The organism is Candidatus Pantoea formicae (assembly GCF_011752625.1).
GTDB classification, from domain to species: domain Bacteria; phylum Pseudomonadota; class Gammaproteobacteria; order Enterobacterales; family Enterobacteriaceae; genus Pantoea; species Pantoea formicae.
Window position 1 is genome coordinate 742,496 of record NZ_VWXD01000001.1, and the last position, 226,159, is coordinate 968,654.

The 226,159-nt window shown below is 52.3% G+C and carries 204 protein-coding genes and 2 pseudogenes (1 of these 206 only partly in view); 110 read left to right on the top strand and 96 right to left on the bottom strand.

Annotated elements, in window-relative coordinates; genetic code table 11:
- A protein-coding gene (locus F3J38_RS03605) for a choline transporter (protein WP_167135149.1) crosses the window boundary here: on the bottom strand, positions 1-599 show its 5' end (the start). Its footprint begins 1,432 nt before the window's first position; the window shows 599 of its 2,031 coding nt (coding positions 1-599); it begins with the start codon at positions 597-599; its stop codon lies off the left edge, out of view.
- Positions 600-852: 253 nt separating this feature from the next.
- On the opposite strand from F3J38_RS03605, the gene betI reads away from it, so the two are divergent.
- Genes betI through betA form a run of 3 tightly spaced genes read left to right on the top strand, consistent with a single transcriptional unit; the run spans position 853 to position 4,641 of the window.
- Positions 853-1,449, top strand: a complete 597-nt coding sequence (gene betI / locus F3J38_RS03610; RefSeq protein WP_167135151.1) for a transcriptional regulator BetI — start codon at positions 853-855, stop codon at positions 1,447-1,449.
- A 13-nt stretch (positions 1,450-1,462) separates the two neighbouring features.
- Positions 1,463-2,935 carry a betaine-aldehyde dehydrogenase gene (gene betB, locus F3J38_RS03615; protein ID WP_167135152.1) on the top strand — a complete coding sequence of 491 codons (1,473 nt, stop codon included), beginning with the start codon at positions 1,463-1,465 and terminating at the stop codon, positions 2,933-2,935.
- Between the two features lie 26 nt (positions 2,936-2,961).
- Complete coding sequence (gene betA, locus F3J38_RS03620; RefSeq protein ID WP_167135154.1) at positions 2,962-4,641, top strand: choline dehydrogenase; 1,680 nt, start codon at positions 2,962-2,964, stop codon at positions 4,639-4,641.
- 4 nt (positions 4,642-4,645) lie between these two features.
- On the opposite strand, the gene F3J38_RS03625 is transcribed toward betA, so the two are convergent.
- A complete protein-coding gene (locus tag F3J38_RS03625) occupies positions 4,646-5,284 on the bottom strand; it encodes a TetR/AcrR family transcriptional regulator (protein ID WP_167135156.1) in 639 nt (212 codons plus the stop codon).
- 56 nt (positions 5,285-5,340) lie between these two features.
- Here F3J38_RS03625 and F3J38_RS03630 point away from each other — a divergent pair, with 56 nt between their 5' ends.
- The 3 genes from F3J38_RS03630 (at position 5,341) to F3J38_RS03640 (ending at position 7,833) form a co-directional block, all read left to right on the top strand.
- Entirely contained in the window at positions 5,341-6,369 is a 1,029-nt protein-coding gene (locus F3J38_RS03630; protein ID WP_167135585.1) for an MDR family NADP-dependent oxidoreductase, read from the top strand.
- Between the two features lie 277 nt (positions 6,370-6,646).
- Positions 6,647-6,835 carry a glutathione S-transferase family protein gene (locus F3J38_RS03635; RefSeq protein ID WP_167135158.1) on the top strand — a complete coding sequence of 63 codons (189 nt, stop codon included), beginning with the start codon at positions 6,647-6,649 and terminating at the stop codon, positions 6,833-6,835.
- Between the two features lie 101 nt (positions 6,836-6,936).
- Complete coding sequence (locus F3J38_RS03640) at positions 6,937-7,833, top strand: alpha/beta hydrolase (protein ID WP_167135160.1); 897 nt, start codon at positions 6,937-6,939, stop codon at positions 7,831-7,833.
- A 17-nt stretch (positions 7,834-7,850) separates the two neighbouring features.
- On the opposite strand, the gene iolG is transcribed toward F3J38_RS03640, so the two are convergent.
- From iolG to F3J38_RS03660, 4 genes are all read right to left on the bottom strand, one after another.
- Positions 7,851-8,861 carry a bifunctional inositol 2-dehydrogenase/D-chiro-inositol 1-dehydrogenase gene (gene iolG / locus F3J38_RS03645; protein ID WP_084931298.1) on the bottom strand — a complete coding sequence of 337 codons (1,011 nt, stop codon included), beginning with the start codon at positions 8,859-8,861 and terminating at the stop codon, positions 7,851-7,853.
- 32 nt (positions 8,862-8,893) lie between these two features.
- Positions 8,894-9,715 carry a TIM barrel protein gene (locus F3J38_RS03650; RefSeq protein WP_167135162.1) on the bottom strand — a complete coding sequence of 274 codons (822 nt, stop codon included), beginning with the start codon at positions 9,713-9,715 and terminating at the stop codon, positions 8,894-8,896.
- 151 nt (positions 9,716-9,866) lie between these two features.
- Complete coding sequence (locus F3J38_RS03655; protein ID WP_167135164.1) at positions 9,867-11,318, bottom strand: sugar porter family MFS transporter; 1,452 nt, start codon at positions 11,316-11,318, stop codon at positions 9,867-9,869.
- Between the two features lie 326 nt (positions 11,319-11,644).
- Positions 11,645-17,182 carry an autotransporter outer membrane beta-barrel domain-containing protein gene (locus F3J38_RS03660; protein WP_240155880.1) on the bottom strand — a complete coding sequence of 1,846 codons (5,538 nt, stop codon included), beginning with the start codon at positions 17,180-17,182 and terminating at the stop codon, positions 11,645-11,647.
- 560 nt (positions 17,183-17,742) lie between these two features.
- Here F3J38_RS03660 and F3J38_RS03665 point away from each other — a divergent pair.
- Complete coding sequence (locus F3J38_RS03665) at positions 17,743-19,086, top strand: MFS transporter (protein ID WP_167135166.1); 1,344 nt, start codon at positions 17,743-17,745, stop codon at positions 19,084-19,086.
- A 144-nt stretch (positions 19,087-19,230) separates the two neighbouring features.
- A complete protein-coding gene (locus F3J38_RS03670; protein ID WP_167135168.1) occupies positions 19,231-20,388 on the top strand; it encodes an alpha-hydroxy acid oxidase in 1,158 nt (385 codons plus the stop codon).
- Positions 20,389-21,098: 710 nt separating this feature from the next.
- Here F3J38_RS03670 and arnF read toward each other — a convergent pair.
- The 7 genes from arnF to arnB are packed head-to-tail and all read right to left on the bottom strand — an operon-like array spanning position 21,099 to position 28,476.
- Complete coding sequence (gene arnF, locus F3J38_RS03675) at positions 21,099-21,473, bottom strand: 4-amino-4-deoxy-L-arabinose-phosphoundecaprenol flippase subunit ArnF (protein WP_167135170.1); 375 nt, start codon at positions 21,471-21,473, stop codon at positions 21,099-21,101.
- Entirely contained in the window at positions 21,470-21,802 is a 333-nt protein-coding gene (arnE, locus tag F3J38_RS03680; RefSeq protein WP_084931289.1) for a 4-amino-4-deoxy-L-arabinose-phosphoundecaprenol flippase subunit ArnE, read from the bottom strand. The genes arnF and arnE overlap by 4 nt, the downstream gene beginning before the upstream one ends.
- A complete protein-coding gene (gene arnT / locus F3J38_RS03685; RefSeq protein WP_167135172.1) occupies positions 21,799-23,460 on the bottom strand; it encodes a lipid IV(A) 4-amino-4-deoxy-L-arabinosyltransferase in 1,662 nt (553 codons plus the stop codon). The genes arnE and arnT overlap by 4 nt, the downstream gene beginning before the upstream one ends.
- A 30-nt stretch (positions 23,461-23,490) precedes the next feature.
- A complete protein-coding gene (gene arnD, locus F3J38_RS03690; RefSeq protein ID WP_167135174.1) occupies positions 23,491-24,375 on the bottom strand; it encodes a 4-deoxy-4-formamido-L-arabinose-phosphoundecaprenol deformylase in 885 nt (294 codons plus the stop codon).
- Entirely contained in the window at positions 24,372-26,351 is a 1,980-nt protein-coding gene (arnA, locus tag F3J38_RS03695) for a bifunctional UDP-4-amino-4-deoxy-L-arabinose formyltransferase/UDP-glucuronic acid oxidase ArnA (protein WP_167135176.1), read from the bottom strand. The genes arnD and arnA overlap by 4 nt, the downstream gene beginning before the upstream one ends.
- Positions 26,348-27,334 carry an undecaprenyl-phosphate 4-deoxy-4-formamido-L-arabinose transferase gene (gene arnC / locus F3J38_RS03700; protein ID WP_167135178.1) on the bottom strand — a complete coding sequence of 329 codons (987 nt, stop codon included), beginning with the start codon at positions 27,332-27,334 and terminating at the stop codon, positions 26,348-26,350. The genes arnA and arnC overlap by 4 nt, the downstream gene beginning before the upstream one ends.
- 5 nt (positions 27,335-27,339) lie before the next feature.
- Positions 27,340-28,476: a UDP-4-amino-4-deoxy-L-arabinose aminotransferase gene (arnB, locus tag F3J38_RS03705; RefSeq protein ID WP_167135180.1), complete on the bottom strand. Its 1,137-nt coding sequence runs from the start codon at positions 28,474-28,476 to the stop codon at positions 27,340-27,342.
- Positions 28,477-29,005: 529 nt separating this feature from the next.
- On the opposite strand from arnB, the gene F3J38_RS03710 reads away from it, so the two are divergent.
- The 9 genes from F3J38_RS03710 to F3J38_RS03750 all read left to right on the top strand — a co-directional run bounded on the left by F3J38_RS03710 (position 29,006) and on the right by F3J38_RS03750 (position 39,093).
- The gene (locus tag F3J38_RS03710; RefSeq protein ID WP_034829841.1) at positions 29,006-29,215 is read left to right on the top strand and encodes a hypothetical protein; all 210 of its coding nucleotides are present in this window, start codon (positions 29,006-29,008) and stop codon (positions 29,213-29,215) included.
- A gap of 290 nt (positions 29,216-29,505) precedes the next feature.
- On the top strand, positions 29,506-30,270 hold the full coding sequence (locus F3J38_RS03715; RefSeq protein WP_167135182.1) for a prepilin peptidase: 765 nt from the start codon (positions 29,506-29,508) through the stop codon (positions 30,268-30,270).
- Positions 30,271-30,485: 215 nt separating this feature from the next.
- Positions 30,486-31,868 carry a diaminobutyrate--2-oxoglutarate transaminase gene (locus F3J38_RS03720; RefSeq protein ID WP_167135588.1) on the top strand — a complete coding sequence of 461 codons (1,383 nt, stop codon included), beginning with the start codon at positions 30,486-30,488 and terminating at the stop codon, positions 31,866-31,868.
- A gap of 12 nt (positions 31,869-31,880) precedes the next feature.
- Positions 31,881-33,347 (top strand): pyridoxal phosphate-dependent decarboxylase family protein, encoded by a 1,467-nt coding sequence (locus F3J38_RS03725; RefSeq protein WP_167135184.1) that lies wholly within the window; start codon positions 31,881-31,883, stop codon positions 33,345-33,347.
- Between the two features lie 397 nt (positions 33,348-33,744).
- The gene (locus tag F3J38_RS03730; RefSeq protein ID WP_167135186.1) at positions 33,745-35,238 is read left to right on the top strand and encodes a purine-cytosine permease family protein; all 1,494 of its coding nucleotides are present in this window, start codon (positions 33,745-33,747) and stop codon (positions 35,236-35,238) included.
- On the top strand, positions 35,238-36,944 hold the full coding sequence (locus tag F3J38_RS03735) for a nitrilase-related carbon-nitrogen hydrolase (protein WP_167135188.1): 1,707 nt from the start codon (positions 35,238-35,240) through the stop codon (positions 36,942-36,944). The genes F3J38_RS03730 and F3J38_RS03735 overlap by 1 nt, the downstream gene beginning before the upstream one ends.
- Before the next feature lie 145 nt (positions 36,945-37,089).
- Positions 37,090-38,244 carry a transporter substrate-binding domain-containing protein gene (locus tag F3J38_RS03740; protein WP_167135189.1) on the top strand — a complete coding sequence of 385 codons (1,155 nt, stop codon included), beginning with the start codon at positions 37,090-37,092 and terminating at the stop codon, positions 38,242-38,244.
- Positions 38,241-38,855: an ANTAR domain-containing response regulator gene (locus F3J38_RS03745; protein ID WP_167135191.1), complete on the top strand. Its 615-nt coding sequence runs from the start codon at positions 38,241-38,243 to the stop codon at positions 38,853-38,855. The genes F3J38_RS03740 and F3J38_RS03745 overlap by 4 nt, the downstream gene beginning before the upstream one ends.
- A 37-nt stretch (positions 38,856-38,892) precedes the next feature.
- Positions 38,893-39,093 carry a hypothetical protein gene (locus F3J38_RS03750; protein ID WP_167135193.1) on the top strand — a complete coding sequence of 67 codons (201 nt, stop codon included), beginning with the start codon at positions 38,893-38,895 and terminating at the stop codon, positions 39,091-39,093.
- A gap of 33 nt (positions 39,094-39,126) precedes the next feature.
- Here F3J38_RS03750 and F3J38_RS03755 read toward each other — a convergent pair whose 3' ends face one another.
- A complete protein-coding gene (locus F3J38_RS03755) occupies positions 39,127-39,519 on the bottom strand; it encodes a RidA family protein (RefSeq protein ID WP_167135195.1) in 393 nt (130 codons plus the stop codon).
- 129 nt (positions 39,520-39,648) lie between these two features.
- On the opposite strand from F3J38_RS03755, the gene F3J38_RS03760 reads away from it, so the two are divergent.
- The gene (locus tag F3J38_RS03760) at positions 39,649-40,257 is read left to right on the top strand and encodes a TetR/AcrR family transcriptional regulator (RefSeq protein WP_167135197.1); all 609 of its coding nucleotides are present in this window, start codon (positions 39,649-39,651) and stop codon (positions 40,255-40,257) included.
- Here F3J38_RS03760 and F3J38_RS03765 read toward each other — a convergent pair.
- Positions 40,232-41,149, bottom strand: coding sequence for a LysR family transcriptional regulator (locus F3J38_RS03765; protein WP_167135199.1), 918 nt, complete (start codon positions 41,147-41,149; stop codon positions 40,232-40,234). The two genes, F3J38_RS03760 and F3J38_RS03765, sit on opposite strands and share 26 nt — an antisense overlap.
- Positions 41,150-41,246: 97 nt before the next feature.
- Between F3J38_RS03765 and F3J38_RS03770 the strand changes: the two genes are divergently transcribed.
- On the top strand, positions 41,247-42,104 hold the full coding sequence (locus F3J38_RS03770; RefSeq protein WP_167135200.1) for an aldo/keto reductase family oxidoreductase: 858 nt from the start codon (positions 41,247-41,249) through the stop codon (positions 42,102-42,104).
- Positions 42,105-42,159: 55 nt separating this feature from the next.
- On the opposite strand, the gene pdxR is transcribed toward F3J38_RS03770, so the two are convergent.
- Positions 42,160-43,653, bottom strand: coding sequence for a MocR-like pyridoxine biosynthesis transcription factor PdxR (pdxR, locus tag F3J38_RS03775; protein ID WP_205298098.1), 1,494 nt, complete (start codon positions 43,651-43,653; stop codon positions 42,160-42,162).
- Positions 43,654-43,762: 109 nt separating this feature from the next.
- Here pdxR and gabT point away from each other — a divergent pair, with 109 nt between their 5' ends.
- The gene (gene gabT, locus F3J38_RS03780) at positions 43,763-45,025 is read left to right on the top strand and encodes a 4-aminobutyrate--2-oxoglutarate transaminase (RefSeq protein WP_167135202.1); all 1,263 of its coding nucleotides are present in this window, start codon (positions 43,763-43,765) and stop codon (positions 45,023-45,025) included.
- A gap of 96 nt (positions 45,026-45,121) precedes the next feature.
- Positions 45,122-46,516: a GABA permease gene (gene gabP, locus F3J38_RS03785; RefSeq protein WP_167135204.1), complete on the top strand. Its 1,395-nt coding sequence runs from the start codon at positions 45,122-45,124 to the stop codon at positions 46,514-46,516.
- A 34-nt stretch (positions 46,517-46,550) separates the two neighbouring features.
- Here gabP and F3J38_RS03790 read toward each other — a convergent pair whose 3' ends face one another.
- Positions 46,551-46,877, bottom strand: a complete 327-nt coding sequence (locus tag F3J38_RS03790; protein ID WP_034829827.1) for a hypothetical protein — start codon at positions 46,875-46,877, stop codon at positions 46,551-46,553.
- 138 nt (positions 46,878-47,015) lie between these two features.
- Between F3J38_RS03790 and F3J38_RS03795 the strand changes: the two genes are divergently transcribed.
- A complete protein-coding gene (locus F3J38_RS03795; protein WP_167135206.1) occupies positions 47,016-48,356 on the top strand; it encodes a glycoside hydrolase family 10-like protein in 1,341 nt (446 codons plus the stop codon).
- 47 nt (positions 48,357-48,403) lie between these two features.
- Here the strand turns inward: F3J38_RS03795 and F3J38_RS03800 are convergent, their stop codons facing one another.
- Complete coding sequence (locus F3J38_RS03800) at positions 48,404-49,342, bottom strand: LysR family transcriptional regulator (protein ID WP_167135208.1); 939 nt, start codon at positions 49,340-49,342, stop codon at positions 48,404-48,406.
- A gap of 146 nt (positions 49,343-49,488) precedes the next feature.
- Between F3J38_RS03800 and F3J38_RS03805 the strand changes: the two genes are divergently transcribed.
- From F3J38_RS03805 to F3J38_RS03845, 9 genes are all read left to right on the top strand, one after another.
- Positions 49,489-50,439, top strand: coding sequence for a PDR/VanB family oxidoreductase (locus F3J38_RS03805; protein WP_205298099.1), 951 nt, complete (start codon positions 49,489-49,491; stop codon positions 50,437-50,439).
- On the top strand, positions 50,436-51,632 hold the full coding sequence (locus F3J38_RS03810) for an amidohydrolase family protein (RefSeq protein WP_167135210.1): 1,197 nt from the start codon (positions 50,436-50,438) through the stop codon (positions 51,630-51,632). Before F3J38_RS03805 ends, F3J38_RS03810 begins: the two co-directional genes overlap by 4 nt.
- Entirely contained in the window at positions 51,622-52,077 is a 456-nt protein-coding gene (locus tag F3J38_RS03815; RefSeq protein ID WP_167135593.1) for a RidA family protein, read from the top strand. Before F3J38_RS03810 ends, F3J38_RS03815 begins: the two co-directional genes overlap by 11 nt.
- A gap of 14 nt (positions 52,078-52,091) precedes the next feature.
- Complete coding sequence (locus F3J38_RS03820) at positions 52,092-52,970, top strand: creatininase family protein (protein WP_167135212.1); 879 nt, start codon at positions 52,092-52,094, stop codon at positions 52,968-52,970.
- Between the two features lie 13 nt (positions 52,971-52,983).
- Entirely contained in the window at positions 52,984-53,955 is a 972-nt protein-coding gene (locus F3J38_RS03825; protein ID WP_167135214.1) for an ABC transporter substrate-binding protein, read from the top strand.
- The gene (locus F3J38_RS03830; RefSeq protein WP_167135215.1) at positions 53,952-54,785 is read left to right on the top strand and encodes an ABC transporter ATP-binding protein; all 834 of its coding nucleotides are present in this window, start codon (positions 53,952-53,954) and stop codon (positions 54,783-54,785) included. Before F3J38_RS03825 ends, F3J38_RS03830 begins: the two co-directional genes overlap by 4 nt.
- Positions 54,785-55,582: an ABC transporter permease gene (locus tag F3J38_RS03835; RefSeq protein WP_167135217.1), complete on the top strand. Its 798-nt coding sequence runs from the start codon at positions 54,785-54,787 to the stop codon at positions 55,580-55,582. The genes F3J38_RS03830 and F3J38_RS03835 overlap by 1 nt, the downstream gene beginning before the upstream one ends.
- Before the next feature lie 56 nt (positions 55,583-55,638).
- A complete protein-coding gene (locus F3J38_RS03840; RefSeq protein WP_167135219.1) occupies positions 55,639-57,027 on the top strand; it encodes an FAD-binding oxidoreductase in 1,389 nt (462 codons plus the stop codon).
- Between the two features lie 106 nt (positions 57,028-57,133).
- Entirely contained in the window at positions 57,134-58,405 is a 1,272-nt protein-coding gene (locus F3J38_RS03845) for a TonB-dependent receptor (RefSeq protein WP_167135221.1), read from the top strand.
- A 38-nt stretch (positions 58,406-58,443) separates the two neighbouring features.
- Here the strand turns inward: F3J38_RS03845 and F3J38_RS03850 are convergent, their stop codons facing one another.
- Both F3J38_RS03850 and F3J38_RS03855 read right to left on the bottom strand, forming a co-directional pair.
- Positions 58,444-60,408: an autotransporter outer membrane beta-barrel domain-containing protein gene (locus F3J38_RS03850; protein WP_167135595.1), complete on the bottom strand. Its 1,965-nt coding sequence runs from the start codon at positions 60,406-60,408 to the stop codon at positions 58,444-58,446.
- A 185-nt stretch (positions 60,409-60,593) separates the two neighbouring features.
- Positions 60,594-61,487 (bottom strand): LysR family transcriptional regulator, encoded by an 894-nt coding sequence (locus F3J38_RS03855; RefSeq protein WP_167135223.1) that lies wholly within the window; start codon positions 61,485-61,487, stop codon positions 60,594-60,596.
- Positions 61,488-61,600: 113 nt separating this feature from the next.
- On the opposite strand from F3J38_RS03855, the gene F3J38_RS03860 reads away from it, so the two are divergent.
- From F3J38_RS03860 to F3J38_RS03880, 5 genes are all read left to right on the top strand, one after another.
- Positions 61,601-62,899, top strand: a complete 1,299-nt coding sequence (locus F3J38_RS03860) for a serine hydrolase domain-containing protein (RefSeq protein ID WP_167135225.1) — start codon at positions 61,601-61,603, stop codon at positions 62,897-62,899.
- Between the two features lie 69 nt (positions 62,900-62,968).
- On the top strand, positions 62,969-63,178 hold the full coding sequence (locus F3J38_RS03865) for an ATP-binding cassette domain-containing protein (protein WP_167135227.1): 210 nt from the start codon (positions 62,969-62,971) through the stop codon (positions 63,176-63,178).
- 287 nt (positions 63,179-63,465) lie between these two features.
- Positions 63,466-64,752 (top strand): methyl-accepting chemotaxis protein, encoded by a 1,287-nt coding sequence (locus tag F3J38_RS28310; RefSeq protein ID WP_167135229.1) that lies wholly within the window; start codon positions 63,466-63,468, stop codon positions 64,750-64,752.
- Between the two features lie 116 nt (positions 64,753-64,868).
- Positions 64,869-65,291 (top strand): DUF3224 domain-containing protein, encoded by a 423-nt coding sequence (locus F3J38_RS03875; protein WP_167135231.1) that lies wholly within the window; start codon positions 64,869-64,871, stop codon positions 65,289-65,291.
- Positions 65,292-65,369: 78 nt separating this feature from the next.
- Entirely contained in the window at positions 65,370-65,966 is a 597-nt protein-coding gene (locus F3J38_RS03880) for an NADPH-dependent FMN reductase (protein ID WP_240155881.1), read from the top strand.
- Between the two features lie 17 nt (positions 65,967-65,983).
- Here F3J38_RS03880 and F3J38_RS03885 read toward each other — a convergent pair whose 3' ends face one another.
- Positions 65,984-67,312 carry an NAD(P)/FAD-dependent oxidoreductase gene (locus F3J38_RS03885; protein WP_167135233.1) on the bottom strand — a complete coding sequence of 443 codons (1,329 nt, stop codon included), beginning with the start codon at positions 67,310-67,312 and terminating at the stop codon, positions 65,984-65,986.
- Between the two features lie 319 nt (positions 67,313-67,631).
- Between F3J38_RS03885 and F3J38_RS03890 the strand changes: the two genes are divergently transcribed.
- Positions 67,632-67,991 carry a cupin domain-containing protein gene (locus F3J38_RS03890; RefSeq protein ID WP_167135235.1) on the top strand — a complete coding sequence of 120 codons (360 nt, stop codon included), beginning with the start codon at positions 67,632-67,634 and terminating at the stop codon, positions 67,989-67,991.
- Positions 67,992-68,317: 326 nt separating this feature from the next.
- Positions 68,318-69,754: an NAD(P)/FAD-dependent oxidoreductase gene (locus F3J38_RS03895; RefSeq protein ID WP_205298100.1), complete on the top strand. Its 1,437-nt coding sequence runs from the start codon at positions 68,318-68,320 to the stop codon at positions 69,752-69,754.
- 45 nt (positions 69,755-69,799) lie between these two features.
- Here F3J38_RS03895 and F3J38_RS03900 read toward each other — a convergent pair whose 3' ends face one another.
- Both F3J38_RS03900 and F3J38_RS03905 read right to left on the bottom strand, forming a co-directional pair.
- The gene (locus tag F3J38_RS03900) at positions 69,800-71,926 is read right to left on the bottom strand and encodes a peptidase domain-containing ABC transporter (protein ID WP_167135237.1); all 2,127 of its coding nucleotides are present in this window, start codon (positions 71,924-71,926) and stop codon (positions 69,800-69,802) included.
- Positions 71,919-73,187, bottom strand: coding sequence for an HlyD family secretion protein (locus F3J38_RS03905; protein ID WP_167135601.1), 1,269 nt, complete (start codon positions 73,185-73,187; stop codon positions 71,919-71,921). Before F3J38_RS03905 ends, F3J38_RS03900 begins: the two co-directional genes overlap by 8 nt.
- A gap of 660 nt (positions 73,188-73,847) precedes the next feature.
- Here F3J38_RS03905 and F3J38_RS03910 point away from each other — a divergent pair.
- Positions 73,848-74,084 (top strand): hypothetical protein, encoded by a 237-nt coding sequence (locus F3J38_RS03910; protein WP_167135238.1) that lies wholly within the window; start codon positions 73,848-73,850, stop codon positions 74,082-74,084.
- A gap of 243 nt (positions 74,085-74,327) precedes the next feature.
- On the opposite strand, the gene F3J38_RS03915 is transcribed toward F3J38_RS03910, so the two are convergent.
- Positions 74,328-74,789 (bottom strand): Lrp/AsnC family transcriptional regulator, encoded by a 462-nt coding sequence (locus F3J38_RS03915; protein ID WP_167135240.1) that lies wholly within the window; start codon positions 74,787-74,789, stop codon positions 74,328-74,330.
- Positions 74,790-75,007: 218 nt separating this feature from the next.
- Between F3J38_RS03915 and F3J38_RS03920 the strand changes: the two genes are divergently transcribed.
- Positions 75,008-75,430, top strand: coding sequence for a DUF2000 domain-containing protein (locus tag F3J38_RS03920; RefSeq protein WP_167135242.1), 423 nt, complete (start codon positions 75,008-75,010; stop codon positions 75,428-75,430).
- On the opposite strand, the gene F3J38_RS03925 is transcribed toward F3J38_RS03920, so the two are convergent.
- Positions 75,427-76,329 (bottom strand): AraC family transcriptional regulator, encoded by a 903-nt coding sequence (locus F3J38_RS03925; protein WP_167135244.1) that lies wholly within the window; start codon positions 76,327-76,329, stop codon positions 75,427-75,429. The genes F3J38_RS03920 and F3J38_RS03925 overlap by 4 nt on opposite strands.
- A 99-nt stretch (positions 76,330-76,428) precedes the next feature.
- On the opposite strand from F3J38_RS03925, the gene F3J38_RS03930 reads away from it, so the two are divergent.
- The 3 genes from F3J38_RS03930 to F3J38_RS28350 all read left to right on the top strand — a co-directional run bounded on the left by F3J38_RS03930 (position 76,429) and on the right by F3J38_RS28350 (position 77,713).
- Positions 76,429-77,178 (top strand): SDR family oxidoreductase, encoded by a 750-nt coding sequence (locus F3J38_RS03930; protein ID WP_167135246.1) that lies wholly within the window; start codon positions 76,429-76,431, stop codon positions 77,176-77,178.
- A 74-nt stretch (positions 77,179-77,252) separates the two neighbouring features.
- Positions 77,253-77,558: a hypothetical protein gene (locus F3J38_RS03935; RefSeq protein ID WP_369410982.1), complete on the top strand. Its 306-nt coding sequence runs from the start codon at positions 77,253-77,255 to the stop codon at positions 77,556-77,558.
- Positions 77,555-77,713 carry a GNAT family N-acetyltransferase gene (locus tag F3J38_RS28350; protein ID WP_369410983.1) on the top strand — a complete coding sequence of 53 codons (159 nt, stop codon included), beginning with the start codon at positions 77,555-77,557 and terminating at the stop codon, positions 77,711-77,713. Before F3J38_RS03935 ends, F3J38_RS28350 begins: the two co-directional genes overlap by 4 nt.
- Here F3J38_RS28350 and F3J38_RS03940 read toward each other — a convergent pair.
- From F3J38_RS03940 to F3J38_RS03950, 3 genes are all read right to left on the bottom strand, one after another.
- The gene (locus tag F3J38_RS03940; RefSeq protein ID WP_205298101.1) at positions 77,710-78,132 is read right to left on the bottom strand and encodes a nucleotide triphosphate diphosphatase NUDT15; all 423 of its coding nucleotides are present in this window, start codon (positions 78,130-78,132) and stop codon (positions 77,710-77,712) included. The genes F3J38_RS28350 and F3J38_RS03940 overlap by 4 nt on opposite strands.
- Before the next feature lie 49 nt (positions 78,133-78,181).
- Entirely contained in the window at positions 78,182-78,688 is a 507-nt protein-coding gene (locus tag F3J38_RS03945; protein WP_167135248.1) for a DUF1543 domain-containing protein, read from the bottom strand.
- A gap of 90 nt (positions 78,689-78,778) precedes the next feature.
- Positions 78,779-79,927, bottom strand: a complete 1,149-nt coding sequence (locus tag F3J38_RS03950) for an MFS transporter (RefSeq protein ID WP_369410984.1) — start codon at positions 79,925-79,927, stop codon at positions 78,779-78,781.
- Between the two features lie 121 nt (positions 79,928-80,048).
- On the opposite strand from F3J38_RS03950, the gene F3J38_RS03955 reads away from it, so the two are divergent.
- Together F3J38_RS03955 and cybB are read left to right on the top strand one after the other, a co-directional pair.
- The gene (locus tag F3J38_RS03955) at positions 80,049-80,543 is read left to right on the top strand and encodes a MarR family transcriptional regulator (protein WP_167135250.1); all 495 of its coding nucleotides are present in this window, start codon (positions 80,049-80,051) and stop codon (positions 80,541-80,543) included.
- A gap of 91 nt (positions 80,544-80,634) precedes the next feature.
- Positions 80,635-81,174, top strand: coding sequence for a cytochrome b561 (gene cybB, locus F3J38_RS03960; RefSeq protein ID WP_084931200.1), 540 nt, complete (start codon positions 80,635-80,637; stop codon positions 81,172-81,174).
- Here the strand turns inward: cybB and F3J38_RS03965 are convergent.
- Positions 81,171-82,013 carry an AraC family transcriptional regulator gene (locus F3J38_RS03965; protein ID WP_167135251.1) on the bottom strand — a complete coding sequence of 281 codons (843 nt, stop codon included), beginning with the start codon at positions 82,011-82,013 and terminating at the stop codon, positions 81,171-81,173. The genes cybB and F3J38_RS03965 overlap by 4 nt on opposite strands.
- Before the next feature lie 111 nt (positions 82,014-82,124).
- On the opposite strand from F3J38_RS03965, the gene F3J38_RS03970 reads away from it, so the two are divergent.
- Positions 82,125-83,123: a methyltransferase domain-containing protein gene (locus F3J38_RS03970; RefSeq protein ID WP_167135253.1), complete on the top strand. Its 999-nt coding sequence runs from the start codon at positions 82,125-82,127 to the stop codon at positions 83,121-83,123.
- Here F3J38_RS03970 and F3J38_RS03975 read toward each other — a convergent pair.
- The 9 genes from F3J38_RS03975 to F3J38_RS04015 form a co-directional block, all read right to left on the bottom strand.
- A complete protein-coding gene (locus F3J38_RS03975; protein WP_167135255.1) occupies positions 83,107-83,460 on the bottom strand; it encodes an MmcQ/YjbR family DNA-binding protein in 354 nt (117 codons plus the stop codon). The two genes, F3J38_RS03970 and F3J38_RS03975, sit on opposite strands and share 17 nt — an antisense overlap.
- 59 nt (positions 83,461-83,519) lie before the next feature.
- On the bottom strand, positions 83,520-85,460 hold the full coding sequence (locus F3J38_RS03980; protein ID WP_167135257.1) for a methyl-accepting chemotaxis protein: 1,941 nt from the start codon (positions 85,458-85,460) through the stop codon (positions 83,520-83,522).
- Positions 85,461-85,658: 198 nt separating this feature from the next.
- Positions 85,659-87,599, bottom strand: a complete 1,941-nt coding sequence (locus F3J38_RS03985; protein ID WP_167135258.1) for a methyl-accepting chemotaxis protein — start codon at positions 87,597-87,599, stop codon at positions 85,659-85,661.
- A gap of 187 nt (positions 87,600-87,786) precedes the next feature.
- Positions 87,787-88,254, bottom strand: a complete 468-nt coding sequence (locus tag F3J38_RS03990; protein WP_084931195.1) for a GlcG/HbpS family heme-binding protein — start codon at positions 88,252-88,254, stop codon at positions 87,787-87,789.
- Positions 88,255-88,313: 59 nt separating this feature from the next.
- Positions 88,314-89,711, bottom strand: a complete 1,398-nt coding sequence (locus F3J38_RS03995; RefSeq protein WP_240155883.1) for a c-type cytochrome — start codon at positions 89,709-89,711, stop codon at positions 88,314-88,316.
- Positions 89,711-91,303 (bottom strand): GMC family oxidoreductase, encoded by a 1,593-nt coding sequence (locus tag F3J38_RS04000; RefSeq protein ID WP_167135260.1) that lies wholly within the window; start codon positions 91,301-91,303, stop codon positions 89,711-89,713. Before F3J38_RS04000 ends, F3J38_RS03995 begins: the two co-directional genes overlap by 1 nt.
- A gap of 21 nt (positions 91,304-91,324) precedes the next feature.
- A complete protein-coding gene (locus tag F3J38_RS04005) occupies positions 91,325-91,981 on the bottom strand; it encodes a sugar dehydrogenase complex small subunit (RefSeq protein WP_167135262.1) in 657 nt (218 codons plus the stop codon).
- A gap of 2 nt (positions 91,982-91,983) precedes the next feature.
- Positions 91,984-92,460, bottom strand: coding sequence for a GlcG/HbpS family heme-binding protein (locus F3J38_RS04010; protein WP_167135264.1), 477 nt, complete (start codon positions 92,458-92,460; stop codon positions 91,984-91,986).
- Positions 92,461-92,500: 40 nt separating this feature from the next.
- On the bottom strand, positions 92,501-92,899 hold the full coding sequence (locus F3J38_RS04015) for a DoxX family protein (RefSeq protein WP_167135266.1): 399 nt from the start codon (positions 92,897-92,899) through the stop codon (positions 92,501-92,503).
- A 489-nt stretch (positions 92,900-93,388) separates the two neighbouring features.
- Between F3J38_RS04015 and F3J38_RS04020 the strand changes: the two genes are divergently transcribed.
- The 5 genes from F3J38_RS04020 (at position 93,389) to F3J38_RS04040 (ending at position 98,982) form a co-directional block, all read left to right on the top strand.
- Positions 93,389-94,366 carry a hydroxyacid dehydrogenase gene (locus F3J38_RS04020; RefSeq protein ID WP_167135267.1) on the top strand — a complete coding sequence of 326 codons (978 nt, stop codon included), beginning with the start codon at positions 93,389-93,391 and terminating at the stop codon, positions 94,364-94,366.
- Between the two features lie 3 nt (positions 94,367-94,369).
- Positions 94,370-95,062: an RraA family protein gene (locus tag F3J38_RS04025; protein WP_167135269.1), complete on the top strand. Its 693-nt coding sequence runs from the start codon at positions 94,370-94,372 to the stop codon at positions 95,060-95,062.
- 121 nt (positions 95,063-95,183) lie between these two features.
- Entirely contained in the window at positions 95,184-96,644 is a 1,461-nt protein-coding gene (locus F3J38_RS04030; RefSeq protein ID WP_167135271.1) for an MFS transporter, read from the top strand.
- A gap of 301 nt (positions 96,645-96,945) precedes the next feature.
- Positions 96,946-97,923 carry a DUF1852 domain-containing protein gene (locus tag F3J38_RS04035; RefSeq protein ID WP_167135273.1) on the top strand — a complete coding sequence of 326 codons (978 nt, stop codon included), beginning with the start codon at positions 96,946-96,948 and terminating at the stop codon, positions 97,921-97,923.
- Between the two features lie 27 nt (positions 97,924-97,950).
- Entirely contained in the window at positions 97,951-98,982 is a 1,032-nt protein-coding gene (locus F3J38_RS04040; RefSeq protein WP_084931186.1) for a methionine synthase, read from the top strand.
- 444 nt (positions 98,983-99,426) lie between these two features.
- Here F3J38_RS04040 and F3J38_RS04045 read toward each other — a convergent pair whose 3' ends face one another.
- From F3J38_RS04045 to F3J38_RS04070, 6 genes are all read right to left on the bottom strand, one after another.
- Positions 99,427-99,750 (bottom strand): hypothetical protein, encoded by a 324-nt coding sequence (locus F3J38_RS04045; RefSeq protein ID WP_167135275.1) that lies wholly within the window; start codon positions 99,748-99,750, stop codon positions 99,427-99,429.
- A gap of 197 nt (positions 99,751-99,947) precedes the next feature.
- Positions 99,948-102,404, bottom strand: a complete 2,457-nt coding sequence (locus F3J38_RS04050; RefSeq protein ID WP_205298103.1) for a membrane-bound PQQ-dependent dehydrogenase, glucose/quinate/shikimate family — start codon at positions 102,402-102,404, stop codon at positions 99,948-99,950.
- Positions 102,405-102,941: 537 nt separating this feature from the next.
- Positions 102,942-104,657 carry an ABC transporter ATP-binding protein gene (locus F3J38_RS04055; RefSeq protein WP_167135277.1) on the bottom strand — a complete coding sequence of 572 codons (1,716 nt, stop codon included), beginning with the start codon at positions 104,655-104,657 and terminating at the stop codon, positions 102,942-102,944.
- Entirely contained in the window at positions 104,644-106,401 is a 1,758-nt protein-coding gene (locus F3J38_RS04060) for an ABC transporter ATP-binding protein (RefSeq protein ID WP_167135279.1), read from the bottom strand. Before F3J38_RS04060 ends, F3J38_RS04055 begins: the two co-directional genes overlap by 14 nt.
- Positions 106,388-106,801, bottom strand: coding sequence for a hypothetical protein (locus F3J38_RS04065; RefSeq protein WP_369410985.1), 414 nt, complete (start codon positions 106,799-106,801; stop codon positions 106,388-106,390). The genes F3J38_RS04060 and F3J38_RS04065 overlap by 14 nt, the downstream gene beginning before the upstream one ends.
- Before the next feature lie 201 nt (positions 106,802-107,002).
- The gene (locus F3J38_RS04070) at positions 107,003-107,881 is read right to left on the bottom strand and encodes a helix-turn-helix domain-containing protein (protein ID WP_167135281.1); all 879 of its coding nucleotides are present in this window, start codon (positions 107,879-107,881) and stop codon (positions 107,003-107,005) included.
- A 126-nt stretch (positions 107,882-108,007) separates the two neighbouring features.
- On the opposite strand from F3J38_RS04070, the gene F3J38_RS04075 reads away from it, so the two are divergent.
- Both F3J38_RS04075 and F3J38_RS04080 read left to right on the top strand, forming a co-directional pair.
- Positions 108,008-110,014, top strand: a complete 2,007-nt coding sequence (locus F3J38_RS04075; RefSeq protein WP_167135283.1) for a TonB-dependent siderophore receptor — start codon at positions 108,008-108,010, stop codon at positions 110,012-110,014.
- Between the two features lie 171 nt (positions 110,015-110,185).
- The gene (locus F3J38_RS04080) at positions 110,186-111,292 is read left to right on the top strand and encodes a Fic family protein (RefSeq protein WP_167135285.1); all 1,107 of its coding nucleotides are present in this window, start codon (positions 110,186-110,188) and stop codon (positions 111,290-111,292) included.
- 88 nt (positions 111,293-111,380) lie between these two features.
- Here the strand turns inward: F3J38_RS04080 and F3J38_RS04085 are convergent, their stop codons facing one another.
- From F3J38_RS04085 to F3J38_RS04095, 3 genes are all read right to left on the bottom strand, one after another.
- Positions 111,381-111,725: a YebG family protein gene (locus F3J38_RS04085; RefSeq protein WP_167135287.1), complete on the bottom strand. Its 345-nt coding sequence runs from the start codon at positions 111,723-111,725 to the stop codon at positions 111,381-111,383.
- Positions 111,726-111,798: 73 nt separating this feature from the next.
- A complete protein-coding gene (locus tag F3J38_RS04090; protein ID WP_010618046.1) occupies positions 111,799-112,593 on the bottom strand; it encodes an SIR2 family protein in 795 nt (264 codons plus the stop codon).
- Complete coding sequence (locus tag F3J38_RS04095; protein WP_167135288.1) at positions 112,590-113,150, bottom strand: non-canonical purine NTP pyrophosphatase; 561 nt, start codon at positions 113,148-113,150, stop codon at positions 112,590-112,592. Before F3J38_RS04095 ends, F3J38_RS04090 begins: the two co-directional genes overlap by 4 nt.
- Positions 113,151-114,176: 1,026 nt before the next feature.
- On the opposite strand from F3J38_RS04095, the gene F3J38_RS04100 reads away from it, so the two are divergent.
- Both F3J38_RS04100 and F3J38_RS04105 read left to right on the top strand, forming a co-directional pair.
- Positions 114,177-114,431, top strand: a complete 255-nt coding sequence (locus F3J38_RS04100; protein ID WP_167135290.1) for a biofilm/acid-resistance regulator YmgB/AriR — start codon at positions 114,177-114,179, stop codon at positions 114,429-114,431.
- A gap of 283 nt (positions 114,432-114,714) precedes the next feature.
- Positions 114,715-116,079 (top strand): putative bifunctional diguanylate cyclase/phosphodiesterase, encoded by a 1,365-nt coding sequence (locus F3J38_RS04105; protein ID WP_167135292.1) that lies wholly within the window; start codon positions 114,715-114,717, stop codon positions 116,077-116,079.
- A 77-nt stretch (positions 116,080-116,156) separates the two neighbouring features.
- On the opposite strand, the gene F3J38_RS04110 is transcribed toward F3J38_RS04105, so the two are convergent.
- From F3J38_RS04110 to F3J38_RS04145, 8 genes are all read right to left on the bottom strand, one after another.
- A complete protein-coding gene (locus tag F3J38_RS04110) occupies positions 116,157-117,062 on the bottom strand; it encodes an ABC transporter substrate-binding protein (RefSeq protein ID WP_167135294.1) in 906 nt (301 codons plus the stop codon).
- Entirely contained in the window at positions 117,062-117,856 is a 795-nt protein-coding gene (locus tag F3J38_RS04115; RefSeq protein WP_167135296.1) for an amino acid ABC transporter ATP-binding protein, read from the bottom strand. Before F3J38_RS04115 ends, F3J38_RS04110 begins: the two co-directional genes overlap by 1 nt.
- Positions 117,840-118,766 carry an amino acid ABC transporter permease gene (locus tag F3J38_RS04120; RefSeq protein WP_167135298.1) on the bottom strand — a complete coding sequence of 309 codons (927 nt, stop codon included), beginning with the start codon at positions 118,764-118,766 and terminating at the stop codon, positions 117,840-117,842. The genes F3J38_RS04115 and F3J38_RS04120 overlap by 17 nt, the downstream gene beginning before the upstream one ends.
- 9 nt (positions 118,767-118,775) lie before the next feature.
- Entirely contained in the window at positions 118,776-119,288 is a 513-nt protein-coding gene (locus tag F3J38_RS04125; protein ID WP_167135300.1) for a GNAT family N-acetyltransferase, read from the bottom strand.
- A 9-nt stretch (positions 119,289-119,297) separates the two neighbouring features.
- Positions 119,298-120,230 carry an ABC transporter substrate-binding protein gene (locus F3J38_RS04130; RefSeq protein WP_167135302.1) on the bottom strand — a complete coding sequence of 311 codons (933 nt, stop codon included), beginning with the start codon at positions 120,228-120,230 and terminating at the stop codon, positions 119,298-119,300.
- Positions 120,231-120,249: 19 nt separating this feature from the next.
- Positions 120,250-121,563 carry an LLM class flavin-dependent oxidoreductase gene (locus F3J38_RS04135; RefSeq protein WP_167135304.1) on the bottom strand — a complete coding sequence of 438 codons (1,314 nt, stop codon included), beginning with the start codon at positions 121,561-121,563 and terminating at the stop codon, positions 120,250-120,252.
- Between the two features lie 80 nt (positions 121,564-121,643).
- Entirely contained in the window at positions 121,644-122,801 is a 1,158-nt protein-coding gene (locus tag F3J38_RS04140) for an amidohydrolase (protein ID WP_167135306.1), read from the bottom strand.
- Between the two features lie 13 nt (positions 122,802-122,814).
- Entirely contained in the window at positions 122,815-123,810 is a 996-nt protein-coding gene (locus tag F3J38_RS04145) for an MsnO8 family LLM class oxidoreductase (protein WP_167135308.1), read from the bottom strand.
- A 362-nt stretch (positions 123,811-124,172) separates the two neighbouring features.
- On the opposite strand from F3J38_RS04145, the gene F3J38_RS04150 reads away from it, so the two are divergent.
- The 8 genes from F3J38_RS04150 to F3J38_RS04185 are packed head-to-tail and all read left to right on the top strand — an operon-like array spanning position 124,173 to position 132,561.
- Positions 124,173-125,795, top strand: coding sequence for a TIGR04028 family ABC transporter substrate-binding protein (locus F3J38_RS04150; RefSeq protein ID WP_167135310.1), 1,623 nt, complete (start codon positions 124,173-124,175; stop codon positions 125,793-125,795).
- 12 nt (positions 125,796-125,807) lie between these two features.
- Entirely contained in the window at positions 125,808-126,752 is a 945-nt protein-coding gene (locus F3J38_RS04155; protein WP_205298129.1) for an ABC transporter permease, read from the top strand.
- Positions 126,749-127,606, top strand: a complete 858-nt coding sequence (locus tag F3J38_RS04160; RefSeq protein WP_167135313.1) for an ABC transporter permease — start codon at positions 126,749-126,751, stop codon at positions 127,604-127,606. The genes F3J38_RS04155 and F3J38_RS04160 overlap by 4 nt, the downstream gene beginning before the upstream one ends.
- Positions 127,603-129,210, top strand: a complete 1,608-nt coding sequence (locus F3J38_RS04165) for a dipeptide ABC transporter ATP-binding protein (protein WP_167135315.1) — start codon at positions 127,603-127,605, stop codon at positions 129,208-129,210. Before F3J38_RS04160 ends, F3J38_RS04165 begins: the two co-directional genes overlap by 4 nt.
- Positions 129,207-130,211, top strand: coding sequence for a putative FMN-dependent luciferase-like monooxygenase (locus tag F3J38_RS04170; protein WP_167135317.1), 1,005 nt, complete (start codon positions 129,207-129,209; stop codon positions 130,209-130,211). Before F3J38_RS04165 ends, F3J38_RS04170 begins: the two co-directional genes overlap by 4 nt.
- A gap of 12 nt (positions 130,212-130,223) precedes the next feature.
- Positions 130,224-131,324, top strand: coding sequence for an alkylhydroperoxidase domain protein (locus tag F3J38_RS04175; protein ID WP_167135319.1), 1,101 nt, complete (start codon positions 130,224-130,226; stop codon positions 131,322-131,324).
- 2 nt (positions 131,325-131,326) lie between these two features.
- A complete protein-coding gene (locus F3J38_RS04180; protein WP_240155884.1) occupies positions 131,327-131,677 on the top strand; it encodes a peptidase dimerization domain-containing protein in 351 nt (116 codons plus the stop codon).
- A gap of 35 nt (positions 131,678-131,712) precedes the next feature.
- Positions 131,713-132,561: a VOC family protein gene (locus F3J38_RS04185; protein WP_167135322.1), complete on the top strand. Its 849-nt coding sequence runs from the start codon at positions 131,713-131,715 to the stop codon at positions 132,559-132,561.
- A 50-nt stretch (positions 132,562-132,611) separates the two neighbouring features.
- Here the strand turns inward: F3J38_RS04185 and fetB are convergent, their stop codons facing one another.
- Together fetB and fetA are read right to left on the bottom strand one after the other, a co-directional pair.
- A complete protein-coding gene (gene fetB, locus F3J38_RS04190) occupies positions 132,612-133,376 on the bottom strand; it encodes an iron efflux ABC transporter permease subunit FetB (protein ID WP_167135324.1) in 765 nt (254 codons plus the stop codon).
- The gene (gene fetA / locus F3J38_RS04195; protein ID WP_167135326.1) at positions 133,363-134,031 is read right to left on the bottom strand and encodes an iron efflux ABC transporter ATP-binding subunit FetA; all 669 of its coding nucleotides are present in this window, start codon (positions 134,029-134,031) and stop codon (positions 133,363-133,365) included. Before fetA ends, fetB begins: the two co-directional genes overlap by 14 nt.
- Positions 134,032-134,534: 503 nt before the next feature.
- Between fetA and F3J38_RS04200 the strand changes: the two genes are divergently transcribed.
- The 3 genes from F3J38_RS04200 to F3J38_RS04210 all read left to right on the top strand — a co-directional run bounded on the left by F3J38_RS04200 (position 134,535) and on the right by F3J38_RS04210 (position 138,537).
- Positions 134,535-135,623 (top strand): ABC transporter substrate-binding protein, encoded by a 1,089-nt coding sequence (locus F3J38_RS04200; protein ID WP_084931141.1) that lies wholly within the window; start codon positions 134,535-134,537, stop codon positions 135,621-135,623.
- 81 nt (positions 135,624-135,704) lie between these two features.
- Positions 135,705-137,474: an ABC transporter permease gene (locus tag F3J38_RS04205; protein WP_167135328.1), complete on the top strand. Its 1,770-nt coding sequence runs from the start codon at positions 135,705-135,707 to the stop codon at positions 137,472-137,474.
- Positions 137,467-138,537 (top strand): ABC transporter ATP-binding protein, encoded by a 1,071-nt coding sequence (locus tag F3J38_RS04210; RefSeq protein WP_167135330.1) that lies wholly within the window; start codon positions 137,467-137,469, stop codon positions 138,535-138,537. The genes F3J38_RS04205 and F3J38_RS04210 overlap by 8 nt, the downstream gene beginning before the upstream one ends.
- Before the next feature lie 34 nt (positions 138,538-138,571).
- Here the strand turns inward: F3J38_RS04210 and F3J38_RS04215 are convergent.
- The 3 genes and pseudogenes from F3J38_RS04215 to F3J38_RS04225 all read right to left on the bottom strand — a co-directional run.
- Positions 138,572-138,691: pseudogene (locus F3J38_RS04215) on the bottom strand (NADH:flavin oxidoreductase/NADH oxidase); the annotation flags it as partial.
- A gap of 42 nt (positions 138,692-138,733) precedes the next feature.
- Positions 138,734-139,708 carry an alcohol dehydrogenase catalytic domain-containing protein gene (locus F3J38_RS04220; RefSeq protein WP_167135332.1) on the bottom strand — a complete coding sequence of 325 codons (975 nt, stop codon included), beginning with the start codon at positions 139,706-139,708 and terminating at the stop codon, positions 138,734-138,736.
- Positions 139,701-140,201 carry a lactoylglutathione lyase family protein gene (locus tag F3J38_RS04225; RefSeq protein WP_167135333.1) on the bottom strand — a complete coding sequence of 167 codons (501 nt, stop codon included), beginning with the start codon at positions 140,199-140,201 and terminating at the stop codon, positions 139,701-139,703. The genes F3J38_RS04220 and F3J38_RS04225 overlap by 8 nt, the downstream gene beginning before the upstream one ends.
- 93 nt (positions 140,202-140,294) lie before the next feature.
- Between F3J38_RS04225 and F3J38_RS04230 the strand changes: the two genes are divergently transcribed.
- Positions 140,295-141,161, top strand: coding sequence for a LysR family transcriptional regulator (locus F3J38_RS04230; RefSeq protein ID WP_167135335.1), 867 nt, complete (start codon positions 140,295-140,297; stop codon positions 141,159-141,161).
- Between the two features lie 3 nt (positions 141,162-141,164).
- Here the strand turns inward: F3J38_RS04230 and F3J38_RS04235 are convergent, their stop codons facing one another.
- The gene (locus tag F3J38_RS04235; protein ID WP_167135611.1) at positions 141,165-141,677 is read right to left on the bottom strand and encodes an SRPBCC family protein; all 513 of its coding nucleotides are present in this window, start codon (positions 141,675-141,677) and stop codon (positions 141,165-141,167) included.
- Positions 141,678-141,948: 271 nt separating this feature from the next.
- Between F3J38_RS04235 and F3J38_RS04240 the strand changes: the two genes are divergently transcribed.
- On the top strand, positions 141,949-142,644 hold the full coding sequence (locus F3J38_RS04240; protein ID WP_167135337.1) for a type 1 glutamine amidotransferase domain-containing protein: 696 nt from the start codon (positions 141,949-141,951) through the stop codon (positions 142,642-142,644).
- 54 nt (positions 142,645-142,698) lie between these two features.
- Complete coding sequence (locus F3J38_RS04245) at positions 142,699-143,598, top strand: LysR family transcriptional regulator (RefSeq protein WP_167135339.1); 900 nt, start codon at positions 142,699-142,701, stop codon at positions 143,596-143,598.
- Here the strand turns inward: F3J38_RS04245 and F3J38_RS04250 are convergent.
- Positions 143,595-144,371 carry an ABC transporter ATP-binding protein gene (locus tag F3J38_RS04250; RefSeq protein ID WP_167135341.1) on the bottom strand — a complete coding sequence of 259 codons (777 nt, stop codon included), beginning with the start codon at positions 144,369-144,371 and terminating at the stop codon, positions 143,595-143,597. The genes F3J38_RS04245 and F3J38_RS04250 overlap by 4 nt on opposite strands.
- A 191-nt stretch (positions 144,372-144,562) precedes the next feature.
- Between F3J38_RS04250 and F3J38_RS04255 the strand changes: the two genes are divergently transcribed.
- Genes F3J38_RS04255 through F3J38_RS04265 form a run of 3 tightly spaced genes read left to right on the top strand, consistent with a single transcriptional unit; the run spans position 144,563 to position 147,750 of the window.
- Positions 144,563-145,636, top strand: coding sequence for an ABC transporter substrate-binding protein (locus tag F3J38_RS04255; protein WP_167135343.1), 1,074 nt, complete (start codon positions 144,563-144,565; stop codon positions 145,634-145,636).
- 10 nt (positions 145,637-145,646) lie between these two features.
- Entirely contained in the window at positions 145,647-146,654 is a 1,008-nt protein-coding gene (locus F3J38_RS04260) for an ABC transporter permease (RefSeq protein WP_167135345.1), read from the top strand.
- A gap of 46 nt (positions 146,655-146,700) precedes the next feature.
- Positions 146,701-147,750 (top strand): PLP-dependent cysteine synthase family protein, encoded by a 1,050-nt coding sequence (locus tag F3J38_RS04265; protein ID WP_167135347.1) that lies wholly within the window; start codon positions 146,701-146,703, stop codon positions 147,748-147,750.
- 76 nt (positions 147,751-147,826) lie between these two features.
- Here the strand turns inward: F3J38_RS04265 and F3J38_RS04270 are convergent, their stop codons facing one another.
- Positions 147,827-148,885 (bottom strand): ABC transporter substrate-binding protein, encoded by a 1,059-nt coding sequence (locus F3J38_RS04270; protein WP_167135349.1) that lies wholly within the window; start codon positions 148,883-148,885, stop codon positions 147,827-147,829.
- 211 nt (positions 148,886-149,096) lie between these two features.
- Between F3J38_RS04270 and F3J38_RS04275 the strand changes: the two genes are divergently transcribed.
- From F3J38_RS04275 to F3J38_RS04285, 3 genes are all read left to right on the top strand, one after another.
- Complete coding sequence (locus F3J38_RS04275) at positions 149,097-150,245, top strand: acyl-CoA dehydrogenase family protein (protein WP_167135351.1); 1,149 nt, start codon at positions 149,097-149,099, stop codon at positions 150,243-150,245.
- Complete coding sequence (locus F3J38_RS04280) at positions 150,242-151,315, top strand: LLM class flavin-dependent oxidoreductase (protein ID WP_167135353.1); 1,074 nt, start codon at positions 150,242-150,244, stop codon at positions 151,313-151,315. The genes F3J38_RS04275 and F3J38_RS04280 overlap by 4 nt, the downstream gene beginning before the upstream one ends.
- Before the next feature lie 94 nt (positions 151,316-151,409).
- A complete protein-coding gene (locus F3J38_RS04285; protein WP_167135373.1) occupies positions 151,410-152,315 on the top strand; it encodes a nickel/cobalt transporter in 906 nt (301 codons plus the stop codon).
- Positions 152,316-152,531: 216 nt separating this feature from the next.
- On the opposite strand, the gene fhuE is transcribed toward F3J38_RS04285, so the two are convergent.
- Positions 152,532-154,730, bottom strand: coding sequence for a ferric-rhodotorulic acid/ferric-coprogen receptor FhuE (gene fhuE, locus F3J38_RS04290; RefSeq protein WP_167135375.1), 2,199 nt, complete (start codon positions 154,728-154,730; stop codon positions 152,532-152,534).
- A gap of 360 nt (positions 154,731-155,090) precedes the next feature.
- Entirely contained in the window at positions 155,091-155,969 is an 879-nt protein-coding gene (locus tag F3J38_RS04295; protein ID WP_167135377.1) for a LysR family transcriptional regulator, read from the bottom strand.
- 136 nt (positions 155,970-156,105) lie between these two features.
- Between F3J38_RS04295 and F3J38_RS04300 the strand changes: the two genes are divergently transcribed.
- From F3J38_RS04300 to F3J38_RS04310, 3 genes are all read left to right on the top strand, one after another.
- Positions 156,106-157,236 (top strand): L-dopachrome tautomerase-related protein, encoded by a 1,131-nt coding sequence (locus F3J38_RS04300; protein WP_167135378.1) that lies wholly within the window; start codon positions 156,106-156,108, stop codon positions 157,234-157,236.
- A gap of 256 nt (positions 157,237-157,492) precedes the next feature.
- Positions 157,493-158,842: a CitMHS family transporter gene (locus tag F3J38_RS04305; RefSeq protein ID WP_505538581.1), complete on the top strand. Its 1,350-nt coding sequence runs from the start codon at positions 157,493-157,495 to the stop codon at positions 158,840-158,842.
- Positions 158,843-159,058: 216 nt separating this feature from the next.
- Positions 159,059-159,460, top strand: coding sequence for an H-NS family histone-like protein (locus F3J38_RS04310; protein ID WP_167135382.1), 402 nt, complete (start codon positions 159,059-159,061; stop codon positions 159,458-159,460).
- A 109-nt stretch (positions 159,461-159,569) separates the two neighbouring features.
- On the opposite strand, the gene F3J38_RS04315 is transcribed toward F3J38_RS04310, so the two are convergent.
- The 3 genes from F3J38_RS04315 to F3J38_RS04325 are packed head-to-tail and all read right to left on the bottom strand — an operon-like array spanning position 159,570 to position 163,188.
- Positions 159,570-160,769: an aminotransferase class I/II-fold pyridoxal phosphate-dependent enzyme gene (locus F3J38_RS04315; RefSeq protein ID WP_167135384.1), complete on the bottom strand. Its 1,200-nt coding sequence runs from the start codon at positions 160,767-160,769 to the stop codon at positions 159,570-159,572.
- Positions 160,770-160,787: 18 nt separating this feature from the next.
- Complete coding sequence (locus F3J38_RS04320; protein ID WP_167135386.1) at positions 160,788-162,086, bottom strand: LLM class flavin-dependent oxidoreductase; 1,299 nt, start codon at positions 162,084-162,086, stop codon at positions 160,788-160,790.
- A 31-nt stretch (positions 162,087-162,117) separates the two neighbouring features.
- Positions 162,118-163,188 (bottom strand): iron-containing alcohol dehydrogenase family protein, encoded by a 1,071-nt coding sequence (locus F3J38_RS04325; RefSeq protein ID WP_167135388.1) that lies wholly within the window; start codon positions 163,186-163,188, stop codon positions 162,118-162,120.
- 329 nt (positions 163,189-163,517) lie between these two features.
- Here F3J38_RS04325 and F3J38_RS04330 point away from each other — a divergent pair, with 329 nt between their 5' ends.
- Genes F3J38_RS04330 through F3J38_RS04345 form a run of 4 tightly spaced genes read left to right on the top strand, consistent with a single transcriptional unit; the run spans position 163,518 to position 167,229 of the window.
- A complete protein-coding gene (locus F3J38_RS04330) occupies positions 163,518-164,063 on the top strand; it encodes a GNAT family N-acetyltransferase (protein WP_167135390.1) in 546 nt (181 codons plus the stop codon).
- Entirely contained in the window at positions 164,060-165,208 is a 1,149-nt protein-coding gene (locus F3J38_RS04335; protein WP_167135392.1) for an amidohydrolase, read from the top strand. Before F3J38_RS04330 ends, F3J38_RS04335 begins: the two co-directional genes overlap by 4 nt.
- Positions 165,205-166,521, top strand: coding sequence for an MmgE/PrpD family protein (locus F3J38_RS04340; protein ID WP_167135394.1), 1,317 nt, complete (start codon positions 165,205-165,207; stop codon positions 166,519-166,521). The genes F3J38_RS04335 and F3J38_RS04340 overlap by 4 nt, the downstream gene beginning before the upstream one ends.
- 12 nt (positions 166,522-166,533) lie before the next feature.
- The gene (locus F3J38_RS04345; RefSeq protein WP_167135396.1) at positions 166,534-167,229 is read left to right on the top strand and encodes a helix-turn-helix transcriptional regulator; all 696 of its coding nucleotides are present in this window, start codon (positions 166,534-166,536) and stop codon (positions 167,227-167,229) included.
- A 135-nt stretch (positions 167,230-167,364) separates the two neighbouring features.
- Here F3J38_RS04345 and F3J38_RS04350 read toward each other — a convergent pair whose 3' ends face one another.
- Entirely contained in the window at positions 167,365-167,589 is a 225-nt protein-coding gene (locus F3J38_RS04350) for a hypothetical protein (protein ID WP_167135398.1), read from the bottom strand.
- Between the two features lie 143 nt (positions 167,590-167,732).
- Complete coding sequence (locus tag F3J38_RS04355) at positions 167,733-168,023, bottom strand: YicS family protein (RefSeq protein WP_167135400.1); 291 nt, start codon at positions 168,021-168,023, stop codon at positions 167,733-167,735.
- Between the two features lie 331 nt (positions 168,024-168,354).
- Between F3J38_RS04355 and F3J38_RS04360 the strand changes: the two genes are divergently transcribed.
- The 5 genes from F3J38_RS04360 (at position 168,355) to F3J38_RS04380 (ending at position 172,226) form a co-directional block, all read left to right on the top strand.
- A complete protein-coding gene (locus F3J38_RS04360) occupies positions 168,355-169,437 on the top strand; it encodes a mechanosensitive ion channel family protein (RefSeq protein WP_167135402.1) in 1,083 nt (360 codons plus the stop codon).
- Between the two features lie 841 nt (positions 169,438-170,278).
- A complete protein-coding gene (locus F3J38_RS04365) occupies positions 170,279-170,692 on the top strand; it encodes a helix-turn-helix domain-containing protein (protein ID WP_167135404.1) in 414 nt (137 codons plus the stop codon).
- A 90-nt stretch (positions 170,693-170,782) separates the two neighbouring features.
- On the top strand, positions 170,783-171,025 hold the full coding sequence (locus F3J38_RS04370; RefSeq protein ID WP_167135406.1) for a hypothetical protein: 243 nt from the start codon (positions 170,783-170,785) through the stop codon (positions 171,023-171,025).
- A 222-nt stretch (positions 171,026-171,247) separates the two neighbouring features.
- Complete coding sequence (locus F3J38_RS04375; protein ID WP_167135408.1) at positions 171,248-171,502, top strand: hypothetical protein; 255 nt, start codon at positions 171,248-171,250, stop codon at positions 171,500-171,502.
- 340 nt (positions 171,503-171,842) lie between these two features.
- A complete protein-coding gene (locus tag F3J38_RS04380) occupies positions 171,843-172,226 on the top strand; it encodes a VOC family protein (RefSeq protein ID WP_167135410.1) in 384 nt (127 codons plus the stop codon).
- Between the two features lie 37 nt (positions 172,227-172,263).
- On the opposite strand, the gene F3J38_RS04385 is transcribed toward F3J38_RS04380, so the two are convergent.
- The 4 genes from F3J38_RS04385 to F3J38_RS04400 are packed head-to-tail and all read right to left on the bottom strand — an operon-like array spanning position 172,264 to position 177,158.
- On the bottom strand, positions 172,264-174,552 hold the full coding sequence (locus F3J38_RS04385; RefSeq protein WP_167135412.1) for a molybdopterin-dependent oxidoreductase: 2,289 nt from the start codon (positions 174,550-174,552) through the stop codon (positions 172,264-172,266).
- A gap of 35 nt (positions 174,553-174,587) precedes the next feature.
- Positions 174,588-175,349: an amino acid ABC transporter ATP-binding protein gene (locus F3J38_RS04390; RefSeq protein WP_167135414.1), complete on the bottom strand. Its 762-nt coding sequence runs from the start codon at positions 175,347-175,349 to the stop codon at positions 174,588-174,590.
- Positions 175,342-176,265, bottom strand: coding sequence for an amino acid ABC transporter permease (locus tag F3J38_RS04395; protein ID WP_167135416.1), 924 nt, complete (start codon positions 176,263-176,265; stop codon positions 175,342-175,344). Before F3J38_RS04395 ends, F3J38_RS04390 begins: the two co-directional genes overlap by 8 nt.
- Positions 176,262-177,158, bottom strand: coding sequence for an ABC transporter substrate-binding protein (locus tag F3J38_RS04400; protein ID WP_167135418.1), 897 nt, complete (start codon positions 177,156-177,158; stop codon positions 176,262-176,264). The genes F3J38_RS04395 and F3J38_RS04400 overlap by 4 nt, the downstream gene beginning before the upstream one ends.
- 879 nt (positions 177,159-178,037) lie before the next feature.
- Between F3J38_RS04400 and F3J38_RS04405 the strand changes: the two genes are divergently transcribed.
- The 3 genes from F3J38_RS04405 to F3J38_RS04415 all read left to right on the top strand — a co-directional run bounded on the left by F3J38_RS04405 (position 178,038) and on the right by F3J38_RS04415 (position 182,500).
- Positions 178,038-180,203, top strand: a complete 2,166-nt coding sequence (locus F3J38_RS04405) for a TonB-dependent siderophore receptor (RefSeq protein WP_205298133.1) — start codon at positions 178,038-178,040, stop codon at positions 180,201-180,203.
- 181 nt (positions 180,204-180,384) lie between these two features.
- Complete coding sequence (gene iolE / locus F3J38_RS04410) at positions 180,385-181,308, top strand: myo-inosose-2 dehydratase (RefSeq protein ID WP_167135422.1); 924 nt, start codon at positions 180,385-180,387, stop codon at positions 181,306-181,308.
- Positions 181,309-181,318: 10 nt separating this feature from the next.
- On the top strand, positions 181,319-182,500 hold the full coding sequence (locus tag F3J38_RS04415; protein WP_167135424.1) for a Gfo/Idh/MocA family protein: 1,182 nt from the start codon (positions 181,319-181,321) through the stop codon (positions 182,498-182,500).
- Here F3J38_RS04415 and F3J38_RS04420 read toward each other — a convergent pair.
- The 5 genes from F3J38_RS04420 to F3J38_RS04440 all read right to left on the bottom strand — a co-directional run bounded on the left by F3J38_RS04420 (position 182,497) and on the right by F3J38_RS04440 (position 185,838).
- Positions 182,497-183,411 carry an alpha/beta fold hydrolase gene (locus F3J38_RS04420; protein WP_240155885.1) on the bottom strand — a complete coding sequence of 305 codons (915 nt, stop codon included), beginning with the start codon at positions 183,409-183,411 and terminating at the stop codon, positions 182,497-182,499. The genes F3J38_RS04415 and F3J38_RS04420 overlap by 4 nt on opposite strands.
- Before the next feature lie 53 nt (positions 183,412-183,464).
- Positions 183,465-184,073 carry a TetR/AcrR family transcriptional regulator gene (locus F3J38_RS04425; RefSeq protein ID WP_167135426.1) on the bottom strand — a complete coding sequence of 203 codons (609 nt, stop codon included), beginning with the start codon at positions 184,071-184,073 and terminating at the stop codon, positions 183,465-183,467.
- Positions 184,074-184,207: 134 nt separating this feature from the next.
- Positions 184,208-184,825 carry a LysE family translocator gene (locus F3J38_RS04430; protein WP_167135428.1) on the bottom strand — a complete coding sequence of 206 codons (618 nt, stop codon included), beginning with the start codon at positions 184,823-184,825 and terminating at the stop codon, positions 184,208-184,210.
- Positions 184,826-184,865: 40 nt separating this feature from the next.
- Positions 184,866-185,309, bottom strand: coding sequence for a GNAT family N-acetyltransferase (locus tag F3J38_RS04435; RefSeq protein ID WP_167135430.1), 444 nt, complete (start codon positions 185,307-185,309; stop codon positions 184,866-184,868).
- Positions 185,284-185,838, bottom strand: a complete 555-nt coding sequence (locus F3J38_RS04440) for a GNAT family N-acetyltransferase (protein WP_167135432.1) — start codon at positions 185,836-185,838, stop codon at positions 185,284-185,286. Before F3J38_RS04440 ends, F3J38_RS04435 begins: the two co-directional genes overlap by 26 nt.
- A gap of 129 nt (positions 185,839-185,967) precedes the next feature.
- Here F3J38_RS04440 and F3J38_RS04445 point away from each other — a divergent pair, with 129 nt between their 5' ends.
- A complete protein-coding gene (locus F3J38_RS04445) occupies positions 185,968-186,873 on the top strand; it encodes a DMT family transporter (RefSeq protein WP_167135434.1) in 906 nt (301 codons plus the stop codon).
- Here F3J38_RS04445 and F3J38_RS04450 read toward each other — a convergent pair whose 3' ends face one another.
- Complete coding sequence (locus tag F3J38_RS04450; RefSeq protein ID WP_167135436.1) at positions 186,874-187,761, bottom strand: MurR/RpiR family transcriptional regulator; 888 nt, start codon at positions 187,759-187,761, stop codon at positions 186,874-186,876. It lies immediately after the preceding gene.
- 420 nt (positions 187,762-188,181) lie between these two features.
- Here F3J38_RS04450 and F3J38_RS04455 point away from each other — a divergent pair, with 420 nt between their 5' ends.
- The 4 genes from F3J38_RS04455 (at position 188,182) to F3J38_RS04470 (ending at position 193,031) form a co-directional block, all read left to right on the top strand.
- On the top strand, positions 188,182-190,311 hold the full coding sequence (locus F3J38_RS04455; protein WP_167135438.1) for a TonB-dependent siderophore receptor: 2,130 nt from the start codon (positions 188,182-188,184) through the stop codon (positions 190,309-190,311).
- Between the two features lie 49 nt (positions 190,312-190,360).
- Complete coding sequence (locus tag F3J38_RS04460; RefSeq protein WP_167135615.1) at positions 190,361-191,461, top strand: ABC transporter substrate-binding protein; 1,101 nt, start codon at positions 190,361-190,363, stop codon at positions 191,459-191,461.
- Between the two features lie 236 nt (positions 191,462-191,697).
- The gene (locus F3J38_RS04465; protein WP_034827492.1) at positions 191,698-191,868 is read left to right on the top strand and encodes a KGG domain-containing protein; all 171 of its coding nucleotides are present in this window, start codon (positions 191,698-191,700) and stop codon (positions 191,866-191,868) included.
- Between the two features lie 269 nt (positions 191,869-192,137).
- Positions 192,138-193,031: an SDR family oxidoreductase gene (locus F3J38_RS04470; RefSeq protein WP_205298134.1), complete on the top strand. Its 894-nt coding sequence runs from the start codon at positions 192,138-192,140 to the stop codon at positions 193,029-193,031.
- Positions 193,032-193,077: 46 nt separating this feature from the next.
- On the opposite strand, the gene F3J38_RS04475 is transcribed toward F3J38_RS04470, so the two are convergent.
- From F3J38_RS04475 to F3J38_RS04485, 3 genes are all read right to left on the bottom strand, one after another.
- Positions 193,078-193,944, bottom strand: a complete 867-nt coding sequence (locus F3J38_RS04475; RefSeq protein ID WP_167135442.1) for a DMT family transporter — start codon at positions 193,942-193,944, stop codon at positions 193,078-193,080.
- A gap of 215 nt (positions 193,945-194,159) precedes the next feature.
- Positions 194,160-195,065: a LysR family transcriptional regulator gene (locus F3J38_RS04480; RefSeq protein ID WP_167135444.1), complete on the bottom strand. Its 906-nt coding sequence runs from the start codon at positions 195,063-195,065 to the stop codon at positions 194,160-194,162.
- A 61-nt stretch (positions 195,066-195,126) separates the two neighbouring features.
- Complete coding sequence (locus tag F3J38_RS04485; protein ID WP_167135446.1) at positions 195,127-196,086, bottom strand: NAD-dependent epimerase/dehydratase family protein; 960 nt, start codon at positions 196,084-196,086, stop codon at positions 195,127-195,129.
- 92 nt (positions 196,087-196,178) lie between these two features.
- On the opposite strand from F3J38_RS04485, the gene F3J38_RS04490 reads away from it, so the two are divergent.
- Positions 196,179-197,078 carry a LysR family transcriptional regulator gene (locus F3J38_RS04490; RefSeq protein WP_167135448.1) on the top strand — a complete coding sequence of 300 codons (900 nt, stop codon included), beginning with the start codon at positions 196,179-196,181 and terminating at the stop codon, positions 197,076-197,078.
- Between the two features lie 41 nt (positions 197,079-197,119).
- Here the strand turns inward: F3J38_RS04490 and F3J38_RS04495 are convergent, their stop codons facing one another.
- From F3J38_RS04495 to F3J38_RS04505, 3 genes are all read right to left on the bottom strand, one after another.
- Positions 197,120-197,215 (bottom strand): MipA/OmpV family protein, encoded by a 96-nt coding sequence (locus F3J38_RS04495; protein WP_167135450.1) that lies wholly within the window; start codon positions 197,213-197,215, stop codon positions 197,120-197,122.
- Between the two features lie 120 nt (positions 197,216-197,335).
- On the bottom strand, positions 197,336-197,695 hold the full coding sequence (locus tag F3J38_RS04500) for an NUDIX hydrolase (protein WP_167135452.1): 360 nt from the start codon (positions 197,693-197,695) through the stop codon (positions 197,336-197,338).
- A complete protein-coding gene (locus tag F3J38_RS04505) occupies positions 197,692-198,282 on the bottom strand; it encodes an NUDIX domain-containing protein (protein WP_167135454.1) in 591 nt (196 codons plus the stop codon). The genes F3J38_RS04500 and F3J38_RS04505 overlap by 4 nt, the downstream gene beginning before the upstream one ends.
- An 81-nt stretch (positions 198,283-198,363) precedes the next feature.
- On the opposite strand from F3J38_RS04505, the gene F3J38_RS04510 reads away from it, so the two are divergent.
- The 4 genes from F3J38_RS04510 to F3J38_RS04525 all read left to right on the top strand — a co-directional run bounded on the left by F3J38_RS04510 (position 198,364) and on the right by F3J38_RS04525 (position 201,943).
- A complete protein-coding gene (locus tag F3J38_RS04510; protein ID WP_167135617.1) occupies positions 198,364-199,113 on the top strand; it encodes a DeoR/GlpR family DNA-binding transcription regulator in 750 nt (249 codons plus the stop codon).
- 58 nt (positions 199,114-199,171) lie between these two features.
- Positions 199,172-200,077, top strand: coding sequence for a transcriptional regulator GcvA (gene gcvA, locus F3J38_RS04515; RefSeq protein ID WP_167135618.1), 906 nt, complete (start codon positions 199,172-199,174; stop codon positions 200,075-200,077).
- A 74-nt stretch (positions 200,078-200,151) separates the two neighbouring features.
- Positions 200,152-200,979, top strand: coding sequence for a DMT family transporter (locus F3J38_RS04520; RefSeq protein ID WP_167135456.1), 828 nt, complete (start codon positions 200,152-200,154; stop codon positions 200,977-200,979).
- A gap of 73 nt (positions 200,980-201,052) precedes the next feature.
- Positions 201,053-201,943 carry an oxidoreductase gene (locus F3J38_RS04525; RefSeq protein WP_167135458.1) on the top strand — a complete coding sequence of 297 codons (891 nt, stop codon included), beginning with the start codon at positions 201,053-201,055 and terminating at the stop codon, positions 201,941-201,943.
- Between the two features lie 61 nt (positions 201,944-202,004).
- On the opposite strand, the gene F3J38_RS04530 is transcribed toward F3J38_RS04525, so the two are convergent.
- Positions 202,005-203,738, bottom strand: coding sequence for an ABC transporter ATP-binding protein (locus tag F3J38_RS04530; RefSeq protein WP_167135460.1), 1,734 nt, complete (start codon positions 203,736-203,738; stop codon positions 202,005-202,007).
- Positions 203,739-203,937: 199 nt separating this feature from the next.
- On the opposite strand from F3J38_RS04530, the gene F3J38_RS04535 reads away from it, so the two are divergent.
- Genes F3J38_RS04535 through F3J38_RS04545 form a run of 3 tightly spaced genes read left to right on the top strand, consistent with a single transcriptional unit; the run spans position 203,938 to position 206,727 of the window.
- A complete protein-coding gene (locus F3J38_RS04535; protein WP_167135462.1) occupies positions 203,938-204,945 on the top strand; it encodes an ABC transporter substrate-binding protein in 1,008 nt (335 codons plus the stop codon).
- Between the two features lies 1 nt (position 204,946).
- Complete coding sequence (locus F3J38_RS04540) at positions 204,947-205,975, top strand: FecCD family ABC transporter permease (protein ID WP_167135463.1); 1,029 nt, start codon at positions 204,947-204,949, stop codon at positions 205,973-205,975.
- The gene (locus F3J38_RS04545; RefSeq protein ID WP_167135465.1) at positions 205,972-206,727 is read left to right on the top strand and encodes an ABC transporter ATP-binding protein; all 756 of its coding nucleotides are present in this window, start codon (positions 205,972-205,974) and stop codon (positions 206,725-206,727) included. Before F3J38_RS04540 ends, F3J38_RS04545 begins: the two co-directional genes overlap by 4 nt.
- Positions 206,728-207,431: 704 nt before the next feature.
- On the opposite strand, the gene puuE is transcribed toward F3J38_RS04545, so the two are convergent.
- From puuE to F3J38_RS04560, 3 genes are all read right to left on the bottom strand, one after another.
- On the bottom strand, positions 207,432-208,712 hold the full coding sequence (puuE, locus tag F3J38_RS04550) for a 4-aminobutyrate transaminase (protein WP_167135467.1): 1,281 nt from the start codon (positions 208,710-208,712) through the stop codon (positions 207,432-207,434).
- A 71-nt stretch (positions 208,713-208,783) separates the two neighbouring features.
- Positions 208,784-209,242, bottom strand: a complete 459-nt coding sequence (locus F3J38_RS04555) for an ester cyclase (RefSeq protein WP_167135469.1) — start codon at positions 209,240-209,242, stop codon at positions 208,784-208,786.
- 15 nt (positions 209,243-209,257) lie between these two features.
- The gene (locus tag F3J38_RS04560; RefSeq protein ID WP_167135471.1) at positions 209,258-210,682 is read right to left on the bottom strand and encodes a gamma-aminobutyraldehyde dehydrogenase; all 1,425 of its coding nucleotides are present in this window, start codon (positions 210,680-210,682) and stop codon (positions 209,258-209,260) included.
- Positions 210,683-210,963: 281 nt separating this feature from the next.
- Between F3J38_RS04560 and F3J38_RS04565 the strand changes: the two genes are divergently transcribed.
- Both F3J38_RS04565 and F3J38_RS04570 read left to right on the top strand, forming a co-directional pair.
- On the top strand, positions 210,964-211,692 hold the full coding sequence (locus tag F3J38_RS04565) for a FadR/GntR family transcriptional regulator (RefSeq protein WP_167135473.1): 729 nt from the start codon (positions 210,964-210,966) through the stop codon (positions 211,690-211,692).
- Between the two features lie 10 nt (positions 211,693-211,702).
- Positions 211,703-212,407 (top strand): PDC sensor domain-containing protein, encoded by a 705-nt coding sequence (locus F3J38_RS04570; RefSeq protein ID WP_167135475.1) that lies wholly within the window; start codon positions 211,703-211,705, stop codon positions 212,405-212,407.
- A gap of 31 nt (positions 212,408-212,438) precedes the next feature.
- Here F3J38_RS04570 and F3J38_RS04575 read toward each other — a convergent pair whose 3' ends face one another.
- The 4 genes and pseudogenes from F3J38_RS04575 to F3J38_RS04590 form a co-directional block, all read right to left on the bottom strand.
- Positions 212,439-213,875, bottom strand: a complete 1,437-nt coding sequence (locus F3J38_RS04575) for an NAD(P)/FAD-dependent oxidoreductase (RefSeq protein ID WP_167135477.1) — start codon at positions 213,873-213,875, stop codon at positions 212,439-212,441.
- Positions 213,876-213,937: 62 nt separating this feature from the next.
- On the bottom strand, positions 213,938-215,263 hold the full coding sequence (locus F3J38_RS04580; protein ID WP_167135479.1) for an APC family permease: 1,326 nt from the start codon (positions 215,261-215,263) through the stop codon (positions 213,938-213,940).
- Positions 215,264-215,376: 113 nt separating this feature from the next.
- On the bottom strand, positions 215,377-216,831 hold the full coding sequence (locus F3J38_RS04585) for an APC family permease (protein WP_167135481.1): 1,455 nt from the start codon (positions 216,829-216,831) through the stop codon (positions 215,377-215,379).
- A gap of 248 nt (positions 216,832-217,079) precedes the next feature.
- Positions 217,080-219,251 (bottom strand): annotated as a pseudogene (locus tag F3J38_RS04590) (TonB-dependent siderophore receptor).
- A gap of 147 nt (positions 219,252-219,398) precedes the next feature.
- On the opposite strand from F3J38_RS04590, the gene F3J38_RS04600 reads away from it, so the two are divergent.
- The 5 genes from F3J38_RS04600 to F3J38_RS04620 all read left to right on the top strand — a co-directional run bounded on the left by F3J38_RS04600 (position 219,399) and on the right by F3J38_RS04620 (position 223,803).
- Positions 219,399-220,304, top strand: coding sequence for a LysR family transcriptional regulator (locus F3J38_RS04600; protein WP_167135485.1), 906 nt, complete (start codon positions 219,399-219,401; stop codon positions 220,302-220,304).
- 113 nt (positions 220,305-220,417) lie between these two features.
- Positions 220,418-222,304, top strand: coding sequence for an FUSC family protein (locus F3J38_RS04605; RefSeq protein ID WP_167135487.1), 1,887 nt, complete (start codon positions 220,418-220,420; stop codon positions 222,302-222,304).
- Entirely contained in the window at positions 222,294-222,488 is a 195-nt protein-coding gene (locus F3J38_RS04610) for a DUF1656 domain-containing protein (protein ID WP_167135489.1), read from the top strand. Before F3J38_RS04605 ends, F3J38_RS04610 begins: the two co-directional genes overlap by 11 nt.
- Positions 222,481-223,401, top strand: coding sequence for an HlyD family secretion protein (locus F3J38_RS04615; protein WP_167135491.1), 921 nt, complete (start codon positions 222,481-222,483; stop codon positions 223,399-223,401). Before F3J38_RS04610 ends, F3J38_RS04615 begins: the two co-directional genes overlap by 8 nt.
- Positions 223,402-223,419: 18 nt before the next feature.
- Positions 223,420-223,803: a hypothetical protein gene (locus F3J38_RS04620; RefSeq protein ID WP_167135493.1), complete on the top strand. Its 384-nt coding sequence runs from the start codon at positions 223,420-223,422 to the stop codon at positions 223,801-223,803.
- Positions 223,804-223,810: 7 nt separating this feature from the next.
- Here F3J38_RS04620 and F3J38_RS04625 read toward each other — a convergent pair whose 3' ends face one another.
- Both F3J38_RS04625 and F3J38_RS04630 read right to left on the bottom strand, forming a co-directional pair.
- Positions 223,811-224,581 (bottom strand): 3-hydroxybutyrate dehydrogenase, encoded by a 771-nt coding sequence (locus tag F3J38_RS04625; protein ID WP_167135496.1) that lies wholly within the window; start codon positions 224,579-224,581, stop codon positions 223,811-223,813.
- A 14-nt stretch (positions 224,582-224,595) separates the two neighbouring features.
- Complete coding sequence (locus F3J38_RS04630) at positions 224,596-225,987, bottom strand: GntP family permease (protein WP_167135498.1); 1,392 nt, start codon at positions 225,985-225,987, stop codon at positions 224,596-224,598.
- Between the last annotated feature and the right edge of the window lie 172 nt (positions 225,988-226,159).

A 226,159-nucleotide genomic window follows, 5' to 3' on the forward strand; every position in this document is an offset into this window, starting at 1 on the left:
CCAACCACTGCCGCAATATCGACAGTATGACCAATTGGGCCATTGATACGTTTGCCAAAAATCGGATAGAGCGCGGAACGTATAGTCAGAGGAAGGTTATAACGGTAGCTGAAGTAGCCCAGCGCGATGCCCATTAGCGCATACATCGACCAGCCGGTCACGCCATAGTGGAACAGTGTCCACACCATCGCCTGCCGTGCCGCTTCCATGGTTTGACCTGCGCCTTCTGGCGGTTGCATATATTGCGTGACCGGTTCGGCAACCGAGAAGAACATCAGGTCGATACCGATACCGGCTGCAAACAGCATGGCAGACCAACTCAGTAAGCTAAATTCCGGTTTGGATTGTTCTGGCCCGAGCTTAATCGCTCCGTAACGCGAGCAGGCCATATACACCACGAAGACAATGTAGAGCGTGGCGGCGAGCATGTAGTACCAGCCAAACGTGGATGTGACCCAATTGACGGCGGTCTGAATCCAGCTGGCAGCCAGTTCGCTGTAAAAGATAGTGACAAGTGAAAATGTCAGAATCAGTCCGGCCGAGGTAAAAAACACCACGGGATTGATTCTGTCTTTTTCACTGGCAGGTGGATTAATCATCGGTTACCTCTGGTTAATTTCCTGTAATGACTCAATGAATTAGCGTGACCAGTTCACCTGGCCTTGTTGTTGTTGACTCCCCTGTGTTCCCTCCATTTGGTGCTTTCTACTGGCGATATCCCGCATAGCCCGGTTCACCGCTGCGTTTTTGTAACAATCGAAGCACAGCATCCTAACAAATTTCTTTTTTATATTGAACGTGCAATCAAAAAAAGTTTTAATGGTGCCCTTATATTGTGGTGGAGCTGGAGTCATGCCAAAGGTGGGAATGCAGCCGATTCGTCGTCGGCAACTGATTGATGCAACCCTCGATACCATTAACGAGGTCGGGATTAATGACGCCACGATTGCGCAGATTGCGCGCCGTGCGGGCGTCTCGACCGGCATCATCAGTCACTACTTCAAAGACAAGAACGGTTTGCTGGAAGCCACCATGCGGGATGTCACGCGCCAATTACGCGATGCGGTTGCCGCGAGGCTGAAACCGCTGGCAGAAGCGACGACTGAAGCGCGATTACTGGCGATTGTTGAAGGCAACTTTGATGACACCCAAGTGCACAGCGCCGCGATGAAGGCCTGGCTGGATTTCTGGGCAAGCAGCATGCATCAGCCACAGTTGGGCCGACTGGAACGCGTGAGTAGCCGTCGCTTATTCTCCACGCTGGCGGCTGAGTTTCGTCGCGAATTGCCGCGCGAACATGCCCGGCTCGCCGCGCACGGTTTGGCATCGTTAATCGACGGACTCTGGTTACGTGCAGCACTGAGCGGCAAACCCTTCGATCTGGGTATTGCCCGCACGCTTACCACCCAATTCATTCGCCAGCAGCTTGCTGGCCATCAGCATCACTGAGGAAGGAGAAATCATGTCCCGATTCCCCGAGCAGCACCTGTACATTGATGGCGCTTTAGTGCCCGCTAGCGCAGGCAACACGTTCCAGACCATCAACCCTGCGAATGGCGAAGTCTTGGCCGACGTTCATGAAGCAGAACGCGCCGATGTTGATCGTGCCGTCGCGGCAGCGAAAAAAGGGCAAAAAGTCTGGGCTGCAATGACCTCAATGGAGCGCTCGCGTATTCTGCGTCGAGCCGTCGATATCCTGCGTGAACGTAATGACGAGTTAGCCGCGCTCGAAACACTGGATACAGGTAAGCCACTGAGCGAAACCCTTTATGTCGATATCGTGACCGGCGCCGATGTACTGGAGTATTACGCTGGTCTGATTCCGACTCTGGAAGGCCAACAGATCCCACTGCGTGATACCTCTTTCGTTTACACCCGCCGCGAACCGCTTGGTGTGGTCGCGGGCATCGGTGCATGGAACTACCCGATTCAGATCGCCCTGTGGAAATCTGCGCCTGCACTGGCGGCTGGTAACGCCATGATCTTCAAACCGAGCGAGGTGACGCCGCTCACCGCCCTTAAACTGGCTGAAATTTACACCGAAGCCGGTGTGCCCGCTGGTGTCTTCAACGTGTTGAACGGCCGCGGTGCGGTAACCGGTCAGCTGCTGACTGACCATCCTGGCATCGACAAAGTCTCTTTCACCGGTGGCGTGGCCAGTGGCAAGAAAGTGATGGCTAATGCCGCAGGTTCGACCTTGAAAGAAGTGACCATGGAACTGGGCGGCAAATCTCCGCTGATCATCTTTGACGATGCCGACCTCGATCTGGCAGCAGATATTGCCATGATGGCGAACTTCTATAGCTCGGGTCAGGTGTGCACCAACGGCACACGCGTTTTCATCCCAGCAAAATTCCAGGCCTCCTTTGAAGCGAAAATAGCCGAGCGTGTGGCGCGGATTAAAGCGGGTGATGTCAACAATCCAGCCACCAACTTTGGCCCGCTGGTGAGCTTCTCGCATCGTGACAACGTGATGCGTTATATCGAAACCGGCATTAAAGAAGGCGCTCGTCTGTTGTGTGGCGGCAAACGCCTGAACGGCGCGGATTTTGATAACGGTGCCTGGGTTGAACCTACCGTGTTCACCGACTGCCGTGATGAGATGACTATCGTGCGTGAAGAGATCTTCGGGCCAGTGATGTCAATCCTGACCTACGAGAGCGAAGAAGAAGTGGTACGCCGCGCCAATGCCACTGATTTCGGTCTGGCTGCCGGGGTGGTGACGCAAGATCTTAACCGCGCACATCGCGTGATTCACCAGATTGAAGCGGGTATCTGCTGGATCAACACCTGGGGCGAATCCGCCGCTGAAATGCCAGTGGGTGGCTATAAGCACTCCGGCATTGGTCGCGAGAATGGCTTAATGACGCTACAAAATTACACCCAAGTGAAATCGGTGCAGGTCGAATTAACCCGTTTTCAGTCCGTATTTTAATTGAGCTTTAACCTGAGGAGCGACTAATGGAATTTGATTACATCATTATCGGAGCCGGATCCGCAGGGAACGTTTTGGCAACAAGACTGACCGAAGATAGCAACGTGAACGTGTTGCTGTTAGAAGCAGGTGGTCCTGACTACCGCTTTGATTTCCGTACGCAGATGCCTGCGGCCCTGGCTTATCCGTTGCAGGGAAAACGCTACAACTGGGCGTATGAAACTGAACCTGAACCGCATATGAACAATCGCCGCATGGAGTGCGGACGAGGCAAAGGTCTGGGTGGCTCATCACTGATCAACGGGATGTGTTACATCCGTGGCAACGCCATGGATCTCGATAACTGGGCGCAACAGCCAGGGCTTGAGCGCTGGAGCTATCTGGATTGCCTGCCCTACTACCGTAAATCAGAGACGCGCGACATTGGCGCCAATGATTACCACGGTGGCGAAGGCCCGGTGAGCATCACCACCTGTAAGCCTGATAACAATCCACTGTTCGCAGCGATGATTGAAGCGGGTGTCGAGGCAGGTTACCCACGCACGGAAGACCTGAATGGCTATCAACAGGAGGGTTTTGGTCCGATGGATCGGTTTGTGACGCCGAAGGGACGTCGCTCCAGCACCGCGCGTGGCTATCTTGATACCGCAAAAGTGCGTCCAAATCTCAAAATCGTGACCCATGCGACCACTGACCGCATTCTGTTTGAAGGTAAACGCGCGGTCGGCGTGCAGTACTTGCAAGGCGGTAGCAACACTTCACATCAGGTGCATGCGCGCCGTGAAGTATTACTCTGTGCTGGCGCAATCGCCTCGCCACAGATATTGCAGCGTTCAGGTGTGGGTTCCGCAGAGCTGCTGGAGAAATTTGACATCCCGGTCGTGCATGACTTGCCTGGCGTGGGTGAAAACCTACAGGACCATCTCGAAATGTACTTGCAGTATGAGTGCAAAGAACCGGTTTCACTCTATCCGGCACTGAAATGGTATAACCAGCCGAAGATTGGTGCTGAGTGGCTGTTTAACGGCACGGGTATTGGTGCCAGTAACCAATTTGAAGGTGGTGGGTTTATCCGCAGTCGAGAAGAGTTCACCTGGCCAAATATTCAGTATCACTTCCTGCCGGTGGCGATTAACTATAACGGGTCGAATGCGGTTGAAGCGCATGGTTTCCAGTGTCACGTAGGCTCAATGCGTTCACCGAGCCGGGGCCATGTGCGCATCAAGTCACGCGATCCGCGCCGCGATCCTGCCATTTTGTTCAATTACATGGCACATGAGCAGGACTGGCATGAGTTCCGCGATGCTATCCGCATTACGCGTCAAATTATCAACCAGCCTGCGCTGGATAAATATCGTGGCGCGGAGATCAGCCCCGGTATGGATTGCCAAACTGATGAGCAGTTGGATGAGTTTGTGCGTAACCACGCAGAAACGGCCTATCACCCTTGCGGCACCTGCAAAATGGGTAGCGATGAAATGGCGGTTGTCGATGGAGAAGGTCGTGTTCACGGATTACAAGCATTGCGCGTGGTCGATGCTTCAATTATGCCGCTGATCATTACCGGTAACCTCAATGCCACCACCATTATGATTGGTGAAAAGATCGCGGATAATATTCGAGGTCGTGAGCCGTTAGCGCGCAGCAAAGCGGATTATTTTGTTGCGGGTGACCTGCCGGTTCGTGGCGAGCCGAAGCGTGCCTAAGCGTTTATTCTGGGGTGGCAATCTTGTCACCCTGTTTACTTTCCAGATAGGCGTGTATTAGCTTCTGCAATTCCTGTTTTAATTCATTCGAGTCGAGCTCATTGCGCCTGGAAGCATCATGCACCACGCCTTCAACCGCAGACGCCAATACTTTGGCCGCTATCGACGTGCGAAACGCATCTGCCTGCAAATTTTGTTCAATAAACTGCCGATAAAATTGTGCGTAGCGCTGTTCAAAATCCTCATGTGCGCTGCGTTCAGAAAGTGGCACCTCATCCAGTAAGACCCGATGCAGACTCGGATTGATCAAATGCACGGCAATCACACCCTCAACTAAGCGTTCAATCCGCTTGATCAGCTCCCCTTCTTCAATCGTTGCGGCAGCAAGAACCTGTAGAATCGCATCAAGATGTTGCTGACGAATCGCCTCAGCCAGCGCCAACTTATTGGGGAAATATTGATAAAGCGAGCCAATACTGACTCCAGCAATGCGCGCAACTTCGTTGGTATTAAATTTTGACCAGCCATTCTTTGCCAGGACGCGAGCCGCCGCCTGCAAAATCACATCCACCATCACTTGTGAACGCCGCTGGCGCGGCGCTTTGCGCATCGAGCGCATGGTGTCCGTAACACGAGTATTCATCAGTTGACCTCCAAACGATAATACGAGTATTCACTCACATACCGAGGAAAACCGTGATGTTACCTGAAAATATTCACAACAGGGAAATTCGTTTAAGCCTGCGCAGCCATGGCATGCCCAACCCAAACAACTTTGCCTTAGTTGGGCTTCCTCTGCCTGCTTCTCAGGCCGACAAGGTGCTGGTAAAGAATCGTTGGTTCCGTGTCTCCATCTCAACGCGCCTGATGATGAGCGTAGAAGCCGAAGAGGTAAAAGGCATTCCCTTCCCTCCGCTAAAAATCGGCGACACCTTAGCCGATGCCGCTATCGGTCAAGTCATTGAGGCACCCACTGAGAGTGGTTTAACGCCAGGTGATTTTGTGATGCATCCCTACGGCTGGCGTGAGTTCGCCTCGGTTGATTCTCAGCAATGTGTTGCACTCGGAAAGGAGATTCATGACCCGGCGGCCTATCTTGGCCACGGATGGACTGCTTATGCAGCATTAACGCAGGGCATTCAGATACGCAACGGGGATACCGTCTTTGTGTCCAGTGGTGCCGGTGCGATTGGTTCGATGGCGGGTCAGATCGCACGTCGTCTCGGCGCATCAAAAGTCATAGGCAGCACGGGTTCGGCAGAGAAGGCTCACTGGATGCGTGAACAGTTGGGATACGACGCAACAATTGAATGTGGTAAAGGCACGATTGCCGCGCAACTCCAACTGAGTGCGCCGGAAGGCATAGATGTGTTTGTCGATATTGTCGGCGGTGAACAGCTGGAAGCCGCCGTGTCACAAGCGCGTGAACATGCTCGTTACATTTTGCTAGGTGCCCTTTCTGCCGAGCTGGCAGATAAGCAATCAACAAAAATCGCGCCAGTCGAAATCGACTCCTTTGCCTTGATCGTGAAAGGCGTCACGCTTAAGGGCTATAGCGCCGATGAGAATCCAGAAGTGTTTAACAGATGGATAGACCAGCTTGGGCATCCTGATTGGAAAGATATTCACTTTGCCTCAAGCCTTTATCAGGGGCTAGATTCAGCACCACAGGCGCTGGACGATGCCTGCTCCGGTAAGGCGCGTGGAGTCGTGTTAGTCGCGCTGTAAATTTTTGCACCGAGGGGAGCATCAAATGTGCTCTGCTCTTCTCTGTGATTCCACATCACCCGATTTCTCATATCCTTCGGCATTTTCGTAGTGAAAATTATCCGCTGTTAAGCGAAATTCACGCTGAAGCTTCCAGTGTGATGGCATGAGTAGATTACGGTATGTTGTAACTAGTTAGCTGAAGAGCGTTGATTCACTTAAAGGTACGAGCAGCAAAATCCCAAAAGGCCTTCACAACCGCTGTAGCCGATGCATCCGTTACACGTACCAGACCAAAATGGAAGCGGCGTTACAGGACAATCTGTTTTTGCTGGGTGAGGCGATGAGCATTGCGGACATCAATCTTTATGTCCTATGCGGCTGGTGCAATGTTTTCGATATCGACCTTGCTGGTTGGCCGGCGGCTGGATTGCCATCATCGAGCGATTCACGCACGCCCTGCTACTCAAGCAGCGTGGCTGGCTGAGAAATAAATGACGCGTTTGCACATATAATTGAACATCTTCTTCATTTTCTCTGCCGATTCTTCTGTTTCAATAGCCTACTTTGACTCAGCTTGGATCGGCTATGAATCGTCGCCATTTTCTCACCTGTCTTTCTCTTTCACCCTTTGTTGTTCACAGTGGTTTAAGCCAAGCTGTGACGGCTAAACCGGTGGTTCTCCCGCTGTGGCCGAAACAACCACCCGGTGGCGGCGGCCCATTGGGGGCTATGCATTTCACTGCCAAGGGAGCGCAAAGCAATATCGCAATGCCCACATTGACCGTGCTGCACCCCGTCAGCCCTAACGGCCAAGCAGTACTCATCGCGGCAGGCGGTGGTTACACACGTATTGAGATGGGTAAAGAAGCTTGGCCTGCGGCACAATGGCTGGCGTCTCATGGCTACACCGCGTACGTACTGAGCTACCGCCTGCCACAGGAAGGCTGGAAAGATGGCGCGTTAGCCCCATTGCAGGATGCGCAACGCGCACTGCGTATGGTTCGTCAACGTGAGAAACATGTCAGCATTTTGGGATTTTCTGCTGGAGGACATCTGTTAGGAATGGCGGCCAATCGCCCAGATTTCCGCTCTTATCAGGCGGCCGATGCATTAGATAATTTGCCGGCATCCGCGGAACGCGCCGCACTCATTTATCCGATCATCACCCTGGAGCCACCCTACTCACATACGTCTACCCACAAAGTGTTGGTAGGGAGCAATGCCACGCTAGAGGCGGATACAACCTGGTCAGTACAGACTTATGTTAATCCGCAGTCACCGCCGTTTTTCCTGGTACAGTCAGAGGATGATCCCATATCCGATCCGCACAATACCCTGATCATGGCTGAAGCATGTAAGCAACAGCATATTCCGGTTGAAATGCATCGTTATGCTACGGGTGGTCACGGGTTTGGTTTGGGTAAACCAGGCACACCCACTGTAGAGTGGCCTGGACATTATCTGCACTGGTTAAGCAGCTAACCTGCTAAAAAATCGTATTATTGATAGAACGCCGGACGCGGTGGCATTTTAATCGGCACAATCTCACCGTTGTTTTGCGCAGCAACGCAGGCATCTGCCGCTACCGCCGCCGCATAACCATCCCAGGCGGATGGACCGGTCATATCGCCAGACAACACGTTATTGATGAAATCTTGTAGTTCAACGTCGTAGGCATCAATAAAGCGTTTTTTCCAGTCAGTTAGAATGCTGGTTGAGAGTTTTGCAGCGCTGCGGGTCTGAACAGACATCGGCTCAGGCAGACTGGCGATACCGGTTTCCCCCACCACTTCACACTGAATATCGTAGCCATATTCGCAGTTAACGAAGATTTCCACGTCGATGCGCGCGCCTTTGGCCGTTTCCAGCAGCACAATCTGCGGATCTTTCAGATGCGAAGAGGCTTTACGGGTTTTACGCGGATAAATCACCTGCGCACTGACGTAATCATCTTTCAGCAGCCAGCGCAGCACATCCAGCTCGTGGATCAGCGTATCGGTGATGGCCATGTCCGTGGTGTATGAATCCCCCACTTCTGGGTTACGGTGTGCGCAGTGCAGCATCAGAGGTTCGCCAATTTCGCCGCTATCAATCACCTTTTTTAAGGCTCGATAGCCGCTGTCGTAAGGACGCATAAAGCCAACCTGCACCAGTTTTTTACCTGCCGCGATCTCGGCTTCGACAATGTTCATACAACCCTGGGCTGTCACCGCCAGTGGTTTCTCACAGAAAACCGCTTTACGCGCTTTGATTGCCGCCAGCACGAACTCTTCATGCGTAGGCCCCCAAGATGTCACCAGAATAGCCTGTACATCTGGTGCATTAATCAGATCATGGGCGTTGTCATAGATCTCCGCTTTTAGCCCGAGATCGTTAATCACCTGCTCACAGTTAGCACGGTTGATATCATTGAGTGCAACAACGCGTGAATTTTGCAGCACCTGGCTGCAACGACGAATGTGTTCGCGGCCGATAGCGCCCGTGCCGATTACACCAATATTGAGGGTCATGATGAGTTCCTTCGATCTTTGTACAGGTGAAATTAATGGTTCAGGTAGTCAATGCTGGTACGAATTTCACGGGCGATATCCTCTTCGCTCCATGCATCCATCACTGACGAGAAAGGTTCGAACGCGTAAATACCGGTGTAGCCCATCTCTTCAAGACGCTGCACTTGCTGACGGGATTTCAGCAAGTCTTCGGCACTGAGCATAATGCGCTCTTCATCGGTCAATGCAGCGGTAGGACGCGTATCGGTCACGCCCGAGAGGTGCACCAGTCCGATATTGTTAACATCCACGCCTCCCGCGAAGTCTTGTTCAGCCCCTTCATACAGATGGTGATGGAAGGTATCGAGCACGATTTTGAATGGCGCGCCTGCTTGCTTGATGAGCTGCTGCGCAAGCGCGGCAGAACGCAATGAACTTTGTGGAAAACCCAACGGCTCCACCAGCCCTTGAACGCCGTATTCCGCAAACAGGGGAGCAAGAGTTTTCAGCGCGGCAACCGTCTGTTCATTGGAGATGTCGGTGCCATCATTCAGCGGGCACAGAACCAAAGCTTTTGCTCCCGTTTCACGCGCGTCATTTAATAAACCACGAGTCTTTTTTAACACTTCATCCGTTAATTGGTTGAACGGATAGACGGCATTAATGGTCTCAATTGAAAGCGAATATTGGCGAGCCAGATCACGTATTCTTTCGCCACCCAAGCCGTCTGTTACACTACCACTTTTCATATCATTGCGGATTTCAACTTTATTTAAACCCAAACCCTTCACCAAACTAAAAAACTCATCAACACTCAAGTTTGGTGCGATTTTACGGTTAACACAGAGACGGTCATTACTTATTTTGTACGTCATGATCTTTCCTGGGATAATAATCAGCCTTTTACGTAGAGATGTTCTGTTTTGCTGCAACGCATTAACTGGTTTTGATAGTAAATTATCTTTTTGTTCCGCACTGCGTGAACGTTGAGTGATTTACATCAACGCCACTCAAATATGTTCCACGTCACCTTGATGGCTTACCGTCATACAACTCATAGAAGTAGTGTTCGATCTGTTCAAGGCTGCGACCACGCGTTTCCGGTATGGTGCGCAAGACAAACATCGAGCCACCGATGCCAATTATCGCAAAGGTCAGGAACGCACCTGCCAGCCCGAAAGCGGCGAGTAATATCGGAAAGGCCATCGAGATGGCAAAGTTAGCCATCCACAGCGCAAAGACCGCACCGCCCATACAGATCCCTCGCATTCGGGCGGGAAAAATCTCCGACAATAGCAGCCAGGTCACCGGGGAAAGCGCTCCTTGCTGGAAGCACAGGAACATCAACATGCCGGTTAACACCAGATAGGCACGCACCAGGTTAACCTCACCACCCGCAAGATATTCCGGCATGAAGAAGCACACGGCGGCAATAAAGAACAGGCTAGCCGTGCAGCCCATTTGTCCAACCAGCACTAGCGGTCGGCGGCCAATTTTGCCAATCATCCAAATCCCTACCAGCGTCATCAACACGGAAATAACGCCGTTAGCAATGGTGGCAAACAGTGCCGCATCATTGCTCAACCCTGTCGCTGTTAGCATAGTGGGCGCGTAATACATGATAGTGTTTACGCCGGTCAATTGCTGTATAGCCGCAATACCAATGCCCAGCAGAAACACCTTGCGTAGCCAAGGTGTCTTCAGGTCACGCAGGCGACCTTTACCCTTCTGGCGGTTTTCTTCGATGGTTTCTTCAATCTCTTCCAACTCCCATTCGACATCTTCTGCCGCTCGGGTTTTCTCCAGTACTTTCCTCGCCTCACCCGTGTTACCCCGCATTACGTGCCAGCGCGGGCTTTCGGGCATGAAAATCATCCCGACCCACAACAGCACCGCTGGCACGGTTGAGATCGCCAGCATCCAGCGCCAAGTATGTTCTCCCCCCCAGATCTCATTAAAAGTGGCGTTTGATACATAAGCCAGCAGTTGACCTGATACGATCATCAACTCTTGCAGGGTGACCAGTTGGCCACGTTTATTGGCAGGTGCGATTTCCGCGATGTAGACCGGCACGGTGGCCGCCGCGCCGCCTACCGCAATCCCCAGAAACAGGCGCGATACAATCATGGAAACGACATCTGGCGCGAAGGCTGAACCCACGGCACCCAGAGCGAAAATAAACGCCAGGATGATAATGATTTTACGGCGTCCCATGGCGTCGGCGAAATGCCCGGCCAACAAGGCACCAAAGGCAGCACCAAACAGTAACGAGCTGGTCACGAGGCCAGTGGTAAATGGAGTTAATTGCAAATCATCGCGCATAAATAACAGCGCACCGGATACTACCCCCGTGTCATAACCAAATAATAAACCGCCTAAGGTGGCGACCAAGGCAATGATCTTCACAAAAGGTTCAGTCCGCGTGACGCTATTCGGACCGGACGCTGTATTCGTCGATATATAAAGTTCTTTTTCCATAACCCCTCCTGGTAAAACGCATTAGGAAATACAGCAGAACAAAACAGAGTTTCACGCTAGCGGTATTTTTATTTCATGTTAATTTTTATTTGAAACTTACCGTCCAAATTGTGATCTCAAGCATTTTAGATATTTTATTTTGATGGTTTAACATCAAGAGATAGAGGAATTTCGCGTGAAAGGCCATGTCATAAATGAAATGGCCTCAGTAAAACCGAGGTTGATATAATTGACGTTGAAAAGATCTGAATAATAAAAAGAGGAATGTCTGGAGAGGAAATAAGAAAACCCTTACACAAAAACCGTTAGTGCAAGGGTTTTTACCATCAGAATTGCCAGCGTACCCCGCCATTGTAACGCCAGCCTTTGGTGCCGTTACCGTCAATCTCCTGGCGATAATCCGCTTCGACATACAAGGCGAGGTTGCCTTTTAGCGCTGCCGTGCCGCCAATCCCCACGTCCCACATCTGGCCGAACTTGCCGCTATCAAAGCTGACATTGTCCGTGCCGCCATTAATGCGCGCGTTGGTGGTGGCTGCACCTCCCCATCCTCGGGTATAGCTGGTGCGTAAATACGGCGTGTATTGCTGACCTGCGCTGTCCTGCCAGGTACGGTCCAACCTCGCACCTACGCGCCCAATGGTTTGATCGTAGCTTCCCCAACTGACCCGGGTGTTGTCGCGATCGACCAAGTCATCCATATTAAGCTGCAAGTACATCAGCTGCGCCTGGGGTTCGAAACGAACACCGTGGCCGAGTTGCCATGGGTAGCCGGTTTCCAGTGAGGCTCCCCAGCCATTCCCTTTCAACTTACCCACCTCTTTCTGACGCGCAATATCCGTATCACCTCGATACCAGTCAAACGACAGTGCGCCATCCACATAGAATCCGCTGTCGCGCAGCCAAGTGGCATAAATTGAAAGCGTATCGCTATCCAGACTCGTCGAGCTGTAACCGTCCGTCGCGTCAGGACGAATACGCGCATTGCCTCGGGTATAGGCCACACCTGCTCGCAGACTATCACTGGCGCCATCAAGGTGAATCAGATTACCGCCGAGTTGTACCGCGCTGTAATCAAGATCGAAATCGTATCCGTACTGACTGAGGCTGCGGTCGCTCTTATACGTCAGATTGGAGCCGAGATAGCGAATAAACATCTCTCCGCCATTGCTCGCCCCCGTGCCGGTATCATCGCGCAGTTCGCCTAAACGTTTATGCAGGTCGTCCATCACCGCCATGTTGTAGTAGGCCTGCCCGACGGGGGCAGAAATGTAGGAGGGCATTTGTGGTGTGAGTTGCGGACGCACCCTATTCCCCGCAGCATCAGTCACGAAATTGTTTGCCAGACGATAATCCCACGCAGAACCGTTGGTGCTGCTGTAGAGACCGTATTGATAAGGGCCGAAGGCGACATAGCCGTTTGCCAGAGCAAAGCTGCTCGCATTGGCATTACCCGTCACCTGTGCCAATAACAGTCCTTGATCCGGCGCAATCACCTGCAAATTGCCCGCCACCGGTTTGACATTTAGTAACGTGGTACCGCTGGTATTGCCATTAACCCGCACGCTGTCGCTGAGACCACCGCTGGCAAGTTGCGTATTCAGCTTGACGCTGCCCCCTAATGCGTTGAGGTCACCGTCGATGGTCAACGTATTGCCCGGAATACCACTGCCATTGGTCAGGTCCAAGGTGCCCGCATTATTCACCACCAGCGAGCCGTCTGAGGCACCGCTCAAAAGTGGATTCACACCATCACCCGCAAACAAAGTCGAACCAGAACCGATATTAATGGTGCTGTGCGCCAGCTTCAGGTTATCGGTTAACGTCCATTGAGTGTTGAAGAAATTGATGGTGCTCCAGCCGCCGCCCAGGTTGGTGCCTTTGCTGAGATCATCGGCGCTGAATGATCCCCCGCGCGCATTAATCTCGCTGAAATTAAGGGTGCTTCCGATACCATCGGCCGTGGTGATGTGACGCGTATTGGCCAAGCTGACATTTTCAACCAAGGCTTGATTGGTGCCATTACCCATTGTCAGGCTGCCGTTTAGCGTGCCGCCCGAAACCTGAAGCGTGTCATTGCCGTTGCCAGTGTCAACATCGCCAATCACATTGCCTGCCAGTAGCGCGATCTGGTCATCACTGTCACCACCAGCCACCACCACCGTTTCCGGGAAGGGTGCACTGATATTGCCCTGGTTAATAAAACGCGTCTGACCACCGCGCAAATCGATGATGGGGGATACGGTACTGAGGGAGATGATCCCGCCACGGTTGATCACCTCACTGGCAGTATGGGTGACGATCGCAGAACCGCCATTTTGATCATACACCGCGATGGTGCCCAGGTTCGTCACGTTGCCGGTGGTGTTCGCACGCACGCCAGTGTTATTACCTGAGACAAAAATGTAATAGTTTGGCCCAATGGTCAGATCGTTTTGCGTGACGGAACCGTCTTCATTCGCGAACAGATAACCCGTCCCACTGCCATTCCCGGACACATTGATGTACGCATGGCCGTCAGGATCGAACGAGGTTGCTGAACGGATGCCGATACCATCATTAATATCGAGCCGCACATAATTTAGCGCGATGTTACTGGTTTCTGCGCGGTTATTGATCAACGTTCCGGTTCCGCTTAATACCACATGATCCGCGCTAAAGCCTTGCGCGCCAGTATCAAGCAACACCGTATCAGCGCCCTGCGCAAAAATCGAACTGGTATAACTGGTGTACTGTTCACCTTGTCCATCACCGACGATATCCAGCACGGCGCCGTTACCAACCCGGATGGCGGCGGTGCCGCCGTTAGCATAGATCTGCCCGCTGTTTTGATAGTAACGCCCCGTGCCTGATGTGGCTTCCAACGCTACGCCCGCAGCGGTTTGAATGACTCCACTGTTATACAGATTGCCGTTATCAACGAGGCTGACGCCCACGCTGTTGGCGCCCTTGAGATCAAGGTTGCCCTGGTTATTGATTACGCCGCCATTGCCGGCTCGCAAAAGTGTCAATTGATCGCTATTGGATGACAGGCTCTCACTGTTGGAAATGCTGCTTGAACCATCCAGCGCTGCATATCCCACCTGATTGGCATCATGGGCGTTGACCACACTGTTCGCGCCAATCACTACCCTACCGCCGTCAACAGCCAGCGCGCCCAACGCATGTTCGCCATACAGATTTATCGTGCCGTTTTGGTAGAAATACCCCACATCGCCCGCCGCAACACCCCCCACGGAAGGCTGCTCGGCGCTGGCGTTGCCGGCGGTGACATTAAGCGTGCCATCGTTGGTGATACGCGCAGCAACCGAGTAACTGTGGCCTTCTGCGTAGAGTCCAGTGCTACCATTGCTGATTGACACTGTGCCGTTGTTCGTGGCATTCGCCCCCAGCGCCGCCATGCCAGTGGAGCCACTGCCCGTTAGCGTAATATCGCCGTTGTTGATTAACTGCCCCTGACTGCTGGCGATAAAACCAACCTGCTGACTCTGTGTACCGCTAAGGTTGGCGTTATTGGTCAACAAGGTATTGGTATAGGGTAAATAGGTTGAGTTGGTGATATTACCGGTGAGATCGGTTCTGTTACCCTGAACTTGTGCGCCGATGCTGTGTACGCCGTTCATGTTGAAGGTGGTTGCGCTGTCGATAATGCCCTGAGCCGCCCCCTCAATGCGTAAGCCAATCCCATTATCACCAAGGTTAAAGATGGCACTGCCGGTGCTGACCTTGGTGTTATCACCGCTGCCCAACACCGCTGTTGAAAGATTCCCGTTCGACGCCAACGTCATGCCGCTACCATCAAAGCTTGCGCCATCCTGTACACGAAAAATCGATGAGTTGTCGCCCGTGACGCCATAGCTGCCGTTGGCAGGCAATTGGATATGCGCATTCGGGCCGATAGCCAGAAAGGTGATTTGATCGGGGCTGTTATTGCTGGTCGGCACGGCACTTCGTGCCACGTTCACGGTGGCATTACCTTCAGCGCGTATTCCAATCGCTCCCGCACCGTTTAAGGTGATCGGTCCGCTGATTTCGGCAGATGCAACGCCGCTCTCAATACCGTTGACCCACACGGCGGTATTGCGCGTCCCGCTCGCGGCATTGGCATTACCGGCGATAGTTATGGGACCGGTTGACCAGGCATGTGCGAGATACCCGTCATCCGCTGTCACCAGTAGACCCGTACCGTTATCGCCGTTTAAATTGATCGCTCCAGCGTTGCCGACGTTGCCGCCGCTGCCAGCATTGACCACCTGTAGTGCAGATCCACGCCCATTGACATCAATTACGCCATTGTTGCGCGTCACCGCATCCTCAGCACCGTCAACACGCATTGCCGCGCCACTTTGCACTTTTGAACCGATGACAATATGGCCATTGTTGATGACGCTGGAGTTATCGGATTGCTGAATGCCAGTGGCACTGCTCAGCACCGTATCGGAGGTGGCATCACCGGGTTGGTTTTGTGGCGTACGGCCCAGGTAAAGGGTGCCATTATTCGCGAAAGCACTCGTCGCACCGCTCACCGTGACGGCCGTGGCGCTACCCCTGTCGCCCACCAGGTTAATGGTGCCGTTATTCACTGCGGTGCTGTTCTCCAGCCTGACCGCAGAGCCTGCACTGTTGATAATGCCGTTATTGATAAAGTGGCTGTTGCTGGCATTAACCGCTAGCCCATTGGGTCCCAGAGTGCTGCTGTCTATGCCACTGCCATCGGCATAGTTGAAGAAACCGCTATTGATAACCCCATTATTGATACCGCTGCTGCCGGTGGTCAGCACCAGTGCATCGTCATCGGTTATGCCACTACCGGTACTGGCAAGTTTGCCATTGATAGTTGCTGTGGCACCGTTATCGGCACGCATCGCCCCACCGTTGGCATTCGCCACTTCCAGGGTTTTCCCCGCCTCAATGGTGGCATAGGCATTCACACCATCGGCACTCAGCACGATGCGCTCACCTATCGGCAGGAAGGCTTCATCTTCATCAGGGGTATTCACGCCCCAAACCACCAGCCCGCTGCTCAACGTCACGGCTTTATTAAACTCAGCGTTGTAGTCATCAGGACTGATCACGCCATTCTGCAGCTGCTCAATCAGCCAATCGTTGTACTGGTGCAGTTCGCCGAGGTTGGTGATGTTGAAATCAGTGGTATCACCGTAAAGCGTAGTGACGCTAAAGGCACCGTTATAGCTCACCAGATTCTCGACATTGAGTCCCCAGCGTGACACCGCTGGAATCTGTGTGGCAGTGAACGTGATGCGATTATCCGAATCCCAATTCATATTGCCTTTGTTGCTGGCGGTAAAGAGGCGACTCTGTTTCGCTGCCATCTCCCAGCCATTGGTCAACGTGCTGGCACCGTCAGTGCCGAGTTGCACATTTATGGTGCCATTGCTGACCGAGGCAACACGGGTATCGATGTACTGCTGATTCTTCACTTCTTCGAAATCGGTGACCACAGTACTGCTGTCTACCGGAGCCAGATTACTCAGCGCCGCACTGTTATAGGTTTCGTAGTTACTGTAGGAGCGGTGATCTTCGTTTGGGACAGAGATGGTGAAATCCTGCGCGCCCAAGCTCAAGCGCTCCTTGCCTAATAGATTGTTGTCCGTGACCAGTCTGCCTTGATCCTGTAATTGACCAATTGTGACCAGAACTTCTCCACTTTTACCTGGTGCAAATTGCGGTAAACCGGTCAGCGATTGCGTACTGCCATTGCAGACGCAGAACACGCCAACCTTATTGTCATTTTTCGCAGGGTCAAAAGGTTGAATGATGGCAGCAAGGGGTTGCGTGGCAGGAATGATGACGCCCTGCGCTGCCAGCAAACTGATAACCAACGGTTTTAATTTGAACAACATCCTTTCCTCCAGAGAGAAAATAATATTTTCCACACGGCAACGCAGCGCCATGCATGACAGTTTATTTAATGAATGCGATAAAACATGAATTGATAATGCATGATGTTGAGCAATCACATCATTTCGTAAAGAAAACGTCTAGCTGGAGTTAAGGTTATGGACTGAACTTAAGGTAAATTAGGAATTAACCCTTTATAATCAACAAGAAAAAACGAATAGCAGCCTTTAATTAACATGATTAAATTCAATTGTTTGAGTTTAAAAATAACACCAAAAATAACTGTAAAAAATTTACTCCATCGGAAAGCGAACAAACAAAAGAAATAGTTAAATAAACAGATCCAATTTTTTTTATTTAAAGCACAACGAAATTAACGCAGCGAATCATCCAGCTAATATCTAATTTTATTACCAGTCACTTTCCCTGCTTCCCATCGGCTATGTACTCTGTGCAGTATGAATAAAGTCGCACCAGGCTAAATCTGTGATCATTCGCGCAACAAATCAACAAACCTTCTTGTATGGTAGTCTAACATTATAAAACAGGCAGGAACTTTGTTATGGCATCTTCCACCCTTACCCAGACACAGACCGATCAGGGAAACCACACCTCACTCATTCGTCGGGTTGCCAGTGCCTCCGCAATTGGTACGGCGGCAGAATATTATGACTTCTTTGCTTATGGCACCGCTGCCGTATTGTTTTTTGGTCATTTGTTTTTTCCCAGCCACGATCCGTTAATCAGCACCCTCGCCGCTTTTGCCACCTACGCGGTGGGCTTCCTGGCACGCCCAATTGGCGGGATTGTGTTTGGGCACATCGGCGATAAAGTCGGTCGTAAAAAAGCACTGGTAGCTACCATCCTGATTGTCGGTCTCGGAACCTTCTGTATTGGCGTGCTGCCCACTTACGAAAAAATGGGTATCTGGGCTCCTGTATTGCTGATTGCTATCCGACTGTTACAAGGCTTTGGTGTTGGCGGTGAGCAAGCTGGCGCGGTTTTGATGACCGCCGAATATGCGCAAGCCTCACGCCGTGGCTTCTTTGCTAGCTGGGTGCAAATTGGCGCACCGGTGGGTTTCTTACTGCCGCTGGCACTGTTTGCTATCCTCAACGCCACCTTATCTGCCGATCAAATGATGGATTGGGGCTGGCGTGTCCCCTTCCTGCTGAGCGCGGTGCTGGTGATCGTTGGCTTGTTTATTCGTCTGCGTATTGATGAGTCACCGGTGTTCGCTGCCATTCGTGAAACCAAGGCAGCGGAATCTCGTCCGTTGAAAGAGGTCATCAGCGGCAATCCACGCTTGGTCGTCAATGGCGTAGCAGCAAAATTGATTGAAGCCTGCGCGTTTGCGCTGTTTACAGTGATCATTCTGGCGTGGGGGAAGGCCAATAATCTCGACTCCGGCATTCTGATGAACAGCATGATTGTCGCCGTGATTCTGGAAGTCTTCGCCATTCCGTTAATGGGCGCGCTGTCAGATAAAATCGGTCGCAAACCAGTTTATATGATGGGTGCGTTGCTGATTGTTCTTTCAATCGTGCCGTTCTTTTATGCCTTGTCACAGAACAGCTACTGGTTAACGCAGATTGCCATGATTGTCGCCCTGACCCTTGGCCACAGCATGTGTTATGCGCCACAAGCGTCTTGGTTCCCTGAGTTGTTCCCGACCCACATCCGCTGCAGCGGTATTGCGGTGATTTGGCAGATCGGCTCCCTGATTGGCAGTGGTGTGCTCGGTCTGGTCGCGGTGAAAATTTTGCAAGCCACAGATGGGCATTGGTATGGATTAGCGCTCTATGTGGCCGTGCTGGGTGTGATTTCGGTGATTGGCCTGTTACGTTTGCCCGAAACAGCGCCGGGTCGCCGTAATGGTGAATATCATCCCTGGCAGCAACATTAATCTTCTTATCAGAGCGGCTGCATGCCGCTCTTTTTCTATATGCCATTCTCGCAAAACCTTTTCCATTTTCAGCATTTGCTAAATCTTTCCTGTGCAATAGCATGCTTTTTCATCATGTTATCTTCTCCCGCCAGATGGTTTCCTATGAGTAAACTGCTTGAACGTTGTCTTTCTCTGAATGATTTTGAAAAATATGCCGTGAAACGGCTACCTCATCCCTTGTATGCCTACGTCTCCGGTGGTGTTGAAGACAATATTGCGCTGAACAAAACGCGCAACTCTTATGCACGTTACAGCCTGATTCCAGAAAATATGGTGGATGTTTCACAGCGAAATACCGAGGTTGAACTGTTTGGCCATCGCTACGCTGCACCTGTGGGGCTCGCTCCTATGGGCATCTCGGCGATAACCGGGTTTCAGGGTGATATTGCGCTGGCATGCGCTGCCGCGAAAAAGAATGTGCCCTTTATCATGAGCGGTTCATCGTTAATTCGGCTAGAAGATGTTGCGGAAGTTAATGCAAATATGTGGTTTCAGGCTTATCTGCCCAAAACACTGCCAGAGATCGATGCGCTAGTGGATCGTGTGCAACGTGCGGCGATTCCTGTTTTAGTGGTGACCGTTGATACCCCCGTTAAAGCCAACCGTGAAAATAATGTCCGTGCCGGATTTGCCACGCCATTTCGTCCCAGTCTTTCTCTGGCTTGGCAAGGTGTTACCCACCCGCGCTGGCTTGCTGGCACCCTGATGAGAACGCTGCTGACCAGCGGCATGCCCTATTTTGAAAATAACCAAGCCCTACGCGGTGCTCCGCTTTTTTCAAATAAAGCAGTACGTGATTTTAGCGGCCGCAGCCATCTTACCTGGCAGCACATTGAACATATCCGCCAGCGCTGGACGGGCAAGATGGTGATCAAAGGGATTCTCAGTCGCAAGGATGCTCAGCGCTGTAAGACCATGGGCATTGATGGCATTGTGGTGTCAAATCACGGCGGCCGCCAGCTGGACACAGTGATCTCGCCCATCCATGTGTTACCGGAGATCGTCGAAGCGGCAGGTGACATGACAGTGATGATTGATAGCGGGATCAGGCGCGGGACTGACGTTATTAAGGCGTTGGCACTGGGCGCAACATCCTGCTTTATAGGACGCCCTTTTAACTATGCTTGCGCAGTGGCAGGCACCGCGGGCGTTGAATGGGCAATCGATCTAATTGTCAATGAAGTCAGCCGCGACATTGGCATGCTGGGCGCTCCGTCGTTGGCTGACATCAAACTGCACCATTTACGCCTGACAGAGTGACGTTGTCACTTAATCTAATCAGCCCATGAAGCGCGGTATTAGACCGTTTTTGTGAAGGCGTAGATGGAGACAATGCCGCCTAATGGCGTAATAGTTATCAGTTTAGCATGTGGTGATAACGCAGTCTGGTGCCGCTCTGGGGCTGGCTGTCCTCGCGCCGCTGACGCGGTACCTTCACTTCACTCGTCAGCCTGACGGACCGGTGCAGAAGGGACTTTCCCTGTCCCGGCTGCACCTTTCGCCAGCATCCATGCTGGCTCTCCTGGCTTCCTCATTCCGTTCAGCGCTGCGAAATGCCAGCCCCAGAGCGGCCCCAGCCTGCTTGCTGACATCTGTTCACGCTGTTGGAGAGGGTTCGATGGTGAAGACTCTGGCGCTTTTACTGCCACAAAGGGCACAGTGTCTGAGGCCACAGCGCCTCTGCTGCTGCAACGGGCTATTCGCAGCGCTGAGGCGGAGACGTTGTGCCAGGAGCCAGTCGCAGGGATGCGACAGGCAGTTCGGGTCGACCAGGACGGCCGTACCCGAACGTTCCGGCCGGCACAATGTTGCAGCCGAGGGCACCGCGTAGCGGCGCGAGGACGGCCCGGCAGCAGCAAAGGCGCTGTGGTCCGCACCAAAACGCGCATAAGAAAAGACCGCCATTTATATAAAATGGCGGCCTCATTCGAACAGCACCTTAACTGACAGGTATTACGCCTAATTGCACCCTATTTATTTCGTGGTAAAGATACGCAAAGCAGACCGAGAACAATCAGCAGTACACCTGCAAAATTGCTCCAGCGAAAAGGTTCACCAAACATCGGCAAAGAGATAGCGGCGAGCCACACCAACACATAGCTCAGACTCAGCAGCGGATAGAGCCGGTTAAGTGGCAAATGACGCAGCGCCAGCATCCAGCACAACATGGAGAGTGCATAAGCGCCAAGTCCCAAACATAGCAGCAGTAAAGGTTTAACGTGCTGCCCTATTTGTGGACTCAGGATCTCAGCCAGCGGCGGGAATTGTTGCATTGCCGCGCGCAGCACCAGTTGCGCAAGCGATACCAGCAGCACGCTGCACAACGCAAGCATTACCCCTTTCATAAGTGGCTCCCCATCAGCGCCACACCCGCCACTATCGCCAGCGTGCCAAACCATTGTTGTAAGCTATAGGTCTCGCGCCAGATCAATCTTGCCGCTATCGCCACCAACACAAAGTTAAGGCTAAGCATTGGATAGGCAACACTGACGGGAACGACACGCAGTACCAGCAGCCACAACAGCATCGCAACGCCCAGCAACATAATGCTGAGCCCAATCCACATGATCAGTTTTTTTTTGCCGTGTCGCATGCCGAGATACGCCGCCTGCTTTTGACACAGCTGGGCGGCGCAACTCAACAGACTCACCAGAAGAATGAGTAATAAACTCATGGTTTAGCGTCGTAACCGTAATAAACCAATCGCCCCTGGCGATAAACATCATCCGGAACGGGCATTGAGGGATCCGGGCCTTTTTCTCCCGACGTGAGCATCATCACTAAGGATACCTTGCCATGACGACGGTGCTCACGCAGCCAGTCTGCAAAGGCGGCACCATCAACGTAACGCGCTTGTGCATCAGGATAGCTGAGACCATATTCCAGCTCTCCTTTGGCGTCGTAAAACGTGATGTCACTGCGCTCGGTTTCCCATGCCACCGCCGCCGCAACACCGGGATTGTCAGCCAACAGATAACGACTATCCACCAATTGATTGTGCACCGCGCTGACAAAGTTCTGAGGCTGTTTGGAATCACGCACCTTCTGCGGAATGGCAAAACCCACTAACAGAGCCAGCATTAACGGGCAAAGTGCCGCCAACTGCCAACGACAACGACCTGGCTTCAGACTCAGCCATCCCATACCCCCCCAACCGGCAAAAGCCACCGCACCGCAAATCACCCTGACGGTCTCATCGCTGGCATAAACCGGACGGTGCGACAGACCCCAAGGGGCGATAACCACCAGCAAGACTATCGTAGTGATCGCACCGAACAGCAGATTGATCCACCCGTTCACTTTAAACGCTTTAACCACCTGCGCTGTCCCACTGTGCGCATAGTGCGCCATCAGCAGAGCCAGCGGTGCAAAACATGGCAGGATATAGGTCGGCAGTTTCCCTTTGGCAATGCTAAAGAACAGCAGCGGCAGCAGCACCCAACTCAGCAGATACACAGCACCCGTATGCTGACTGCGCTGGCGCCAGGCACCCATTAGCGAACCCGGCAGCAACGCTAACCAAGGCAAACAGCCCGCCAGCAACACCGGCAGGTAGTACCAGAAAGGTGCCTTATGCTGGGCGTCTTTCTCGGCGAAACGTTGGATATGTTCAACCCAGAAGAAGTAGTGCCAGAAATCGCCTTCCTGACGATAAATAGCCAGTGCCCAAGGTGCACTCAACAGTGCAGCGACGACGATCGTTAAGGGCCCCCACCGCAACAGTTCGCCAAAGCGGCGTTGCCAGATTGCCCATGGCAAAATGGCCAGCACCGGCACCGCCAACGCCAGGAAACCTTTGGTCATAAAGCCCATTGCACAGGCAGCACCCAGCAAGACATAGCCACACAGGCGCTGTTGCGTAGTGGTCGCCTGCGCTGCTAACCAGTAGCTGCACATCGCGGCCACCAGCCAGAGCAACAGAATCGGGTCAAGCACGGCATAAGTGCCAATCCCGTACACTAGCAGAGAAGTCAGGAAGATGACGCTGCCTGTCAGCGCGATTTTCCGGCTGGCAAACATCTGTTTTCCCAGCCAGTAAATTAGCACCGCACTGAGGGTTGTGCAGAATACCGAACCCGCACGGACACCAAAATTAGTATGGCCAAACAACATCTGTCCAATATTGTTGACCCAATATCCCGCAATCGGCTTTTCGAAATAGCGTAAGTCAAAGAAGTGCGGCACCACCCAATTACCGTTCATCAGCATCTCACGACTGATCTCGGCATAACGGGTTTCATCCGGTTGCCATAAAGCACGGAATTCAACTGGAATGAGATAGTAAAGCGCGAAAAGCGCCAGCAATAGCGCCGTTTTGGTACCTGTACGCATCCGTGGTTCCTATAAAATTTCCTGTGATACTCAGTTCTGACAGCCCAGCCAACCTTCACGTCCGGGAATGTGCCCACGAACCAGATTGCCCTCTGGCAGCGTGCTGAGATCATCGGGTAGCAGCTCACTGAGCGGACAGAAGCGGATACCTTGCTGTTCTGCTCGCGTTAACAATTCGCCGAACGCACGCGAACCGACAATCCCTTCGACTTCGGCATGAATGGTATAGACTGGCGAACCCTGCGCCGCATGCATTTGCTCAAGGATGTAATCGTTAAATCCCGCTGCACTGACGGATTGGCCGACCACTTCATCCCATGTGGGTAATGTCACAGGGATTTGCACGGTGCCTAAACTGCCGTCACGCAGTCGCGGTAAAAAGGGTCCAGTTCCACGGCAATCGCTGTTGTAGTGGAAGCCAAATTTCTGTTTAGCAGCCACCACACGACCATCGGCGCGCCATCCCGCCACGGCCGAACAGGTGACATTGTCACCAATGATCGCCTCCAGCGCCGCTTTGCCACGCGCAATCTGCTCATGCAGTTTATCTTCTGGCCACACGCCTGCCCAAGTTTGCCAGGCAAAGTGATCCCACGCATGTAAACCGACTTCATGATGGTCCGCAGTGGCGCTGATGATCTCTTCCAGTCCACGACCAATTTCGCGCCCTGGCCACGCCGTGCCTGCCAGCAAGATATCCCAGCCGTAGAGTGATGCTGCGCGTGAACGCAGCATTTTCCATAAGAAACGCGGCTTCATCAGGCGCCACAAGTGGCGCCCCATGTTGTCCGGCCCTACGCTGAAGAAGAAACTGGCCTGCAGTTGATGCATGCTGAACTGTTCCAGCAAGGCTGGGACACCGAGCTTAGTACCACGCCAGGTATCTACATCTACGCGCAAACCAATTTTCTTCATGGCTTATCCTGCAACTCAACCGTGCGCAGGAAGAAGTCCAGCGTGTTATCAATGGTGGTATCCATCTCAATGGTCGGTGTCCAATCCAGCAGACGACGCGCATTTTTGATTGACGGCTTACGATGCTCTACGTCCTGGTAACCTTTGCCGTAATAGCTGCTGCTCTCCACTTCGCGGAAACCTGCAAAAGGTGGGAAACGATCGCGCAGTGGGTGACGCTCAAAGCTTGCCAGCAAACGCTCTGCCAGCTCTTTAATGCTTGCTTCGTTCTCAGGATTGCCGATGTTGACGATCTGACCGTCACAGTTGTTGTTCTTGTTCTCGATGATGCGGAACAAAGCTTCGATACCGTCACGAATGTCGGTGAAGCAACGTTTCTGCGCGCCACCATCGATCAGTTTGATGGGCGAGCCTTCCACCAGATTCAGAATCAGCTGGGTGATGGCACGTGAACTGCCGATACGTGCAGCGTTAAGGTTGTCGAGACGCGGGCCCATCCAGTTAAACGGACGGAACAGCGTGAAGCGCAGGTTCTCTTTTTCGCCATACGCCCAGATGACGCGGTCCAGCAGCTGTTTGGATACCGAATAAATCCAACGCTGCTTGTTGATGGGGCCCACCACCAGGTTGGAGTGATCTTCGTCGAAATGCTTGTCGGTACACATACCGTACACTTCAGACGTTGATGGGAAGATGATGCGCTTTTTGTATTTCACGCAATCACGGATGATCTTGAGGTTCTCTTCAAAATCAAGTTCGAATACGCGCAGCGGGTTACGGGTATATTCAATTGGGGTCGCAATCGCCACCAGCGGTAACACCACATCACATTTCTTAATGTGATATTCAATCCACTCAGAGTGAATGCTGATATCGCCTTCAACAAAGTGGAAACGGGGTTGATCGAGGAAGCGGCTGATCGCATCAGATCCAATATCCAGACCGTACACTTCGAAATTATCGTCTTGCAGCAGACGCTCGGTTAAATGGTTACCGATGAAACCGTTGACACCCAAAATCAGTACGCGGGTACGACGTTTAATCGCCGCGACTGGCTGCGAGTACAGCAGCGCGCCCGGTACCATACCCAGGCTCTGGGCCAACTGGCTGCCGTTCATGTAAACGCCGTTTTCACTTTGGCCGGTGACCACTTCCAATGCACCTTCACCACAAGCGATCAGGAAAGGTTCCACCGAGATAACCGTACCGGGTTTAGCCTGAGGCGCATCCGCATGCACACGCCCTTTCCACACCACAAATTTCACGGTTCCAGCATAGGCAAACGCACCCGGCCATGGGTCTGTGACCGCACGTACTAGGTTATTGATCGATTGCGCAGGCTGCTCCCACTGAATACGACCATCTTCTGGTGTACGGCGTCCTACAACGGTAGCCTGGCTTTGATCCTGTGGTGTCGTCGCGATGTCACCCCGTTTCATCGCAGGCAGCGCTTGCTCCAGCACCTGGGTCGCGCAGGTCACCAATTTGCGATGCAGGGTTAACGCATTGTCCTGCTCTTCAATGGCAACACGTAACTGGGCAACAATGTCACCAGCATCCGCGCGTTTCACCATGCGGTGCAGTGTCACACCGGTTTCTTTCTCACCATTTACCAGCACCCAGTTCAGCGGGGCACGACCACGGTATTTTGGCAGTAATGAACCATGCAGATTAAAAGCACCCAGACGCGCGCTGCTGAGAACATCGTCACTCAACAGATTGCGGTAGTAGAACGAGAAGATGTAATCCGGTGCCATGGTTTTAATACGATCCACCCACAGAGGATGGTTGGCATCTTCTGGTGCATAAACGGGAATGCCCTGCTCAGCCGCCAGACGCGCCACAGAACCAAAGAAGTGATTTTCCGCAGCCGAGTCAGCGTGAGTAAAAATCGCACTGATTTCAAAGCCTGCATTCAACAGCGCAGTAATGCCAGCACAGCCCATATCGTGATAGGCGAAGACGATAGTTTTCATTGCTCAATTTCCTGTACAGATGAGGCATCTTTCTGCGAGTTAATAACACGTTGAATGAAATAGCGCGGACGGGCGCGTACGTCGTTATAGATTCGGCCAATATATTCGCCGAGAAGGCCCATGCCGATGAATTGCGCGCCGACAAAGATAAACAGCACCGCGAACAGCATGAACACACCGTCTCCAGCCCAATCGGCGCCGAGGAACAGTCGTAAGACAATCAAAACCAATGAGAAGGCAAACCCCGCCAGAGCAATCAGGCTGCCGACAATACTCAGCAGACGCAGCGGCGTGGTGGTCAGACAGGTCACCAGGTCATACATCAGGTTTATCAGCTTCATAAAGCTGTATTTTGAGTCACCAAATTCACGTTCTGCATGCGCCACCGGCAATTCGATGGTACGGCGTGCGAAAGTGTTGGCGAGGATGGGAATAAAGGTGCTGCGTTCGTGGCAGTTGAGCATGGCATCCACGATGTGGCGGCGATAGGCACGCAACATGCAGCCATAGTCGCCCATCGCTTTACCGGTGACGCGCTGAATCAGCTGGTTAATCGTGCGCGAAGCGCGACGGCGGAACCAACTGTCTTGGCGATTCTGACGAACGGTACCCACCACGTCATATCCCTGCTGGGCCGCTTTCACCAGATTGGGGATCTCTTCGGGAGGATTTTGTAAGTCAGCATCCAGAGTGATGATCAAATCACCCGATACATGGCTAAAACCCGCCATGATCGCGGAGTGCTGGCCATAATTACGGTTCAGCAATACACCCACGACATGGCTGCCTGGCATATCGGCGGCATCAGCAATCATCTCGCCTGAACGATCGCTACTGCCGTCATCCACCAGCAAAATTTCATACTCAAGGTTCAGAACCGCACAGGCCGCATCGGTGCGACGCACCAACTCAGGCAGGCTTTCCTGTTCGTTATAGACCGGGATCACCACGGAGACTTTACGAATGGCTTTTTCTTCCAACATCTCAATCAAACTCCAGCGATCTGACGCAGTGCGCGAATGACTCTTGTCACATCTTCATCGCTCATATCAGGGAACAACGGTATTGAACAGATACGATCGCTATTCCATTCCGTGTTGGGCAGGGAAAGCTGTGGGTAGCGTTCGCGATAATATTTGTGGGTATGTGCCGCGCGGAAATGCAAGCCGGTGCCGATGTCTTGTGCTTTAAGCGTTTCCATCAAGGCATCGCGACTCAGTCCACACTGCGCTTCATCAACACGAATGATGAACAAATGCCAGGCGTGCTGATGCGCCCACTTAGGTTGAGCCAACGGCAGGAACGGCGTATCAGCCAGTTCGTTCAAATAACGTTGGGCAATCTCTGCACGGCGTGCATTGATGGCGGGCAGTTTGTTTAACTGAACCAGTGCGATGGCAGCGCTGATGTCGGGCAAGTTGTATTTAAACCCAGGCATAATGACTTCAGCCTGCGGTTTACGTCCATGCGTGTGACGGTCATACGCATCAACACCCAAGCCGTGGAATTTCAGGCTGCGCATGCGGTCGGCCAGCTCAGCGTCATCGGTAACTATCAAGCCACCTTCCGCGCAGGTCATGTTTTTAATGGCATGGAAAGAAAAAATAGCCGTGCCCTTATTACCGACATGCTGACCTTTGTAATAACAACCTGCAGAGTGCGCTGCATCTTCGATCACTGCGATGCCATGCCGTTCACCAATGGCGCGAATGGCGTCAATGTCGGCGGGTGCGCCGGCATAATGCACCGGAATGATGGCACGCGTCCGCGGTGTGATGGCCGCTTCTATTTGCTCAGGCGTGACCATTAGGGTATCGCGGTCAACATCAATCATCACTGGCGTTGCACCCAGCAGCGTAATGATGTTGATGGTGGACACCCACGTCAGTGAAGGCGTGATCACCTCATCACCAGGCTGAATGTTTAACGCGAGGAGTGTGACGTGCATGCCTGCCGTGGCGGAACTGACAGCAATCGCATGTTGATTGCCGGTTAACTGGCAAAAGGCTTGTTCCAAGGCCGCATTTTTGGGGCCGGTGGTGATCCAACCTGATTCAAAAACCTCTTTTACTGCCGCTAACTCTTCCTCGCCCAAAGCGGGGCGCGAGAATGGAAGAAAAGTCATAAGTTTACCTTAACGTTTGAAACCTAAAATTGCCTGCAATAGGACCAATTGCAGTGTGCAGTGATTCAGATCCATAAAAACATTCAGTAACTTGCTGTTTAAACTTAGATTACACATAAAAGTTTTGATAGCACTAAGTGTTAATTTTTTAACCTACAGCAAAAAACTTAAGCACACCTGTCTTATTGCCCGTAGAACAAAATACGGATGAAAACTTAACTGAACATTAAATGGGTGACGCGCAAGCTGGCTTTTCTCTTAAATGTTGAGGATTGGTAGAAGATGTACGCTCAACCGTCTTGTCTCGCTATTTAGTCGTCACCAAAGTTTCATCAATATGACTAAATACGTGAAACATTTCGTTTGCTGTTTTTTTGAACGCCAAAAATTGAAGCGTGGAGATGAAGGAAAAATGACAAAGAAACAGTCTGTTAGCAAACTCGCAGCACGGTTCTTAAGGTTAAGCTAAGCTTCAAACCATACTCTATGTCGGGATATTGGCGTTCAAACGAATGGAGGGGAGATTAAGATGAATACCGGAGCTGACAGACTGGCGCAGGCTGCCCTACGTCGCCATCATATTGGAGTGAAAACCAAAGGGTTACGTTTCCGCGGAGACCTCTATGTCTTCCGCTACAATGCAGGTCACTATGACGTGTTTCTCAATAATGACCGTGTGATGTCACTGGCGACAAGTAACGTGCAGGAAGCCATCCAGATGTTCAAACAGCAGTCATGATGCCTTGACTGCTGTTAGCCGTTTAAGCGGTGCGTTTTTCATTACACACATCTATGGTCACAACGAACTCTACTTCACTCCAGCCACTCTGCATCGCCTCTTTCAGCGGTTGATAGGTTAAAGCACTCATCCTCCCAGCGATGAATCGGGACGGGCATGCCTCTTCATCGCCTGAATACCGCTCATGAAACGCGATGAAACACAGGGTAATACTCCGCAGCTACTCGCCACCTTTCTTCTTCAGGCGTAGGTTTCTTTTCGATAAAACCGGAAAGGAACAAGAGGTCAACATGGAGTGGATACTGTGGATGCTGGCAACGGTGATAGCCTTAAGCATCGGTAGCTTTATTAATGTCGTTATTCATCGCGTACCTCTGCAGATTTTACAACCAGGCAACGGCGTGGGGTTATGGCAACCGGCTTCACACTGTCCGACGTGCAACAACTGTCTGCGCTGGCGAGACAATATCCCCGTTTTAAGTTGGCTATTACTCCGTGGTCGGTGTCATTTTTGCCATTGTGCTATCAGCCTGCGCTATCCCTTAACAGAGGCTACCTGTGCAGCAATCAGCCTATTGTTCGTTGCACTCCTCCCAGTTGAAAGATCATTGCTCGCCGCACTCCTGCTTTTTTGGCTGCTGCTCACCGTCGCGATCATCGATTACGAACATTTTCTGTTGCCAGATGTGATCACCTTGCCGCTGTTATGGTGGGGACTGTGGTTTAAAGCCATGGAATGGATACCCGGTTCATTGTCTGATGCGGTGTTCGGTGCCATCTCAGGCTATGGTTCGCTATGGATTCTTCTCCATGTTTATCAATGGATTAAAGGGATTGCCGCGCTGGGTATGGGGGATGTGAAGCTGGTTGCCGGAATGGGTGCATGGCTGGGGTGGGAGCTTTTGCCTTTGATGCTTTTTTTGGCTTGTAGCAGCGCGATGTTAGCGATTTTTTTCGCCAAAATTTGCTGGCAACGTGACCTCAATCAGCCTCTCGCATTTGGCCCGTGGATCGCCCTGGCGGGCATAAGTCTTTTTATTAACACGATTATTTAATAACCAGCTCATAGGCTGGCGCTAAAATAGCCGGCCAATTAGTGGCCAACGCCCTGATTCCTATATGAAAAGAATAAACAATTCTAAACAAAATTAATCATTGTGATGTACGTCAAAAGGCTCTATATTGGCCGCGTTTTTTAAACCACTGATACTTTTTTGTTCAACTAGTCAATCGGCCAGCCTGTGTGAGCCCCGGTTGAAGGAGAGATATGATGACGGATAAAGTCCGTATTGATACTTTTGGTGCCAATTCATTCAACGGAAACAACGACGCATTCTTAGCCCGTCAGGCTGAGTTTGAATCAAACGTCAGGAGTTACCCGCGCAAATTGCCTTTAGCGATTGCCAAAGCCAATGGTGTGTGGATCACAGATGTTGAGAACAAACAATATCTTGACTGTCTGGCTGGCGCAGGGACGCTGGCACTTGGTCATAACCATCCTGATGTTCTGCAGAGCATCCAAAATGTCATTACCAGCGGCTTGCCGTTACATACTCTTGATCTGACGACACCTCTGAAAGATCAATTCTCTGAGTCTTTGCTCTCGCTGCTGCCTGGCCAGGGTAAAGAGTACTGCCTGCAATTCACCGGTCCTTCCGGTGCAGATGCCGTTGAAGCGGCCCTGAAGCTGGCTAAGAAAGTCACTGGTCGCAGTGGCGTTATCAGTTTCTCAGGCGGTTACCATGGTATGACCCATGGCGCATTGGCGGTTACCGGCAACCTTTCGCCGAAAGAAGCCGTTAATGGCATGATGCCAGAAGTGCAGTTCATGCCTTACCCGCACCTGTACCGTTGCCCATTGGGTCTCGGTGGAGAAGCCGGTGTTAAAGCACTGACCTATTACTTCGAAAACCTGATCAACGACGTTGAAAGCGGCGTACGTAAACCTGCGGCTGTCATCCTGGAAGCGGTTCAGGGTGAAGGCGGCGTGAACCCGGCTCCGGTTGAGTGGCTGCAACGCATCCGTAAAGTGACTCAGGAACATGGCATTCTGCTGATCCTGGACGAAGTACAGGCTGGCTTTGCTCGTACCGGTAAATTCTTTGCCTTCGAACACGCTGGCATTGAGCCAGACATCATCGTGATGTCTAAAGCGGTAGGCGGCGGTTTGCCACTGGCTGTATTAGGTATCAAAAAGCAATTTGATGCCTGGTCACCTGGCCACCACACCGGTACTTTCCGCGGTAACCAATTGGCGATGGCAACCGGTCTGGCAACCTTGAAAGTCCTGACCGAGCAAAACATTGCCGGGAAAGTGGCAGAACAAGGCGAATGGTTGAAAGCGCAGTTGGCTGAAATGCAGAAGCGCTTCCCAGTCATCGGTCACATTCGCGGTCTGGGTATGATGATCGGTATTGAGATCGTTAAACCAAACGAAGCGGCTGACCACATGGGCAGCCTGCCAGCTGATGGCGAGCTCTCTGCACTGCTGCAGAAGAAGTGCTTCGAAGCAGGTCTGATTCTGGAGCGTGGCGGACGTCATGGTGCAGTATTGCGTCTGTTGCCGTCACTGCTGATCACCAATGAAGAGTTGGCGATTTTCCTGGATAAATTTGAGCAGGCGCTGATTGGCGCTGGCATCAAACCTGTTTGATTGGAAGAGTAAATGTCTGAAGTAAACCCGATTCTGGCCGCCTCTGCACAGAGCATTGAGGCGTACCAGCAGGCGATTGCCCAAAGCAGCGCCGCGGTTGTGCAGTGGCTGCAACAGCCTGAGATGTATCAAGGCAAAAGCGTTGCCGAACTGCGCGAGCGTATCACGCTCGACTTCAATCCAAACGGCCTGGGTAACCAGGCCGCGATTGAACGCGCGATTGAGTATTTCCTGAAAGACAGCCTGTCAGTGCACCACCCACAATGTGTGGCGCACCTGCACTGCCCAAGCCTGGTGGTAAGCCAGGCCGCAGAAGTGCTGATCAACGCAACTAACCAGAGTATGGACTCATGGGATCAGAGCCCTTCTGCCACCATCATTGAGGTCAAACTGATCGAATGGTTGCGTGCACAGGTGGGTTACCCAGCAGGTGATGCTGGCGTGTTCACCAGTGGTGGCACACAAAGCAACCTGATGGGTTTGATGCTGGCGCGTGATGCGTTCTATCAGCGTCAAGGTCATTCAGTGCAGTTAGACGGCATCACTGGCGATCTGCGTAAGATCAAAGTGTTGTGTTCTGAGAATGCGCACTTCTCAGTGCAGAAAAACATGGCACTGCTTGGCCACGGCTACAATTCTGTGGTGCAAGTGAAGTCTGATCAGTACGCACGCATGGACGTTAACGACCTGAAAGCCAAACTGGCGCAGGCCGAAGCCAATGGCGAGCAGATTCTGGCGATTGTCGCGACGGCAGGCACTACTGATGCAGGCGCAATTGATCCACTGCGCGAAATCGCGGGCATCGCGGCTGAGCACAATATTTGGATGCATGTCGATGCAGCTTGGGGCGGCGCACTGTTGCTGTCTGAGAAGTATCGTGACTACCTTGATGGCCTGGAGTTAGTGGATTCCGTGACGTTGGACTTCCACAAACAATACTTCCAGACCATCAGCTGTGGCGCATTCCTGCTAAAAGATGAGCGTCATTATGAACTGATGCGTTATCAGGCGGCTTACCTGAACTCTGAGTTCGATGAAGAAGCCGGTGTTCCTAACCTGGTATCAAAATCTCTGCAAACCACGCGTCGTTTCGATGCATTGAAACTGTGGATGGGTCTGGAAGCTCTGGGTCAGAAACAGTATGCCGCGATCATCGATCACGGTGTGACGCTGGCACAGGAAGTGGCGAAGTTTGTTGCGTCAGAACCACGCCTTGAGCTGGTGATGCAGCCACAACTGGCAAGCGTGCTGTTCCGCTATCGTCCAGAGCAACTGACCGACATCGCGCAGATTGCCCTGTTCAACCAGCGTATCGGCGATGCACTGCTGGACTCTGGTCGCGCCAACGTAGGTGTGACGGAGCACCAAGGTGTGACCTGCCTGAAGTTGACTTTGCTGAACCCAACCGTGACGCTGGAAGACATCAAAGTCCTGCTGGCTCTGGTTGAGAAAACCGCAAATCAGCTGCTGAACGCATAATTTCGCTGCGTTCGATAAAGCCGGTGACTGAAAACAGTCATCGGCTTTTTTATTGCCTGTCGATTGCTCAGCCCGCTCATCTTTGCTCACTCATTCCTATCGGATAACAACCCATTTGCATGTTTGGCAGAAAACGTTAGCACGATCAATGATGGTGCAAGTTGCACCGTAATAAGGCTCATTTACGTGGAATACGGCCTATCAGGTGTTGAAACACCTTCAATTACCCTCTGGCACGGTAATTGCTTATTTCTGTCTACCGCATCCTGCACGTCAGGAACAGGCGCCGAAGTCTGGTAAGCGGTTTGTGGCACTGTGCCACTCCAATACATCGAATTCAGGCGAAGAAGCCCCACCGGCAATGCTGTCGGCGGGGCTTTTTTTATTGGAGTAAAATATGAGCAAGTTAAAAGCGTGGTTTCAGGGACCTCAAGACATCACCGAAGCGGAAGCAGTGGAAGATTATGCCGTTGGGCGTGTTCCCTCCCACTATCGCTGGCCGATCCCGGCCATCATTTTAGTGTTACTGGGAAACTCGACCGCCATGTTTTGGTTCAGCCTCGGCGCGGATATGAGCTATCAGGTCGGCTGGCCGCTGCTGCTGTTACCTATCGGCTATATGGTGGTGTTTGCCACCATAATCGGCTCCTGCATTATGAAAATGGCCAGTAAAGAAGGCCTGTCGCTCAATCTGATGACACGAGGCCTGGGCTTCGGATATATGGGGTCGGCTTTTACCTCGCTAATCTATGCCATCAACTTCATCTTTTACTTCTTGTTCGAAGGCACCATCGTTTCGCATGCCATTGCGAACTACGCGGGCGTCCCGGTTAACTCCATTACCGGCATTGCGATTTTTGCATTAATGGGATTAGCAGCAATCTGGTTTGTGTGGAAAGGCATGTCATCAATGCAGTTCCTGCAAACCTGGGGCGTGCCGATCTTCATCTTGCTGTTCGGTTTCTGCATCTGGCAACTCACGCACCATTATCCGTCTGTGGGCTTCAGTGGCTGGCAGCCTAAAGCGGAGGTCGACAGCAATACGCTGTGGCTGGTGATGAACATGGCCAATGGACAGATTGTGTTTCAGGGCTTGATGGCCACCGATTATGGCCGCTTCGCTCGTCCTGGTATCAGCCATAAAGGCACGGCGACCATTATGCTGGGGATGTTGCTTCCGATTGTGGTGGTGATGCTGTTCGGCGCCTTTATGGCCTATACCCTGATGCCACACATTCAGGGACAGGATGTGTGGTCACTGGCATTAGATCCAGGCTTCGTCTTCCCGCTGATTATTGGGCTGACCGGCGTGCTGTTTGCTGTGATTACACAGATTCGTATCAACGTGCTGAACCTCTACTCAGGATCCATCGCACTGTCGAATACCATGGATATGGCGTTTAACTATCGTCCAGGCCGTCAATGGTGGATGCTGCTGGTCTGGTTGCTCGGCGTGGTGTTCTACGTCTGCAACATTCTGCAGTACACCGGCACTTTCCTGTCGATTACCGGCATTCTGACCAATACCTGGGTGTTCATTATCCTCGCTGACTACTATGTGTGCCGCAAAGTGCTGCACCTTGCGCCGTCAGATTTTGTCGAGTTCCGCAAAGAGTATCTGCGGATGTGGAACCCAAGCGGCGTCATCGCCCTTTGCGTTGCGGTAGCCATCGGTGCTGCGGGCGTGCTCGGTGTTTATCCTATGGTTTACGCGTCGTTTATCGCCATGCTGGTGGGTCCGGTGCTGCACGTTGCAATCAGCGTCGCCACACGCGGTCGCTATTACTTCAAGACGTTCCCGCAAGACATGCAGACCGAGTGGAAACCGTCTGACGCTTATCAGGGACCAAAGCCCGTCCTTAATCCAATGCTGAGCAAGGAGGCCGAATAATGAACGTTAACGTTGCCACAATCCAGTTCGAACCCACGCAGTTTCGTAAAGAGGAAAACGTCGCTCGTCTGCTGCAACTTGCCAGTCAGGCGGCCCGTGATGGCGCCCGCTTGATTGTCATGCCGGAAATGGCCACAACCGGCTATTGCTGGCAGGATCGTGCGGAAGTTGCGCCCTTTGTAGAAACGGCTGATGGCGCGACCAGTCAGGCTTTTGCCGCTATCGCGCGTGAGTACCATTGTTATCTGGTGTTTGGCATGCCAGAGCGCGACCCTGTTACAGACATCTATTACAACAGTGCTGTTTTAGTCGGCCCGCAAGGTGTGATTGGCGTTCATCGCAAAACCCACCCTTATATTTCTGAACCCAAGTGGGCCGCCAATGGTGATGCCGGGCATCAGGTCTTTGCTACTGAAATCGGCAACATCGCCCTGCTGATTTGCATGGACATCCACTTTATCGAAACGGCTCGCCTGGCGGCGTTGGGTGGTGCGCAAATTATCTGTCATATCAGTAACTGGCTGGCCGAACGGACACCCGCACCCTACTGGTTAAATCGCGGCTGGGAAAATGGCTGCGCCCTGATTGAGAGTAACCGTTGGGGCTGGGAGCGTGGCGTACAGTTTAGTGGCGGCAGTTGCATCGTTGACCAGAACGGCATCATTCTGGCCAGCTGTGATGGTGGCGATGAGGTGATAGCGGCCGAGTTAACGCTGTCTGTTGAGAATCCTTCACTGCGCAAACGACGTCCTGAGCTGTATCAGCGCCTGATGACCAACACCTTTGTGTGGAATCCACAGGATTTCTTCGGCTTGTACGGCGGCGATCCCCTGCCTGTCGCCAAAGATTCACGTATCGCTGTAGCGCAGTTTCATCCGGCCAGTGACATCTCCGAAAATCTGCTGATGATTCGTCATTGGGCGGAGCAGGCCAAAGCACGCGGTGCTGAACTGCTGATTTTGCCAGAGCGAGCGTTGACGGGCGGTGAAGGCAGAAACAATGCGCTTGCGATTAACGATGAGCAGATTCAGTGCCTGTTAAAACTGGCGATTGAGCTGGATATCGCGTTGTTAACTGGATTTGCCGAGTGCGAAGGTCAGCAATTTTATAACAGTGCGCTGCTGGTAAGCAGCGCGGGGTTGAACGCGCACTATCGACAAATTCACCTCAGCGAAAACGATAAGCAATGGGCCAGTGCAGGCAATCAATGGGTGACCTGCGATCTACCCTGTGGACGCGTGGGAATTCTGCTGGGCGAAGATTTGCTGGTACCAGAGGCAGCACGCATTCTTGCCCTGGAAGGATGTGACATCATCGCCTGTCCCGCCCAGCTCAACACGCCAATTCCAATGGCGCATACGGGGACGGAGATCCCGCACGCCTGGCCGATTCCGCGCGGCGCCGACCCGTATCACTGGTTATTACCTCGTGTACGCGCGGGCGAGAACAATGTCTGGCTGGCCTTTGCCAACTGGACGCCAGCGACCAGCATGAGTTTTGGGCTGAGCGGTGTGTTTGGCCCGGATACGTTTGCGTTTCCACGTACCGAAATCAAAGTGCCGGGCACGGATGGCTTAGCGGTGCTGGATGTGACTACCGGGTCAGCGGAAACCGCATATCCTAATCATGTGGTAAGACGAAAAGATCTGGTATTGATGCGCCAGCCGCACTATTACACCCCACTGGTCATGCCGTCCAGCCAGTAAACACAAGGAGCGGCCTGTTATGTCTGTCGTGGTTTTCAACGGCGCAACAGTCGCTCTTATTAAAGCTGATATATGTTGTTATGTTCTGGCGGCCATCCTGCCGCCAGAACAGGAAAGGAAAGACGTCTAATCACCAGGAGACTCTATGTCTGCTACACCCCCGCCAAAAAGTGTTATTCCGATTGGCATCCTTTACTCCGTATCCGGCGATTATGCGGTGATCGGGCGCGAAATGCTCAACGGCATCCTGCTGGCGATTGAAGAAATCAACGCCAACCCTGATTATCACTTCACCCTCGCGCCAGTGGTGCGCGACCCTGGCGGTTCGCTGGATAAATATTATGACGACTGCCACGACTTACTTTATCGCCACGGTGTACGTCATGTGATTGGTTGTTACACTTCAGCGGCCCGCAAAACTATTCTCCCGCTCATCGAATCCGCCAACGCTCTGCTGTGGCACTCCGCACGCTATGAAGGTTTTGAAAGCAGTAACAGCGTAATTTATCTGGGGGCGACGCCCAATCAGCATGTGTTGCCGCTTCTGAACTGGCTGTTGCAGCAGCAGGATGTCGCGATGTATCACGTGGGGTCGAATTACGTCTGGTCATGGGAGATGGATCGCATCACGCGTGAAGCGGTCATCCCGGCCGGTGGCGAAGTTTTAGCCAGCAAGTTACTGCCGCTCGGTGAAGAGAATGTCGATGAGCTGATTACCGATATTATCGCGCTGCGGCCCAGGGTGCTACTCAACACCATGGTGGGAAAAAGTGCGTACAGTTTCTACCGTGCCTGGCATCGGGCCAGCCAACAGCAGCCCTGGCTCAACGACGTATTAAAGTTAAGCCTGACGCTGTGCGAGCCGGAAGTGAACATGATTGGCGCAGAAGCTCTTGAAGGATATCTGGTCTCAGCGAGTTGGTTTCAGTCCATCGACAGTGCCGCCAACCACGATTTTTTACGCTCCTACCGCCAACGTTTTGGCGAAGACGTGTCGCCCTCCGTTGACAGCGAAAGTGCCTGGTTGGCGGGACACCTGCTGGCACGCGCTATCAACCGTCAAGGTGATGCTGACGTTGAGACCGTGCGTGCTGCCGTGCTTAAAGATGAGATGGATTCCCCCGCCGGATCGATCCGAATTGATGCCGACAATAATCACAGCTGGCTGACGCCGCATCTTGCTCGCTGTCACGATGGCAAGCTAGAGAGTTTTTGGCAGGCACCACAACCGGTAAAGCCTGATCCCTGGTTAGCCTGGACCGATCTCGATAATCTGAATCAGGATGGAGAGCGCACATGAGCCGAAAAAACGTGCAAATGCGCGGACTCAAAGTGTGTGTGATAGGCTGTGCGGATCGAGATAATCATCATCTGGAGCAACAATTTTCCCGCATGGGTATTCAGGGAGAATTTTGCCCGGTTTTTCCAAACGAAGCACAGTTCGTCGGGCAACAGTTACTGGTGTTCGATGGCGACAACCCGGACCTGTTTCATCCCACCAACAAATTGCCCTGGCCTGCGTTACCCAAAATTGCGCTCACCGCCATGGAAACACCTTCGCGACTGCAGTGGATCACTGAACAGAAAATTGACAGCTATATGCGTAAACCGGTGCGCTTCGACGGCGTGATGACTGCCTTCACGCTGGCGCTTGAGAGTGCAGCGCGTTTTGCCCAACTCGAACAACAATTAAGGCGCCAGGAAGAACGTCTGCGTGCGCGTAAGTACCTGTTCTCTGCCCAAATACAGGTGATGCAATCGTTACAATTAGGGGAAGACGAAGCTTACAACTTGCTGCGTCTTGCAGCGATGGCACAGCATATGACGATTGAGAATCTCAGCTGCGAGTTTCTTAACAATAAACCATCCTGGTTAAACCTGCTTAAAGCGCTGGCAGTTGATAAACTCTGACGTCGTGTTTAACTCATCGGAAAGTGTGTGGAAGATAATGAAAATTGTCATTTTCATGGCGATTTTGATCGTTGGTGTATTGCTTATACCTGACAGCCTGGTCGGCCATTTTATTCGCGTGCCCGGTGATGGTGAATCTGCGATGGATAAATACGACTTCATCCTGGTGCTTATTAAAGCTGCTATCTCTGCAGTCGTTGCCATAGCGGTAATGCAGATTCTGCGCCGGGCGCGCTGATTCACCCGGCGCACTTACCTGTGCTAGAGCTATTTACTGCGGAATACGCGCAATCACCTTAATTTCAAAATCAAACCCCGCCAGCCAATTGACACCTACGGCTGTCCAGTTTGGATAAGGCGGTTTACCGAAATGATGCAAACGTACTTCGTTCACTATTGCGAACTGGTTCTCAGGATCGGTATGAAAACTGGTGACATCCACCACATCACCCAGCGTGCATCCCGCTGCTTTCAGCACGGCCTGCAGATTTTCAAACGCCAGATTGACCTGACGTGCAAAATCAGGTTCCGCGGAACCATTATCCCGACTTCCTACCTGGCCCGAGACAAATAACAGGTCTCCGGAACGTATTGCGGCAGAATATTGGTTAATTTCATACAGCGCCTGACGTCCCGCTGGAAAAATGGCATCACGTTTGTTCATAATCGCTCTCCTGATGGAAAAAAGGGTGAAACCGGGTAACTAAGCCGGTTATCGCTTTAACATACGCCGCGTATGTATTAATATGGATAACATACGCAGCGTATGTCAATGCAAATTTTTGGAGTTGCTATGGCAGCCAAACGGCGAACAGAACAGGTAGAAGAAACGCGGGCAAAATTGATTGGGGCTGCTCGAAGGGCCTTCGCAGAGAAAGGATATAGCGCCGCATCAATGGATGAACTGACCGCTGAGGCAGGGCTAACACGAGGAGCGCTTTATCACAATTTCGGCGATAAAAAGGGCCTATTGCAAGCCGTTATTGACCAGATCGACGCAGAGATTTTGGCGCAGATGCGCGCCGCAGGGCAGCAGTTTGAGTCAAAGTGGCATGTTTTTTTGGCGGAAGCGATTACCTACATTGAGATGTCACTGGAGCCAGAAGTGCAGCGCATTATGCTGCTTGATGGCCCCGCTGTGCTAGGCGATCCTTCACAATGGCCGAATCAAACCGCGTGTCTGCGCACCACCGCCGATATGCTGGACAACCTGATTGCAGAAGGCACGGTGAAGCCGATGGATACCGAAGCAGCGGCACATTTAATCAATGGTGCCGCACTGAATGCCGCTCTGTGGATTGCCGCCTCCCGCGAACCGGTGGCCGCACTCCCACGGGCAGTAGATGCCTTCCGCGTGTTGATGTCGGGTCTTCTGGTCAATCCATCCGTGGCTGCACATTAAGTTCGCGCACATAGTCGAGAAAAGCCTGCAGCGGTGCTGGGATCAAACGGCGGTCGTTATAGTACAGCCACAGTCCGGAAAAGCTCTGCCACCACTCGCTCAAAATCGGTTGCAGGCTTCCATTATCCAGTGCGGGTTTGATCCAATCCTCAAACAGATATACTACACCTGCGCCGGATACCGCAGCCGCGACCGTGAGATCCATGGCCGCGCCGATGCTGCAAATAAGCGGCCCCTTAGGCTGTAAACGCACCACCTCTTCGCCCTTCTCAAACTCCCAATCCGATATCACGCCAGTGGCATAGCGGCCATATAGGCAACGATGCTGTAGCAAATCACGTGGATGTTGTGGCGTGCCAAATTTTTCCAGATAGGCGGATGAGGCCGCTGCTGCAAAGCGTTGTACGCGAGGCCCAATCGGTAATGCCACCATATCCTGTTCGAGATGATCGTCGTAACGAATTCCGGCATCACAGCCATCGCGGAAGATATCCTGCACATTGCTTTCCGCCACCACTTCCAGCTGTATGTCAGGATATCGCGCCAGGAAGCCGGGCACGATAGAGGGCAAAACCAGTCGGGCCGCGCTAACGGGCACATTGATTCTTAACGTGCCACCCGGTGTGTTGCGGAAATGATTGAGAGAATCGAGTGCCGCATCCACTTCATTCATTGCTGGCATTAAGCGCGTCATTAACGCCCTGCCTGCTTCGGTGAGCGCGACGGTGCGCGTGGTACGATTGAACAGCCGCACGCCTAACTGCTCCTCAGCTCGCCTTACTGCATCGCTTAAGCGCGATGGATTGCTGCCGGTCATGCGCGCCGCTTCACGAAAGCCACCCGCTTTTGCCACCGCCACCACCGCATGCAGCAATGCTATATCCAATGCCATTGTTCGCCTTTCCGTACACTGTGTCCCGATTTCACCGGATAGTTGCACAGCAGTCTGTCGATTACAATCTGTACACACATCTACGCAGGAGGTTTCCATGTCTCACAACGTAAAGACTTATACTTTGGGTGATCGTCAGGTTAAACGCCTCGGTTATGGTGCCATGCAGCTCGCAGGCAAAGGCGTGTTTGGCCCGCCAGCCGATGAAAATCGGGCATTACAGGTGCTACGTGATGCGGTGGCTGCTGGCGTGAATCATATCGATACCAGCGACTTTTACGGCCCGCACATTACTAATCAATTGATTAAGAAGGCTCTGCATCCCTATTCCGACGATCTGGTGATCGTCACCAAAGTCGGTGCCCGTCGTGATGCGAAAGGAGGCTGGTTGCCCGCTTTCTCGCCCGATGAGTTGACCCAGGCGGTTGAAGACAATCTGCGTCATCTTGGTCTGGAGGTGATGGAAGTCGTGAATCTGCGTTCGATGCTCGACGTGCACGCACCTGCAGAAGGCTCACTGGAACCGCAGGTCGAAGCGATGATCAAGCTTAAAGAGCGCGGACTGGTTAAGCATATTGGTCTGAGCAACGTAACGGTCAAACAAGTAGAAGACGCGCAGAAAATGACGCCCATCGCCTGTGTGCAGAATCTTTACAATCTGGCGAATCGTCAGGATGAAGCTCTGGTTGATCAACTGGCTGCGCAGGGTATTCCTTATGTGCCGTTCTTCCCACTGGGTGGTTTCTCACCGCTGCAATCCGAGCAGCTTACTGCCGTGGCTGAAGAGTTGAATGCCACTACATTGCAGGTCGCACTGGCCTGGTTACTTCAACGTTCGCCAAACATTCTGTTGATTCCCGGCACATCATCACCAGAACACCTCCAGCAGAATCTCGCCAGTGGCGATCTGGTGTTGAGTGCCGATGTCGTGCAACGTTTAAACGGCATCGCTTAGTCCTGAATGACGCGGCCCTCGGGCCGCCAATCATTATGATTGCAGGCACACACGCCTATGAACGCGATAAAATCCCGCTCTCCACCAGACATGCCTTTAGTACGCCAAATGCATCCTGACACTGACGCTCATCCACGCAGGCATAACCCAGCAGCAATCCCCGTCGCTCTTGCTGGTGCATGTAATATTGCGACAGCGGTCTAACCTTCACACCGCGCCGCAGCGCCAGTGCAGCAATCGCCACATCATCACATCCAGCCGGTAAATTCACCACCAGATGCAAGCCCGCTTCATGATTGACGCGCGGCATGAAATCAGCGCCAAGATAACGCTCAATCAGCCCCGCTAAAAAGCGACGACGCTGGCTGTAGAGTTTGCGCATGCGGCGGATATGCGCCATGTAATGCCCTTTCTGGATAAACTCCGCCAGCGCCCGCTGCACCAATAAATGCCCACCGCGATAGAGTTCCGCCGCCGCCACGCGCAACGGTTGAGCCAGCGCTTTCGGCACCACCAGATAACCGAGTCGCAACGCGGGATAAAGCGTTTTACTGAACGTGCCCATGTAAATCACCGGCGCATCGGGCTCAAAGCCCTGCAGCGAGGGAAAAGGCTGACCGGCGAAGCGAAATTCACTGTCGTAATCATCTTCCACCAGCCAGGTTTTATGTTTGCTGGCCAAATTCAGCAACTGCTTACGTCTTTCCAGACTCAGGTGAACGCCCAGCGGATATTGGTGTGACGGTGTCACAAATATCACCTTCGGTGCCCGACTGCGCGGCGGCAAATCAGGAATAATGCCCTGATCATCGACCGGCATAGCCTGGATTTTCAAACCGTTAATGCGCAAAAGATTTCGCGTACCCCAGTAGCCAGGCTCTTCGATCCACGCCGTATCACCGGGATCGCAAAGCACGCGTGTCACCAGATCAACCGCCTGATGAATTCCTTCCGTGATGATGATTTGATCCGCATCCGCACGCACCGATCGGGCCACGCTGAGATAGTCCGCCAGCGCCTGTCGCAATTGCGGACAGCCGCCATTGCTGCTGTAAATTAGTCGATCGACATCGGGCTCGCGATTTAATCGCGCCTGAATCTGGCTAAAGAGTTTGTGCGGAAACTGCGTGACATCCGGCGCGCCTGGCACAAACGCGCCCCATTGATAAGGAGAGGCGTTGGCATGGCCCAACAGCGATGCACCGCGTTTAGAAATTGCCGCCGTTTTCACGCTCAGCGGCAGCGTCAGGTCATCGCCGCGCGGGCTGTTTAAACACCCTTCAGGCAGCGTTTCGGCGATCCAGGTTCCGCTGCCGGTGCGCGCGGTAACATAGCCCTGTGACATCAAATTTTCATAAACATTGAGTACGGTATTACGCGATACCGATAACTCACGAGCCAAATCCCGCGTGGCCGGTAACCGCGTAGCCCGCGGAAAAATCCCTTCAACAATTGCAGCCTGCATACATGCCAACAGACGCTGTTGCAACGTTCCTTCCGTCATAAACTGCAAACGTTCTAATACATGATCGGCGTATAAACTCCGCAATTGGCTCCATCCTTTTCTCTAAAAGTGGCTCTGGCAACAAACCTTAGCGCAGGGATAAATAAGCGTGTTTGTTGTGATTTGTAAAGACGCTTATCGCTAAGGAAAGGTTATGGAAGGTAAAAACAGCCAGCTGCAACAACGTAAAGATGACGCACTCCCACGTGGCACCGGTAATCTTTGCCAGTGGTATGTCGATCAGGCAGAGAATGCGACGTTGCGTGACGTTGAAGGCAACAGCTGGATTGATTTCGCTGGTGGTATCGCGGTGCTCAATACCGGCCACCGTCATCCGCGCATTGTGAAAGCCATCGCGGAACAGTTAGAAAAATTCACCCATACCGCGTTCCAGGTGACGCCTTACGAGAGCTATGTCGGCCTGGCAGAGCGCATCAACAGCGTGGTGCCCATAGCCGGTAAAGCCAAAACCGCCTTTTTCTCGACCGGTGCTGAAGCGGTAGAGAATGCCGTTAAAGTTGCACGCGCCGCCACACGCCGTCACGGCATTATCACCTTCGGTAACGCGTTCCATGGTCGTACGTTTATGACGATGGCGATGACCGGCAAAGTGGCCCCCTATAAGCGTGACTTTGGCCCGATGCCCGCTTCAGTGTGGCACGCTCGTTATCCCAACAGCGTGACCGGTATTAGCATTGATGATGCGATGGCGAGCCTGCAAGACATCTTCACTCAGGACATCGCGCCGCAAGACGTGGCAGCCATTGTGCTGGAGCCAGTACAAGGCGAAGGCGGTTTCCACATCGCCCCTGCTGAGTTCTTCGTTCGCCTGCGCCAACTGGCCGATCAACACGGCATTCTGCTGATTGCCGACGAAGTGCAAACCGGCTTTGGCCGTACGGGCAAGCTCTTTGCCATGGAACATTACGACGTCAAACCTGACCTTATCACCATGGCGAAAAGTCTGGCGGGAGGCATGCCGCTGTCTGCGGTGAGTGGTCGCGCAGAGGTCATGGATGCGCCAGGTCCAGGTGGTCTGGGTGGCACTTACGCTGGAAACCCGCTGGCAATTGCCGCCGCGCATGCGGTGCTGGATATTATTGCCGAAGAACAACTGTGCGACCGCTCAGAGAAGCTGGGGGCGCAACTGGTTGAATTCCTTAATGAGGCACGTCGTCACTGCTCCGCGATAACCGATATTCGCGCATTGGGTTCGATGGTCGCGGTGGAATTTGCCGAAGCGCAAACCGCTCAGACAATCCAGCAGCAAGCGATGACCCAAGGTTTACTGTTGTTGACCTGTGGTCCACAGGGCAACGTGATTCGCTTCCTCTATCCGCTCACCATTCCGGATGCGCAATTCAGCCAGGCGCTGGAGATTCTCAGCAACCTGCTGAGCGCACACCAGGATTTGTAGGCCCTCAGCTTATCCAGCCCCTGTGCGGGCTGGTTATTCACCTGCTGCAGCCAGGCTGTGCGACGTCACAGCCCTAGAGACAATCTGGAGAAAACAATGAGTTCACAGAATGCCGATGCGCTTGCGCAAGGCTTAAAGCCGCGTCATGTCCGAATGTTATCCATTGCCGGTGTGATTGGTGCCGGACTGTTTGTCGGTTCCGGTCACGCCATCGCCGAAGCAGGACCCGCCGTGTTACTGGCCTACATCGCGGCAGGTGCGCTGGTGGTGCTGATTATGCGCATGTTAGCGGAGATGGCCGTTGCCTCCCCGGACTCCGGCTCCTTCTCCACCTACGCGGATAAATCGCTGGGGCGCTGGGCTGGATTTACCATAGGCTGGCTCTACTGGTGGTTCTGGGTATTGGTGATTCCACTGGAAGCCAATGCCGCAGGCACGATATTGCACAGTTGGTTCCCGCAGATTGCGGTGTGGGAATATACACTGGCGATCACCACGTTCCTGACGGTCAGCAACCTGTTCAGCGTAAAGAATTACGGTGAGTTCGAATTTTGGTTTGCTCTGTTGAAAGTGGTCGCTATTGTCGCTTTCCTGATTGTCGGCAGTCTGGCTATCTTTGGACTGATGCCCGGTAGCAGCACACAAGGTATTTCTCACCTCTATGACACGCATGGCTTTATGCCAAACGGAATCGGTGCCGTACTGGCCGCCATTCTGACCACCATGTTCTCCTTTATGGGAACAGAGATTGTCACTATCGCTGCAGCGGAATCACGTGAACCGAAAAAGCAGATTACGCAGGCCACCAACTCCGTCATCTGGCGTATTGCGTTGTTTTATCTGCTGTCGATATTCATCGTGATTGCACTGGTGCCGTGGAATACCCCATCGCTGATGAAAGCCGGTTCGTATCAAACGGCAATGGAGATGATGAATATTCCTTACGCACGTCAAATCGTCGATGTGGTGGTGTTGATCGCGGTGTGCAGTTGTCTTAACTCTGCGCTCTATACTGCTTCACGCATGCTGTATTCACTCTCCCGTCGTCAGGATGCCCCTGCCGCTGCATCAAAAACCACACGCAGCGGCACCCCATGGGTAGCGGTGATTGCTTCGACTGCCGCCGCGTTCCTTGCGGTGATCGCCAACTATCTGGCACCCGCAGCGGTATTTGAGTTTCTGCTGGCCAGTTCCGGTGCGATTGCATTGCTGGTTTATCTGGTGATTGCGGCCTCGCATCTGGTTCTGCGCAAAAAACGCGAGGCACGAGGTGAGACGTTAAGCTATCGCATGTGGCTATTCCCAGGCTTAACCTGGGCAACCATGGTGTTCATCGTGGGAGTGTTGGTCTCAATGCTGTTTATGCCGGCGCATCGCTCTGAGATCATTGCCACCGGTCTACTCACGTTGGCGGTGTTGATCACCAGCCGCATCGTGCATCGTAAACGCGCCTTACGAGAGCGCGAGGCGTTAGTGGCAGTGCGTTCATAAAGCAAGAGATTTCCGGGCAAGGATGCCCGAATCCTTATTCATATTGCACATCAATGCTAATCGACTCTTCCGGCACGTTGATGACCACCACGCACTTATTCCACACCGGCTTGCCTTCGGTCATATCGTGATCGACGAAGTATTGCTGAAAATCTTTTAGCGCTTCAGTTAAATCCCCAATCGCCTGTGCATCCGGTTCAAACCAGTCTGGTTCGCCGTTTTCATCCAGGTAATCGAACTGATATTCACCGCCTTCGTCATCGGCAAATAGCTCGGCTTTTACGATCAGCTCGCGTGCACCTTGCGGTCCGCAGCTAAAAACGATCATTGCGATGCGGCGGTAAAGGTCTTCATATGTCATGGCAGTGTATTCCTGTTTTTAGTGAGTTCCCGTGCGCAGCGTTAGCCATAGATGGCATGACAACGTTACCGAGGGCTCTTATTGACTTTATAGCTGATGAGAAGAGAATGAGGCTCTTCGAACAGTAAATTGAAAGAAATGGAGTTTATCATAGCCTGTTCCGCGCGTTTCCCCCGTGTTGCCACCCTGAAAAAATCGGCCGCCTTATTGGCTGCTGCACTGCTATTGGCTAGCTGCAGTTCTGAGCCCCCTAAATCCCTGGTCACACCCTTTCCGACTGTGACGCCGAAACCGCATCCCGTGCAACCAGTGGTTAACGCTGAACCGGTGCGCGGCGTCTGGCTCACCACGGTGTCGCGCCTTGACTGGCCGCCCATTGCCTCAGTGAATGCCAGCCCGGCAAATCGCATCAGCCAACAGCAAAAGGCGCTGACCGATAAGCTGGATAAGCTTAAGAGTCTCGGCATTAATACCGTCTTCTTCCAGGTTAAACCCGATGGCACAGCGCTGTGGCACTCTAAAATCTTGCCCTGGTCAGATATGATGACCGGGAAGATCGGGCAGGATCCCGGTTACGATCCGCTGCAGTTTATGCTGGATGAGGCCCATAAGCGTGGCATCAAAGTGCATGCATGGTTTAACCCTTATCGCGTCTCTACTAACGTTAAACCTTCCACCGTAACGGAACTCAACAACACGCTTTCCCTGCATCCCGCCAGTGTATTCGTTCTGCATCGTGACTGGATCCGCACCGCAGGTGACCGTTTTGTATTGGATCCGGGTATTCCTGATGCCCGTGACTGGATCACCAGTATCGTGGCGGAGGTGGTTGCAAATTACGATATCGATGGCGTGCAGTTTGATGACTATTTCTATGCGGAATCACCCGGCTCAACGCTGAATGACAGCGCCACCTTCCACCAGTATGGTGAGGGATACGCCTCGAAAGCGGACTGGCGACGTCACAATACTCAGCAGCTGATTGAACAAGTGTCCCGCACCATTAAGCAGTTAAAACCGCATGTCGAATTCGGCGTCAGCCCTGCCGGTGTATGGCGCAACGTATCACACGATCCCGCGGGCTCAGACACGCGCGGCGCGGCGGCCTACGACGAAGCTTACGCCGATACACGCAAATGGGTGCAGATGGGCCTGTTAGATTACATCGCACCACAGATCTACTGGCCATTTTCACGCCAGGCTGCACGTTATGATGTGCTCGCGAACTGGTGGGCCAATGTAGTCAAACCCACGCACACCCGGCTCTATATCGGTGTAGCGCTGTATAAAGTCGGTGAAACCTCCAAAATGGAGCCAGACTGGACCATCAATGGCGGCGTACCAGAACTGAAAAAACAGCTCGACCTTAATGAATCGGTGCCGCAAATCAACGGCACCATTTTGTTCCGCGAGAATTATCTTAACCAACCGCAAACGCAGCAGGCAGTGAATTATTTGCGCAGCCGTTGGGGCAGTTAATCACTCGTCCTTGTTCTGGCTAACCACAGGCGGCCCCCTGGCCGCCGCTACGCTTTATGCTCAACACCCGCCAGTGCCTCTTCGCTCTGCATCAAGGCAAAAAACGATTCCAGTTCGCGTAACATCATTGATGCGGCAATCGACAATTGACGCTGTGGCGCTACACACAACGACAACGTGAAGGGTTTCAGTACCGTGTCGATTAGCGGAATGAACTTCAATTCACCCCGACGATACTCGTCAACAATATCCAGCCAGCACATCAAACTGATGCCCACCCCATCCCGGACCAGTGAACGCAGCATATGAATGTTATTGGTTCGGCCGACTTCATTCAGGCGAATACCGGAACTATTTACCAGTGCTTCCAGCGGATCGGCCAACATCAGGGGCGCGGCAGGGACAATAAACGGCCAGGATTCGCAGTGGCTGAAACGGATTGATTCCAGCTTTGCCAGTGGATGTTGACTGCTCACCACAATACCCAGACGTAAGTCAGCAAAAGACTTTACCAACAGCTCACGCGAACTTTGTGGATTGAGCATGATGCCAAAATCCGCATCGCCAGCGGTCAGCGCATTGGCGATATGGATGTTGCTCATGGTCGTGAGCGTAAACGAAATGCCGGGATACTCTTCGCGAATGCGTTGCAGAATCGATGAGAAGAAGCCGCGGTTAATGGCATCAATGGTGGCGATATGCACATGACCATGGCGTAAGCCGCGCAGATCGTCCAACTGTGTGCAAACACGACCAAACTCACGCTGCCAGTTTTTTGCCGCATTCAGCAGGATTTCCCCTGCGGCCGTCATACGTAATCCTGATGGATGCCGTTCAAACAGCGGCATATCCAGCTGTTCTTCCACCCGCAAAATTTGCCGGTCAATAGAGGAGGCAGAAACATGCAGTACCTCTGAAGCCTTGCGCAGCGAACCCTGACGCGCCACTTCAGTAAAATAAATAAGAAAACGTGAGAAGGCGAACATAGTAGGTGCTCTCTTTTTTGCAACGCATCATGCGAATTAAACAGATGGACGCTTACACAACCGCAAAATAATAATCGCAGCCATGATAAAAACAAGGGTATGCGCGGCGATAACGCTGATGACAGCCCTGTTCAGACAGGCTGATTATGAAATCAACACACCTGGCTGTCACCGTCATCGCAAAGCAGTCTAACGGTGCTGGCAATCTATTACTGACGCTGGAAAGTGCCAGCGACCACCCTCTCCCGGCCTTCACACCGGGCGCGCATATTGATGTGCACCTTCCAGCAGGAGGCATGCGTCAGTACTCATTATGTTCAGCCGCCAATGCGTCTGCCTATGAGATCTGCGTTCGTCTTGATCCCGCTTCGACTGGCGGTTCACGTTGGGTACATCAACAACTCCTGGTCGGCGACAGGTTAACCCTCTCCGCACCGCGTAACCACTTTCCGCTGCCGGAAGCCCCCCGCACGCTATTGTTCGCTGCCGGGATTGGTCTCACGCCACTGCTGGTGATGGCAGAAGCGTTGGCCGAAAAACAGGCCGATTTCATGCTGCACCTCTATCTCAAACGCCATGATGAGCTGGCGTTTTCCGCACGTCTGACCGCACTGGGTGAGCGTGTGGTTATCCATTACAGCAGTGAAGGCGACAGTCTGCGCACGCAGATCCCCGCCGATCTGCGCATGCCCGCAAACAGCGCCCTGGTGGCCTGTGGGCCCACTGGCTTTATGGAAAGCCTACAGCAACGGGCGCTGGAACAGGGTTGGCAGCAGGACCAGTTGCACAGTGAACGGTTCAAACCCGACAACGCCCCAATCACAGCAGGCGACAGCTTCGAGGTAGAAATTGCCTCCTCCGGCACGCGTTTCACCGTCAGCGAGGAACAAAGTATCGCCGAGGTGCTGGAAGCCGCCGGTATCGACATCGAACTCTCTTGTGAACAGGGGATGTGCGGTGCCTGCATTACCGGTGTTTTGGCGGGTGAACCCGATCACCGCGATGAAGTGCTAAGTCAGAAAGAGCGTGCAGCCAATGACTGCATCGTGCTGTGTTGCTCACGCGCACGTTCTCCGGTTCTGGTACTCGACCTATGAAAACCTATCCGGGCGCAACCGGGGCACGCTTACCCCGCTGGCTATTGCCAGACCATTGGCCAATGCAGGGCGACCAGCCCCAGTTGGCAACCTTACATTTTCATTCCGACGGCCTGCAACTGGCCCCTGATGAAGGGCCGCATGCCGATTATCTGCCGCTCAATGGCGCTCTGGTGCTGCCCGCATTGATTGAGCCGCATGCGCATCTGGACAAAACGTTCACCATCCAGCGCAGTCCGGCACAGCAGCCTGGCTTGCTGGCTGCCATCGCGGCAATGCATCAGGACCGCATGCACTGGAGTCGTGAAGATCTTGAGAAGCGCACCCAGCAAGCGTTGCTCTGGGCGGTGGAGAGCGGCGTAAGCCTGCTGCGTACCCATGTTGACTGGTTCACCACGGAAGCGCCGCTGGCGTGGCAGGTGATCGGTGAAATGCAGCATCCGCTGTGCTGTATCGAACGTGTGGCACTCGCGCCGCTGAGTTTCTTCGCCAATCCGGATGACGCTCAGCATATTGCTACCCAGGTGGCGGCCAGCGGTCCCGGTGCGTTACTGGGCGGTTTTATTCACAGCAGTAACTGGGATGCACAAGCCCTCTTGAACCTGCTTCAGGCTGCCGAACAGCATCAGTTGGATCTCGATCTCCACATTGATGAAGAACTCAATACCGAGGCGCAAGGCATGCGATGGCTGGCGAACACCCTGCAACACCATCCGTTCAGCGGCCAGATTACCTGTAGCCACAGCTGCGCACTGTCACAACAGGAAGATGCGCTCGAGATCCTCGATCTGCTGGCCCAGCAGCGGGTGACTCTGATTGCCCTGCCGTTGACCAACTTGCTGTTACAGGATGCGGTGCCCGGTCGCACCCCGCGCCAGCGCGGGCTGACGCTGGTGAAAGAAGCGCAAACCCGTGGCATTCCTCTGCTGCTCGGGGCTGATAACGTACAAGACGCCTTTTGCCCCCTGGGCAGTTATGACCCGCTCGATACGCTGTTCAGCGGCGTATTGAGCCTGCAATTGGGGGCCGCCTTTGATGAGGCCTCACAGCTTATCTGCCGGGCCGACGCTTTTTATCGCAACGATATGGTGATTTTTCCGCATGCCGATACCGCAAGCTGGCCGCTGCGCCAGCGCCAACGCTATCGGCTTAAACAGGGCGTGCGTTATGGAGAAGCAACAAATGATGCTTGATGAAGGCGCGGGTAAACCGCTGGCGAAATATGCGGCGTGGCGACGCGTCGGCGACTTTATTTTTCTCTCCGGCATTATTCCGGTCAATCCGCAGACGGCCACCATCGTGCGCGGTTACGGCGATATCCCCGAAGCCGCCCAAATGCTGCTAGGACGCAGCGGTGAATTCTCTACGGATTTCAAAGAAGGCCCGATTCTGGCGCAGAGCTGGTACGTACTGGAGAGTATTCGCACCACCATTGAGAGCGCCGGTGGGCAGATGAGCGATGTGTTCAAACTGGTGCAGTACTTCCGCAATCTGGATCACTTTCCACACTACAGCCGGGTTCGCAAGCAGTTCTTCCCGGACGAACCGCCGGTCTCTACTGTGGTGCAGGTCAGCGAAATGCTGCCTAGCCCAGAGGTATTAATCGAAGTTGAAGCCACGGCGTGGTTGCCGCAATAACAAGAGGAAACAGTATGTTGCATGGTTATATTCCGGCAAACCGCTTTTTGCCGTACCTGAGCTGGACCGACATTGCCACCCTGGAAAATAAAGCCAACACGGTGATTGTCCTGCCGACGGGCGCTATCGAACAGCACGGCCCACATCTCCCCTGTGCGGTGGACAGCGTGATTTCATCGGGTGTGGTCGGGCATGCCCTGGCCCGTTTGCCCGCGGAGATCCAGGCTTACGCCATTCCGCCCATTACTTACGGTAAATCCGATGAGCACCTGCACTTCCCCGGTACGCTGACGCTGACGGGAGAAACCCTGCTGCACACCATTCTGGAGATTGGTGAATCCCTTTATCGCGCCGGTTTCCGCAAGTTTTTAATGGTAAATGGACACGGTGGCCAGCCGCAGCCGCTGCAAATGGCGGCGCGTGAACTGCGCCTGCGTCATGGTGACATGATCATCATCATGCAAGACACCTTCAAAGTGCCAAACTGTGCCGAAAGCTTTATGGACGACAAAGAGCGTCAGATGGCGATGCACGCCGGCCACGCGGAAACTGCACTGATGATGGCGCTCGCACCGGATACGGTGCAGATGAGCAAAGCCGTCGCAAATTATCCCCCGGAATTCCCCTGCCCGACGCTTTCCGCCAACAAGCCGATGGCGGCGTGGGCTTCCTATGACTTCGGCCCCAGCGGCGTGATTGGCGATCCCCTGCCTTCTACCCCTGAGCAAGGGGCGGCTATCCTGGATTCGCTGGCCGAAAGTTGGGCACAGGTGATAACCGAAGTGCATCAAATGACCTGGGTGACCCGCGCTGAACCGGCATGGGGCACCGGTCACTGGCAGGGCAAAGTGTTAGACCACCACGACGCAGCATCACTATTACAACCGCGCTAAACGGGAATCACTGATGAATAAAAAATTGAGCATTGTTGCCGCACTTTCGCTGGCACTGTCGGCCCAGAGCATGGCGGCTGAGAAATTCACCTTTATGACCAACTGGTATGCGCAAGCGGAACATGGCGGTTTTTATCAGGCGCTGGCGCAAAACTTGTATAAAGATGCCGGTCTCGACGTCACTATCAAAATGGGTGGCCCACAGGTCCACACCATGCAGTTAATGGCAGCGGGTCAGGCGGACTGCATCATCAGCGATAACATGCAGGCGCTGGAATCCTGGCAGCAAGGGGTTGAAGCCGTCCCGGTTGCCACCACCTTCCAGCATTCGGCGATTGCGTTCCTTACCCATCCGGATGTGAAAGACAAAGCGGATCTACAGGGCAAAACTTTCCTGTTGGCGGCAGAGGCCTACACCTCCTATTGGCCGTGGGCGCAGAGCGCGCTCAATCTGAAAAATGCGCGCGTGCGCCCTTACACCTTCAGTATCCAGCCTTTCCTGGCGGACAACACGCTGGTACAGCAGGGCTATATCACCTCTGAGCCTTTTGCGGTGCAGAAAGCTAATGCGCAAGCCCATGTCTTTCCCATCAGCGACTGGGGTTACCCGCCGTACGGCAACAGCATTGTGTGTATGAAATCGACCATCGAGAAGCGCCCGCAAGCCGTGGCCGCGTTCGTCAAGGCCTCGATGCAGGGCTGGAAAAACTATCTGCAAGATCCAACCGCAGGCAACGCGCTGATCAAGAAAGAGAACCCGCAGATGAGCGACGAGCAGATAGCCTTCGGTATTGCCCAGATGAAGAAATACCAGATGCTCACGGGCGGTGATGCGCAAACGGCGGGCATCGGCATCATCACCGAGCCTCGGCTAAAGCAAACCTGGCAACTGTTGGTGGATAACAAGCTGATCGATCCGGCCAAAGTGCCTTTTGCTGGCAGTTACACCTTGCAGTTCATCCAAGACGCTAAGGTTATGCCATGAACACCGCCAGCAGAATGACGCTGATCGCGCCTGATCGCCAACCGGTGCCGCTGCCTGCCGCGCCGCCGGCAATTGAAGTGCTCTCAGCCGAGAAAATCTACCCTAACGGGACGCGTGCGTTGCTGCCGGTGGATCTGACGATTCGTCAGGGGGAGTTTGTCTCCCTGCTGGGTCCCTCTGGCTGTGGCAAAAGCACCTTGCTGAAGATGATTGCCGGTTTGATTGAACCAAGCGACGGTAAGTTGATGTTGTTCCGCCGCGATCGCCGTGAGAATCAACGTGACCTGCCGCTCTCCTTTGTGTTTCAGGAAGCCACGCTGATGCCCTGGAGCAGCGTGCACAAAAACGTGCGCCTGCCGCTGGACTTAGCGGGCGTGACGCGTGCGGAAGCCGATACCCGCGTGAGGGAGGTTCTGGAACTGGTTGGCTTGGGTCAGTTTGGTCATGTTTTGCCCCGCGAGCTTTCCGGCGGGATGCAGATGCGCGTTTCCATCGCCCGTGGTTTGGTCACGCGTCCTAAGGTGCTGTTAATGGATGAGCCCTTTGGCGCACTGGATGAAATCACCCGCAACAAACTGGACAGCGACCTGCTTGATGTGTGGCAGGAGCAAAAACTGACGGTGGTGTTTGTTACCCACTCGATTCAGGAAGCGGTGTTTCTGTCGCAACGCGTGATCATGATGGCCGCGCGCCCAGGTCGCGTGGTCGATGACATTCGCATTGAAGCCAGCCAACCGCGTGATGATGAGTTTCGGGTCAGTCAACTCTTTACCCAGTATGCGCAGTTGTTACAGCGTGGACTGCTGGCAGCCAGTCAGGAGAGTAAATAATGAAACCGCTCGCAGCAAACCTCAAATTTCAGCAGTGGCTGTTTCCGGCCGTGGTGGCAGTTGCCATGCTGCTGTTGTGGCAGTTTCTGGTCACTGCGTTTAAGGTCCCTGCTTTTCTGGTACCTTCTCCGGTGCTGGTGGCACAAAGCCTGGCGCAAAACTTTCCGTCACTGTTTATGTCATTGCTCTACACCCTGAAAATCACCGTGATCTCTTTTGCGCTGGCGACGATCATCGGTTCGATCGTGGCGTTTTTACTGGTGCAGAATCGTTTTATCGAGACGGCGCTGTTTCCCTATATCGTCTTTCTGCAAGTCACTCCGATTGTGGCTATCGCCCCCTTGATTATTATCTGGGTGAAAGACACTACGTTGTCGCTGGTGGTGTGCGCCACGCTGATGGCGGTATTCCCGATCATCTCAAACACTACCCAGGGTTTACGCAGCGTATCACCGGGTCTGCTGAGCTACTTCAAGCTGAACCATGCCTCGCGTCTGCAAATCTTGTTACGCCTGCGTATTCCCTCCGCATTGCCCTACTTCTTTGGCGCACTGCGCATCTCCAGTGGTTTGTCGCTAATTGGTGCGGTGGTGGCGGAGTTTGTGGCGGGAACCGGTGGCACCGATACCGGGCTGGCCTACCAGATTTTACAGGCTGGCTATCAGCTCAACATTCCGCTGATGTTCGCCGCGTTGTTATTGATTTCCCTGGCGGGCTTCCTGCTCTTTGCCCTGATGTCATGGCTGACGCGCCGCGTATTGGCGGCATGGCATGAGAGTGAGTTAAGCCCGAGTTAATGCAAATGGGCGGACTCTTCACCGCCCAATACGCCCCACACTGATAGGAACACAACATGTCTGAACTCGATCGCCAGTCTGCACTGGCGGCGCTGGTCGCGGCGTTGCCTGAGCTTGACTGGATTAAAGAAGCGCCGAAAGTAAAACGTCTGTCACGTGACTTTCACTGGTTCAGCCCGGTGCTGAAACCGCAACTGGAAGAGAAGTTTGCCGAGCTGGCCGTGCGTCCACGCGATGAGAATGAACTGATGGCGGTGATAGCCGCCTGTGCTAAGGCGCGTATCCCTCTTAATCTGCGCGGTGGCGGAACCGGAAACTACGGTCAGCTTATTCCGCTGGATGGCGGCGTGATGGTCGACATGACGCGCCTGAACAGCGTGACGGCGATGGGCACTGGCACAGTGCGAGCGCAGGCCGGTATTCGCCTGGGCGATCTCGAAGCGCACACGCGCCCACATGGCTGGGAGCTGCGCTGCATGCCCTCAACCTGGAAACTCGCCACCTTAGGCGGTTTATTTGGCGGTGGTTTTGGCGGCGTGGGATCGATTAACTATGGCCCGCTGGCTGCGCCGGGCAACGTGCTCTCGGTACGCATGATGACCATGGAAGAGACGCCGCGCATCATCACACTGCAAGCACCGGATGCTCTGCTGCTACATCATGCCTATGGCAGCAATGGGGTGGTGCTGGAGATTGAACTGGCGTTAGCCCCTTGCCATGACTGGATCGAGCGTCTGGATACTTTCGCCGATTTCGCCTCTGCGATGGCATTTGCCGATGCGCTGGCGCGTTCGCCGGGGCTGGTTAAACGCCAAATCGCGGTATTTGCCGCACCGGTGCTGGATTATTTCAGCGATTTAGCCGACGCGCAGGTCAGCGGCCAGCACGGTGTCATTTCGGTGGTGGGGAGTGAGAGCGATCCCCTGTTGCCAGAGATGTTGAACCAACACCAGGGCCGCAGCACGCTGCACTTTGCCGAAGGCGAAAACAGCGGTCATTCCCTAATTGAGTATTGCTGGAACCACACCACGCTACAGGCGTTGAAGATCGATAAGACCCTGACCTATTTGCAGACCGCTTACGCGGCGGAGAATTATCATCAGCAAGCCTTAGCAATGGAAGCCGAGTTATCGGATGAAGTGATGTCGCACATTGAATTCCTGCGCGATATGAACGGCACCCTCACCTGTAGCGGCCTACCATTAGTGCGTTACAGCAGTGAAGAACGTCTGAATGCCATCATGGATATTTATCGCAGCCATGGCGTGAAAATAAATAATCCCCATGTGATTCATATTGAGGATGGTAAACAGGGCATGGTAAGGGCCGACGTGGTTGCCATGAAGCGCGCCTGTGACCCCCATAATTTATTAAATCCTGGCAAATTACGCGGTTGGGAAGTGCGTGAAACGTTGCCGCCAGTGCATATTCCAGGCGTCAATTAATTAATATTATTTTATTTACTGCAAAGCTGAACGCTGGGTGATCACCTCACCCAGTCAGCGACGTTTTGCTTTCTTAAGACAGGTGTATTTATTTAGGGATCATGCAATGAGAGCACTAAAAAGTGTAGGATTAGTTGCGCTGTTTTTCCCCTTAGCGCCAGCAGCAATGGCCGCCACACAGAGCAATATTAGTGATTGTCAGTACGATGCCAGCGGCGTTGAGAGTTTGACCGATATTTTCACCTGCGGGAAGGTGAGCGGCAGTTTACGTACGCTCTACTACTCCACGCATAATGCGTATTTCTCCAAAGGTTTCAATCAAGATACCACCAGCTACGGTGGCAGTGTGAAATATGAAACCGCCCCAGTGTATGGTTTTCGTGCAGGCGTCAGTGCTATTTTTTTGCGCGGTATCGATCATCCCGATGAAGCCCATACCATCAGTGATATTGGCGATAACCAGACTAACATCGGTGAGGCTTATTTAAGCTGGCAGCAAGACGATTTTAAAATAACAGCGGGCGACCAGCGCATTAATATTCCTTTCGTGGGTGACTACGACTGGCGTATTACGCCGATTCTGTTCCGTGGTGTCGATGCCAATTATGGTGACAGCACCAATTATCTCCATGCCACTAAAGTCTGGCGTTATAAGCCCTGGGGCGACGATCAGTTCCTGAATACCACGGCTTATACCGATATTGATGAACGCACCAACGGCATGTGGGCGATTGGCGGTGGGCGCGGCACACAGTGGGATAACAAGAAACTCACCGGACAGCTGTGGTATCAGGAATATGCTGATTACTCGCGCGTGGTGTATGGCGAAAGCCATCTACAGTGGCAAGACAGGCTGTTTCAGCCGGATGTGGCAGTGCAGTTTATTCGCGGTACCAGCTTAGGCAAGGCATTGGCCGGTGAGGTCAACAGCACCTCTTACGGGGCGCAGCTCGCACTGAGTTTCACCCCCACGTTGAGCTGGAAGCTGGGTTACGATCACATCGCGGCCAGTCCCAACAGCTGGGGCAACGGTTCACTGGTGGTGCCGTATGCGCACAACAGTTCATCGGGTCCCTATTTCGCCCAGCCGTTCTTCACCAGTACTCAGGATCTGGGCAGCGGTAACGCCTATATGACCAACCTGAATTACGTCCTCAATGAGAATCTCTCTTTGGGTACGCAATATTCATTTATGGATCTGAAGCCATCTGCACAGTCCGCCAGCATTAACCAGTCGGAATATTTGGTCTATTTCACCTGGGCATTCAGCGGCGTGCTGAAAGGCTTGAGTGTGACCGATTTTGCCGGGGTACAGACATCACCGTTGTATGATTCGCACTTCTGGCAGAACCGTTTGAGTTTGCAGTACGACTTTTAAAGACAAGCGCCAGCAATCTGGGATTGCTGGCTCCCCCATCAAAACGTGGCGTTCACCCCGACATTCCATGTCACTTGGTGGAAATCATTGTTACTGGCAATGGTAGATACACCTGCAAACGCATTGAAGGTATCCCCCAGCGGCACATTCGCGCCTAAGGACATGTCCAGCCAATTTTTATCGCCGGATGCAACCGTTCCGGCAAACGATGTTTGGGTTGATTTCAGTCCCGCACGCACGGTGGATTCGGTATCACCAAACTGATGATTGTAAGTCACCTGCGCCCAAGGATTAATCAGCCATTCCTGGCTATCAATACGCCAGCCGATCGCACCAATCTGCGAATGCAGAGTTTGATCGGAAAAACGCATCGAAGTACTGCTGTTACCGTTTTCGCTGTAGCCTCCTACACGACCATAGTCCAGCGCATAACTGGCAATCGGACCCGTAGTGATATAGCGGCCCAAGGACAAATCCCAGCCAGTTTGCACTCGCATGCCGAGCAATTTACCGCTGCTGTTGCCCTGCTCAGTGCGGGTTGCCGGACCAATGTTGATACTGCGTTGAATACTGTCGAAATCGAGATCAGCATAGTGTAAATCCGCGTTTATCCAGCCTTGATCAAACAGGGTTAACTGGCTGTAAAGTGCCACCATATTGCCGCGAAGCTTGTAGTCGTATTTTGACGAAGGTTCCATGCGCTGATTACTGTTGGAGAACAACAGGCCGGTTTGCCAGTTTTCGGTGAGCTGATAACCGATACCCAGCGTCAAATTAGTGGTATTGGCATCCCCGTTCTGCCACTCATCTCCCTGATAATCAACATGCTGCCCGGCATAGCCGCCAAAGACCGTGAACTGACCGGCTCTGGCCGGTTTTCGCCGCTGTTGCTGTAAATGTCCGTCCAGTGTGTTGTGCATATCTCGCGCCATCATCAGCGTGGATGATGATAGCGCCGCGACCTGCGCGGGAGCATCAAGGATTGACTGGATATAGTCGGCCAGCATCGCATGGACTGCAGGACTGGGATGGAGACGGTCGGCAAAAAGATAGTTTTGCGCCGTACTAAAGCCCGCATCGGACGATTGGCACTCATCAGCCGAGGTCCCGACCGGACAAGCAATGCCGATCGTATTACTCAGCCCATACTGTGTCGGGTTGGCAATCACTTCATTAAATAATCCGGCGATATCCACGCGAACAATATTGCCTTTTAAGGCTGCCAGTTGCGCCTCTTCTTGCTGGTTATAGCCATCGGATAAAGCTGTTACCTGGGTACTCAGTTCCTGCCAGGCTTTATAAAGCTGCTGCGCCAATGCCTCCTTTACGGCTGGAACGTTAGAAACTTGCCCCGCTGCTGTATTGAAAGCGTCTAGTACCGCTTGCTGACGTGCCGTCGTATCCGGTGTCGCCGCGTTATCCAGTGACTGGAATGCCGCCGCCGTCGCTGAGCTACCCAATGCGCTGAGCACCAACTGCACCATATAAGGTGTTAAGCCCAGCTGCGGCACGTTTGGCACAATCACTGCGCCAGCCCCCGCATCCAACAATGTTTTCACTTGGGAGGCTGCCGAATTGGCGCTATTGGCGATGGTGGCGGTGGCTGTCAGCGGATTGGTTACCGCAGCAGCGATATCGTTGGCGCCGACCCAGTGAATATATAATCCGTTGCTGTCAGCGCGTCCCCCCGTGGATTGCAAATACGCCGCCAACTGATCTTGAGTATTTAGTAGAGGATCGAGTGCCGGTACGGCCACCGCGCCCCCCTGCGCATAATTACTACCGCCGAATTTTGATGCCTGTAAATTCTCACCCAACTGAGCCGCGAGAATTTCGTCATAAAGCGGGTGTTGCGCGCCATCGGCGGTGAAACGGCCAATGTTGCCGCTATCACTTAGGCTGTCGCCAAACACGGTGAGACTATCCCAAGCCTGTGCGACAGGTATTGAAGCCAGCGAAGCAGCCACAGCCATAGCAGAAAACGCGTATTTGCAGTTCTTCATCATCAACTCCGTGATGGCCAGACGAGACCGTCTGGACACTAAAAGATGGGCTTACGCTTGTTCACAGCAGCAACGTAAGCCAGCAAAGTCGCATTAAATATGCGGAAAGGTGCAAAAGAGATAACAAGGACGTTTAAGGTTTAGACAGGGAGGGGCATTAACACCAGTGACTTAAGTTAAATTTGTTAAGTCGCTCGTCGCCCCCAGAGGGTTTGCATCTTGATAATCGTTTCACTAATCCATTCATGCTTTTTCGCGCCTGGTGCCCAGAGTGTCACCAGCGTAAGGTGAAGTCCCTGGTGGCCGACCTCCGTGGACAGTGCCTGCACCTGGTCCCATTTCTCTGCCTGAAAATGGGTGGGTAAAAACCCCCAACCCTGTCCCTGCTCCATCAGACTCTGCAACATGGTTCGCTCATTGATAAACAGCGATTGTCCCGAAATTTGCAGGCGCTGTGTGATCTGCTCATCAGCATGTGCATGCATTACCAATTGCGGTTCTAATGCCAGGTTAAGGAGTGTCAGTGGCAGGGATTGGTTAGCAAACAAGGCTTGGGCAGCGTAGAAGTTCAGTTCAATCGCACCTAACGCACTCCACTCCAATTCATTGCCTAAAGTGCGGTTTACCGCCTGACAAATCGCCACATCCGCGTTGCCCGCTTTCAGCGCCGCTTCCGCTTCAGCGCGCGAAGCGCACCAGAGGCTCAAGCGCACCTGCGCAGCACTGAATTCAGTAATCAGATCTTGCAAGAATGCCTGGGGAACAAAAGGATCGTACACCAAAGTGATGTGTTCCATGCGCGCCTCGGGCAACGTGCGCGCATAGGATTCAAAGGCATGCGCCTGCCGAACCAATAGATGCGCTTGGCGGTGCAATTGCTCGCCTTTGGCCGTCAGGGACAATCTGCGTCCCTCCCGCAGAAACAACGTGTAGCCCAACGCATCCTCAAGGTAATCCAGCAAATCACGTACGGTGGTGCGATCTTTTCCCAGTTTCTCTGCGGCGCGCGACACAGTGCCGCACTCCGCTATCGCGGCAAAGGCCTCAATTTGTGAAAAGGAATAACGCAGCGCATTCATTAGCCATCTCCAGATGATTTTTCGGGGGAATTTCCCCCAGAAGCTGATTTTAACCTGTGTCCGCCACTTTCTATACTCGCCGCACGATTAACAGCACAATCAAGGCATCCTCGATGAAACGACGTTCCCCGTTCAAACCTCTATTGCTCTCCTTCTCATTGTTTTTCTGCGGCTATGCAACTGCCGCAACGGACTGTGGCAGCATCACGCTGAGCCCGTGTCCCACCCCCTTTGATCAGCACTTGCCAGATACCCACGACATGCTTAATTGGAATCAAAAAGATCGCGTGGTGGGATTCCGCAATGACTATCGCAACTATGCCGGAGATGTGTTTCGCCACGGCCCTTCTACACCGCTAGCCCATGCGGATAAAACGCTGGTTGACGCGCGTTATCAAATCAATGGCAACACCTATCACCTCGCGGACTATCTGAAGCGTGAAAATGTCGCGGGGATGCTGGTGCTGAAAAATGGCAAGGTGGCATACAAATATTTTGCCGAGGGCAACACCGATAGCACGTTGTGGACCTCACGTTCAGTAGGCAAATCTGTGGTGTCTACTTTGGTGGGTATCGCCATCAAGCAAGGCAAAATACATTCACTGGATGACAAGGTCACGGCTTATGAACCTGACTTGAAAGGGACAGCCTGGGACGGCGTCACCCTTAAGCAGTTGATGCAGCACACCTCCGGGGTGGCCTGGAATGAGGATTACACCAATCCGAAATCTGACTTTGCCCAACTGACCCAGTGCGAAGCACAGGCTGGCACCTACGATTGCGTTCGCAATATCGTCACCCATTTAAAACGCGCACATCCGGCGGGTGAGCAGTGGTCATACTCATCCGGTGGCGCATGGCTTTTAGGGGATGTACTGGAACACGCTACCGGCATGTCCCTGGCCGCTTATCTACAGCAAACCTTGTGGCAACCCAACGGTATGGCCAGCGATGGTGTGTGGCATGCCTATCAGCCCGGTAAACACGATGTCGGCGCCCACGGTTTCAATGCCACCCTGGAAGATTGGGCGAGGTTTGGCGAGTTCATTCTGCGTGATGGACGTCTGCCGAATGGCAAACAGATTTTGCCAGCCAACTGGGTGAATGACGCCGCAAACTGGACTAAGGCACAACACTCCGTCAGCCCTGCCCATCCAGATGGTCTTTACGGTTATCAGTGGTGGAACAATGCCATACCGGTGAATGCACAACATGTGGTTCCCTCGCCGGCTGGAGGATTGCAGCACTCGCTGTGGGCACTGGGGATTTATGGCCAAATCATTATGGTTAATCGCGCCGAAAATCTGGTGATCGTACAGTGGTCAACTTGGCCACAAGCCGAGCCTTCATTCAGCGCACAGCCTTTGGAAGCTGCTCTAATGTACAGTGCGATAGCTCAACAATTACATTGATGATGATCCTCACCTTGCCGCGGTGACATTGCGGCAAGGCGAGAGTTTTATCTCGATATCATCATCATCATGTCCATGCATGACCTCAATCAGGCGATGTCGATAGCGGATCGCATCGTCTTATTAAACAAGGGGCGTTTATGTTTTGATGGTGCACCTAAAACCCTTGCCAGTACCGAATTAATTAAAGAGGTTTACTGTGTGAAAGGCCGCTTTGTGCCGTTACCCGGTGATGGTGCGCCCCATTTTGATGTGGAACTTTCGCATCGCATGGTCTAAAGAGAATAAGGGGCGTTGTGATGGTTGCCCTCTTTTTAATCTGAGGACATGCATTTTAATTAAATCTTTTAAACACTCCGCCGATAACTGAAGGTGCACAGTACGACACGAGCCAGCGCCGGTTCGTTTATGACAACATCAGGCAAAGCATAACCATTACAAATCCGACCTGCGCTCGCGCAAAGAGGCACCATCGTAAGGTGAAGTGTCCGGTTAAGGGAAATCCAGCGGAGCAGCTAAAGCTGCACGCCTTATGTTCAACGACATAATCTTGCCTGAGGTCACACATGTTTGGGGTGAAGAAATCCAGCCTTTCTCTGCCATTTTATAAAAGTGGCGATGTTATTAAGGATATCAATGCGATAAAGCATCATGTGGCATGGATTGAGTTTTCGCCCGCAGGGGAAATTCTCAGCGCCAATCAGCAATTCCTCGACGTTACCGGTTACACGCTGCATGAAATTCAAGGGCAGCATCACCGCATTTTTTGTAGCCCAGCCTATGCGCAATCCTCTGAATATTACGCTTTCTGGCAAAGCCTGGCGTCAGGTGAGTCGGCAACCGGCATTTTTGAACGCTATAACAAACAGCGTCAGCGTTTCTATTTGAGCGCCACCTATTTCCCGGTGAGTGATGACAAAGGCAAAGTGTACAAGGTGATTAAAGTCGCCACTGACATTACCGAACGTCATCAGGAACTGGAGCAAAAAGAGGCGGTGATTACCGCGTTGGATCGATCCATGGCGGTGATCGAATTTACGCCCGATGGCCATATCCTCACGGCCAATGCCAATTTCCTCACCCATATGGGTTATGAGCTGAAAACGATTGTGGGTCAGCACCATCGCCTCTTCTGTTTCGACAACTTTTATCGTGAAAACCCGGATTTCTGGCGCAAGATTGGCAAAGGTCAGCACTTTGTCGGACGCTTCGAGCGCAAAACCGCGGATGGCGAGCGCATCTGGTTAGAAGCCAGCTATAACCCGGTGTTAGATGCGGATGGCAAAGTCTATAAGGTGATTAAAATTGCCTCGGACATTACCGCGCGCGTTGAAGCCGCCAAGCGTGTGGCAGATATCGCCCTCACTACTTCAGGACAGACATCGCAAATTACCGATAACGCCAACGAAGTGCTGGAAGAGACTATTCGTAATTCTGGCTTGGTTGGCGTGCAGGTGAATGCGGCTTCAGAAATTGGTGTGCAGCTTAATGAATCAGCGAAAAGCATCAATGAAGTGGTCGAGACGATCAACCTGATCGCATCACAAACCAATATTCTGGCGCTCAATGCCGCCATTGAGGCAGCACGTGCTGGTGAGGCTGGGCGTGGCTTCAGCGTGGTTGCGGATGAAGTCCGAAGACTGGCGGCATCTACCTCCAGCGCCACCAAGAAAATTACGCAAGTGGTGGAGCATAACGCTCGATTGATTCAGCAAATGGACCAACAACTGGAAGAAGTGAAACAGTTTGTGGTCACTGAACAGGATAAAATCGGCGTGCTATCACGCAGCCTGCGCGAGATAAACAGTGGCGTACACGAGTTTGTGAACGTGATTCATCGTCTGGATGTGTGAGATTACGATTTTTTGCGCGACAGTATAGATTTTGTGGTCAATGATTAAGCGCTAATGAAAATGAATCGGCGACAATGCCTTAGGTCGCCCTCTCTAGAATGCGCTTAAGAGGGAATATGAACTCCATACTGTCGGATAAAAAACCATTAGTCGCCACCGGTGAATTTTCAATCACCCTTTCTCCACCAGAAGCGGTTCTTCGTGAAGGAGCACCGACTTCTGGCCGTCATACATTAAGCAAGACCTATCAAGGTGGATTACAAGGCCGTGCCAGCGGTGAAATGCTGTCAGCGGGTCAGCCGCAGAATGGCCAAGCTTCGTACGTCGCGATTGAATCGTTCACGGGTACATTGGGTGGTCAAAGGGGCGGTTTCTCCCTGGCACACTTTGGCGAGATGGATAATGGCAGTGAAACACTGAAGGTCAACATTGTGCCGGGTTCAGGTAACGGTGAGCTGACGGGTATTCGCGGCCATTTGCAAATACGCCGTGATACCGGCAAACATTTCTACACATTAACCTACTGGATTATTTACTAGGCGCGCTCTAGAGTGATCCATCACGCCGGGTAACTCAGCGTTAGCCCGTGATCCCCACCTTTTAATAGGGCGGGACAAATGGATAAACCAGACAAGGATCATGTCAAAATGACGAATACATTCAAAATATTGGGCGTATCGGGCAGCCTGCGCCAAGCCTCTCTTAATTCGACATTTTTACGCGCAATGCAGCATCTCTGCCCCGAGGGATGTTCATTTGATATTTATCCCCGTCTACAGGACATTCCACTGTTCAACCCTGATGCGGATGAAACCGAAGCACCCGCGCCGTCAGTGGCGATGTGGCGTGCGGCGCTACTTCGTGCCGATATGGTCCTATTGGCCAGCCCTGAGTATGCGCATGGTGTCACAGGTGTGATGAAGAATGCATTGGACTGGATAGTCAGCAGTGGTGAACTTACCGATAAACCCTTGGCCTTTCCTAACCTCTCTGTCCGTACCGATCTCGCCTGGCAGCAACTGGCTGAGACGTTAAAAGTGATGGGGGGTCAATTAATCCAAGAATGCAGCCCGCACGCTTCGCTCTCGAAACCGCTTGTTCTACCTGACATATCAGAACAAACGTTGCTAGAAAACAGAGCGGTAGCTGAGAGACTTCAACAGTTGTGGGCGAACATCATCGCACATCTGCAAGCCACGACTGTTAAGCCGTGACTGCATTTTTGCGCGCATTACATCATCTGCGGTTCGCGGATGGCATTACCCTTCGCAAAGCGCGTCAGACTGTATGGCGAGGCATCTGTATACAGCGGTTGGTTGTTGACCATCTGCGCACACAGTAAACCTGCGCCGGGGCCGATACCAAAACCGTGCCCACTGAAGCCAGATGCGATGAACAGGCCCGGAACACTCGCCATTTCATCGATAACCGGCACGAGATCGGGCGTGGTATCTATCCATCCCCCCCACGCATGATCGACTTTAATTCCGTTGAGTTGAGGATAGAGTTTAACCAGCATCTGCATCGCTTCCTGCACAATCGCGTTATCTGCTGCAGGATCCAGCACTCGAATCTTCTCAAACGGCGAGACACTTTGGTTGGTCCAGGAGCCAGCGGCTTCCGGGCCGTTAAAGAATGAACCGTTTAGGCGAATTTTGAGTTTTTTGGCAATTTTGCTACGAAACATCGGGTAGAACTTCGTGGCGTAGCGGATGTTTTGCGGTGCCAAATCAATCTGTCCGCGTCCCGACAACGCGACGGTATAGCTGCCATCCTGACGTCGACGTATGCACAAACCGCCAGCACTGAGGCTGCCCTTGATCACTTCTGGCGCAGTCGTGGTTTTAAACGCCGAACCTAAAATATTTGCGGCTGGCAATTCGATGCCGTATTGCTTGCAGAATCGCGAACTCCAGGCACCGCCACAGCAAATGACCCGATTGGCTTTTACCAATCCACGCTCTGTCCACACGCCAGTAACACGACCACCGCTAATATCAAGCCCGCGCACCGCACAGTTTTGATGCACAGAGGCACCCAGATTCTTGGCTCCGATGGCTATCGCCGGAGCCGCCATTGAGGGTTCAGCGCGCGCATCACTCGGTGACCACACGCCGCCCACCCAAGGCGTGTCATCACCAATCCGATCGCGCGTCTCTTTCGCCGTCATAAGATGGCTGACGAATCCAATCTGTTTCGCCTGTTTTCCCCATGCTTCCCAGCGCGCGACATCACTCTCGCTCAATGTGCCATAGGTGATACCCTGGCGGCTGAAGCCGAGGTCAAGGCCGATTTCTTCGCTCAACGCATCCCAGCGCTGTAGACTGCGGATCGCCATGGGCAACTCGTACAGATCGCGATTTTGTTGACGAACCCAGCCCCAGTTGCGTCCTGACTGTTCACCGCCGATCACGCCTTTCTCAAACAGCGCAACCGAAACACCTTGTTTTGCCAGTTCATAACTCACTGAGGTACCGATAATCCCACCGCCGATAACGATGACATCGACAGCCGAAGGGAAAGTTTCGCTGTCTATAACCTTATTGATTTGAATGCGCATCTTGTTAAATCCTGCCAATTAAACATGTTTTCCAGGGAGAAGGTTGTAGGTATCCAGGGCTGGAGCATCGCTGTTTTGCCGCCGTTGTTTTCGCGATCCATTACCACTATGACTTTACCGAATATTTAAGTCACTGCCAGCCCGTGCATTTCTTCATTACAAAAGATTCTGCCAAAGGCGAAGTCAGAACCACGCGAATATTTTTTTTGCCCGCTGATATACCTCTCCGTGCTTTTACACATTCCCATAATCTTTGGGTAAATCATTAACATCATGCGACTCATCAGCGCGTGAACGACTTTACTCACAGGAAAATGACATGACAAAAGTGCAGAAGATTGAACAAGCCGCCGCGATTAAAGAGATGGAATCTTGGGGCACCGTAGAAGGCTTACCCGGCAGTGGCGCTATCGCACTCTCCGGCATCCAGAAAGTGATTCCAGGTAAAGAGGACATCGACACCGGGATTTTTGAATGTGCTGCGGGTTCATATCGTCGTTCGGTAAAACAGGCTGAAATCATGCACTTCCTCAACGGAACTGGCTCTTTTACCCCCGATGGAGAAACCACCCTCACCTTCAAGCCGGGTGATTCATTCTTCTTTGAAGCCAACACTGAGGGGACTTGGGTGATCGAGTCCACCATGCGCAAGCTGTATGTGATTTTTGATGCCAGTTGAGTCAGGTCTGGTTACTGAAGATGCGCAGTCATGCGCATCTCACCAATGTGATTTCTGCCTACCTTAGCCTTTTCTTCTAGCCGTCATTTCCTCCCCCTCGCTCTTAACAACAGGCTCTTTCTCACCTCACTTGGCCCTATTCATCAACAAACGGGTTGACACAGATTTTACAAATCGAAATAATCCGAATACATCATGTATACCTCAAGTATACATAAAAACAAAAATGACAACGTTTATGGCAATGCGTTACGTCGCTGCAACAGCAGGTTTCAGGCGTAGCGGGCAATTCACTCTTTTCATCTACATCATGGAGTCTTGTTTAAATGGGTATTTCCAGAAGGAAATTGTTGGTTGGCACAGGAATCGGTGCCGGTGTGATTGCCGCTGGCGGTGGCGCAACGTTGCTGACAGACAGTGTGCCAAACGATCCTGAATCGCTGCTGCGTATTGATGCGCTGCCTTCAGACGATCCTACGCCTGGCTGGTTCCATACCAGCCAAAAGCGCATTCCAAAACCGGCGCTGGTCGGTGATGCCAAAGCACCATGGGTGGTGATTGGTGGAGGGTTTGCCGGTCTGGCCGCTGCACGTCGTCTGGCGCTGAACTTCCCTGACGATCAGGTGATTTTGGTAGAAGCGCAGCAGGTTGGTTTTGGTACTTCCGGGCGTAATGCCGGTTTCTTGATTGATGTGCCGCATGACATCAGCGCGCCAGACTATATTGGTGATAAAGCGGTCGCGCGTAACATCTTAAACCTGAATCAGACAGGTCAGCGTATCCTGAAAGATCTGGTGGAAGAGCATAATATTACCGACGCACACATGCGCCATTCCGGTAAATATCAGGCAGCGGTGGAAGACAGCGGCATTGCGGTATTGAATGCCTATCGTGGCGGCCTTGAGGCGCTGGGTGAAAAGTGCAAACTCATCGAAGGTAGCGAGCTGAAAGATATCTTCGGCACCAGCTTCTACCGTAAAGCGCTCTACACGCCGGGCACCATTCTGGTTCAGCCATCTGGCTTGGTGAAAGGTTTGGCCGATACCTTGCCAGCCAACGTCACTCTGTATGAAGAGACGCCGATTACGGCCATTGAGTATGAACCTCAGATCGTGCTGCATCATGCTACCGGCCGCATTACCGCCGATAAGCTGATCCTCGCGAACAATGCGTTTGGCACCCACTTTGGCTTCGGTCCGCGTACGATTTTCCCTATCTTTACCTACGGTAGCCTGACCCGTCCTCTGACCAAATCTGAGCAGGACAGCATCGGCGGTGAAGATTTCTGGGGCATCATCCCGGCAGATCCGTTCGGTACGACGTCACGTCGCACCCACGACAACCGTATCCTGATCCGTAACAGCTTTAGCTTTAACGAAGATGGACGCCACAAGCCCGGCTTTACCGAAAAATATCGCCAGACGCATCGCCAATCGTTTGAGCGTCGTTACCCAACCTTGAAAGATGTGCCTTTTGAACACACCTGGGGTGGCGGTCTGGGCATGACGCGCAACGGCTCTAGTTTGTGGGGCGAATTGCGCAAGAATGTCTATGGCGCGCTGGGCTGTAACGGTTTGGGTACCGTGCGTTGTACCGCAATGGGCACCATGCTAGCCGATTGGTTGGCGGGCAAAAGCAACGAAACCATCGATTATCTGCATTCGCTGCCGAAACCAGAATGGAATCCACCGGATCCGTTCCTGACGATGGGTGTGAACTTCACACTCCGCCGCGGCATGCATAATGCGGGATTAGAGGCATAATACCGCAACTGAACAGGCGGCCTCAGCGCCGCCTGTTTTAAGGTATCAATCAACCTCAACTGACACATTGCTATCTTCTAAGACGATAATCCTGTCTGCAGTCGCAAGGGTGCTTTCTCGGTGCGAAATAATGACGCGAGTGATGGCGAGTTGTTTAACCGCCTCATTGACACGTTTCTCACTTTCAACATCCAGTGCGCTGGTCGCTTCATCCATAAATAGAAGCCCCGGTTTTTTATACAGTGCACGGGCAATAAACAGACGCTGCTTTTGACCACCGGATAGCCCTTCCCCCAATTCACCAATGAGCGTTTCATATCCCATCGGTAGCGCCATGATCACCTGATGTATAAAGCTCATCTGCGCACACTCTTGCATCCAGGCTTCATCTATTTCATCAACAAATCCACTGATGTTCTGTTTGATTGACCCTGCAAATAACTTATCGTCTTGCATGACACAGGCAATCATTGATTGGTAGTTATTAAGCCCGAGTTGTTGGACATCAATACCGTTGACTTCAATTTTTCCGCTCGCCGGAGTAAACAGTCCGCAGAGTAACTTCATCAGTGTCGTCTTTCCTGATCCTGATGCCCCAACAATCGCCACACACTCGCCATGATCTACGCTGATGTTGAGGTCACGAAATGTGAGTGGCGCGTGGTTATCGTAGCGGTAACAAAGATCCTGGGTTGCTATTGCAACTGGCTTAAATGCAAGCGGAGCAGCGACCTCGGGCTGACGATTTTCGCTTGGATGAAGCGCAATGTCTGCGATACGTTCATTATGCAAGCTTGTCATTCTAAGCTGTAACAGGAAGGTGGTCAGTGAATTGACGCGTTCAGAGAACTGACTGCGAAATGCGCCAAAAGCGACAAACATGCCGAGCGTCATTTGATTACCGATAACCAAATGCCCTCCTATCCACAATATGACTATCTGATCACATGCCGCGATGAAGGTGTAAATTCCGCCAAATAACATATCTATCTTGCTGACTCGAATCCCGGTATTAATGTTGTCGATTTCAAGATTAAGCCAATGATTGCCGCGCCGAGTGGTCATTCCTTGCATTTTCACGGTAGCGATACCGTAGAGTGTCTCCATAAAATAGGAACTTGCACGTGCAGATTTAATTAATGACTCCTCAGATAACTCACGATAATAGCCATAGGTGGCAATCCTCATCAGCACATAAATTGCGGTAAACCCCACCACAATCCACGTTAACCATCCACCGTAGAGACTCATCATTATCAGGACGCTAATGACCATAATGCTGTCCATCATGGCGCCCACGATGCTTGCAGTGAAAGTACTTCGCAGTACATCGAGAGAACCAAAACGGGACTGGATATCGCCGAGTCTTCGCCGTTCAAAATAATCCAATGGTAAACGCAGGAGATGCTTAAAGAGTTTTGCCTGCCACTGCACATTGATCAGCGTAGCGAGAACCAACGATGACCAACCGCGAAGCATACTTACCGCCGCCTGTAGCAAAATGAAGATCATAAGCCCGCAGCAGATCAGCGTCAGTAATCCTGAATCGCTCGCGGGAATGGCATGGTCCATGACAAGTTGAGTGGCGATCGGTAATAAGAGATTGATGGTTTCAAGCACTAGCGATAGGAAAAATATTTTTCCTAATGCGCGCTTAATGCCATATACACCGCGTATAAGCTTGCTGGCACTAAATTGATGGCGAAGAACTTCAGCGCTGAAGGTGCTGTCTGGCCATGCTTCTAGCGCAACCCCGGTAAAACTTTGCGACAGGGTTTCTAAGGTCATCTTACGTCGGCCCGTCGCGGGGTCATGTAACGTTACCTGCTGACCTTGTACCTTTATCAACACGACAAAATGATTGAATTCCCAGTGCAGAACGCATGGCGTCCGCAAAGCACTCAGTTCATCAATATCAAGAGAGAGTGGACGTGTAGCCAGTCCTAATTGCTCCGCAATTTGCGCCAGTACACTGAGAGAGGAACCCCGCGCCGAAAGGTTAAATTGGTGACGTAAACTCATTAGATCAACATTTTTACCATAGTGGCGGCAAATCATCGCCAGGCAAGCGAGTCCACATTCTGCAGATTCACTCTGCTGTATTAAAGGGGTATGGCGGCCCAGTTTAATATCCAACTTTTCGATTATGCGCTTAACGATTATCCTATCCATCAATCTGACCCGTCGCACTTTGTTTTAAATCGTAGAGCGGTGAAAACATCCATTGATAGATGCGTCTTTTTTCCAAAAATAACGTACTCTCTGCCTTCATGCCATTTTCCAGACTGACTTCTCGTCCCGCATAAAAAAGCGTTTGCTTATCGGGTTTGACAGTGACCTTATACCAAGTACTGCGGTCAGCGAGGGAGGATTTAGGGGCACCATTCCATGTCAACATTTCTTGTGCTGACGCTGGGGATTTGGATATCAGAGCAATCGTACCCGAGAAGCGACCAAACTTTTGTGAGGGAAAAGCTTCATAATGAATATTGACGCGGTCTCCTACCAATAAATAGGGTATCGCATGATTGGGTACCCACATAACCAGCGCATAATAGTCAATATGATGAGGTAATAACTGCACCAAGCTCTCGCCAACATTGACCATTTGTCCCACAGTCACACTGAGTGAATCGATGCGACCGTCAGATAATGCCCGGACAATAATGCTATCACTGGCATCAATAGTCAGTAGCTCCTTTTGCCGTTCAAACCGCTGCAGTTCCATTTGATGGATTTGATTATCATAATCAGCGGATTGTATTTTCAACTGATTTTCCAGAGTGATAATTTGCAATGCATTTTGTTCATGTTGACCAGCGAGACTCAATAAATTGTTTTTCTGTTGATAATACATCGCCACTTGGCTATTGAGTTGATCACGGTTAATGAATCCCTTGCGTTGATAATCCCGATAGTTGTCCATGTCTTTTTTCGCAATCCGAATCCCTTCCTGCGCATGCTCCAGAATTTCACTAGAACGCTGGTAGGCCGTGAGATACTGCACTCTCTGCCGCTCCAGCATTTCCTGAGTGTTTTTCTTACTGTTTTCTAGTCGTTGTATAATTTGATCAATACGTGCAAGTTGTGACTTAACTTCCTGACGTTGATTGAGGCTCATCACGCCACTTTGGCTGGTTTTGCTCACATCAATTTTGTAGATGGGCTCACCGGCCCTTATATTTTGTCCTACGCTGACATACTGTTCTACCACCACACCCTGCACGCTTGAATATAAAGACGCCGTTCGGGGATAGCTAGAAACCTCTCCTTCAACTTTAATTCTTCGGGTGTAATTTCCTGTTATGGAAAAGACGAATAGCACAAAGATAAAAAGAACACTCACTGACATAACAAGCCACAAAGGTGTTCCCGTAATGGCAATAGCCCGCCCCTGCCAGACTTTGTTATTTACAGCTTCCTTTCTGAATATCATAACAATCCCATAAAACTAAAAGCCAAGACAACCTTATCAGCAACCCTCAACAAAGAGGTTCGCTGAGAATGTATTCTCTAACTTATTAAATTGCAAAAAAACCCTATCTGAATGCGAATTTTTTGGAGCAGGATCACTAAGATGCGGGGTTAATTAACTTATATTTTTAACTTAATGCGTAACAGCATCAAATACAAAAACACTACATGTTAGAGAAAATCCATTCAAATTATTTAAATGCGGGGTATTTTAGCCACCTTATCATCAAGTAATGTGTAAACTGACTCTCTGTCGTAATAGTAGTTATGATAAAAACTATCCGGGAGACGGTTGCTAAGTAATGAGTGCCGGCATTATGATGTTATGCTACATATGGTTAACATCATTATCACCTTTATCAAACAATTGAACGCAGGTCACTGCGATGAGAGATTGAAGCGCATTACTTAAGATAAATTTCCGCAATTAAATCAGCAAGTTGTTTTAGAAGGATATGGGAAAAGGTTGCTGCGAATAACCAAAATTATTAATAACGGCCAAGTAAAAGCCTTCGTAAGTTACCTTTAAGCGATAGCAATAATAGATAAATTTGAACTGAATCGATTAAGCCAATGCCTTAAAATCAAGCTTCAATTTTAATCACCAGAAGCTACTCCGATGCAAATTCATGATGTCCTTACACTCACTGTCGCCTCAGTCTGCGCACTTTTTCTGACCAATGGCATAGCAGCATTTCGTACCGTCCTCAATTCAACTGATGATGAACAGCGCAAAAAAATCAAAATAGGTCAGTTAGATATGACGATGCGCCGCTATATGGCAGGTGAAGGCGTGGGATATATTCTCACATCCGCTTTAAGCATTATGGGATGGTTAATGTATATCACAGGTTAAAGCCTCGACTGTTAAGCTGCTGATATTATTAACGTTAAGAAAGCTATGTCATGACTACCTGCAAAGTGGCTCAGGATTGATGCCCTTTTTGTATCTGAACAGGATAATGCCGGGTCATATCTGATGCCTGTGGAGACGTATGTCCGTCATTTTTCCAGCGGCAGTGCCATGCGGTAATAGCTTTACTCTTTCCGTGCAGCAACCGTTCAACAGACGACCTGGGTATCCGAGGGCGCTTCCTGTTCATGACAAAGGCAAGCCGGTCACCCCCTTTACCTCTTTCAATACAAACATACTCTGCATCTCTTTGATGCCTGGCAATCGACGGATCACTGACATGGCGAATTCTGCATAAGCATCCATGTCGGCAGAGACCACCTGCAATAAGAAATCGGCATCGCCACCAATGCTGTAACACGACACCACATTTTCCAGCGCCATCACTTCTGCTTCAAATTTTCTCGCTTCGGTTTCGCTGTGGCTGTCGATGGTCACGCGCACAAATACCATCACATTTAGGCCAATCTTTCTTCGATTTAGCACGGCGCGATACCCTTGGATCACCTGATCTTCTTCGAGCTTACGCACTTTACGCCAGGTGGGTGAAGCAGACAGGCCGATGGTATCGGCGAGTTGTTGATTGGTGATACGTGCATCCTGCTGCAGATGCTCAAGAATTTTAACGTCTGTCTTACTTAAACTCATAACTGGATATTCCTTTCTCTTAATTGTGCATTTCAGAATGGTTTATCCCTAATTCATCCTTTATTCAAGGTATTCAGCAAGCACTTTTCTCCTCAACTGCCACATAATTTTCCCTACCAGGCACAGTGAAATGCGCCGTGAACACTGCGCGCCGGCAAGAGCCACGACCGACGAAGCGCTCGCGTGGTGGAAATTCTCACCCCTTATGGAGTTAATACATGCAATTTGATGCCAACCACCATCGCTGTACCATCGTTATCGATAACCAACTGCCTGCAGGGCTAGCAATGAATGCGGCCAGTGTTATCGGCATCAGTTTCGGTAAGCTGATAGAGAATTTGGTGGGACCGGACCGGCAAAGTGAGGATGGATTAAATTATCCCGGTGTCATTTATGCGCCGCTCCCTGTCCTGTTAGCCGAGGGGAACACGCTGCGTGAACTACAAAAGATCAGCAGCGCGGATACTGATATTTTTGCCATGCCATTCAGCGCATTAGCACAATCCTGCAAAACCTATGACGAATACGGCGAACGTATCGCCAGCGCCAACAGTGACAATATTGAACTGGTGGCGATTGGCTTGATCGGCCCGAAGAAGAAAATCACACGACTGACGGGCAATCTGAAGCTTTATCGTTAAAGGTCCTGCCCTGCAGCAAACCAGGCCGGGGGCTGGCCGACGTAGCGGGTAAATGCCACGCTGAATGCACTCGCCGAGCGATAACCCACTCGTTCAGCGACATCGGCCACCGCCATGTTTTTCCCGCGCAACAAGTTTTTCGCCAGCGCCATGCGCCAGGTGAGCAGATAAACCATCGGCGCGACACCTACGGCTTCACGGAAGCGCACGAAGAAGGCAGACCGTGACAGCGCAGCGGCTTTGGCTAACTGCGCAACCGTCCAGGAATGTGCCGGTTTAGCGTGCATTTCACGGATAGCAGAGGCGAGGCGCTCATCTGCCAACCCGCGCATCACACCGGGGGAGGTATTGCAGATGGGCATCGAGCGTAATGCCTCAATCAGCAGCAGTTCCAACAACCGCTCCAGTACGACATGACGTGCAGGACGCTGGGCGCGACACTCATCCATCACCAATTGTACTAAAGTGGCGAGGCGCGTTTCACCGTGAATGTGAATAAACTGCGGCAACAGCGAGACGATTAAACCCGCGTCGGGTGCGCCAAACTGGCAGTAACCAATCAGCGTTTGCACCTCAGCCGTTTGCTGTAGGTCACCTATCCAGAATTCGCCGGGGGCCAGCATCTGCGGTAGCGTGTCCGGCGCATCGCTGGCGGGCGGCTCAGCACTGGTCATGCAGAACTCCCAAGCAGCCGGGATCAGCACAAAATCGCCCTGCTCAAGCGCGATGGGATCATGACCTTTCATTTTGAGCTGACTGCGACCTTCCAGAACCAGACAGTAGAATGGCTGGCCTGTTTCACTGCGATTTACACGCCAGCGACCATTTGCGCGCGCGCGTTTAGAAAAAGCGGCCTGCGGCTGCAGCAGAGACACCATCTCCGCTAAAGGATCGATCATTATGGACTCCTGCGAATGAAACATGGACTTTGCGTTGTAGTGAGTCCATCGCACTGACTCTATAGTGAGCGTCTACCCAATGCAATGCAGGAGTGAAAGATGAAAACGATTCTAATCACCGGTTGTTCTTCCGGCTTTGGTTACGCCACGGCATGTTATTTTCTTGAACGCGGCTGGAAGGTGATTGCCACCATGCGCCATCCGCGCCCCGAGTTGTTCCCTGCGTCTGAACACCTGCGACTGCTACCATTGGACGTCAGTAACACCGAGAGCATCAAAAAGGCAATTGCCGAGGCAGGTGATATTGATGTGCTGGTGAACAACGCGGGCATCGGGGTGCTGACCTCGCTGGAAGGCACACCGATGTCGACGGTCCGCGAGGTGTTTGAGACTAACACGCTCGGCACTATCGCCATGACCCAAGCCGTGCTGCCGCAGTTCCGCGCTAAACGGAGCGGTACAGTGATTAATGTGACGTCAACTGTGACGCTGAAATCACTGCCGCTGCTGGCGGTGTACACCGGCAGTAAAGCCGCTGTGAATGCCTTTACCGAATCACTGGCAATAGAGCTACAGCCGTTTAACGTCAAGGTGCATTTGGTGTTACCGGGCCTTGCGCCTACTACCGATTTTGGTAAAAACGCCATGCCACGTATGGAAGAGACCTTCTTAGCCGCTTATCAGCCAATGCTTGATGGGATCATGGCGGGAATGCAGCAACCTCAACCCACCACGAAAGCTGAAGATGTGGCCGCTGCCGTGTGGCAAGCTGCTACCGACCCAAACGCACCGATGCGAATTCCGGCAGGGGAAGATGCAGTGGCGGTGGCGAATGAAGTAGGTTATTGATAAAACTTCAGAGATGCCCTTTTAGGCTAGCTGTTAAGGTGTCATAGTCACCTGCTAGCCTTTGAGGAGCAAGCATGCAGATAAGTACTTTGAGAGAGTCCCCATCACTCATCTCCGCAGTGGTTCATATGCTGCATCACGAATGGTCGGATCTGCCGAACTGGAACGATGCGGATGTGATTCGCCAGCGCCTCAATCTGCGCAATGCAGCAGATGCCCAAACCCTCACTTTGGTGGCAACCGGTGCCGACGGCGCATTGATGGCGACGGCCAGCATTATCCATTACGAATTAAGTGATATCAGTGAGCGCGATTCTGGTTGGGTGAGGTGGTCACCGCCAGCGAACATCGCGGTAAGGGGCTGGCGAGTGCGCTCGTGACGCGATTAATTGCTGAAGCGCGGCAGAGGTCAATCCCCGCGCTCTGGCTGTATACCCCAGACCAGCAGGCGTTGTATCGCCGTTACGGCTGGCAGGATGTGGAACAGCGAGAAGTTTCACATGAGGAAGTCACAATTATGAAACTCCCACTTTAGTGGGGTTGCGCTAACTGCTTCAGATAGGTGACGCCGTCACGCTCAATCCACGTCCTCAGTGGCGCGAACAGCGGCTGCGGCAAGGCATTTGGTTCGAACCACTGCCAGCCTTCGCACTTTTCTGGCTCGATCAACTGCGGTTCACCTTGCGACCCATGCGCCACTAGTAGCAGCGTAATGTAATGCTTATTGACCTCAGGGAAGAGGTTACTGACAAACGCGGCGTTATGCAGTTTACCCAGCACCAAACCTGTTTCCTCCAGCACTTCACGCTGAGCGCAGGCTTCCGGTGACTCACCAAATTCGAGATGGCCACCAGGCGCTGACCAGTCGCCTGAACCATGGCTCCCTTTGCGTCGCCCTAGCAGCAACTTACCGTCGCGGAAAATCAACACGCCCACGCCGACTTGTGGTGACATAATAGCTCCTCTAGTGTGGCAGGCCGCCACGGAAGGCGGCCCAACACGGTTAATCAATACCAATCGGCTGATAGCCCTGCCACTCTGGGCGGAAAGGTTCACCCTGGGCATCTGGCGTTAAATGGATATACAGGTCTCCCACCTTTTCCAGCAGCAGGCAATCATCCACATCCTTGAGATTATCTTTGTGCTGGTGATCGGCACCCGGCAGCAAGTTGGCTAAGCCTTTGGCTTTTGCTTCCTTCACATCTTTTGCTACGAACAGATCAAAAGCATGCAATTCAGCCAGCGTCGAAGGATGGTACGCACCGGCATTCACAAAGAACAGCTTTTCACTGCCCGTTGCAGGTTTATCAGACAGCGATACACGATAACCGTCCGCCCATGTGATGCGCGCATAACCATCAACATGGATTTTATCCGCATCACCAAACCAAGCTTCGCGCAGTGCAGGCCAAGCCTCTTCCGGCTGCTCAGCGGCGACAAACTGAATGTCATGCACTTCAATGTTGGATTTACCGGCATTACCGCCAACGTAAAAGATAAACAGGTTCACGTGGTCATTTCCTTGTGATTGACAGAGAAGATCCGCGTTATAAAGCAAGATACACAGCGGTACAACCGTTTCTTATGGCAATTAACCCTATTACTGATGAGGTTTGAAACGCAGCGCCATCACCATCAGCAGCACAATCCCGACACTCATGATCGCCCAGGCACTGTCTAATGAAGCCGCACGATCACGCACGAGACCGGCAATCAGCGGCATTAACGCTGCCAGCAAATAGCCGCCACCCTGTACAAAGGATAACAACGCCCCCGCCTGTTCCGGTGAGTGAGCATGATCCAAGGTGACGATGAGAGAAAGCGGGAACAGAGAACCGATGCCCAACCCCAGTAACAATGTCGGCAGCCATGCATGCGCGCCGCCAAACCACATTAGGCTAATCAACCCGAGTAAAATCGCGCTCAGCACGACCAGTAGCGGGCGACGGCGGTCGCGAAAACGATGAATCAACGCAGACAAAACAAAACCCGCGACGACCTCTGTTAACGTCAGCGCACCCAGCACGTACCCGCTCTGCTGTGGCAACCAGCCATGCTGCATATAGAACGGTGGTAGCCAGGCTAGAACCAGGGTGTAGGCACCTGTGCCAATACCAAAGAACACCATCAGCAACCAAGCCCGGCTGTTGCGTGCAGTTGCTGGAGGATGCTGCGCATTAGCCGGCACAACGCTGTGTAAAGCCATTAACCATAACAATACTGCGATCACGGCAGGAACCACGGGAAGTGCCAGCGTGATGCCAAGTCCGTGCGCGTCTGCCAGCGGCGCCGCAGTGGCTGCCGCCATTGCCGCTCCCGCCATGATTCCGGTGGTAAATATCGCCATTAAGGTTCCCGCACTTGCCGCGAAGTGGCGTTTAATCAGCGCGGGCATTAACGCCTGAATCAATCCAATTCCCACTCCAGCGGCCAAAGCGCTGCCAATCAAAACCGAAGATGATGGCATTACACCCCGTACTACGCATGTCAGTGCCAACAAAACCAGACCCGCTGCGATCCCTCGAACTTCCCCCAGCGTACGCAGCAGCAGGGGGCCCGCCAGTGCAGCCAATCCCATCATGATGACCGGTAATGTGGTCAGTAAACTCATCTGTGTCGCACTCAACTGCGCATCACGTTGTAGCAGAGGAAACAGCGGCCCCATCGCCGCCATGATCGGCCGTAAATTCAGAGCGATAATAAAAACCAGTAAGGTAAACATGCCTATTGCAGGTAAGGTACGATTCACTTTGCATCTCCTTGTGCACCAAAAGTATCTCAACGTTAAGATACTTTTTAAGGTTGCGGTAGAGGGATGCGCACAAAGCAACAAATGTTTTAGCCTTTGCCCCAAAGCAAAAGAGGAAAAAATGACCGACCACGTCGATTTTGTTACCGAGCAGTGGGCCAGCGCCATGCCTGAGCTGGATGCCTCTTCCATGGCCATTTTTGGCCGCATGCTACGCATCATGAAGCACCTGGCCAAAGCACGTGCCGAAGCACTGGCCCCATTTCATTTCCGTGACGGTGAGTTTGATGTACTGGCCACGCTTCGTCGCGCCGGCGCACCTTATCGCCTTACCCCCACACAGCTTTATAAGTCGCTGCTGGTGACATCAGGTGCGATGACCAATCGTCTCAATCGCTTGGCCGAGGTGGGTTCGATTGAGCGTATTGCTGATCCCAACGATAAGCGCAGCATGTTGGTGACCTTAACGGAAGCTGGTCGCGAGAAGATTGAACAGGCCTTGCAGGTCCACACGCAGACGCAGAATGATCTGCTCGCCACGCTTGGTGGCGAGCAGCAACTGCAGCTACAAACCTTACTTAGCCAACTCCTCCGGGCAACGGAAGTTTCCAGGTAAAGAATACAGCGGTGAATGTGTCAAAATATGAATTAATTCAGCGCGTTTTCCGTTATCTTTATGCTCCCGCAACGCATTTTACGGACTGAACATGAGCACGAAATACGCCCCTTCGCAGATTTTTCTCCATTGGCTGACCTTTTTACTGGTAGTCACCGCTTATTGCACTATGGAGTTTCGCGGGCTGGCAACACGTGGATCATGGCAAGGCTTTGCCATGATTATCGGGCATTTCAGCGCGGGCAGTTGTGTGCTGGTATTGATGCTGTCGCGCGTGTTGTTACGCTTCCGTCACCGCAGTCCGGCGATCATCCCTAAGCCACCACACTGGCAGACCGGCCTGGCGCATCTTATGCATCTGGCGATCTACCTGTTCTTTATCGTGCTCCCGACGCTGGGTATTTTGTCGCGCTTCTATATGGGCCGTACCTGGTGGATTTTTGGCATCCCCATGCCGGTAAGCAGTAATCCTGACCCTGACTTTGCCGACAGCATTGCCGACTGGCACGAAACGCTCGCGCCTTATGGCTATTGGCTGATTGGCATTCACGCCGTTGCTGCACTGGCACACCATTATCTTTTTAAAGACAATACCTTGCTGCGCATGATGCCTTCACGCCGCTCGCGTTAATCCTTCATTTTTCGCCCGGTCACTGAGCTTGCCGGGCGACCAAAATAGCGCTGATACGCCACGCTAAAATTACGCGGATGTTGATACCCCACCTGCCATGCCGCTTGCGCCACCTGATATCCCTGCTCTAACAATCTGTGCGCGTGCGCCATCCGCATCTGTAACAGCATTTCTCCGGGTGTTGAGTGGAAATGGCGTTGAAAGCCGGTTTTCAATTGATAGTCGCTAAGGCCGACAGCCAGTGCCAGCGTGTTTAACGAATAGGCTTCGGCCAGATGGTCTAGCATCCACTCTCGCGCCCGTTCCAGTTTTTCCACCTGCTGCGGATGAACGCTGTGTTTAAGGATATCGGGTTGCAGCTGATGGCGATGCAAGGCCAATAACGTCAGTGCCTGTATCTCCAACTGCAGTGGATCATTGTGAATCTGGATTAACTGCGCATTCGTTGCCTGGCCAAAACGGCAGAACAGATGGCGTTGCAGTCTGGGCTGAAGCAGGCGTTCGGCCTGCTGCTCACCAAAATAGTGACGAGTGGTGGAGGCATTCAGCACTAGCCTCAGTTGCTGTACGCGTTCACCTGCGCGGTACAAGCGCTCGCCACTGCTGGTTTGGAAACTGGTTACGGTAAGATGCCCGGCATTAAACCCAATCTCTCGTCCCTGACTTTCACGAAAACGTGAAGCACCCAGTATGCCAAAGGTCAGCACCAGCTGCGGCTGATCGTGGCAGGTGATGGATGATTCGGTTAACGCCTGCAACGGCAAATAATCGGATTGCACCATTCGCATCCCCTGCGCCAACGCGTAATGCCGCACCTCTGGCTCACCAGGTTGTTTCATCCATTTCCCCTTCACGCAGAGTTAAATCACCGTCTCGCAGACAAATGAGAATAAATTGCATTCGCATAAAAGGCTAGTCTGGAGTACACACTCGTTACACAGGATTTGTCTATGTGCTCGCCACTCAACACACTCGATTCTTTGCTGGCCCAACAGGCACTCAATGGGGCAATAGCGTTGGCTTTTGAACATAAACTGTTTGATTTTATGGCGTTGCCTGCAACGGCTCACCAGGTCGCAGACCATTTTGACTGGCAACCCCAACAGGCCAATCACCTGTTAGGTCTGTTATGGAGTAGTGAATTACTGACGCGGGAGGGTGATTGTTATGTGTTGGCGCCTGGCGTACATCTGTTTCTGTGCTCGGGAAGTGCACGCTACATCGGCGATGCCTGGCGCTACCGCCATCAGGTCTTACAGCAGTTTGTTCAGCGGCTACCGCAACTGCTCACTCAGAAGTCTACGGGGTGGCAGGATCCACTGCAGATTGATAGCGCATGGGCCGATGCCGCGCTGCATCAAATTGCCCAAGAGCAGCGGGCGCTCAGTGCTGATACGGCCTGTGCCATCGCCGAAAAACTGGCAGATTTTCAGCGCCCGGCGCTACTGCTTGATGTGGGCGGAGGACCGGGATTGATCGCCATTGCGTTAGCAGAACGTTTCCCCCAGCTTTCGGCTATCGTCTATGATTTGCCACAAACTGCCACCGTGGCGCAACGCAATATTGAAAAGGCAGGTCTGACAGGACGCTGCTGCGCATTGGCGCAATTTCCAGCGCAGCGCCAGGTCGATATTATCTGGAGTTCGTCGTTCCTCTATTTCGTCGAGGACCGTCAAGCAGTGCTACGCGAGTGGTTTGATCGCCTGAAACCAGGTGGTTTGCTAATCAGTGCCCATGCAGAGATTCCCGAGAGCCCCAGCGAAGCCCGGCGGATACTGCCCTTCTTCACACCTTTGATGATGAGAGGTTACAGTGTCACTCATGAAGGCGTATTAGCGTTCGAATTACAGCAAGCCGGTTTTGTGATTGAGCGGATTCAGCGGCATGAACCTTTTCCCATGTCGCCGCTGAATGTGATTCTGGCGCGACGATCTAAAACGTCAAACTAAAACTGTCATCCAGCAGAGCAATGATGTCACTGTCCGGCAAGCCGTTTTCAAGCGTCAGACTGAGCCAGTGCTCTTTATTCATATGATAAGCGGCATAAACACCCTGTTGCTGACGCAGCGAGCCGGTGAGCTCCGGTCGGGTCTTAATGTTCATCACCTCAACGACCGGACCATGCTCTAAACCGAGCTTATGGCTCTCAAGGGGAAAAACCAGCGCGAACCACTTACGGTGACGCGGATGCCGCAATACCGCGTAGTCACTGTGTTTTTTCCATGGATAGTCGGGTTCAACCTGGTAGGTGTGAAGGACGTGGTCGAGCAGTTGCTGGCGATTCATTGTGGCTCCTGTAGCAGCGCGATTTATCGCGCTGCTACAAAGTTTACTCTGGACGACGCTTAACTCAACTGAAAACGCCCTACCGTATGGGCCAACTGTGCCGCCTGATCCTCCAGTGAACTGGCAGCGGCAGACATCTCTTGCACCAATGCCGCGTTTTGCTGCGTGGTGCCATCCATCTCATTCACCGCAATTGTCACCTGGCTGATACCGCGCGCCTGCTCATCCGATGCCACCACAATCTCACCGATAATGGTGCGTACAGAGTTTACCGCTTGCGTCATCTCCTGCATGGTTCTTCCGGCGTCCTGCACCAGTTTGACACCGCTGCCAACGCGATGGCTCGACTCCTCAATCAAGGCAGCAATTTCTTTCACCGAGTTCGCACTGCGTTGCGCCAGATTGCGGACTTCAGAGGCCACCACGGCAAAACCACGCCCTTGCTCACCCGCGCGTGCGGCTTCCACGGCGGCGTTCAGCGCCAGTATGTTGGTCTGGAAAGCGATGCTGTTGATCATATTGGTGATATCACCAATCTTTTTCGCACTCTCATCAATCTGCGCCATGGTCTCTACCACTTCGCCCACCAGTGACTCGCCACGGCTGGCGATCTGTGTCGCATTCTCCGTCAATGTCGTAGCTTGATGCGCATTACTGGCATTGTGTTTTACCGTGGCGGTGATTTGCTCCATGCTGGCAGCGGTTTGCTCCAGCGCGGCAGCCTGCTGTTCAGTGCGCGAGGCAAGATTCAGGTTACCGCTGGCAATCTCTCCTGCACCCTGACGCACCGACGAACTGGCATCTTGAATCTGACCGACGATATCACACAGTTGGTTCTGCATGGTGTGCAGCGCAAAGAACAGGCTGTTCTGATCGCGCGCTTTTAGAGGAATCACGTTATCTAACTTGCCGTCAGCCACGGCCAGCGCGATGGTTGCCGCTTCCAGCGGTTCACCGCCAATCGGCTTGAGAACCTTGCGACTAAACACCACGGCCAGCAACGCACTCACCAGCAGAATACTGATCACCATCAGGATTACCGCGTTGATCAGCTGTCGGTTGGCTGGCGCCATGACGGTACTGACCGGCACGACCACGCCGAGATACCATTTTTGATCACTGTTGCCGATGGCAATCGGCCGCCAGGTCACCAACGCCTTTTCACCCAACACCGCATCCGGTCTTTCTACCACTGCGTTGCTGTAATGGTGTGTATCGCCTTTCCAGGGCTTGCTGTTTTGGCTTTTATCGGGATAAGAAATCACGTTACCCGCGCTGGAGAGCAGCATGGCGTAACCCGCACCGTCCCAAGGCTTGATTTTGTTGACCATCTCCTGCAAAGACGCCAGCGAAATATCCGATGTCACCACACCCCATAACTTGCCTTCGCTCACTATTGGCGCAGCCATTGAGGTAAATAAGGTAGGTACACCGTTAAACGCATAGGTATAGGGCTCAACCAGTGTGTCTTTATGCGTTTTTTGCGGCACCAGATAGTAGTCGCCCTGACCGGGAGTAAAGATCGAGTCCAGCGGATGCATAGTGAATTTGCCCGCACTATCGCGATCAACAAAAAAGGCATAACGCCCTTTTGGCGCCTGATGCGGCAGGCCCGCAAACTCGGCATCGCGGCCATCAAACGCATTTTCTTCAAAGATCACCGATACCGACATGTAGTCTGGGTTATCTCGCAGCGTCGTTTCCATCATTTTGTCGACGACCTTACGATCGGTGATGCCGGTTTGCGGCAGCGCAATCAAGCCGTGGCCTAATGTGTTGGCAACATCACGCGCATGGTTGAACTGTTTCTCAATCTCCAACGCTTTGGTTTGCGCAATATGTTGCAAGGAATCTTCTGCCAGTGATTGTTGTTCACTTCGTGACTGCCAGCTAAGTACGCCGATGGTGATGGCAAAGCCAAGGGTGATAGTGACCGCGCCCGTCAGCAAAACCTGAGTGCGGGTGCTTATTGTTTTCTTATGAGATGTGCTCGTGGCCATTCCGGCTCTCCTGGTCTCAACACATGTAGGTATAGAGGAGCGAATCCTCGCGATGTAACATCCTTCATGAGGTCTATCGGCCTGTTGGAGGGGAACTTGATGGGTGAGAAGGACCGACCAGAACACGGGCATCATAAAAAAAGGTGCACTTTAGAGTGCACCTTGCGAAATATGACGCTGCACAGCGGCCAACGTGCATTAACTCAGTTGAAAACGCCCCACCGTTAAGGCGAGTTGGGACGCCTGATCCTCCAGTGAACTGGCCGCAGCAGACATCTCTTGCACCAATGCGGCATTTTGCTGCGTGGTACCATCCATCTCATTCACCGCAATCGTCACCTGACTGATACCGCGCGCCTGCTCATCCGATGCCACCACAATCTCACCGATAATGGTGCGCACGGAATTGACCGCCTGCGTCATATCCTGCATGGTTCTTCCGGCATCTTGCACCAGTTTGACACCGCTGCCGACACGCTGGCTGGACTCTTCAATCAACGCGGCAATCTCTTTCACCGCGTTAGCACTGCGCTGCGCCAGATTACGCACCTCAGAGGCCACCACGGCGAAACCACGCCCCTGTTCACCCGCGCGCGCGGCCTCTACGGCGGCGTTCAGCGCCAGAATATTGGTCTGGAAGGCGATGCTGTTGATGATGGCAGTGATATCACCGATCTTCTTGGCACTGTCATCAATCTGCGCCATGGTCTGCACCACTTCGCCTACCAATGTTTCACCTCGGCTGGCGATTTGCGTGGCATTTTCGGTGAGTTCCGTTGCCTGATGCGCGTTGCTGGCGTTATGTTTTACCGTGGCAGTGATCTGTTCCATGCTGGCAGCCGTCTGCTCCAGCGCCGCCGCCTGTTGTTCAGTCCGTGAGGCGAGATTGAGGTTGCCACTGGCAATTTCACCTGCACCTTGTCGCACCGACGAACTGGCATCCTGAATCTGACCGACGATGTCGCGCAGTTGGTTCTGCATGGTGTGTAACGCAAAGAACAGGCTGCTGCTATCACGCGCTTTCAAGGCAATCACGTTATCCAATTTGCCGTCGGCCACCGCCAACGCAATGGTTGCCGCCTCAAGTGGCTCGCCACCAATAGGCCTCAGAACTTTGCGGCTGAACAATACCGCCAGTAGCGCGCACACCACGACAATACTGATCACCATCAGAATCAATGCATTGATCAATTGACGATGCGCGGCGGCCATCACCTTGCTCACGGGGGCGACGACACCGAGATACCATTTTTGATCGCTGTTGCCGATCACTATAGGTTGCCAGGTCACCAGCGCATCTTCGCCGAGTATAGCGTCACGCTGTTCGATCACCGACGAACTGTAATTATGGGTTTCGCCTTTCCAGGGTTTGCTGGTTTGATTTTTATCCGGGTAGGAAACCACTTTTCCCGCACTGGAAAGCAGCATGGCGTAACCCGCACCTTCCCAAGGTTTGATTTTGTTCACTTTCTCCTGCAATGAGGCCAGTGAGATATCAGAGGTTACTACCCCCCATAACTTACCTTTACTGAGGATCGGCGCAGCGACGGAGGTCAACAGCGTGGGAACACCGTTGTAGGCATAGCTGTATGGCTCTATGAGCGTATCCTTCTGACTCTTCTGCGGCAGCAGATAATAGTCGCCTTGCCCCGGCGTGAAGATCGAGGTTAGAGGATGCATTTTGAAATTGCCTGACTGGTCGCGGTCGACAAAATAGGCATAGCGCCCTTTTGGTGCGGCATCAGGCTGGCTGGCGAATTCCGAGTCCCGCCCATCAAAGGCGTTTTCCTCGAATATCACAGAAATCGACAGGTAATCGGGATTGTCGCGCAATGCGGACTCCATCACCTTATCCGCCACTTTACGATCCGCGATCCCTGCTGCGGGCAAGGCGATCAAACTGTGTCCCAGGTTATGCGCCACATCGCGGGCATAACTGAGTTCCTGCTGAATTTGCAGCGCCTGAGTTTGGGCAATTTGCTGGAGATAATTTTCTGCTAGTGATTTCTGTTCGTTGCTGGACTGCCAGCTCAATACGCCAATAGTGACGGCGAAGCCGAGGGTAATGGTGATGGCGCCCGTCAGCAGCATTTGCGTGCGGGTGCTCATTGTTTTCTTAAATGATGCGTGTTTGGCCATTATGGCGCTCCTGGAGTTGACACTTTTTCGGTTAAAAGAACCACTCCCTGTGCGCGTACATCCCTCAGAAGAGACTATCGGCGGGCGACGGAGGAACTTGATGGAAGAGAAAAACAAAACAGCACGATAAATCGCGCTGTTATAGAGGTGTCTTAGACAAGCGGCGCAATGGATTGCGCGACTAAGTTTATTTGAAACTGTCGCTGGCGGCTTTAGCGATGGCAATCTCATTCGGGTTAGCGGAGCCGCTCACGCCCACCGCCCCAATAGTGTTGTTTTGCCAAACCACCGGTGAACCTCCGCCCAGCGGGATCACGCCGGGTAAAGTGGCAATCGCAGGTTCTTTACCGTTCGCACGATCCATATATTTGTCCGTTGGGGTGCGATATAACGCAGCGGCACGACCTTTCAGGATCGAGGAATCGATACAGCCAACCGGGGCATTATCCATACGATTAAACGCTAACAGCTGACCAGACTGATCCAATACTGCAATGCAGACATTGGCGTTGAGCGCGTGGGCTTTTTCCTGCGCTGCTGCAATAAGTTTCTGTGCATCACCTTGCGACAGAATGGTTTGTGTCAGGGTCGCGTTTGCCGCTGCAGAACCCAACAGGGCTGCACTCAGCAGTGCCAGAGATAAAGCCTTTTTCATGTAACTCTCCATATAACAGTGGTGCTGTTTAAAAAGGGCGACACCGGTCGCCCGTACCTTTACTTTCGGCGGCGCAACGCAATGACCAACGCCACTACTATCACCAACAGCGCCACAATTCCGCCGATAATGCTCAGGGCATGCGCATAACGCACCAGCCAGCTACCGCTTTCACCTTTCAAGGTATTTTCAACGTCTGCGGTGGTTATCGCGTGATGTGGATTGCCGAAGTTGGTTGAGACGTAATCTGCGACCTTCGCCAGTTCAGCTTGGGTAAGCTGGGTACGAAACTCTGGCATAAAGGCATGATCCCCCTCCGTCTTACGGTCTACGCCTTCTGCAATCGTCATGATCAGATTGGCAGGATCGTCTGACAGCACCGCAGAGGAACCGACTAATGACGGATAAAAACGCTGCGCATCATGCGTACCGCGTCCATCGCTCGCGTGGCAGGTGGCGCAAGCGCCGTTGTAAAGCTGCGCGCCGCTCATGGCATCACCTGAGACATAATCCTTGATGTCATCTTTCATGCCGGTTTCGATGGCTGAAAGCGGTGTTGGCTGCGCGGCTACTGCCGGTGCTTTACGGTCTGCTCCACCTATCGCCGGGATCTGCTTCAGGTAATGCGCCATTGCTTCAAGATCGCTCTGTTGCATTTTTGAGAATGAGTTCTGCACCGCAGTTCCCATTTCCCCGGCTGCAATGGCTTTACCATGCAGCGCACCGGTGCGCAGATAAGTGACGATTTCTGCCTCACTCCAGTCACCAATTCCGGCTTGCGCATCCGGCGTGATATTCGGTGCGGTCCAACTGCCGACTTTGCCACCGGACAGGAAGCGATCGCCCTGTTCTGCCATCATGCCGTTACGCGGTGTGTGACAGGTGGAACAGTGGGCCAGCGTGCGAACCAGATATTCGCCGCGCTCAGCACTGCCCGCGGCGGCGTCACTGCCCGGCACGGCGCTGCTGTCGAGGAACATCAAATTCCACACTGCCATGACAGGACGGAAAGAGAACGGGAACGGCAGATCGGTTTCCGGCGCTGGGTGGTCATCGGCTGGCACGCCCAACATCAGATAGGAGTAAAGGGCGTGAATATCGTCATCGGACAAACCGGCAAAGGCGGTGTAAGGCATTGCCGGATAGAGATAGTGATTGCCCGGTGCTTTCCCCTTACGCATCACATCCGTGAAGTCGGCGAGGCTGTAATCACCGATACCTGCTGTCTTCGAGGGGGTGATATTAGAGCCATAAATTAGCCCCATCGGTGACTGAATCGCATAGCCGCCGGAGAAGGGTTTTCCGCTATGGGGATCGCGATGGCAAGCAGAGCAGTCACCGGCGGTCGCCAGATACTCCCCTCGCTTGACCAAATCGGGTGAGGCATCCTGTGCCTGTGCTAATCCCGCGAACAGGACACTGGCAGCCGCTAAACGCCAAAGGTGTTTGCGCATCATCAGATCTCCCTCGCAATGGTGTCTGCCATACGCAACGCCAGCGCAATGCCGGTGAGCGTTGGGTTGACCGTCGCCGACGTTGGCATAACGCCCGTCGTCGCGAGGAACAGATTGGGATGATCCCAACTGCGACAATGCGCATCCACCACAGAATCACGCGGGTTATCACCCATGATGGTGGTACCCATAATGTGGTACTGGTTACGCCAGCCGGTCGGCGCTTCAATCACTTCACCGTTAAACGCCTGCAAGAAATTGGCGAAGTCTTTGTAGGCCTGCGGGCGCATGCCACGCACATAATCATCAAGGTGGTAATTGACGTTGAGCATCGGCAGACCGATGGAGTCTTTCCGGTCATAATTCGGTGTGACGCGGTTGGTGGGGCTTGGCAGCGTTTCGCTCATGGTGCTGATGTTCATAATGCGCGAAGCGCGATCATGAATCGCATCATCCAGCGCCTGGCCCATCATGCCCTGCTTCAACAATGGCACTGTTACATCGACATTCGGCACCAGATTGCGCAGCGAATAGCGAATGGCCGAGTGCTGGGCACGACTGGCTTCGTCACGGCGATTGGCGATGGTGCCGTGCTGCACCGAACCGCGTCCGGTCCACAGCGGTTCGTCGGCGAGGAACGTCAAGCTCAAACCGGTATGGTCCATCAAGTTACGGCCGACCTGGTCAGAACTGTTGGCAACATCGTTCATGAGCAGCAGTTTTGGCGTTTCCAGTCCGTGTGCGGCAATCACAAAGGTTTTTGCCGTGAGCCGGGTGTCTTTACCCTCTGGCGTGCGATAGTGCAGTGCGACAATTTTATTGTTAGCACCCTTCTCCAGTTTCCATGCCACGCATTCCGTACGCAGCTGCACGCCAAGCGCCACGGCCTTATCAACATGCATATCACCGGAATACATTGCGCCAATTGGGCAGATCGGTTCGCAGTTATTGTTGCCTGCACAAGCCGGACGACCGTCATAAGGGCGTGAAACGCGGGCATGTGGCTCATGAATCACCTGGTAGCCCATCGGTCCCAGCTTCGACTGCATGCGCTGAACCATATACGGCTTGGCTTCCGGTGGCAGTGGATACTCGGCAGAACGCGGGGGGTAGTGGCCTCGTCCTTGGCCGCTTTGATCCTCATTTCCCGTCCCCACCACGCCGACCTCACGCTCGGCTTTGACATACCAAGGTTCCAGCTCGCTGTATTCGAACGGCCAGTCACGTCCAACGCCATAGACGCTTTTGAGTTTGAAATCGTTAGGCAAGAGACGCCAGCAGGCTGAAGCCCAGTGACGCGTGCTGCCACCCGCAACGCGTAAGTAACTGGTGACGTATTCAAAATCTTCGTCACCTTTGGCGTCAATGTAGCCTTCGGTATAGGAGTTGGGGGCCCACGGCAAATTTGGGTAAGGCGTACACCAGTTACGTTTACTTGCACCGTTACGGTAGTTCTCCACGACTTTCCAGCGCGGAATATAAGGTCCTGCTTCCAGCATAATCACCGATTTGCCTGCTTTCGCCAGTTGATATGCGGCGTTGGCGCCCAGCGCACCGGATCCGACGATGACAACGTCAGCATCAAATTCACTCATGATGTACCTGCTCTATTCTTGTTATGTGTTGTTGTGCTGCGCCAACATCGCCTCGGCTTCCACGAGGGTTTTGGCTTTGCCCTGTACCATGAGTAACCAAGGTGCATCAGGCTGTTTAATGGTGTTAGCGGCAATGGGCGACAGATCGCCCCATTCACGAATCTGTGCCGACATCGGCGGTGCGGTCACACCTGCCGGCACTTCAGCCCAGTAATCACCGCCTGCTCGGGCATAGCTCGGACGAATGGTGTGGTCGCGGGTGGGTTCATACATCAACGCCGACAGGAAGGTGACGAAATGGGCGTCATCGACGGCTTTAGTGGTCGAAGGATGTCCGGTGTAGCCGAGATACCACGGGGAAATAATGGTTAGCGCCGTTTTGACATCCTCATCATCAAGCTGCGTGACAATCTGATCACGATCTTCACTGCGCAATGCATTCAGGCGGGTCATCAGGCGTGCTAACTGCGCAGGAAACGCGGCATCTTGCTGACACAGGAGCGTCCATAAACGTTCAGTGATCCCCACATCGAGGCCACGCCGTCCAGTCAGCAATTCACTGGCGCGCAGTAACAGTGCCTGTGAGGCGTCACCCGGCGCGGCCAGCAGCGGCTGCATTGGGATTGAGACGATGACCGGGGTGGCCATCATAAGTTGTAAAAAACGTCTCCTTTCCATGGCTAACCTGCTTTCAACGCCGAAAGCGCGCCTTGAGCGGCTTCTGCATCCACGTTGCCATCTGGCGTGCTCACACCGATCGCTCCCACGACTACGCCATTCACCTTCACTGGCTCTCCGCCAGGCAGTGGCACAACCGCAGGATTACCCAGCAGGCCAATATTTCCCGCCGCAATTTTCTGCTGGAAACTGGCAGTCGGCGCACCAAAGGCGACCGCTGAGTGGGCTTTCTTCGGTGCCAGTTCACTGTTTGCCAAGGTCGCGCCATCCAGACGCTCATAGGCAATCAGTTGACCAAAGGGATCGACCACGGCAATGGCTCCACCAATGTGATGACGGTCAATAATTTGCTCGGCTTTTGCCACCAGCTGTTGTGCCTGCTGATGCGTTAACACCGCAATTTGGTTAACCGGTTCGGCAGCTTGTGCCGTGGCACAGAGAAGTCCGCCGCACAGCAGCACTGTCGGAAGTTTTTTCATTTATGTTGTCCTAAAGAATGAATGACTTAGAGGGAATAACTCAGTTGCGAGCGAAACGTTGCTGAATCAGATGATCGAGGCTCCATTTACCACCGCCGTGCAAACACAGCATCAGGAAACCCGCTGCGCAGGAGATGTTTTTTAACCACACCATCAGGTGCGCATGGCTGTAACCCTGATAAAACAGGAAACCGGCTATCACGGAGAACACCGCCATAAATATCGAGGTGAAACGAGTGAGAAAACCGAGCGCAATAGCCACACCGCCCCCCACTTCCAACAGGATCACTAACGGCAGGAAAAAGGCTGGCACACCGTTGTCCGCCATGGTTTGCAGGTTGTCAGCATAGTGCGTGATTTTGTCGAGACCAGAAGCGAAGAACAGACCGACCGCCATAACGCGACCGAGTACGGCGAGCAAATCTTTGGATTGGGACATGATGTAACCGTTCTATTATGTAGTTGTTAATGAACCAAAAGGTACACTCTTAAACTTTAGTTACTTTTATCATTTTTTGCGGCTAAAAATCGCTCAACTCTTGGCCCGCTCAACATTTCATCGCGTTTCGTTTAAAACAACGACGATGAAATATCTGCTTTGCATCATGGGCCTGAGGGCGACTTTTGAAGTTGATCACACTATTGGTGCGGGTTTTATCCCGCAGATATAGGGCAGTAAAACTCTGCTGGGACAGTGTTTGTTACGTATTTTTAAGTAAAAATCTTAAAGAGTAAGAGTGGCTTTGATTTCAGTGAAAAGTGACCAAAGGTTTAACAATATTCCAACATAAAATGACTCCTCCGCTGTTCACCCCACTGCTGATTATTTAATCAATGATTCCTGCCGGGAATGAATTAATAACCTTCGCAGAATATTTTTTATCGGTTGTCGATGCCAGGATGATGCAAACCCTATCGGAGAACCGACATGACTTATCGCTTTCTCGTGACCACCACGAGCCTCGGCCAGGGAGGCCGTCAACTTCTCGCTGAGGCTGACTGCACGGTGGATTATCTCGATGACGCTAATGACGTGGCTGAAGTTGAACGCCGTATGAGCAGCGTTGCCTACGACGCGGTTATTTCGCGCACTGTGGCGTTGAATGCAAAGGCGATTAATGCCTGCCCTACGCTCAAAATCATCTGCAAACATGGTGTGGGCGTGACAAATATCGACGTTGCCGCAGCGACAGAACGCGGCATTCCGGTGCTCACCACGCCTGCGACCAATGCACAATCGGTCGCTGAATTAACGCTCGCCTTAATGCTGAACTGCGCGCGCCGACTCCCCTTTTTCCAACAGGTAGTGACTGCCGGGCGCTGGACACGTACCGGCGATGGCGAAGAGTTGCAAGGCAAAACGCTGGGTCTGGTGGGGTTTGGTGAAATTGGTCATCGCGTGGCCCGTTTTGCTCGCATCATCGGTATGCAGGTCGCTTTTTTCGATCCTGCAGCACCGACAGAGGGTGATTTTGACGGCGCGCAACGCTGCGACACTCTGGAAGCCTTGCTGCCTCTCTCTGACGTCTTGAGTCTGCACTGCCCGGTAACGCCGAAAACCCGACTGATGATCAACGCTGAACGTCTGGCATTATTACCGCCAAATGCAACGCTGATTAACACCGCGCGTGGCGAGTTGATTGATGAAGATGCGTTGTTTGCCGCGCTACAAAGCGGACAGCTCCGTGCCGCCGCACTGGACACCGTAACACATGAACCTTTGGCCGCGGACCATCCTTTCCGCACACTCCAAAACCTGATTATCACTCCTCATATTGGTGGTTCGACCCCACAGGCCCTGGATGCCGTGGCACAGAGTGCCGCGCGTCAATGCCTGGCATTTCTCGACAACCAGCAGATCAACCTCTCAGCCTGCGTCAATCCGCAGGTGCTTAACCGGAGCTAACACATGACTATTCATAAAGACTGGCCAATTGGCTATTTCATTGGGGAACGTGGTGCACCGATTGATGCAGGCGTTATTGATGCCTTTCGCGCCCTGCCTGCCGCCAACATTGGTGACTCCATGGGCCGCAGTGTAGGTGCAATAGGATTGCAGGCGTATCACAACGACGCCAATCTGGTACTGTGCGGCCCGGCGATAACGGTTAAAGTGCGCCCTGGCGATAACTTGATGATTCATAAAGCGATCGAGATGGCGCAACCTGGCGATGTCATTGTGGTTGATGGCTCAGGCGATCTGACTCAGGCGTTGATTGGCGGTTTAATGCGTACCTCTGCCGTCGCCAAAAAGATTGCTGGTTTCGTGATTGATGGTGCCGTACGCGATCTCAATGAATGGGCAGAAGGGGGAATTGCCTGTTGGGCACGTGGCAACACCTTGCGCGGTCCGTCGAAAGAGGGCCCAGGTGAAGTGAACACGACCGTACACTGTGCTGGATTAGTGGTATCACCGGGTGATTTGATCGTTGCGGATGCTGATGGGGTGATTGCTATTCCACAAGACGAGCTGAGTGTGCTGTTGCCACGCGTACAACAACACGCCCAGCGCGAAGAAAAGATTCGTGCGAGCAATATCGCTGGCAACAATGACCCAGAACGCTTTAACGCCATTCTGCGTGCCAAGGGCTGCCCAGTGTAATGCATTTAGGTGCGCGTCCATGCGCACCCTAATGACTTTATTGCAATATGTCGGGTCGCCATTGATGCGATCGCTACGTGCCTGCATTGAAAAATATTATAAAATTACGGAGTACCCTACCGTGCTGAAGAAAATTTCGCTGAGCGAGTCGATACCACCGCCTATCACCTGGCGCGACAATTTCACACCAGAGGAAGGTAAAGCCTTTGGCGCGCAACTCTCTGCGCGACTGGAGCGTTTGCCTGCCGCACGTCCTTTATGGTTAATCATCTTTGCACTGGCTCTTGGTGGCTGGTTTGAAGTCTACGACGTCTTCTTGACCGCCTACATCGGTCCCGGCATGGTACGTGAAGGGATCTTTTCCCACGGTAGCCATAACTTTTTCGACCCCAATAGCCTGGGTGCCTTTGTCGCGGCTATGTTCCTCGGCGTCTTTATCGGTACTTTACTGATCGCTAATCTGGCTGACCGTATTGGGCGTAAGAAGGTGTTTATCATTGCGCTACTGATATACGCAGTCGCAAGCGGTATCATGGCTTTTCAGCACCATCCTTTTGCCGTGGTGTTCTGGCGAATTATCTCTGGTATCGGTGTGGGTGCTGAATTGGTCACCATCGATGCCTATGTGTCAGAGTTCATTCCCGCGCGCTTACGGGGTCGTTCTTATGCCTTTGTGCAGGCGATTCAATACACCTCGATCCCAACCATCGCCTTTCTCTCCTGGCAATTGGTGCCGCAAGAAATTCTCGGTCTGAGTGGCTGGCGTTGGGTGGTACTGTTCGGCTGTATCGGCGCGGTGTTGGTGTGGATTATCCGCATGGGCCTGCCAGAAAGTCCGCGCTGGCTGGTGGAGCAAGGGCGTTACAAAGAAGCTGAAGATGTGGTGCGTCGCCTGGAAACGCGGGTGGCTAAGTCTACCGGTGCCGCGTTACCCGCCGTCGCTCCGCAACAGCTCATCCCGGTTGAAGCTAAACCTGCGGAAAAAAATGAGATGTGGCGTCCACCGTATCGTCGTCGCACGATCATGCTGCTGGTGTTTAACTTCTTCCAGTCAATTGGATACTACGGTTTTGCCAGCTGGATCCCGACGTTGCTGGCGGCCAAAGGGGTGACCTTCACCCATAGTCTGCTCTATTCGTTCCTGATTGCTTTTGCCAGCCCACTGGGTCCTTTAGTCGCCATGACGTTCGCCGATCGCATCGAGCGTAAATGGTTAGTGAGCGGATCAGCACTGGCCATTGCTGTGGTTGGCACGATCTTCTCGTGGCAGTCACAACCCGTGATGCTGGTGACCTTGGGGCTATTGTTGTCACTGGCCAGCACCTGCATGACTTTCTCCTACCGTGCGTATCAGGCCGAGTTGTTCCCAACCCGTTTTCGCGCCAAAGCCATTGGGATGGTCTATTCGGTCAGTCGCATCAGCGGCATGCTGTCAGGTTTCACTATCGCTTGGGTACTGAGTGAAATGGGTGTGAGCTCCGTGTTTGCGGTCATTTCAGGCGCGATGGCCATTGTGGTTTTCACTATTGGTGTGTTTGGCCCACGCACGTTGAATCGCCGTCTCGAAGAGGTGAACCCTTAACCTGTTAAGCCCATTAATGGGGACCGCTACTGTAGGCGCGCCAGGGCGCGTCATGACGACATATCAGCAGGGGGTGCATCCAAGTGCACCCCCTTTTCATTGCCAAATATTCATTCAACTGCCCTGATCATGAAGATGCCTCATGAGGAATGAAATTAAATCACTTTTCCTCATCCTCCGGCTCTGGCATAAATTGTGCAACGAGATTGATTTAGACGGCTAAACGTCTACCGGACACAAAGCCTTCTCAATGTAAGATTGAAATCAGGCTTAGTTGTCAGAACTTAGGGTGCCAGAACAAATGAATACAGACTTTATCTTTAGCGTTAAAAAAACCACTTTCGACGAGAACTACAACCCTGCCGAAGGTACGCGTATTACCACCAACTTTGCGAATCTGGCTCGCGGCAAGAATCGCCAAGAGAATCTGCGCAACGCGTTAAAGATGATGGACAATCGATTCAACTCTCTGGCGTCTTGGGATAACCCTAAAAGCGACCGTTACTCGGTTGAGCTCGATATCATTTCTGTTGAAGTGGATATTGAAGGTAATGGCACCACGTTCCCAGTGATTGAGATCCTGAAAACTAACATCGTGGATAAGAAAACCAACGAGCGTATTGAAGGCATCGTCGGCAATAACTTCTCTTCTTATGTGCGTGATTACGACTTCAGCGTCGTTCTGGCAGACCACAATAAGCGCAACACGGGATTCAGCACCCCCGATAACTTCGGCGATTTGCACGGCAATATTTTTAAAAGCTTCGTCAATTCTGCCAAGTTCAAAGAGAACTTCAGCAAAGCGCCGGTGATTTGCCTTAGCGTTTCCAGTAAAAATATTTACACCCGTACCGGCAATCAACATCCTGTATTGGGTATTGAATACCAGCAAGATGAATACTCATTGACCGATCAGTATTTCCATAAAATGGGCCTGCACGCGCGCTATTTCATGCCTGCAAACAGCGTTGCGCCGTTGGCATTCTACTTCTCTGGTGATTTGCTGCGTGATTACACCGATCTTGAACTGATCAGCACCATTAGCACCATGGAGACATTCCAAAAGATTTATCGCCCAGAGATTTATAACGCTAACTCTGCGGCCGGACAATGCTTCCAGCCAAGCTTGAACCATCTGGATCATTCATTAACTCGCATTGTTTATGATCGCGAAGAGCGTAGCTTGTTAGCAGTTGAACAGGGTAAGTTCACGGAAGAGAACTTCATTAAACCTTACCAATCCATTCTTGAGCAATGGTCTGCTAATTACGCTTTTTGATTAACCGAAAATACAAGGTCATTTATTATGAAAACATTGTTACCCACTTCCACCGCAGGCAGCTTGCCGAAGCCCTCTTGGCTGGCACAACCAGAAACTCTGTGGTCACCGTGGAAATTGCAAGGCCAGGAATTAGTTGACGGCAAAAAAGATGCGCTGCGTTTGATTTTGGATGATCAAATTCAGGCCGGTATTGATATCGTTAGCGATGGCGAACAAACACGCCAGCATTTCGTTACCACCTTTATTGAACACCTCAACGGCGTTGATTTTGAAAAACGTGAGATCGTGAGAATTCGTAATCGCTATGACGCGAGTGTGCCAACCGTTATTAATGCGGTAGCACGTATGAAACCTGTGTTCATTGAAGATGCAAAATTCTTGCGTCAGCAAACCAAGCAGCCCATCAAATGGGCTCTGCCGGGTCCAATGACCATGATCGATACGCTTTATGATAATCACTACAAAAGCCGCGAAAAACTGGCGTGGGAATTTGCCAAGATCCTTAACCAAGAAGCCAAAGAGTTAGAGGCCGTAGGCATCGACATTATTCAGTTCGATGAGCCCGCTTTTAACGTGTTCTTCGATGAGGTGAATGATTGGGGTATCGCTGCTCTTGAACGTGCAGTAGAAGGCCTCAAGTGCGAGACTGCCGTGCATATCTGCTATGGCTATGGCATCAAAGCTAATACTGACTGGAAAAAGACGTTGGGTTCAGAGTGGCGACAGTATGAAGAGATCTTCCCTAAACTGCAGCAGTCTTCTATTGATATCGTGTCACTGGAATGCCAGAACTCGCGCGTGCCAATGGATCTGATTGAGCTGATCCGCGGTAAGAAAGTCATGGTTGGAGCCATTGATGTCGCAACTAATGACATTGAGACACCGGAACAAGTCGCTGACACGCTGCGTAAAGCACTGCAGTTTGTCGATGCTGATAAACTCTATCCTTCGACCAACTGCGGTATGACGCCATTATCTCGTGAGATTGCGCGCGGTAAACTGAATGCGTTGAGCGCGGGCGCTGCGATTGTTCGCAATGAACTGCTGGGCAAATAATCGTAACAGCTGATAGCCTACATCAGTCTGGGTTTGAGAGATGTGAGCTAGCCTCACATCTCTCAGCCGGACTGGCTATTGAACTAAACATTTTGAATGTTAGCCATCCGTTCACCTCAATATTCATAAACTATCTTAAGCACTGGATATTAGCGTCCTGTAAATATTGAAATCGAGCCTGAATGCGTCATGGGGTTCTGTTCTTCCTGCCCATAATAAAGCCGGTAATTTTCAAAAAAACGCTCATTGTTCCCCACCAGGTTAAAGTAGTCACCATTAATCGGGATAATTCAGCAGGGGCAGCATATTCTCCATTCCCCACGCTTGCGCCATTAAGGAATAGATTACCCACCATTATGCCGAAAAAAACGCAAAGACCTTTGATTAGATTACCCATAGTCTTCCCTGAAAGCCTGACACTAGGGCCAGGCTCATTAATTTAATTTACCAACTGCACTGGCCGCCAATGCTACTGCCGCCATTGCGGCTGCCACTGTTGTTGTTGGACGATGAAGATGTTGAGCAATCGCTACCCAAAGCGGCACCGGCCATGCCCAGTGCTGCCCCTACAGGGCCGCCACCTGCTGCGCCCAACACCCCGCCAATCAGAATCGCTTTATTACAGTTCGCTACACCGGGATCGTTATAACGTGGATTGCCCTTGTTGTTCGAATTACCACTGTTTTTTGGATTACCCATTCCATGTTTATCAGCATAATTACCGGCACCGGATACCATCATCATTTCTTCAGCACTGAGTGTTTTCATGTCATACCCTTATTTTCAACACCACGCAGCGTGGTGGCGCAAGAGTATCGCATTGCTTTTATCTGTCATTAGCTGAACCAGTAAAGTAGAAAGCTTAAAATAACAACCAATATTAACTTTCGAGCCATTCATTTATAAGAAAAAATAAGGCGTGATATTGGCAAAAATTCCTCTATCACGCCGCTTCTCATTTTTATTTATTTTTCTGGTAATGCGTACGCCATCACATAATCACCTTCTGGGGTCTCCATAAAGTGATGCCCGGCGGCAACAATCACCAGATATTCTCTGCCATTTTGCGTATAGATCATCGGGTTCGCTTGCCCTCCCGCAGGCAGTTCCGTGCTCCACACTTCTTTCCCTGTTTGCATGTCGATGGCGCGAATCAAGTCATCGGTGGCAGCTGCAACAAAAATCAAGCCGCTGGCCGTTACCACTGTGCCTCCGTTATTCGGCGTACCGATATTAATGGGGAGACCGGTTGGCATACCGAATGGGCCATTGCGACGTGCGGTGCCTAGTGGTCGATCCCAGACAGTGCGACCGTCACGCATATCAATAGCTCGGATACCGCCGTATGGTGGCTCCTTGCATAACATACCTGTGTAAGGTAAACGCCAGCCTGCATTGACGTTGACCGCATAAGGCACGCCAATCTGCGGATCGCCTGCCCCTTCGGCATGTCCGGTATCGTGGGGGTTGTAAGGGATTTCATCACGCGGTTTCCAGCCAAGCGCATCCGCTTTAGCACGAGGCACCAAGATATTGTAGTTTGGCATATCGTTGTAGTTAGCAATGATAATGCCGCGTGTCGGGTCAACAGCGATGCTGCCCCAATCCGAACCACCGTTATAGCCTGGGTATTCAATAGAGTGACGATCAGCCTCTGGAGGCGTGTATTGGCCTTTATAGCTCGCCTTCTGGAACTGAATACGACATACAAGTTGGTCGACCGGCGTGAGGCCCCACATGTCCTGTGGCGTTAAATCCGGTTTGCTGAGGTGATGGAATAACGAATAAGGCTGCGTAGGTGAACGCTGGTCCGGCTCTGCTCCCCCGCCCGGAACAGGTCGCTCCTCGACACCAAACAGCGATTTACCCGTTCGACGATCCAGGACATAAATTTCACCCTGTTTTGTCGGCATGATAATCGCCGGGATTTTTCCCCCGGTTTTATCAGGATAATCCACCAGCGTGGGCTGTGAGCCGGGATCGTAGTCCCACACGTCCTTATGTGCGGTCTGGAATGTCCAGGCGGGAAGGCCGGTTTCGATATTTAATGCAGTCAGCGAAACAGAATATTTGTTCTCTGCTGGTGTACGTGTGCCACTCCAGTAGTCGCCGGAAGAGTTGCCCACAGGGAGGTAGACCAGCCCCAACTTGTCATCCCCGGTAAACGAAGTCCAAACATCTGGAGAGCCGCGTTTATAGGCGTTTGGCCCTTTTTTCGGCGTTGCGGTGTCCGGTGCTGCTGGGTCCCAAGCCCACTTTTCAGCACCGGTGCGAACATCATAAGCTTTGATCACGCCCGGAGGGCCAAACGCGCGCTGACCATCAATGGTCTGGTGTGCCACGACTAAGGTGTCACGGATGACGACAGGCGCAGAGTTTATCGCCACATAGCCGTCATAGGTCTCACCCATATCTTCTGCCAGATTGACCGTTCCCTGATGACCGAAACTACGGCAGACTTCACCGGTTTTGGCATTCAATTCAATAATGCGCGCGTCCAGCGTGCCGAGAATGATCCGCTGCTGGCAATCATTATTATCACCAGCTGGTGCATCTGCCACTTGCCCCAGTGTGGCGTGGCTGTTGGTTTGGCTGTCATACCAGGTTAAGCCACGGCAAGCCGCAGTGTAGGGGATCGATTTGTCACTAACTTTGGGGTCAAAGTGCCACTTCTCTTTACCTGTCGCGGCATCAAGGGCAAACACCCTGTTGCGCGCGGTACAGGTGTACAAGGTATCGCCCACTTTAATTGGCGTATTTTCGGCTCCCCAGCGCGCTTTCGGGAGATCCCCCGTTCTAAATTGCCACGCGAGTTTGAGATTTTTGACATTCTCTGGAGTGATTTGCTTGGCATTAACAAAACGTTGCGACGCGAGCGAACCGCCATAAGTGTACCAATCACCGCTGTCAGGAAGGGAGGCTTTCCCGTTGCCGGTATCAGCCAAATAGTTGGCAGAACCCGCAGCAGGTACGTCTTTCGCCGGTGTTTCATTTAGCGGCGCAAAAGGCAGTGCCGCTGCCACAGCAAAGGCCAGGATCAGCACCCCAGCCAGCACGCGAGACGCACCGCGGCTAATGCGGGGGGCCAGTGTGGGAAGCTGAAAAGCAAACCAGATGCCCAGAATCAGCATGAGTGCAAAACGTGGGACCCAGCGCCAGTAATCCAACCCGGATTCCCGAATTGTCCAGATTAAGGTGCCTATAAACACCAGCGCAAACCAAGTTGCGCCACTGCTGCGTTTCATAAAAATCAGTACAGCAGAGATGATTAGCCCTATGCCGGCTAATACGTAATACCAGTTGCCCCCCAATACCGCGAGCCAGCCTCCTCCTGCAGCAAGCGTTAAACCAAGCAGCAGTAGAATCAGAGCAAATAATTTATTCCAGAATGAAAGTCTGGTTATTCGGTTTGCGATGTTCAAAATAATGTTCCTTTGCCATAAATAATTACAGGATTGAATATTTTTTAAACTTCGCACTAAATTTTAGGATATTGGTCTGATTCTGCCGGGTTTATTGATCAAGATGAGAAACAATCCGCACTTTTATGGCATCTAATCCCCAATAGTTTCTGAGGTGAATTATTTTCACGCCTTGAGCAATTTTCACCAACTTATTTTCTCAAGCAAAAAACACTCTTTTTGATCTAGCGCAAGATCGCTACCCTGCTCTGCTGTCAGCTTATTCCTACAGGCGTAGAACGCCGCATAACAAGAGGATTTCAGCATGACAGGTAAAATGGGCTTGGCGGGATTGTTATTGGTGTGGCTGGTGTATGTCGCGTGGATGGTGAGTTATTACTCAGGTACATTCTCACTGTTTACGCATTAGATGCTGCGTTTTTAACGTTAATTCTGTCTCATACTGAATCACCGCTATCCCTGAGAAATAGCGGTGATTGCTATTAGCTGGTGGTGACAAAAGGCAATCTTCAATATTGGGATTTGCCGCCAAGTCGATTAGCTTTCACCCTCCTGTGCTGTCCACAACTCGCGATACAATCCGGGACGTTTAACCAGTTCCTGGTGTACCCCGGATTGCACAATTCGCCCTTTTTCCAGCACCAGAATCTGAGAAGCAAATTCAACCGTTCGCAACCGGTGCGCCACCATTACGACCGTTTTCCCTTTCGCCAGTTGCGTTAACGCCTGCTGAACCTCAGCCTGAGACAGGGGGTCCAATAATGCCGTCGCTTCATCCAGTACAATAATGGGCGGATTTTTAAGCATCATTCGGGCAATTGACAAACGCTGTCTCTCGCCGCCTGACAAGCGCTGGGCGCCCTCACCCAACGGAGTGTCATAACCTTGCGGCAGACGCGAGATAAAATCGTCGCAATGTGCGGCATGGCAGGCCGCACGTACTGCTTCATCACTGGCTTCAGGACGGCCAATGCGCACGTTATCCATCACGCTGCCATCAAAGAGTTGCACGTCCTGGAATACATAACCGATGCGGCTGTATATTTGCTCACTGCCGAGTGACTGGAGTGGCACGCTGCCCAAGGTGATTTCACCTGTAGCGATCGGCCAGAAACCGCCCAACAAATGCAGTAGCGTGCTTTTGCCACTGCCCGATGTGCCGACAATCGCCGTGACGCTCCCTTCCGGTACACGGAAGCTGATGTCCTTCACCACCTCATCGTCCTGATAGGCAAAGCTAACCTTTTCAAAAGCAATATCATTCTGTGGTGTTAGATCGCGCGTACCCTGTTCCGGCATGCCAGGCTGCGCCATAAGTGCATCAATGCGCGAGGCGGATTGCTGCATGACACGCAGTAAAGTGAAATAGGCTGCGGCTTCCAGCAGCGGATCAATGACCTTGACCGCGACCAGCACAAACAATAGCCACGTTAAAAGGCTAATTTCTTGCAGTTGGAAAAGATGTGCCGCCATGAGAAAGAGCAACACAACACCGCATTCCATGAGCAAACGAAAAAGCTGCACACTGCCACCACCCCAAGCCTCAATTCCCATACTGGCACGGCGAATCGCGGCAAAGGACTCATCAAGCCGCTGAACCATTGGCCCTGCGCGATGATATAAGCGTAGCGTTCTGATTCCACTGATGAACTCTAGCAGTAGCCCTGACGCCTGCACGAAGCGCGCGCCCTGTTGCTGTGTACCCATTAACAATCGTTTTCCCATCCACCACATCAGCAGCACTGCGGGTGGCAATGTCACCACCAACGCCAGCGTTAAACGCAGATCGATGCAGGTTAAACCCAGCAGGAAAATCAGCGACGTCGCCAGTCCCGCAATCACCTCCGGGAGCAAATGTGAGAAGATCTCCTCGACGCGACGCATGGCATCCGTCAGTAATGTGCTGGTTTCACCCAATCTTTTGCGCTGAAAATAACCGAGCGGAAGGTGGCGTAGTTTGTCAGTGGTGGTTTCACGCACATCGTGCATCAGTTGATAACTGCCTAAAAAACAACGTAACTGTCCGATATGCGAAAACACCAGTTGCCCAGCCAGGCAAAGGAGCAGTACTGCCGCGAGTTGCCCCCAAAATAACGCATCCAAGTGTGACGTTGTCACTTTAGCAATGCCCCACCAGGCAATGAAAAACGGCAATACCATGCACAATTGGGCCAGGAAACGACATAACATCCCTGTCAGTAATTGCGAACGTCCGGCAGAAGGCTGGCTCAATACCCGATTAATCAGTGACATAATTGGTTTCCTCTGCACGAATATGCCAGTGTGCTAGATCAAACTGGCTGTGCCATAACATCTGATATCCCATGTCGCTGGCTAATAAACTTTCGTGCCGTCCCTGCGCAGCAACCTCACCTTGCGCCATCATGACGATGCAATCAGCTTGCTGCACGGCAAACAAGCGGTGCGCGATGCTGATGAGTGTGGTATCGGGACGCGCCAAGCGGAGCGCGCGATAAAACGCCGCTTCGGTTAAGGCATCGGCAAACGCGGTGGCCTCGTCAAGAATCAAAATCGGGGTATGGGCAACCAGTGCGCGGGCGATCGCTATCCGCTGCCGCTCGCCTCCTGACAATGTCACACCTCGTTCCCCCACGGTGCTGTGAAGTCCTTGCGGCAAACTACGCACCCAGTTTTCGGCCTGTGCCAAGGTTAACGCCTGCCACAATTCGGCTTCACTGGCCTGCGGATTCCCGAGCCGTAAGTTATCGGCCAAGGTGCCCTGTAGCAGAAATACCTCTTGCGATACCAATGCTAAGCGTTGCGCGCGCGTCGCATCATGCAGCTGTTGGACGCTAACCTCACCCAGTGTGATATCTCCCTGTGAAGGCGGTAATAATCCTGCTAGCAAACAGGCAAGCGTGGACTTCCCCGCCCCCGAGGGTCCAACCAAGGCGTAGAAACGCCCCGTCTCAAACCGAAGCGAGACAGATTTCGCCACATTCGTGTCGTCGTATCCGAAACTCAGTTGATGCGTTTGTAATACGTTGGATACCGGCAACGCCGTTTCGGGTTGCGGTGGAGGGCAATCCAACAGCGGCATAATTCTTCCCACACCGGAAAAAATTTCCCTCAGCATGGAGCTTAAAAATGTGACGCGCAGCAAAGGCTTGAGCAAGCCACTACCGAGAATGAGCACCAACAGCAGTGTCCCAATAGTGAGGCTGCCATGCGCCACCCGCCACAAGCCAATCGGCAGCAAGATGAATAAGTTCGCATTAAGGATCACGACAAAAGCAGACCATGCTGGCACGGCGTGGCGAGTGAAATTCACCACCAACTGATGGTAAGCATCCAGCCGCTGATTCAGCAGGCGAAATGCACGTGATGATTGCTGAAATGCTTTCATCACAGGCACACCTCGGACATATTCCACCAGCGCGCTGTCAAGTTCCGCGGAAGCGCGATGATACTGTGCCGTTCGCTCCGCCATACCCCGAGAAAATATCTTTTGCGCCAGCAGCGCCAAAGGAACAGTAGCCAGTGCCGCGAGCGCCATGGGCCAGTCAAGCCAGAACAGGAACAGCGCGGCGATCAAGGGACTTAACAGCGCGCCAATCAAATCAACACTGTGGTGCGCGATGAAATTTTCAACCCGCTCGACGTCATTCAGGATGATGTTACGCAGACTGGCACTGCTATAAGGGCTGAGACGCAGCAATGCGATACGTGCCAATGACTGCGCGAGGCGCAATCGGGTTTGATAGAGCACGCGGAATGCGGTGAGATGGCTGAAATAACCTGCAAGTGACAACAACGCATATTTGCCAATCAGCGCCGTAAGTAACCACCCCGCCAAGTTCATCAGCGTATTCGCAGGGTCAACAGCGATAGCGGCCTGCCATAACAACACGTAGGGCACCAGCTCAAGCATCACTGCCACCGCAGCCAGACACAATGCCAGCAAAAACGTGCTGCTCTCCCCTCGAAGCAGACTTAACGTGTCGCGCAGCGGCGAGCTTGCCCTAGCGTGCGTCATGTTTTGCCCCTGCAGCCAGCCACTGCGCTGCTTGTTCCTGCGCTTCAGCCTCATTTGCCACAACACGGTAGGGATAGGGAATGGTACTTTGAGTCAGATAGCGTAGGGCTTTACGCCAGAAAGAACGGCGCTTGGCGGCATCAGTTTCTACGCGCACCGCACCACGGCAGAAACGTTGCTGAGCGGTGCGTGTCCGTTTGCCCCAAGCCTTGTATTGTCGGAAAAATTCAGCGGAATTTTGTGGCAGTTCAACCCCACTGAAAATCAACACAAAAGGCTGCTGACGATCCAGAATGGCCTGCAGTTCAGCAATATGTTTGTGCGCATCCTCCTCGCCCACTTGTTCAGGCATCACGTAATACACTAATGGCCAACGGCTGATATCAATAACGGATTCCACTATGACGGCACTCCTTGTTAGCGAACCACGCGCCTTGCGGGTTTAGGGGAAACATCCTTTGACCCTAAGACTGTTTTTTCGGCAATTTGATGCGAATAATAATCATTATAATTCTCACCGCAAGCGAAAATTTCAGCCTGAAATCGCCACAGCAGACGATAAAATGAACAACATCGACAAAGTTATGAGATTCAATTCACGTTAATCAGAAGAAGCCTGTCGGCGATAGCGCCCTGGAGACTGCCCGTAGCGACGCTGAAAATAGCGGGTAAGATGGCTGGCATGGGAAAAGCCACACCGTGTGGCAATCTCATCTAATGTGTAATTCGAGCTTTTGACGAAACCCAGCGCCTGTTCCAGTCGGCATTCAATGATGAAGTTCCAAGGAGTGATGGTAAACATGGCGCGAAAACCACGCTTAAAAGCCAGTTGGCTTAGGCCTGCGGCGCGAGCCACCTGCTCTAACGTTAAGCTGCTGCAAGCATGTTCACGCATATAATCCCGCGCCTTGATCAACCGCTGACGGTCGCGCCCCATTAGTTTCGTGCCACCTGCTTGATAGCATTCTCCTTGCTGAATTTGTTCAATGCTCTGCCACAACATCAGCAACAGAAGCCCTTCAAGACGCAACTGGCCAAAAGCACTTTGATCCCGACAGGCATCATCAATCTCGCACTGTATCTCTAGCAGAGACGAAGTCAGGTTGGCGCGATAAATCTTGCCGTTCTCCCCTGAGCAGTCCAAACCTACTGCTTGTAGCGCATCAAGTAATTGCACAGGGTAGTTAATGATCTGTAAGTCATACAGATAGTTACGGGGGAAGAAGTCTTCGCCTTCACAAGGCAGCTGCGAACTGGAGAGCAGTAATGAACCGGGTTGAAAAGGTTGCACAACGCCTTTCTGCAAAGAAAAATGACCACTTCCTTCACGCATAATCACCAATGACAGATGCGCATCGCTACTTCCACGCAGGCGTAAATCTTGCTGTAAGGTGGTGTAAACCCGTGTGAGTTTCAACTTGCCTGCCAAATAGTGATGAATGCCTGATTGAAGCAATGCCTGCTGATGCGACTGATTCACCCTTCACTCCGTAATGATAATGATTTCTATTTAGCTTTATCGTGCAATTTTGGTCTAATCCGTGCAATGTTTTTCTCCCCCGCTTCCGTAATCTCATGGGCTTTACTACCTCAGGGACGTATTGCCATGCAGTTAAAACCGATTGCCCTTTGTATCAGTTCACTTCTGTTACTCAACTACTGCGCACATGCCGAAGAGGCCGATACATTAGTGGTCACCGCCAGCAAACAAGCCGCTACCGCAGCATCGTCGCGCAACGTTTCTGTCGTCAAAGTGGACGCCAGCACGCTAGCGGATGCCAACGTCAGTCGTACCGATCTGCTACCGCGTGTACTGCCTGGCCTGCAAATGGGCAATAGCGGCAGCTTATTGTTCCAATCCGCTTCGCTGCGCGGGATTTCTTCGGCACAAGATTTCTACAATCCAGCGGTGAGTTTTTATGTGGATGGCGTGCCACAACTCTCAACGCTGGCCATGCAGCCGTTGCTGGATGTGGATAGCGTTGAAATGCTGCGCGGGCCACAAGGCACGCTCTATGGCAAAAGTGCCCAAGGCGGCATAATCAATATTGTCACGCATCAGCCGGACAGTACCGCGCGCGGCTACGTTGAAGGGGGTTATGCTAGTCGCGATGGCTATCACAGCAAGATCAACGTCAGTGGGCCGATTCAGGATGGGTTGTTATATGGTAGCGCAACCTTACTGCGCCAGGTTGATCAGGGTTCAATGACCAACCCAGAGACGGGCAGCGATCACTTGGGTGGTTCGCGCACCAATGCAGGCAACGTACGCTTGCGTTTAGCGCCGGATAATCAACCATGGGAAGTCAGCGCGGCGGTGACCGAAACCTGTACCCATGCGACACAAGACACCTATGTGCCTTTTGCTGACGTAAAAAGCCGTACTTTAGATATTAGTCCTGGTGGTGGCGATCCTTATCTACGCAGTTGCAGCCACAGCCAATCATTGAGCGGCCGCTATACCACCGAAGACTGGATCATCAGCGTGGTCAGTGCCTGGCAGCAACAGGAGTACGATCGTAAATTCCCGTACAGTGGTTATACGGCCAATCTGCCTGAAAACTGGAACCAGAACGTGCAGGAAATTCGAGCGGCTACGCGCGGCAACGATACCCTGGATGCCGTATTCGGTTTGTATCGTCAGGATACGAGAGAATCGCTCGATTCCCATTACGACTATGCTGGCACACCTCTGACGTCCACTCGCTCACATAACCAAGCCGAAACGTTGGCCGCCTATACCGACCTCACCTGGCATGTCACCTCTCGCTGGGACTTGGGTGCAGGTTTGCGCTACTCGCACGATAAAGCGGAAACGCGCTATAGCGGCTCCACGCAAGGCTATCCATGGGGTGACAGCAATACCCACCGTGATGACCAGATTTTAGGCCAACTCTCCACCGGCTATCAGCTCACCGATGGATGGCGTCTGTACGCTCGCGCGGCTCAGGGCTATAAACCTGCCGGTTTCTCTGTGACGCCGGTAGCGGGTACATCCGCCGATGCTTATGATGCCGAACGCTCCATGAACTACGAGATTGGGAGCCGCTACCAGCAAGGCGCGTGGCAAGTCGATGGCGCGCTGTTCTATACGCACACACGTAATCTTCAACTGTTTTCCGGCCCAGTCGGTTACCAAACGATTAGCAATGCCGGGAGTGCCGATGCCAGTGGAGCGGAGCTGAGCGCTAGCTGGCAATTTACGCCTGGATGGTTATGGGCAGTGAACGGTAACGTGGTTCGCTCGCAATTCACCGGCAGCAGCGAAAGTTATGCTGACCAGCGTGTTCCTTATGTACCGCGCTACGCCACCGGCACCAGCCTGAGCGGTACAATCGAGACACCATGGGGTTCACTGCTACCACGTGCGGCCGTCAATTTGGTCGGCCCGCAGTTCTTTGATGGTGATAATCAACTTCGCCAAGGAAGTTATAGCACCACTGATTTGCGTTTAGGCTGGCAAGCCAGCGATCGTGTCACCGTGTCTGCATATGTTGATAATGTGTTTGACAAGCGCTACCGCACCTATGGCTTCCTGAGTGGGACGACCGCGTTTGCTCAAGTCAACAATGGCCGGACGGCAGGTGTCGATGTCCGCATAGAGATGTTTTAATCGCGTTGCGCCCGGCAGCAAGGAAGCTGCCACACTTTTAGTCTGAAGACTGAGCCAAATAAGCATTATTATTTGACTCAAGAAATGAGCTGAATAAAATATTATTCGGCTCATATAGTGAGCCGATTAAGAACATTATTCGGCGCACCATTCTGAATTAGGGGCTAAAAGATGTGGATATGGGAACAGCCTGATTGGCCTCAATTTCGTTGGCAGGAAGACACACTATTGCCACGACTCCGCCATTTACAGCAGCAGCGTGGCATATTGCTGGGGCGCGCAGGTGTTGTTGAAAACAACGAACAGCAAACCCTGGATACGCTACTGACAAATATCCTCTCATCTTCAGCTATAGAAGATGAACGCGTCAACGCACAGTCGGTTCGATCTTCACTCGCGCGCCGTTTGGGGGTGTCACTGGAGCAACCTTATCCAGTGTCTGAGCGATCGGAAGGTCTTGCTAAAATGATGTTGGATGCCATCACACAGCGCGATACACCATTCACAATGGAGCGTTTATGCCTTTGGCACCAATGGCTTTTCCCAACTAGCGAGTGGTCCATTAAGCGTTTCAACGTGGGTACATTACGTGGTGAAGAACCGATGCAAGTGGTGTCTGGCAGAATTGACCGTCCCACCGTACATTTTGAAGCTCCCCCGCGTGTAGGACTTGAAGTACAACTCGATCGATTTATCGACTGGTTCAACCAAAGCAAAAATGACGTGCGGCTTGATCCACTGTTACGTGCCGCACTATGTCATTTATGGTTTGTCACGCTACATCCGTTTGATGACGGCAACGGTCGTATAACACGTGCATTGACCGATCTGGCATTGTCTCAAGCAGATAGCCAGAGTATTCGTCTGTACGCCATGTCAGCATCCATACTGGCGCGGCGGGGTGATTACTATCGTATTTTGCAAGAGACCCAGCGCGGAGCAATGGACGTCACAGATTGGCTTTGCTGGTTCCTTGATGTGTTGAATGACAGCCTGGAGCAGGCTCTCACGACGGTATCGCGTACGCAGAATAAAGCCCGCTTTTGGTTAATGCACAATGCCACTCAGCTTAATGCAGAACAAAAGCGTGTACTTAATCGTTTGCTGGATGGCGGTGAACAGGGATTTGTTGAGGGGATTAGCGCCAGCCAATATCAAAAGGTGGCCAAGGTCAGTAAAGCCACAGCAACCCGCCATCTGGTGGAGCTGGTAGAGAAAGGATGCCTGGAGAAGTTACCGGGGGGTGGGCGCAGTACGCGTTACCAGATAAGACAATAACAGCGAAGAACCGGACTGAGTTCTTCGCTGTTTATTCACATAGCACCCCAACGCATCGGCGGGATACTCTGCAAAAGGAATCTTGAAATTAGGCCGCTTTCACTGCACGCACTTTCTTTTCAGGTGCACTGGCACTTTCTTCAACAGGTTCAGCAGTTGCCACTTCCTCACTTTCGACGGCGTCTTCTTTTACTGCATCCGGTAACTTGCTGGTGCGCAGAATATGTTGCACTGCGTCTTTCTGTTCTGCCAGTAACATGCCCAATGCTTCAGCCTGTGCTTCATCCAGTTCAGGCTGATGCTGTTGCAACCAATCAGTGAAAGCATCAGCCATATCGAGCATCTTGTCCCAGGCATCCGCGTCTTTTTTATTGGCAAACGTCATCTTTTCTTCACCCTTTCTGACAACAACATATTTGGTTTCGACTGCCATGATGCACCTCGGTTAACTGTATTTATATACAGTATATTCTAAGCAAACTTTTTTGAGCAACCACTTTTGCCCACTAAGCCAATAATTCTTCCAGAAAAGTCGCCAGTGCTTTGCGGGGATCATCTTCTTCGGAAACGATCATCTCTATCCCCCACTGTCCCAGCACCTCTTTCGCTACGGGATTATTACGATTGGTAAACAGGTAGGATTTCGGCCTGGCGGTAGCAAGCCCTGTTCGGCCCCACATTTTCGTCAGTCGATAGAATAACAAACGAATATTAAAATCACTGATGCTGTAGCCCACAAACAGCACGGAGTTACCCATCACATCGTGTGTCAGTTTGATATCGAGCGGCGAATCAAAATAGAGGCGTTCAAAGTAGCTGCTTTCATCCAGCACGATGGACGTATCATCGTCAAAATCACCATGAAGTTTAATAATATGGCGTTTGTCTTCGGTTAATGACACCAAATCAGCGGCATTGGCCACTTTACTGTACGGCACGTTATGGGCTTCATGCGCCATCTCTAACCAGCGATCGTAGTTGGTAGTGTAGATGCGCGAGAAGTTTCCTTGGGTGATCATGGTGTGGATTTCAGAGCTGCGCACGTCTATGTCAGGCCGATGCCATTCACGGTCCATCCAGCTACGCAGCGGCCCTAGCGAGCCCTTGCGCTGCTTGTAGTATTCTGCAAGCGACAGATGCGTACCGTAAGTGTTGAAGATCTTAGGATCGTAACCCAGTTCATTGGCGAGGTGGGCAATTAACTCGTGCCACTCCGGCAAGCCAAGATTGCGTGAGATTCCTGCCCCCGCAAACAGGATTAATTTTCCTGCATCGTAGGCGCGTTTGAGTTCCGGTTTCATGCCAGTCCTCGCGATGTTTTTAAAAAGGTGGCAAAGCGGTCCAGCGCCAGACGTCGCATTGAGATCTCATTTTTTAATTCGCCCATTTCGGCAAAGGTCTGTGAGTGCCCTTCAGGGATAAAAACACAATCCCATTGAAACTCACGAGGTCCAGCAGGTTCCGGCGCGATAGTGCCACGCAACTGGCCTTCGAATTGATACATTTTGCGCCCATCACAATAGCCCAGCACGGTTTTGGCTGTCACATTGGGCGTCTCTAACCCGTTGACCAACTTAGTGAAACGTTCAGCATTCAAACGGCTCCAAAAAATACGCGTCAACCCGGCCGGCAAGCCGTTGAGCCCATCGAGATAAAGCCCCGTGTGTTCAACGAATAGCGGGCGGCCGATGATGGAAAAAGCTTTGGTGAGTTTGTCACGCACCAATTCCACTTCATTTTCAGTCTGGATCTCTTCAATACGACGGGCGATGGGTATCACTTCAACGCCGACTGGCTCAAGAATGGTACGGACTTCAGCCAGCTTTAGCTCATTCGCGGAAAGGAAGCGTATTTTCATTGCAATCAGCTGTTTTTAATAGGTTAAATTTCGATTGTCGGCATTATATCCGGGGGTATCCCCCGATTTAATTTTGCTGCCCTATCAACCATGATCTCATCTATCAAACTCATCAGCATTCTAACGCGGTGGCTAAGCTCATGATAGGTCGTATTTTAGTGATCTTAATCTTTGAATCGCCGGCGAGCATGAATGATCGTGCTGCGCCTACTTTTCACCCGAAATCGGGCATGGTTGATGACCGTCCTCCACATAGGATCTTGGGTGTTGCTGTTAAACTTGTCGAGTATGGCCAGAAGTTCATTCCATTTCAGTACCTGAAAAACTTTGTCTTTCCCCAGTACTTCCTTCATCTGCTGCAGTGTTAAGTCTACATGGTACTTCGCTTCCTGGAGACACATCCCTGTTTGGTGAGCAGCTGCATGCTTTCTTAATTGAAGTGCAAAAAATTCAATATCTAACTCGTATGCGTTCAAACGCACCTCTACTTATGATTTTATCGACATCTATCATTAGTAGGTTATCTGGAAATAGGAAAGCGAAACGGTAAAAAAAAATAAAATTGCATCGAAAATGAATGATTAGCTTTGCGAAAAACAGGAACAAAAAACAGTAACCCGGCATTTCTGTACAAGTTTTAAAGATAATTCTGGAAACTTTTAGCCTGTTATTTAATTCATAAAATTTGATGATAATTGACACCAAAACTATATAAATATGAATACTACTGCCAATCACCTACTCTTTAACGTTTTAAAAATTTGAAAGATATTAAAGATGTATTTTATAAACACCTAATACCACACGTTTAGCTAAAATTGCCATTGTACAAGTTTATGTGTTTTGTATAACTTTGATAGGCGGCTGGGGCCGTACGTAACGAATGATGCTTTGCATCGCCTCTGAAGGTGTTGTGGATTTCCACCTTCAGAGGTGCTTTTTTCGCCGGACATAATGACGCTAGCAATGATTTTCGCACTTCATGACTGGCAGACATTATTTTATTCTTAATTTCGTGAGGCTTGTATGCAACCTACTGTAACCATGGAGTCTCAGCTTATTGATTTCTTCCATACCACGGGTGAACAATTTCTGAGCGAGAGAGCGATTATCGCTGAAATACGCCTGGAATTGTCAGCGCAAAAAATGCGTATTTCCAACAAGGATATCATCCTTGCGCTTATCCTCCGGCTCGAATGCGAGAGTGATGTAATCAAACAAGACATCTATCGCAACGCGCTTGAGATTATCGTTCAGCGTACACCTGACGACATCAGCTGATTAAAGCGTTCAGATTTTGCGTGTTCAAAGGCTGCGACCCCATTCATATGGGGTTTTCCATCGCACTACAGCATCGACGTTGAGAAAGCGTCAATCGACTTAAGTCGTTTGATTCCGCCAAATTACCTGCCAAAAATGCTGAATAGTCTTAGCATATGTCAAATAAAACTTCATCTCTGGCTAGTGTAAAATTCGTGAAAACATTTATGACAGCCGTCCCGCTTTTCCCTTAAAATAGCGACTCAAAGATATTAAATAATTATGACAAAAACTGAGACGGCGAATGAGCTCTTATTTTCGTTCAGGCATTTCTATGGTTCACAATCTCCCTTTTATTTTAAAGGGTGACAGTTTGGAAAAGAAGCTACGGCTAACCTTATTGATTGCGGGAACATCCAGCATCTTTGCTGGGGTTTTCATGGCATGGTTCAACTTCAGCAGTGGTCACAACGCTATCGCCTGTTTATATTGCGCCAGCACTCTCCTCGGTTGCTATATCAGCTGCTCGGCATTTTATAATGGCTTACAACGTAATCTGTACATCATCGTTCACTCGCTGTTAGCCAGCATCATTATGCTGCTTTTAGTCGACAACTATCATGTAGCAGCCAAACATTCAGAGTACAATTACTTACTGGCATTGACCGTGGGCTCAGCGTTGGTGTTACGCCAACAGTCCAACTACCTCAGTAAAGTGTTCCCTCTCATCTGTTTTTTTAGTTACCTGGTGTTTGTCGTGACAGGCCTGACCTGGCAACAAGGCGCTTTTCATCTCAATATCCCTCAGGATGCTGGCTTCTATATTGTCAATTGCAGTGTCCCAATCGTTGCATTGTTATTAACGGTATATACCTCACGCGGTGATTATTCAGAAACCGATCTGATAAAACGCGAGCTATCAAATGCCATCGAAAAAAATGAATTAGAGGTCTACTATCAGCCACAAGTTGATGCGGAAAAAAAACTGATTGGTTTCGAAGCGTTATTACGCTGGAAACATCCTGTTAAGGGTTTTATCTCGCCAGAAGTTTTCATTCCCGTCGCTGAGAAAAGCGGTCTGATTATTGATATCGGGAAATGGGTCATGGAACGCACCCTGCAACAGATGTCAGAGTGGGACCGTATGTACAACCTCAGCCGCTTAAAGTTTTCGGTCAATATTAGTCCACTGCAACTTATGCATCGGGATTTCACACAAGATACGCTGAAAATCCTTGCGAATTATAAAATCAGCCCGGAAAGGCTAAAGTTTGAGATTACAGAAACCACTTTTATCTACGATCAGCAGAAAATCGGTGACGTCATTGCGCACTTCAGCGGGCTGGGGATTAAATGGGCGATTGATGATTTCGGGGTAGGCTATTCTTCCCTCAAATCTCTTAGTGATTTTGCCATTGATGACATCAAAATTGATAAATCACTCATTATGCATATTTTTGAGAATGAATCGGCTGCCATTGTGGTACACAAGACGATTGAACTCTCGCGCGAAATGGGACTTAACGTGTTAGCCGAGGGTATCGAAAGCGAAGAGTATTTCGATTATCTACGTCATAAAGGCTGTCATCTATTCCAGGGCTACCATTTTGCTCGCCCCTTACCTGCAGCAGACGCAGCGCTGTGGATCCGTAAATCGAAAAATGCTTAGAACCTCTAAAAAGGCGGCTTATTCGCCGCCATGGAGTTGAGCGTTAGATTAAATATTGAGTAACAGTCTTACGCTATTCATTGATACACGATGCCAGCCGGATTGACTTGAGAAGCCACTACGGCCTCCTCCTGTTCACCCCAGCGTGCTAACACCTGCTGATATTGCCCGCTGGCTATTGCACCATTGATTGCCTGCTGCAACGCTACATCCAGACCATTTCCTTTTTTAGTGGTAACCGCGACCCAAGCGCGGAACGGTCCGTGCCCCACAATTTTTGTCTGACCACGCGAGGCGACTTTCCATGCCGCCATCGCTTGTGGCCCAAAGGAGGCATCCGCACGTCCTGAGAGCAGCGCCAGCGTCGCGGAAGCATCATCATTGAGATAAATCGGTTGTACCGGTGCCAAGCCCTGTGCGCGATTCTTTGCATCCCAACTCAGTAAGATTTTCTCCTGATTGGTGCCTGATCCCACGATGATACGCTTGCCCGCCACATCCTCGCGCCCATTAATCGCGGTGATGGCACTGTCGGCCTTGACCGCAAAGGCATGGTTATCGGCACGATAGGTGGCAAAATCAAACTTCTGCTTACGCTCCTCGGTTACGGCGATATTGAACATCGCCACATCATAACGTCCTGCCGTAATACCTAATGGCCAGTCTTCCCATGCAGCGGGGACCAATTTGAGTTTCAGGCCCAAACTGTCAGCCAGCAAGCGCGCGAAGTCCGGATCGCTACCAATCAGCGTTTTATTATCCGAAGCCCATAAGCCAATCGGCGGTGAATTGGAAGCCGAGGTTGCCACCGTTAGATAACCAGGGTTTACGAAATGAAAACCCGGTGGGATTTTGGCGATGGCTTGAGGATTAGCCGCAATATTAATCGGAGTTTCATTGTTCTTCGCATCCAGCTTTTCCGCCGCAAACAGCGGGGTACTGAATAACCACGCCGCCAGCGCTGAGGCAATCACTCTTTCCATTACAGTACCCGCGCCAGAAAACGTTTGGTGCGTTCATGGCGCGGCTGGTTTAACACCTGATGGCTGCTTCCCTGCTCAACAATGCGACCATCAACCATAAACACCACATGATCGGCCACTTCACGCGCAAAGCCAATCTCGTGCGTCACAATCACCAGCGTGGTGCCAGAGCGGGCCAGTTTTTTGATCACATCCAACACCTCGCCGACCAATTCAGGATCGAGCGCTGAAGTGGGTTCATCAAACAGCATCACGCGGGGATTGAGCATCAAAGCGCGGGCAATGGCGATACGCTGTTGTTGTCCGCCCGAAAGATGACGCGGCCAGGCATCGGCTTTGTGGCGTAATCCAACGATATCCAGTAACTCGCCCGCCCGCTCAATCGCTTCACGGCGTGATAACTGGCGGTGCGCAGTCGGTGCTTCAATCAAGTTCTCCAACACCGTGAGATGCGGGAACAAATTGAAGTTCTGGAAGACGTATCCCACGTTGATCCGCTGACGTAAAATTGCTCGCTCTTTCAGCTCATACAGTTTGTCGCCACGACGTTGATACCCGATGTAATCACCATCAATCTGGATGAAGCCTTCGTCTACGCGTTCCAAATGGTTAATGGTGCGCAGCAAGGTCGATTTCCCTGACCCCGATGGCCCAAGAATTACCGTCACCGAGCCGGGTTCCAGCTCCAGTGAAACCGCGTCCAGCGCTTTGTGTTTACCAAACGACTTAGTCACACCCGTGATGCTGATGGCACCCGTAGCATGCAAATTGCGATAATCAATGGCCTCGGACATGGGAGAGTTCCTCATTGGCGGTATCAGTGACAGAACGAGTGCGCCATTGACGCCAGCGCGATGGTCGTGGGTCGCGTGTCACACTGCGTGCCAGCGAACGTTCAACGCTGTGCTGTAGCAGTGATAACACGGTAGTGATGATCAGATACCAAGCCGCACCCACCATCAGCAGCGGGATCACTTGCTGAGTGCGGTTGTAGATCATCTGAATGGTGTAAAACAGCTCCGGCATCGCCAGCACGTAGACCATGGATGTGCCTTTCGCGAGGCTGATGATTTCATTGAAGGTGGTGGGAATAATGGCGCGTAAAGCCTGAGGCAAGATAATACGGAACGTCCTGCGCGATGAAGAGAGCCCCAGCGCTGAAGCGGCCTCAAACTGCCCATGATCAACACCCAAAAAACCGCCACGGATGATCTCGGCACTGTAAGCGCTCTGCACCAGCGTCAAGCCAATGACCGCCGCCGGGAATTGTCCCAGCACGTTGATGGTCTGGAAATGCCCCCATGAGAGCGCGGTAAAGGGCACGCCAAGGGAGAGCGTGTCATACAGGTAGGAGAAGTTGTACAGGATGATCAGTACGACGATCAGCGGCAGCGAACGAAACAGCCAAATATAGCCGAACGCTAACGTGCTCAGTAACCAGGATGACGACAAACGCGCCAGTGCCAACAAGCCGCCGAAGAACAGGCTTAACACCGTACCGAACAACGTTAGCAGCAGCGTTTGTCCCAATCCGTAAAGAATGACCGGATCGAAGAACCAACGAGCAAACACGCCCCACTCCCAACGCGGGTTAAAAGCCACAGAATCAATCACGCTGGCCAGAATAAACAGGGCGACAATCGCCCCAATCACGCGTCCAGGATAGCGCGCAGGCACCACGGTTAAGCGTTGTTCCTGACTCATCTCGACTCCTTAGCTGGCCTGCGCCACACTGTGCACATCAATCACCTTAAGAAAACGCAGACGCCCGTCATGCGGCGGCTTGCCGTAAACCTCCATGTCCTCCAACAACGTAAACTGCGGCTGATAGCCGTGGCCGATATAGAGCTGCACGGCTTCAGGCTGACGAAAGCCGGTGGTCAGGAACACGCGCTGATAACCGGCGCGCAATGCACGCCGCTCCAACTCTTGCAGAATCAGCAACGCTAACCCCTGACGACGCAGGTCGCTGCGCGTCCAGATGCGTTTCAGCTCTGCCGTCACCTCGTCATAAGGTTTGTAGGCACCCATGGCGATAATCTCGCCATCGCGTTCCAGCACAATGAACAGCCCACGCGGCGGTAAATACCATTCGGTAAGTTCAACCTCTTGATTTTTTCTGAAAAAGTCACCGTAACGTGCGGCATACTCCCCGAATAAACCGGTCAAAATCGTCTGTAACTCATCGGCTTCTGGATGTACTTCACGGAAAAATTGCTGGCTCATTACGTCCCCTTAATCGCCCAGTCCGGCCGGGTTGATCTCAGAATGGTCCAGACGCTCGACGCCCTCGCCCCAGCGGTTTAACACCTTGTCGTAATCACCGTTCTTGATCACACCGTTCAACGCGGTGTTGATAGGTTCTGCCAGGCCACTGCCCTTCTTCACCGTGACGGCAATATGCGCGGCTTTCGGCCAACCGCCATCCACACTGCCCACCAAGCGCGTCTGGTGAGTTAACGCGGCTTTCCATGCGCCAATCACGTTGGGCCCGAAGTAGGCATCGGCGCGACCTGACTGCAATGCCAGTGTTTGTGCGGCATCATCTTTGGTGTAAACCGGGGTAAAAGGCTTCAAGCCTTTGGCCTGATTCTCTTTATCCCATGCCAAGAGAATTGCCTCCTGGTTCGTGCCAGAGCCTACGATGATGCGGAGTCCGGCGATATCTTCCGCTTTACTCAGTGATTTAATCGGGCTGCTGGCTTTGACGTAGAAACCGAGCGAGTCTTTGCGGTAGGTCGCGAAATCAAAACGCTCTTTGCGCTCTTTTGTCACGGTAACGTTGCTAATCGCGGCGTCATATTTGCCCGACGCTACTCCCAGCGGCCAATCCTCCCAGGAGGTCGGCACGACATTCAGTTTCAGGCCAAGGCTGTCGGCCACCAGACGCGCGATGTCCACCTCGCTGCCGAGCAAGGTTTTATTGTCATCACTGAACACGGTTAAGGGTGGGGAGTTTTGCGCTGCTACGGCCACCGTAAATGAACCTGGAACGGCGAATTTATGTCCAGCGGGAATCTGCGCGATCGCAGCCGCGTTTTTGGCGGTATTGACCGGCGATTTGTTGGCTTCCAGGCTAATCTGTTGACCGTTCACCGCCACATCGTCGGCGAATACGCTGCTGCTCAGACTGAGCAACATCAGCGCAATAAGGGACTTTTTCTGCATAGCGTGTTTTCTCTCTATTTTATTGTTGTGTGAACTGATTAACCGGATCTTTCAGACCGAAACTGGCACGTAACGTAGTGCCAGGATATTCGCTGCGGGTTAACCCGCGCGCTTGCAGAATCGGAATAACGCGATCGACAAAACGTTCGAAGGTATCTGGCGTGCCGCCCTGGATAATAAAGCCGTCGGTAGCCTCGCTCTCGAACCACAGTTGCAAGCCGTCCGCCACCTCTTGAGGGGTGCCAAAGAACAGCGGTCGCGGCGTTGCTGCTTCTAGTGCCGCCTGGCGAAGAGTATGGCCATGCTCACGCGCCTTGCGTTTGATTTCGTCTGTGGTGCTGCGGAAGCTGTTTTGGCCGATATCGCCAATATCCGGGAAGGGTTCATCAAGGGGATATTGTGAGAAGTCGTGATGGTCAAAGAAGCGGCCGAGATAGTTCAGCGCATCCTTAATAGAAACCAGCGCGGCGGTAGTCTGATACTGATGCTCAACGTCTTCCGCATCGTCACCGACAATCACACCCACCCCCTGGAATATATGCAGATCCTGTGGCTCACGTCCGTTCGCCACCAGCTGCTTTTTCACATCTTTGTAGAAGGCTTGCGCCTCTTCGCGTGTCGGCTGGTGCGTGAAAATGGCATCCGCGTGACGGGCTGCCAATTTTTTTCCATCTTCCGACGCGCCGGCCTGAAACACGATTGGGCGGCCCTGTGGTGTGCGCTCAATGTTCAGAGGACCTTGCACCTGGAAGAAATCTCCGTGGTGATTCAGCGTATGAAGCTTGGCAGAGTCAAAGAACTGTCCGCTCTCTTTATTACGCACAAAAGCATCGCTTTCCCATGAGTCCCACAGTCCTTTCACCACCTGCAAATACTCATCGGCAATACGGTAGCGCAGCGCATGCTCTGGATGCTGCTGACGCGAGAAGTTCTTGGCGGAACCCTCTAGTGGTGAGGTCACCACATTCCAGCCCGCACGACCACCGCTCAGATGATCCAAGCTGGCAAATTGACGCGCCACCGTAAACGGCTCGCTGTAGGAGGTGGAAACCGTCCCCACGAGTCCTAAATGCTGTGTGACACCCGCCAGCGCTGACAGCAGCGTTAAGGGTTCGAAACGGTTCAGGAAATGCGGGATCGATTTTTCGTTGATAAACAGGCCATCAGCGACAAACAGGAAATCCAGCTTGCCCGCCTCTGCCTTACGGGCGATGTGTTTGGCATAGTCAAAGTTAATGCTGGCGTTAGCTTGCGCCGCAGGATGGCGCCAAGCCGACATATTGCCTGATGCACCATGCAGAATGGTGCCGAGTCGCAGTTGTCTTGCAGTCATAATATTCTCTCTTTTCCATGGCACAGCCTGACGGCAACGCGCAGTTGCCGTGCAGAGCAGAAGATTGGGAAGTAAGGACGCTAACTCAGGATGGCGTCACGACATCGTGCATTGAGATGCTGCAAGGCCTGCTGCGCCAGTTGGCTAAAGTAGTGTGCTGCGGGGGCGATCAACGCCTCGTCAGGATTAAAACCGCCATGATGCAGTCCGAATTCGCTGGCGCTGCCAATGCTGACAAAAGCACCGGGAATCTGCTGGAGGTAATAGGCAAAATCCTCTCCTCCCAGATGCAGCTCAGCGGTTTGCACGCGATAACCCACTTGCTCCGCGACCTGGCTGGCAAACGTGGCCCAACGCGCATCGTTTTCTAAAACAGGTGGGCCAGGATGCCAGCTAAACGTGGCGCTGGCCCCGTTCGCTGCCGCGATACTTTCCACAATCTGCCGCGCTCGCTGCTCCAGTTCGGCGCGCACCTGCTTATCATGCGTCCGCACCGTGCCACCGAACTCCGCATCACCCGGCAACGCATCGCCGCCCTTACCTGCTTCGATGCGCGTGACGCTGAGCACCAAACTGTCGAGTCGATTAAAACTGCGGCTGGTCAATGTTTGCAGCGCCTGGATGATCTGGCTGGCCACCAGAATGCTGTCGACACCCTGTTCAGGCTGCGCCACAGGCGCAGCTTTACCGACCACGCGCACCACAAATTTGTCGGCATTGGCATAGAAAGCACCGCCACGGGTCGCAAAAGTCCCGGTCGGCAAGCCTGGCTCGTTATGCATGCCAAAAATCGCCTGCACATCCGTCAGCACACCGGCCTGAATCAATTTACGTGCTCCCGTAGCATTCTCTTCAGCGGGTTGGAACAGGATACGCACGCGACCCGGCAGCTGGTCTTCAATCGCCTTAAGTTGCAGCGCCGCGCCCAGCATCACGGCACTGTGTACATCATGTCCGCAGGCATGCATCACGCCGCTATGACGTGAACGATAGGCGAGCCCAGTGGCTTCATGGATGGGCAGTGCATCAATATCGGCACGCAACGCTATCAGGGTTTCACCACGTCCCACTTCAACCACCACACCGGTTTCCAGCGGGTAATCGAGCGGATGCAAGCCCGCTTCCTCTAACCATCGACGCAACCGTGCGGTGGTTTCCACTTCATGACCAGAAAGTTCTGGCCAGCTGTGCAGCTCGCGCCGCCAGTCAATCAGTTGTTGTTCGCTAACGTGACTCATTGAGACCTCCGCATCAGGCTGCAACCAGTCGATGAGTTGCCAGCAGTTCGAGAGATTTCACTCGCGCCTGCTCCTCGGCAATCGGCGTGTCGATAACGAACTCATCGATACCAAAATGCTGATGTAAGGCATCGAGTTTGGCGTGTACCTGTGCCGCTGTGCCTTTAAGCAGCGAGGGCGTGCGTGGTTCAATCACGTAATCGGTATACCCTCCCTGTCGCACATAGCGTTCGGCTTGTTCGACACTGCCCACATTGACACTCGGCCCGTCTTTCACGTTGACGTGATAAACACGCAAGTTATCAACCAGTAAATCGGCTTCGGCAGGCGAGTCGGCCACCACCACTTGTACCGCCACCAGCGCCTGCTTACCGTTACTGTATTGGCGATAGCTGTTCAGCACCTGCTCCATCAACAAAGGATCGCCGTTGTGGTGGGCCGCGAACACCAGTTGCCAGCCCAGCTCAGCAGCCAGTTTGGCGCTCTGTTCACTCGCACCCAGCAGGAAACGATTCGCCGGGCGTGGCGGCTGCGGCGTCGCGCGCAGAATCTCTTCATCCCCTACCGGCGGCACATCCAGCCAGCTATCCAGTAACGCAAGTTGTTCAGCGAAGTTACCTTTTTCGTCCTGATGCACGCCGAGTTGCAGCGCACGCGTTGAAAGGGGCAATCCACCTGGTGCTTTACCGATGCCAAGGTCAATGCGACCTGGCGCCAGCGAAGCCAGTAAGTTGAAGTTCTCAGCGACTTTATAAGGACTGTAGTGCTGGAGCATCACCCCGCCCGAGCCCACACGGATATGCTGTGTCTGGCCGATGATCCACGCGATCAACAACTCAGGTGAGGGACTGGCGAGACGGTCGGTATTATGATGTTCCGCCAGCCAGAAACGATGATAGCCCCAAGCTTCCGCCTGTTGCGCCAGCTGTAATGTACGATGCAGGGCATGTGCAGCGCTCTCTCCATCGGCAATCGGCGATTTATCTAGCAAACTCAGTCGATACGACATACGCCAAATCCTTTATCAGTGAATATGGCGTTAGTGTGTGGTGGCGGCGGGCAATTCGTAAAACAACAAAATTGAGAAAGAGAATTAAAAAAATAGAAATGGGATGCCTTAGGGTTATTAACCCTTCACGAAGCCCTGTTTATTTCCGCACTCTCTATATTTATTATCCTCATTGACCTCGTGTTATAGCTGCCCAACGAAATATAGCCCCTCCCACACTCATTGATTTATCGATATCACCCTATTGAGTCGCTATTTATCTTTTTCAGCAAAGCTTAGTGAAATTCATTGGTTCAACTCCTGGTTGTGGCATTTGATGATGAAATCTGCCCGCCGGGCTTTTGAATCATAAGGAATTCACCATGAGCAAACATTTTCACTTGCAGGCGCTGAGCTTGGCCCTGCTGACAGGGATATTTAGCGCACACGCGGCAGACACACCGGTTAAAGGTGGCACGCTGATCTATCTTGAACAGCAACCGCACACCAACCTGTATCCGCCAGCCGGAGGTTTTTACCCTAACGGCGGCATTCTCAATCAAATCACCGATAAACTGACCTGGCAGAACCCTAAAACGCTGCAAGTTGAACCCTGGATTGCAGAAAGCTGGAGCAGCAACGCAGATAAAACCGAATATACTTTTAAAATTCGCCCAGGCGTCACATTCTCTGACGGCACCCCCCTGGATGCTAACGCCGTCGCCAAAAATTTTGATACCTACGGCTTAGGAAATAAAGCCCAGCGCCTGCCTATTTCTGAAGTGATTAATAATTACGATCACAGTGAGGTTATTGATCCCTTAACGGTAAAGTTTTATTTCAAAAAACCCTCACCCGGTTTTTTACAGGGCACGGCAACCATTGGGTCTGGATTGGTTTCATTAAGCACCCTGCAACGGACTTTCGACCAACTGGGTGACGCACGCCATATTATTGGCTCCGGGCCTTTTGTGGTGAATGATGAGAAATTAGGTCGTGAGGTCGACTTAACGGCACGTAAAGATTATCAATGGGGACCTAAAAATATCGCACAACAAGGTCCAGCCAATCTCGACGGCATTAAGTTTATCGTCACCCCTGAGGACAGCGTGCGCATTGGCGCACTGTTGGCAGGCCAGGCTGATTTTATTCGTCAGGTGCAAGCCTATGACGAGAAGCAAGCTCAGCAGCAAAACTTCCCCATTTACGCCGCACCAACACGCGGAGTGAACGACAGCATCAGCTTCCGCCCAGACAATCCGCTGGTCAGCGACCTTAAAGTGCGCCAGGCATTGCTGCATGCCACTAACGCGCAACAAGTGGTGCAGACGTTGTTCTCACCGAACTATCCTCAGGCTACCTCGGTGATTGCCAATTCTGCCGCAGGCTACGTCAACCTCGCCGACAAGCTGAAATATGATCCTGCGTTATCTAAACAGCTGTTGGATGAGGCGGGCTGGAAAGTCGGTAGCGATGGTATCCGCGAGAAAGACGGCAAAAAGCTGGCATTGACCATCTACGAATCCCTGCCGCAGCCGCAAAACAAAGAAGTGCTGCAACTGGTCGCACAGCAGTGGCATCAGGTTGGTGTTGCCTTGGCAGTGAAAGCCGGTGATGCCGGTAGCGCTACGTTGGATAACCTCGACCCGCTGAAAACCCCGCTCAATGTCACGGAAGTCGGCCGTGCCGATCCGGATGTGATCAAAAGCAGCTTCTATCCAACGAACCGTAACGTGCTGCTGCAAAAAGGCGGGTCAAGCGACAAGGTGCAGAACTTCCGTGACGACAAGCTGAATGCGCTGTTAGTGGATATCTCTGCGGAAGTCGATCCCGCCAAGCGCCTGGCGCTGACCGGCGATGCGCAGCGCTATTTGCTCGACCAGGCCTACGTTATTCCCATCTTCGAAGAGCCACAGGTCTTTGCCGGTGCGCCTTGGTTGAAAGGCGTGAGCTTTGAAGCCGTTGGTCGTCCGTCGTTCTACGGCGCGTGGCTGGAAAAACACTAAGGTAGGCTGATGATGCAACGTTCTCTGCTGCGAAGAGTGGGTCAAAGCGTGCTGGTCTTGTGGGCCGCCTTCACCCTGTCGTTCTTACTGCTGCAGGTGCTACCCGGCGATGCGGTGCTGATTAAGTTCCAGAACCCGGATCTGGGCTTAAGCCCGGATCAAATCGCGGAAATGCGGCTGGCTTATGGCGCAGATAACCCACTGTGGCAGCAATATCTGCATACGCTGATGGCGATGCTGCGTGGTGACTTTGGCTACTCGGTGCAAGCGGGGGTGGCGGTCAGCGATCTGCTGATCAGCAATCTCCCTGCTACGCTGCAACTGGCGCTGCTGGGCTTTGCGCTCGCCACGCTGATCGCCTTTGCTCTGGCTGCCCTGTCGCGTTTACCCGCACTGCGCGTGCTGCGTTCGTTGCTGCAATCAGTCCCTGCGCTGTTTATTTCACTGCCCACGTTCTGGCTGGGGATCGCACTGATTCAGCTGTTCTCATTCCAACTGCGCTGGATCCCGGTCATCAACCCCTCGCCCTTGCAGGGATTGATTTTGCCAGTGATCACGGTAGCCATTCCGATTTCTGCTCCGCTGGCGCAAATTTTGCTGCGCAGTATCGATCAAGTCGCTACCCAACCCTTTGTGGCGGTGGCGCGCGCCAAAGGGGCCAGCGAAAGTCGGGTGTTGTGGCACCACGTGATGCGCAATGCGCTGCTGCCGGTGCTGAACGTGGCCGGCCTGCTGCTGGGTGAACTGATCGCTGGTGCGCTGATCACTGAAACAGTGTTTGGCCTGAGCGGCATTGGTCAGTTAACGCAACAAGCCGTCAACAATCAGGATGTAGCCGTGCTGCAGGCGGTAGTGATGATCTCGGCGTTGGCCTTTGTGTTAATCAATCTACTGGTCGATGCGCTTATGCCGTTGTTCGACCCACGCTTGCAAGTAATCGCTGGAGGAAGCCGATGAGCCTTGTTGATTATGCCAGCGCAAGACATCGCGCGACTGCAACGCGTAAAACACACTACTGGCGCATCCAGCCGGGTTTGTGGCTCGCTTGGGCCGTGATGTTACTGGCGTTGCTGGCCGCGTTCGCCCCCGGACTGTTTACGCAGTACAACCCCACCCAAGGCATACCCGGTGCGCAACGTCTGGCGCCGCAAGCGGCTTACTGGCTGGGTACCGATCAGTTAGGTCGCGATCTGTTTGCGCGCATCATCTATGGCGCCTCGCAGTCATTGGCTGCTGCGTTTGCGGCGGTAGCGATGGGTTTGATTGGCGGTACAGCCCTCGGCGTGCTGGCCGGTGCCGTCGGGGGGCGCACAGAAAACACATTGATGCGCCTGGTGGATGTGCTGCTCTCGATTCCCTCGCTGCTGCTGTCGCTGAGCGTGCTGATTCTCCTGGGCTTTGGCACCGTACACGCCGCACTGGCGGTGGGCATTGCCTCCATTGCCAGCTTTGCGCGTCTAGCACGCGGTGAAGTGGTTCGCGTGCGACGCAGTGAATATGTTGAGGCCGCTTATGGTAGCGGCGGTAGCTTTTGGCAGGTGTTGTGGCGCCACATCCTACCCAACTCGCTGACGGCGGTGATTGCCTTTGCCGCTTTACAGTTTGGTCAGGCGATTCTGGCGCTCTCAACGTTGAGCTTCCTTGGCTACGGTACCCCGCCACCGACGCCGGAGTGGGGATTGTTAATTGCTGAAGGGCGCAATTATCTGGCGACCGCGTGGTGGCTGACAACGTTCCCTGGCATCGTGGTGGTCGCCATCGTGCTGTCCGCCAACCGCATTAGCCAGCAGATTGCCGGAGGTGACGCATGAGCGCACTACTCAGCATTGAGAACCTCACGTTGAGTTATCATCAGCGTGGCGCATGGCGTGAAGTGGTACACAACGTCAGTTTCGATTTACAAGCGGGCGAAATGCTGGCGCTGGTGGGTGAATCTGGCTCCGGCAAAACCACCACCGCACAAGCCATTATTGGCCTGCTAGCGGAGAATGGTCGCCGCGACAGCGGTAATATCATTCTCAATGGTGAAAACATCGCCGATTGGTCAGCAAAACGTCTGGATAGTCTGCGCGGCGTCAGCTTCAGCTTAGTGCCGCAGGACCCAGGCAATTCGCTCAATCCGGTGAAAACCATTGGTGATCAGGTCGGCGAGATGCTGCAACTGCATCAAAAGCTAAGCAAGCAGCAGAGGCAACAACGCGTTCTGGAATTGCTCGAAAAAGTCGGACTGAGTCACCCCGAACAGCGCCTCAAGCAGTATCCGCACCAGCTCTCCGGCGGCATGAAACAGCGCGTGCTGATTGCGATTGCCCTTGCCTTGCGACCACAAATCATTATTGCCGACGAGCCCACTAGCGCGCTCGATGTCACAGTGCAAAAGCGCATTCTTGACCTGCTGGATGTACTGCGCCGTGAATCGGGTACGGCGGTATTGTTTGTCACGCACGATTTGGCCTTAGCGGCAGAGCGTGCCGACCGACTGGTGGTGTTTCGTCAGGGTGAGATTCAGGAACAAGGGATTGCAGCCCAGGTGATTAACGCACCAAAACATTCCTATACGCGACAACTGTTGCAGGATGCCTCACCCGGCGAAGTGGCACTGGCGCTGCCTTCACAGGCCAAGTTCTCCACCCCGGCGATCCAGCTTTCTGCCATCAATAAACAGTTTTCACTGGGTAAACAGCGGTTAACTGTGGCTAAGCAGGTTAGCGTTACCGTCGCGCGCGGCACCACGCATGCGCTCGTGGGCGAATCAGGATCGGGTAAAACCACGCTGGCACGCATTTTACTGGGCTTTGAACAAGCTGACAGCGGAAGCATCGTGATTGACGGCATCGATGCCAGCGCACTGCGCGGAGAGGCACAACGCCAGCTTCGCCGCAAGATTCAGTTCGTGTATCAGAATCCGTTCGCCTCGCTCGATCCACGCCAAACGCTGTTCGCCATCATCGAAGAGCCACTGCGCAACTTTGAAAAATTGTCTGCCGAGGGACGTCGTCAACGAGTGGAGGCCGTGGCACAACGTGTTGCACTTCCTGTTGAGTTGCTGACGCGTAAACCACGGGAGCTTTCAGGCGGCCAGCGCCAGCGAGTGGCGATTGCGCGGGCATTGATCCTGCAACCCGCCATTCTGGTGCTGGATGAAGCGACTTCGGCGTTAGACGTCACCGTACAGGCGCAAATCCTGCAACTGTTACAACAGTTGCAACAGGAACTCGGATTGACCTACCTGTTTATTACCCACGATCTCGCCACCGTACGCCGCATTGCGCATAGTGTCACCGTACTGCGCGCCGGAGAGGTGGTTGAGCAGGGTGACACTGTCACGATATTCACCACACCGCAGCACGCTTACACCCGCTCACTGATTGATGCTATTCCCGCTTTTCGTCCGCTGATTAAGGAGTCCGCATGACGCGCAAACGCATTGGATTTTTCACCCGTTTGTTGGATGACACCTCGGCGCAGCAACGCTATCGCCTGGCAACCGAGCAGATTCAGCATGCTGAACGTTTAGGATTCGACAGCGCCTGGATTGCCCAGCACCATTTCCATGAGAAAGAAGGCGGATTACCGTCACCTTTGGTGTTCCTCGCGCACGTTGCTGCCCACACCCGCACCATCCGCTTGGGTACGGGCATCATCACCCTGGCGATGGAGAATGCTCTACGTGTGGCAGAAGATGCCTCAGTGCTAGATTTACTCAGCAATGGACGATTGGAGGTCGGGCTCGGTTCGGGGGGCACCGCTACCTCGTTTCTGCCGTTCGGTTTGACCCTGGGAGAGCGCGCCAGTGTATTTGCCGATCATCTGCACACCTTGCTCAGCGCATGGCGTGGCGACACCCTCGCGCATCCGGACAACCATCTTTACCCCGCCGCACCCACGTTGGCCCAGCGCGTATGGATTGCCACCTTCTCCGTCGAGGGAGCCGCACGTGCGGGTGCCGGCGGGCATGGTTTGATGCTGTCCCGCACACAGCCGCGCCCGGCCGGTCAGCCAGATTTACCGCTGGATGCGATCCAAAATCCCATGATCGACGCCTACCTGGCGGCGCTTCCAGAGGGTATAGCGCCACGTATTCTTGCTTCACGCACCGCCTTTGTCGCCGACTCCAATGACTACGCGCGCCGTTTAGCCGAACCAGGATTACAACGCCAGGCGGAGCAGTTCCAGTCTGCTGGGCATGTGATTACCGGCAACACGCTGGAGAGCCACGCGCGGCAGTTGGATGCGCACTTTGGTGACGCGCCCAGTGTACTCGCGTCATTGCTGGCGGATTCCACACTGCAACGTGTCACTGACATCACCTTCCAGGTGCACTCTATCGACCCGCCTCATGCCGATATTCTGCGCTCCATCGAATTGATCGCTGACCACATTGCCCCTGCGCTACGCGCCCCTGGTGATGCCTAACCGGAGAACACCATGACTCAACCCATAGATTTACTCGCCGCACTGGCTGATATCGATCCCGCCTCTGAGCTGGGTCAGGCACGTATTGAACGCCACGCGGCCACTCAACATGCTCAAGGGAGTTATGAGGTGCTGTTTAGTGAAGATGATAATGATCTTCCGCAGCAATGGCGTTTTGCCTTGGCCGCGCAGGTGGCCGCGTGGCACGGTGCCACCCGCTTGCAGGCGCACTATCAGCAGCAGGTTAATGAAACCGTCCATGATGTGCGCTTCGCAGCAGGCCATGCTTTTGCCGAGCTGTTGAGTCTGCATCCGGTAGATGCCTCCCCTCAACATATTCAAAACCTGCAAAGTGCGGGTTGGACTGCGCGTGGCATTGTCACCCTCGCCCAATTGATTGCTTTTGTCAGTTTCCAAAGTCGTTTGCTGGCGGGATTGCGTCTGTTAAATGGCGAACAAACGGCCACCCAACCGCATGCGGTGGCGGGAAAATGGCACGACGCGCCGTTGACGTTGAGTGGTCAAACCGCCCTGACTGCCTTTACGCAGCAGGAATTAGGTTGGGAGCCTTGGCTGCCAGCTAAGCCATTAAGCGAATTCAACGCAGCTGAACAGGCGACATTAGAGAAAAATGGCCATAGCGACTCCGACTATTTCCGCCTGCTGGCGCGCAATTTACCGTTGCTGGAGCAGCGCACGCTGACGGATAAAGGGATTTTTTACACCTCCGGCGGGTTATCGCGTGCCGAACGTGAGTTAGCCGCTACCGTGGTCAGTAAGGTCAATGGCTGTATCTTCTGTGCCTCAGTGCATGCCCGCAAAGCCAGCCAACTGTCTAAAGATGAGCCTGCGGTGCAGAAATTACTGAATGTTGCGCCCGGCGCTGAACTGTCGCACGGCCAATCAGCCCGCTGGGCAGCAATTATCGACGTGGTGGCCACGCTGTCTATCACCCCTGCGGCCACCAGCCTGAAGCAACTCCAGACATTACGCGACCAGGGACTCAACACGCTCGCCTTGCTGGATGTGATCCAGTCTGCGGCGTTTTTCGCTTGGGCCAATCGCCTGATGTTGACACTGGGCGAACCCTTTTTACCTGCACAACAAGGATGACCATGACGGAGCAACATCATTCAGCACAGCGCTTTCACATCACCATCACCGGCAAAGGTGCCCATGCCGCGAGGCCGCACGAGGGCATTGATGTGATTGTCATTGGCAGTCATATTATTTCCGCCTTGTATGCGCTGCCGGGACGCAGTAGCACACTTGCGCTCGGTATCACGCGGTTGAGCGCCGGTAACAGCTGGAATGTGTTACCGCAAACGGCGGAAATTGAAGGCATCGTCAACACTCAAACCCAACAGGACCCGTCACAAATCAACGCCTTGATCGCAGGAATCGCCGCGGGTTTTGGCGCTGAAACCGCCGTTAACTGGCAGCCGACCGGCACGAGTACGGCGTAATGGGTGCCGTCACGATGAGAGCAAGGAGGAAAGCAATGGCCATATCCATACCGGTTCCACGTCTTGATCATGTCGTCATTAACGTTGCAGGCGAACTGGATGAAGCCAGCGCACTGTTTCGAAGACTGGGCTTTCAACTCACTGCGCGCGGGCACCATTCTCTCGGTTCCAGCAATCATTTAGCGGTGTTCGGTGACAACTATCTGGAACTGTTAGGATTTGAGGAGGGACGTAACAATCTGCGCCAGGACCTGTGGCAATCACCCATTGGCCTCAGTGGTCTGGTGTGGAAAACCGACGATGCCGATGCGGTTTGGCGCTACCTTGAAAGTCAGGATATTGATGGCGAGCAGCCTGCCAGCTTCTTTCGTCCGGTGCAATTGCCGGATGGCAGTGAAGATCAGGCACGCTTCCGCACGGTACGCCTGCGCCCTGCACTGGTCGCTAACGGCCGCAGCTTCTTCTGCCAGCATGAAACGCCGTATGCGGTGTGGCAAGAAGCCTGGCAGCAACATCCGAATGGTGTCACCGACATCATTGAATTTGTCGTGGTCGCCCAAGATCCTGCCGCCGCCGCACAACCCTACAGTCGCTTATTTGGTGCGGATAAACTCACTGCCTGCCAGGAAGGTGCCTTTGTGTTGAAAGCGGGCATAGCCACGGTGCGCTTCGCTGCCGCAGAATACGTCACCCAGCGTTTCGCTGGTTTACCGCAAGACAACGATGGCAGCGCACGAATGGTGGGTTTAAGCCTGCGTACGCGCGACTTGCGTAAGGTGAAAGCGAGCTTGTTGCTGGGTAATGTGCCTTTCCATGAGGAGGAGGCCGCCATCGTTGTTAACGCCGAGCACACTTTTGGTGTGGCGCTGAGGTTTGAGCAATAAATAAACGTCAAATTTGCAGAAGCGCAACCGATGCGCTTCTGCAATACGCCCTACTCGATTTTCAACTGCGCGCGGGCGGTGTAAAAACGGCGGTAAGCCAGGTATGCGGCGATGATGGTCGAGAGGCTGGCAGTGCCAATCAGCATAAACGTCACCATGATCTGGTATTTGATTGCTTTTACCGGATCAATACCGGCAAAGATCAACCCCGACATCATGCCTGGCAAACTCACTAATCCTACGGTTTTCGCCGCATCTACCGTGGGGATCATCGAGGCACGAATGCTATCGCGGATTAACCGTGCGGAGGCCAGCTTTACCGATGCCCCCAGGCTCAACATCTCCAGAATCTTTTGCTGGTTATCGCTGAAACGCTGGTTCAGATTGCTGTAACACAATCCCACCGCCACCATTGCATTACCCGCAATCATGCCGGAGATAGGGATGACCTGCATGGGAATAAACTCGATGGCCCCACTCAGCAGCAGAATGGTTAACGTCAGCGCAGTGCCTGAGCTGATGGCAACAAAGGAGATCATTAAGGCGTTATCGATGTTGTGGCTACGTTTGCGCGCATTCAGCGCCGCATTAACGCAGATAAACAGCACCATCAAAATCGTCAGCCAGCGGTTGTTGAGGTCAAAAATCGATTTCAGCACATAACCGACGATGACCAATTGCACAATGGCTCGGCACACGCTCCAGATAATATCTTTGCTCATGCCAAGTTTCTCTTTCTGGCTGATAAGCAGCGCAATCACGACCAGCATCAGCGAGAGTAACAGTGAGCTGTCGGTAATATTATGCTGATTCATGGCTCTCTCCTTGCGCAGGTGCCACCAGTCGCAGCACCTTTTCTGCATGGCGGATCTCGCTCGCATCGTGGCTGATCCATATCACCGCCAATTGCTGCTGTTGAACGTGTTGCCGAATCAATTGCTGGATCACCTTTTTGTTCTCTTCATCTAATGCGCTGGTCACCTCATCCAATAGCAGTACTTTGGGCAAGAACTGCAGGTTGCGCAGTAAGCCCACCCGCTGTTTCTCCCCACCGGACAACTGCTCAACCCTTTTGTCCAGCATGTCAGCAGCCAGATGCACGCTCTCTAATGAGGCAACCAAGGCATCGCGTGACGGTTTCTGCTGTCGAATTTGCCACGGCAGCGCCAGATTGTCGTACACCGTCTCGCCAAACAGTTGCGGCGTCTGGAAACAATACGACACCTGCTGGCGATACCACTCTGGCTTAAGGGAAATGAGGTCACGATGCTCAAAACGAATATCACCTGCTGTAGGCGACAGCAGCGAAGCCAAAATTTTCAACAGCGTGCTCTTACCGCTGCCCGAGGGGCCAGTGAGTAACAGAAAATCGCCCGCCTGTAATTGCAGCGAAACAGGGGCCAGTAAAGTTCGTCCTTGCACGGCATAACGAATCCCCTGCGCATCGAGCAAGGGAAAATCGGTGGTCATAATGAAAGTTTCCGCAAGTTATGTCTTGAAATTATAATGCTTTCAAATCGCAAGGGGAAAGCCATATTCCTGCTCAAGGTATTAATAACGCTAATTATCGTCTTTTATACTCAGCCTAAGGTTACGTTAATGTTTAATGTGCACTATTAAGTAAAGGCTTGAGGATATTTTTCACATGAAATTCGTTTTATCTGAGACAACCCATCAATATTTAGCTGTTGTTATAACCTTACTTGCGACCGTCAGTTTCCTGGCGCTTTGGTTTTCGACTTAGTGATTACCCTGATAGCAAGTGAGTGACCCCAAATAATACTCACTTACTTTTATTGCGCTCAGGATACAAGTAACACCCCGCCTTTCTTTCAATTTTCGTTTGATACACCGCTGATATTAACAACCTAACTAACTTCACAAATCCTGAAAAAAATTGACCTGCCGATTGCATCGGGGTCGCAATGGGTTACTGTTAAATTCTTGTAACAAATGTAACCAAAAGGATCTGTATGAAAACCTCTCTGCGTTTTTTAACAACCTCTGTATTGGCAGGACTCTCCTTCTCTGCACTCGCGGCTGCGCCTGCTGGTTATCCCGCCGACTATCAGAAAGTCATTGATGCGGCGACCAAAGAGGGCAAAGTGGTGGTGTATTCGACCACCGACACCAAAGCCGCAGGTCCACTTATCAAAGGCTTTGAGTCGCTCTATCCTGGCATTAAAGTCGAATATAACGACATGAACAGCACCGAGCTGTATAACCGTTATATCAGTGAACAGGCTTCAGGCAGCGGTAGCGGTGATGTGGTTTGGAGCTCGTCAATGGATACCGCGCTGAAACTGGCCACCGAGTACGCGGCGGAATACACCTCTCCTGAGCAGAGCAAAATTCCAAAATGGGCGGTGTGGCAAAACAAAGCCTATGGCACCACCTATGAGCCAGTGGTGTTCATTTATAACAATAAATTAATCCCGAAAGGTGAAGCGCCCGACTCCCACACGGCGCTGGCGAAAATGATTTCAGCCAACCCAGATAAATTCAAAAATAAAGTCACTACCTACGATATCGAAAAATCGGGTCTAGGCTTTATGCTCACCGTTGAGGACAGCAAAGTTGATCCGCAATACAAGCAAAACCTCGCGGGCATGGCCAAAGGCGGCCTGACCGTCCAGTCATCCACCGGCACCATGATGGAGCGTGTTTCGTCGGGTGAAAATCTCATTGGCTTTAATATCCTGGGTTCTTACGCCGAGGCCCGTGCTAAAAACGATCCTGCATTAGGCATTGCTTATCCAAAAGACTACATCCTGGTGTTATCACGCGTATCGTTTATTACGGAAGATGCTGAGCACGAGAATGCCGCCAAACTGTGGCTGGATTACGTGTTATCTGAAAAAGGACAAAATATCCTGGCGAATCAGGCCGACATTCCTTCGTTGCGCAATGATATCGAAGGTAAAAATGATATTGATGGCATGACCAAAATGCTGGGCAATGCGCTGAAACCTATTCCCGTTGATGAATCACTGCTGGAGTATCTGGAGCCGGCTAAGCGTCTGGAGTTTATTAAGCAATGGCGAGCGGCTGCCGGTAAATAACCGTTTCTGCATTATGCGCCAATCATTAAACGCTGGCGCATAACCCCTTCTCTCGCCTGCGTATTTTGACAGGGTTGGCATATGACCAGGTTAATGAAAAAGTGGCAGAGCCTGCCGCGTGCATTGATTGTTTTGATCACGGCATTGGTGATATACGTGCCGCTGATGTTTATCGTGGTGCAAAGTTTCCTCTCTGCCCCCTTCTTTGCCAAAAAGAAAGAGCTGACGCTCGGTTCGTTCGGCTTTATTTTCTCCGATCCCGATTTCTATAAAGCGCTGGAATCTGGTTTTATATTGGCGTTTGGTTTGGTTATTATTGCTATTCCGCTGGGTGGGATCTTGGCTTTCTTAATGGTGAGAACCAATCTACCGGGGCGCCGTTTAATAGAACCTCTTATCCTGGTCCCCATTTTTGTCTCTCCGATGGTATTAGCCTTTGGATATGTCGTCGCCGCCGGTCCAGTGGGCTTTTTGTCACAGTGGGCTAACCAACTGTTCGGGGTGGTGCCGTGGAATATTTACTCGATGACCAGCATTGTGGTGATCGCCGGTCTTACTCACGTCCCGCACGCTTACCTCTATATTTCCTCGGCGCTGCGCAGCGTCAGTTCTGATGTGGAAGAGGCCGCACGCACTGTCGGCGCCTCACCGTTGCAGGTGATGACGTCGGTCAGCTTGCCGATGGTGCGTCCGTCGATCCTGTATGCCTGCGTCCTGCTGTTCTTCCTGGGATTGGAAGTGTTTGGTCTGATGCTGGTGCTGGGTGATCCGGAAGGCAACATGGTGCTGGCCACCTATCTCTATAAGTTGACCAACAAACTGGGCACGCCTTCCTACCATTTGATGGCCGCGGTTGCCGTCGTGCTGATCTGCTTCACCGTACCGCTGGTGATGTTGCAACGCTGGTTGATGCGCACCGCTAACCGCTTCGTCACCATGAAAGGCAAAGCCTCGCAGGCGCGCGCGTTACCGCTTGGCAAATGGCGCTGGGTTGCCGGTGCCGTGGTGATGTTCTGGCTCACGGTGACCATTGGGGTGCCGTTACTCGGCGTGGTGATGCGCGCGTTTATCTCGCATTGGGGCGTGGGCGTATCCTTGTGGGATGAAGTCTCGCTGGCGACCTTCCGCAGCATTTGGGATCAACCCAATCTGCTGCGCGCCATTGTTAACTCCATGCTCATTGGCGTCATCGGGGGGGCTGTAGCCGTTGTCTGTTATCTCTTCGTCGGGATCGCGATGCACCGCAAGCAAGATAACGTAACGCGTTTCCTCGACTACAGCGTGCTGGTGCCGCGCGCGGTGCCGGGTCTGTTGGCCGGTTTAGCCTTTCTTTGGGTGTTCCTGTTTATTCCCATGTGGCTCGATCAATCGCTGAAAAATGGCTGGCTTTCCAATTTATCCATGGCGGATTGGCTGCGAGAAAACTTCATCGTTTGGCTGCGTTCGCTGCGCCAAACCATCTTCAGCGTCTGGCTGGCCTACACCGTGGTGTGGATGGCTTACGGTTTGCGTCTGATTTCATCCACCTTGCTTCAAGTTGGACCGGAATTAGAAGAAGCGGCACGCAGTGCGGGCGCGACACCGGGCCAGACCACACGTCACGTGACGGTGCCCCTTTCGCGTCACGGCCTAATCGGTTCATGGCTGCTGATGTTCCTGATATTTGAGCGTGAATACTCAACCGGTGTTTATTTGCTGTCTCCGGGTACGGAAACCATCGGCTCAATGCTGGTCTCTCTGTGGTCAGCGGGCGCGATTGATATTGTTGCCGCGCTCTCCCTGATCAATATCGTGCTGGTGGTGGTCGGCCTCGGCATCGCATTACGCTTTGGAGTGAAATTACATGATTGAATTATCGGTAGATAACTTGCATCTGATGTACGGCGATAATCCAGTACTGAAAGGCGTATCGATGCAGTTGAAAAAAGGCGAAGTTGTGTCACTGCTGGGGCCTTCTGGCAGTGGAAAAACCACCTTGTTGCGCGCCGTGGCCGGACTCGAGAAGCCCACACAGGGCAGAATCACCATCGGCAAAAATGTGGTGTTCGACGGTACACCGAAAAGTGAAATTCCCGCTGAAGAACGCAATTTGGGCCTGGTGTTCCAGTCCTACGCGCTGTGGCCGCACAAGACCGTGTTTGAGAATGTCGCCTATCCGCTCAAGCTGCGTAAGGTTGCCACGGCGGAGATTAACCACCGCGTGCAGGAAGTGCTGGATCAACTGGGCCTGGGGCACCTGGGTAAGCGCCATCCACATCAACTGTCAGGTGGACAACAACAGCGCGTGGCGATTGGTCGTGCGCTGGTCTACAACCCACCGGTGATTCTGCTGGATGAACCCTTATCAAACCTCGATGCCAAACTGCGTGAAGAGGCGCGCGTATTCTTGCGGGAGTTGATTATCCGTCTCGGTTTGTCCGCGCTGATGGTGACACATGATCAAAATGAAGCGATGGCGATTTCTGATCGCATCTTGCTGCTCAACAACGGCGTGATTGAACAGCAAGGTACGCCACAGGAGATGTACAGCCAGCCTCATACACTGTTTGCCGCAGAGTTTATGGGCAGCAACAACCGTCTGCACGGCAAAATTACCCATGTTGAAGGCGGTCGTGCGCGCATCGCGGGGGCTAAATGGGCGTTGTGGGGCAAAGCGACGGGCGATATCCGTGTAGGGCAGGAAGGCACGGCGGTGATACGTGTTGAGCGCCTTCACTTTGCGGAAACCACTGAGGATAACTTCATCGAACTGCCACTCCTCACCAGCATGTACTTGGGTGATCGCTGGGAATACCTGTTCCGCACCGAGGAAGATGGCTTCGCGCTACGGGCTTATGGCCGAGAGTTTCGCGGGAATCAGCGTTTTCGTCTATCACTGCCGAAAGAGGATTTGTGGATTTTCGCCAAAAGCTGAGAATAGACCTGCCAGAACCGGCAGGTCTGATAACTTAATCCCCACTGACGCGATAGCGTTCCAGCCAATGTGCGTAAGGCGCAGGCAGCACCCAGGAAGGCTCGGTCTTGTCCAGTGCCAGCGCGGCCTGATAACTCCAGTGCGGGTTTTTCAGGCTAAAAGGTGAAAACAGTCCCATGACAACCCCTTAATGTAATTAAAGCAAGATGACCTGCTTGCCACTGAAATTACGATGCTGCAATGCTCGTAACTGTGCAGGCAGTTGATCGTAAGGGAAATGCAGCAGCAACTCGCTCTGCAGACTCCCGGTGGCAATCTGCGCCAGCATGCGCTCACCTTGTTGCGTGAGTGCATGCCACTGCTGAGCATTGCCCGTTTGGTGAAGTGCACCCAGCGCCACTTCGTGCAGAGAAAGCGCGCGACCAAATGCGGCACATGGCCACTCCGCGACCCGCCCCTGAATACAGACTAAGTGACCATTAGCCAGCAGCGTATCTGCCAGCTGTGCAGCATGCTCTGGCCCCACCGCATCAATCACGGCAAAATAACGACGATGCGCCGCTTCTGTTGTGAGTTGGCTATCGTTCATGCATCGTTTTGCACCCAGTGCATGCAAGCGCGACCAGTGGCGTTCACTACTCAACGTTGTGACCTCAAAACCCCGCGACTGTGCCAGTTGCACCAGATAATGACCAACAGAACCCCCCGCACCGGCAATCAACAGCGGGGCGCCGGGCTGAACCGGAATTTTTTCAATGGCTTGCCAGGCGGTCAATGCTGGACAAGGAAAGGCGGCGGCGGTCGCAAAATCAATATCATCAGGTATACACATGGCAACCTGTGCGGCCAGCACGGTGTACTCAGCAAAACTGCCGTTACGCTGCAAGTTCTGGTGATACGCCACACGTTTGCCCAAGAGGCTTTTCTCAACCTCTGGCCCTATCGCTACCACCGTCCCCGCACCATCAACACCCGGCACTTGTTCGAACTGTGTGCTGAGCACTTTCCAGTCGACCGGATTAAGCCCAATCGCCGCGTTCTGCACCAGAATTTCACCCGCCTGCAGTGGCGTGGCGCTAAGATAGCGCTCCTGTAGAACCAGCGGCGAATGACCCCCGTGCCAAACCCAACCACGCCAGTCAGCAGGAATGGAGAACGCCGTATCAGACATAGGCACCTGCTGAATACGTCAACTCATAACTGTGGCTGTAAATCTCAATGATGTTGCCAAACGGATCTTCCATATACACCATGCGATAAGGCTTTTCGCCAGGGAAGTATTCACGTACAGGCATACGCTGCTTTCCGCCAGCAGCCACGATTTTCTCGGCTAACCCTTCAACATCGGGATCCTGCACGCAGAAGTGGAAGACACCGGTTTTCCAGTATTCAAAATTATTTTCTGGCTTCTCAGCGGCTTTAAACTCAAAAATTTCGACACCTACGCGGTCACCCGTCGAGAGGTGGGCTATGCGGAATTTTTGCCAGCCAGCGCCAAATACATCACTGCACATCACACCGATGGCGGATTCATCTTCCTGAATTTCAGTAGGCGGCATAATCAGGTACCAACCCATGACCTCAGTATAAAATTTTACAGCGGCATCAAGATCGGTCACTGACAGGCCAATGTGTGAAAACGTACGTGGATAGGGAGTACTCATCGCTCATCTCCTATGATGAAAAGAACCACAGGCTACGGTGCTATAAGTATAATGAAAACAGTGATTCGATTATGGTAATTATAAAATTTCATTATGCTAAATCCACAATGGCTAAAATCTTTTGCCACACTGGCGGAAGTGAGCAGCTTCACGGCCACCGCTGAACGGCTGGGGATCACGCAAGCGGCCGTCAGCCAACATATTCGCCATCTTGAGCAACAACTCGGCCCGCTGATCCTGCGGAGTAAGCGCCCGTTAGAGCTGACACCTGCCGGTCGTGCCTTGCTGGATTATTGCCAGCAGGTAGATCGTGCCCAGCATCACCTGGCACTGCGACTCAGTGAAGGCGACGTGACGTGTGGGGAAGTCAGTCTTATCTCCCCCGGCAGTATCGGGCTGCGCCTATATCCTCAGCTTCTCGATTTGCAGCAACACCATCCTGATTTAACCATTCGTCACCGTTTTGCGCCGGATAATGAAGTGATGGATGCCGTGCTGCTTAACCGGTTTGAGATGGGCCTGATGACGCAAAAGCCCGATGACAAACGTCTGGTGGCACAGAAATTTACTGAGGAACCTTTAGAGCTGGTTGTGCCAGCAGGCACAGCAGCGACAAAATGGGAAGATCTTGAAGCCTTGGGCTTTATCGATCATCCAGATGGTCAGGCGATGGCTACGCGTCTGCTGAGCCGACGCTTTCCCGGTAATCCAGGCGTGCGCAACCTGCCCCAGCGCGGCTTCAGTAATCAGATCAGCTTGATTCTTGAACCTGTCGCGCGAGGATTGGGATTCACCGTGTTGCCGCGTTTTGCCCGCATGGCTTTTCACCTTCAGGATGGTATTCAGGTGATCGAGGCAGGTAACGCATTAGTGGATTCCATCTGGCTGATTCACCGCGCGGAATGGCCTCTTTCTGCGCGGGCACAACAGGCACTACGTTGGCTGGAAGCCAAGATGTAACCTTTACTGACGGGCTTTAGCCGCTGCTACTAGCCCATCCAGCCAATCCTGGTGACCGTTAATCATTGGATTAGGTTTGGCATTCGCCAGCTCCACAGCAGGCTTACCGTTTTGCGTCTCTTGGGTCAGGATGCGCACGCGGTTATCAGGAAGATCTTCAATAAGCCAGGCATGTAATACGTCCAGGCGTTCATCGCTGCCGACTTCACCCGCCCATCCGTGCCAAGAAACACGAGCCGCTTCACCTGCAACAGGCGCGACATATTCGGTGACCTGAGCTTCAACGGGGAAGCCAAACGTTTCGAAGTAGAAACGCACGCCCTGTTCCAGTTCTGGGCCTTTGTTGTCATAGAAACGGGCGTTAGCCGAGTTCTTGTAATAGGTTGGCCACAGAGAGGGGGTATTCAGCAACGGCCAGATATCTTGGGTGCTTAAACCAGCTACGATGACTTCATTTGAACAGTAATTATCGGCGAAGCCTGGAACAAACCCTTTTGGCCAGTTAATCGCATTCATTTTCATGGGTAATTTCTCAAAAGTGATAAAGGACAAATGAAGTATCTGTCTGCTGGAGAAATAACGCCAATCGCCTTTCATTATCTTTGATATTAAAATTATTGATATCTGGAAATAGCTAGCGCATGCAACGCCATAACGAGAATTTATCACCTTCATAAGTGAGCGCGGGTTTTCATTATATCTACATCCGCTAATCTGACGGGGCGCGGAACCAGTCAAACATTGAGCAATGGCGCATAACTTCATTTTTAAATCTTAAGGATATGAAATGGTAAATAGCCAAACCCAATTTATTAAGCCGGTGCTAATGGTACTGACCAGCTATCGCGGCATCGTCAACGGACATGAAATTTCAGGGTTCTATTTACCAGAATTAACGCATCCCCTTCATGTGCTGACTGAGGCAGGCGTGCCGGTCGCCTTTGCTTCCATTAAAGGCGGAAAACCACCTGTCTATGGCATCGGCGATGATGAAATTAATCAACGATACTGGCAGGATGGCAATTTCCAGCAGCAACTCAATCACACCTTACCGCTGGCCGCAGCCAAAAATGATGATTACAGTGCCGTACTGTTTGTAGGTGGACATGGAACTATGTGGGACTTCCCGGATGATGCTGCGGTTAAAACACTTATCCGTAACATGTTTGAGTGCAATAAGCCTGTCGCTGCCGTTTGCCATGGTCCCGCTGCACTGGTCAACGTAAAACTCAGCAATGGGCAATATCTGGTGAAAGGTAAACGTGTTGCGGCTTTTACCGACACAGAAGAAATGGAAGTAGGTCTGGCGGGAGCTGTACCTTTTATGTTGGAAACCACCCTGAAAGCACGCGGGGCAAGACATCAAGCGGCTGAAAACTGGCAATGCAACGTGGTAACCGATGGCGTACTGATTACAGGACAGAACCCGCAGTCAGCTTCCGAGGTGGGTAAAGCGCTTTGCCAGCTGCTGCTGGAGGGATAACACGCAACGCCGTTTTCAGCATAAATTCACTTTTGCCTGTCACTACCGGGGCTTATGAAAACCGATATACGTAATCTGGATCTTAATTTGCTGAAGGCACTCGACGCCCTGCTGGATGAACGCAGTGTGACGCGCGCGGCTGAGCGACTGTCACTCACGCAACCTGCCGTCAGCGGGATGCTGACGCGCCTGCGCGAGTGTTTCGATGATCCACTTTTTACCCGTACTCAGCGCGGCATCATTCCAACATTGCGGGCGTTAGAACTGTCGCAGCCAGTGAAATCAATTCTGGCTGAAGTCAGTGAATTATTGCAGCCCAAGGCATTTGAACCCACTGTCGCGGAGATGACGGTGAAGATTGCCGCCACGGATTATGCCTTGCGCGCCGTCATAGTGCCGTTTATGGCAGCTTTGCGATTACAGGCACCCGGTATTCGCGTGGCAGTACTACCGGTGAATAATGAACAGCTTAGCGCGCAGTTTGAACGTGGCGATGTTGATTTTGCGCTGATAACGCCAGAGACCGCCCCGCCAGATCTGCATGCCAGAGCGCTTTATGATGAAGAGTATGTGTGTTTACTGCGGGCAGACCACCCACTCACTCAGCCGGAGGGTTTAACGCTGGATACCTTCTGTGAGCACGACCACGCACTGGTGTCTTATGTGGGAGGCAACTTTAGCGGTGTCACCGATGAGGCACTGGCTTCACTTGGTCGAACACGACGCGTCACGCTCTCTGTTTGCAGCTTCCTGGTGCTGCCAGAGATTTTGCGCGTCAGTGATTTGATCAGTGTGGTGCCAAAAAGGTTGACCCAAGACCTGCCCGGTCTCGCTGTGTTACCGCCCCCCCTCGATATTCAGGGCTTCAGCAAGATTGTGGTCTGGCATGAACGTACGCACCGCGATGCTGGACATCGCTGGTTGCGTGATTTGCTCTTTTCAACTGTACTTTAGGCTGCCACTTGCTCATTCCCGAGCAAACCAAGAATACGACTGCGCAGTGCCACCAGTTGCGAGTCATCCCGACGACGTGGCCACGGCAGACCGACTTCAATCACATCGACCACTTTCGCGGGTCTTGCACTGAATACCACCACGCGATTCGCCATGACCAGTGCCTCTTCGACGTCATGCGTCACCATTAGCGTGGTAAATTGCTGCTCCTGCCAGAGATCAACGATCTCCTGCTGCATCCGAAGACGTGTTAACGAGTCCAGCTTGCCCAGTGGTTCATCCAGAATCAGCAAACGCGGTACATTCACCAGAGCCCTGGCTAACGCAGCACGTTGTGCCATTCCGCCAGAAAGCTGGTGTGGCCAAGCGCGGGCAAACTGCTTTAAACCGACGCGGTCGAGCATCGCATTAATACGTTGCTCACGCACCGCACGTCCTTCACCGCGAATCTGTAGTCCCAGCCCCACATTGTCGTACACCCTGCGCCAGGGATAGAGAGTGGGATCCTGAAACACCACTACCCGCGAAGGATCGGGTGCGGTAATGACTTTACCCTCTTCTGACAGTAAACCACTTGCTGGCTGCTCCAAGCCCGCGAGCAGGCGCAATAGTGTCGATTTACCGCAGCCAGAGGGTCCCAGCAGTGCGACAAATTCTCCTGCCTTCACGTGCAAATTGATATTTTCCAGCACTGGAAGATCCTGGCCCTCCAAAGTGAAGTGGTGATTCACGTTTTCAATGGCTATATCAACGCCTGCTGAGAGGTTACCCATATTCCGCTCCTGGTCATCATGTGAAAAATAAGCATAAGTCGACTCCTATTCGCGCTGAAATAGCCATTTCGGCAAAACTATCCCCTAATTTTCATAAAGAAAAATCGCATGAACTCATGCGGGATTGTTATTTGTTGACAGGAAATCGCTAAGGGATAGTGGCTTTATTATTTATTGACAAGGAAAGCTTAATGGCAATTAACAAATACACTCTGAGTCGTCGGGCATTATTGCGTGGGTTAAGTTTATTTAGCGCCGGTATGGCAATTAATCCCTTAATGAGCGGCAATGTGTTCGCTGAAGAAAAACCGCTGAAAACTATCAAGCTCGCATGGGGACAAACTGCCGTCTGCCAGGCCCCCATTTCCGTGGCTCTAAAACAGGGTTTCTTTAAGAAATATGGCCTTAACGTAGAGCCAGTGAATTTCAGCGGCCCGACCGACGCATTATTACAGGCGATTGCAACCGGTCAAGCTGATGGCGGTATTGGCATGGCGCTGCGCTGGCTGAAGCCACTGGAACAAGGATTTGACGTCGATCTGACCGTTGGCACCCACGGCGGCTGCATGCGCTTATTAACGCCCCAAAACAGCGGCATCCGCGATGTCAAAGATTTGGTCGGCAAATCCGTTGCGGTTAGCGATCAGGCTAGCCCTATACGTAATTTCTTTGCGGTGCAGCTGGCGAAACAGGGTATCGATCCGGATAAGCAAGTTAACTGGTTGCAGTATCCTCCCGATCTGTTTGGTGAGGCGCTGCGTAAAGGGGAAGTACAGGCACTGGCCACCGATGATCCCCAAGGTTGGTTACTGAAGAAGCAACACGACCTGTTAGAAGTGGATAACAACCTCAAAGGCGAATACGCCAACATGACGTGCTGCGTACTGGGACTCCGTGGTTCGCTGGTACGTGACGATCCCGCAACAGCGCGTGCCATCACCCAAGCCATCGTTGATGCGCAGCAGTGGACAGCCGATCACCCCGCTGAAACCGCAAAAATCTTCCAGCCTTTTGTACCAGGTTCGGTACCTGTGGATGACATCACCGCGATGCTACAAGAACATACGCATCACCACCACTCCACCGGCGCACAATTGCGCAGCGAAGTGGCGATTTATGTCGACGAGCTGAAAAAAATCAACGTCATTCGCCCCGATACCGACGCGCAACGCTTTGCTGAACACTATGTGCCGCAACTGCTGCCTGCCGAATCCCCCCACCAGCACGCCAGCACTATGGCACACATGGGCAACATGCCGAGCTAAGGAGACATTGATGGCCAGTGAAACCCTGACAATTTCTCAAAACCGCGATGCACCACGCCGCTTACAACCCGCTGTCTGGGGGGCGTTGTTATTGTGGTGGGCTTTAGTTGCGCTGATGGTGGTCGTACCCGACAAGCCGCAGGGTTTTGCCGCCCCGCGATTTGTTAATCAGACCCATGAACTGTTCGCGGGCTTTGCGCTATTACTAACATTGCTGGCCATTGCCTTGGGGCTGTTTCCCCGAGTGGCGCTGCTGGCCCCTTTAAAACGGGGTGGTCCATGGCTGATTGCGCTGGCGTTGCTCGTGGGTGCTTGGGAAACCGTGACCGGCAAGTTGGCTCTCCTACCCGCTCCTTTCTTTGCGCCGCCACGTGCGTTGGTCGAAGCTTATGCCACTGACTGGCCGCGTCTGCTGGACAGCGTGCTAAATTCGCTGCGTCTGCTGGCTTTCGGCTTTATCTACGGTAGCGTGGTGGGCTTTATCACCGGTGTCGCCATCGGCTGGTCACGGAGCCTCGGTTATTGGGTACATCCCGTTCTACGCTTCCTCGGACCGGTGCCCTCCACGGCATTGCTACCACTTTCTCTCTACTTCTTTCCTTCCAGCTTTTCCGCTGCGGTATTCCTGATAGCGCTTGCCACCTGGTTCCCAGTGACAGTGCTGACCTGGTCTGGTGTGTCCAGCGTCGATACACGCTACTACGATGTGGCTCGCACGCTCGGCGCGAATTCGCTTTTCCTGGTACTGCGTGTAGCAGTGCCTGCTGCCTTGCCACACCTGTTTGTCGGCTTGTTCATGGGATTGGGCGCCTCTTTTTCCGTGCTGGTCGCCGCTGAGATGATGGGGGTGAAGTCCGGTCTTGGCTGGTACTTGCAGTGGGCACAAGGCTGGGCCGCCTACGCCAATATGTATGCTGCGCTGATTGTGATGGCACTTCTGTTCTCTTCGCTGATCTCGCTGCTGTTTCTGATTCGCGACCGCCTGCTTTCATGGCAGCGCAGCGCGGTGAAATGGTAAAGATATCCAGGCCGCTTCAAGGCCCCTTTTTCAACTGAGGTGAAATATGGTTGCAAAGATTTCCTCTTCAATCACTGAACTCATTGGCAACACGCCTCTGCTGCGTCTTTCCCGCTATGCGCATCATCATGAGATTAAGGCCGAACTGATTGCTAAACTTGAGCTGTTTAATCCTAACCATAGCGTGAAGGATCGCATCGCCCTCAGTATGATTGAGGCGGCTGAGCGCAACGGCACTATTCAGCCGGGTGATACGCTGGTTGAGACCACCAGCGGCAATACGGGTATTGGTTTGGCGGCTATTGCCGCTGCCAAAGGCTATAAATTCCGCGTCTACATTAATGATTTTGTCAGTATTGAACGCACGCAGCTGATACAAGCTTATGGTGCAGAAGTGGTGCCCTTCAGCACCATTGACGGCTTCAAGGAATTTTACGAAGCCAGCAACGGTGATTTTGTCGCTGCCACCAAATGGCTGGCTGAAAAGGTGACTGCGGCAGAGCCAGAGGTGCATTTTCTCCTACAACTGGAGAATCCGGCCAATCCTGCGGTTCACACCCAGACAACCGGCCCAGAGATCTGGCGCGACAGCGGTGGCAAACTGGATATTTTCATTGCGGCGGTCGGCACAGGTGGCACCCTATCGGGAACCGGTCGTTATCTGAAACAGCAGCATCCTGGACTGCAGGTGATTGCTGTTGAACCCGGAGTCGGTTCACAGCCGAGTGAATTGAGGCCTGAGCCTCTTGAGATTACCGGCGTGCATGCTTTTAGCAATCAGCCACCCGAGCGCATTCCTTCTAATCTGGATCATCGTGTATACGATGAAGTGATTGCTGTGGAAACCTGGCAGGCCTATGCCGCTGCGCGCCAACTGGCCCTGTTGGAAGGTGTACTGGTCGGAGACTCTTCGGGTGCCGTGTTATGGGCGGCAAATCAAGTGGCCGCGCGACCAGAGAATCACGGTAAACGCATCGTGGTGTTGCTGGCCGATGGCGGCAGCAGTTATTTGAGCACCCAATTGTTTGCACATCAGGTACCTGCGGAGACATTCAAACTGGCGAATGCCACGCAGACATCGCAAAAAATCGCTTAATACCTACTGCTATAGCCTACAGGGTCGCCATTCATGGCGACCGATAACACGTAAAGCACTGTTGATGAATGGAAGGTTAAACCAGCACGCTACTGGTAATGCCTCTAGCAAACAGCAGCGGGTCCGTTTCCGGACGCAACACGTTGATCGCTTTCAAGTCCCTGGCATAGACATCAATTTCATTCACAAACGCATTCCCCACTGAGTAATGTCCGTGCGTGTGGGTTTTCAACACGCTGGCGATCTCTTGCGGTGTAGTATTCAGCGCCTGCCCGTTGAATTCACCGCCAATCGCCTCAGGATGCTGCGCGGCATAAGCGTGCGCCTGCAGAATCGCGTGGGTAATTGCCGCCGCCACTTCCGGCTGTTCCCGGATTAAACTGCCTCGGGTGCCGACCACGCAGCAACTGAGTTTCGCGTACTCATCCATCAAGTTGGTGCCAATTTCGCGGTAACCCGGCTGTTGTGTTAAGCGCCACATGATCGGGTCCGACCCGCTGGCAGCCTGAATTTCCCCCTTCTGCAACACCATTGGCAACAGATCTTGTGGGAATACGCGCCAGTTAACATCGCTGTTAGGATCGATGCCATGCTTTTTCAACATCAGCGAGAAGAAGTTTTTATCGGCGCCCGCCATATCCGTCACACCAATGGTTTTGCCCTTTAGCTGTTCCAGCGTGCTTGGGCCGTCATCGCGCGCCAGCAGTCGCATACACCCCCCATGCGTACCTGCGGTGAGTTTCACATCGAAGCCCTGCTCAAGTGCTTTGAGCCAGCGCAACGCCATACCAATCGCCGCTTCCGCTTTACCCGTAGCAATCGACTCCAGCAACAGCTCGGTTGAGTTGCCAAAGTTGACGAACTCGACTTCAAGATTATGTGCTTTGAAGAAATTATGCTGATCGGCGACCACAACAGGCGCGAGGCAGATGGCGTTAAGATTGACCGCCAGCCGGATGTGAGTAGGTTTCGCCAATGCCCATTTTCCTGCACCGCCTTGCAGCAGATCGCCTGACATCGGCATATCGTGCATAGGGTCAGCGGCAAACGCGCGCCCCGGCAATGTCGAAGCCATCAGCGCCGCGGCGGAATAACCAATAAAACGGCGACGCGACAATGAATAGTTTTCTGGCATGCTTTTACTCCCGAAATAAATGCAGGTGGTGAAATAAGTGCGGCAATAATTCATTTGAGGAACAGGCAGAGTAATCGTAAATTTCTGTTTCAACCAGATGCGTAATTATGCCGATTCTGCATGTCGTAAGCGGTTATATTGCTTTTACAGGAGGGTCTTAAGCGGAAACAATTGAGCTTATTTAGCCAAGGGATAAATAAGGTGCATCGCCGTGGTAACTACTCCTCCTTTTCTACATGAAACACTGCCGTTAATAACCCAGGCGTTAGCGCAACATGCTGAGCAGGTCGATCTCAGTGGCGAATTTCCCTCAGCTGCCTTCGCAAAATTACAGCAGCAAGGTTTATTACATTTCGCACTCCCAAGCTCAGCAGGTGGCAGCGGCGGCGATTTGTTAGCGTGCCAGGCAATTATTCAAGCTGTTGCACGTGGCGAACCATCTGCGGCGTTGATTCTCATTATGCAGTATCTCAATACACGTCGATTAGGCACGGAATCATCGTGGCCGGAACAAGTGCGCCTGCGGGTCGCAGACAGTGTGGTGACAAAAGGAGCCTTGATAAATGCGTTGCGCGTTGAACCTGAACTCGGTACCCCAGCACGCGGAGGATTGCCTGCAACGCGAGCGCGGCGAACGCATGCGGGTTGGCGTATCAGTGGTGAGAAGATTTATTCCACGGGCAGTTATGGACTCAGTTGGTTTCTGGTGTGGGCCAGCAGTGATGATGTCGATCCGCTGGTTGGGGGATATCTGGTTCCCGCTGATGCACCGGGGATTAAGATCGTCGATGAGTGGGATCACCTCGGCATGCGCGGCACCTGCAGTCACCGCGTGGTGTTGGATGACGTTTTAGTGCCTCTGGACCACGCCGTCAACGTGGCTCCATGGAGCAAACCGAAAATGGGGCTTGATGAAGAAGAATCGGTATGGATGGCCGTATTGCTCGGCTCGCTGTATGACGCAATAGCGCAAAGCGCACGTGATTGGTTCATCAACTTTTTACAACAGCGAGTTCCCACCCATCTTGGCGCGCCCCTGTCTTCCTTGCCCCGCTTTCACGAGTTAGTTGGCCGCATTGATACCCTGCTGCTGACCAATCAGACCCTGTTGAACGCTACCGCACGTGGCTTAGTCGCTAGCGGCCATGCCGCACAAATTAAACAGGTGGTGACGGAAAACGCTATTAAGGCAGTGGAACTGATGGTTGAAAACATCGGCAACCATGCATTAACCCGGCGCCATCCATTACAACGTCACTTTCGCAACGTGTTGTGCGGGCGCATTCATACCCCACAGGGCGACGCCATTTTCACGTCTGTGGGCAAACTTGCCCTGTCTGTTGAGAGGAGTACATCATGACACTGGAATTTATCGGTTTAGTGGGCGCACAAGAGAGCAGTGAATCACTGGCGGCGCAAGGGCCGATTGTTGACCTGCCCTTTATCAAAGCTTTTTCTCATGCGCAGGAGTATGGCGGCTTCGATAAAGTGCTGCTGGCCGTCAAAACCCGCGCACCGGACTCAATGATCCTGGCCAGCTATGTTGCCGCCTTTACGGATAAACTCGGGCTGCTGGTGGCGCATCGCCCTGGCTTTCAGGCTCCCACCTTTGCCGCTCGCCAGTTTGCAACGCTGGATCAACTGAGCCAAGGACGCGCTGCGATTAACGTGATTACTGGCGGCGACAGCGGTGATTTACAGCGTGACGGCGATTTTCTCACTAAGGATGAACGTTACGCGCGAACCAGTGAATATCTCGACATAATGAAACTCACTTGGGAGTCCCGTGAGCCATTTGGCTACAAGGGCAAGTTTTATCAGGTGGAAGATAACCTCACGGACGTCAAACCCTGGCAGCAACCCCGCGTACCGATTTATTTCTCTGGTGCATCCGAAGCGGCAATCGAGATCGCGGCGCGCCATGCCGACGTCTATATGATGTGGGGTGAGCCGCTAGAGCAAGTGAAATCGCGCATTGAGCAGGTACGCACGGCGGCAAAAAAATATGGTCGTGAGAAACACATTCGTTTCAGCCTGTCACTGCGCCCCATTCTCGGCGAGAGTGATGAACAAGCATGGGCGCGTGCTAACTACTTGTTACGTAGGGCACAAGCCAATATCGGCGGCAAAAGAATTCAACCTGACAGCAATGTCGGCTCGCAGCGGCTATATCAACTCGCCACGGCACGTAAGGTGTATGACAGTTGCTTGTGGACGGAAATCGCCGCCTTGTCCGGTGCCGCGGGAAACTCCACCGCGCTGGTTGGGTCGGCAGATACCGTCGCCGACGCCGCATTGGAATACTACAAACTTGGCATTACCACTTTCCTGTTCCGCGGGTTTGATCAAGTGCGAGACGCGACTGGTTATGGCCAACATTTGCTGCCGCGCATACGCGAACGCGTGAAGGCCCTGGCAGCGGCGGCTTAACCTATTTATTTCAGTGCACCTCAATGTGCACCCTATAAAACCGCAACAAAATACCGCATGCTGAGAGTATTCAGGGCCGCGATATCTTATTGCTATGATGACTACCAAAACCGGATTTACCCTTGTTGCACTGGCGATATTGGCATCACTGATTGCGCTGTTCATGCAGTGGACAGCGTTTCAAGCCTGGTCTTTACAGACACAAATTCAACTCCATCGCCTGCTGGTAACTCATTTACTGCAAATCAACAGCGGACAATACAGCGCGGGGTTGTGGCTGGTTGGCGTGACTTTTATTTATGGCATTTTGCATGCGGTGGGACCGGGCCACGGCAAGTTTATTGTCACCACCTGGCTCACTACCCATAAACCACCACGCGGTGTGGCGCTCAGCGTGCCTTTCCTCGGCAGCTTGGTGCAAGGCGTCAGCGCCATTGCCTTTGTCTTTATCCTGGCCATTGGTTTTAACCTCACCACCGGTGACCTCAGTTTGAGCCGCTGGTATCTGGAGAAAGCCAGCGCAGTGTTTATCGCAGGCCTGGGTGTCATGATGATGGTGAAGGCATGCCGCGCGGAAAAACATCAGGAACATCACCATCACGAAAGCTGCGGTCACAACCATGGCATCACCACAGAGCCCGTCAGTGACTGGAAATCATGGCTCGGCATCATTATTGCCACCGGTGTACGCCCCTGCAGCGGTGCACTGACAGTTCTGTTATTTGCCAGCGTGATTGGTATCACGCGTTGGGGCATGTTTGCCGTAATGACGATGGCCTTAGGCACCGGAATGGCACTGGTGTCATTGGCGCTGTTTGTGCGTCACTTTCGACATCGCGCGGGAGAATTGTGGCTGGCAGAAACCTCACCACGGCTTCATCAACTGCTCAAACTGGCACGGGTAGCAGGTGGCGCATTGCTGATTTTGTTTGCGATCGTGCTGTTTTTAACCGTGGTGCCGGTGAGTGCGAACGGGGATTATATTGCGGCGGGTTGCTAAGCATTAATGCCTCGGGAAAAACCAGGTCGGCATAAATGCCGCCCCTACAGGTATCTCTGCAGGAACCCTTAGAGGACGCCTACAGAGATAACCAATCCTTTGTTGGATGATTACTTCGGCACAGCCATTCATCCCTTTTCGTAGGATGCTTATTTCTGTGCAGCCATTCATCCCTTTTCGTAGGGTGCGCATTTATGCGCACCTGGTTTGCTGCCATTAGAAACGATAAGACGCCGTCACCGAGAAGTTACGCGGTGAACCGTAAACGATACCGCCACTGCCGACGTTTTCGTCATACTCTTTGTCGAACAGGTTGTTCAGGTTGCCCTGCACACTCAGGTTCTTGGTTACGTCGTAACGCGCGAAGAGATCCACCAAGGCGTAGCTGCCCTGACGTGCGCGCCAGGTGCCATTGCCATCCGGTCCACCAACATCTTTATACGTCTTCGACTGCCAGTTCACACCACCACCTAACGTCAGCTGATCCAGCATCGGCAGACGATAGCTGGTAAACAGGTTGAACGAAGTGCGTGGCAACTGTGAGTTGTAATTTTCACCGTCGCGATCTTCAGCCACATAAGTGGTGCCACCAAAGGTCATCTGCCAGTTATCCGTTAATGCCCCGTTCACTTCGAACTCTACGCCGCGGCTCACTACCCCGCTTTTGCCAACATAGATGGCATTGCCGGTATCCGGATTGGTCGCCCCTGTCGCTTCCGCAACGTTATCCAGTTCACTACGGAACACCGAAATCGTCGTGGTCAGGCGACTGTTGAACCAGTCCGATTTCACACCGGCTTCATAGTTCTTCCCGATGACCGGCGAGAGATAACCCCCTGATGCGTCCTGATAGTCTTGTGGCTGGAAGACCGAGGTGTAGCTCGCATAAGCCGACCAGTTGTCGTAGAAGTCCCAAATCACCCCACCGTACGGAGTAATGTTGTTCTTCTCCATTTCGCTACTCAGCGTCTGGCGGTTCCAGTTGGTATAACGCGCACCCAAGATCACGTGCAAGGGATCCGCCAGTGAGATGCGTGTGGCAAGATAGGCCGATTTCTGACGCACCAGTTGTGTATCTGATGCTGGCTCACGTGGTCCCCAATCCGTTTCGGGGAAATCTCCATTGAAATCATTGAAGTTACCCAACTCTTCAGGGGAGATGTTAGCCCAAGAACTGTAGTATTTATTATCCTGGCGGCTGTAGTTCACACCCACCATCAATTCATGCTGTCGGCCTAATAACTCATAAGGACCGCTGGCAAAGGCATCAACCGCATCGACTTTTCGTTTACCGGTGTTATAACCCGTACCGCCAATCACCGGCCAACCCGCGTAAGCAGATGAACCTGCCCCGGTCGTTTTATCGAAGTAGCCATCGATATACAGCTGCTTACTGTCGAGGAACATCTCATTGTGAGTGCCGTTTAATGTGATGTTCCAGCCGTTATCGAAGTTCTGCTGTAGGTTAACGAAGACTTTTTTATTTTCTTTATTGTTATAAGCCCACTCAGGCGAAGTATTGTAGCCGCGGCGCAAATGCGTTTGCGAACCGTCGGTATACCAGCGAGGCGAACCACTCCACATTGGGGAATCGGTATCCACCTGCGTAAATTCATAGCCCACTGACAGTTTGGTTTTATCCGTCAGATCAGCGTCGACCACGCCATAGATGAATTTCTTCTCAAAGCCATAGCGTTCGATAAAGCTATTTTTATTCTCATAGCCGGCTACCACACGTCCACGCACATTACCTTCCGCTGACAGTGGCGCAGAAAGATCGGCGACATAGCGCTGTTTATCCCAGCTGCCGTAGCTGGCTTCAAGGTTACCGGTGAACTCTTTGCTATCTGCGTGTTTGCGAACCATGTTAATCGAGGCGGAAGGGTTGCCTGGACCGGTCAACAAACCAGTTGCACCGCGAACCACTTCAACGCGTTCATACAGCGCCATATCAGTTTGGGCATCGCCGAGGTTCCAACGTGAGGCAAAAGCCGTTGGAATGCCATCGATCATATAGTTGTCGATGATGAAACCGCGTGAGTAGTAGTTGGTGCGGTCCATGTCACCGCTGACGCCGCGAATACCGGTGGTATTTGAGAGCACGTCATTCAGTGATTGCAGCTGCTGGTCTTGCATACGCTGCTTGCTGACAATGCTGACGGATTGTGGAATATCACGCGCAGTGAGTGCCATTTTGGTGCCGGCTCGCGTCACCGGTACGCTGTAATCTTTAGCTGCTTGCTCTTGTTGTTCCGCTGCATTTGCGCTGGCATCCACCGTCAGGGTTTGTTCACTGTTGGTGTTACCTGCTGCTTGTGCAATACCCGAAGCGACCATCATTGCCAGCAGAGAAACACGCAGCACGTTCTGTGGAGCACGGCCCCTTTCCCCGACACGCTTTTCTTTGAAAGACATACTATTCCTCAATCAACTTATCGTTATTTTGAATTGGCGGCATACCTGCTGACGTCTGCTGGCTCCTGCCATAAACAACGCGCTGAAAAAGGAATATCAGGGTGGAAACCTGACCGCGCCATCCTGGCGCAAACAGAACGACTGTAAAGGTGCCGTTAAGAAAGCAAATGAGAAATATACGCATTAAGATTTCTATTGCAAGGAATTGTTACGTGTTATTCAGCACTTTTACAATGCGATAAAAACCTTATTCTTCAACGATTAAAATTTAATGCGTGTTGTTTTTAGAAACTATCAAGCGGGGAAAGGTGGCAAACCTGTGAAATAAAACAGGTTATGCGCACACAGATTGTTACAGCTCTACCAAGGCCAGCGTTTTTCCGCCAGTTCCACCATCAAACGAGAAGAGGGCGAGAGTTCGCTTAATGAACGGAACTGCCAACCAAAAGTACGTGGCATCATCACCAGCGGAAGTGGGATTTCAATCAACCCACTTTCCGTTTGCAATAAACGTCGTGAGAGAAAGCTAAGCAATTGTGTGTTAGCCAGTACCGCACGTAGCGGAGAAAGGGTATTGCTTTCCATTTGCACCCGAGGAGCCGTATAACCCCCGCTTCTCAAGCGCTGTTCTAACCATTGGCGTGTGGCCACATTGTCAGAAGGCAGCAACCAGTTATATTCCTGCAGCTGTTCAGGTGTCGGGTGAATGTTTGCCAAAGGATGATGGCGACTGGCAGCGATCACCACAGGATCTTCAATGAGTGGCCGAGTGATAAACTCACTGTTTCCCTGCGGCAAAAAACCAAGAATCAAATCAATCTTGTTTTCGCGCAGCTTTTTTTGCAGCAGATCATTCATGCCAACCGTCACTTCCAGTCGTGCAGTGGGGGCTTTCTCCAGCAGATCCTGACTCAGCAACGGCAACATAAATTGGGCTGCTGTCGCCGCCACACCCAAACGAATCACCCCCGCGGTCCCTGCGCCAAGTGCCTGCAAATCCTGTCGTGTGACCTGCATCATGTGCACCACTTTTTGAGCACGTTCACAAAGTAGAAGTCCCGCCTCGGTGAGTTGCATACCCCGCCCGACCTTAAGGATTAACCGTGTGGCGTAAAACTTCTCCAGTCGTTGCAAACATTTCGTGAGCGCCGGTTGAGTAATGCCAAGGGATTGCGCCGCCTTGCCCAAGTGTTCCGTCTCTTTAACTGCCAGCAAATAATGTAGATCTTTCAGTTCCATTCATTCCTACCAGGAATCGATTGATAAAATTCAGAGAATATAATTTATCACTCTACACTGCCAGGATGGAACGACATTAACAGCAGAGCAACACTCTGTTTGCGTCAAAGTCTGAAGATTAACAAGGGAGAGAAAGATGAAACAGAAACTGAGGATGCTCGCGGCGATGATAGCATTTGCCACCGCAGCACAGGTGATGGCGCAAGATACGCTGCCAGTGAAGCTGCCTGAGCAGCAGGATAGTCGCCTTGAGCAAGTCGCGACCTCCCCTCGCGTCTGGAATGGCATCACCGTCAGTCATGACAATCGTCTGTTCGCCTCGCTGACACAATCCGAAGGGGCCGGTTTGCAGTTAGCAGAAGTGATTAATAATCAGCTGAAAGCCTTCCCGAATGACGCATGGAATCAGTGGGATGCCAAAGATCCTGAACATCACTTTTACCATGTCAATGCACTGCGTATCGGTCCCGACGGTGACTTATGGGTTATGGATTCGGGTAACAAAGGCATTGGTACAGGCGATCAGGCAGTAACAGGCGGTGCAAAGCTGGTACGTATCAATCTGGCGAGTGGCAAGGTGGTGCAGAGTTACGTAATCAAAGCGCCGACACTGCAGCCCACCAGCTATCTTGATGACGTGCGATTTAATGGCGACTTTGCGTATATCACCGACCCTGGTGCGGTCGGTTTAGTGGTACTGGATCTTAAAAGCGGTAAGAGCTGGCGCGTATTGGATAATCACCCACTCTCCGTTGACCATCAGCCGATTTACGCCGACGGCAAAAAACTGATTCTGCGCGACGGCCGCGAAAAGCGCGTCGGACTGGATCAGTTGGAAGTGTCACCCGATGGTAAGTGGCTTTACTACCAAGCCATTCCAGGCCCACTGGCTCGCATTGAAACCCGATATCTTGACGACCCTAAGATTGCAAAAGATGAGGTTGCCCGCCATGCCAAGAAAGTGCGCGAAACCTGGAGCACCGGCGGCACAGCCATAGACGCTGAGGGCAATATTTATGCCTCGGATATCAATACACGCAGCATCAAGCGCATCGCGCCCGATGGTAAGGTAACGACCGTGGTGCAAGATCCGCGTCTGGTGTGGATCGATGCGATGTGGGTATCAAAAGGCGCGCTGTGGATGCCTTCTGGTCAAATCAATCGCACACCTGCCACCACCGGCGGCAAACCTTCCACGGTGGAGTATCCGGTCAAACTTTACCGTTTGGCATTACCGATCGCACCTTCACCCCGCGATCATCAGTAAACGTTTATCCCGGCATCCTGTGCCGGGTTATCACTCAACAGCCTGAATATTTAGGAGGGTAAATAACACCGCACTGAATTATCACTGCAAGACATTTTAAATTTATTAAAACTAAGAGGTTACGCACATATATTCCGTAGCCCTACCTTGCGACCATCGAAAAAAAACCTGGATAATATATCCAGATTGACGAGATGGCAGAAGGTTAATTTGAACAATAAATAATCATTAGCTGTTTTTTATTTATGCCGAATACATTGCATTTGCTACCGCCAAATGTGCTCTATCCCTCTGGACAGGAAATCTCGTCATGCTGCTGACCATCAGTTTGCTTATGATAGTTTGCTTTATTGGTTTATTAATGAGCAAGAAGCTGTCTGCTCTCACTGCATTAATTCTGATACCGACCCTTTTTGCGTTGTTATCCGGCCATGGCGCGGATATGGGTACGATGGTGATTAAAGGATTACGTACGGTAGCCCCTACTGGTGTTATGTTGATATTTGCCATGCTCTATTTTATGAGCGTGACGGATGCTGGTATGTTTGACCCCATCATTAAACGCATCGTATCGGCGGTCGACGGTGACCCGGTAAAAATATTTATTGGTACCGTACTGTTGGGTTTTATCGTCGCACTGGATGGTGATGGTGCCACGGTATATATGATTGTACTCTCAGCATTTATGCCAATATACGAACGTATTGGACTGTCTAAGCTTAGCGTGGCCGCCCTGTTATTACAGTGTACCGGGCTAGGAAATATGTTCCCATGGGGCGGTCCAACTGCACGCGCCGCCGCCGCCGTGCAGGCTGACGTTGCCACACTTTTCGTCCCGCTGTTATTACCCTTATTGGCCTGCGTGGTGTGGACGTTTATTCTGGCTGTGTTATTGGGCCGTAATGAACGTAAACGTCTTGGTTTTCAGCAGCAGTTACCGGTAGCCGCTGCCAGCATTCAGTTCGAGGAGCAGCCGCGTGTGGCATGGCGCTTCTGGTTTAACTGGGCGCTGACCATTGCACTGATGACTTTCCTGGTTCTGGATGTGATGCCAATGGCCTATCTGTTTATGCTAGCCACCGCCATCATGTTCGTTGTCAATTATCCGCAATTGAGTCAGCAACAGGAGCAGATTGGACGCCATGCGCCCGCCATTCTGGCCGTTGCCGGGTTAATCTTTGCTGCTGCTGTGTTTACCGGCATCTTTTCCGAGACAGGCATGGCGAATGCGCTGGCCCAAGCTATTGTGCATACCATCCCTTCTGCGCTGGGTCCCTACCTGGCGGTGATAACTGCACTGATCAGTATTCCGGTCACCTGGATGGTTTCAAATGACGTCTTCTACTTCGGCATGCTGCCGGTATTGGTACAGGCGGCAGGACACTACGGTATCGAACCGATTGAAATGGCACGTGCTGCATTGGTCGGTCAGCCAGTGCATATTTTGAGTCCTTTAGTCGCATCAACCTATTTATTAGTGGGCATGCTAAAACTCGATTATGCACAGACACAACGTTTCACCCTGCGCTGGTCATTTATTAGCTCAATCGTGTTATTAGTGGTGGCGTTGTTCACCGGTTGTTTTCCGTTCTATCGCAGCATGTAGAATATTATTTGTACGATGAGGCCGCTATTATATGCGGCCTTATCTTCTTGAGGCTGCAGCAGAATATGGTCGATATGTGTTAGTGGGCTATATAAACAATCATGTGGTCCCGATATTTCCGGAGGATTCTGTTATCTCACTCATATTTTCATTCACAAAAAAATACCGTAGAATGCGCCCTTTCATCATCAATATATAAGTTATAAGGGTTTATTCATGAGCGATGCACTCAAAGCATTGAACAATCTTCGTACGCTGCGTGCCCAAGCACGTGATATTGAGGTTGTGGTGTTAAACGAAATGCTGGAAAAATTCGCCGTGGTGGTCGCAGAACGCCGTGAAGAAGCAGCAGCGGAAAATGCCGCTCAGCGCGAAAAAGACGAAAAATTGGCACTTTATAAAGAGATGCTGCTCAATGACGGCATTGATATTAGTGAACTCGCGCAATTAAAACAGACCGGAACTAAACCTAAAGCCAAACGTGCACCGCGCCCGGCAAAATATAAATTCATCGACGAAGACGGTAATGAGAAATTCTGGACCGGCCAGGGTCGTACTCCATCGCCAATCAAATCGGCTTTGGATGCTGGCGGCTCAATGGATGATTTCCTGATTTAAATCTGTCGTTCGCAATAACACGTAGCGGCACAATTTATCGTGCGTCTCAAAGCAACAGGATTGCTGCAAGAGCGCGCGATAAATCGCGCTGCTACAGATTAACCCAAAATTATTTCAACGCAGCACACGCCGCTGCGATACGCCTTCCCGCCTCACTCACGGTGTCGATATCCGTTGCAATCGATAAGCGGAAATAAGGCGATAAACCGTAAGCACTGCCTGCCACGCCAGAGACACCGCTTTCCAGCAAGTAGTTCAGCACATCCTGTTCGCTCTCCAGCAACCGACCATCTGGACGTGTTCTACCTAACATGCCTGCACAACGACAGAAGATAAAGAACGCCCCTTCGGGATTCAGCACCTCAACGCCCTGTACCTGACTTAACTGTGCCATGATGGCGTCACGCCGCGCCTGATAAGCAGCGCGCTGTGGAGGTAGAAATTCAAGCCCCCCCTCGTAGGCCGCTACCGCTGCAGCCTGGCTGACGGCACTGGCACCTGAACTGTTCTGCGACTGCACCACCACCATCGCATCAATTAGCGCTTGTGGACCGGCACCAAAGCCAATCCGCCAGCCCGTCATGGCATAGGTTTTTGAGACGCCACCCACCAGCAAAATGCGGTCGGCAAGATCCGGAGCAACCTGCAACAAACTAACGTGCTCGCGCCCATCAAACAGAATGTGCTCATAAAGTTCATCCAGCATGATCCACACATGCGGGTGATCGCGCAGTACTGCAGCCAAAGCAGTCAGCTCAGCTGCACTGTATACCGCCCCAGAGGGATTGCCCGGATTATTCAGCACCAGCCAGCGCGTTTGCCCATTAATCGCTTGGGCTAACTGCTGCGGTTGAAGCTTGTATTCCTGCTCCAGTGGGCATGCCAGCAGCACAGGTTCGCCACCATTGAAGCGCACGCTATCCGGGAAGGTTGGCCAGTACGGCACCGGTACAATCACCTCGTCGCCTTCATTTAACGTCGCGGCAAAGGCGTTGAAGATAATCTGCTTGGCACCGTTGGCGATACAAATCTGCCCCAGCGTATAATCAAGCTTATTTTCGCGTGCCAGTTTAGCCTGCACCGCTTTACGCAACGGCAGAGTGCCATTAGTTGGTGTGTAGCGCGTATCCCCGGCATTCATTGCCACCACGGCAGCATCACGAATGTGCTGGGGTGTATCAAAATCGGGTTCACCGGTAGTGAGATCGAGAATATCCACGCCCTGCTCTTTCAGTTGGCGCGTCAATTGACGCGCTGCTGCATTAGCGGAGAGTGACACGGACTGCACACGCTTGGATAAGGTGACCATGTTCAACTCCTTCGAGGTTTACAGTGCGGGCAGACCAAGGTTTTCGCGCAGGGTGGCAAATTCGTAATCGTCACGGAACAAACCGCGACGACGCAGTTCTGGGATCACCAGCTCAACGAACAGGTCCAACTGCTCCGACATGATGGCGGGCATGATATTGAAGCCATCTGCGCCGCCCTCTTTCAACCACAGTTCAAAGTCATCGGCGATATCTTCGGCCGTGCCGACAATCACACGGTGTCCGCGCGACCCTGCTGCTACAGCGGCCAACTCACGCAAGGTCAGGTTTTCGCGCTTCGCCATATCCGTCATTAATTTCACGCGGCTCTGGTTGCCTTCGCCCAACGGTACTTCCGGGACGGGGCCATCCAATGGATATTGACTAAGGTCCATGCTGAAACGCAGCGACAGCTGACGCAGACCGTTGTCGATATCCACCAGCGTATTCAGCTCTTTCCATAGCGCTTTAGCTTCTTCACGGGTGCGTCCCACAATCGGCATCACGCCCGGCATGATCACCACGTGATCCGGATTACGTCCGGCTGCGATCACCTGATCTTTTTGCGAGCGGTAGAAGGTTTGCGCCTCTTCCAGACTGGCCGCAGCGGTGAAGATCACTTCGGCGGTTTCGGCCGCCAGTTTTTGACCGTCTGCTGATGAACCCGCTTCGATGATCACCGGACGTCCCTGCGGAGAACGCGTGATGTTCAGCGGACCCTGCACCTGGAAGTGCTCGCCGTCATGATCAATCGACTTAATTTTGTCATTAACGAAGTATTCACCGGTCTCTTTGTTTGGCTGCACGGCCCCCGCTTCCCAACCTTCCCACAGCTTGTTGGTCACTTCGAGGAACTCACGTGCACGTGCATAGCGCTCGGCGTGGTTTGGCATATCGTTGCGGCTAAAGTTACGCGCTACGTCAGTGGAGAATGAGGTCACCACGTTCCACGCTGCGCGACCACGGCTGATGTGATCCAGCGACGAGAAGCTGCGCGCCATGGTGAACGGGTCGCTGAAGGTGGTGGATGCCGTTGCCGCCAGGCCAATGCGCTTGGTGTTGACCGCCAGCGCCGACAGCATGGTCAGCGGCTCAAGGCGTGCCATGGTCGAAGGCAAACGGTACATGCTGGTGGCTAACGCATCGCCCACAAAGAACAGGTCAAATTTACCGGCTTCGGCTTTTTTCGCGATGGTGATCAACCAGTCAATGTCGGTAGGATCGCCGAGTTTCTCCGTCAAACGCCAACCGCTGACGTGTTGTCCAACCGGTTGTACAAAGAGTCCTAAGCGGATGCGTTGAGTTTGTGCAGTAGCCATGAAGTTGTCCTGGTCTATAAAAGAGTAAAAGTTAGAAACGGTTTTCGGTTGCCAGCAGCGCCTGCTCTAACGCATCCGCATGGATACGAAACGGCAGACGTTCAGCGCTGGCCGCCGGGAATTTAATCTGTTCTGAAATAGTGCGAATTGCCGCCGCGCGCTCGCCGGTCAGCGGCGCCAGCGTCAATGGCATCGCGTACTGACGCAGCAGTGCCAGTAGTTCTGCATCAGGCACACCATCGTTTTCAATCAGCGATTGCACCAGCAGGCTGTAGCCAACCTTTTCACCGTGCAGCCAATGATGCAGCTCGGGCTGGTGAGTGAGGCGGTTATGAATGGCATGAGCAAAGCCGGGGGTGGGCAGTTGATCGCGCACGCTGTTGGCCAGACCTGCCAGTACGATGTTGGCATCAATCACCTTCACCAACTCCGGCGTGACCTGCTGTTTTTCATTAGCGCTGACGGCGGCTTCACCCAGTTGGCGATAAACATCCAGCGCACGTTGCGCCGTCATCACTTTGAGATCTAGCGCCAGATCATGCGGGTTATTGCGCAGGTAAGGGGCGAATTCGTAGTACTTCGCCAGCGCATCAACGATACCTGCTTTGAGATAGCGCACATCGCTGCGGGCGATCACTTCGCTGTCCACCAGCACCAGCTCCGGCATTTTACCCAATGGCTGGCTGCGCACGTGGCCGCCCTGCTCGTTATAAATGATGGCAACCGGTGACCACGCAGCGCAGGTCGCCGCCAATGTAGCGAAGTTAATCACTTTCAGATCCGGTAACTGGCTGCCCACCGCTTTGGCAGCATCCAGCACGCGGCCACCGCCCACGGCAAATAGCAGCTCGGCTTGCTGTTGCTCAACGTTGTTTCTCAGCGTTTCGATGGCGGCATCAGTGCATTCACCGTGCAGATACTCCAACTCCCAGCGGATACCGTTGGCTTCTAAACTCTGGCTTAATTCCGGATTAACGGCTTGCCAGGCGTTGGGAGAAGTGAAGATGCGGATATGTGTGGCATAAGGTTTGATAAATTCACCGGCACGCTTACGCAGGCCAGCTTCATGTGCATAAGCACGCGGAGATTTGATCGCTAACACGTCGTCACCCTGATTAAGAATAAGGCTATAACGAGAAAAGTTATTTTATTTCATGAGGTTAATGCGAAATAGTTATAGCGCTATGTAATTTATGCATACTACGGTAAATCGCGATATAAGCAATGGAAAAGCCGCCATTTCATTTTCACAAATTCGCATTAGCTTAGTCATTTTTCACATATAGAAGCACAAGGCATTACTGATATTCTGAGTTGCTTAGCACGCTGGGTATTTTGAATTAGCGCTTTAAATTGCGCTGTTTCAGCCGCGATGCGCTGCTCAATTTGCATTCAATTTACCGCTTCCAGGCGGTTTTTCCGGGGATAGTTATGTCACTTGAATTTCGTCAGGTTAGAGAAGATGAGGTTGAAACCTATCAGGCGCTGATGCACGCCGCTTATGCGTCAACGCTGGCACTGGGCATCAAATTTGATGCCGCCACCGCAGATCGCGAAAAGACGCTGCGCCATCTGCAAAGTCACGGCGTTTATGCGCTTTACGCACAAGACGTGATGGTTTCCTCGGTCACCGTGCGCTATCCGTGGGGACCGCTGCCTGGGCCGTTTGGCCTGCCGCATATTGGCTGGTTCGGTGCCCATCCCGACTATCCCGGTAAACAGTATGGCCGCCAGGTGCAGGACCGACTGGAACAAGAGATCTTGCTGGGTAAACTGCGGGCGCCAGCGGTATCACTGGGTACCGCCACCAGCCATCCGTGGCTGATCGAGATGTATAAAAAACGCGGCTTCCAGCTGATGCACACCACCGATCTCGGCAAAGGCCACATCACCCAATATATGAAGAAAGTGCTGGATGACAGCGCGCATGATGCGTGGATGACACGTCAGGCCGCACAACAAGGAAGCAAGTTATGAGTGTTGATGAACACGCATTAGGCGAGCATTTGGTTGCCTTCCGCCATGAATTACATCGTTTTCCTGAGCTATCCAATCAGGAGTTCGAAACCACTGCACGTATTCGCCAGCAGCTGGAAAATTACCAAATCCGCGTTTTGGACCTGCCGCTAAAAACCGGTTTAGTCGCCGAAATAGGTCCCGTTGATGGACCGCTGATGGTACTGCGTTCAGATATTGATGCGCTGCCAATTGAAGAACAGTCTGACGTCACCTTCCGTTCTGAGCGCCCAGGCGTGATGCATGCTTGCGGCCATGATTTTCACAGTTCGGCCGCATTAGGTGCAGCCATCTTGCTCAAACAACAGGAAGCGAGTTTGCCCGGCCGCGTGCGCATTCTTTTCCAGGCGGCAGAAGAAACCGGCCAAGGTGCGCCGGATGTCATCGCTACCGGCGCCTTGAAAGAGGCGGTGGCCATCTTTGGTATTCATAACGATCCTTCGCTACCGCCGGGTGTGATCGGCAGCAAAGCGGGCCCGCTGACCGCCGCCGTTGATCGCTTCGATATTCGTATCATCGGGACAGGTAGCCACGCGGCCAAGCCACATCAAGGCAACGATCCGATTGTGATCGCCGCGCAAATTGTCTCGGCGGCGCAAACGCTGATCAGCCGCAATGCCCCTTCCGGTGATAACGCGGTGGTATCGATTACTCAAATTCATAGCGGCAGCACCTGGAACGTGATCCCAGACAGTGCCTGGCTGGAAGGCACCGTGCGTTCATTTTCTCAGGAAACCCGTGAACGCCTGGAACAACGCTTCCGTGAAATCGTACAAGGCATCGGTGCCGCCTTTGCTGCTGAGGTGGAATTCAATTGGCACGCCGGTCCGCCGTCAGTGGTGAACGATGCGCACTGGGCCGATTTTGCCCTGCAACAGGCAGCGTCCAGCGGTTTTGAGGCGCGCGTAGTGGAAGCCAGTCCGATTGGTGAAGACTTTGCCTTTTATCAGCAACAATTACCGGGTGCATTTATGATGATTGGCACCGGTGAACCCTACGCGCTGCATCATCCCGCGTTTCGCATTAATGATGAGGTGCTGCTACCCACATCACGCTATCTGGCGAATTTGGCCGTGGCAGCACTGAACAGTCTGGAGCCGTCATGAACATCACCTCGGTTCTGTCTGAACACATCGTTCACAGTCAGCCGAACGCAAGCGCACGCGATGCTGCACGGGAAGGTGTGAAGGATTTTCTGGCCGTCAGTTGGCCTGTTTTACAAAGTCAGGTACCGGACAGTGGATTGCCTGCCCTGCGCAGCGTTTATGCTGATGGCGGTCCGCGCTCGCAGGCGCTGATGCTGGGGTATGCGGCACATGCGCTGGATTACGATGATTTTCACGCCGATTTTCGTGGTCATCCCAGCGTGGTGATTCTACCCGCATTGTTTGCCTGGCAGGCGCTGCATGCCGCCGAGATTGACGATTTTCTCGATGCTTACGCCATCGGTGTGGAAGTGGCGGGTCGCTTGGGGCTCGCCGCCAGCCAGCAGCACTATGCTCTGGGCAATCATAACACCGCGACGCTGGGCACCATTGCCGCCGCTGCCGCACTAGCACGTTTATTAAAGCTGGATGTCTCTGACACCGCCACCTTGCTTGGCATCGCGACCACCCAAGCCAGCGGACTGCGGGCGCAATTCGGTTCTGCGGTCAAACCGCTGCACGCCGGGTTGGCAGCTGAGCGTGCGGTAGCAGCGGCGCAGCTGACGCTGGCCGGGTTTGATGGCAAGCAACATGGCGTGATCGAGGCGTTTCTTGCCGCCAGCAGTAATCGCCAGGCGCAGCCTGAGAGGCTGGTGGCAGATTGGGGCATGCCGTGGCGTATTGTTTCACCCGGTCTGGAGTATAAACCCTTCCCTACTTGCGCCGGCACGCACAGCGCTGCAGAAGCAGCACGCCTGTTACGCCACTCTTGGCTGGCAGAGGGTTTATCGCTTGAGGCCTTGCTGGATAATATTACGGATATCAGCGTGGCCTTCCCGCCGGGTGGCGATATTGCGGCGTCGATAACCGTACCGACTAACGGTATCGAAGCGCGTTTCAGTCTTGAATACGTGATCGCAGCGATGTTGATCTATGACGATCTCAGACTGGAAGATTTCGCCGAAGGCGATCTCAATCATTCAGTGATGCCACTGGCCGCAAAAGTACGCCGCACACCGGACGACACAGCCCCGCCGGATGCCATCAATCCTACATTGCGTTTTCATCTGGTGACGCTAACCTTGCGCGATGGCACGCAGTTGCAGCAGCGGCGTACCCGCCAGCAATCATTGGCGGACGGCGTCGATGTTGAGGCGAAGCTGCGACAGGCATTACGTCATGAGAGTGAGGAACGTCGGCAGATGTTGCAGCACTGCTGTAAACTGCATTCCTCAGAAGATATAGCAGTGATAAGCCAGTTATTACGTGGGTAGGGTAAAACCATCATGACCAAAACGCAGCGCTTGCTCGAACTGGTACAACTGCTGCGCTGCCATCGCTACCCGGTGACGGCACAACAGCTGGCCGATCAGCTCGGCATCAGTGTGCGCACGGTCTATCGCGACATCATCTGCTTACAGCAACAAGGCGTGGAGATTGAAGGCAGTGCCGGGCTAGGTTATCTGCTGAAATCAGACGGTCATTTGCCGCCGCTGATGTTTTCCCGTCATGAAATTGATGCGCTGGCTTTGGGCTTGGATTGGGTGAGTCGCCACACCGATGCAGAATTGAAATCCGCGGCACAACATGCATTAGCAAAAATTCAGGCGGTGCTGCCTGAACATTTAACCCATACGCTGGAGCATCAATCTCTGTTAGTTGCCTCGCGCGGTGAAGCGTTGTTCGAAACGCATCTGCCGGAGATTCGTCAGGCTATCCATACACGCAACAAGATCACGTTACGATATACCGACCTGAAAGAGATGACCTCGACCCGTACTCTATGGCCAGTGGTGCTGGGCTATTTTGATCGCGTACGTTTATTGTGTGGCTGGTGCGAACTGCGGCAAGACTTCCGTAATTTCCGCGTGGACCGTATTCAAGAAATTGTGGTGAGCAACGAGCTGTATCCAGGCACCCGCTACCAGTTGCTCAAACGCTGGAAGGACTATCAGCAGGCGCGCTATCCCGATTATCGCTGATCCATTCACAACCCCACCACTGAAGAGCACCGGTCCGGTGGACTGCCCGGTTGGCGAGCCGCCTTGAGGCTGATGACAGAACGTTTTTTTGAAGAAATCAGCGACGGCCCAAAAAGACCGTCCTGTTATCGACCATCAAATGGTTTCGTCAGGCTCCAGAGCGTCCTGAATGGCATCGGCGAGGTTGCTAATCTCATTCGCTACAGCTTGCAGATCCCATGAAGCCTTGGAACCACTGGCAGACGTTGAGGCGCTAACCGATTCTTTTGCCACAGCCAAAGCCGCTGCCACAGCAACTGTGCGCTTGTGTTGCTCCGACGTCATGCCCATTGGTGGGGGTGCAAAGTAGTCATTTACCATCTCATCTCTCCGTTTACCGCGTTCATATAAAATTCAATCCTGTGTGCATTATCAGGATTATGGTGGAGAGTGCTAACAATTTTCACCGTCAGCAGCGTTATCAGACAAAATTGCCTGCGCATGGCTAGCCGACAATTAACAGACTAATGGCTGTTAAATTCGGGGCAACGTACCGTGTTGAGCAGTTGCTGATATTGCGCCTGTTTGCCCTCTTTGAGTGCTACCGCGGCCGCGCTCAGCGCGTTATGGTTCACTTCAGTGCTGATGAACACTTTCTTGATCTGTTCATCAGGCACTGACGGTTTAATTTCACATTGCGCGCGTAAGTCTTTCACCAACGTTTGCTGATTGAGGGCATAGGTCAAACTGTCATAGGCAGCGGCGTCGACTCCCCAAGCTGCAAACAGCAATGATAAAAAGAGGAAACGTTGCATTGAGTTAACCTCCAGACTGACGTTATCAGTAGGAGTGTAGGCCACTTCTGCGGATATGCATTCCATTCAACACTAATGACATCTGGGACGAAGCCAGGAGCACAGACAGAACGATGAGGAATTTTAGTTTTTGCTTAAAGTTCCAGTAGATGGAAATGCCACCACTCTCCAGTCAGCTATTGGGGTCCAATGTGCACCAAATTCTTTTCATTACTTTTTCATAAACTAAGCTAAGTGTGATGTAACTAGCAGACAACTGAGGTGATAACGGTTGCTGATTATTTTAAGCACTCTGACAATTAGACTTGTTGGCTAAAAATAAGGGAAAGCGATGCCATTGATATTTAGTGAATTATCTGGAGCACCTTCATGGGTACCCGCAGTACTGCTCGTCACTCTCTCATTAGCCGTGGGTTTTCTGGCCCGCTTCTTACTTCTCAGGTTTATTCGTTACTGGCAGAACCGTGACAGAAAGCTGTTTAAATCACTTGAAAAGCATCTACGTGGTTCCTTGTTTCTTTTCTTCCCCTTGATGTTGATTAACGTCGGGGTCAACTATATTACCGTTCAGCCAGAGTCACTGTCATTTATCACTACCACGCTGAATATATTTATTATTTTGTCGATATGTTCGGTTTTGGTCAGGATGACCAACGTCGCACAGGATATGCTCTTTATTCGCTATGATATCAATCTTTCGAATAATCTACGCGCCCGTAAAATTCGGACGCAGATTATCTATGTCAAAAAGGTGGCCATTGTCATACTCGTCTCATTCTGTCTTTCTCTCATTCTGCTCAGTTTCCCGAGTGTGCGTAAATTCGGCACGACCATACTGGCCGGTGCTGGTGTCGCAGGAATCATCATTGGCTTTGCGCTGCAGAAATCCTTGGTGAATCTGTTTGCCGGGATACAGATAGCCTTTACGCAACCCATTAAAATTGATGATGCTGTGGTGGTTGAAAATGAATGGGGCTGGATTGAGGAGATAAACCTGACTTATGTCGTGGTGCGCATCTGGGACTTGCGACGGCTTGTACTGCCTATTACCTATTTTACTGAGAACGCCTTCCAGAACTGGACGCGTAACAACGCTCAGATTTTAGGCTCTGTTTTCCTGTACCTCGACTATTCCATGCCCCTTGAGCCTCTCCGACAGCATTTTGAAAAAATTCTCAGTGAAACAAAGCTCTGGGATCAGCAGACTCAAGTGCTCCAGGTCACTGACACCAGTGATAAAACCATGACCATCCGATTATTGATGACCGCTCAGAACTCGCCAACAGCCTGGGATCTTCGCTGCTATGTGCGTGAAAAGATGATTGAGTTTGTTCAGCAAAATTACCCTGAAAGCCTGCCGCATGTCAGGGCAACACTGACCGATTCAGAGTTAAAGACAGCGGTTCGCCAGTGACTCAACACTGAGTAACGGGATGCAAAGGCAGGCTCATTAAGGGCACCATGGTCACCGGGGGATTCGTTAACCTGTGGCCTTGGCTGGATATCTCAATCCATGAGTACAGGGCTCCTTCAACTTTTCGGGTTAACGCAGAAATCAGATCTAAGAGTGCAAATGGGTAAGCCTGAAGAAGAAGGAGCTGTTAGGTTTAGTTTCGCAGGGGTACATCTTAAGCCGCACTATTAGAATTCAGACAAAACACACACTCTGCAAGATGCCATGAATGATGTTGTGTTCTGACATATTGAGAGGCTTGTTGTGAAGAAATAAACGAACCCAAGAAAAGCCTTTTTTCTCTTACAGGCAACTGTAGGCACTCTCCTCGATGCAAAGTACAGCGCCCATCATTTCCCGGTGCGCTTATTGTATAGAATTGATAATTCATTTTCGTCATAACATTCCCTCTTTTTTGGGTTTCAGCAGCTCAATCACAATGTGCTTCATTGTAGGTGTTTTCTATAAGCGGGCCGATAAGATTATCCAAACTTGCAAGGATAAAATAAGCGTAGTTGCTTTAATAAATCACGTTGGTTTATTTAACTGTTTTTACATTAAACACCAAAAAAGTTGAGTCAGAATGTCGTCAATGAAGACTTCGCTAAGATATCAGGAGGTTGAGATTAAATTAATGGTGCAGTCATGTCAGTTATTTTCGCTAACAGCTCTCCCCGCTACGCTTATAAGTGTAAATCTGCATAAAGAATACGCATTATGTATCAATTTCATTTGCAAGGGTCCACACTAGACCCCTATGCGGGCAATGCCCGGGCAATTTACCCCACTAAGGGGGACTATAATGCCTTACCATTCTACAGAGACCGTATGCAGTATAACCGGTACACTTCCTGGTACGCTCCGCGCTTGGCGTCGGGCAGGACTCATCACCGCTCCTGAGCAATCTGATGGCTATAGCGCTGGGCAATTATCCCGTATCTTTACCGTTCTCGATATGACCTCCCGTGGAGATACGCTTCATGAAGTGGCTCAGCAGTTAAAAGGTCATCCCAATGCAGCCCGAAGTGGTTGGGCGTGTCGGCAAGAAGAACTCAACCACCAGTTGAAGAACACTTCAGACGCGCTATTGGAAGCGCGAATACGTCTTGTTGGAAATGACTACTGCGGGGATGATTTCGTCAATTGCTATCTCCGGCCGCTCAACCTCTGGCTTCGGGCTGATATGAGTAACGGTGCCGAGGAGCGCCAGGCGTGATTCCATCAGGCCGTTGTCAAACACGCCCGCCATATCATGTCAGCGGCACACCGGCGAAAATCCGTTCCTCTGTTTCTTGAGGCGGTCAGTGTGACAGATCCGACTGAAATTTGGATGGAAGCTATCCGTTTGACCGGTCAGGGGTTCAGGGTTGAGATCTCATCTGAAGTCACCGGAGTACCTGCCAATGCTGAAAGGTACTACGAGCATCATCTGATGTGGTGTGGTGCCGGGATTTCGCAACTCATGCACTGGAACTATCGCCACCGGCTTTTGGACGGCTTACCTGCCTTACTTTGTGGGCCGGAGCAGGCAATGCTGACTGCTGCCTGATACCCCTTCGCAAGGTTTGAACAGCCTGTCAGAGTCGTCTTCTGACAGGCTTTAAGTTACAAGTACACTCCTGGCTTCTAAACCGTAAAAAAAACGGCCTACAATATTCCCCTCTTCTCAATCGCCAATGCATAACTTTTCGGAATATTAACCCCTGCACGTTTTATGTCCGGACCTACAGTTAGTGCTGAGGTTGTCATAAATCTGAAACGGAGGAGGATAATGTCTATTCAACACGACGATAAAAGCCAGGTGATGATTGGCGAAGCGGCACTTAACCTGGCACTGGCCGAGCGGGAAATAAGCGTGCAATCACTTATCTCTCAGCTTGACCACATGGCCGCAGCCAGCGGCAGTCAGGCAAGACGTTCGGAAATTTCAGCGGCCAGCTTATGGCTGAAAAGTTTTGACGATCCATGGCACGCTGCACGGCATGTGCCTTACCTGCAGACGCTTGCAGGCTTTAACGACGAGTAGAACTGACGTTCAAGGACGCAGTCCGGCTCTGGCCGGAAGACGACGACGAAGATGACCTCATCGGTCACATGTATAGGTGTACCGGCCGGAGAAACTGTCAGGGACGACATTTTTCATGGAAACACTTAACGCCCGACCTAACATTCAATTGTTCTGCTAGTGACTCAGTCAGGAGAGGCACCTCGCTCTCGTTAGCCCCCTCTCTAGATCCTTAAAAGCTAATTTCGTCAAAGACTCTCGGGTCATTATGAGGAACTACCTCTTTTGAGCACGCCTACTGACAGAATCTGTCACAGCCGCCCCGTACTATGCAGCCGTAAACCCACAAGGAGAAAAAACCATGTTTACTGCTGATATGTCGATCCTTTATGTGCCGAACGTCGTCAAAAGCGCTGACTTTTATGCATCGCTGTTTGATATCAAGCCGATTAACGTCACACCCACTTTTGCGATGTTTGTTTTTGCGAACGGATTCAAACTGGGTTTGTGGTCTAAATACACCGTTCAACCGCCGGTGGAAACGCAACAGTTTTCCGCCAACGGCGAAATCACTTTCAAAGTGCAGCAGAAAGCGGACGTCGATTTTCTCTACAACGAATGGGGCGCATTCCGTGAGATAACCATTGTACAGTCACCGACCGAGATGGATTTTGGCTATACCTTCACGGCTATCGATCCTGATGGGCATCGTCTGCGCGTAATGTGGTTGCAGTTAGAAGATTAATGTTCTGGGGCGGCCATGCGGCCGCCCATTGAGAACGCTAACTTTGCGGCGGGATGAATGCCTGCACCGGCGTCAGTTCCCCGGTGTATTTACGCACCTGCACTACGGTGATTTGGCCACTGCAGCCTTGAGTCAACGACGAGGTGCCAATATCCAGCGTCAGCACATTCGGGTTGCCGTGGCGGCATAACGGTCGCAGCGCGGTGGGATCGACCGGATCGTACCAGGCACCCGTTGGCAACTGCACCACGCCCGGCATCACCGTGTCGGTTACGCGCGCGCTGGCGAGTACGTGACCTCGCTGGTTGTAAAGCTCAATAATCTCGCCGTCTTGAATGCCCAGCGATGCCGCATCATCCAGATTCAGGCTGCATACCTCACGTCCATCACGTTTGCCACTCAGGCTGTAATCACCGAAATCTAGCTGACTGTGCAAACGCGTCGCGGGCTGATTGGCAATGAGCCAGAACGGATGGTCGGCATCTGGCTTTTGCTGCGGCTCTCGCCACACCGGATGCCCTGGACAGTTTTCGTAATCGAAACTGGCGATCGTCGCCGAGTAGATTTCAATTTTTCCGCTCGGTGTTGGCAGTGGCGCAGCATCAGGATCGGCACGGAAGGCATTCATCATTCGTCCACCGTCTTTGAGCTGCGGCAATTCCAGCACGCCCTGCTGCCAGAATTGTTCAAAATCGGGGATCTCGACTTGATGCGTTGCCAGCTTTTGCTGCAATTGCGCGTAATGGTGTTTCAGCCAGCCACGTGTATCGCGACCTTCAGTAAACGCCTCTTCACGACCCAGCCTGCGCGCCAGCTCGGCAAAAATGGTGTAATCGTCTTTGGCTTCACCGTGCGGTTGTGCGACCGGCTGCATAGCAAACAGATGGCGATCGGTTGGCGCACCGCCGATATCTTCTCGCTCCAGCGTCATGGTCGCGGGCAACACGATATCGGCATGCCGTGCACTGGCCGTCCAGGCAATCTCATGTACAATCAGCGTATCTAACTGACAGAATGCCTGTCGCAATCGCGCCAGATCCTGATGGTGGTGGAACGGATTGCCGCCCGCCCAGTAAGCCAGACGAATATGCGGATAGGTCAGCCGGCGGCCATTGTAGTCGAACGGTTTGCCGGGATTGAGCAACATGTCCGAAATTCGCGCCACCGGGATCAAACGATCGATGCCATTTTTACCCTGCGGTAACGCCGGGAAACTCACCAAATTGTGATGTTTGCCATAATGCCCCAACGCACCTAGCGCATAGGTGTAACCGCCGCCCGGTAAACCCGGTTGGCCCAGCGCAGCGGCCAATACCAGCCCAAGCCACACGGGTTGTTCACCGTGCTCCGAACGCTGCAGTGCGTGCGCAACGGTGACCAGCACACGTTTACCGGATAACTGACGGGCAAAATCAGCGATAAATGTTGCACTGACGCCGCAGATCTCTGCTGCCCAAACGGCGTCTCGTCGCGTGCCATCTTCTTCACCACGGATATAAGCCACCATTTCCGGCCAGCCCACGGTGTAGCGACTGAGGAAGGCTTCATCCGTCAGTTTTTCATCAATCAATACCGAGAGAACACCGAGAATAAAGGCAGCATCGGTGCCCGGACGTAAGGCCAGCCACTCTCCTTTAGCTTCCTCGGGTAGATCGCTTTTCAGCGGACTAACCGAGATAAAACGTGTGCCGCGCTGTGCAGCCTGCTGTATAAAGCTACGTTCGGTATGCTCGCTTAATCCGCCGCTTGCCACCTGGGAGTTTTTCAGTGCCAGGCCGCCGAACGCGATGACGATTTCACTGTGCTGGGCAATCTCTTCCCAGCTCACGCCACGGCGAGCGATCTCATTCATGTCACCGACAATGTGCGGCAGCAGTACCGAAGCAGAGCCTGAACTGTAGCTGTTCACTGAACGTACATAACCACCCAGTGTGGTGTTGAGAAAACGGTGCACCTGACTTTGTGCGTGATGAAAACGTCCGGCGCTTGACCAGCCGTAAGATCCACCAAAAATCCCTTCCGGGCCAAAAGTGTCGCCCACGCGCTTCAGTTCACGCGTCAGTAATTCGTAAGCCTGCTCCCAGCTTACGGCCACATATTCGTCATTACCCCGGCGCTGGTCGGGGCCGGGGCCATCTTCCAGCCAGCCTCGACGTACCATAGGACGTGAAACGCGGGCGGGATGATTCAGTGCAGTGCGGAAATTTTGTAGCAATGGGCTAGGGTCGGGATCGCCCTTGAAGGGTTCGATGGTGAGCTGATCGCCCGATTGCTGAGCATGAAAAGCACCCCAGTGGGCGCTATGCATAACTGGTTTTTGCGTCATCACTGTTCCTGGCTAACAAAAATGAAAAACGGTGCTTAAAGCACCGTTGCAATAAAGTTTCTTACGCGCCCGTTTTCCGGGTCGTCGAGGACTTGCTGAGTGGGACCTGCCGCCACGATTTTGCCGTCTTCCATAAAGACAATGTTGTCGGCCACCTCGCGAGCAAAACCAATCTCATGCGTAACAATCACCATGGTGATGCCAGAGTGCGCCAGTTGTTTAATCACCTGCAGCACTTCACCCACCAGTTCCGGGTCAAGCGCCGATGTCGGTTCATCAAACAGCATGACACCAGGGTCCATCGCCAACGCACGGGCAATGGCGACACGCTGCTGCTGTCCGCCGGAGAGGTTCTGCGGCCACTCATCTTCGCGCCCAGCCAAACCCACCTGCTTCAATAACGACAGCGCCTTGGTGGTCGCCTGCTGGCGGTTCTGTTTTTTCACACGCATGGGCGCATCAACGATGTTCTGCAACACCGTACGGTGCGGGAACAAGTTGAATTGCTGGAATACCATGCCAATTTCAGCGCGCTGACGTGCAATCTCACTGCTGCTTAATTCGTGCAGCGCCTGGCCTTTCTGCTTATAGCCAATGATTTCACCGCCGATGCGAATGGTGCCGCCATCGAGTTTTTCCAGATGGTTGATGCAACGCAGCAGTGTAGATTTACCCGACCCCGAGGGGCCAAGAATCACGGTCACGGACCCGGCGGGAATATCAAGATTCACTTCATCCAGAATGGTGACACCAGAGAAGCGTTTAGTGACTTTACGTAAGGCGATTGCTTCAGCCATTGCTCACGCTCCTTTCAACTTTCTGCGCGGAGAAGCCCGGCAAGGATTTGAGCAGACTGCGTTTTTCACGACGCGTGACGCCACGTCCAAAATAGCGCTCGACATAAAACTGACCTATCGACAACACCGATGTCATCAGCAGATACCATAAGGTTGCCACTAACAGCAGCGGAATCACCTCATAGGTGCGCTGATAAATAATCTGCGCAGAGAACAGCACATCCTGCAGCGAGATCACCGATACCACAGCAGTGGTTTTCAACTGGCCGATGATTTCATTACCTGCTGGCGGCATGATGGCACGCATCGCCTGCGGTAAGACGGTATGACGGAAGATCTGCGACGGGCGATAGCCCAGCGCACGCGCCGCTTCCAGCTGGCCGTTGCCAACGCTTTGAATACCGGCACGCACGATCTCAGCGGCATAAGCCGACTGATGCATCACCAAGGCAATGACTGCAGCACTGAACGGGCTGACTAATGCGTTAGATTGGGTACTCCACAATTCGCCAAGCCCCGGAATCGATAGGGAAATCGTCGGGTAGAGCGCCGCGATGTTGTACCACAGGAACAGCTGCACCAGCATCGGCACACCACGGAAGAACCAGGTGTAGAACCAGCTAACGCCCACCAGCACCGGGTTCGATGAGAGACGCATCAGCGCCAACACCGTACCAAAAGCAAAGCCCAGCACCACCGAAATGGCTGTGAGCTGCAGCGTCATTAACACGCCTTGCAGGATCGATTCACCGGTAAAGTTTTCGGCAATCACGCCCCATTCGAAGCGTGGATTGTTAATCATTGAGTGCGCCATCGCCACGACGCACAACAGCACCACCAGCGCACTTAGCCAGCGTCCGTAGTAACGTTTGCCGACGATTTTCAAATCATCGGTGTGGTCACGTACATCACTCATTGAAAGATTTCCTGGTTACGTTTGGATTCTTTAACCGCGCCAAAGCCGATGCCCCAGTTATCGAGGATCTTCTGGTAGCTACCATCTTTGATCAGGGAGTTAAGCGCAGCTTGCACCGCAGGTTCCAGCGCAGAATCTTTCGGGAAAGCCACAGAAACCGGCGCATCGTGCACGGTGATTTCGCCGCTCATGGTCAAAGGTTTAATGACTTTAACCTGCCACAGCAGACCTTCGTACGGGCCGAGGAACATCGGCACGCGACCACTGACGACAGCCTGAACACCGGCTGGACGGTCCGGGAATACGGATACTTTGATCGGTTTTTTACCCGCGGCTTCACAAGCTTTGCTGGCTTCTTCCAGACGCGTTACCTGCGTGGTGCCTGAACCTGCGCCAACTTCTAAGCCGCACACGGCATCCAGGGTTTTGAACGGTGCAACATTGGCATCTTTACGCGAGATAATGCCCAACAGGCTGGCATCGTAGTAGCTGACAAAATCGATGATTTTCGCGCGGGTTGGCGTGGCGTTGATGTTAGACAGCGCCACGTCATAACGACCCGTTTTTAAACCTGGAATGATGTTGTCGAAACCGCCGGTGTCACTCCACTGGACCTGAATCCCTAAGCGTTCACCCACGGCGTTCATTACGTCAATTTCACGGCCGGCCAGGGTTTTGTTGTCTTCTTTATAGAAGGTGGTCGGCGGCGTGTTTGGGTTGGTTCCTGCAACGATATAGCCACGCTTTAGGACATCCGCAGGCACCAGGCTTTTCAGCGCAGGATCGGCCTGAACATGGAGTGAACTGTCGGTCGGAACGGATTGATCGGCGGCAAACGCGGAATGTGCACTCAGCGCAAGTGCAAGCAAGGTGATACCTTTAGCGAGTTTCACTGGAACCTTTACTCCTGATATATAAAATGTTTCCCAACAGGGAAAAGGCGTTGAGGTAGCGATGTATTTTTCTCCCCTCTCACCTCATGGCTGAAAGGAATGTTCATCCTCTTAACGTCCCGCTGCCATTCTCAGTAAGATATGCAGCGATCACAAATGCGAAAAACGGATATCTATTGCCAGATTTCGGGAATAGAACGGGAAAGCTTCTGCCTGAGTAATCTACGGGTTAGGTACTGCGCGGGATACGAGGTGAATATTCGGATTTAACAACGGGATCCATAGCCTGCTTTAACCGAGGCCATTGATCTTTTTCTTCTTTATTAGACGCTATTGATCTAAGCGTTTGCGAATAGGTTCGAATGCTTTTGTCGCACGACGCGGCAGGGTGTCAGGCAAATTTTTCTCCGCGTTCTACCAGTATTGCCACGGCACCTTTTACTTATCTGCTAGCAACCCATGTTCGGTCGCCATGGCGAGAGGTAAAGGCTGCAAAATGATGATCAGGAATGTAAAGGTTTGTATGATCTGGCGCACACTTTCTCCTTAGTTATCGACTCTTTTCAGCGTCCATTTCAGGCACTGAGACGATCTTAATCATAAAACCAGATAATTACCGTGCGTCAGCACCACTTACATCATATTGATTAATAACGCATTCCCTATTTCACACTTCAGTCTACAGCTTCGTCCTGGTTTGTATTTTCCAATTTCACTTCGCTTTACATTTCTTCACGCTTCGCCCACAAAGTTCACCAATCATGGAGAAATAGAGGAGAGCGCTTAATACAACATATACAATGATAAGCATTCTCATTATCATGCGCATTTGCTTACATATGTTAATACTTCAGGGAGAAGATTTAAGTGAATGTAACTTTGTATGTCAGGAGGCGCCCACTTGCATTGATTGTGGTAGCCCTACTCACCTCACCGGCTTATGCCGCAGAACCCACGGAAAAACTGGCTGACGATGAATCGATGATCGTCACGGCGGAACAGGGTTTGAAACAGCAGCCTGGCGTTTCCACCATCACCGCTGAAGACATCAAGAAAAGCCCGCCGGTTAACGATCTCTCCGACATTATCCGCAAAATGCCTGGGGTCAATTTGACCGGCAATGGTGCCAGTGGCAGCCGTGGCAATAACCGTCAGATTGATATTCGCGGCATGGGCCCGGAAAACACCTTAATTATGATCGATGGTGTGCCGGTCAGTTCACGTAACTCAGTGCGTTACAGCTGGCGTGGCGAACGTGACTCGCGTGGCGATACCAACTGGGTGCCACCAGAAATGGTCGAGCGGATTGAAGTCATTCGTGGCCCTGCTGCTGCGCGTTACGGTTCAGGTGCTGCGGGTGGTGTAGTCAATATCATTACTAAACGTCCAACCACTGACTGGCATGGATCGTTGTCACTGTTTACTAACCAGCCGGAAAATAGCAAAGAAGGCGACACACGCCGCGCAAACTTCAATCTGAGCGGCCCGCTGGCGGGTGATGCATTGACCATGCGTCTGTATGGAAACCTCAATCGAACCGATGCTGATGCCTATGATATCAACACCGCACAAAACGGTTCCTACGCTGCCGGTCGTGAAGGTGTGCGTAATAAGGACATCAATGGCGTGCTGTCATGGAAAATCACGCCAACGCAGATCGTCGATTTTTCCTATGGCTACAGTCGTCAGGGGAATATCTATGCAGGTGATACGCAAAACAGTAATGGAAATAGTAGCGCGGGTGGATTAGTCGAGTCACTATATGGCAGTGAAACAAACCGTTTATATCGTCAGAGCTATGGCGTAACCCATAACGGAATTTGGGATTGGGGCACTTCCGAGCTTAACTTCAATTATGAGAAGACCAATAATACCCGTCTACAAGAAGGCACCGCTGGTAGTGTTGAAGGGATGATCAACAGCGATGTTTATTCAACCAGCCGCTTGGAAAGTTATCGCGCGGGCGGCGAAATTAACTTCCCGCTGGAATTACTGGTTGATCAAACCGTGACCTTGGGCGCGGAGTGGAATCGTGATGAACTCAACGATCCGGCTTCAATGCAATCCTCAAGCACTAGCTTATATTTGCCGGGCAGTTCAGGCGACCCAGCGCAGCGCAGCAGCACCAACTCCGCTACCATTAGCTCTCTCTATTTCGAAGATAACATCGCCGCGACGGATAGCACTGAGATCATCCCAGGTTTGCGCTTCGATTATCATGATGAATTCGGCGCCAATTGGAGCCCGAGTCTGAATATTTCCCAAGGTCTGGGCGAATATTTCACATTGAAAGCTGGTATTGCCCGTGCCTTTAAGGCTCCTAACCTGTATCAATCAACGCCGGGTTATTTGCTTTCAACGCGTGGCAATGGCTGCCCGATTGGCCTGACTCAATGCTATTTACTGGGTAACGACAATCTCGACCCTGAAGTCAGCGTCAATAAAGAAGTCGGTTTAGAATTTAGTCATGCAGGCTATGCGGCTGGCATTACTTACTTCCGTAATGACTACAAAAACAAAATCGTTTCAGGCACCTCTGCAATCTACAGCAATGGCACCTATAACGTTCTTCAATGGGAAAATGGTGGCAAAGCCATTGTTGAAGGGCTGGAAGGGAACCTGACTATTCCTCTTATTGCCGATACGCTGGAATGGCGTTCTAACGCGACCTATATGTTCCGCTCAGAAAGCAAGAAGACAGGTAATCCGCTGTCGGTCATTCCTGAATTCACCATCAATTCCCAGTTGGAGTGGCAAGCTACTGAAGACCTGAGTGCGAACATTAACTGGACCCAATATGGTCGCCAGAAACCGCGTCAATATGCCGAAACCTCTCTCGAACAGAACAGAGGACTTTCGCAACGTGAGATCAGCCCTTACTCCATCGTGGGTTTAAACCTCAACTACGACATCACCAAGAATCTGCGCGCCAATGCAGGTATCAATAACCTGTTTGATAAGCAGATCTATCGTGAGAACGCAGGTGCATCAACCTATAACGAACCAGGACGCGCCTATTATGCTGGCGTAACCATGTCGTTCTAACCCCACAGGGCGGCCGCTAGGCCGCCCTTAACTCAGGATCCAATCGCTTCCTCAAGTTATTCACAAAATTACGCCTTAATCCCCTCTTTTATATTTTGAAGGTTTTACCTCAAATATCTCCTCGCTGCCCCAGTACGCATTCGCTAATTTCATCGCTATCCCCCCTACAGGATCAAAGCAGATGATAAAAGATGCGTTTTACCGTACCGGACATCCCTCCCCGCTCGTCGGGGTCAGCCCGCTTTCCTGGGTTAACGAGGTGCTGCACTATCTTGGTGCGGGCACCAGCGCCGACCATTGCTTAAGCGAGGCCAAGCAGGCGGGCTTTCAGGGTGTGGAACTGAGCCGTATTTTTCCTCGTGAGCCAGGGGCACTGAAGCAATTACTGGCTCAGCATCAACTACAACTGGTTTCTGGTTGGCACGATGGGTTTCTTACCGAGCGCAGCGTGGAGCAAGAGATGGATGCCGTGCATAACCACGCTTCGTTGCTGCAGGAAAACGGTGCCAACGTAATGGTCTACGGTGAATGCGGTTGGATGACGGACAATGCACTGGATGTCCCGCTTCATACCCGGCGACTGCTGCCAGACGCACAGGTCAAAGCCTATGCAGAGCGCCTGTCGGTCTTCGCCGATGCGCTTTACCACCAATACGGTTTGCGCCTCGCTTATCACCATCATCTGATGATGGTGGCAGAAACGCTGCCGGAAATTCGTGCATTGATCAACGCCTGCTCCCCTTCTGTGGGTCTGCTGCTGGATACCGGTCATGCCACCGCGGCGGGTTTCTCCTACACGCAACTCATTGAAGAATTTGCCGATCGTATTTGCCACATTCATCTTAAAGACGTGCGCCTGGATCGCTTGCAGCAGGTTCGCGCTTCGGGCATGACCTTCAACGAAGCGGTGCTCTCTGGCATGTTCACCGTGCCCGGTGATGGTGGTATCGATTTTCGGCCACTGGCGGAGTTTATTGCTCGCAGTGGTTATCAGGGATGGATGGTAGTAGAAGCCGAACAAGACCCGGCTAAAGCGCCACCTCTCGAGACGGTCACTCGTGCACAACGCTATGTTGCACAACATCTTTTACCTGCAAACGTTTAAGGAGCATCACATGGCCGGAAAAACACTCAATGTTGGTCTGATCGGTTCAGGCTTTATGGGTCAAGCACATGCTGATGCATGGCGTCGCGCAGGATTGCTCTATCGCAACTTGCCACTGCAACCCGTACTCCATACGCTGGCAGATGCCACTCCAGCGCTTGCTGACGAAGCCGCACGTCGCTACGGTTTTCAACACAGCACGGCGGACTGGCAATCCATGGTCAATCATCCTGACATCGATATTGTTGATATCACCACGCCAAACAGTATGCATTTCAATATGGCGCTGGCAGCCATCCGTGCAGGTAAACACGTGTACTGTGAAAAACCACTGACGGTTTCGTTGCAAGAAGCACAAATCCTCACCCAGGAAGCTGAGCGCGCGGGTGTGAAAACCATCATGGCGTTCAATAACATCAAGACACCGGCAGCGCAGTTGGCAAAACAATTAATTGAACGCGGGGATATAGGCACACCCACCCGCTTCCGAGGCTGGTTCGATCAGGGCTTCTTCAACGACCCTGACCTGCCATGGAGTTGGCGGTGTTCGCGCGAACAGGCGGGGTCCGGTTCACTCGGCGATCTCGGTTCACATGTGGTCAGCGTGGCGCAATATCTCATGGGCCCCATCAAAAGCGTGATCGGGCAAGAGCAATTGTTTATCGATACGCGTCCCGCAGCGGGCGGCGGCTCAGGCTATGGCGCTCAGGCTGAAAAAGGGGCGGCGCGGCTGAAAGTCGAAAATGACGATCAGTTCCAGGCGTTAATCACGTTTGAAAACCGTGCAGGCGGCGTGATTGAATCTTCCCGTATCTCTGCGGGTAAAGTTTTCGGCATTGCGTGGGAAGTATCGGGCACGGAAGGCACCATTATGATGGACGGAGAACGCTTTAATGAGCTTAAAATTGCACGTTACGGCGATGAAAAGCACGATCGCGGTTTCAAAACCCTCTATGCCGGTTCTCAGGTTGAACAGTTTGGCGGATTCTTCGGCTTTGATTTCGCGGGCGGTGGTTTGGGCTACTTCGATGTCAAAGTGATCGAAATCTATGACCTAATTAAAGGCCTCAGCAGCGAAGCCGGATGCTTCCCGGATTTCCGCTTTGGCCTGGAAAATCAGCAAATCATCGAGGCAATGGTGCAATCCTCTGCGCGTGGTGAACGTGTTGAAATTTCCAGCCTGCGTGCTTAACTAAAAAACTCACGCAGCGCATCGGCCAGCGCCTGTGGTTGCTCATCAGGAATAAAGTGACCGCAGTGCGCTATTTTTATGCCAGAGACATTGGCTGCAAACTCCTGCAGTGGAATCGCCATATCCGGGATCGATCCCTGATCGGCACTGACTGCCAACAACGGCACCGATAACTTGCCCTTTTCGCGTAACAATTCGCGATTCTGTGCTGCTGAGAGGTTCACTTCCCGATAGGCTGCCATGCCAGCCCTGAGTGCCCCGTTCTGTCGCAGTAAACGGGTGTATTCCGCCATATCCTCATCACCAAACACCATCGGACTGGCCGCTTTGCGCTTCAGGAACCACTCAAGGTAGATCTCCTCGCGTCCTTCAATTAAGGCCTCTGGCAGATCTGGCAACAGATGAAATGCAAAATGCCAAGTTTTCCAGGCTTTATCTGGCGTCGCGGGGAGCGCATCAGGCAAAGTCACTCCGGGTATACCGGCATCAAGCAACGCCAGCTTAACCACCTGTTCGTTATACAGCGTGGCAAAGGGCCAGGCAACCCAAGCTCCCACATCATGCGCAGCCAGATAATATCGGCTAATCTGCAACACTTGCAGTAGGCCTTGCACCCGGCGGGCCAGTGAAAGGGTGTCGTATCCATCGTAAGGTTTATCGGAGTCACCTTGGCCTGGCAGATCCGGCGCGACAATGAAATAGTGTTGGGCCAGTCCTGCCATGACGTGGCGCCAGGCAAACCAACTTTGCGGGAACCCCGCCAATAACACCAACGTTTCGCCTTGCTGATTCCCCCCACTGACGTAATGCAGCCTCACCCCGTCAACCGTGGCATACCCGTGAAAAAATCCGCTCAAGCCAGTGACTTCTTGTGACCAGCGCGTGGTCTGTTTTAATTCAGATACGTTCAAGTTGATTCTCCATAATTTTAGGAAATGATCATTTCCTTAATGGGCAAAAAATTTTAATCCAGTAGCCTTAACGCGGTGGCAATTAAGTCAGCCTGCGACGGTAAATCCTGCATTTTCCCTGCCACGCGCATGCCCAATACAAGGCACAGCAATAGGCCGCTTAACGCCTGGACATCATGTTGTCGATTGATCGATCCATCTTGTTGGCCACCCTCCAGCAGGGTAATAATGCCGTTTAAGTTACGTTGTAACGCTTCACGTACTAATTCAGCCAGTTCTGAGTCCAGTACCTGCAACTCAATCGCACTCCCCACCACTAAACAACCGCGCCGTCCCTCGACATCGGTGGCAGATTCCAGATAAAAATGCAGTAGTTCTGCGATACGTGCGCGCCCATTCGGTTGCTGTTCCAGTCTCTGACGAAGATGCTGATTGCGCAGTGAGGTATAGCGGGCAAAGACCTGTAAAAACAGACCGCGTTTATCGCTGAAAGCCTTATAAATGCTGCCTGCGGTAAGCTCCATCGCGATGCCCAGATCGTTAATCGAGGCGCTGTGATAGCCTTTTTCGCGAAACACCAGCATGGCACGATCCAAGGCCGAATCGAGATCAAACTGGCGCGGACGCCCCCGCTCACGCGACGACGATGGTGCTTGTGGCATGTTAATACCATTTAGGAAATGATTGATTCCAAAATACTACAAGGTGGATGCAGTGCAGTGCAAGCAGGAGTCTAAAAAAGAGTATGGCGCAGAATGAGTGAGTCACATTGTCATCAATGTGACTCAGCGTCTGTTTATTTCATCAGGACATGAATACCCAGCCAAGCCATAAAGCCACCGCTCAGCCGATCAATACATTTACGGTACTTCACGTAAGCCTGGCGCGGTTTGTGTGTGGATAGCAGGCACGCCACCACCACATACCACAGGTAATCGATCAAGAAAGCCATCACAGGTAACGCGAAGTACATGTAAGGTTTAATTTCCGATGTCAGTGCTGTAGTAAAAATACTGGCAAACACCAAGGCAGTGTGCGGGTTACTTACTTGTGTAATCAGCCCTGTCATCAATGCCTTTCTGCCACTCATTTTGCCCATGCTGGAAAAGTCCATGCGCCCTGCTGCGGGCTGGCGAAACATTTTTATTGCCAGCCATAGCAAATAGCAGGCACCAGCAATTTTTAATGCCGTATAGAGCGAGGGAACCAACGTAAGCAAGGTATGAAGCCCTGCCAGGGCAATAATGGAAAACATCAGGGATCCGATCCCCATCCCAAGTGATACAAAAAGCGCGGCACGACGCGAACAGGACATCGCCGATCTGGCCACTAGCAGAAAACTCGCACCGGGACTCATTGCGCCGAGTAGCAACGCTGCGCCGATAGTAGTAAGAGCAAAAATATCACCTGACATAACCATCCATCCTCAAAGAAATAATCCGTTTGAATCAAATTTAATCTGTGATGCGATACTGAATAAAGTCTGTCTTGGTCGCCACCTGGTCGTACAGCGCGCGGGCACGGTAATTATTCTCACGCGTCATCCAGTACACCTTGGAGCAGTTCATCTCACTGGCAGCAGCCTTGACGGCAGCGATCAGCGCGCGGCCGGTGCCGTGCTTTCGCCCCTCGGGCCGTACAAACAGATCCTGCAAGTAGCAATAATCTCCCGTGGTCCAGGTACTGCGATGGCAAAGAAAATGCACCAAGCCCGTCAACGCACCCTGCTCTTCAGCCACCAGGCAATACATGGGTTCATTTTCAGCCAACAACCGGCGGAAAGTGGTATTGGTCACCTCTTCAGTGACTTCGCTGATATAAAAGTCGAGATACCCCAACCACAGGGCTTTCCATTGCACATAATCGTTTTCATTAAGCTGACGGATAGTGAAGTCCATTCTTCGATCTCCATTGTTGGCGGGTAATGTTAAACATTAAATGGGCCGGCGGATCTTGCGGATCGGATACTCGCTGCAAAAACGTCAATCCGGCTTTTTCTAGTACGCGGCGCGAGGCAGTGTGGTTTTCTCTGACCACGCCGACAATTTCACTGAGTGATAACTCTTCAAAACCAAAACGGAGCGCTCGTACAGCGAGTTCCGTCGCGAAACCCTTGCCCCATGCATCGGGAGCAAAACGGTAACCAAGATTATTGGTTCGACGTCCGTTAAATTCACTGACAAAGACGCCGCCAAAGCCGATAACCGTTTCAGGTTGCCTTTTCTCGAAAATGACCCAGTCATCGAAACCATGAATGGCCCGATCTTTAAGTCGCCTCAGTAATACTTCCCGTGCGTGATCGATATCCGGGTAAGGGCCGCGAGGATTAAATTGATGGGTGGTCGGATCGCCATAGATACGAAATAGCGCCTCTAAATCTTTACGCTCAATATGCCGATAAAGCAGTCTTTCTGATTCCCACTGCATAACACTTCCTTGCTGTTTTCACAGGCCATTTCACAACATAGGCCTATAACATATCACCCTGTTCTCACTATGACAGTTAAGAAACTTTGCTATGCTGTCAGCCCTCTTCTTTTGTACATGAATTTAATCATGCGAACTACCGACTCGTTGCGACTTCTTCTGCTGGCGGCTATTTGGGGTGCCAGTTTTCTGTTTATGCGTATTGCCGTACCTGCTCTCGGTGCGGTCAATACCGCCTTTCTGCGTGTCTTATGCGGTGCCTTCGGCCTGTTAGTGGTGATGGTGGTGATGCGCATCCCTCGTCGATTTGATGGCAAACTGGGCTGGGCGATGCTACTGGGAGTCATCAACTCTGGATTACCTTTTCTGATGTATTGCCTTGCCGCACGGGTGTTGCCCGCTGGCTACTCCGCCATCCTTAATGCCACTGCGCCGTTGATGGGTGTGATCATCGGCGCTGCCTTCTTTAGTGAAAAGCTGACGCTTAGCAAAGTGCTGGGAATGGTCGTGGGTTTCACCGGCATTATTTTGATCAGCACCACGGGGGAAGTCGTGCTGTCGCAAGTGTTGGTGTTAGGGATCGTCGCCTGTTTGGTGGCAACCACCTGCTACGGTTTTGCCGGGTTTCTGGCAAAGCGCTGGATCGGCGCACGCGGGGGGCTGGATGCCACCAAAGTCGCCTTTGGCAGCCAACTCGGCGCCTCGCTTTTCCTGCTGCCGTTTTTCGCCTTTAGCGCCCCGCAAACGCCTGCTGCGAACTGGCAAATTCCTGAGGTCTGGGGCTGCATTCTCGCGGTGGGCTTCATTTGTACCGCCTTGGCCTACATTCTCTACTTCCGCCTTTTAGCAGATATTGGCCCGCTGCGGACCTTGACCGTGACCTTTTTAATCCCCCCGTTCGGTATTTTCTGGGGATGGCTGGTACTCGGTGAGCAGATCAATCAGGGCTTTATTGGCGCATCCGTATTGATTGTGTTCTCCATCTGGCTGGTGAACAGCAATGGCTTGGAAAACTGGCGTAGAGCCCGCTCCTAGTCATTTTTTGCTGGCCGGTTTAAGTGAACGGTTAAGATCCTGGATACGTTTCATAGTCTTAACCGTCCGCGATGAGGTGGCGGACGCCACAGAAAGAATCAACATCTCCAGACAGACCAGAACCGTGCCATGCAGCGGCATACGACCATTTTCACCGCCGCGCGGCACATTAATGATCACATCCGCCTCTTTAGCGAACGCCGATTCAAGAGCATTGGTTAACAGAATTACCGGCATACCAAGGCGTTTGGCTTCTTTTAGGGTCGTCAAACCTTCACGATGGGCGGATTTCTGCGCCATCATGATTAACACATCCCCACGCTGCAAGGTGATGAGCTGTTCAGCCAATGCAATCCCAGAACGATTGAGTGTCACCGCTGGAATACCAATGCGTGTGAATAACCGGGCGCTGTAGTCGGCCAGTATGCCTGATGCATTGATGCCAAACAGGGCCACCTGACGTGCTTCGATCAACATGGCTACGGCTCTCGCCACCGCCTGGCGGTTATGCGGTTCTGAAAGTGCATCACAGGCACGTTTATGGCCTCCCAGCACAAAATCGATGCCGGAATTAATATCGCAAGAGAGTTCGCTCACCGTTGCGCTCATCTTCTCTTCAGAATTCATCGCCGGTCCAAACCACGCAGCCAACGTCGTTTTCAAATCACGTAGTCCGGCAAATCCCAATGCTTGTACTGTCCGCACGACGGTGGCATCCGAGGTCTGCGTCGCGTCGGCTATTTCCATTGCGGTTGCATCTAATATTGCCTCACGATTATCGTGGATATATCGCGCGACTGACTGAAGGCTGGATGATAATGATGGTGCGCGTGCACGGTAACGCTCACCTAATACATCAACCCGATTTTTAATTTTATTTACCGCCATCTGCTTTCCTGCTGTTGTCTGTTGCCTGCATTCGGTGACCACTACGGGGTAACCTTGTAGTGATTTTTTGACGTTAAAACGGCGAAGCCGGGTTTGATAACATCACAAAACCTGCGAAGAAAGTCGTCATAAAAAAATCATAACCACCTGATTATAAATCATATAAATAAAATTCAAGTAAACCCTGGAATATCAGTTTGATCGTCAATCATACTGTAGTATCCACGCTATTATTTCGATTTACTACTACATTCTTTCATGTTTGAATGATTCTCAATAACGTTAAGAGAGTCGTTTTTGCGCGATATGTTGCGCAAATATCGCAGAGATAAATAACGCCTTAATGTTTGAAAAAATTTAACTCATTACTTCGTTTCATGGACGAAAATTAATCCCGCACCAACACCAGGTTTAATTTAAATGAATAACAACAAGCCGTTCACTTTTAAATCACAACGTCATCCGGCGATTATTGCCGCGATTTACGGCGTCACCGTATTGAGTGCAGCCAGCAGCATGGCGGCAGAGAGCGATAGCACCTTGACCGTCTCCGCACAGGAAAACAGTACGCAAGGGTATAATGCCACCAGCAGCTCTGTTGCCAGCAAAACCCCGACGTCGCGCCTCAATGAAGCACAATCCATCAGCGTCGTGACACAACAGCAACTTGAAGATTATCAGGCCTCAAGCCTTGCCGATGCGATGCGATTTGTCAGTGGCGTGAGTGAAGGAAACACGCTGGCGGGCACGGAAGATGGCTTTGTACGCCGTGGGTTTGGCAGCAATTCCGATGGCTCCGTTTATCGTGACGGCGTGCGCAGCAGTCAGGGATTAAATTTTGACGCGACCACTGAACGCGTCGAAGTGCTCAAAGGCTCAGCATCATTACTCTATGGCATCCAGAACCCAGGCGGCGTCATCAATGTGGTAAGCAAAAAGCCACAGTATGATTGGCACACCAAAGTTAGCGGGCGTTCGTCAAGTGAAGGCGGCGGTGCGGGAACAGTCGATGTCACTGGCCCATTAGGCAACGGCTTTGCCTTTCGCTTGATTGCTGAAAAGCAGAACCAAGATTACTGGCGCAACTTTGGCAGCGATAAACACACACTCATTGCGCCTTCGCTGCAATGGTATGGTGAAAAAGCCAGCTTCCTGATCAGCTACGAAGATTATCAGTATGATATTCCCTACGATCGCGGAACCGCGTTTATCAACGGCAAACCGCTCGATATCGGTTATAAAGATCGCCTCGATGATAAAGCCAATCACGCTTGGGGTCACAACAAGACTTTCAACGCGCATTACGACTGGCAATTCAATGATGACTGGAGCACCCGCGTCACTTTTGGCTGGAATCAACGCCAGTACGACAACAATGAAGTGCGCGTCACCGCCATTAATCCGACCACGGGGGTGGTCACTCGCCGGGCTGATGCCAACCGTGGTTTCAACCACAAAACGAAATATGTTTCATGGGATCTTTTGGGATCACAACAGCTGCTTGGCATGACACACAGCATGGTGTTTGGCACTGACTACGAGATGAACCAGACTTACCGTGCGCATCAGTTTCAAGGAAAATCCAACACCGGATTTAACTTTACCGATCCGCAATACGATATTTTGTCACCTGTCACCAACAGCACCACGGAAAATACCGCTAACGCCAACAATCTGAATCGTATTCATAGCCGCTCAATTTATGCCAAAGACAGTATTTCATTGACGGAAGATTGGATTGCCGTGGTAGGTGGGCGCTATCAGCAATACGAACAGCGTGCTTCCAAAGGCTTCGATCCTGTCGTGGAAACGCTCAACAGCCAAGGGAATAAGTTTTTACCTCAGGCAGGTTTGATCTACAAAATAACGCCTGATGTGTCGCTGTACACCAGTTTCAGTAAGTCCTTCACCCCTTCTACCGATGTCGACGATGATGGCAATGTCGGCAAACCGGAACAGGGCACCACGTGGGAAGTCGGTAGCAAATGGCAGATTTCACCAAAACTGTTTGCTAGCGTGGCCCTGTATCGTATTGATGAGCGTGACATGTCGCTCAGCATTAATGGCACGACGCGCGCGATTAATAAAGCACGCTCCAGCGGTGCAGAATTTGAATTGAATGGCGAGGTGTTACCAGGATGGGACCTGAGCGCTAACTACAGTTACGATAAAGCGGAGATCGTCGACGATGGCGTCAATTCTGCGAACAATGGCAACCGCCTGCAAAACGCGCCACGCCACTCTGGGGCACTCTATCTGAGCCATAATCTCGCGATTAGTGGAATCCCAGGTGATTTCCGCGTCGGTGGCGGTGCTCGCTATATTGGTACCCGCGCCGGCGATCCAGAGAACAGCTTTACCCTGCCAGACTACGTAGTGGCGGACAGCTTTATTGCCTGGAACAATCAGCTGTTCGGCGAGAAAACACAATTGAAACTGAACCTGAACAATCTGTTCAACAAACACTATTACACTTCCAGCGGCGGCAATCTGCGCGTGCGTGAAGGCGAAACCCGTAATCTGATGCTCGAGGCCAGCGTTGAGTTCTGATTCTGTTGTTAAAGCGGGCGCGCGTCGCGCCCCATCTCTACTCGGTCCGATGCTGTTTGTCTTGGCCTGCTTTTTACTGGTGTTAAGCAGCGCGGCATTGGCAAAAACCGTTACTGATATAGACGGCAATCAGGTAGAGATACCCGATCACCCTCAGCGCATTGTATTAGGCGAAAGCCGAATGTTGTATACCCTCGCCCTGCTCGAACCTGGCGATCCATTTCGACACATTGTGGCGTGGCCACAGGATCTCAAAAAGTACGACAGCCAAACGTGGAATAGCTTCGCACGCCAATTCCCGCAGATGCTGAAGATCCCTTCACTCGGACCTGGTGGCCCGAACGCCATTAATCCTGAACAGGTTTTGGCACTCAAACCCGATGTGGTGATCTTGCCCAGTCTGGCGCGCTACGACGATGCCGATTTGCGGTTGGTCAGCATGTTAAAAGCCGCACACATCCCGGTTGTGAAGATCGATCTACGTGTCCATCTCCTAAAAAATACCCGTCGTAGCGTGGAAATCTTTGGTGAAGTATTGGATCAGCAGGCACGAGCACAAGCGTTCAATCGCTTCTATGATGCGCACATGCAGGTGATTCGTGAACGTCTCAGCACCTATCACGGCAAAAAGCCTTCGGTACTGCTGCAACTGCACCTAGGCCGGCGTAATGAATGCTGTGTCACCGCAGTCAATGGTAGCTTGGGTGAATTGCTGAATGCGGCGGGTGGCGACAACATCGCCCGTCAAACTCAGCATGGGGTGTTCGGGCGTTTGAGTGAAGAGCAAGTCATTGCAGCACAGCCTGATGACTATTTTGCTACGGGTTTTGGCAATAACGATGCCCAGGGATTACTCAAACTGGGGCCAGAAGTGGCGCTAGATGTGGTGCAAAGCAGCTTTAAGCAGTTGACCGCACAACAAAATGGATTGCGTGAACTCACCGCACTGCACAATGGACACTCCGCGGTGATTTGGATGAATTTTTATCTCAGCCCTTGGCATATTGCCGCAACCGAATTTATGGCGAAAACACTTTACCCGCAGTTGTTTGCAGACATTGAACCCGAAGAAACGTTGAAACAGATCTTCCACGATTTTCTGCCCATACCTTACAGTGGAACTTATTTTGCCCAAATTCCTGCGAGATAATTAAACTTATTTATAATCGAAGCGTAAATTACGCTTCGATTATATTTATTTAATATTAACCCCACAATTCATTCGCTTATAAATTAAGGCTCGCGATCAAGACCTTTAACCCACAAATACGCTGCCGCCGCGCTTGTTAATATTCACAGTGGCACTAACCTTAATTCTGCAGTATGGACATATCGTGTGACGCTATCCACGATTATGTAATCGCAATTCATGAATGAGGACATTTTATGGCCGAGCATAGAGGCGGTTCTGGTAACTTCGCAGATGATAAACAAAAAGCATCTGAAGCGGGTAAAAAAGGTGGGCAAAGTAGCGGCGGCGGTAGTTTTAAAGACAACCCCGAGAAAGCCTCCGAAGCCGGGAAAAAAGGCGGAAAAAGCAGTAATAAAGGCTCTTAAGCCGCATCGGGCGCGCTAGTCGCCTCATCGACAAAGATGCCAAAACGTTCCACTGGCAAATGAATAAGTGCAACGACGATATATAACTGACGTCTTGCGCTTATTCTGCTCTCCTCCTCTCATTCCAATCAAGCCTTATGTTTACATCACCGTAGTGATAATAACGGCTCGCTTAAGCTGTAAAATTTCAATTGTTCATTTTTTGACGTGACATATATCACATTTATGCCAGGCTTAATTTATCTATAGCGAAGAACATGGAGATTATGATGAGTTCATTTACTAACAAAACGCTGCTTACCCATCAATATCCGACACCTCCTTTTAAAAAACAATTACAGGATTTTCCTGGGCTGGCCGCAAAAATGGAACCGCGCCCGGATCATGGTGAAACCAGCTATCGTGGTACCGGTCGTTTAACCGGTCGTAAGGCACTGATCACCGGCGGCGATTCCGGGATTGGTCGTGCGGTGGCGATTGCTTACGCACGTGAAGGTGCCGACGTGGCGATAAATTATCTGCCCGATGAAGAACAGGATGCGGCAGAGGTGATAAAACTGATTGAAGCGGAAGGGCGCAAGGCGATTGCCATTCCGGGCGATATCCGCTCCGAATCTTTTTGCCAGCAACTGGTGAGGGAAGCGGCGGCGAAACTCGATGGCCTGGATATTTTGGTCAACAACGCCGGTCGTCAGCAGTTCAATGAATCGATTCGTACCCTCTCGACAGAAGATTTTGATGCGACGTTTAAGACTAACGTGTATGCCATGTTTTGGATAACGAAGGCGGCGCTGGAGTACCTACCGACAGGTTCATCGATCATTAACACGTCGTCAGTGCAGGCGTACGATCCCAGCGCGATCCTGCTGGATTACGCTCAGACCAAAGCTTCCATTGCGGCCTTTACTAAAGCCTTGGCCAAGCAACTGGGAAAAGACCAAATCCGCGTAAACGCCGTGGCGCCGGGTCCTTACTGGACTGCGCTGCAGGTTTGTGGCGGCCAACCGCAGGAGAAAGTTGAGAAATTTGGTGCTTCTGCGCCACTGGGTCGTCCCGGTCAGCCTGCTGAAATTGCACCGCTCTACGTGACGTTTGCAGAGACCACCAATAGCTTCACCTCCGGACAGGTTTGGTGTTCTGATGGCGGCACAGGCACCGTCTGATGAATGAATTGCAAGGGAGCGGCCTCAATGTCGCTCCCTTCTCACCTTAGATAGCTTTCACACGGGGCGCGCGAAACACCAGCATAATGCCCAGTAAAATCGCCACCATCCCTATCAGCCCTGACCACGGTAATGCGTGTCCTAACAGCAGATAATCCAATACCGCAGTGATCACTGGCACCAGGTAAAACAGGCTGGTGACATTAACAATGCTGCCTGCACTCAACAGCCGATAAAGCAGTAACTGCGCCACCACCGAGATCATCACGCCAAGAAACAGCGCTGAAATCCAAAAGTGAAGCGTAAAGTCGATATGAAATGGCTTCACTGGCAATAGCACTACGCATAACACCAAGCTAACCGCGTACTGCAAAGGCAGAACCTGCGCCGGATGCTGCGTGACTTTTTTCTGCATGATGGCGCCAAATGTCATGCACAGTAGGGCCGCCAGCGCGAACACAATACCACTCAAAGGAAGCTGTGATGCCGCCAGACTGCGCCACACCAACAACACCAATCCTGCCAGTGCAATCAACAAGCCCACCAGCCGCATGCCCTGCATGCGCCGTTCTACAACACAGAGCGTGAGAATAGGCTGAATGCCCATAATTGTGGCAATCAAGCCTGGTGTAACGCCTTCAGCCATCGCTTGGAAATAGCACACTGAATAAGCGCCAATCAGAATCAGCCCGGTAAATAGCACTGTTTTGCGTGTTCCGGTATCCGGTAGCCACCGACGGCGAAAGATGCCAACTAACAACAGGGCACCCAGTGCAACGCCAAACCGCACGATCAGCAGCCCGAGGGGTGACGCATTATCGAGTCCCAGACGGGAGAAAATGGCTGCACTGCCCCAAAGCAATACGAAGCCGGACGTCGCAGCTTGCGACGTCAAGGAAGAACGAGAAGACATAAAATGCTCCTGAAACAAACGTTGTAAGGTAAAGCGTGACGATTTTCGGTTCTTAACGAACCGCAACGATTGCCGGAGGCGGCGGTGGGCAGCAGATTGCATACAGGCCATGTTCGTATGACGAAAGCGGTGCGATAGAAAGTGTCATTGACGATGGCCTGTATTGAGAAGTCGAGGTTTAAGAATCAAAAAACTAACAGATCGGGTTGCCTTTGTCACCCGTTCAGCCGGGTTGGAAAGACCTCGCGCAGCCACTCAATAAACAGCCTCAAACGCTGCGTCAGGTGACGATTCTGCGGATAAACCACATGGAATGGATAGCGTACCGGTCGCCAATCGCTAAGAATTTCCACCAATGCACCAGACTTGAGGTCGGCTGCCGCGGCATAGCGGAACGTCTGGATGATGCCCAACCCCGCCACAGCCGCTACAAGGTGAGCATTACTCTCATTAATGCCAATTCGATGTTCGATTTTAAGTTCGCGCTTTTCGCCATTGACCGTATAGCGGAACGGAAACGCACGTCCCGTTTGTGAGGATACATAGCTCACCATGCGATGACCGTTTTTGAGTTCCTCTGGGTAAGCTGGCACGCCATAGGTTTTCAGATAGCCTGGTGATGCGCAGGTAATCATTTCCGCATCGCCCAGATGACGTGCCACCAAGGAAGAGTCACTCAGCGGGCCACCACGAATCACACAATCAACGTTATCACCGATCAAATCCACCGCGCGGTCTGACACCCCCAGATCAATGCGAATCTCAGGAAAACGCGCAACGAAATCCGGCAGCATAGGAATCAACACATCGCGAGCCGTCGACCCGCCGATATCAACGCGTAAGTAACCCCGTGGCGTGCCACTTTCTGTATTAAAAGCACTGTCGATGTCTTCCAAATCACGCACGATGCGCAACGCCTTTTCATAGTAATCGCGTCCTTCTGGCGTCACCGTGACGCGTCGCGTCGTGCGCTGAAGCAAACGAACGCCGAGATGGGCTTCCAGCTCTTGCACCAGTTTGCTTAAAGTTGCATTCGGCATATCCAACGAATCAGCCGCCCGCGTAAAGTTTCCCGCTTCCACGACGCGAGCGAATGCCCGAATTGCCATCAACTGATCCATCTCGATTATCCATTCACAGAAAAAGTTGTGTCGATTTTACACCATTTTTCTGCAATGACAGTCAGCGCGTGGAAGGTAAGCATCCCAAGGACAGCAGCGTCTGTTCAACCGCATGTTCTAACGGGGTATGGGGTTCACTTCCTAAAACTGCCAGCAAACGGGTATTGGAGAGCTGGACCGGTTGTTGCCAAAGATATTGCATCTCCAGCAGCTCTTTGAGGGTGGTCTGAAACGGTGCCAGTAATCGCATCAACCACCAAGGAAAGGCACGATCTTTCGGTGTCCGCAGTTGATATTTTTTCACCACACGACAAATAGCCGTCACCATCTGGCGTCCATCGTCGTCCCAATGCCCTGCCATGTGCACGTTCTCAAACGGCTGCAACCTTTCGCGTATGGCTACCAGTGCGGTAATCGTGGCAGCAACATCTGGCAAATACCCCCACTGATGGCCAACATTCACGCGTGCAGGGTTAGCGATGGTCGTAATGGTTCTACCGGGCTTAATGAATCCCTGCGCCAGCCAGTTGTTCCCGGCATGCGGGCCAAAATAGTCCCCGGCACGCACAATGATGACGCGCCCGCCCTCCTCGGCAAACCGCCGCAATCGCTGTTCCATTTTGACCCGGATTTGACCTTTGCGCGTGACTGGATGCTGCGGTGCCGCTTCATCAATCAATGGAAAGACATCCGCACCGTAGTTGTATAGAGTGCCCGGTAACACAACGGTAGCGGACGTTTGCCTGGCGGCTGCAAGTGTGTTCTCCAGCATCGGCAGCACCAATTTGTCCCAATCCCGATACCCCGGAGGATTCACCGCATGCAGGATTAACTGACAATCTTGTACAGCACAGCTCACCGCTTTCGGGTCTAACGCATCGCCGACTATCCAGTTAATCTTGGAACGATTTTGTGCGCGGCGCGTCAGCGCGTTAATCTGCCAACCGGTTTGCTGCAATTGACGGGCAGTTTCCCCACCAATACCCCCCGTTGCGCCTAAAATCAGTGCCTTACTCGTCATATTCCCCTCCTTTCCTCGTGTGCTTCACAGTCTATGAAAGGCGATAGCTAAATAACATTGACGAAAATCGCTAACAGGCTATACATATTTGCATGGATAAATCGATCAATTGGGAACTGTATCGTTCCTTCCTCGGCGTTTATAACGAGGGCTCTCTTTCTGCCGCCGCACGCGCCTGCGGGGGTACGCAACCCACGCTCGGTCGTCATATCGCAGCACTGGAAAAGGCGCTCAACGTGACGTTGTTTATTCACGCGCCACAGGGGCTCATCCCGACAGCGGCTGCTGACGCGTTGCAGCCGTTTGCGGCCAGCATCGCCAGTACAGTTGCAGCCTTAGAACGCGCCGCCGCTGGACAGCAGGAGATGTCACAAGGTGTGGTTCGTGTTGCCGCCAGTGAGATCATCGCGCTGGAAGTACTGCCGCCCATGTTGGCGCTGTTACGACAAAATCATCCTGGCTTGACCGTCGAACTGGTGGTATCGAATCAGTTGCAGGACTTACTGCAACATGAAGCCGATATTGCGGTGCGCATGGTGGAGCCTGAGCAAAATCCACTCGTGATGCGATCGGTCGGTAATGTGCTGCTGGGCATGTATGCCACGCGTGAATATTTAAAGCATCACGGCGTCCCGCAGACGTTGCAAGATCTTGATCAGCACAGCCTGATTGGTTTTGATACCGCCAATGCTTTTATCCGTGGCGTCGCCAAAGCGTATCCGCTGCTTTCTCGCGAGAGTTTTGCCTTTCGTACTAACAGCGACCCGGCACAGCTGGCGCTAATCCGCGCCGGAGCAGGAATTGGTTTCTGCCAGTTGGGTATTGCGCAACGCTCACCAGAATTAATTCGCTTACTGCCCGAACAGTTTTGTCTGTCGCTGCCCACATGGGTGACGATGCATGAAGATTTGCGTGATAACCCGCTTTGCCGCATTGTTTTTGATGCCTTGGTGAGCGGGTTGTTGCAATACGTGGAAGCAGCAGCTGCCTAAAATCGCCATGCCAAGAAAAGCACACCAGTAACCTGATCCGCTTACTGCGTGATAGGACTCTCAGCGGCGTCAGCTTCCAGCCGTTGCACACTGACACGCGCACCGACCAGCCAGGAAGGTGTCATGACATAATCCATACCGACATCCCAGCCAGACGCAGGTCATCTTCAATCAACAGAACCGAAGTCATCGTTCATCACCCACAATAGGTACACCGATGAGTTACAGACAGCGTTGAATGTCGATAAGTTTCCTGTTTATGCCTGGACCGCCGGGATCTCATCAATGTGATGGTAGATACTCAACCCCAAAGCCTGACCGACTTGCACATCCTTGTCTGCTCCCGTCGAAGCACCCGGCATGCGTAAGATGGCATCACAGCGTTGGATAAGCCGATGCGCAACCGGATACAAGAAGGCTTCACTGATTTCATCGCCAATCTGCTGTGAGCCTGCCGCACTGGCCAGAGGCAATGCCAGCCATTCACCAACCACGGGAATGTGCCCTTTTTGATATACCTGCAAGGCCATGTTATCGAGCCGCTGCATGTTGTTGTCGATCAGAGCCTGATCGTCATTAGTGCCACTGCGTACCGGACCCGCAATCAGAATCATCATGACTTCTTCTCCTCAAATTGAATGTTTAGCGCCAGGTGTTGTAGCAGCATGATGGTTTTGGCATCCACAATCTCGCCGCTACAGATCGCGGCCAGTGCTTGCTTGAGGGGCCATTCCAGCACTTCAATATCTTCACCCTCCTCTTCGAGACCGCCACCGGCATGTTGTCGGTCGTCATCGCTATACTCCGCAATAAAGAAAAAGAGTTTTTCAGTCACCGAGCCTGGGCTCATATAGGCTTCCATCACTTTCTCAACATTGCGAACGGTGTAACCGGTCTCTTCCTGCGCTTCGGCAATGATGCGCGCCTCCGGCGAGGCGTTATCCAGCAACCCCGCAGCGGCCTCAATCAAAAAGCCATCATGCCCATTGATATAAATGGGAAAACGAAACTGGCGCGTCAGCACCACCGTTTGTTTACGACGATGATAAAGTAGGATCACCGCGCCATTCCCTCGGTCATACGCTTCGCGGCTTTGTTCTTGCCAACTGCCGTCGGAACGCTGTAATTCGAAGGTGTATTTTTTGAGCGTGTACCAGTTGTCAGATAACAACTGCTCACGAATATGACGAACTTTTTGCTGCATGTTTAGCCTCCACCTGATGACAAAGCAGACGTTACCATGCATAATCATGCAAATACAAGCAAAAACACGAACGAGAAAATGATGCTTTCCAGCCAACGTAAACAACAGATTCTGGCGATACTTGCCGATGAAAAACAGGTGATGTCCAGTGAGTTAAGCCAGCGCTTTGAGGTCTCTGAGGACTCTATCCGGCGCGATCTTCGTGAGTTGGCTAGCGAGGGATTGCTGCAGCGCGTCCACGGAGGTGCGCTGCCGGTTTCTGCCGCTATTGCGCCTTTTGAAACACGCAAAAACGTGCAAATAAGTTCTAAACGCCTGATCGCGCAAAAAGCGGTACAGCTAATCCAGCCAGGCCAGGTGGTGATCATTGATGGCGGGACCACCACGGCAGAGATGGTGCAGTTGTTACCCAAAACATTGGCCTTTACTGTGGTCACGCACAGCCCAAGTATCGCCGTGGCGCTGGTCGATTTTCCGTTGGTTGAGGTGATCATGATTGGTGGTCAGCTTTATCGTCACTCCGTCGTTGCGGTAGGCTCGGCGGTGCTCGAAGCGATTGCTCACATCAATGCCGATCTGTTTTTTATGGGCGTCACGGGCGTGCACAAAACCGCAGGGTTAACCACGGGCAACTATGAAGAGGCCGGTGTGAAGCGTGCGCTGGCAGCCCGTGCGGCGGAAACAGTGGTGATGGTGTCCAGAGAGAAGCTTAATTCGGCATCGGCCTTTGCCATTGGCGATTTATCCCTTGCCAGTACGCTGATTGTGGATGGTGAACCTGATAGCGCCATGCAACAGTTATTGCAACAAAAGCAGATTACCCTGCTGTAAATCGCACCACTTTAGGCTACCGTGCTATGAGCATTCACTCATAGTGCTGGAGCCAATGATGAGAGATTTACCGCCTACCGCTACCCTGCGGGCTTTTGAAGTCGCAACACGTCATGCAACCTTTACCGCCGCCTCCGAAGAGCTGCATATCACGCAAAGTGCCGTCAGCCATCAACTCAAAAATCTGGAGGAGATTTGGGGGCTTCAGCTTTTCCAGCGCGGTAAAACCCTGACACTGACTCCAGCAGGGGCAGCACTGGCACCGATTGTGCGCGAATTTTTCCATAAGCTAGAAGCCACGCTAGCCGATCAACGTGAACAGGTCGGCCGTGTGCGATTGCGAGTCAGCACCACTTACTCCTTCGCGCTGAAATGGCTACTTCCACGCCTGCCGAGCCTGGCTGAACAACATCCTGAAATAAAGGTGACGATCGAGAGCACCGATGACGCGATCAATTTCTCTGACAATGACCCTGATGTGGCGATTCGCTTCGGCTATGGCAACCAACCGGCATTGCACTCCGCGTTTATGTTTCGCGAACAACTGTTTCCTGTGGCCAGTCCGGCATTACTGCAGCGCCTGGGCACACCTGTCGGACCTGCGGAACTGCTGCGCTATCCCTTATTAACCCGTGATGGTGCTGATTTAGTGCCTAAGTGGGAAATCTGGTTCAAGCAGGCTGGCATCAGTATGAGTGCGATGCAGGAAAGCGTGCGCTTTGCTGATACCAACATGACAATTGAAGCCGCACTGCTAGGCCAGGGTATTGCGCTGGCACGCAGCGGACACGTTGAAAAAGAGATTAACGACGGGAGTTTAGTGCGCTTGTTCAACCTCTCTTTTCCCTCGCCAGCGGCTTACTACTTTGTTTGTCCAAAAGGCGCTGAAACGCAGACACACATTCATCATTTCCGTGACTGGTTGTTAGAAGAATCTCGTCAGGCGCAGCAAAATTATCTCTGAGCATGAGCTTTTACTCATGCTTGCATGTTGAGACTTCGCTTTAACTTTGGGCGTGCGCTGCATAGCATCAGCGCATGCCAAATTCACTGATTTTCCTCACCCTGTTTGCCGCCCTGCTGCATGCCAGTTGGAATGCGCTGCTACGTGGTGGTCACGACCGGTTATGGTCAATGACCATCATGTGTATCGCCATTGCTGCGGTCAGTGCCGTGGGCGCACTCTTTATTTCACCGCCCAATCGCGCAAGCTGGCCGTTTGCGATTTTGTCTGCGGTACTGCATGTGGGCTATAACCTGTGTTTGGTGCGCAGTTATCAGACAGGCGATTTAGGGCAAATCTATCCCGTTGCACGCGGGTCATCGCCACTGTTGATTACCCTTGCCGCAGCGCTGTTTGCCGATGAAAAGATCACAGCACATACGCTGCTTGGTGTGGCATTGGTATCAGGCGGCATTCTTTTTCTGGCACTGCGGGGACGAAAAATCGTCACGCCAGGCCTGCCGTATGCACTGGCCACCGGCGGATTTATTGCTGCCTATAGTGTGGTAGATGGGATGGGGGTTCGACTCGCAGGGTCTCCGCTTGCCTATACGGCGTGGATGAGCGCCTTGTGGGGAGTGATGATGCCGGTAGTCTATATCCTACTGCGCGACGCAAGCAGCCTATGGCAGCCACGCCCGGGAACAGGGATGGCAGCGCTAGGGGGAGTAGTGTCGTTGTTGGCTTATGCCATCATCATTTACGCCATGTCTGGCGCACCACTGGGCGCGGTGTCGGCACTTCGCGAAACCAGCGTACTGTTCGCCGCCTTGATCGGGTATCTGTTTCTTGGAGAATCGCTGACGGTGCGCAAAATAGCCGCCTGTTCAGTGATAGCGATTGGCACGCTCATCATCGGGTAATAAACCCATGATTGAATAGAGAGATTCACGCTTGCCTCAGTGGCAGCACAGGATAAACAGGAGAAAGATGACGATGTCTGAGTTTCCGAGCATTGCCCTTGTCGGGCCTGGCGCGATCGGCACAACCGTTGCCACCGCCCTGCATGAAGTGAATCGCACGCCGCTGCTCTGTGGGCGCACGGCCCACAGCCAATTACTGTTGCGCTATGAGGGCGGGGAAATTGTTGTACCGGGTCCGGTGTTGAGCAATCCAGCAGAGATCACGAAACCTTTTGCGCTGGTATTTGTGGCGGTAAAAACCACGCAGGTCACTGAAACTGCCCCATGGCTGGCTAAGTTATGCGATGAAAATACGGTGGTCTGCGCCCTGCAAAACGGTGTGGAGCAAGTTGAACAACTATCACCGCTGGTCAATGGCGCAACGGTACTGCCCTCCGTGGTTTGGTTCCCGGCACAGCGCGAACCTGATGCTTCTGTGTGGCTGCGTGCCAAACCGCGACTGACCTTGCCCGATGTCGCCCCCGCTCAAAAAATTGTTCAGGCGTTGCAGCATTCACGTTGCGCAGTCGAACTCGAAGCGGACTTCCTCTCCATAGCCTGGCGCAAACTGTTGCAAAACGCGGTGGCGGGTTTGATGGTGTTATCCAATCGTCGCGCAGGCATGTTTCAGCGCCAGGATATCACGGCATTAGGGCTGGCTTATCTGCACGAATGCCTGACCGTAGCACGCGCAGAAGGCGCAAAATTGAGTGATAACGTGCCACAAGAAATCATTGATGGCTTCCATCGCGCGCCAACGGATTTAGGCACCTCCATTCTTGCCGATCGCCAGGCGAACCGAGCCCTGGAATGGGATATCCGCAACGGCGTGATTCAGCGACGCGGTAAGGCGCGCGGTATCGCGACACCGATCAGTGATGTGGTGGTGCCGCTACTGGCGGCGGGCAGTGAGGGGCCAGGCTGACGGTTTCTTCACTCAGGAGTGACTCATCGAGTCACTCCTCCCTGGCTGCATATAGGCGCAGTTACACTGCTTCACTCATGACAGACTGGAACTGCGCATGCCACATGTCATAGAATTTCCCGCGTTTGTTCATCAGCGAAGTAAAATCGCCATTCTCGATGACCTTACCCTCCGACATCACCACGATGCGATCAAAGGCTTTAATGTTACCTAGCCGATGAGTGACGGCAATAACTGTGGTGTTAAGTGCCAGTATATCCATGAATAATTGGTGTTCGGTTTCAGGATCAAGTGATGATGAAAACTCATCAAATATAAACAGATTGGCGTTTCTAAATAGAGCGCGCGCAATCGCTAATTTTTGCCATTGCCCGATTGAAAGTTCATCCCCACCGAACTGTTTACCCAAACCGGTGTTCAAGGCATACGGGAATTTAACTTGTTTAATTAACGCTTCAAGACGTTCAGCATGCATTTCTGCCTCGTAGTTGCTTAAGGCAATATTTTCCCCCACCGAGAACTCATATTTCCCATATTCCTGGAACACGGTGGCAATCTGTTGGCGGTAATGTTCAATATCCAGATTTTCAAGCGCAATGCCTGATACAGATATCGATCCATGTTGAGCCGCATACATGCGTAATAAAAGTTTTATTAACGTGGTTTTCCCACTGCCATTATCCCCCAAAATGGCCACCTTCTCGCCAGCATTAAGGCTGAAATCAACGCCATTCAGTGCAGGGCTGTTACGACCCGGATATTGAAAGTACAAGCCTGCTATATGGATCGAAAAGGGGTGATGATGCGGCAGCGCAACCTCTCCGTTCACCACCGGTTCAATCTCATCGGTGATAAAAGAATGGTAACTGTCGAAAAAGGCGCTGGTGCTTTTAATATTGACCCCGTAGGTTGCGATCTCATCCAGATGCGATTTCATCATCACAATTGACTGGAATACCATCACCAGCGCGCTCACCGCGAGATGGCTGTTTCGCAGCGTATTGAGGAACAAATACACACCGGCGAACAGCATTAACAAACTCAGAATACTGGCTGGAATCGGCATCAAAAGTGCACGAATGCGCTGCTTGTGCATACGCTCATGCATGCTCTTCGCTGCTCGTGTAAATTTCTCCAGCAGATATTTTCCCAACCCGTAAAGCCGAATCTCCTGCAGATAGCTTTTGTCCATACTCAGGCCGTAAACGTAGCGCATGAGAATCGAATCTTTCGAATTTTTTAGCAGATTTTCCCAGTATTTTCGTTCAATACGCAGATTAACCAGAATTAACGGAATAACAGATAACGCGCATATTGCTGAGCCTATTCCCGAGTATTTGACCAACACCACCAGCAACCCCGCAGCCATCACCAAAGCTCTGAAGGTATAGATCAAACAAATAATAAAATTCAATGGCCGATAAGCCGCTTCTTTTTTCAGGAATTCCAACTGTTCATAGCGCTCCTTGTTATCAAACAGGCTGAGTGAAAATGAGCTATTCATTCTTTGCATAATACGGCCACTAAAATGGCTGGTGGCGATCTCAGTGACATCCCCCTGAAGCAGGTTGACCAAAGGCTGCATTAACTGAATACCCAGCAAAGAAAGACACCATAAACCAATGGTGACCATCAAATCGTTGTTACTGGTGGCCGATGTTTGCAGGCCATTGATGATTTCTCCCGTCATGAAAATATTCAGTGCCGGAATTAAACCTTGTAGAACAATGATAGCGATGAGTGCGGAAATACGTATTGGACAGGATAAAAACACGTAGCGGATTGCCAAAATCACTGACTGCCTCCCTGATTGCCGTTGATTTGAGTGAAGCCCTCACCATGATAGATGATAATGAGATTTATTTGCAGTAAGTGATCGACATTCTCTCTTTCACTCGGTTTGCTCTCAAGGACTCCACCTAGAAAATGGGGTTGACAACTCACTTTCGTAACTCTCATTATGTTACGTTATAACATTACACTCTCGGTCAATCATGCACTCTCTCTCAAAGGCTTTTTTATCTCTTATTCTGGCATTAAGCAGCGCGCATACTCTGGCAGCAAACTTTCCTCTCACTGTCAAAAATTGCGGTAGTTCAGAAACCTTCAACCAGCCCCCTTCCCGGGTGGTGACGATTGGCCAACATGAAACAGAACTTCTGCTTTCACTAGGGCTGCGCAGCAAAATTGTTGGAACATCCGTTTGGTTCGGCGCTTTGCCGTCTGATTTAGCAGAAGCAGGAAAAGGACTCACACGACTCGCCGACAATTCCCCAGGATTTGAAGCGGTGGCCGCTCAACGACCAGATTTAGTGTTGGCCCAATACAGTTGGCATGTGGGTCCACAAGGCGAAGTCGCTACGCGCAAGCAGTTTGAGCAACTCGGCATCAACACCTGGATTTCACCCGCAGATTGCGAAGGGAAAGCAGTGACCGCCACCTCAAACGGCGACGGCGCGCGGGTCACGCCCTATTCAATCAACGTGATCTTTGATGAGATTACTGAGCTCGCCGCTATCTTTGATGTCCCGAATCGCGGTGAAGAACTCAAGAAAACCTTAGCCGCGCGTGTTCAACAGGCACAGAAACGCGCAGAGGTGACAGGATCTCATCCCCTCAAAGTGGTGTACTGGTTTTCCAGTACGCGCCTGAAGGGTGACCCTTGGATTGCAGGCAATTTTGGCGCACCGGGATGGATCAGCAAGACGCTAGGACTGAAAAATATCTCGGATTCATCAGACGAGTGGCCTGCTGTGAGTTGGGAGCATATCGCGCAATCTCAGCCTGATATTATCGTTATCGCCAGTATGGACAGAAGGTTGTACCCCGCCGATGACGTCGCTGTTAAGCAAGCGTTTCTGACCAGCGATCCCGTGACCCGCGAAATGACAGCGGTTAAGCAAGGTCATATTGTCGTGGTGCCCGCCATGTCTCTGAATCCTTCCCTGCGAAATGTGGATGCCGTCGAACTGATTAGCCAACAGATCGCCACGTTTAAATAAGATGAGAACGGCAAAGTTTGTAACAGTCGCGCTTATTTTGATGGCAGGTCTGCTAAGCCTGCCTGTCATGATGGTTTTTTCGGCTTCCATCGGTGATATGCCCATCTCATTGACCGATACCACACGCGCTATCACCAATGGGTTGGGCATCACTCACTACAATTTGCCGCGAGTTGAAGCGGGTATCATTTGGCAATATCGCATGAGCCGGGCTTTGATGGCGGCATGCAGTGGCGGCGGATTGGCAATATGTGGGCTGGTGTTGCAATCGTTACTTAGAAATCCTCTGGCGGAGCCCTATCTGCTGGGGATTTCCGCCGGCGCATCCACTGGTGCGGTTGTCGTGATGTTATTGGGTGTTGGCAGCAGCGTGGTCAGCGTGGGCGGGGGTGCCTTTGCAGGAGCCTGCTTGACTTTTGCCTTCATCCTGCTCCTTTCACGCGGGATGGGCGGTAACACAGGGCGCATTATTCTGGCCGGCATTGCCGGTACACAACTGTTTAATGCGCTCACCTCTTACATTGTCAGCACCGCAGCGAACGCTGAGCAATCCCGTGGCGTGATGTTTTGGTTGTTGGGAAGCTTGAGCGGTGTGCGCTGGGATGATGCCATACTGTGCTCCGTGGTCATTGTTGCTGGCCTATTGGTGATCATGCGTTATGCACGTACGCTAGACACCTTCTCCTTTGGCAGTGAAGTTTCAGCAACGCTCGGTACACAGGTGACGGCAGTGCGTATCGTGTTGCTGTTGATCACCGCGCTGATAACCGCAGTGATTGTCAGTTCCATTGGTGCAGTGGGTTTTGTGGGCTTAGTGATCCCTCATGTGACCCGCATGCTTGCCGGTCATCGCCATCTTGTCACCCTTCCCATCGCATTCCTGGCTGGCTGCCATTTCATGATCATCGCTGACCTGATTTCCAGAACGCTGATCGCACATCAGGTTTTGCCTGTTGGCGTGGTGACGGCGTTGATCGGTGCGCCGGCTTTCGCTTTCATCCTTTACCAAAGAGGAGCCCCTCAACGGTGACGATTTCTGTCCATGACCTCAGTGTGCAACTGCAAGCTCGTCGTATCCTTACAGCGATCACGTTACACGCGCCACAGTCTAAAACCGTGGGTTTACTTGGGCCTAACGGTTCCGGTAAATCCACGCTACTTCGTGCACTTGCCGGGCTGATCCCCGGCACGGAGGCGCATATCCACATCGGTAAAGAAACGCTTAGCCACCTCTCGCGTCTTCAATTAGCGCGCAAGCTGGCTTTTGTTCCTCAACACGCTGAAGCCGATGATGAATTAACCGTGATAGATATTGTTCGCCTAGGCCGCACGCCGCATCGCCGCGCATTCACTTTTTGGACGGCAGAGGATAATGCGGCAGTACAGGAAGCCGTGGCACTGATGCAGCTCGAAAAGCTGGTCGATCGCTGTTGGCATCAGTTGTCTGGTGGCGAACGACAACGCTGCCAAATTGCGCGCGCGCTGGCGCAAAGACCGGATGTGTTACTGCTGGATGAGCCGGTGAATCATCTGGATATTCAGTTTCAGCTGGAATTAATGCGCCTGGTTTCATCGCTTCCGATTACCGTCGTTATCGCTCTGCATGACCTTAACCTGGCGGCAAAATACTGCCAGCATCTGGTGGTGCTCAGCGAGGGGCAGGTTGTGACGGCGGGAACACCTGCCGACGTATTGACACCAGAGCGTATTAGCGCGACATGGCGGGTGAAGGCGCATATCAATACTTCCGAAGTCGGCGTATTGAACATTCAATATGTTTGAATACCGAGGAGGTGTGAAGTGATGCCCTTACAACGGTGAAACAAAACTGATTTCTTCGCTGAGCTAAACAAGAATGGGTTTACTCATAACGTTAAGCGACCTTGAATAGCTAATACATGTCAGTTAAGCATAGGGGGGAGAACGCAGTCTGGTGCCGCTCTGGGGCTGGCGGTCCTCGCGCCGCTCACGCGGTACCTTCACTTCACTCGTCAGCCTGACGGACCGGCGCAGACGGGACTGTCCCTGTCCCGGCTGCACCTTTCGCCAGCATCCATGCTGGCTCTCCTGGCTTCCTCATTCCGTTCAGCGCTGCGAAATGCCTGCCCCAGAGCGGCACCAGCCTGCTTGCTAACATCCTGTTTACGCTGTTGGAAAGGGCTCGATGGTGAAGACTTTAGCGCTTTTACTGCCACAAAGGGCACAGTGTTTGAGGCCACAGCGCCTCTGATGCTGCAAGGGCTATTCGCAGCGCTGAGGCGGAGACGTCGTGCCAGGAGCCAGGCGCAGGGATGCGACAGGCAGTTCGGGTAGGCCATGGATGGCCGTACCCGAACGTTCCGGCCAGCACGACGTTGCAGCCGAGGGTACCGCGAAGCGGCGCGAGGACGGCCCGGCAGCAGCAGAGGTGCTGTGGCCCGCACAAACACACGCACAAAAAAAAAGCCGCCATTGTAAGAAAATGACAGCCTTATACGCACAGGAACTTAACTAACAGGCTTTACCGTTAAGAGGGCATTTTTTATTATTGCCAGTGCTGCATCAAACTGCGCATCAGGAATAGTCAGCGGATAAAGGAAACGAATCACATTGCCATGAGGTCCGCACGTCAACAACAGTAAGCCTTCCGCCAGTGCCTGTTTCTGCACGGCTTGAGCCGCTGCCGCAGAAGGTGCACCGGTGGCAGGATCGCTGAATTCGGCAGCAATCATCGATCCTACACCGCGAATGTCGCTCAATGCCGCGCAGGTTTCTACCGCATTTTCCAGCACCGCACGCAGTTTATCGCCGAGTTGTACCGCACGTTCACACAACTTTTCGTCATTGACGGCATCAATGACCGCGTGGGCAGCTGCAATAGACAAAGGGTTGCCAGCATAGGTTCCGCCCAAACCCCCAGGCAACGGGCTCTCCATGATCGCGGCTTTACCCGCGACCGCTGAGAGCGGCATGCCACCTGCCAGGCTCTTTGCCATGGTCATCAAATCAGCCTGATGAGCGTAATGGTGCATGGCAAACAGCTTACCGGTGCGCGCAAAACCACTCTGCACTTCATCCGCAATCAATACGATGCCGTGTTGATCGCAAAGCGCACGCAGCGCGGCAACGAACTCGGCGGGTGCCACATTGAAACCGCCCTCACCCTGCACCGGTTCAAAGATAATCGCGGCAACCTGCTGCGGTTCGATATCGCATTGGAACAGCGACTCTAAAGAACGAATGCTGTCCTGAACGCTGATACCACGTGCCTCTGAAGGATAAACGGCATGGAACACCGAACCTGGGAACGGACCAAAGCCGACTTTATAAGGCTTCACTTTACCGGTTAGCGCCATGGTCATATAAGTCCGTCCATGGAAACCGCCACCGAAAGCAATCACGCCCGGACGTCCAGTGTGGCAACGGGCAATTTTAATCGCGTTCTCCACGGCTTCTGCACCCGTAGTGAAGAATGCTGTTTTGGTCTCACCTGCAATCGGAGTTAATTCATTGATTTTTTCCGCCAGGCCAACATAACTCTCGTAAGGCACAATCTGATAGGCCGTATGGGTAAAGTGCGCCAGCTGTTTTTCAATCGCTTGCACCACTTTAGGGTGGCGATGTCCCGTATTCAGTACTGCAATACCCGCTGCAAAATCGATGTATTCGGCACCCTCAACATCGGTAATAGTGGCGTTGTCAGCCTGCTGGGCATAGAAATCACACATTACGCCCACGCCACGCGGCGTCGCATTTTTACGGCGTTGGTTAAAATCAGCGTTCTTCATGGTTCAAACCTTCTCTTCAAACGACAGGATGCCTGCCTGAATTATTCAGGCATGGATTCAAACGTTAAAAATTACTTTAATTGTTCGTCGAGTTTCTTCGAGTCGTAATAATCACCTTGATAGGTGATTTTGCCCTCTTTCACTTTTATATAAGAAACACCGTGAAATTTAATCGGTTTGTTGGTTGCAGGACTACCCGCCCACTCGCCGCTGTTAATGCCCGAGAATACCCATTCGAAAGCCACAATATCGTGGTTATAAACGGGTTTGCCGACCATCTGCCATTTCAAGTCGGGGACACCATCAATAAAGGCTTTAATGACATTTTTTTCCGCATCGCTGTTGCCTTTTACCGGCGTGCCTACTGCCGCATCATAATAGGTCACATCTTTTGCCAGATAGGTACCGGCCTGATGGGCATTATGTTGATTCCATGCGCTCATATAATGCTGCACCTCTTCCAGTGGCGTTTCGCTGGCAAAGCAGTTGGAAGAAACAAACAGTGCTACGACCATTGCTATCTTTTTCATGATTAATACCCGCTCTTAAGATAAGTCACTCATGACGTGTTTAATGCGTGTGTATTCTTCTAATGAATACGCAGAAAGATCTTTTCCATAGCCAGACTTTTTAAATCCGCCATGCGGCATCTCTGCGCAAAGGGGAATATGGTTATTAATCCAGACGGTACCGAAATCGAGATCCCGGCTAAAGAGCTGTGCACGACGGTGATCGCGTGTCCATACGCTGGCAGCCAGACCGTATTCCACGTCATTGGCCATTGATAGCGCCTCACTTTCCGACGCGAAAGTTTGAATGGTCATCACCGGCCCAAATACCTCGTGTTGGACGGCTTCATCACTCTGCTTCAAGCCCGAAATAATCGTCGGCTCAAAGTAGAAACCCGGTCCACTACCCGCTTTACCACCTGTTTCGATGCGTGCGTGCGCTGGGAGACGGGCAATAAAGCCTTTGACTTGCTCCAGCTGATTCTGACTATTCAACGCGCCATAAAAGGCGTCTTGATCGTCTGGCTGACCAAAACGAAGGCTGCGTGCTTCACTGACTAATTTGTCGAGGAAGCCAGGATAATGTTCTTCCTCAACCAAAATCCGCGTTGCCGCAGTGCAATCCTGACCCGCATTAAAGAAACCTGCGGCACAGATGGTTTTCACTGCTTTATCGATATCGGCATCGCCAAACACAATTACCGGCGCTTTACCTCCCAGTTCCAAATGGGCTTTGGTGAGATTGGCTGCTGCCGACGCCGCGACTTGCAAACCAGCGCGCACGGAACCCGTGATCGACACCAGCGATGCATCGGTGTGTGACACCACAAGCGATCCACTTGCAGCTTTACCCAGCACCACATTAATGGCGCCTGCCGGGAAAAATGGCGCAGCCAACTCGGCCAGCAGTAAGGTGCTTAACGGTGTGGTATCACTGGGTTTTAACACCAGGGTGTTTCCCGCCGCCAGCGCTGGGGCAATCTTCCACACCGCCATCATGAAGGGATAGTTCCAAGGTGTGACCTGACCGACGATGCCCAATGGCTCGCGGCGGAGGGTCGAATTAAAACCCGCCATATATTCACCGGAAGCCTTGCCTTCCTGACAGCGCGCTGCACCGGCAAAGAAGCGAATGGCATCACAGGAAGCCGCAATCTCCTCCTGACGGATAAAGTGTTTCAGCTGACCGGTCTCTTCACTCTGGATATCGACGATGCGATCGCAGTGCTGCTCGATCGCATCGGCCAAGTGCAATAACGCGCGCTGACGTTCACTCGGCGTACTCTGCTTCCAGCTTTTAAACGCGACTTTGGCGGCGGCATAGGCCGCGTTGACATCCTCTTCGTTAGCAAGGGGAGATAATGCATAGACTTCACCGCTCACCGGGCTGACCAGTTCGAAAGTCTCACTACCTGAGCCCTCACAGAAGGCCCCATTGATAAAGTGTTTTATCTTACGCATGCCACAGGCTCCTTTAATCATATAACATATTATGTTTTATCATTATGATCGCAAATCAGGCAACGTTTCTTTCACATTAATTTGATTGCACTCGCATATTTGCCCATTCACCAATCCACTAGAGGCTGTTTCGGTAGTAGATTGTTTAAGCTGCTGATTGCGTTACTTTTCAGCCAATCGCGCCGCGACCAGATAAGGCAACTCATTGTTTCCAATGTGGATGTTTTATGTTATGAATGTGCATCCTGCCTCCCCAACACGAATAAGAAATCACGAGGACTATGATTACTCATGCAGTGATTTTTTCCCCTATTGGGCAGTCCAGTCGTTCCGATCAAATCGTGCAGCGACTGGCCAACGCGATAGTTTCAGGATTACTTGAAGCCAATGAGCAACTGCCGAATGAAGCGGATTTGGCCCGAATGATGGGCGTCTCACACATCACGATTCGCGAAGCGCTGAATACCCTGCGCGCCAACGGTTTGGTGTATACCGTGCGCGGCCGTAACGGTGGCAGTTTTGTCGCCAATAGCATTGATAAACAGGCATCGTCACAACATCCGTTCAATTTGATCAGCACCGAATATCTCTCTGATCTCGGTGAATGGCACTGCGCGATTTTCTGTCATGCCGCGAAATTAGCGTCCACGCGCATGACACCCAATGACATCGCCACACTGACGCAATTTGTTGATACTCTGGAACACGCCACCAGCGCGGAAATGCGTAGCCAGGCAGATATGCGCTGTTTATTGACGATTGCGGCAAACTCGCAGTCAGCGAGAATTGCCAGTCAGGAACTGATTATTCAATCTGAATGGGCGTCACTGGTCACACTTTTATATAAGTCAGATGCGGCTCATCACACTACTGTCGATATTTATCGCAAGTTATTGACCGCATTTCGCGGTCATGATGAACTGGCTGCGGTTAATCTGGCGAGTGTGTTAATTAATGAATTAACTTCAAAGTTAATTGAATATAAAATAAGCTTTAAAGAGATTCTGTGAGGAGAGAACAGTGAGCGATGTCAGTCACCACGCGCGGATCGTCAATACGTTAGAAGAGCTATTCGCTGCGGTAACCCTCTCAACCAAAACGCTCTCTAATCACGTCAACCACCAGCTCGCCACGCTTCCCGTGGCGGGCATCGCTGCTGACAAACAGCGTGAAAGCAGCCTGCGTAAAAGCCTCTACCCGTCGATTGAAAAAGTCCTGCTGGAAAGCCAGTTTTGTTCAGGTGCAGGATTTGCCAGCCATCTGGCCACCGAGAATCTCGCTCAGCCTTACTGGTTTCTGGAGTGGTGGTTTAAAAACCCGAAGAGCAATCAACAGTCTTGCTTAGATCTTGATCAAGCCACGCAGCAGCGACTGGATTTCAGCACCTTTGAGTGGTTTAAAAATACGCCAGACGCGGAAGATGTTTATCTACACGGTCCTTATGTTGATTATGTCTGCACCTCGGCTTATACCATTACCGCAGCGTCACCCGTAGTGATTGCAGGAAATATGGTGGGGGTCGCGGCAGTGGATATATTAGTGAGCCGCATTGAGGAAGCGTTGCTGCCTATTGTTAAGCAATTAAGCAGTAAAGTGATCATGACTAACAGTGATAATCGCGTAATATTCTCCAGCCATCTGCAATACCGCACCGGGTCACTGGTGAATATTGACGTACCCTTTCAAACGACGCAAAACGGCTTTTGTAAAATCTATTTCTTGTAAAAACCTGCCGCACGTCGCGGCAGGTTTTTCATTAAAACGAAATCATTTTTCCTGGTGCCAGTTTGGCACTGATACCAAGCAAGGTTTTCGCTAACGGAATCGCCACAGGTGCCAGTTTTCGTCCAATCATCAACGGCGTATGTTTTATTGCCGTTAGCATCGAAAAATCACTGTTGGCGCTGACGATATCATCACGAATCGCTTTGCCAATACGGACCGTCTGCGCAATACCATGCCCACTCCAGCCATGCACCGAATAGATTTTGCCGTTCTTGCCGCCTTTACGACAATCTGTGGCACCGTTTAGCGTCAAATCCGTCGTACCGCTCCAGGCGAAATCCAGCTGAAGCGCGTCATGTTCGGGAAATACGGCGCGTAAGCGTGAGGTGAGGTAATCCACGGTGCGCGTGTCATCCCAGCGCATGCCCGTACCTTGTCCACCAAATAGCAGGCGCTCGTTACGCACTGGACGGTAATAGTCGATCTGCAATTGGGTGTCATACACCGGTTTCCCCGTCGGCAGCAGAGCTTTGGTGCCATCGGCCACTGGCGAGGTCACCCCCACATAGGTATAGAACGGGATAGTGGTCGCGTTGTTTTCGTTGAGCAGAGTATGGGTCGCGTCATGTACCGCGATCACCACGCCCTTGGTGGCGGTAATCACGCCCGCTGCGGTGTGAACGCGCGTCACGTTTCCCACCTCCTCAATCCGCATCACTTCACTCTGTTCATGGACCTGACCGCCATTCATCACAAAGCCGTAAATCAGGCCGCGATTAAGTGCCAGCGAATGAATCTGCCCGCCGAGATCGTCAAGCACGCCGCCGTAATACGCGTCCGATTTAATATGCTCATGCAGCTCGTAGCCGCCTAACACCGTGACGTTATCGTCACCGAGGAAGTGACGGGCATCCGCGGCCTGCACCAGGGCATTCATGTGGCCGGGATGAATCGCGGCGGTGATGTGTCCGCGTTGGCGCTCCAAGTCGAGGTGGTAGCGGCTAGCGATATCATCAATCAGCGACATGGCTTCGGTTGAAGTGAAATGCCACAAGCGTTTGGCTTCATCCAGGCTGAGATTATCCAGCATCGACTCAGCTTCCCAGCGTGCCAATCCCGGCGTAAGTTGCCCACCGTTACGCCCTGATGCACCCGAACCGATAGCGTTTTTCTCCAGTAATACCGTTTCAAGACCGGATTCTGCCAAATGGAGTGCCGTGGAAGCCCCCAGCAACCCGCCGCCAATGACTACGAATTCACACACTTTTTCACCGTCCAATGGTGGAAACGTTGTCCAGGGTGCAAGCGTCGACTCGTAGTAATTGGCCGGATTTCCCGGATCGATATTCTCGGTTTCGTCACATTGTCTGACCCAGTTCCAGTCACCATCAATGGCGGTGTGACTCGGTCGCGTAAATTTTGCATCGCGCATTAATACCGGCTTAATTAAATCAGGTTGTCTGTTCATCTATTAGTCTCGGTTCGTTAATCGCACCACAGGAAGATTCACTGTGAGTTTTATTGTTGGCTTTACTCGGAAATCATCACTTCACGCTGGGTTACACTGCAGTAAATAATCCAGCTAATGCCTATCACCGCCCAAATCGATCCCAGCATAAAGGCATCATGATCGAGATTGACCCACATCATTGCCACACACGCCAGGCCACACAGCGGCAGCAGCAGATTTTTAAACAGATCACTGAAGGTCGTGATTTGTTTATCGACAAAAACAAACTTCACTATGACGGAAAGATTGACCGCACTAAAAGCCACCAGCGCACCGAAACTGATGAGAGAAACAGCGGTATCTAAATTAAAAAATATTGAGCTGAGCGAAATAAAGCCGGTGAGCAAGACACAATAAAGCGGATTGCGCGTTTTAGGATGGATATAACCCAAAACAGGTGCGGTAACCGAATTGTTTTTCCCCATGATATGCAGCAACCGTGCCGCGCTGGCATGAGATGCCAAGGCTGAGGCGACAGTATTCAGCAAGATCCCAATCAGAAATAGCGTTTGGAAGAAACGACCGCCGACATATAAAACGATTTCCGGCATCGCCTCCATCGGGTTTTTAAACATGGCGTTATCGGGATAATAAAGTTGAATAAACCAAGCGGCGAGGAAGAAAATGGCCCCCCCACTCAGTGCGGTATAAAACACCGCTTTGGGAATGACACTTTCAGGTTTGTCAGTTTCATCAGAGAGTGTGGTGACGGCATCAAAGCCAAGAAAAGAGAAGCACAACACCGCCGCACCGCTGATTAGCGGCAGGATGCTGGCATTGCCATTAAACAGAGGCGTCACCGTGAGCACACGTCCACTGCCATAGGCCGTATCAAGATCCTTGACCACCAGATAGACAAACACCCCCATTAGAATCACCGGCATGCCGACAAACAGGAAATTCACATTGGCCAGAATTTTAATGTTGCAGCAGTTGATATAGGTGATCAGGGTGGTGAAGGCGAGAATCGAAATCCACGGTGGAATTTCGGGCAACAGCGTTTGCAAGTAGATGCCAGCCAGCAGTGTGTTAATCATCGGCAGGAAAATATAGTCTAACAGTGATGACCACCCCACCATGAAGCCAATATGATTGCCGCACACATTCTTAGCATAAGTATAAGCTGAACCCGCGTACGGGTGTAATTTCACCATGCGTCCATAACTGAGTGCAGTAAATAACACCGCTGCCAGCGCTAATAAATAAGCTAAGGGCACACGGCCTTCGGTTAATTTAGAGACGATACCGAAAGTATCAAATACCGTCATCGGCGTCATGTAGGCGATACCGATAATAATCACTTGCCAGATGGAAAGATTTGTCTTTTTTCTTGAATTCAGGCTCATAGCAATTCCCATTCAATATGTCAGACACGCCGCTCTCTTCGCATGGCACCGGCGATGAATTAAAGTTTTGATTAAGGTCGAAAGGGGGGTGAGGTTACCCTCACCCACTAGGATTATTCTTTGGCGGTACTCAAATCATAATGCTGCTCGTTGCTCTTCTGGCTGAAAGGTCTGGCGATAAACATATACAGCGCACCCGATCCCACCACAATAAACAGACCGATCAACACAATCCATTTATCAACAAAGCTACCTTCTCCTGGCTGCACCAGTAAATAGATGCCGCTCAGACCATAAATCAGCGCCAGAATATTCACCCATATACCCCAACGGCCAATACTCCATTCGCCTTGCGGTTTCCAGCCTTGCAGACGCTTACGTAATGCGGCCAGCACCACCATCTGGAAGGAGATATAGATACCCACTACCGCGAAAGCAGTGATACGCGCCAGGTTATCAGGCTGGTAATAAACCCAGATGCAAATCAACAGTGGCAAAGCGCAGCTGACAATCATGGCATTATCCGGCACATCATGCTTGGAGATCTTCGCCATCCAGCGACTACCCGGCAGCATTTTGTCACGTGAGAAAGAAAACAAAAGCCTGCTCAGTGCCGCTTGCAGCGACAGAATGCACGAGAGCATCGCAATCACCGCCACCACGATGAAGATCTTCTCACCCATCGGCCCCAGCGCATTATTCAGAATCTCGGGAATGGGGTTCTGAATTTTGCCTGACACAATATCGTGCAGATTAGGATAGGACAGCAGATAGCCCAACACAGAAATCACTGCCGAAATCGCACCGAATACGATACTTAAAATCATGGCGACCGGGATTTTACGGCTCGGGTTTTGCACTTCCTCCGCCACGTTGCCACAGGCTTCAAAGCCAAAGAACATAAACAGCCCCAGCAGCGATGCCGACATAAAGGCACCCGTATAGCCACCGCTGGCACTCACGCCCATTGAATCAAAGATCACGCTAATCGGCTGCATGCGATGGAACAGCAATAAATAGATACCGAGTGCGATAACGCTAACGATTTCGCACCAGAAACCAATACGCGCCACACGCGCCAGATTTTTAGTACCAGACAGGTTGATAGCCATCATCATTAACAGCAGTACCACCGACGTCATCAGCAGATTAATGGCGGTTTGTTCATAGCCGAGCAATGAAGCGACAAAGGTTGAGCTGTATTCGGCAATAGATGTGATGGTCACCACCAGCGCCCAGAGATACACCCATGCGGCAATCCAGGCATATTTTTTACCCCACAGGATGCGCGACCACGGATATAACCCGCCGGTAATAGGGTATTGCGACGCGACTTCACCAAACACCATCGCCACCAGCAACTGCCCGCCCGCAGCAATCAAGATCCACCAGATAGAGGGCGGACCGGCCAAGGTCATCGCTAAGGCAAACAGGGAATACACAGCGGTGAGGGGGGATAAATAGGTAAAACCCAGCGAGAAGTTAGACATCAAACCGATCGACCGTTTGAATTTTCGCTCTTCATGCTCGGCTGTACTGCGGGTATTTCCTGACGGGATAGTACTCATCAACGCCTCCAGAACCTTGACTGTAATGTTATGTCAGTATTTATAAAACATAATATGTTATATGTATATTGTGCGATGTCACAGTTTTGTTAAATTGCATATAACATCATGTTATTCAGCTGGTTTTCTGGGTATAGGTGTTTCTTATGAAAAGACAGGAGGCAAAAAAAGAGAGACTTTCAGGTAAAAATCTCTCTTTTCTCTTAATGCAGGGCCCAAGCTGTAGAGCAAAAACAGTTGAACATGAACTAAAAACGATAATCCACCGTCAGCACCACGTTACGCGGTTCCCCATACAATACTTGGTTATAGAAACCATTCATCACCGTGTAGCGCTGATCAAAGAGATTGTTGATGTTCACGGTGATATCCGCTTGTGATGTTAAGGCATAGCGCGCCATCAACGAAGCCACGGTATAAGACTTCTGTGTCGCACGTGTGCTGCCCGAAGGGCTGGTGGCGGCCAACCAGCTACTACTCTGCCAATTAGCGCCCGCCCCTATCGTCAGGGCATCAAAACGGCCAGGAAGTTGCCATGTCGTGAACAACCTTGCGGTGGTGCGGGGTAACTGTGGATTTAAACGCGAACCGTCGTTGTCGTCGGCAGCAAAGTTCGCCACCCCCAAGGACAGATTCCAACCCGGCGACAACTCGCCCTGTAGATCGACTTCGATACCTTTTGAAACCGTGCCACTAGTCGCCTTATAAGCCTGACTGCCATCTGGCAACAAATAGCCGTTATCCAACGTGGCAACATTATTGAGATGGGTATCAAATAAGGCTAATGACGCATTGAATCGCCCGTCAAAATAGCGCCCTTTTATCCCTGCTTCGCGATTATTACCACGGGTAGGTTTCAGAACTTGGTTATCACGGTCACGATAAGTCTGCGGATTGAAAATCGTGGTGTAGCTGGTGTAGAGCGAATACGTGGGATTCAGCGCGAAAATCAGTCCGGCGTAGGGTGAAAGCGCGGATTTCTTTTCATAATTGAAATCTGTGCTGCCGTCATTCTGGTTGATTTTATACTGGCTGACGCGTGATCCGACAATCAGCTTAAGCGGGTCATCCAATGACAAGCGCAGTGCGCTGTACAATCCGCGCTGAGTGATTTCAGTGTGTGTTTTGGTCCAGTTGGCGAGGCTGAAATCCGGCTGCGGATAGTCGCCGTTCCACTGATAAATGCTCCCTAACGGGCTAGTCGGATACACAAAACCACTGCTGTACTCATCACTGACGCGTTTCGATACCATCAGTCCCATCACCATTTCATGTTCCCGTCCAAGTAGGCTAAAGGGTCCGCTGGTCTGCACATCGAGACTGTTCTGCCGCGACGAAGCACGGCTGGCTAACGCGATGGGAATCAGCCCTTCGCCGCTGTTGCGGTCAGGATAACCGAGAGAGGAAAATAGCTTTGCATCAGACTCTGTACGTTGCTGACTTAAGTGCGTTTTGAGATTCCAGCCGTTATCAAAATTATGTTCCAGGCTGGCAAAGGCCGTACGCAGGGTATTGTTCCAATGGCTCCAGTCAGCCGCCGAATTAACGGAACGTGACCAGTGCGTTTCTGAACCGTCACTGTACCAGCGCGGCACGCCGCCCCAGGTGGTGCCTTTGGGCTGAATGATTTGTGCATCATAGCCAACACTGAGCGTCGTATCGTCACTCAAATCCGCATCTATTACCGCATACAGCGCCTGCTTCTTCTGTTGATAACGATCCAGCCAGCTGTGTCGATCCTGATAGCTGCCAACGACACGCGCCCGCACACGCCCGTCCTCCGTTAGCGGAGCAGAAACATCGGCCATGGCGCGGTAGTTATCCCAGGAACCTGCACTCAATGCGGTATGTGCCTGAAAGACCTCGCTGGGTCGCTTGCGCACTAAATTCACTGAAGCGCCAGGATTGCCAGCCCCGGTTAATAGCCCGGTTGCACCCCGCACCACCTCGATACGGTCATAAAACGCGGTATCGAGAAAACTCGCGCCATCAACAAAACTGGTGGGTACACCGTCAAACTGAAAGCTATCGATACTGAAGCCGCGCGAATAAAAATCGACGCGTTAACTGTCGAGGGTCCGCGAGGTGATGCCAGTTGTGGCTTCCAGTGCCGATTGCACACTGGTTAATTGCTGGTCATCCATCCTTTGCCGGGTGAGCACCGAAACGGACTGCGGCGTCTCTTGCGGAGAAAGCGTAAGTCCCGTTGCCGCACGGGTCTCACCCGTGGTGTAAGAAGCGGTCTGTTCAGTGGTGTCACCCAGCGAGGGAGTCCCCTCTACCGTCAGTGTTTGTTCCTCAGCCCTTGCCAGGGTTGACGAAACAAGCAGTATTGTAGCGAGTGGCACATGACGTGATAAGTCCCAGTTTTGTCTCATTTTCTTCCCGATTGGTAGCGAATAGTGTGATAAATTCTGCATTCAAACGAGAATCATTTTCATTTGTCTGTTGTGACCGGTAAATGCCGTGACAATCACTTTATGAATGCGTTAAACGCACGTATCAATGATGATTGTTAACGCTAACGCGATCGCGCTAGGATGCCGTTTTCCCGCCCGGAGGCTGCCATGAAATACCCTGACCTGAATCTGCTGCTGGCATTGGATATTCTGCTCGAAGAGGGCAGCGTCGCTGCAGCAGCACGGCGGATGAATCTCAGTGCACCGGCGATGAGCCGCACATTGGGAAGGATTAGAGAGACTTTAGGTGATCCAGTGTTTGTCCAGGCTGGCCGCAAATTAGTGCCGACGCCACGCGCACTGGCTTTACGTGACCAGGTGCGCAGCGCTGTAGAACAAGCGACACAAGTCCTCACACCGGCTGAACATGTGCAATTACAGGAAGTGACGCGTCGTTTTAATGTTCGCACCAATGACACTTTTGTCGGGCTTTATTCGGGGCGTCTTCTCGATGAGATGACAAAAGCCATGCCGCGTGCAACGCTTCACTTTGCACCGGAAGAGGACGATGTCGATGTTGAGATGCTACGCAGTGGTCGTATTGATCTTCTCATCAGTGCTGCTCGCCAGCTAGGGCCAGAGATTCGTGTACAGCCGCTGTTTACCACCCGGTTTGTGGGGATGGCGCGGGAAGATCATCCCATTTTCGCTCAGGACATCACACCTGAGAAATTAACCCATTGGGGACACATCAGCATTTCAAGACGTGGTAAAGACAGTGGTCCCATAGACCGTGTTTTAGGCGAATCGGGCCTGCAACGTCAGGTGTCGCTGATTGTTGCCACCCCTTACAGCGCTATTTTCGCGCTACTGGATTCGGATTTGCTGCTGCCGATGCCCGAACATCTTGCGCGCAGCGCACTGGCCGCAGGACTACGTGTGCGGCTGTTTGAGTTGCCTATCCCGCTCGAAACCGTCCCCCTGACTCAGGCCTGGCACCCACGCTTTCAGCAAGATGCGGCACACCGCTGGCTACGCCAAACCATCAGGCAGCTTTGCAGCGAGGATGAATAACGGCCGTTCCCATCCGTGCGTTTAGCGCACGGGTCAATTCGAAAAAGCTCACTTTTATGCACCGTGACGCTTCTCTACATTGAGTCATCATTCTCACTGACTTAAGGAAGCCGATGAACGGAGCGCTGTCTTTCCCGGCTAAAACATTTCTGACCTGCATTAAATACTGCGATATCACTTCACCGCGTACCACTTATGTCCTACGGGCAGTGCTGGCGGCTAATCTCGCACTGGTGACCGCCTATTGGCTGGAATTAGACATGCCTTACTCGGCGGCTTCCACTGTGCTGCTAGTGCTGAATCCCGTTCAGGGTGCGGTATTAGGCAAGGGGAAATGGCGACTGATTGGTACGTTGGTGGGGATGGTGGCTGCGCTAACGTTAATGGCGGCGTTCACCCAGCAACCCTGGTTGTTTGCCATCGCAGACAGTCTCTGGTTAGGGACGTGCGTAATGGCCATGAGCGTATTGCGTCATTTCCGTGCTTCTGGCGCGGCTGTCGCCGGTTACACCATTGGGCTGGCAACATTGGGTGCGATGCAACACCCTGAGTTAGCATTTGAGCATGCGGTCGGGCGTGCTGCCACCGTGGCAGTGGTGGTTATCTCACTGGGCGTGGTTAGCGCCCTGTTTAGTCGCCGCAGTTTAAGTGTGAAGGTCGCAGCGCAGTTATGGCATCTGACACAGCAAACGACGCGCATTCAGGCAGAGCATGACCGCGCAACCCTGCAGCGCCAGTTGCTGGCTGAGCTCTATGGCGTAGATGATTTACTGGCCGCAGCGCGTCAAGAATCCCCGCAGCTAGCACAACAAACGCCCATTATTCGCCAGGTAATGGATTTGCTAGTGGTGAACGCCACACTACAGACCTCAACGCAGCATGCTCTCTGGCAGCAGGTCAACAGCTTACTCCAAATGGGCCGCAGCACTGTTTCTGCTGCTCAAGCGCTGTTGTACACCGCACTCAAGGCAGAGACATTACCGCCGAATGAGATCCTGCCGGTCGATAACCTGCTGCGCGTACTCACTCTCCTCGGCAACCTGGATCGTGCTACGGTTCGTCAATCCGTAACGCCTGTTGCTTTTCATCGCGACTGGCGTGGAGCCTGGCGTAATGGCCTGCGTGCCGCAATAACCTTGCTGGCAGCGTCGGCACTGTGGATAGGCAGTGGTTGGTCAGACGGTGACATCATGCTTCTGATTATTGCACCCTATTTTGCCCTGCTTTCGACAGCCCCCCAATCGGCAGCGGGCGCACGAAAATTTTTGCTCGGAACCCTGTTTGCCCTTCCGCTGGCCTTTATTTGCGCGTTTATGTTACTGCCGCTGATCAGCGGCCTGCCCTTGCTGTTAATCGTGCTGAGCCTTTTCTGGTTGCCTGGAATTTATGCCACCAGCATGCCGCAACATATGCTGAGCGGACTGGCCTATTTGGTTGGATTCAACACGTTGACGGCCGCCTCAAATCCCATGGTCTACGATGCGGCGCAATTCCTTAACTGGTCCCTGGCGTGGTTGCTAGGTACGGCAGCCACGTTACTGGCTTTCCAACTTATGCCCCGCCGGCCTGAACGACATGCAGTGCGGTTACAAAGACAAATTCGCTATAGCATGGTCTCCCTGCTGAAAGGGAAAAAGGTTTCCGCCACGCGTTGGCAGCAGCATCAACAACATCGTCTGGCACAGCTGGCAGGATTACTGCGCGCACAGCCTGAACAACAGCAACAGGCGATGCAACAGGGGCTGTTGACGCTCAACCTGGGACGTGAATGGTTAGCATTGCCGCATTTGATCCGCACTTCCCAGCAGCAAACCCTCATCACCCTTTTGCAGCAGCGCATCGCGCGTCGTGCTCAGCAACCTTCATTAGCGGCAAAATATGTGGCTCGAACGGCGCGATCCATAACAAATATGGGTGACAACGTCACTTTATTCGAACACTTAATGGAAATCGCTCGACTACTGCAGATCATGGCGGCAGGAGAAACCCATGCTCAGTGAAGTCTCCATTGCTGGCATCTACCTGCCGCCGTTCTTTATCTACCTGTGCGTCACCTACCCATTGTTTATTGGGCTGCGTCTATGTCTGTTGCGCTGCGGCATTTTGCGTCGGGCCTGGCACCCGGCGTTGGTTGAATTTTCACTCTCATTCATTCTTTTGGCGGTACTGATTCTTTATGTCTAATTATGCTCTTACCTGGATATCTTCTCTCAAAGCGGTGTTCACCCTGCTGATAGTGGGCATTGCCTTGCTTATGGCCGTCACATTATGGCGGGCATATGTGCTGGCCCCCTGGACCCGTGATGGTCGCGTCAGTGCCCAAGTCATTCGCATCGCACCGGAAGTCTCCGGTACGGTTAGCCAGCTTGCAGTGGCTGATAACCAATACGTGGCAAAAGGTACGCTGCTTTACAACATTGATCCTGCTCGCTTCGAACTCGCCGTTAGTACTGCTCAAGCGCAGCTCAACGAAGCCACAGCAACGCTATTGCAAAAGCGCGAGGAGGAAAAGCATCGCCAAAAAATGGGGGCACTGATGGCGGCCGAGGACAGGCAACGTGCGCGGGAGGCCGCACTCGTGGCGGAAGCACAACAGCAGCAGGCGCTGGCAGCGCTGTCCCTGGCGCGCCTGAATCTGCAACGTACCGCCATTCGTGCGCCGGTAGATGGATACGTCACCCATTTGCGCTTACAGCCCGGTGATTATGCCGTGGCTGGCACACCGGATATTGCGTTGGTGGATGCACACAGCTTCTGGGTGACCGGCTATTTCGAAGAGACCAAATTGCAACGCATGCAGATTGGCGATGGCGTGCATATCCGTCTGATGGGACAAGAGACCTTGCTTGCAGGCCATATCGCCAGCTTTGGTCGTGGCATCAGTGACAGCAATCAAATATCAGATACGCAAGGGTTGCCCAGTGTGGAAGCCACTTTCAGCTGGATTCGCCTGGCCCAACGCATCCCGGTGCGTATTGAATTCGATGCACTACCTGACAATCAATTACTTACCGCAGGCATGAGTTGCAGCATCGCGGTCATAGGCAACCGCACACCACAAGGTCGCCTCACTACGCTGCTCACCCGCTGGCTTTAATCATATCAAGGAGATGTTATGCAACCGACTTCCACTGCCTTTACCGTGCTCAACGTGAGCCGTTTCCCGATGGTGACACTCAACCAACAGGCTGTTAGTGCAGGCTATGCGCAACAATGGATCGAGGAGATGACTCACCTGTTGGAACAGGGGGCACCCTTTGTGATGGTCTATGACCATATGCGTGCTGAAGAGAGCGATGCAGATAGAGAATTGCGCAGCCGCTGGCTGATTGAACATCGTAAAACACTCAGTCAAATCTGCCGGGGGATGATCAGCATCGAAAGTGATCCCCAGCGCTGTGAGCAACTGGCGAAAATGCGCAAGCTATTCGGCATTTCACACCAGTTAGTCAGCTCAGAACCCTATGCACTGGCATGGGTCGAACGTTGGCTAGCCTAAACTTTTATTACTGCGCTAGCCATCCACCATCCATATTCCAGGCAGCACCGCGCACCTGTGCTCCGCCCTCACTACACAGGAACAGCACCAGTGCGCCCAACTGTTCTGGGGTAACAAAGGCTTGCGCGGGCTGTTTCTCTGATAACAGGGCCAGCCGCGCGGCTTCCGGGTCTTCACCCGCAGCAATGCGTTTATCGATTTGCTGCTGCACCAGCGGCGTCAGTACCCAACCGGGACAGATTGCATTACAGGTAATCGGAGATTGCGCGTTTTCCAAGGCGATCACTTTAGTTAGCCCCACCACGCCATGTTTTGCCGCCACATAGGCTGATTTCTCTTTCGATGCCACCAGACCATGTACCGAAGCGATATTAATGATGCGTCCCCAGCCGCGTGCTTGCATGCCCGGCAACGCGGCACGACTGGTATGAAATACCGACGACAGATTGATGGCGATAATGGCGTCCCATCTTTCAACGGGGAACTGCTCAACCGGGGCGGTGTATTGAATCCCGGCATTATTCACCAGAATATCCAGCGCGCCGTATTTCTCCTCAATCCAGGCAATCATCGTGGCAATCTGTTGGGGGTCCGACATATCCGCTGCGTGGTAATCCCCCTCCGCGCCGGTGGCCGCTATCAGCGCTTTAGCCTGCTCGACGTCACCAAAGCCGTTAAGAATCACCGTTGCGCCTTGTTGCGCCAACTGCTGCGCAATACCTAAACCAATGCCGCTGGTTGAACCGGTGACCAAGGCCACTTTTCCTGTTAATTGCATTGCGTCATCCTCCTTTAGACAATGCCGGTGAGGTAAAACACCCCAATCACAAACAGCACCGCCAGACTTTTAATAATGGTAATGGCGAAGATGCCGCCATACGCCTCTTTGTGACTTAAACCGGTGATCGCTAGCAGCGTAATGACAGCGCCGTTGTGTGGCAGCGTGTCCATCCCCCCACTGGCCATGGCCGCTACGCGATGTAGCACTTCCATCGGAATGCCCGTTGCCTGCGCCGCCTCGATAAAGTGTTCAGCCATCGCTGCCAGCGCGATACTCATGCCACCCGAAGCCGAACCGGTGATCCCAGCCAACACTGTGATGCTAATTGCTTCATTCAGCAGCGGATTAGGGATAGCCTGCAACACGCCAGACAGCACAACAAAGCCCGGTAGCGCCGCGATCACTGCGCCAAATCCATATTCAGATGCGGTGTTCATAGCCGCCAGTAATGCACCCGCCACCGCGGTGCGACTCCCTTCCGCCAGTCGTCCACGAATATTGCGCCAGCCGAAGATCAATACCACCAGAATGCCGCTCAGTAATGCGGCCTGCACAGCCCAAATCGCGGTGCTTTTGACGATATCAGTCACAATTGGCGTGGGATTGCCAGGCAGCGTGACACTGCTGTGCGCACCGTACCAGGCAGGTATCCAATAGGTGAAACAGAGATTGAGTACCCCAACCAAAATTAGCGGCAGAATGGCAATCGCCGGATGTGGCAGTTGCACATTCTCAGCGGTTTCCGGCTCATTCTTCAGGTTGGTACCGTACTGCTCGTTGTTGGCTTGCGCCTTACGGCGTTGACGATCCAGCCAGGCTAGGCCAACCACAATGATGAACAGTGAACCGATCAACCCCAACCATGGCGCCGCCCAGGCGTTAGTGCCGAAGAAACTGCCGGGAATAATGTTTTGAATCTGCGGCGTACCGGGGAGCGCATCCATGGTGAAGGAGAATGCGCCCAATGCGATTGTAGCGGGGATCAAACGCTTGGGAATGTTGCTTTGGCGGAACAGTTCGGCAGCAAAGGGATAGACCGCAAACGCCACCACAAACAGCGAGACCCCGCCATAGGTCAGCAATGCACATACCAGCACAATCACGGGAATGGCGTGGCGACGGCCCAGTAATGCAATCGCCGCCGTAACGATGGAACGGGAGAATCCTGAGAGTTCAATCAACTTTCCAAAGATGGCCCCGAGCAGGAATACCGGGAAGTAGAGCTTCACGAAGCCCACCATCTTCTCCATAAACAGACCACTGAACACGGGCGCAACCGCTGCCGGTTCGGTGAGTAAAACCGCTAACAGCGCGGCGATCGGGGCAAACAGGATTACGCTATAGCCGCGATATGCGGCCAACATCAGCAACCCAAGCGCAGCGAGGGCAATAACGACACTCATGTTGCTTCCTTATTATTTTGTGAATACTTAGCCAGGTACGCATAAAGGTACAAACCGGGCACATGGGTAACACTTTAGACCGGGCACATGGGTAACAGTTATAAATGGCATAGCAGAGGAGACTCACTATGCCCTGGAATGAGACTGTTACCATGCAACGCCTCGAATTTAT

Excerpts from the sequence above, each read along its gene's own strand:
- betI (WP_167135151.1), top strand. The coding sequence starts at position 853 with ATGCCAAAGGTGGGAATGCAGCCGATTCGTCGTCGGCAACTGATTGAT.
- betB (WP_167135152.1), top strand. The coding sequence starts at position 1,463 with ATGTCCCGATTCCCCGAGCAGCACCTGTACATTGATGGCGCTTTAGTG.
- betA (WP_167135154.1), top strand. The coding sequence starts at position 2,962 with ATGGAATTTGATTACATCATTATCGGAGCCGGATCCGCAGGGAACGTT.
- F3J38_RS03625 (WP_167135156.1), bottom strand. The coding sequence starts at position 5,284 with ATGAATACTCGTGTTACGGACACCATGCGCTCGATGCGCAAAGCGCCG.
- F3J38_RS03630 (WP_167135585.1), top strand. The coding sequence starts at position 5,341 with ATGTTACCTGAAAATATTCACAACAGGGAAATTCGTTTAAGCCTGCGC.
- F3J38_RS03635 (WP_167135158.1), top strand. The coding sequence starts at position 6,647 with ATGGAAGCGGCGTTACAGGACAATCTGTTTTTGCTGGGTGAGGCGATG.
- F3J38_RS03640 (WP_167135160.1), top strand. The coding sequence starts at position 6,937 with ATGAATCGTCGCCATTTTCTCACCTGTCTTTCTCTTTCACCCTTTGTT.
- iolG (WP_084931298.1), bottom strand. The coding sequence starts at position 8,861 with ATGACCCTCAATATTGGTGTAATCGGCACGGGCGCTATCGGCCGCGAA.
- F3J38_RS03650 (WP_167135162.1), bottom strand. The coding sequence starts at position 9,715 with ATGACGTACAAAATAAGTAATGACCGTCTCTGTGTTAACCGTAAAATC.
- F3J38_RS03655 (WP_167135164.1), bottom strand. The coding sequence starts at position 11,318 with ATGGAAAAAGAACTTTATATATCGACGAATACAGCGTCCGGTCCGAAT.
- F3J38_RS03660 (WP_240155880.1), bottom strand. The coding sequence starts at position 17,182 with ATGTTGTTCAAATTAAAACCGTTGGTTATCAGTTTGCTGGCAGCGCAG.
- F3J38_RS03665 (WP_167135166.1), top strand. The coding sequence starts at position 17,743 with ATGGCATCTTCCACCCTTACCCAGACACAGACCGATCAGGGAAACCAC.
- F3J38_RS03670 (WP_167135168.1), top strand. The coding sequence starts at position 19,231 with ATGAGTAAACTGCTTGAACGTTGTCTTTCTCTGAATGATTTTGAAAAA.
- arnF (WP_167135170.1), bottom strand. The coding sequence starts at position 21,473 with ATGAAAGGGGTAATGCTTGCGTTGTGCAGCGTGCTGCTGGTATCGCTT.
- arnE (WP_084931289.1), bottom strand. The coding sequence starts at position 21,802 with ATGAGTTTATTACTCATTCTTCTGGTGAGTCTGTTGAGTTGCGCCGCC.
- arnT (WP_167135172.1), bottom strand. The coding sequence starts at position 23,460 with ATGCGTACAGGTACCAAAACGGCGCTATTGCTGGCGCTTTTCGCGCTT.
- arnD (WP_167135174.1), bottom strand. The coding sequence starts at position 24,375 with ATGAAGAAAATTGGTTTGCGCGTAGATGTAGATACCTGGCGTGGTACT.
- arnA (WP_167135176.1), bottom strand. The coding sequence starts at position 26,351 with ATGAAAACTATCGTCTTCGCCTATCACGATATGGGCTGTGCTGGCATT.
- arnC (WP_167135178.1), bottom strand. The coding sequence starts at position 27,334 with ATGTTGGAAGAAAAAGCCATTCGTAAAGTCTCCGTGGTGATCCCGGTC.
- arnB (WP_167135180.1), bottom strand. The coding sequence starts at position 28,476 with ATGACTTTTCTTCCATTCTCGCGCCCCGCTTTGGGCGAGGAAGAGTTA.
- F3J38_RS03710 (WP_034829841.1), top strand. The coding sequence starts at position 29,006 with ATGAATACCGGAGCTGACAGACTGGCGCAGGCTGCCCTACGTCGCCAT.
- F3J38_RS03715 (WP_167135182.1), top strand. The coding sequence starts at position 29,506 with ATGGAGTGGATACTGTGGATGCTGGCAACGGTGATAGCCTTAAGCATC.
- F3J38_RS03720 (WP_167135588.1), top strand. The coding sequence starts at position 30,486 with ATGACGGATAAAGTCCGTATTGATACTTTTGGTGCCAATTCATTCAAC.
- F3J38_RS03725 (WP_167135184.1), top strand. The coding sequence starts at position 31,881 with ATGTCTGAAGTAAACCCGATTCTGGCCGCCTCTGCACAGAGCATTGAG.
- F3J38_RS03730 (WP_167135186.1), top strand. The coding sequence starts at position 33,745 with ATGAGCAAGTTAAAAGCGTGGTTTCAGGGACCTCAAGACATCACCGAA.
- F3J38_RS03735 (WP_167135188.1), top strand. The coding sequence starts at position 35,238 with ATGAACGTTAACGTTGCCACAATCCAGTTCGAACCCACGCAGTTTCGT.
- F3J38_RS03740 (WP_167135189.1), top strand. The coding sequence starts at position 37,090 with ATGTCTGCTACACCCCCGCCAAAAAGTGTTATTCCGATTGGCATCCTT.
- F3J38_RS03745 (WP_167135191.1), top strand. The coding sequence starts at position 38,241 with ATGAGCCGAAAAAACGTGCAAATGCGCGGACTCAAAGTGTGTGTGATA.
- F3J38_RS03750 (WP_167135193.1), top strand. The coding sequence starts at position 38,893 with ATGAAAATTGTCATTTTCATGGCGATTTTGATCGTTGGTGTATTGCTT.
- F3J38_RS03755 (WP_167135195.1), bottom strand. The coding sequence starts at position 39,519 with ATGAACAAACGTGATGCCATTTTTCCAGCGGGACGTCAGGCGCTGTAT.
- F3J38_RS03760 (WP_167135197.1), top strand. The coding sequence starts at position 39,649 with ATGGCAGCCAAACGGCGAACAGAACAGGTAGAAGAAACGCGGGCAAAA.
- F3J38_RS03765 (WP_167135199.1), bottom strand. The coding sequence starts at position 41,149 with ATGGCATTGGATATAGCATTGCTGCATGCGGTGGTGGCGGTGGCAAAA.
- F3J38_RS03770 (WP_167135200.1), top strand. The coding sequence starts at position 41,247 with ATGTCTCACAACGTAAAGACTTATACTTTGGGTGATCGTCAGGTTAAA.
- gabT (WP_167135202.1), top strand. The coding sequence starts at position 43,763 with ATGGAAGGTAAAAACAGCCAGCTGCAACAACGTAAAGATGACGCACTC.
- gabP (WP_167135204.1), top strand. The coding sequence starts at position 45,122 with ATGAGTTCACAGAATGCCGATGCGCTTGCGCAAGGCTTAAAGCCGCGT.
- F3J38_RS03790 (WP_034829827.1), bottom strand. The coding sequence starts at position 46,877 with ATGACATATGAAGACCTTTACCGCCGCATCGCAATGATCGTTTTTAGC.
- F3J38_RS03795 (WP_167135206.1), top strand. The coding sequence starts at position 47,016 with ATGGAGTTTATCATAGCCTGTTCCGCGCGTTTCCCCCGTGTTGCCACC.
- F3J38_RS03800 (WP_167135208.1), bottom strand. The coding sequence starts at position 49,342 with ATGTTCGCCTTCTCACGTTTTCTTATTTATTTTACTGAAGTGGCGCGT.
- F3J38_RS03805 (WP_205298099.1), top strand. The coding sequence starts at position 49,489 with ATGAAATCAACACACCTGGCTGTCACCGTCATCGCAAAGCAGTCTAAC.
- F3J38_RS03810 (WP_167135210.1), top strand. The coding sequence starts at position 50,436 with ATGAAAACCTATCCGGGCGCAACCGGGGCACGCTTACCCCGCTGGCTA.
- F3J38_RS03815 (WP_167135593.1), top strand. The coding sequence starts at position 51,622 with ATGATGCTTGATGAAGGCGCGGGTAAACCGCTGGCGAAATATGCGGCG.
- F3J38_RS03820 (WP_167135212.1), top strand. The coding sequence starts at position 52,092 with ATGTTGCATGGTTATATTCCGGCAAACCGCTTTTTGCCGTACCTGAGC.
- F3J38_RS03825 (WP_167135214.1), top strand. The coding sequence starts at position 52,984 with ATGAATAAAAAATTGAGCATTGTTGCCGCACTTTCGCTGGCACTGTCG.
- F3J38_RS03830 (WP_167135215.1), top strand. The coding sequence starts at position 53,952 with ATGAACACCGCCAGCAGAATGACGCTGATCGCGCCTGATCGCCAACCG.
- F3J38_RS03835 (WP_167135217.1), top strand. The coding sequence starts at position 54,785 with ATGAAACCGCTCGCAGCAAACCTCAAATTTCAGCAGTGGCTGTTTCCG.
- F3J38_RS03840 (WP_167135219.1), top strand. The coding sequence starts at position 55,639 with ATGTCTGAACTCGATCGCCAGTCTGCACTGGCGGCGCTGGTCGCGGCG.
- F3J38_RS03845 (WP_167135221.1), top strand. The coding sequence starts at position 57,134 with ATGAGAGCACTAAAAAGTGTAGGATTAGTTGCGCTGTTTTTCCCCTTA.
- F3J38_RS03850 (WP_167135595.1), bottom strand. The coding sequence starts at position 60,408 with ATGAAGAACTGCAAATACGCGTTTTCTGCTATGGCTGTGGCTGCTTCG.
- F3J38_RS03855 (WP_167135223.1), bottom strand. The coding sequence starts at position 61,487 with ATGAATGCGCTGCGTTATTCCTTTTCACAAATTGAGGCCTTTGCCGCG.
- F3J38_RS03860 (WP_167135225.1), top strand. The coding sequence starts at position 61,601 with ATGAAACGACGTTCCCCGTTCAAACCTCTATTGCTCTCCTTCTCATTG.
- F3J38_RS03865 (WP_167135227.1), top strand. The coding sequence starts at position 62,969 with ATGTCCATGCATGACCTCAATCAGGCGATGTCGATAGCGGATCGCATC.
- F3J38_RS28310 (WP_167135229.1), top strand. The coding sequence starts at position 63,466 with ATGTTTGGGGTGAAGAAATCCAGCCTTTCTCTGCCATTTTATAAAAGT.
- F3J38_RS03875 (WP_167135231.1), top strand. The coding sequence starts at position 64,869 with ATGAACTCCATACTGTCGGATAAAAAACCATTAGTCGCCACCGGTGAA.
- F3J38_RS03880 (WP_240155881.1), top strand. The coding sequence starts at position 65,370 with ATGGATAAACCAGACAAGGATCATGTCAAAATGACGAATACATTCAAA.
- F3J38_RS03885 (WP_167135233.1), bottom strand. The coding sequence starts at position 67,312 with ATGCGCATTCAAATCAATAAGGTTATAGACAGCGAAACTTTCCCTTCG.
- F3J38_RS03890 (WP_167135235.1), top strand. The coding sequence starts at position 67,632 with ATGACAAAAGTGCAGAAGATTGAACAAGCCGCCGCGATTAAAGAGATG.
- F3J38_RS03895 (WP_205298100.1), top strand. The coding sequence starts at position 68,318 with ATGGGTATTTCCAGAAGGAAATTGTTGGTTGGCACAGGAATCGGTGCC.
- F3J38_RS03900 (WP_167135237.1), bottom strand. The coding sequence starts at position 71,926 with ATGGATAGGATAATCGTTAAGCGCATAATCGAAAAGTTGGATATTAAA.
- F3J38_RS03910 (WP_167135238.1), top strand. The coding sequence starts at position 73,848 with ATGCAAATTCATGATGTCCTTACACTCACTGTCGCCTCAGTCTGCGCA.
- F3J38_RS03915 (WP_167135240.1), bottom strand. The coding sequence starts at position 74,789 with ATGAGTTTAAGTAAGACAGACGTTAAAATTCTTGAGCATCTGCAGCAG.
- F3J38_RS03920 (WP_167135242.1), top strand. The coding sequence starts at position 75,008 with ATGCAATTTGATGCCAACCACCATCGCTGTACCATCGTTATCGATAAC.
- F3J38_RS03925 (WP_167135244.1), bottom strand. The coding sequence starts at position 76,329 with ATGATCGATCCTTTAGCGGAGATGGTGTCTCTGCTGCAGCCGCAGGCC.
- F3J38_RS03930 (WP_167135246.1), top strand. The coding sequence starts at position 76,429 with ATGAAAACGATTCTAATCACCGGTTGTTCTTCCGGCTTTGGTTACGCC.
- F3J38_RS03935 (WP_369410982.1), top strand. The coding sequence starts at position 77,253 with ATGCAGATAAGTACTTTGAGAGAGTCCCCATCACTCATCTCCGCAGTG.
- F3J38_RS03940 (WP_205298101.1), bottom strand. The coding sequence starts at position 78,132 with ATGTCACCACAAGTCGGCGTGGGCGTGTTGATTTTCCGCGACGGTAAG.
- F3J38_RS03955 (WP_167135250.1), top strand. The coding sequence starts at position 80,049 with ATGACCGACCACGTCGATTTTGTTACCGAGCAGTGGGCCAGCGCCATG.
- cybB (WP_084931200.1), top strand. The coding sequence starts at position 80,635 with ATGAGCACGAAATACGCCCCTTCGCAGATTTTTCTCCATTGGCTGACC.
- F3J38_RS03965 (WP_167135251.1), bottom strand. The coding sequence starts at position 82,013 with ATGAAACAACCTGGTGAGCCAGAGGTGCGGCATTACGCGTTGGCGCAG.
- F3J38_RS03970 (WP_167135253.1), top strand. The coding sequence starts at position 82,125 with ATGTGCTCGCCACTCAACACACTCGATTCTTTGCTGGCCCAACAGGCA.
- F3J38_RS03975 (WP_167135255.1), bottom strand. The coding sequence starts at position 83,460 with ATGAATCGCCAGCAACTGCTCGACCACGTCCTTCACACCTACCAGGTT.
- F3J38_RS03980 (WP_167135257.1), bottom strand. The coding sequence starts at position 85,460 with ATGGCCACGAGCACATCTCATAAGAAAACAATAAGCACCCGCACTCAG.
- F3J38_RS03985 (WP_167135258.1), bottom strand. The coding sequence starts at position 87,599 with ATGGCCAAACACGCATCATTTAAGAAAACAATGAGCACCCGCACGCAA.
- F3J38_RS03990 (WP_084931195.1), bottom strand. The coding sequence starts at position 88,254 with ATGAAAAAGGCTTTATCTCTGGCACTGCTGAGTGCAGCCCTGTTGGGT.
- F3J38_RS03995 (WP_240155883.1), bottom strand. The coding sequence starts at position 89,711 with ATGATGCGCAAACACCTTTGGCGTTTAGCGGCTGCCAGTGTCCTGTTC.
- F3J38_RS04000 (WP_167135260.1), bottom strand. The coding sequence starts at position 91,303 with ATGAGTGAATTTGATGCTGACGTTGTCATCGTCGGATCCGGTGCGCTG.
- F3J38_RS04005 (WP_167135262.1), bottom strand. The coding sequence starts at position 91,981 with ATGGAAAGGAGACGTTTTTTACAACTTATGATGGCCACCCCGGTCATC.
- F3J38_RS04010 (WP_167135264.1), bottom strand. The coding sequence starts at position 92,460 with ATGAAAAAACTTCCGACAGTGCTGCTGTGCGGCGGACTTCTCTGTGCC.
- F3J38_RS04015 (WP_167135266.1), bottom strand. The coding sequence starts at position 92,899 with ATGTCCCAATCCAAAGATTTGCTCGCCGTACTCGGTCGCGTTATGGCG.
- F3J38_RS04020 (WP_167135267.1), top strand. The coding sequence starts at position 93,389 with ATGACTTATCGCTTTCTCGTGACCACCACGAGCCTCGGCCAGGGAGGC.
- F3J38_RS04025 (WP_167135269.1), top strand. The coding sequence starts at position 94,370 with ATGACTATTCATAAAGACTGGCCAATTGGCTATTTCATTGGGGAACGT.
- F3J38_RS04035 (WP_167135273.1), top strand. The coding sequence starts at position 96,946 with ATGAATACAGACTTTATCTTTAGCGTTAAAAAAACCACTTTCGACGAG.
- F3J38_RS04040 (WP_084931186.1), top strand. The coding sequence starts at position 97,951 with ATGAAAACATTGTTACCCACTTCCACCGCAGGCAGCTTGCCGAAGCCC.
- F3J38_RS04045 (WP_167135275.1), bottom strand. The coding sequence starts at position 99,750 with ATGAAAACACTCAGTGCTGAAGAAATGATGATGGTATCCGGTGCCGGT.
- F3J38_RS04055 (WP_167135277.1), bottom strand. The coding sequence starts at position 104,657 with ATGTCACTGATTAATCGGGTATTGAGCCAGCCTTCTGCCGGACGTTCG.
- F3J38_RS04060 (WP_167135279.1), bottom strand. The coding sequence starts at position 106,401 with ATGACGCACGCTAGGGCAAGCTCGCCGCTGCGCGACACGTTAAGTCTG.
- F3J38_RS04075 (WP_167135283.1), top strand. The coding sequence starts at position 108,008 with ATGCAGTTAAAACCGATTGCCCTTTGTATCAGTTCACTTCTGTTACTC.
- F3J38_RS04080 (WP_167135285.1), top strand. The coding sequence starts at position 110,186 with ATGTGGATATGGGAACAGCCTGATTGGCCTCAATTTCGTTGGCAGGAA.
- F3J38_RS04085 (WP_167135287.1), bottom strand. The coding sequence starts at position 111,725 with ATGGCAGTCGAAACCAAATATGTTGTTGTCAGAAAGGGTGAAGAAAAG.
- F3J38_RS04090 (WP_010618046.1), bottom strand. The coding sequence starts at position 112,593 with ATGAAACCGGAACTCAAACGCGCCTACGATGCAGGAAAATTAATCCTG.
- F3J38_RS04095 (WP_167135288.1), bottom strand. The coding sequence starts at position 113,150 with ATGAAAATACGCTTCCTTTCCGCGAATGAGCTAAAGCTGGCTGAAGTC.
- F3J38_RS04100 (WP_167135290.1), top strand. The coding sequence starts at position 114,177 with ATGCAACCTACTGTAACCATGGAGTCTCAGCTTATTGATTTCTTCCAT.
- F3J38_RS04105 (WP_167135292.1), top strand. The coding sequence starts at position 114,715 with ATGAGCTCTTATTTTCGTTCAGGCATTTCTATGGTTCACAATCTCCCT.
- F3J38_RS04110 (WP_167135294.1), bottom strand. The coding sequence starts at position 117,062 with ATGGAAAGAGTGATTGCCTCAGCGCTGGCGGCGTGGTTATTCAGTACC.
- F3J38_RS04115 (WP_167135296.1), bottom strand. The coding sequence starts at position 117,856 with ATGTCCGAGGCCATTGATTATCGCAATTTGCATGCTACGGGTGCCATC.
- F3J38_RS04120 (WP_167135298.1), bottom strand. The coding sequence starts at position 118,766 with ATGAGTCAGGAACAACGCTTAACCGTGGTGCCTGCGCGCTATCCTGGA.
- F3J38_RS04125 (WP_167135300.1), bottom strand. The coding sequence starts at position 119,288 with ATGAGCCAGCAATTTTTCCGTGAAGTACATCCAGAAGCCGATGAGTTA.
- F3J38_RS04130 (WP_167135302.1), bottom strand. The coding sequence starts at position 120,230 with ATGCAGAAAAAGTCCCTTATTGCGCTGATGTTGCTCAGTCTGAGCAGC.
- F3J38_RS04135 (WP_167135304.1), bottom strand. The coding sequence starts at position 121,563 with ATGACTGCAAGACAACTGCGACTCGGCACCATTCTGCATGGTGCATCA.
- F3J38_RS04140 (WP_167135306.1), bottom strand. The coding sequence starts at position 122,801 with ATGAGTCACGTTAGCGAACAACAACTGATTGACTGGCGGCGCGAGCTG.
- F3J38_RS04145 (WP_167135308.1), bottom strand. The coding sequence starts at position 123,810 with ATGTCGTATCGACTGAGTTTGCTAGATAAATCGCCGATTGCCGATGGA.
- F3J38_RS04150 (WP_167135310.1), top strand. The coding sequence starts at position 124,173 with ATGAGCAAACATTTTCACTTGCAGGCGCTGAGCTTGGCCCTGCTGACA.
- F3J38_RS04155 (WP_205298129.1), top strand. The coding sequence starts at position 125,808 with ATGCAACGTTCTCTGCTGCGAAGAGTGGGTCAAAGCGTGCTGGTCTTG.
- F3J38_RS04160 (WP_167135313.1), top strand. The coding sequence starts at position 126,749 with ATGAGCCTTGTTGATTATGCCAGCGCAAGACATCGCGCGACTGCAACG.
- F3J38_RS04165 (WP_167135315.1), top strand. The coding sequence starts at position 127,603 with ATGAGCGCACTACTCAGCATTGAGAACCTCACGTTGAGTTATCATCAG.
- F3J38_RS04170 (WP_167135317.1), top strand. The coding sequence starts at position 129,207 with ATGACGCGCAAACGCATTGGATTTTTCACCCGTTTGTTGGATGACACC.
- F3J38_RS04175 (WP_167135319.1), top strand. The coding sequence starts at position 130,224 with ATGACTCAACCCATAGATTTACTCGCCGCACTGGCTGATATCGATCCC.
- F3J38_RS04180 (WP_240155884.1), top strand. The coding sequence starts at position 131,327 with ATGACGGAGCAACATCATTCAGCACAGCGCTTTCACATCACCATCACC.
- F3J38_RS04185 (WP_167135322.1), top strand. The coding sequence starts at position 131,713 with ATGGCCATATCCATACCGGTTCCACGTCTTGATCATGTCGTCATTAAC.
- fetB (WP_167135324.1), bottom strand. The coding sequence starts at position 133,376 with ATGAATCAGCATAATATTACCGACAGCTCACTGTTACTCTCGCTGATG.
- fetA (WP_167135326.1), bottom strand. The coding sequence starts at position 134,031 with ATGACCACCGATTTTCCCTTGCTCGATGCGCAGGGGATTCGTTATGCC.
- F3J38_RS04200 (WP_084931141.1), top strand. The coding sequence starts at position 134,535 with ATGAAAACCTCTCTGCGTTTTTTAACAACCTCTGTATTGGCAGGACTC.
- F3J38_RS04205 (WP_167135328.1), top strand. The coding sequence starts at position 135,705 with ATGACCAGGTTAATGAAAAAGTGGCAGAGCCTGCCGCGTGCATTGATT.
- F3J38_RS04210 (WP_167135330.1), top strand. The coding sequence starts at position 137,467 with ATGATTGAATTATCGGTAGATAACTTGCATCTGATGTACGGCGATAAT.
- F3J38_RS04220 (WP_167135332.1), bottom strand. The coding sequence starts at position 139,708 with ATGTCTGATACGGCGTTCTCCATTCCTGCTGACTGGCGTGGTTGGGTT.
- F3J38_RS04225 (WP_167135333.1), bottom strand. The coding sequence starts at position 140,201 with ATGAGTACTCCCTATCCACGTACGTTTTCACACATTGGCCTGTCAGTG.
- F3J38_RS04230 (WP_167135335.1), top strand. The coding sequence starts at position 140,295 with ATGCTAAATCCACAATGGCTAAAATCTTTTGCCACACTGGCGGAAGTG.
- F3J38_RS04235 (WP_167135611.1), bottom strand. The coding sequence starts at position 141,677 with ATGAATGCGATTAACTGGCCAAAAGGGTTTGTTCCAGGCTTCGCCGAT.
- F3J38_RS04240 (WP_167135337.1), top strand. The coding sequence starts at position 141,949 with ATGGTAAATAGCCAAACCCAATTTATTAAGCCGGTGCTAATGGTACTG.
- F3J38_RS04245 (WP_167135339.1), top strand. The coding sequence starts at position 142,699 with ATGAAAACCGATATACGTAATCTGGATCTTAATTTGCTGAAGGCACTC.
- F3J38_RS04250 (WP_167135341.1), bottom strand. The coding sequence starts at position 144,371 with ATGGGTAACCTCTCAGCAGGCGTTGATATAGCCATTGAAAACGTGAAT.
- F3J38_RS04255 (WP_167135343.1), top strand. The coding sequence starts at position 144,563 with ATGGCAATTAACAAATACACTCTGAGTCGTCGGGCATTATTGCGTGGG.
- F3J38_RS04260 (WP_167135345.1), top strand. The coding sequence starts at position 145,647 with ATGGCCAGTGAAACCCTGACAATTTCTCAAAACCGCGATGCACCACGC.
- F3J38_RS04265 (WP_167135347.1), top strand. The coding sequence starts at position 146,701 with ATGGTTGCAAAGATTTCCTCTTCAATCACTGAACTCATTGGCAACACG.
- F3J38_RS04270 (WP_167135349.1), bottom strand. The coding sequence starts at position 148,885 with ATGCCAGAAAACTATTCATTGTCGCGTCGCCGTTTTATTGGTTATTCC.
- F3J38_RS04280 (WP_167135353.1), top strand. The coding sequence starts at position 150,242 with ATGACACTGGAATTTATCGGTTTAGTGGGCGCACAAGAGAGCAGTGAA.
- F3J38_RS04285 (WP_167135373.1), top strand. The coding sequence starts at position 151,410 with ATGATGACTACCAAAACCGGATTTACCCTTGTTGCACTGGCGATATTG.
- fhuE (WP_167135375.1), bottom strand. The coding sequence starts at position 154,730 with ATGTCTTTCAAAGAAAAGCGTGTCGGGGAAAGGGGCCGTGCTCCACAG.
- F3J38_RS04295 (WP_167135377.1), bottom strand. The coding sequence starts at position 155,969 with ATGGAACTGAAAGATCTACATTATTTGCTGGCAGTTAAAGAGACGGAA.
- F3J38_RS04300 (WP_167135378.1), top strand. The coding sequence starts at position 156,106 with ATGAAACAGAAACTGAGGATGCTCGCGGCGATGATAGCATTTGCCACC.
- F3J38_RS04310 (WP_167135382.1), top strand. The coding sequence starts at position 159,059 with ATGAGCGATGCACTCAAAGCATTGAACAATCTTCGTACGCTGCGTGCC.
- F3J38_RS04315 (WP_167135384.1), bottom strand. The coding sequence starts at position 160,769 with ATGGTCACCTTATCCAAGCGTGTGCAGTCCGTGTCACTCTCCGCTAAT.
- F3J38_RS04320 (WP_167135386.1), bottom strand. The coding sequence starts at position 162,086 with ATGGCTACTGCACAAACTCAACGCATCCGCTTAGGACTCTTTGTACAA.
- F3J38_RS04330 (WP_167135390.1), top strand. The coding sequence starts at position 163,518 with ATGTCACTTGAATTTCGTCAGGTTAGAGAAGATGAGGTTGAAACCTAT.
- F3J38_RS04335 (WP_167135392.1), top strand. The coding sequence starts at position 164,060 with ATGAGTGTTGATGAACACGCATTAGGCGAGCATTTGGTTGCCTTCCGC.
- F3J38_RS04340 (WP_167135394.1), top strand. The coding sequence starts at position 165,205 with ATGAACATCACCTCGGTTCTGTCTGAACACATCGTTCACAGTCAGCCG.
- F3J38_RS04345 (WP_167135396.1), top strand. The coding sequence starts at position 166,534 with ATGACCAAAACGCAGCGCTTGCTCGAACTGGTACAACTGCTGCGCTGC.
- F3J38_RS04350 (WP_167135398.1), bottom strand. The coding sequence starts at position 167,589 with ATGGTAAATGACTACTTTGCACCCCCACCAATGGGCATGACGTCGGAG.
- F3J38_RS04355 (WP_167135400.1), bottom strand. The coding sequence starts at position 168,023 with ATGCAACGTTTCCTCTTTTTATCATTGCTGTTTGCAGCTTGGGGAGTC.
- F3J38_RS04360 (WP_167135402.1), top strand. The coding sequence starts at position 168,355 with ATGCCATTGATATTTAGTGAATTATCTGGAGCACCTTCATGGGTACCC.
- F3J38_RS04365 (WP_167135404.1), top strand. The coding sequence starts at position 170,279 with ATGCCTTACCATTCTACAGAGACCGTATGCAGTATAACCGGTACACTT.
- F3J38_RS04375 (WP_167135408.1), top strand. The coding sequence starts at position 171,248 with ATGTCTATTCAACACGACGATAAAAGCCAGGTGATGATTGGCGAAGCG.
- F3J38_RS04380 (WP_167135410.1), top strand. The coding sequence starts at position 171,843 with ATGTTTACTGCTGATATGTCGATCCTTTATGTGCCGAACGTCGTCAAA.
- F3J38_RS04385 (WP_167135412.1), bottom strand. The coding sequence starts at position 174,552 with ATGACGCAAAAACCAGTTATGCATAGCGCCCACTGGGGTGCTTTTCAT.
- F3J38_RS04390 (WP_167135414.1), bottom strand. The coding sequence starts at position 175,349 with ATGGCTGAAGCAATCGCCTTACGTAAAGTCACTAAACGCTTCTCTGGT.
- F3J38_RS04395 (WP_167135416.1), bottom strand. The coding sequence starts at position 176,265 with ATGAGTGATGTACGTGACCACACCGATGATTTGAAAATCGTCGGCAAA.
- iolE (WP_167135422.1), top strand. The coding sequence starts at position 180,385 with ATGATAAAAGATGCGTTTTACCGTACCGGACATCCCTCCCCGCTCGTC.
- F3J38_RS04415 (WP_167135424.1), top strand. The coding sequence starts at position 181,319 with ATGGCCGGAAAAACACTCAATGTTGGTCTGATCGGTTCAGGCTTTATG.
- F3J38_RS04425 (WP_167135426.1), bottom strand. The coding sequence starts at position 184,073 with ATGCCACAAGCACCATCGTCGTCGCGTGAGCGGGGGCGTCCGCGCCAG.
- F3J38_RS04430 (WP_167135428.1), bottom strand. The coding sequence starts at position 184,825 with ATGTCAGGTGATATTTTTGCTCTTACTACTATCGGCGCAGCGTTGCTA.
- F3J38_RS04435 (WP_167135430.1), bottom strand. The coding sequence starts at position 185,309 with ATGGACTTCACTATCCGTCAGCTTAATGAAAACGATTATGTGCAATGG.
- F3J38_RS04440 (WP_167135432.1), bottom strand. The coding sequence starts at position 185,838 with ATGCAGTGGGAATCAGAAAGACTGCTTTATCGGCATATTGAGCGTAAA.
- F3J38_RS04445 (WP_167135434.1), top strand. The coding sequence starts at position 185,968 with ATGCGAACTACCGACTCGTTGCGACTTCTTCTGCTGGCGGCTATTTGG.
- F3J38_RS04450 (WP_167135436.1), bottom strand. The coding sequence starts at position 187,761 with ATGGCGGTAAATAAAATTAAAAATCGGGTTGATGTATTAGGTGAGCGT.
- F3J38_RS04455 (WP_167135438.1), top strand. The coding sequence starts at position 188,182 with ATGAATAACAACAAGCCGTTCACTTTTAAATCACAACGTCATCCGGCG.
- F3J38_RS04460 (WP_167135615.1), top strand. The coding sequence starts at position 190,361 with ATGCTGTTTGTCTTGGCCTGCTTTTTACTGGTGTTAAGCAGCGCGGCA.
- F3J38_RS04465 (WP_034827492.1), top strand. The coding sequence starts at position 191,698 with ATGGCCGAGCATAGAGGCGGTTCTGGTAACTTCGCAGATGATAAACAA.
- F3J38_RS04470 (WP_205298134.1), top strand. The coding sequence starts at position 192,138 with ATGAGTTCATTTACTAACAAAACGCTGCTTACCCATCAATATCCGACA.
- F3J38_RS04475 (WP_167135442.1), bottom strand. The coding sequence starts at position 193,944 with ATGTCTTCTCGTTCTTCCTTGACGTCGCAAGCTGCGACGTCCGGCTTC.
- F3J38_RS04480 (WP_167135444.1), bottom strand. The coding sequence starts at position 195,065 with ATGGATCAGTTGATGGCAATTCGGGCATTCGCTCGCGTCGTGGAAGCG.
- F3J38_RS04485 (WP_167135446.1), bottom strand. The coding sequence starts at position 196,086 with ATGACGAGTAAGGCACTGATTTTAGGCGCAACGGGGGGTATTGGTGGG.
- F3J38_RS04490 (WP_167135448.1), top strand. The coding sequence starts at position 196,179 with ATGGATAAATCGATCAATTGGGAACTGTATCGTTCCTTCCTCGGCGTT.
- F3J38_RS04495 (WP_167135450.1), bottom strand. The coding sequence starts at position 197,215 with ATGGATTATGTCATGACACCTTCCTGGCTGGTCGGTGCGCGTGTCAGT.
- F3J38_RS04500 (WP_167135452.1), bottom strand. The coding sequence starts at position 197,695 with ATGATGATTCTGATTGCGGGTCCGGTACGCAGTGGCACTAATGACGAT.
- F3J38_RS04505 (WP_167135454.1), bottom strand. The coding sequence starts at position 198,282 with ATGCAGCAAAAAGTTCGTCATATTCGTGAGCAGTTGTTATCTGACAAC.
- F3J38_RS04510 (WP_167135617.1), top strand. The coding sequence starts at position 198,364 with ATGCTTTCCAGCCAACGTAAACAACAGATTCTGGCGATACTTGCCGAT.
- gcvA (WP_167135618.1), top strand. The coding sequence starts at position 199,172 with ATGAGAGATTTACCGCCTACCGCTACCCTGCGGGCTTTTGAAGTCGCA.
- F3J38_RS04520 (WP_167135456.1), top strand. The coding sequence starts at position 200,152 with ATGCCAAATTCACTGATTTTCCTCACCCTGTTTGCCGCCCTGCTGCAT.
- F3J38_RS04525 (WP_167135458.1), top strand. The coding sequence starts at position 201,053 with ATGTCTGAGTTTCCGAGCATTGCCCTTGTCGGGCCTGGCGCGATCGGC.
- F3J38_RS04535 (WP_167135462.1), top strand. The coding sequence starts at position 203,938 with ATGCACTCTCTCTCAAAGGCTTTTTTATCTCTTATTCTGGCATTAAGC.
- F3J38_RS04540 (WP_167135463.1), top strand. The coding sequence starts at position 204,947 with ATGAGAACGGCAAAGTTTGTAACAGTCGCGCTTATTTTGATGGCAGGT.
- puuE (WP_167135467.1), bottom strand. The coding sequence starts at position 208,712 with ATGAAGAACGCTGATTTTAACCAACGCCGTAAAAATGCGACGCCGCGT.
- F3J38_RS04555 (WP_167135469.1), bottom strand. The coding sequence starts at position 209,242 with ATGAAAAAGATAGCAATGGTCGTAGCACTGTTTGTTTCTTCCAACTGC.
- F3J38_RS04560 (WP_167135471.1), bottom strand. The coding sequence starts at position 210,682 with ATGCGTAAGATAAAACACTTTATCAATGGGGCCTTCTGTGAGGGCTCA.
- F3J38_RS04565 (WP_167135473.1), top strand. The coding sequence starts at position 210,964 with ATGATTACTCATGCAGTGATTTTTTCCCCTATTGGGCAGTCCAGTCGT.
- F3J38_RS04575 (WP_167135477.1), bottom strand. The coding sequence starts at position 213,875 with ATGAACAGACAACCTGATTTAATTAAGCCGGTATTAATGCGCGATGCA.
- F3J38_RS04580 (WP_167135479.1), bottom strand. The coding sequence starts at position 215,263 with ATGAGCCTGAATTCAAGAAAAAAGACAAATCTTTCCATCTGGCAAGTG.
- F3J38_RS04585 (WP_167135481.1), bottom strand. The coding sequence starts at position 216,831 with ATGAGTACTATCCCGTCAGGAAATACCCGCAGTACAGCCGAGCATGAA.
- F3J38_RS04600 (WP_167135485.1), top strand. The coding sequence starts at position 219,399 with ATGAAATACCCTGACCTGAATCTGCTGCTGGCATTGGATATTCTGCTC.
- F3J38_RS04605 (WP_167135487.1), top strand. The coding sequence starts at position 220,418 with ATGAACGGAGCGCTGTCTTTCCCGGCTAAAACATTTCTGACCTGCATT.
- F3J38_RS04610 (WP_167135489.1), top strand. The coding sequence starts at position 222,294 with ATGCTCAGTGAAGTCTCCATTGCTGGCATCTACCTGCCGCCGTTCTTT.
- F3J38_RS04615 (WP_167135491.1), top strand. The coding sequence starts at position 222,481 with ATGTCTAATTATGCTCTTACCTGGATATCTTCTCTCAAAGCGGTGTTC.
- F3J38_RS04620 (WP_167135493.1), top strand. The coding sequence starts at position 223,420 with ATGCAACCGACTTCCACTGCCTTTACCGTGCTCAACGTGAGCCGTTTC.
- F3J38_RS04625 (WP_167135496.1), bottom strand. The coding sequence starts at position 224,581 with ATGCAATTAACAGGAAAAGTGGCCTTGGTCACCGGTTCAACCAGCGGC.
- F3J38_RS04630 (WP_167135498.1), bottom strand. The coding sequence starts at position 225,987 with ATGAGTGTCGTTATTGCCCTCGCTGCGCTTGGGTTGCTGATGTTGGCC.